Consider the following 230,686-nt stretch of genomic DNA (forward strand, 5'->3'; position numbering starts at 1 on the left):
TTCATACTCCCTTTTGGAAGCAGTACTCCTGTCTGTATGCTCTTCACTGTAGACCAGGGTGACAGGCCTTCGTATACGTGTATATTTTGCCCCTTTATCAGAATCGTTATGCTCTTTTACACGACGTTCAAGTTCTGTAGCAATACCGGTATAAAGGGTTCCATCAGCACATTTGAGTATATAGACGAAATACAACTGAACTCCTTTATATCAAGAACAAGCTAGTGCTCTTCTTCCAGACAGTATGGTTTAAAGTAAACACGTAAAGCATCATTGGAGATCATTATCCTCTCTGTGACTCTGTCTATCTTTGCAAGTCCTTTTCTTGCTGTCATCGTAGCAAAAGTATAGGTATAAAGCAATATCACAGTCTGCGAATAAGAGAGGTTCCTACAACTTTCTACTTCCAGATAATAGGCGTATTTGAAATCATGGATCCTGTAATATTTTTTATTCTGTATGGTATATATCTTCTTCTTTTCAAATCTTTTTTTCTGATTTTCAGCATTTTTCTGACGAAGAAGTCTTTTTTCATTGAGCTGATCCCAGATATTCTTTTTTTCAAGAGGTGTAAACAGATCAGTTGTCTTTCTACTCTTTTCTTCCCTACTTTCAGAAAAAAAATAAATATTTGATGTTGGTATCATAAGACCTCTTCTTCAGATATTTTGACTACTTTATATACACCTTTATATATACTTGATACTATTTAGAGAATTCTATTATAGCACACTTCATTCTGTATATTCCACCTTCCGAATATCATCATAAGTAAAAAACATTGGAAATAACCCTCCTGACAGTATCTTTTGGCTAAAATAATCTTTATAAATTTACTCTACAGTAAACCAAAAACTCATTTGTTTAAGGAACTACAAATATGTCATCTTGTCACAAAAAAGCCTATATCACAACCCCTATCTACTATGTGAACGACATCGCTCACATCGGTCATGCATATACAACCATCATTGCAGATACTGTTGCCCGTTACTCCCGTATGTGTGGGTTGGATACATTCTTTCTCACCGGAACCGACGAACACGGTCAGAAAATAGAAGAATCAGCAAAAGCCAGAGGAAAAAGCTCTCAGGAGTATGCAGATGAGATCTCCGCTACATTCAAAAATCTTTGGGATGACTTTGGCATCTCTTATGACAAATTCATAAGAACAACAGATGCAGACCATATGAAAGGGGTTCAAAAAGCCTTTTCCGTGATGCATAACAATGGGGATATCTATAAAGATGTCTATAAAGGGCACTACTGTATCTCATGTGAGACTTTTTTCCCTGCATCACAACTGGTAGATGATGAGTTTTGCCCGGAATGTGGTAAGAGTACCACTATTGTAGAAGAGGAGAGCTACTTCTTCAAGCTCTCAGCATACCAGGACAAACTTCTTGCATGGTATAACGAGAATCCGGACTGCATTTTACCAAAAAGTAAAAGAAATGAAGTAATCCGTTTTGTTGAAAGCGGACTTGATGATCTTTCCATCACCCGTACGAGTTTCGACTGGGGTGTCAAACTTCCGGAAGATCTCAATGACCCGAAACATGTAATGTATGTATGGCTTGATGCCCTTATGAACTATGTCACTGCACTTGGTTACGGTACAGATGAAGCCAATATGGACTTTTGGCCTGCACGTATACACCTCATAGGTAAAGATATCCTGCGTTTCCACGCTGTCTATTGGCCTGCATTCCTTATGAGCATTGGCTTACCGATGCCTAAACACATCGCAGCACACGGCTGGTGGACACGTGACGGCGAAAAGATGAGTAAATCCAAAGGGAATGTAGTCAACCCGAGAGAAGTAGCAGATGCCTATGGACTGGATAACTTCCGTTATTTCATGCTTAGAGAAGTACCATTCGGCGGTGACGGTGACTTTAGCCAAAAAGCACTCATTGACCGTATCAACTCAGATCTAGGGAATGACCTCGGAAACCTGCTTAACCGTCTCATAGGAATGAGCGGTAAGTACTTTGAAGGTAAAGTGGATTCTGCGAATGTAGCAAAATACTATCAGGCAGAACTAGATGAAGTACATGCTTCACTTGACAAGCTTGAACCTCTTCTTTTTGATATGCAGATACACAGATACCTCGAAGAACTTTGGAGACCGCTCTCTGTAGCCAACAGATCTATTGACAAGTATCAGCCCTGGACACTCATGAAAGAAAGTAAAGAGGAAGAAGCAATGGCACTTAACGGGCTTATTGCTGCGATACTTGGAAAAGTAGCAGTGATGCTCTACCCTGTCATGCCTGACATCTGTACAAAGATCTCAGATGCACTCAGCTTTACCATAGACAATACAAGCTGGAACAACATCATCAAAGAGAAAAATCTTCTTGAAACATTTACCATAGAGAAGATCCCTCCTCTCTTCCCTCGTGTAGAAGAACCTTTACTTGAACAAGCAGAGCCTGTTGATAAAAAAGAAGAACCAAAAAAGGCAGAGAAAAAGCAGGAAGCCAAAAAAGAAGCAGCTCATAAAGAAGAAGGCATAGCCCTCATCGGCATAGACCAATTCTTCCAAACTTCTCTTAAAGTAGGTACCGTAGTGAAAGCAGAAGAAGTACCTAAAAGTAAAAAACTTCTTTTACTGCAAGTGGATGTAGGTGAAGAGGTACCAAGACAAGTAGTTGCCGGTATCAAAGAGTGGTACAGTGCAGATGACATGCTTAACACCCAAGTATGTGTCGTAGCAAACCTCAAGCCTGCTAAACTCATGGGCTACAAAAGTGAAGGTATGTTACTTGCTGCAAAAGATGCTGACGGTCTTTGTATGATCCGTCCGGAAAAACCAAAAACAGCCGGAACACCGATAGGTTAAATATGAAAATAGAAGACATCCTGAACCTCACTGAGGGAACACTCACCAATACACCTAAAGTACAAGCCATCGAAGCAGCTACTGTCTATCCTTCAAAGGTGGATCACGGCGATCTTTTCTTCTCTTCAAACCAGGAAGAGATAGACAAAGCCATAGAAAACGGTGCGTATGCCATTGTATATGATGATGAAAGCATTGTCAGAAAAGATGATGAGATCGCATGGATCAAAGTCTCTGACATTCAACTCGCAGCCTTTAAACTCATACGTTATGTTATTATCAAAAAAGAGGCAAAATTCTTTTTGTTGTCCAATCATGAGATGACCTTTCTGAAAATGATACTTACGCATAAAAGCAACATCTCTTTCATTGCGGATGATTGGCGTAAAGCCTTTGAGCAGATACTCAATTCTGACGACTCACTCTTTGTCGGAGCAGACAAGGAACTGATGAGACTCATTAAACCCGATATCAAAAAACTTAGAACTGATGTAGATGGCTATCCGGTATCCGATACACTTTTCAAAACCACATTTAAAGTAGGCGGTTTTGTCTATCAGGAGAAAGAGCTGATCCCTTTTCACCTGGAATATCTTCTGCGTGTTATAGACTTCTGTGAAAATGAAGAACTGCCTTATTCTGTTGAACGGATCAAATATACAAAACATTTCATCCCTGTTTTTATTGATTGGCAGCTTAAGAGTACACATGCCGGCAAAAGTGACAAAGTTGCTATTTTTACGGACAATATCAGTGATATCGTCAAAGCAAGAGAATATATCAAACGCAGTAACACCTGGGTAAAAGGTATTGTTCTGACCCCGCCTAAAACAAAAGTACCTGGTATCGACCGTCCCCACTGGTTTGAGAGTGAAGAGGAGATACGTGAAATACTCAAGAATACCCTCTTTAACTATGCATTCATCTATAATGCAGATAAAAGTATCCTCAATACGATAAAAGAAGAGTATAGCCTCTTTAATTAAACCATTCTCCCAGGCTTTGTCCTGGAAAGAAACAGCATCTTATTCTTTATATTCAATACCTGTAATAAAAATTAAAGTATATCCCGTATCACCATTGCATAATGCAATACAAAAAGATTTAAAAAGAAGATCAGCATTGAAGAGGCACGGGATATAAGGTTCTGCATAGTTGTACGCTCTTTGTTATTTGTTTTAAGGGCTATAATGAAGTGGATCACTGTTACGATAAGAAGTACCAGTACGATCCACAGTTTTGTACGCAAGGCATCTATTACTTCTGAATGGTAATCTGTGAAAAGCAATTCTATTAATCCGTAATCTGTGATCATGTAGGAACCTGTAGCAAGCAGAAACATTAATGCCACAACTTCGAAGTAACCGAAAATAGGACCTATATGGGGATAAACCGCTTTTTGTGCCTTCTTGTCCCGCATACTTATACCAAGTGCGAACATAAAAATAGACCCGCCTATCCATGAGATAGCCGCAAGAAGATGCAGGTGTATTGCCCAGCCCATCTCCATTTAACTATCCAACTTCAGAACAGCCATAAATGCCTCTTGAGGTACTTCCACTTTACCGATGGACTTCATACGCTTTTTCCCTGCTTTTTGTTTCTCTAAAAGCTTTCTTTTACGTGTAATGTCACCACCGTAACATTTGGCAGTCACATTTTTTCCCATCGACTTCACGTTGGAACGTGCAATGACGTTATTTCCGATACTCGCCTGGATAGCCACTTCAAAAAGTTGTCTTGGAATAAGCTCTTTAAGCTGTGCAACAAAGGCAAGACCTCTTGTACGCGCCTTCTCTTCCGGAACGATGATAGAGAGTGAATCGACCACTTCTCCGGCAACACGGATGTCAAGTTTAACCAGTTTTCCAGGTCTGAAGCCTATGGGTTCATAATCAAAACTCGCATAGCCTTTGGTAATAGACTTCAACTTGTCGTAAAAATCCATTACGATCTCATTCATAGGAATATCATACTCCATGAGTACACGCGTTTCGTTCAAGTAATCCATCTTTATCTGGATACCACGACGGTCGTTAAGCAACTTAATGAGGTTACCTACAAACTCCTGTGGTGTCAGGATAGTCGCTTTTACATACGGCTCATAAATGGTGTCTATCTTCTGTGGTTCCGGGAGTTCACTTGGATTTTGTATCTCCAGCTCTTCACCGTTCGTCTGTTTGACTTTATAGACAACGGTAGGAGCAGTAGCGATGAGTTCCAAGTTGAACTCACGCTCCAAACGCTCCTTCACCACTTCCATGTGCAACATACCAAGGAAACCTGTTCTAAACCCGGAACCCAGTGCCATAGAACTCTCCGGCTCAAAACTCAAAGAGGAGTCATTGAGCTTGAGTTTGTTCAGTGCATCACGCAAGTCTTCAAACTTATCTGTCTCTATAGGGTAAATACCTGCAAATACGAACGGTTTGGCAGGTTCAAATCCGCCTATCATATTAGCTGTAGGATTTTTTGAATCTGTAATGGTATCCCCTACCTGAAGTGAGTCTACAGTCTTTAACCCCATCACTACGATGCCTATTTCCCCTGTTCTTATCTCTTCTGTCTTAATCGGAGCGATAGGATTCGGGTACATAAGGTTAAGGACTTGATGATCATCTTTCGTTCCCATTACTTTAAGCATCTGGCCCTTTTTTATGCTGCCGTCAAAGACACGTACCAGTGCAAGTGCCCCTAAGTAGTTGTCGAACCAACTGTCATAAATGAGTGCTTTGAGTGGTGCATCTGCATCTCCGGTCGGTGCTGGAATACGTTCAACTATAGTATCTATAAGTTCTTTCACACCTTCACCCGTTTTGGCAGAAACAAGGTTATGCTCTGTTGCATCGATACCGATAGCCTCTTCAAGTTCTGTCAGTACTCTGTCCGGATCAGCAGCAGGAAGGTCGATCTTGTTTACTACAGGGAGTAATTCCAAATCGTTTTCTATAGCAATGTATACGTTTGCGATCGTTTGAGCTTCAACCCCTTGCGCTGCATCTACGATAAGCAGTGCACCGTCCGAAGAAGCCAGAGAACGGCTCACTTCATACGAAAAGTCCACATGGCCCGGAGTGTCTATAAGGTTAAGGATGTAGTGTTCCCCGTCTTTGACATAATCCAAACGTACTGACTGTGCTTTAATGGTAATACCACGCTCCTTTTCAATATCCATTGTATCCATCACCTGTGCTGACATCTGTCTGTCCGTCACTGCCCCGCATTCCTGTATGATACGGTCTGCAAGGGTGGATTTTCCATGGTCGATATGTGCGATAATGGAAAAATTACGAATATTTTTTTGTGGTACTGCTTTAGCCAATGTTATTCCTTGTTCTGATATGGATATCTCTATCCAACATTAAAAAAATCATATCTTAAATAAAAAGAAATTTTTTGAAGATCTCTATTTTTTTATATTAGTTTGTCTCAAAAAGTGAGTTCACACTCTCATTGTTATGTACACGTCTAATGACTTCACCAAGCATAGAAGCGGTTGAAAGCATCTTTATCTTGCTGGACTGTTTGGTCATAGGGATCGTATTTGCCACAACAAGCTCATCAAGTTCACCCTCTTCGATGCGCTCATATGCCGGACCGGAGAGTACAGGGTGTGTACAGCATGCCATTACCGAGTTTGCCCCAAGCTTTTTAAGTGCTGCTGCACCTTTTACCATCGTACCTGCTGTATCTACCATATCATCAATGAGAATAATATCTTTCCCTGCTACATCACCGATAACATTCATCACTTCAGATTCATTTGCTCTTTCACGACGCTTGTCGACGATAACCATATCAAGACCCAATTTACTTGCAAAGTATCTAGCTCTTGCAACACCACCGATATCTGGAGAAGCGATCACTGGATTTTTGAAGTTTTTCGCTCTAATATAATCCATAAATAAGATAGCACCGTAAAGGTTATCTACAGGGATATCAAAGAAACCTTGTATCTGAGAAGCATGAAGGTCCACAGTTACCATACGTGTGATACCTGCTGTCTCCATAAGGTTTGCTACAAGTTTTGCTGTGATAGGCACTCTGGGAGCCGCTTTTCTGTCTTGTCTTGCATATCCGTAGTATGGCACTACTGCAGTAATAGAGTTTGCAGATGAACGTTTAAGTGCATCCGTCATGATGAGTAGTTCCATCAAGTTTGCATTGGCAGGCGCAGAGGTAGGCTGGATAATAAATACATCTTTACCACGTACGCTCTCAGCGATCTGCACAGAGATCTCACCATCTGAAAAACGATTTATATTGGCCTTTGAAAGTGGCATTTCGAGGTAAGTTGCTATCTCTTCAGCAAGTTCAGGGTTTGATGTTCCGGAAAAAATCATATATCCGCTCATGGGAGGTGTACCTTTCTATATTTTATTACGCGTATTTTACTCAAATATTGATTAAGGGGACCTCAAAGGGGATTTAAAGCTCATGGATACTACACTTATGCAATCAGAACCCTCTGAATACCCTTAGGTCTTTAAAGAGTTCTATAATTCTAAACGTACGGATTTAAATGATACGAAAAGTCTTCAAAAAAAAGCCATCGGGCAAAAGTAAAATAGATACTTTTTTAAAAAAATATAATTTGCCTAGAAGCTACTTATCAGTCAATAGACGCATGATATCAAGAGGTGTATGGATAGGGCTTTTTTGGGGCTTCATCCCCATGCCTATGCAAATGCTGGCTGTGATGGCAACAACCCCGTTTGTACGATTTAATGTCCCCGTTGCGATCTCTATGGTCTGGTTAAGCAATCCTTTTACCATGCCGCCTATGTACTATATGGAGTACCTTACAGGAAACTTCATCTTAGGTCGTGAAGGTATTGATAATATAGAACTGACCATTGAGTGGTTTACCCAGCATATGGAAGATATTTTTATTCCTCTTTATGTTGGAACAGCTTTCTACTCTATCGTAGTCTCAAGCATCATCTATTTTATAATCAATCGGCTATGGATCAACTCTGTGAAGAGGGAAAAACATCATCAGGAGAAAGAAAGACGGGAAAGAAAAGCGAAAAAAGAAGAGAAAGAAAATAAATAATCCCTCTCTACTTTGTTTTTTAGCAATTCTTTTTGTATTATTGCTCCATCATTTCATTCGCAGATATAATATCTATAAGAAAACCGCCTTTTTTAATATACCCAACGTTTTCCAATACGCTCTTTTTGTTCCTGACATCAATAAAAAATATCGCCGGTGTTACTTTCGCTTTAAATTCAGCAGGCAATTGTTTGTCATCTCTATCAAGCACAACTGTGATCATATCTGCCAGGTTTTCCTGTATATTTTTGTCTTTCAAGGTATCAAATACCATTTTTTCACACCACTCACATCCATCTTTTACCACTAACAGAAGTACCAGTTTTTTCTTCTTGGCCTTAGCTATTTCATACGCTTTATTCAAATCTGTCTGAGCATCAAGTACCCATGCTGCATCCTGAGCGGTTATTGCCATTAGATGACAAACCATCATTGCCAGTATGATCAATGTTTTCATAGTATTCCTTTCAAAGGGTTTTACCAGACTCCTCTTTTGGAAATTTTATAAGTATATTATATCATATTTTATTTTAGCAGATTATATAACTTTCTTTGTAGGATCTAATGAAAACAGTATTGAATAATCATAGGGAAGAACACAGCTTTTTTAGCCAAAAATATAGTAAGATATCAACCATAAAAATACTAAGGTGTTATATTTGAAATTGAACAATAAAGAATTTATTCTATTTGATCTTGACGGTACGCTCATCGACAGTGTACCTGATCTGACACATTCAGTTAACTATATGCTTCAACAATTGGATCGTACCACGTTCAGTGAAGATACGATCAGGTTTTGGGTAGGAAATGGTGCGCAGACACTAGTCAAACGAGCGTTGTCCGGGAAACGAGAGATCGATGAAGATCTTGATCCGGCTCTGTTTGAAAATGCACTTGCTATCTTCCTGGACTTCTATGCTCAAAATCTTTGCCGATCAACAGTACCCTATCCTCGTGTCCCGGAAACACTGCATACTTTAAAAGAGAGAGGATACGGTTTAGCGATCATCACTAACAAACCCTTTGATTTCGTTGAACCTATCTTAAAGGGTTTAAAACTTCATGGGCTCTTTGAACTCTGTTTAGGTGGTGATAGTCTGGAGAGGAAAAAACCTGATCCTCTACCACTGCTTCATGTATGTCAAACACTTAATGTAAGCGTGGATCAGTGTCTCATGGTAGGTGATTCCAAAAACGATATCTTAGCTGCCAATGCGGCAGCTATGCAAAGCATCGGTGTGACCTACGGCTATAACTATGGCGAGGATATCTGTCATTACGATCCTGATGTCGTGATCGATGATTTTGCCGATATTCTCACAACACTTGATATCAAAGTGCAATGATGGAACCCATGGTAACAGAGAAGCGTAATGAAGCATTGAAAAAAGCCAAAACAGCCAAAACAGCCGTTGTAGGCGGAGGTATCGCCGGTGCTTCGGCGGCACTCTATCTGGGTGAGGTCGGTCTGGATGTTACGTTGTTCGAAAAGGGAACGAGTCTGGTCAATGGGCCACCCATGTGCCATCTTCATGCAGGAGGTAATCTCTACCGTGAGATCTCCGATGAGCAGTGCATTACCCTGCTCAAACAATCTATCGATCTTTTACGTTTCTACCCTTTCGCAGTTGACTACAGACCAACAGTAATAGCTGTACCGACAGAGGACAGCGGAGAACCAAAAGATCTGTTGCCGCGTTTACGTACACTACAGTCTGAGTATGCCTCTTTGATAAAGTCCGATCCACACAATAAGGTACTGGGTGAGAGTAACGACTATTTCAAGCTGTACGACCGCAGGCAAGTAGAAGCACTGCAAAAACAGCCATACGTTGAGCGCCCTGCCCAGCTTGATGACTGGATGATCCCTGTGGTCAAACATATCGATCTGGATAAGGTCAAGTTTCCTCTTATTATGGTGCAAGAGTATGGTTTGAACATCTTTCGTATGGCTTCCGGTATTTCTCTTGCTTTGGAAAAAATTGCCAATTGCGAGGTATTACTTAACTGTACCGTTACAGATATCACTGCCAAAACAGATGAATCCGGCTGGGTCGTGACCTATCAGAAAAAAGCTCAAAAAGTGCAGCAGGCCGAGTTTGATTATCTGGTGAATGCTGCAGGATTTAGAAGCGGGATGTTAGATGATGCTCTAGGTTTTAAACAAGAGCGGATGGTGGAGTTCAAAGCTGCCTATGTGACAAAATGGGAGAAGTCTAATGCCATGTGGCCGGAAGTGATCTTCCACGGTGAACGAGGCACACCAAGAGGCATGGCACAGTTCACACCCTACCCTGGAGGTTATTTCCAACTTCACGGTATGACAAAGTCGATCACCCTTTTTGAAGAGGGTCTGTCCGCAAGCTCAAAACAGAGTGCACAACCACAACTGCCCAAAAAGTTTGTAGAGAAGCTGGAAAGATCATGGGATCCCTCCCTTATTAACCAACGTACCCTGTCTGCCATCGACCATGTCGCCCAGTTCGTCCCTGCTTTTAAAAACGCACAAGTCGCCTCAAAACCTCTCTACGGTGCCCAACAGATCCCTGGCATTGACCCTACTTTACGTGCAGCAGATGTCTCCTTTGTAGGTGATTACTATGCCAGATCTGAAGTGGTTAAAGCTTCTTCCGTTCTTGATGCTATTGATGAGATCGTCAAGAAGTTGACAGGGTTAGGTTATTTGGATCCATCAGTGCATGGGAAAAGAGTTTTTGAAGTACTGACAAATCTTAAAGAGAGTGAAATTCAGCAACTTGCAGAGACTTTATGTGAGGAGCGCGGGTATCCTGTATCAATGGCGAGTAGGATGATCGCTGCTCCGATACATCAATAAAATTTATTCTTGTATGTTGTATGGATATATCCATTCCCATACAAAGAGACTGTGAAAGAACTAGGTACCTCGGAAGTGGAGACTTCAGTCCCATCCAAATATTTGCATATTTTTAGGTTATTTTGACAGAAAAAGCAATATTTTCCATTAAATACAAACTTTTTTAGGCAAAAAAGCTTTTTGTGGGACTGAAGTCTCCACTTCTATGGGTTCTTTCACTGTCTCAAAGCATGGAAACAAGGTTGGTGATCTCTAGCAGATCACCCCGCCTCCAAGCAACCTGTCTCCATCATAAAACGCAGCGATCTGCCCATGAGCCAATCCGAAGACCGCTTCATCCAGGGTGACTTTGGCTCTGTCACTTTCTATGACAACGTGGCAAGGTACGGCATGGGTTCTGTAGCGTACTTTTACATTGCATCTGAAGTCACTTAAATCATCAAAGAGATTGATCTCTTTTACCTCAAATTCATTCTCTTCCAGTTTCTCCCGTGTCCCTACTACAATCTGGTTCTTCTCAGGTTTGATAGCAATAACAAAATGCGGATCATGAGCACCGTTGACAAAAAATCCTCTACGCTTACCGATAGTGTAGTGCATGTAGCCTTTATGTGTACCTACGACATTACCTTCCGTATCTACTGTTTCACCCGGTATATCTATGTTCATATGTTCGGCAAGTACTTCATCATACGTGTTTTCCACAAAGCAGATCTCAGAACTCTCTTTTTGTGTAGCAAAATCTTTGAGTACTTCTATGTTCGCGGCATAGGCTTTAACATCATCTTTTATCCATCCGCCCAACGGGAAAAGCAGTCTTGGTAAAACCTCTTTTCTTACTTCACAAAGAAAATAACTCTGATCTTTACTGGGGTCTTCAGCAGCATAGATATACTCACCGTCACAATTAAGATAATGTCCTGTAGCTACCTTTTCTATGCCTAAACTGTCAGCAAACTCTATCATCTTTCCAAACTTGATGGTACGGTTGCAGATCACACAGGGATTCGGTGTAAGTCCATCTTTATAACTCTGTACAAAGTAGCTATAGACTTCTTTGTCAAATTCTTTGCTCAAATCATGAAAATGGACTTTAATACCCAGGTACTCTCCCACTCTTTGAACTTTGGCAAAGTTCTCTTCATGATAGCCTTTTTTCTGATGCAGCTTCATATACACACCCTCGACCTCATAGCCCTCTTTTTGAAGCAAGATCGCTGTTACTGTGGAATCTACTCCGCCACTCATTCCTACCAATACTTTTTTCTTCATTTATATTACCTTGTCTATCTGTACAGCTATTTCATCATTTACATTGACCAAAGAGCCTTTTGCTATATTTTTTCCGTCTGTCTGTACCGAGATCCCATGCAGAGCCAACTGTGTTATTTCTATCTCTCGGCCTACTTCCAATTGTCTGGTCCGCAATCTTCCCAATGAAAATCCTACAGCTTGATATTTTTTACTCTTATATGATTCTTCCGTATATTTGCTGTAATTTATGATCTTCACCTTACACCGTTCACCGCTCTGTGTCAATACAACATTCGCAGCGATATTCTCCTCTGATAAAAGTATCATTTCCAAACGATGCAGTCCCAGAGGAAGCAGATCTCCCGGAACCAGTTTTTTCAATACATTTTTCTTTACTCTTACAGAGCAAAGTATTAATTCATACTCCGGATAGAGATGATGCTTCCGCATCATCTTTTCCAAGTGGATGGCTTGTGTTTCAGCCTTCATCCATATCTCCGATAAAACGTTCCAGAAGGTACTCTTTACTGGCGAGCAGCAGATCATCCGGTACCTCCTGCCCTACAGAGAAATAACTCATGGGAAGCTTGTAAAGCAGCATAAAGTTCAACAGTGTTCCCAGGTGCTTTGTCTCGTCAAATTTGCTTATGATCACAGAATCAAGATTTAAGAAAGAAAAATTCTTATAGATATCTTCCATATCTTCATACTTTACCGTTGCAGAGAGCACAAGATCAACCTCAAGACGTACCGGGGTATCAGAATTGACGAACTCTACTGTTTTAATGAACTTCTGAGTGTCATAAGGGGACATACCGGCAGTATCTACAAGTATCACATCATACTCTACCAACTCTAGCAGCTTTTCCTTGAACTCCTCTGCAGAGGAGACAGAGATATGCTCTATCTGCATGATATCGGCATAGTGTTCAAGCTGTTCAATGGCACCTACTTTGTAACTGTCCAGATTCAGCAGTGCCACTTTATAGGGTCTATTCAGCAAATACGCATAACGTGCGGCAAGTTTGGCGATCGTTGTTGTCTTTCCTACTCCTGTAGGTCCTACAAGCATCATTACTTTCGGCATAGAGAGGTCTTCTTCTTTCACTTGCAGTAATTCATCTATCTCTTCAAGCAGATAAGAGACCAGAAGTGATGCATCTTCCAGCACCGAAGAACCGATAAGTGTGGTGATCACTTCATCAAGCCAACGTTCTGCTATACCTTTTTTCATAAAAAGTGCTTTCACTTCTTCTATGGTACTGCTGAATTCACCCTGGGCAAGCAATCCGTCCTTCATCTGTGACAACTGCTCTTTAAGTTCACCTATCTCTTCCAGGAATATTTCTTCTTCACTGCTCTTATCTTCTTCGACAGATAAGATATCCCCAAATGATTTTTCCATAAAAAGTGCTTTGGGAACAGAGATCACTACTTCTGAGCGCAGTTTGCCATCATCATATTTCAGCTGTTTTGCAGAGACAAGCGTTACGTTGCCGCCATACTTCTCAACTGCCTGTTCATAAGCACTTTTAGGATCTGAAGCTACAAATGTTTCATTAATCATATATGACCTTTCATATGTGAAAGCGGGATAAGAACTGAACTCCGTTTCATCCATCCCGGATGAGGCAACGTAAGGTCTTTTGTTTCCATTTTCACATTTTCGTAAAATATTATATCTATATCCAATGTTCTCGGGCCATCTTTAAAAAGACGTTTACGCCCGAAAACCTTCTCTACATGCAACACATACCGCAACAGTTCCCGGGAGGTCAAATGTGTTTCTATCAACATTAGAGAATTATAGAAATCATTTTGTTCCATATATCCAAAAGGAGGATTTTTCAGTATGGGTGCTGTTTCTACGACATGTATAAACGGTAAACGTCTAAAATAGCGGAAAAGATGCTCAAAACGGCGGACTACATCACCGACATTTCCGCCTATGCCAAGGAGTGCTTTGCTACCGCCTTTGCTTTTGGTATTATAGGGAAAATGTAGCGTAGAAATCAATGTGTGGTTTTTGTTGAGTTGTTTTCTTTTTACCATCATTTTCCCTTTTAAACATTCATTGTCCGGATCAGGTGAACCTGACCTACTTAAGAAAAATTATAGCTTTTCGTCGAAAAGCTTACTATAATTCTTCACTCTTCCCTCTTCATTCTTCACTTGTTATGACATTGTCATAACACCATCGCTTTTCCATCTATCATGGCAACCATGTCTTCGATACGTATGCCAAACTCATCCGGTATGTAAATACCCGGCTCAATGGTGTACACCATCCCATCTTCGATGATCGTATCTGATCTGCTCGAAATGTATGGCATTTCATGGATATCCAGCCCTACACCGTGTCCTGTAGAGTGCACATAATACTCTCCAAACCCTGCTTTGGTAATGATATCACGTGTAAGTGCATCTATCTTTTTCGCTTTCATACCCGAACGGGCTTTGGCAATGGCATTGTCATGCGCTTTCAGTACGGTATCATAGGCTTTTTGTATCTTTTTACGTTTAAACGTCTGCTTGGTCGTAAATGTAAAATCTTTTCCGGCCTCTACCGTACGTGTACGGTCCGAACAGTAACGTTTGTATTTCAATCCTGCATCTACAAGTAAAAGATCACCCTTTTTCAGTTTCTTTTTCGTAGGCATAGCATGGGGTTTTGCTGCATTTGCATTCACCGCAACAATAGGGTCAAAACTAAGCTCATACTTTCCAAAACCGCCAAGAACAGATTTTGCAGTATATGTCAAGGTATACTCATTCTCTCCAAAACCGTTTTTGTTAAATTCTTTAGCCAATGCATTAAAAGCTTTTGCACCCAATTTAACTGCCTTGGCTAATATCTTCAACTCTTCATCACTTTTGATGATACGCTTTTTATGGGAAAAATCCAACTCCGGTTTAAAAGTCATTTTACATTGTGAAGTTATTTTCTCAAATCCTGCTACCGACCACTCTTTAGGATCAAAAACAACTTTTTTGACTTTGGCTTTTTTGAGCAACTTTACAGCACATCCGTAAAGGTCACCGTCTATCACTACCTTTGCACCTTTGACACTCTTCTGTGCCTCAATGGTATAACGGCTGTCAGTAATGAAAAAAGCTTCAGAGCCTAAAGAGAGATAAAGTGCATTATCACAACTATATCCACATTCATAATAGATAGCATTTTCATCTTTGAGCATGTAGTTCATAGATAACCTTTTTATAGTTTGATAAAAAATGGGTATATAGTCCTCCTCTCGGAGGAGAGAAGAAGTATAAAGTTATTTTTGTTTTGCTTGAGCTTGTTGTTGTGCCTGCTTCATCGCTGCAACTTCAGAAAGTATCTGTGTCATACCAACCATTGCCAAGTGGTAACCAAATGGTCCCATACCTACGATCTGTCCTGCACATACAGGTGCGGTAAGTGACTTATGTCTGAACTCTTCTCTTTGGTGAATGTTTGAAAGATGTACTTCAAGTGTTGGAAGTTGAACTGCAGCGATAGCATCACGGATCGCAATAGAAGTATGCGTATATGCTGCCGGGTTGATGATGATACCATCCGCATCACCGATACACTCCTGGATACGATCAACGATCTCACCCTCTAAGTTACTTTGAAAAAATTCGATCTCAAGTTTGTTTTTATCTGCAAATGCTTTCATTTGGGCATGGATATCCTCCAATTTCATTGGACCATAGACATTTTGTTCTCTGATTCCCAGCATATTTAGGTTTGGACCTTGAATAACTACTATTTTCATTTTCTACCTTGTTTATATTATTTTGAATATTATTCTATCGAAATAGGTTTAATATCGCCCTATAGATTATTAACCCAAATCAATTACATATCTAAAAAGGACTGACTATCCTGCCCTTATTCATCTCTGTCACCACATGAGTATAAACCATTGTCGTCTCTACACTTTATGTCTAAGCAATTCTTGAATGCTTCTCAGATCAATGTCCCTTTGTAAAAGGTATGTAGAGCATAAGAGTGCCTAAATATATGCGATTTCAGGTTTAGCCATTTCTACAAGATGTTTTTTGTTGTGGTAGAAAATATAGTGTTTGATCCAGTGGATATAGGTTCTCTCGGTTGATATGCTGCAGTGTTTAAAACGGATCTTTACCCCAAGGGCATTTCCTGCGGGCATCACGCACAATATCAAGTAGTTTCTTCTTGGGTTGCATCATTTACCTCCCAAAATTAAAAGGACAAAATGTCCGTTAATGCCCTATATATCCATTTAACAGACAAAATGTCCTGTTAATGAATTATTTCTGGCAAAAAGGACATAAGACCTTTTTATAATTGTAGAATATTTTTATGAAAATAGGCAAAAATATGTCATATTGCCATATTTTTAATTTTTAGCGGACATTTTTAATGTACTGTTAATATTGGGTTTTAAGGGCGATAGGCATATAATGTTCCTTGAATAAATAGTTGCCTCGGACGCTTCGCTTACCGAGGCAACGGGGGCGCGGGCTGAACACCCGCTGGTCGCCCGGCGCAAAGCGCCAGGCAACAAGCGGGAGGAGCAAACACCCCCTCCTGAAAGCAAGCTTTCTTCCGTGGGTGTTGCTCACCCGCGCCCCCGTTATGTGAAGGACGAACATGAAAAAAATAATTTTAGGACTCATACTAACACTTAATTTGCAAGCAAATTTTAAAGACGGTAATGATTTGGTAAAAAATAAAGCTGAATATGAAAAACCAGATAACGATAAAACGATAAACTGGTTTGGAGTAGCTTCTTATATGAGTTACATTTTTGGTGTTCATGACTCTCTTGAAGGTATTCTCATCTGTACTCCAAGTAAAGTCAATGGAAGACAAATTATAGCTATTGTCGGAAAATATATTGATAATCATCCTGAAAAATGGAATCAACCTGCAAGTTATTTAGTAGTTCCACCATTATTGAATGCATTTCCATGTAAAAAGAAGAAATAATGGCTAATTACACTATTGAACACAGAAAAGCATATGAAAAACCATATTTGAAAGTAAAGTTAAAAGATAATTCAAAGTTAGAAAAAGTTCAAATATTATTATCAAGTTTACAGTCTATTAGAAAAGTCAATATTACTAAAAACAAACGAACTGATATAACGATTTATCCTTCTGGATTTTATTCTCCACAAGAAGCAGAAGAAGAAATTAAAATTCAACTTGATAGTTTTTTTGAATCAAAGCAATTTGATCCACTTTTTGAAAAAGAAAAGTTTTCATCAATCAGTAATAAAGCTTATGAAGAAATAATTTATGAGATTGATGTGTTTGGTAGAAATTTAGAAAAATTTAAAAATCTTTATTCAAAATTTGATGAAGAGGGATTTAGAGATTTTTTCTTACCTCATTTAAATTCTATTTCAAAAAGTTATACAGCAACAGGTGAAACATTTAATAAAATCGGTAAAACTGATATATTGATACAAGATAATGAAGGTACAAATATTTTTATTGCAGAATGCAAAATTTGGCATGGCGAAAAAGAATTATTAAATGCAGTAAATCAACTTTTAGAAAGATATGTTACTTGGAGGGATGAAAGAACAGCATTAATAATCTTTAATAAGAACAATAAAGATTTCTCAAAATTGTTGATGATGGCTAAAAATACTATAAAAAAACATCCTAATTTTGACTCAGTTATTCAAGAAACCAAACAAACATCTTTTTCTTATATATTTAAACATACTGAAGATTTAGAAAAGAAAATTTATTTAGAATTGGTAATATTTAATTGTGTGTGATCACATAACAAACCAGAGAAGCTAATAAATTACCCTGCGGCTAATTTATAGCTTACTTCAGTCGTTGTCTCGGACGCTTCGCTTACCGAGACAACGGGGGCGCGGGCTGAACACCCGCTTGTTGCCCGGCGCAAAGCGCCAGGCAACAAGCGGGAGGAGCAAACACCCCCTCCTGAAAGCAAGCTTTCTTCCGTGGGTGTTGCTCACCCGCGCCCCCGTTATACAGTAGGAAAAAATGGAAAAAATTCATTCTTATATTGATGTATTTGAACGCATCATTAAAATATTAAAAGTTAAAATATCTGATAAATTAATTCTAGCAATTAAAAATAGGTACCAGGTGATAATGATAACCTATGGTTGTATTGTGTATCTATTCATGTTTGTATCTTGTTTATAGTTGTTATTTTCCAGACAAGTATTTTAACGATGAAGGGTAACCATAAAGGTTACCCCTACGGTTTGTACTGAAATTTTGTTTACATATGTAGGGGCAATCCTTTATGGTTGCCCATGAACGGGGGGATGTTTCCTCATCCCAAGCTCCAGCTTGAGGATGCATATGTGACTGATACATCCCAAAAAAAGCGATGATACCAATAGCACTACCCGCAGCTATAAGAGCAGAAATAGAAAAGTATATCGCTCATTTTAGACTTAAATTGGTCTATTTTTTAAATTTTAGAGAATCAACTTGGTTAAAGCCAAAAGGCTTGAAAATATTGGCTTGAGTGAGAAGTGTGAAAGAGAGGTTCTTTCACACTCTCCGGAGAGATGGAACGAGAAAAGTAAGTAGGTATCAAAACCCCCGTAAGGGGCCTTGAGCAATTAGGACATTATCTCTTCGATGGTGATATAGTCACCCACACGACCTGTCATTTGCTCTACATCAGTGTTTACAGGAAGTGTCTTTTTTCCTGGCCTCCAACCTGCAGGACATACTTCACCAGTCTCAGTTGCATGTTTCCATGCTTTTACCTGCCTGAGGAATTCATTAACATTTCTTCCTACCATTGGTGCCTGTACTTCTTGAGCCACACATACCCCTTCAGGGTTAATAAGGAATCTTCCTCTAAGTGCAAGCCCCTCTTCTTCGATCATAACACCAAATACACGTGTCACTATACCAGTTGAGTCAGCACCGATTGTCAATTTAAGGTCTTTCAAAAGTGGTTCTGTTTCTACGAATCTTTTGTGTGAGAATTTTGTATCGGTAGATACTGCCAAAATCTCAACACCAAGTTCCTGGAATTCATCATATTTTGCATTCATTGCTGCAATTTCTGTCGGGCATACGAATGTAAAGTCAGCAGGGTAGAAACATACCACGTACCATTTTCCTTTGTAATCCTCACTGCTTACAGTTGTGTAGTGACCTGTCTTAGCATCATATGCATCCATTTTAAATTCCGGTGCTTTTTGCAATACCATTGATGAACTCATTGTTGTATTTTCCTTTGTTTCAGTTATATTTGTATTTTCTATTTGTTCTGTTACCGTATTTTCCCGTGCAACTACTTTGTCTGAATCACATGCCATAATGGCTCCTTTATATTGTAATAAAATGTAAAACATTTGTTACAAGTAGCATTATAATCAATAAGAACTTATAATAAAATTAATTTGTTGATAAAAATTGTCTTCTTGTAAAAAATCTGTTCCTTTCTTTACTGCAACTTATAAACTTTTTTCTCATTTCCAGGCTCCAGTTTGAGTTATTAGGAAGAGGTAAAACCCAGATTATGCAATGGAATTGCTAAAGGTTCCGTAAATGCTTGTCTTTTAAGATAAAAGATAAAGAAGATAAAAAGATAACCCGAATTTAAATCAAAAAGTACAGCTTTTAAAAATGTCTTGCTTTTTGCGCTGTTTTTAAAAATTGCACTATGGATTTAAATTCGGGAAAAATAGGTACCAAAAAATAGGTACCAGGTGATAATGATAAGCTATGGTTGTATTGTGTATCTATTCATGTTTTGTGTCTTGTTTATAGTTGTTATTTTCCAGACAAGTGTTTTAACGATGAAGGGTAACCACAAGGGTTACCCCTACAGTTTGTGCTGAAATTTTATTTGCATCTGTAGGGGCAATCCTTTATATGGTTGCCCATGAACGGGGGGGGATGTTTCCTCGTTCCAAAGCTCCAGAGACTGTGAAAGAACCCATGGAAGTGGAGACTTCAGTCCCACCAAAAAGCTTTTTTTCCTAAAAAAATTTGTATTTAATGGAAAATATTGCTTTTTCTGTCAAAATAACCTAAAAACATGCATATATTTGGGTGAGGCTGAAGCCTTCACTTCCGAGGTACCTAGTTCTTTCACAGTCTCTCCAGCGTGGGGATGCTTATGTGACTGATACATCCCAAAAAAAGCGATCAACGCACCCGTAAGAGTCAGATGATACCAATAGCTACCCCTCCCTTACCTTATTCCACATCTTCTAATATAAAACACATATAAAAAATAACCTCCACTTAGATATAATACCGTTTATATGTTCCATATCAGAAAATACGGAACAAGTGAGATAATGAATACTCAAAAGGACAAACTCTATGAAAATACTCGTAGCCGACTACATCTACACTCCTAATGGCTTTGTAGAATACCAAGCTGTTGCATTTGATGAGCAGATCAAAGCAGTTGAGAGCCTGGAGAACCTGCTTCAAGCCTACCCTGAAGCCCAGATCATCAGGACAGAGCCCCATTCTGTCATCTACCCCGGATTCATTAATACCCATGTGCATTTGGAGTTCTCGGCAAACAAGACTTCACTGAAATACGGCTCATTCATGCCCTGGCTTGATTCAGTCATTGCAAACAGGGATGAACTGATGCAGGGATGCGACAACAAAATGATGATGCAGGAGTGTGATGCAATGTTACGCTCAGGAATTACCTCATTTGGAGCCATATCAAGTTTTGGTGCTGATCTTGAAGTATGTGAGCAGACACCTCAAAGAGTCATATTATTCAATGAACTCATAGGCTCCAACGCCCAATACGCCGATATGCTCTACGGAGATTTTCTGGAACGCCTTGAAGCATCAAAAAGCTGCCCGCCGCAAAGCAGGGTCACCCCGGCCATTGCCATACACTCACCCTACTCGGTACATCCCATTCTTGTACAAAAAGCTGTTGCTCTGGCAAAGAAGAACAACTTCCCGCTTTCAGCACATTTTTTGGAATCACAGGCAGAAAGAGAGTGGCTGGAGTCAGGTTCAGGAGAGTTAAAAACATTTTTTGAAAAATACTTTAACACTTCCACCCCTGTCACCAACATAGAAGAATTCATGGTTGCGTTCGATACCTACCCTACACATTTTGCCCATGCAGTACAGGCAACAGATAAAGAGTTGGAATATCTTGCTTCAAAAGGTCACTCCATTGCCCATTGTCCACGTTCCAACCGTTATCTGGGCTGCGGAAGATTGGCCATAGAAAAACTAATAGAACGGGAACTTCCATACAGTATCGCTACAGATGGACTCAGTTCAAATGATTCACTCAGTATCTTTGATGAGTTCAGAGCAGCACTCATGCTGCACCATCAGGCTCCCATACAGGAACTTGCCGATCAACTCATAAAAGCAGGCACACAGGATGCTGCCGATATATTAGGATTGAATTGTGGTAGAATTGAAGCCGGTAGACTGGCCGACCTTGTAGTGGTTACACTGCCTGATCTGCCACAGACAAAAGAAGAAATAAGCCTTTGGAGCATCATCCATACAAAAGAAGTCACCAAAGTATATATTGGAGGAAGCCAAGTCACACCTTCTTTCAGTGAAGAAAAAATATAGGAGAAAAGATGTTCAGCACTATAGGAAAAGTCATCAAATGGATAGGTCAGCATTTTCTGGGAATGCTCTTTTTACTCATCGCATTTGTAGTACTCATGCCAAAGTCACCCGCCCAGCTCAACCCTGCCAACCTGCAGGAGATAGAACTTACAGGTCCCATCATGAGTGCCGATGCAGTCATTAAAGAGATAGAAGAAGCACAAAAGAACCCTCGTATCAAAGGAGTACTGCTGAGTGTAAACTCTCCGGGCGGTGCCGTACCTCCTTCCATAGAGATAGCCTATTCCATTAAAGAACTTGGAAAACATAAACCCGTTATTGCCTATGCCAGCGGTATTATGGCAAGCGGAAGCTACTACAGTTCCATTTATGCCAAAAAGATCATTGCCAATCCCGGTTCCATTGTAGGGTCTATCGGAGTCATCATGGAAAGTGCCAATATCAAAGAACTGATGGACAAGATCGGTATTAAAACACAAATCGTCAAACAGGGTACATTCAAAGAAGCCGGTACACCGACCAGAGAGTGGACACCTCAGGAACGCGCAGAGCTTGAAAGACTTACCAAAGATACCTACGATCTTTTTATCCATGATGTAGCTGAGGCAAGAGGATTGGATGTAAATGATTCAAAGAACTATGCGGATGCACATATTTTCTCTTCAAAAAGAGCCAAAGAGGCAGGACTTATAGACGAAATAGGTGTCAAAAGCCAAGCCAAATCACAACTGGCTAAACTGGCAAAAGTCAAAAAACCGGTATGGAAAGAGAAAGACAAACTTGAAGCATTCATGGAGAGACTGGAAAATCAAAGCATTTTAAAACTCCAGAGTTACTTTTATGGATTGAAATCATCACTTTAAGATCTCATTTTCTCAGAAAAAGGATCTCTGAGGAGTTATTGTTTTATTCTCTATACAATAACTTCTCAGCTTTTCTTGTTGTGAACTTCCAGCTTTTCCTGATCTTCTTCCCATCTGCCACTGCTTCAAATTCAACCCGGTATGTCATTTCGTACGCTAATCTTTTCAACGGCATCAATGCGAACTGCAGTTTGGTAAAACGGTGGTTTATATCATTTTTGTATGTAAGTATCCTGGATTTTTTGATCTCTTTTCCTTCTGCATCAAAAAGACGGAACTTTTCAATCTTTACATGTTGATAAAAAGCAGGATTGAACTGTACCGATACAGGATAACCGCCTACTTTTGAACCGGGAAGAGGATGAGGATGTTCGGTATAGAATACAGGAAGTACATCTTTAGCATCTGCATAGGGAAAGCATACTATTTGACTGTTCTTTTCCCTGATCTCATTTTTCTTTTCCTGAAACACAGATTGGGGTACGATGCGGGTATGGTCTTTACAAAGATTTTCTATATAAAAAAAACCATTTTGCGGGAGAAAGTTCCTTCTGCATAATTTTGTTACAGATGTTGATCCCAGATCATAGACAAAAGAGGAGGAGATTTTTCGATTTTTTTTACCAAAAGCTCTCCCTATACCAATTTCATCTTTATCAAAATCCAGAAAAACAAAACGGTGATAAATCGCTGCAAAAAGTGCATCTATGGATTGATATGATGTTTTTGTATTTACAGAGATATTTTCCATCACTGCTTTGGAAGCATACCCTGCCCTCAGTACTCTGTCTGAAGGTGTCCTACCCGTATACCCTTTTCTTCCCTTCTTCTCATAATGTCCGTTTTTCTGCTGTCGCACAAGATAACCGGCATGGGATCTTGCCGCTTTATCCAGCTTTTTATTTGATTTTAGGCGGATGAGTCCGGCATTCTGCCGGATACTGTTCAGATACTTCAGCGCATTCTGTTCTTCAGTTGCACCGAGCACAGCAAAGGCGAGCAGAAGAACAACGATCGGTCGAAGCAATGGATCTTAACCTAAAGAAGCGCACTTGCCTGTAAAAAATCATCTGCAATAGTTTGCGGATCTTCCAGGCCTATAGAAACACGGATAAGTCCTTTATTCACACCCAGGAACTTACACGTTTCATCATCAAAATCACGGTAGATCGTACTGTCCATATGCAGAGCAAGCGTTCTGTTGTCACCGATATTGGCTGTTTGTGTGACCAGTTTAAGATTATTCAACAAAGTAAAAGCTCTCTCTTTGTCTCCGCAGTTCAAAGTCAGAAGCGGGCCGCACCCCTGATCAAAATCAAGTTGATATCTTGCATAGTCCTCACTTTTAGGCAAAGAAGGATGATTGACCTCCACTCCGTCGGGCAATTTTTCATCCAGAATTCGTGCGATTTCAGCTACAGATCTGTTCACACGTTCTACACGCAAAGCAAGTGTTTCCAGTCCCAAAAGTGTTAAAAATGAACCAAAAGCATTGGCTGTCATACCCATATCTCTGATAGCCCGTTTTTTACAGATAGGAACAAACGCTTTAGCTCCCATCTTTTTTACTATTTTATGTACATCTGCATATTTGGCATTAAGAAGTTTATCATTCTCCTCTTTCACTGATCTAAAGACAGCGATACCACCCAGTGCTGCAGAATTCCCACTTATATTCTTGGTTGATGAATATATGACAATATCGGCACCAAGCATTAATGGTTGTACAATAAGCGGTGTTGCAGTATTGTCTACCATCAACAGTGTTTCATAGCTATTACATAAATCGATTATTCTTTGCATATCAGGAAGTCTGAGACTCGGATTTCCCACACTCTCCATAATGACCATCTTAATACCACGCTTCAATGTTGACTCAATATGTGTGAAATCATCTACATCACAAAAAGTGTTCAGGACACCAAAACGTCTCATCGTTTCATTTACCAGTGTATAGGTACCGCCAAAGAATCCACCGATACAAAGTACTTCATCTCCTGCTTTTAGAAAGGCTGTCATCACCATCGATAAAGCACCCATCCCTGAAGATGTAGCGATAGCACCTGATCCTCCTTCCATTTTGGCAACGACTGATTCCAATTTGGCATTGGTAGGATTTCCCACTCTTGCATAAAGAGGACTGTTAACCTCACCAGCGAAAATACCCTCTGCCGTCTCCGCATCTTCATATCCGAAAGCAGCTGAGGGAACGATCGTTGGTGCAACAGGCCCCACCTTGGAACCTATATTTTGTACCAGCAGTGTATTGAAATAATTGAAATCTTTTATCATTCTTTATTTATGTCCTATATCGAATAATTCAATATCTGATCAGCTTTTTGCTGATAGTTCTTAAGTTCCGAAAGAGGGATATCAAAGACATTTGAAACCCCCTCTTTTATATCTTCCCAAAAAAGTTTGAGTGTAGGGTTGTTTGTTTTACATACATCGGAAAGGGCATCTGTTTCCAATATCATTACAATATCTTTCAGTGTGATATCTTTTAGCTTTTTAGCAAGCTTATACCCGCCACGGGCACCTTTCACACTGGTCAGGATACTCTGTTTTCTAAGTTCCAAAAGTATCTGTTCTAAAAAGTTTTGGGGAACAGAGGCACGTGCAGCGATCTCTTTGATCTTCAGTACTTCATCACCTTGGATGGAATCAAGTTCATGGAGTGCAGCAATAGCATAGATGGTTTTAGTAGAGATTCCTGTCATTTTTAAAGGCCTTAAGTAATTGAATAGCGTAGTATATCTTACATCCTATACAAAAATCAAATAATGCTTCAAGCAATGCACAGATAAGTAAGATAACCGCTATAAATGTAGCGATCTCAAAAGCTCCGCTAATATAGAATAGACTCAAAAAAAATGAAGTGATCAATCCAAAGAACAATGCAAAACGTTTAGGAGATTCATCAGACATTTTTGGTTCTGCACCCCATCCGTTCAACATCATTTTACCTACAGTATGAAAAGGACTCAGTCCCGGCATACGTAATGTACGTACAGAAAAATCAAATAGAAGTATCAAAGTAAAGAATTTCTCTTGTGTAAAAAGCAGTGCCAGTGTAAAAAGTACAACCTGGAAAGAGATGATCCTCATCATATTGGTGTCAACTCTTCTGGTAGAGATGGGGCATGATGGTGACATATTCTTTCCTTTATACAATGGTTTTATTAGCACCTCTAAATACCCTAGAGCCTCACTACATTCTTGTTTCCCCGGGTTTTTAACAAAATAAAGGGGGAGAGAACAATTTCCCCGGAAAACTAAAAATGCCCTTGTCCATTGTGTGTGTCTAGGGTTTTTAGAAGTGCCTTTTAATTATTATGAACGTAGTTTAACCAAAAATATTTTTAATGTCAAGTAAATCTATAGGTTTTATTGTATTTATTGAAAAATAGAATAAAATAAATAAATCTTATACACAATACGTGCACACTATCCCACTATACTTCACTTATACATTTTCCGGTGTACTATGGGTTTTATCTTTCTGCTATGCATAGTGCCTCAGCAGAGTCAAATGCTCTGTCTGTAATATAGAATTGCTGTAGATAATCTGTAACGATATCTCCTAAAACAGGGTCATCTTCCATCAGTAGTATTTTCATTTTTTCTTCCTTGCTTTTTTCTTCCTTGTTTGTATTTTACTATAATTCTAAGTTTCTTAGACGCAATGAGTTCGCTATGACAGAAACAGAAGAAAAGCTCATTGCTGCTGCTGCAATTACCGGGGATAGGAGTATGCCAAAAAATGGATACAAGACACCTGCTGCGACAGGTACTCCTATAGAGTTATAGATAAATGCAAAAAAGAGGTTTTGTCGTATGTTACTCATCGTACTTTTACTAAGTTTGATAGCTCTGACAATACCGGTAAGATCACCTTTGACCAGAGTGACTCCTGCACTCTCCATCGCTACATCCGTACCTGTACCCATAGCAATACCCACATGTGCTTTTGCAAGTGCCGGTGCATCATTGACACCGTCTCCTGCCATAGCTACTGTTTTTCCTTCTTCCTGAAGAGCCGTCACTATTTTAGACTTCTCTTCAGGAGAAACTTCTGCCTCTATCCTGTCAATATTGAGTTTACGGGCCACTGCTTCGGCTGTGGTTTTGTTGTCTCCTGTCAGCATCACTACTTTGATACCCTGTGCATGAAGCTGTTCTATGGCTTTGGGTGTCGTCTCTTTGATAGGGTCCATCACACCTACAACACCTGCTGCTTTTCCATCCAGTGCGATAAGCATGACTGTTTGACCCTCTTTACGGTATTGTTCGGACAAAGCTGCTAAATGATCTGCTTTTATTCCCAGGTTTTCCAATAATTTGATGTTTCCTATAGCCACTTTCACACCATCAACACTCCCTGTAACACCTTGGCCTGTAACAGAATGGAACTCTTCCGTTCTGCTTAATTTCAATCCTCTCTCTTTTGCCCCTTCAACAATAGCTTCAGCCAAAGGATGTTCACTGGACTGTTCAAGTGTTGCTACCACAGAAAGAAGAACATTTGCATCTACACCCTCCTCTACTTCCACCATTACCAACTTTGGACTTCCTTCAGTAAGTGTTCCTGTTTTATCTACCACTAAAGTATCTACTTTTTCCAGGATCTCCAGTGCTTCTGCATTTTTAATAAGTACTCCTGCTGAGGCTCCTTTACCCGTGCCTACCATAATGGAGACAGGTGTAGCGAGACCCAAAGCACAGGGACAGGCAATAATAAGCACTGCCACAGCACTTACTACAGCATACGCCAGACGGGGCTCTGGTCCCCACACATACCATCCTGTAAATGCCAATACGGAAACAAGTACCACAGCAGGCACGAAATAACCTGAAACCACATCTGCAAGTTTTTGTATAGGTGCACGTGAACGCTGGGCATGGGCTACCATTTCTACGATCTGTGAGAGTAAAGTATCTGCACCTACTTTTTCAGCTTTTATAAGCAGTGAACCTGTAGTATTCACTGTAGCTCCTATGACTTTATCCCCTCTCTTTTTAGGAACGGCAATAGATTCACCAGTGACCATGGATTCATCAATATTACTCTCACCCTCTGTCACTATACCGTCCACAGGGATCTTGTCTCCAGGGCGTATGCGCAGCACATCGCCTACCTGTACATGTTCCAAAGGAATATCCTCTTCCCTGCCGTCTTCTCTGACGATACGGGCTGTGTTCGGAGCAAGTCCCAAAAGTGTCTGTATGGCTGTATTGGTCTGTGATCTTGCCCGAAGTTCCAGTACCTGTCCTAAAAGTACCAGTGCAACAATGACTGCTGCCGCTTCAAAATAGACATGCACCAGACCACCGTCAAGCTGCATCTTTGGAGGGAAGATATGGGGGAATAGGAGTGCCACCATACTGTACAGCCATGCTGCACCGACTCCGAGAGAAATAAGTGTGAACATATTGAGATTCCAGGTACGTATAGAATTTATACCGCGTACAAAAAACGGCCAACCGCCCCAAAGTACGACCGGTGTAGCCAAAACAAATTCTATCCACTGCACTGCACGCATAGAGAGCCAGGAAGGAAGCCATTCGGGGGAAAGGTCTGCCACCATTGCCAAAATGAACACAGGCAGGGCAAGCAGTGTACTGACTTTAAAACGACGTGTCATATCATCCAACTCTTCAGTATCATCATTTCCGGCCTGTGCCACCATAGGCTCCAGCGCCATTCCACATATTGGACAGTTCCCCGGTCCTTTTTGCTGTATCTCAGGATGCATAGGACAAGTATATAAAGTCTCTGTATCTGTACTCTCTTTTTTACTTTCTTCATGTGTATGTACATGCTGTTGCGTTTCAAACAACGGTACACAAGTCGAACAATCTGCAGAGATATCATTATGACTGTATATGTACTTTTGGGGATCATCACTGAATTTATGCTGACACTCCTCAGAACAGAAATAATAGGTTTTTGCTGCATAGGTTACACGGTATTCTGAGTCTGTTGAAATATCCATACCGCAAACGATATCTTTTAGTGTAGTACTCATGATGACTCCTTTATACTTCAATATTAATATACAAGTGTGCATATAACGTGCAAATCATCTACACACTCCATGCACACTTTAGATGTAAACTATACAAAACATATAATAAAAGGATCTCAAATGAATTATTTTAATCACGGCTGGGGTATGGGATTTGGATGGTTGATACCACTCTTGATCATAGGTATTGTTCTTTACCTTCTCCAAGGGAGAAAGAAAGAAAGATCATCTGCACAGGATATTCTGGACAAACGGTATGCAAACGGCGGGATCGATAAAGAAGAATATGATGAGAAATCCAAACATCTCAAAGAACAGGCATAAAAGGAATTTACCATGCAAAGAAGAACATTTGTAAAAGGGATGGCGGCAGTTTCACTTATGAGTCTGACTGCTACCGATCTCTCAGCAAGATCTACACGAAAACACATCGATAACCGCAATACACTGAGCGGTACGGAATTTTTTCTTGATATCGACTATGCTCCCGTGAACATTACCGGTAAGCGTGCTGTTGCAACAACGATCAACGGGCAGATCCCGGGACCTACACTTGTATGGCAGGAGGGAGAGACCGTAACCATCCATGTTACCAACCATTTGAAAAAAAGTTCTTCAATCCACTGGCACGGGATCATCCTTCCCTATCAGATGGATGGCGTTCCGGATATCAGCTATGATGGTATTGCTCCGGGAGAGACGTTTACCTACCGGTTCAAAGTCAAACAGCATGGAACATTCTGGTACCACAGTCATTCAGGATATCAGGAACAGACAGGCATGTACGGTGCCATTGTCATCAAACCAAAAAGAAAAGAGCCTTTCCGTTACGACAGTGATTATGTTGTATCACTCTCAGACTGGAGTGATGAAAGACCGGCCACCATCTACAAAAAGCTCAAACAGATGAGTGACTACTATAACTTCTCCCAGAGAACCATAGGAGACTTCCTTGATGAAGTGAAGAACAAAGGTCTCTCCAAAGCATTCAGTGATAGAAGTATGTGGAACCGGATGCGTATGAGTGACAGAGACATTTCAGATATTACCGGATACACCTATACCTTCCTGATGAACGGACAGAACCCTGCAACACAGTTCAAAGCCCTGTTCAAGAAAGGCGAAAGAGTACGTCTTCGTTTCATCAATTCTGCAGCAATGACCTTTTTTGATGTACGCATACCGGGATTGAAGATGACTGTCGTAGCAGCAGACGGTAACCATATCGAACCTGTCAGCATAGATGAATTTCGCATCGGTGTGGCAGAGACTTATGATGTCATCGTACAACCTGGAAGCAACAAAGCTTATGCCATCTTTGCACAAAGCATCGACCGTTCAGGCTATGCACTGGGTTCACTGACACCAAAAGCATCACTGTTAGCCAAAGCACCACGTATGGACCCAGTACCTAAACTTACTATGGTGGACATGGGTATGGATATGAAGAAAATGGATCACAGCGGAGGGATGAAGTGCTCTTCAGGCATGAAAATGCCAAATAAAAAAGCAATGAAGAAATACAAGTTCACTGCCATGGAAGCACAAAAATACCCCATTACCAAACTGCCTATGGCACGCGGTGTTCAGACCACCATGATGGCAATGTCCCCCAAATACAGACTGGATGATCCCGGAGTAGGACTGCGTAAGAACGGCAGAAAAGTACTGACTTACGCAGACCTGAAGAACAGATACTCTACCAGGAGGCATAGAAAGCCAGACAGAGAGATCGTCCTGCACCTTACAGGTAATATGGAACGCTATATGTGGTCGATCAACGGTATCAAATATGCCGATGCGAAACCCTTACAGTTCCATTACGGGGAACGTCTGCGTATCACGTTCATTAATGACACGATGATGAACCACCCTATGCATCTGCACGGTATGTGGAGTGACCTGGAAACAGGCGATGACAACCATCTGGTACGCAAACATACCATCATCGTACAACCAGGTTCCAAAATAAGTTACAGAGTGACCGTAGATGCCAAAGGTGCATGGGCATACCACTGCCACCTGCTTTACCACATGGGTGGTATGTTCAGAAAAGTCGTAGTGACATAAAGGAGATTATGATGAGAAAGATATTATTAAGTTTGATCACAGTTATAGGGTTACATCAGGCAGCACAGGCAGGCGGGAGTGATGACCCGCTTCTTACAATGCTCATTATGGACAAGTTCGAAGTGTTGGACAACGATGAGAACACCAGAGCATGGGAAGGCAGTTTCCGGATAGGCTATGACATTAACAAACTCTATCTCTACAGTACGGGTGAAACAACTGCCGATGGCTTGGAAACAAGCCAGAACGAACTGGTCTACTCCAGAGCCATCGCACCCTTCTGGGATGCTCAGATCGGTCTGGCTTACGACAAAAATGACGATGCTTCCAGAACATGGGGTGAGGTCGCTATTTCCGGACTGGCTCCATACTACTTTGAAACAAGAGCTGCACTTCTTGTCAATGGTGAAGGCAATGTCGGTCTGCGTCTGGATGCTGAGTATGAAGCGCTGATCACCCAAAAGCTCATCCTCACCCCATCACTCGAAGCAGACTTCTACACCAAAGATGATCCAAAAATGGCTTTGGGATCAGGGCTCTCATCCATAGAAGCAGGCTTGCGTTTACGCTACGAGTTTGTACGTGAATTTGCTCCTTATGTCGGTGTAACATGGGAAAGAACATTCGGAAATACCCATGACTACAACCCGGTCAATGATACCAGTCTGGTCGTGGGTGTGAGGTTCTGGTTCTAAAGGTATTTAAACCATATCCCATTGACTGTAAAGGTTCCTGGGACCATCATTCAAGAAAGGATCACTGATGTTATATAGAAAAATATTTATTTTTTTGTTTTTGATTTTAAGCACGAACGTGGCAATGGCCGCCCACTCCGAACGCCATCAAACAGTTGACGGGATGAGTATTTATTTTGGAGCTCTACCTGCACAGATCATACAGGACCATGAAGATATGCATGGCGGAAATGACAACATTGGAAAGTATACATATCATATACTTATTGCAATTTTTGACAGTAAAACAGGAAAACGTATTTTATATGCCAAGGTTAAAGCAACGGCAATACCTTTAGGTATGAAAGGCGAGACCAAAAAACTTGAGCCTATGCATGCCAACCTGAAAAGTTACGGAAACTATTTTACATTGCATGATACAACCCCGTATACGATAAGAGTTGAAATACAACGCCCGGACAGTGGAAAAAAATCCATTGCCGAATTTACGTTTACGAGACCACGGGATTAAAGTACGTTCATTATCGTATTATCATAAATCCAAAACGGGAGGCCAACATGAACAGCGAAACAAAAAGTATGCATTCTGGTCTCCTCGTTCTTCTCGTTCTCACGTTGTATGTGGGAACGAGAAGAGAGACGTAACGAGAGAAGATCCTAACAATATTTAAGTATAATCCCATTATGCAAACCCTACCCATCACCCAAATCATCCCCGAAGTCAAAGAGAAACTGCAGAGCCATACCCGTCTCGTACTCCAGGCACCTCCGGGAGCAGGAAAAACCACGGCTTTACCTCTGGCACTCTTAGATGAGCCTTGGTTGGAGGGCAGGAAGATACTCATGCTTGAGCCCAGACGTTTGGCTGTGCGTGCTTCGGCTGCCCGGATGGCTGAGATGTTGGGCAAAAAAGATGGAAAAGATGAGAAAGTGGGAGAACACATAGGGTACCAGATAAAGATGGAATCTGTGCAGAGTAAGCAGACCCAGATACTCATCGTCACTGAGGGCATCTTGACGCGTAAGCTTCAGCATGATCCAAGCCTGGAAGATGTGGCTCTCATCATCTTCGATGAGTTTCATGAACGCTCTTTACATGCGGACTTGTCTTTAGCCTTGGCATTGGAGTCTCAGGCTGTATTGCGTGAGGATTTGAAGATACTCATCATGTCTGCTACGCTGAACACTTCTGCCATCTCTACGCTCTTAAATGATGCACCCGTCGTCCAAAGTGAGGGGCGTGCTTTTCCTGTGGAGCGTCACTACCTCCCTGCCCATACCCCGGCACCAAGCAAAAAAGAGTTACCCACTTTTGTGCATAGACTCCTGCACAAGCTTCTGGCAGAAGAAGAGGGAAACATACTTGTCTTTCTCTCAGGTATAAGAGAGATAAAGGCTGTGGAGAAGTTTTTGAACAGTAGCAAACCAAAAGACGTCTACATCTCTACCCTCTACGGAAACCTAAGCAAAGAAGCCCAGGACAGAGCCATCAAAGCACCGCCCGAAGGCTCGCGAAAAGTGGTACTGAGTACAAACATCGCACAAACCTCTCTCACCATAGAAGGCATTAAGATAGTCGTGGACTCCGGGCTTCAAAATGTCTCTGTCTTTAACCCCTTTTCAGGCATGAACAAGCTAGAAAACCAGTTCATCTCCCAAGACTCTGCCACACAAAGGGCAGGACGTGCAGGACGTTTGAGCGCAGGGAAAGCCTACCACCTCTGGCACAAAAGCAAGATACTTTTAACACACGATACCCCGGAGATCCTCCTGGCAGACCTTAGCCCTATGCTGCTGGACCTTGCCCTGTGGGGTAACGACGACATAGAGAGCCTCTCATGGATGGACACCCCACCCAGCTCTGCTGTCAAACATGCCAAAGAACTCCTGGCACAACTCGGAGCTGTAGATGAGAGGGGTATCATCACCGCACATGGCAAGCAGATGAGCCGTTTTGGTCTGCACCCCCGTTTGGCACATATGATGCTTAAAGCCAAAGCACTGGGGCTTAGCTACGAAGCTTCCCTGCTGGCGGTACTGCTCTCAGAAAAAGAGATCTACCGTAACGCTTTTGGTTATGCAGACCTGCGTGAACGCGTTATGATCTTGCATGATGTCGCACAAAATGTAAAGGTAGACAGCAGCCTCATAAACCTCAAACAGTGCCAGTACATCCTACGCCTTGCCAAGCGCATAGAACCTGTACAGAGTGCGGAGATAAACAGAGAAATGCTAGGCGTACTCCTGGCCTTTGCCTACCCTGACCGCATCGCCAGACAACGGGACGAAAAGGCAGGCTCCTACCTGCTCTCCAATGCCAAAGGTGCGGTACTCCACAGAGCAGATGAGCTTTTTCACTCACGCTTTTTGGTCATTGCTGACCTTGATGCACGAAGCAAAGAAGCCAGCATCTACAAAGCCATAGAACTCACCCAGGCACAGATAGAAGAGCACCTCCAAGAGAAGATAGCCGTGAAAGAGCAAGTCCTTTGGAACGACACACAGCAAAGGGTAGAAGTCAAAAAAGTACATAAGCTGGGTGCCATTCTTCTCAGAGAAACACAGATCACCAACACTGAAAACCCTGAAGTGTCAGAGGTGTTACTGGATGAGTTGGAAGCGTTGGATTTAGAGGCATTGGCATGGAATAAAGAGGCCAAACAGCTTAGAGACAGGGTAACTTTTCTGAACCATCACGGCATGGATCTCCCTGACTTTTCAGAGGAGTATTTGGAAGCAAATATGGACGAGTGGTTAGCCCCCTACCTTACCAATGTCACCTCACTCAAAGCCTGCCAAAACCTAAACTTCACGCACATTCTTTTGGGCTTGCTAAGCTTCGAGCAAACCCAAGTACTGGACACCCTGGCACCCACCAAGCTCAAAGTAGCCAGCGGTTCGCACATACCCATAGACTACGCCAACCCGGCGCAACCCGTCCTGGCGGTACGCCTGCAAGAGATGTTCGGTACCAGGAAGACACCCGCGGTACTGGGAGGAAAAGTAAAACTCATGATCCACCTACTCTCCCCGGCCTCACGTCCCATGCAAGTCACCCAAGACCTGGAGAGCTTTTGGGCGAACACTTATGATGAAGTGAAAAAAGAGTTACGAGGAAAGTACAAAAAGCATTATTGGCCGGATGATCCTTTGGAAGCACAGGCTACTTCCAGGACGAAGAAGTTTATGTAAAAATGTTTGATATACTCTTAATGCTGAAATATCATAATAGGAGGACACTTTGTTCCTCTAATAAATAGTTGCACGTTCCCGTGGAGCAGAAAGGTGCAACAGGCGCGCTGATCACTGAACGTGACCTTCTGCCATCTGCCGGTCTCCGCTACGACCAACAAATGATAGGATTTCCCTCGTCCCCAAGCTTGTATAGCCAAGAGACATCATTTACACATTATATGCACACTTCTTACACACAATTAAGATAGAATAAAAGTAATTTACATAGTTTAGGACAAAATATGCGTATCTTTCTCTCTATTTTATTTACATTGGGACTGCTTCAGGCACAGAGTATCGATCAGCTTGTCGGACAGTCACTTAAGAAACACCTTTCACTCAAAACCATACAACATCGGCTCTCTGCCATGGATGAGCGTATAGCAAAAAGTCAAAAGTGGGCAAACCCTGACCTTTCACTGACGATCAATGACATACAATTCCGTAAACCTTTTGACCGTTCTTTGGAACGGATGCAATATCATGCCATAAACTTCAAACAGAAGTTTCCCTGGTTTGGAAAACTTGCTGCAAGAAAAACCTATGCCCTGGAACAAAAACATGTTGTTCTGGATTCCTACCAGGCAGCAAGGGTACAGCTGGCTCTACAAATCAGAATTACAGCCTACACGATTAAAGAGCTTGAAGCCCGTATCACTATTTTACGTAAATATATACAACTGGCAAAACAGAACATCAAACTCTATACAGATACTATTTCCACGAACGGTATGAGCCATGCAGACAGTATTAGTGCAGAGCTTTCACTCTCTAAAATAGAGATACGTCAGGAGCATTACAGATCACTGCTTAGATCTCAAAAAGAAAAACTCTCTTATTTGGTACAACAAAGAGTTACAACCATCAAGGACAAACTGCGTATGCAAAAACCGGGTTCCCTCCAAAGATATCTTGCCAAACGCTCAAATAATCCTACCTATCGTATGAAACTTTCACAGAATAGAGCTGCAGGTGCAAACAAAACACTTGTTGATATGGAAATACACCCTGACCCTTATGTCAAAGTCGGATATTTCAATCGTCCTGATTTTCCTGACTATGCCTCTGTGACAGTAGGTCTCTCTCTGCCACTCTACGGTACGGAAAAACTCAACTCGGAAATAGCCAGAAAAGAAGCACTTTCAAGTATGAGTGATTCCCTGGATTACAAAGCATTTTTAGAGAGTGAAATACGTACGAACTATGCGAAACTGAAAGAGGCGTACCATATTTACAACATTATACAGAACAAAAGCCTTCCACAGTTGGGACATATGCTTGAACTAAGCTCTTCTGCCATTGAAGAGGGTGCAGATCTTTTTACCTATACCAACATACTTGAACAGAAACTGGCACTGGAAGAGGAGAGCATCGCTGTCAAAGCGGAGTTTTTACGTACAAAAGCCAAACTTAAAGCACTTACAGGAGAAATATAATGTACAGATACACCATCATTTTATTGTTCATCTTTATCACAACTGCCCAGGCAGAAATGAAATGTGAAGCAGGGAAATGCAGTACGGGGAAAGAGACAACTACAAAAGAGGTCGTAAAAAAAGAACCTGCCAAAAGTACTATCGAAAAACCCAAAAGAGAACATACACCCACCATAGAACAGCTTTTCAATGTCAGAACGGTAAAAGTAACCACTCAAAAGAGTGCACACAAGCAGACAAACTACGGATACATCGTAGCGGAGGACTCTCTTAAAACAGATGTAGTTGCATGGTATTCCGGATTTGTCGAAAGTCTCTATGCCGATACACTGTACAAAAAAGTCACGAAAGGGGAAATATTGGCAAAAGTCTACTCTCCTGAAGTCTATAAAGCAAAACAGGATTATTTGAATTCGATAAGATTTCATGCCAAACGTTCCTCTCCTGCTATGGTAAAAAGTGCAAGGATCAAACTTGAACTTCTTAATGTAAGTTCCCAGGAGATCGACCGTATCAACCGAACGCAAAAAGTTGAAAAATACACCACCATCATCTCCCCTGTCTCTGGCTGGATATTTGAAAAGAATATCAATCAGGGTTCCTCTTTCAGCAGTAAGAAAAAACTTTTCCAGATCGTTAGTTTGAAGAAAGTCTGGATGGAGGTAAAACTTTATCAAAATGAGTTGGAAAAACTAAACACTCTTAAGGATTTCACAGTAAAAGTAAAAGGTATAAACCACACATTTAAAGCCGCCAGATCTCTACTCTACCCTATGCTCGATCCAAAAGAGGCAACAGCTACATTACGTTTAGAGTTAGATAACCATGAAGGGCTCTTGAAACCGGGAATGTATGCAAAAGTATATGCTTCAGCCGGTACAGCTTCCCATCTTGTCATCCCTCGTACTGCTGCCATGCGTAAAAATGGTACCTGGTATGCCTTTCTTGCTACAGAGTTTAAAGGCGAGTATGAACCGATACAGATCGAAGTCAAACCACTTGACAATACCTATTTTGAACTCTTATCAGGTCTAAATGAAGGTGATACTATCGTAAATAATGCACTCTTCATGATGGACTCAGATGCCCAGATCAACAGTATATATTAGGAAATTGGTATGATTGAAAAATTAATATCCTTTAGTGTTAAGAACCGTTTTTTAGTCCTCATGGCTACCCTCTTCATCATTCTGGGATCTATCTGGTCTATGAGGAATACTCCTTTGGATGCCCTGCCTGACCTCTCACCTCCTCAGGTCATCGTACAGGTGACATGGAAGGGGCAAAGTCCGGAGATCATTGAAGATCAGGGGACTTATCCTCTGGTTTCACAATTTCTGGCTATCTCGAACATTGAGACTGTACGCGGTTTTTCTACCTATGAAAATGCTCTGATCTACATCATCTTTAAAGAAGATACTGATCTTTACTGGGCACGTTCCCGTGTACTTGAACAACTGGCATCTATTCAAAGTCAACTTCCTGATAACATGGAGGTTGCTCTTGGTCCGGATGCTTCCGGTGTAGGCTGGGCATTTGAATATGCATTGACATCCAAGACCAAAACACTGGATGAACTGCGTACTCTGCAGGACTACTACTACAAATATGCACTGATGGGTGTAGATGGAGTAAGTGAAGTGGCAAGCATTGGCGGGTTCGTACCTACATACCAGATCACTGTAAACAACGATGCACTGGTACAATACAACCTTTCTATCAAAGATATCTCTAAAACACTTAAGGACAATAACAATGACACAGGCGGTCGTATTGTTATTCAAAATGGGTACGAGTGGATGGTGCAGGCAAAAGGATACATCAAGGACCTGGATGAGATACGTGATCTTGTCATCACTACTAAAGACGGTGTACCTCTTACGCTTTCCCAAGTAGGCCGTGTAGAGATGGTACCCGCTGCAAGAAGAGGTATGGCAGACCTCAATGGTGAAGGAGAAGTCGTCGGTGGTATCGTCATGGTACGTTATGGTGAAGATGTCTATGGTGCACTTGAACGTATCAATGCAAAAATGAAAGAACTCAAAGTAGAAGGAGTGGATGTCATTACCACCTATGACCGTTCAAGCCTAATTGACAAAGCTATTGATACACTCAAGACCACATTGGTAGAAGAGAGTATCATCGTTGTCATCATCATCGGGCTTTTTTTACTCCACTTACGCTCTTCGCTCATTGTACTTATCGTTCTGCCTCTTACGATAGGTTTGACTTTTTTACTAATGAAACTCTTTGGTATAGGCTCCAACATTATGAGTCTGGGAGGGATAGCCATTGCCATAGGTGCCATGGTAGATGCCTCCATCGTCATGATAGAAAATGCACATAAAGCCATCCATAAACTGGAGCACAAACAGGGTAGAACGCTTACAAACCAGGAACGTATCGCCAGCATCGTCAAAGCTTCACAGGTAGTAGGCCGCCCTATCTTTTTTGCTCTGGCTTTGGTGGTTGTCTCTTTTCTACCTATCTTTGCACTTTCAGGACAGGAAGGGCTTCTCTTTACACCTCTGGCATTCACTAAAACCTTTGCGATGACAGCAGGGGCACTTCTGGCTGTGACACTTGTACCTGTATTGATGATCTATTTTGTAAAAGGAAAGATCATCCCCGAATCGAAAAATCCACTGAATCGTTTCTTTATCTGGCTCTATCACCCTATTTTGGTGTATGGATTAAAACTCAAATATCTGGTCATTGCACTTGCAATCGGCGTACTTGTTTTTATGGTACCGCTTTACCAAAAGCTCAACTGGGAATTCATGCCTATGCTCAATGAACAGAGTGTGATGTATATGCCTGTCACCCCGTATGGTATCTCTGTGGACCAAAGTAAAGCACTGACTCAGAAAACCGATAAGATCATTAAAAGTTTTCCCGAAGTAGCTACCGTCTTTGGTAAAGGAGGCCGTGCAAACACTGCGACTGACCCTGCTCCACTGGGGATGCTGGAGACCATCATCACTTTTAAGCCAAAAAGTGAGTGGAGAGAAGGTATGACGCATGAAAAACTTATGGCAGAGATGGAAAAAGCTTTGCAGGTACCGGGTCTTGTAAATTCATGGACCTACCCTATACGTGGGCGTATCGATATGTTGCTCTCCGGTATCCGTACCCCTATAGGGATCAAACTCTATGGAAAAGATGCTAAGGGTCTGCAGGAAGTAGCACAAAAGATAGAAAGCAGACTTCGTGACCTTAAAAGTACACAATCCGTCTTCTCAGATCAGGCAAGTGCAGGATTTTTCATAGATATAGATATTGACACCGAAGCCCTCAAACGTTACGGTATCAGCAAGAACCTCATACAGGAGTACACTTCTACTGCTATAGGTGGTAAGAAGATCACTACCATGTACAAAGGTTTGGAGCGCTACCCTATCGCCCTTCGTTTTGAAGAGGAGGAGCGGCGTAACCTTGATGATATCCGTAATATAAAGGTCAAGACCCCTCTTGGTTTTGTTCCCCTTTCTACTTTTGCAAAGGTGGAGTACCGTGAAAGTGCCTCTGTCATAAAGAGTGAAATGGCTACCCCGGTAACCTTTGTCTATATTACACCGCAACCAAGTATAAGTGCCACAAAATACAAGGAAGAAGCTATACAGGCACTTAAAGATATTCAGCTTCCTGCCGGATATTACATCGAGTGGGCAGGACAGACAGAATATTTGGAATCTGCCATGAAAAAGATAAAATGGATCATCCCGACTGTACTGTTGGTTATCTTGGTACTCATCTATTTTGCATTAGGAAAGATGATACCTACACTCATCGTTTTCTTTACGCTGCCGTTTGCCCTGTTGGGTGGACTTATCTACATAGATATACTGCAGTTCAACATGAGTATAGCAGTGATAGTGGGCTTTTTGGCCTTGCTGGGTGTTGCCGCAGAAACAGCCATAGTCATGATCGTATACTTGCAGGAGAGTGTAGAAGAGATGCGTGAGAAAATGGGAGAGAAGTTTGATAAAACAGATCTTTCTGATGCTATTTATGAAGGTGCTGTACAAAGAGTACGACCAAAACTCATGACAGTCTTTGCCATTTTGGCAGGGCTTCTTCCTATTATGTACACAACAGGTGTAGGATCTGAAGTCATGCAGCGTATTGCAGCACCAATGATAGGCGGTGTTGTGAGTTCTGCTGTACTGAGTCTTTTACTCATCCCGATCTTTTATGAGATCTATGAGAAAAAACAGTTGAAGAAAAAAAGATACAGCATATCTCATACATAAAAAAACTGTAGGTCGGGGTACCCTTACCCCGACAATGATATGCATATGATAAAATACAAACATAATATAGAAAAACATATTTACGTCGGGGTGAGACACCCCGACCTACGAAAGGAAAAAATATGACAAGAATTAAAATTCAGTGCAAGCGAGGCACTAAATGCTGAGTCGTAAAATAAAAACAAAACTTCTATCACTGTCTCTACTCACCATCACCCTTCTTCTAACCGGATGCAGCGACAAAGAGAAAACAAAATCCATCACAGAAAGCGGTATGAAATGTGGTCCAGGAAAATGTGGCGCAAGCATGGTAGATGGTTCTGCAGTACTGGTGAAAAAGAAAATGAATATTTTAAACCAGCTAAAGGAGGATGACAACAGACGGGACTGTGTACTTAAAGCAACAACAACAAAGGCTCTTTATAACTGTGTACGTGTAGAAAAAACAGGAAGGCTCAGTACAAAATGTTCAAGTGACAATACCAAGCAAGCACCTAAAAAAGAGGTATCAACTATGAAATGTGCTCCGGGTAAATGTGGAAACGGTATGTAAATTAATTTTGGGAAATAGAGAAAAAGAGGTTTTCAAAAGCCAAAAGGCTTTTGAAAAGAAGAATTACTTCATCGCAGCAATATGCTCTGCAACAGCTTTGATAGCAGCATCATCCATAGAAGCTACTTGACCTTTCATAAGTGCACCCATACCGTGTTGGTTAAGTGTACCTGCTTTATAACCGTGAAGTTGCTCAATTGTTTTTGCAGCATCCTGACCTTTGATAATAGCAGATTTACCAAGTGCAGCTTTTTCACCGTTTGTACCATGACAACCAGCACATTTAGCATATGCAGCAGCACCGTCAGCCATAAGTAGTGTAGATCCAGCAAACAACATTGCAATTGCGATTTTTTTCATTTTAATTCCTTTTAAATTAATTTTTAAAACTCGGAATTATAACATTCCGAGTTTAACTATATCTTAGAAGTACCGTACTTCTTAGCAAGAAGGAACATTCCCTGAATCAGATGCATATTCATATGCAAAATCATAAATATGTGGAACATATTTCTCTTTTAGTTTTACACCTGGACAGATCTTTGCAGCTTCTTCAGCAAATTTACCTGCACCTTTGATTTTTTCCCACTCATCCTGAGTATGTTTTGCGGCAAACTTAGCACCGGTAAAACCACATACCGCTTTCATCTTCTTCATATAAAGTTTTTGTCCTTTTTTTACATCTGCAGAAGCAGTAGTTGAAAGTACAGCCAGTCCAAGTAAAGCAGAAACTGCTATTTTAGTCATTTTAGTCATTTAACATCCTTTTGATTTTAAGATGAGAGATGATAACATGAAATTGTGAAAAGATTGTGAATAAAAAGAAAAAAGTAGAAGCAGAAAAGAAAAAACTGCTTCTATAGGTTACACTTACTAAAAATCTGAACTTATAATAAATATTATTTTACCTTAACATTTAGGTACAACTCCGTCACTTGCATACTTTACAGAAAACTCATATACATGTTCCCACCATGAAGGTTTGATCTTGTTCAATTTTAAACGAGGGCATATCTTTTTTGTTTCTGCCTGAAATTTTCCCTCATCATAGATCTCTTCCCACTCATCCTGTGTATGGTTTCTGGCAAAACGTACACCGGAAAATCCACATTTTTTACGAAATTTCTTTTTAAAAAGTTTTTGTCCTTTTGTTGCTCCCGCTGTTACTGTTGTCGGCATACTCACCGCTATGAAAAGTGCCAATGCCACTACCGTGATTATCTTCATCATCATTCAACCTTCCTAATTAGTATAATTTATTGTTATCCTATACTATTATATCTACTTCAACTTATCAAAAACCTTAAACTTTTCCCAATATATATTGATTGCTTCATCAAGTTCATCGTCACTCAACCTGCTCTTCTTTTTTATTCCGTAATTATCAATAAAAAGTTCCGACATTACCGAAATATTTTTAGAAGGATAGCGTAAATAATGTTTAAGGCCTGCTTTGACATTTTCTTCTCCGCTGTATAGCTGCAGGTATTTTTTGAACATCTGCTGCAAGGTGGTCGGTAATTCTTTATGACACTCTACACAATGGCGCTCATAAGCATCTTGAGAGAAGACTCCTGAAATCAGAATAATGAATAAAACTGCTTTTTTTACCATGTCAATATTACCTTTGTTCCTTCACCCATTTTTGACTCTACATCTATCTGAATATGATATTCATCAACAATTTTTTTAACGATACTCAAACCTACACCGAAACCTCCTTCACTTTTATTGAATCTCATATAACGGTCAAACATAAACGGTATCTTCTCTTCATCTATACCAATCCCTGTATCCCATATCATCAACATATTTTGACGCAGTTTTATACCTACTGTACCTCCACGTTTGTTATATTTGATCGCATTGGATATAAGATTGTCTATCACACGTGTGATTTTTTGTTTATCTGTTGTTATTGTTGCATGTTCCAGATCAAAATGATATATCAACTTCTTGGATTCAGCTAAAATAGAAAAATATTCTGCTCTGTTTTTCAATAGAGTTTGAAGTTCTATGCTTTCATCTTCATTCTCTTTCTCCTGCTCCAGGGTCAGATAGGTCAGATCCTTATAAAGTGTGGAAACTGTTTTGGCTGCAATATTGATACGTGTCAGTTTTTTCTTATTCTTCTCTACCATGACATCTGTATCCATCATCTCTATGTTGGCAAGTATTGCCGAAAGAGGCGTATTGAGTTCATGTGTCGTATCTTTGATGAACCTGTCAAGCAGCATGATAGAGTCACGCATAGGTTTCAGGAAGAGTTTTGCAAGGAAAAGACCGAATACCATAAAAAGAAAAAAGGAAATAAGACCATAACCTGCAATATGCTTCCATATCTCTTCACGCCATACTCCGTCATCTTCCACTTCTATAATGAGATATTTTGTACCCAGATAGTATGTATCCAATGTTTTTACAAAATGTATATATTTTTTACTTTTTGTAATATATATCTCTTCATTAAAATGTATATGTTCATCTTCTAATAAAGAAAAGATCTTCATGAACTCTATATCATAAATCGCGGATCTGAATCGCGGATCACGCGGATACGTATTTCTCTCAGGAAAAAAGTAATGCAGTACTTTAAGTCTTTTTGTCTGTATATACGCATATTTTGAAAGTGTAGCACGCTGTTCGGCCAACATAAGTTTCTCTTGACTCTGATAGTAAAAAGCAGAGAGCAGTGAGATCATAAGAATGACTATCGCTACATAAAGTGTTAAAAATCTAAGAAGGGATTTCTTTTCACTTTTCAGTAATGAATTTGTAGCCTTGCTTTTTGATACTAACAATTCTTTCCTTACCTATGATCTTACGAAGATTTTTGATATAGGTACGCAGTGCTGAGTCGCTAGGCTCCTCATCAAAATCCCATAAATGTTTATAAATACGTTCGTGTGCAATGACCTCTCCCTCTCTTTTCATGAAAAGATTCAAGAGTCTTGACTCTTTATTGCCTAATGGAACACTTTTCCCATCAATGATCAGTTCACTGTTTTTAATGTCATAAGCGATATTTTCAGAGATCTGTATCAACTCTTTATTTTCATGGAAAAAACCTCTTTTAAGCAGTGTCTCTACACGTATATGTAATTCTTTAAGTACGAAAGGTTTACGGATATAGTCATCACAACCGCTCTCGAACCCTTTTTCCAGGTCATCTACAGAATCCAGGGAAGTAATATAGATCGCAGGAGCAACAACCCCTTCCTCCCTGCTCTCTTTCAGCAGGTCAAAACCATTGATACCGGGTGTATTTACATCCAGAAGAAGCAGATCATATTTACTCTCATACAGTTTTTCCTGTGCTTCATATCCGTCATGCACACTGACTACATCATACCCCTTTTCTTCAAGAAACTCTGTTACTGTTTCATTCAGATTTGCATCATCTTCCAATAATAATATTTTACTCATCAACTCTCTTTACAGGTATTGTCTTACCCAGCTCTGTAAACGTCCTGCACTCAGGGCACCACTCAGTCTGTCAACCTCTTTACCGTTTTTAAAGATGATCAAAGCAGGAATACTCTGTATGCCATACTGTGCACCTAAAGCCTGCTGTTCTTCCGTATTTACTTTTAGGAATTGCGCCTGAAGAGGCATTGACAAAGCAGCTTCTTCAAATGCCGGTGCCATCTGCAGACAGGGACCACACCAAGGTGCCCAAAAGTCTACCACTACAGGAATATCACTGTTCACTAAAAAGGTACCAAGTTTTCCTGCATCTACAGAGACTGGTCTGCTATCAAGCAGTGACTGTTTACACGCACCGCAGTTTGCCTTGGCATAACTCGCTTTTTTAGGAATACGATTTACCTTGAGACAATGTGGACATACAACATTAACATTCATAAGAAAACCTCCAAAAATCATCATTATTTTTATTTTCTTAGGTATTATAGCAAATAAAGTAAATACAATATAGATAGGATAATAAATGGCAATAAAGGAACTCATAATAGGTGGTGGATGTTTCTGGTGTACGGAGGCGGTATTTGAACTGCTTAGGGGTGTTAGTGATGTAGAAAGCGGCTATGCAAACGGTCACACGCTCAACCCTACTTACAGAGATATCTGCACAGGAGAGACAGGACATGCCGAAGTGATCAAGATCACCTATGATGACTCAGTCATTACAGTAGACACACTTTTTGACATTTTCTTTGTGGTACACAATCCTACTACCCTTAACTACCAGGGAGCAGACAGAGGTACACAGTACCGTTCTACAATTCTGTATACGGATGAAGAGACAAAAGAGACTGCATTGGCAGCAAAAGAGAGAGCACAGGCAGACTATACTGACCCAATTGTTACAGTTATAGAACCACTGGATGTCTATTACCCTGCCGAAGTGTACCATCAGGACTATTACCGTCAGAATCAAATGCAAGGCTACTGCATGGCAGTCATACCGCCGAAGTTGGCAAAGTTGAAAGAGAAATTCGGGAAAGAGATGGCGTAGTTATACTAAACTTTTAAGTCACTGGTCTCATAAGCCGGAGTTTGGATTGCAATAAAGCCCTAAATACACAAAGGCTTTGTATCTATTTAGAAAATGCTACGGGTCTTTTATTGAAAAAATCAGAAAAAATCTTACGAGAGAAAACCTTATAATATTATATATTTTATAAGGTTTTTAAAATTTAAAATTCTATTTAGAGATTATTTCCATCACTGATCCTCGCAGAGACAACTGATAACAACAAACCTAATACACCCAAAATAAGTATAATACTGAGAAAAATATTTGGTTCAGGTAATCCTGACCACCAAATATAGTCCGCAAACGCCCCAATAGCGAATACCCTTATAAAATATGTTAGATTATGAGGTTTTAAAAAGTCACATGAAATAATCATTTTGGTTTAGGTACTCATCCCTCGTAATTTTATTTTTAAACAAGGTACATTTAGATATAAATATCCCAATAAAAGATACTATCTGGTAAAATTTAAGGTTTTACACATCCATAATAATTGGGGTAAAATTGAGAATATTAACTGTAGGTTTCAGCGATGAATACGCAAAGAGACTTTATAAAGAACTAAATGAATATTTTATTTGTATTGTAGATAATGCAATAGATATATATGATGCAACCAATTTTACAGACTTTAGGCACTATGAGCTTGTACTCATTGTGGATGAGGGGCTAAACCTTTCAATATCACGTTATGTAAATGAAGTTAAAAAGAAAAAAAGTGACACAAAAGTTATCATACTCTCTCTGTTTCTTAGATATTATCTACGCAACAATCTGTGATGAATATTTCCCCTTATGAGATTGTGCAATCACATTTTGTTTTATTTTTGTTGAAGAGGTCAGAGAGTTGTATCTGACTTGTATTATTTTTGCACCCTTTGCTTTGAGATATTTTTCAACGGCAATATTATGTGGTTTATCTCCCCAATCTTCTCCAATGACAAAGATATCCACATTTAAGTCTTTACAGTTACTTACGTATTCTAGTTTATTATAAGAAACAACATCATCTATGCATCCTAATGCTTTTAGCATTCTCATTCTTTGATCTAATGGGATAACAGGTACATTTCTTTTGTATGAACCTACGACTTCATCAGAAGCCACACCTACGACAAACTTATCACCCAAGGTCGCACAGTATTCTAATAAATCTAAATGACCAACATGTACCATATCAAAGGTACCAACAGTATATACAAGCATTTTAAAAATTCCTTTAGTAATAAATATATTAAGCGTATAATATCACTTTAATGCTAAAATACAGCCTTACTTAAAAAAAGTTTAATATTTATTTAAAGGATTTAATTTATGCCAAAAAAAATTACAAAGAGTGTAAAAAAGAAACAACCTACAATCCTCTCTTATGTTAAAGACCTTCCAAACCTTTTATCACTTTCTGGATTGGCATGTACTATCCTTGCCATCTATTTTTCTATTACCGGTCTTTATGCTGCGGCTATGATTGGTATGGTTTGGGCAGTTGCTTTTGACTGGGCTGATGGACTTGTCGCGAGAAAAATAAAGGGAAGAACTCCTACGGACGCAAAGTTTGGGGGACAACTTGATGTGGTAATAGACATAGTAAGTTATGGGGTGACTCCAGCAATTTTACTTTTATCTTATGGAAAATTTGAGCCAATATTTCTTCTTGGCGCCTTTATAATGATGGCAGCTGCAGCTATACGACTAAGTTATTTTAGTACTTATGGCTTAGCAGGAGGAACGAAATATACAGGTCTTGCTCTTGATAACAATAGCTTAATCTTGGTTTTTGTATTTTTATTAGAAAGCGTAGTAAGTCATGGAACTTTTGTAATCATATTATATCTTAGTGGCGTTGGACTTGCTATTTTAAATGTATCAGAGATCAAAACACCAAAACTCTCAGGAAATCCGAGAAATGTTTATCTGCTTGGGGCTTATACATTAGGCATAACAGTTATATATGGCTTGCAATTACTATAAAAAAGAATTAAATAACCCCGGGGACAGCATCAGTGGCATTAAATTAGACCAAAATACCTGATATAGTAAATTGCTTGATAAGGATTTGCAAACGGTTAGTAATAGTGCTTATAGTCAGGCAAGAGATAAATTAAATTATACTGCATTTGAAGAACTTGAAAATGATGCTAGTGATATATTTTATAAAAAATAATATTCTCTGGTATAAATCATCAATATTGTAGAAATCAAACCAGAACAAAGACTGTATACATTAAACTGCAACATAAGATAAAAGGCATAACTACATGAATAAAGATTTACAATCTATCCAGCCAGATAGACCAAATATTATCACTACAGAGATTGAAGCTATAAGCTTCTATCGTAAAATGGATACAAAGGCGACTGTTGTCGAAATGATTGCAGGAAAGTATGTTCTTGTTGAAGAATTTTATAGCAATGGTTTACAAGTTTTAACTGAACTAAAAAGAAACCTTTTACTTAAACATAAGGACAAAAGTTTTCAAGGACAACGTGATTTTCGTTCTGCATTTAGAGAAGCCTCACATAGATTATTACTGAAAGTAAAAGATAATAAACTTCTTGTTAAAAAATGTCCTGATATTGGTTGGTTAGAATTGTTATACCCAGATGTATCAGAATTTTATGTATCTTTTCCTGAAGTTCAAGGAATGAATAGCTCATGGCAGTGGTATAAAAAGGGAATTGAAATTAAAACTTTAAATTTAACGCTTCACCCCTTTTATGGAACATATTTCCCAACACGATTTGATCATTTAAAGTTATTTGATAAATGGTTAAAGAAATACGAAGGAGCAAAGAATAACGCAATAGAAATTGGAATAGGAAGTGGTGTTTTATCATTTCAATTAATCCAAAATGGTTTTAAAAACATCTTCGCAACTGACACAAATAAAAATGCAATTATCGGTGTTTCGCAGGAAAGTAAACGATTAGGATTTGAAGATAAGATAACACTAAATCATGGTGATTTATTTGAAAATTGTGATGTTAAAGCTGATTTAATTGTTTTTAATCCTCCTTGGTTACTTGCAAAACATACATTGGAAGAGGGAATTGATAAAGCCATGTATTATGAAGAGGAACTATTTCCAAGATTTTTTGAGCAAGCACAAAAGCACCTTTCTCCTGATGGAAAAATAGTTCTAATATTTTCAAATCTAGCTCAAGTAGTTGCTGAAGAAAGCACGCATCCAATCATAGAAGAACTGCAAAAGAATAAGCGTTTTAGAAAAGAATTGCACCTAAGAAGAGATGTAAGAGCTTCATCAAGAAGAACAAAACGTACAGATTCCAGAGATAATGAAAAAGTTGAATTATGGGTTTTAGCACATAAAGAAAAGAAATAATTCTATAAATACCTGGAATCATTGTACAAGTAAAAACGATTTGAACTTAAAAATATGTACCCTGACCAACGGGAGGAAATGCCCTTGGGGTGCATAACGTCATATTTTTATCTCTCCCCTAAAGGATTATCGCTCCGCTTCTTCACCTTTCTCTCCTGCTCTTCAGAAACATTGGGCTGCGAAAACTCTACTTTTCCGTAGATGATACACCCTCTGCACCCGGGATCACAGACATGGGAGAGTTTCATGCACCACTCTTTTATATCACCATTCTTACCTAAGTACTGACATCCCCAACCACTGGCCATAGTAATATACTCCTCTATTATTTATTGGTCGGCTATACCCCAAGGGCATTTCCTACAGGCAAGCCAACCCTACTTTAATATCTGATTTCAAAACCGTCTGTAGTAAATTCTGCATCATCTATGATCTCATATTTCACATCTTCCACAGAACTTAAAGGGGATCCCTCTTTAAGTATCTGTATGAATGTATCAAGATCATCATCAAAGACTTCTGCTACCACTTCAACCGTGCCATCAGATAAATTTTGGATGTATCCTTTAAACTGTTTCTTCATTAATGCCTGCGAAACAAACTTTCTATAGAAAACACCCTGCACTCTGCCAAAAATGACAAATCTGTACCACTCCATTCTTACACTTCTCCATACTCTTCTTTAAGATTTTGCAGGAACTCCAAAATACGTTTTTGAAAAAGTACTTCTTCTTCATTTTCATCATCCGCACACTCATGCAGCTGCATCAGCATACCCATATCTATTTTTTGGGCAAAACGTTTTACTTCTTTTGTTTCCCGCTCTACAAGCATGATAAGATGTTCAAAATCAAGTCCATTCTGGGTAATGATCTTATTGTGATATTCATTTACCGTATCTATAAGTAACTCTGCCCTGTCATGGTCATCACCATAAATAGTATGTGCTATCTCTTTGAGTTTCTGTTTTTCACATTCATCTATCTCTCCATTGGAAGAAACCATCAATGTCAGGATCTTTGCACGGTATTCCAGAGAGCTATGGTGATAGACTAGAAACTCTCTGAACATTTTCATTACATTGCGTTTAAATAATTTAAACATTCTCTTCCTTAAATACTCTATAATTAACACCATTTTAACAAAAAAATACTATAGTTTTACATCTTATTGAAAAACGTATTATAATACAAAGAGAGAAAATGAACAATATTGATCTAGCCATCATCCTCAGCACTGCTTTTTTAGGCAGTGTAGGACACTGCATTGGGATGTGTGGAGGCATTGTCGTGGCCTACAGCTCTACCAAAATAGACCAAACTTCCGCATGGACAAGACAGACCATTTCTCATCTTGCCTACAATTTCGGGCGGGTAACAACCTACACTATCCTGGGTGCCATGTTCGGCCTTCTGGGCAAAGCTATTGCTTTTACCCCTACAACAAAAGGTGTGCTTTTTGTACTTACAGGTATTTTAATGATACTGGCCGGATTATCGCTTGTGGGAAATATCAAGTTCTTAAGTTCCGCAGAACTATCTATCTCAAAAAATGGGTGGTATCAAAACAGTTTTAGAAAACTCATTAGCAGCAAATCATTGCAAAGCTTCTTTTTACTGGGTATGCTCAATGGAATCATACCTTGTGGATTAGTCTATTCATTTGCTATTTTTGCAGCAAGCACGGCAAGCCCTCTATGGGGTGCTATAGTTATGGCTACCTTTGGACTTGCCACCATCCCTGCACTCTTCTTCTTAGGTGTGGTCACAAAGTTTTTACAAAAAGGATCTCTAAGAGGCACCATGTTGAAACTTGCAGCTATGCTTGTTATCTTTTATGGACTTTATACACTCTATAAAGGATATAATTTCATAGCACACCCTAAAGAGACACAAGAGATGCTAGACAGCATGCAGTCAGGAAGTATCAAGAGTAAACTGGAAGGTAAATGCGGAGGCATGAAATGTGCTCCCGGAAAATGTGGTTAACACCCTATTTATCTTTTTATCTTACAATGAATATGTTTCTTATTCAAAAGGAGAGAACATGTCAAAAGTAGTAAAAGTAATCGAAGTTCTGGCTCAATCAGAAAAATCGTGGGAAGATGCAGCTGCAAGTGCAGTAAATGCAGCAAGTAAAAGTATTGATAATATCAAGTCTATCAATATTACGAATATGAGTGCAAAAGTAGATAATGGCAAGATCATTAAATACCGTATCAATGCAAAGATCTCTTTTGCAATTGGCAAAAAGAAATCATAAGCCCTTCCATTCGTAGGCAAGAATACGCCCTGAAAGAAGTGCTTTTAGGGTACGCACGCTACATTTTGGGTATAATTCACCCATGAATCACATTAAAATTTACGCTTATAACCATACCCCACTTCAGTTTGATTTTAAACAAACTATAGAACGTTTTTTTGTTGAAGAGATACCTCTTTACAGTTTTACAGGAAACGGAAATTATCTTATATTAAAAATTAAAAAAACCGACATGAGTACATGGAAGCTCATCACAGTACTGGCCAAAGCCACAGGATTACAAGAACGTGACATTGGATATGCAGGCTTAAAAGATAAAAATGCAACCACTATACAGTATATTTCTCTACCGAAAAAGTATGAAAAGGAACTCAACAAGAACCTCACCACAGAGAAGATAGAAATACTTGAACGTACCTATAACAAAGCTCCCATCAAAATAGGACATCTTAAAGGCAACAGATTTTCCATCATCCTGCACCATATCAACGAGAAAGACGCAAAGTTTTTTAATACCACCGCAAAAATGATGCAAAGTAAAGGCATACCCAACTACTACGGCTACCAACGCTTCGGGGAAGACAGCAAAAGTTACCTACAGGGTAAAGAGATAGCCCACTCTGGAAAAAAGCTCAAGGGAAGCAAAGAGAAACTGCTCGTATCTGCCTACCAAAGTCACCTCTTTAACAAATGGCTGGGACAAAGGGTCAAGCTCTCTACCATCATTGCAACCAACAAAGCAGACGTAGCAGCAAAAAAACTCAAGTACCCTCTTGAACTTGTCAAAATCCTGGCTAAACAGCCTCAGCTCTTTAAACTCTTTTTAGGGGATGTCATCATGCCTTACCCTTACGGAAAAACGAACTTTGTTAAAGATATGCATCAAAGTGCCCAAGCATTTGAACTCAAAAAGATAGCCCCGACAGGACTACTCTGCGGAGCCAATGCCCTACGAGCCAAAAGTGATGCCTATCACCTCGAAGAAGCGTATGATGATACCGAATTAAGTTCTTTGAAGGGAGATAGACGCTTTGCCTGGATATGGCCCAAGGAAGTAGAAACTACATATGATAAAGAAACAAAGAAGCTTACTGTAGATTTCTATCTGCCAAAAGGCTCATATGCTACAACCTTTTTAGAAGAAATAGGAAAGTTTTCTTTAAAGAAAGGGTGAATCAATCATTTTTATATTACTATTATAGTAATATAAATTTATACAGAAGGATGAAGAGATGTCAATGCCTTTTTTATTGCCTTTATCACTACTCTTTTCTTTGTTTCTTCTGTCAAGCTGTGCCACATACAAACCTTTAAAAAAAGATGAAATATCCAAAGAGATATCTTTCCAGCTTTCAACTGAAGTGATGCAGTGGTGGAAACACTTTCATGATCCTCACCTTAATCATGCTTTACAAACAGCTCTAGAAGATAATTTAGATCTGCTTACTGCCAAAAGTACTATTAAACAAGCCAAGTATGCCCTTATCAGTTCAAAGGCCTCCCTCTTTCCTAAAGCAGATCTCTCTTTAGGATCATCACATTCTATTGACCATACAGCTAAAGATGTTTTTTATAAAGATGAAAGCTCTTTTTCTCTACAGGCAAGTTATGAACTTGACCTCTGGGACCATATCCATACATTGAGTAATGCAACTCTCCATACCTATAGGGAAAAACAGTTTGATTATCAGACGATCTATATTACTCTAAGTTGTGACTTTGTGACTACCTGGTATACACTTGCTTACCTTGAAGAGAGTAAAACACTTTTAAGAGAGAGACTTAAACTTGCCAAGGATGAAATATCTTTACTTAAAAAACATTACCTTTTTCAAAAAGCAAAACAGGTAGATATACTCTCTCAACAAAGTGAGATAAAACAGATAGAATCTGAACTGATCACATTGGAATATCAAATACACAGTTATAAAAATGTCCTGAATCTTTTTATGGGTAAAAAGTATGAAACCTTTTTACTTAAACCAATTAAGAAGCTACCCAAAAAACTCCCTAAAACAGCTTTAAAAATCCCTGCAAGAGTACTCTTTAAAAGGCCTGATATTCGTGCAGCATATGAAGCACTTAAAACAGAGGATACCCTTAGTGCAGCAGCTGTATCTGCACAATACCCACATTTTTCTATCAATAGCTCTTTTAAAAATACAAAACTTAGTCAACTTTTTGAAGAGTGGTATCTTACCTTAAGCAGTTCTCTTCTTACTCCTATATTTGATGCTGGCAGATTGGAAAATGATGCCAACCTTGCCATAGAAAAACGCAAAGCTTCACTTTTACAGTTCAAAAAGCTTCTTCTTAAAGCTTCAATTGAGGTCAGTGATGCACTTAAAGCACTCCAGACACAGAAACAGCTTCATACGATTATTAAAAAACAACTTAAAATAGATCAGGAAAAAGAGTACGCCTATCATATGAGTTACTTACATGGTACAGAAGACTTTAAACGCTATCTTGATGCAAAATCAGCTTTAAGGGCTACAAAAGAGAGAGAGATTTCTACACGTCTAAAATTGATAGAGGCCTATATAACACTCACAAGAGTCACTGCATCAGGATGGTCAATAATTCAACAAGAGGGGAAAAAGTGAATCTTACAAAAAAGAAAAATATCCCAGGAATGCTGCTCTCTATACTGCTTACATTGCTTATTTTATCTATTGCTCTCTATTTCTCCTATCAGTGGCTGAATGACAGACCCAAAGCATATAAGCACAGAATGGCTGGAGAAATCAAAAATGAAACCACATTAGTAGAAGTTATTTATCTAAAGCCTGTAGATATATCTGCCCATATTAAAAGTTATGGAACCGTTATCCCCTACCGTTCACAGACACTTGCATCTCGCGTCTCATCACAGATCATTACACTTTCAAAAGATCTTATTCCTGGAAGCATCGTTAAAAAAGGTGAACTTCTTGTGACGCTTGATCCTACAGATTATGAACTTATCTTAAAGGAGAAGGAAGCAAGTGTTGCCAATGCTAAACTGACACTGCAAACAGAGCTTGAAAACCAAAAAAGTGCACAATATGACTTTTCCATTTTCAAACAAAATGTAACACCAGAACAAAAAGAGTATCTGTTACGTTACCCACATATAAAAGCTGCTAAAGCAAATCTAAAATCACAGGAAGCATCTTATGAAAAAGCAAAAAGTGACCTAAAAAGATGTAAAATCTATGCTCCGTTCGATGCTGTTGTACTAGATGTGGCAGTTGCTGCTGGCGATACGGTAAGCAGTTCAAAGACTTTGGCGACTTTGGCAAAGACTGAAGCATTCTGGATCAAAGTTGCTCTCTCTCCTGCAAAGCTAAAGGGGATCGATATACCAAACTACAATGCAAAAAACGGTTCAAATGCAACTATTCGTCATGATTTTTGGGATCAGAATACCCTCTCTTTGAACGGAAAGGTTCAAAGTATAGAAAAGGTGCTGGATGAAAAGAGTAAAATGGCATACCTGCTCATTCGTGTTAATGATCCTCTACTGCTTACAACCCATCAGAAACATCAAAAACCACTACTTTTAAATGGCTTTGTATCTATTGACATTGAAGGGAAAAGAATGTGTAATGTCTTAAGGATTCCGCTCAATGTCCTGCATCATAATGATACAGTCTGGATACTGCAGGAAAATCATACACTGCATATACAGAAAGTAACAAAAGTATGGCAGGATGAAAAATATGTTTATCTTCCTGCCAAGACACTTAAAGCCAATGAATCTCTTATTACTACATTCCTTGAGACACCTATAGAGGGAATGCCTTTACGTACACAGAGTAAAATAGACAGAAAACCATCTGCATCATTCAAAAAAAAGTGGCAAAAAAGAGATAAAAAATGAAACCAATGGAACGTTTTGAAGGTGGCCCTATTGCATGGATGGCTGCACATAAGGTCGCAGCAAACCTTCTCATGATTGTTGCACTTATCGGTGGACTTCTCATGATGAACCATCTCCGGCAAGAGGTCTACCCCGATTTTGAACACGATATCGTACGTGTAAGTGTTGCCTACCCCGGAGCCAGCCCAGAAGAGATTGAAAATGGGGTGATCAGGCCTGTAGAGGAGGCAACAAGAGGTATATCAGGGATAAAAAAGATCACATCTCAAGCAACAGAAGGCAGTGGAAGTGTGAATGTAGAAGCACGCAAAGGGTATGACCTTGAACTACTTCAGACCGATCTTCAAAATGCGATCAACCGTATCCGCACCTTTCCTTCAGATATAGAACGTCCGAAAGTGACCCTAAGGAACTATGAGAGACAGACCATGGCTCTGGTACTTTACGGGGATCTTGACAGAGTAGGCCTCTATGCACTTGCCAACAGATTCAAACATCGTTTACTCCAACATAAAGAGATCTCACAAGTCGATCTTTATGGTGTATCTACACTCCAATACAGTATTGAGATCGATCAAGCCATGCTTCAAAAACACCATCTCTCTCTTGAAGATGTTGCACAACGTATCAATACAGACTCTTTGGATCTCCCTGCCGGGAGCATCAAAACATCCAATCAGGAGATACTGGTAAAACTCAATCAAAGAAGAGAGTCTCTTGAATATTTTAAAAAAGTCCCTATTATTACAACCGCCACAGGAAGTATCATCAGGCTTGAAGATATTGCGAAGATACGTAAAAATTTTGAAGATGAAAACTATTTTGCTCTCTTTAACGGAAAACCCGCGCTACGCATTGCCATTCGTAATCCGCAGGAGACATCACCTATCGCCATCTCAAATATCGTTACGCAAGCCATAGAAGCATACAATCAGGAACTCCCTCCCTCTGTGCATTTACAGATCCTCACCAATCAGGCAGAAGTGTTTGAGGAAAGAGTAAAACTGCTTCTAAAAAACAGTGCCATAGGACTCTTGATCGTTCTTGTAGCACTCTCTCTTTTCTTGGAGATACGGCTTGCTTTTTGGATCATGATGGGTATACCTATCTCATTTATGGGAGCGTTCTTTCTTTTCCCTTTTATGGATGTCTCCATCAGTATGGTGTCACTCTTTGCCTTTATCATCGCTTTAGGTATTGTTGTAGATGATGCAATTGTCGTGGGAGAGAATATCTATCACTATAGAGAACGGGGGTACTCTCCCCTTTCTGCTGCAATCAAAGGGACAAAGGAGATGGCTGTTCCTGTTTCTTTTGCTATTTTGACCAATATAGTTGCTTTTATGCCTATCTACTTCATTCCTGGTACCACAGGCAAGATATTTCAAGTGATTCCTGTAGTCGTAATCACTATTTTTATTGTTTCATGGATAGAGTCTCTCTTTATTCTTCCCTCACATCTGGCAAATGTAAAAAAAAGGGTAAAAACCCCTCTTTTACATGGAATACACCAATACCAGCAAAAATTCAGTCGAAGCTTTAGGGCATGGGTACGTTTTAGTTTTGGTCCATTTTTAACCTTTTCACTTAAACATCGCTATGCACTTGTTTTGATATCTCTCTCCCTGTTGATCCTGACGATCAGTTATGCAATGAGTGGGAGAATGGGTATGCAGATCTTTCCACGTACCCCCTCTGACTATGCTCAGGCTATGATCAAGATGCCATTTGGTACACCGGCAGAGGTAACTAAAAGAATGGTTCAAAAAATCGTTGATGCTGCCTATAGTGTAGAAAAGGAAAAAAGGCTGGATACTTATGTTAAAGGCATCTATGCCCGTTTAGGTAGGGAAGGTACACATGAAGGGCTCATACGTATTTATCTTCCTCCTGCATCCATACGTGAAAGACTTCTCTCCAATGCGGATTTTGTAGAAGCATGGCGTAAGAAAACAGGAGAGATTCCCGGGGCAGAACTGTTACGCTTCTCTGCGTATGCAGCAGGGCCCGGTCATGGCTCGGCAATTTCACTTGAAATCAGTCATAATCGATTGGAAGTCCTCAAACAAGCCAGTGCGCTTATTGCCAAGGAGTTGCACAAATATCCAAGACTTTATGATATCACCGATGGATTTGAAGAGGGAAAATCACAAATAAATTTCAAACTCAAACCTACTGCCTATGCGCTTGGATTTGATGCAAAAAGTATTGCCAGAGAAGTAAGGGCAGCATTCTATGGATCAGAATCCCAGCGTATCTTGGTTGAGAATGATGAGATCAAAGTTATGGTCAAATTGCCAAAAGTTCAAAGAGAGTCACTTCAGACACTCTATGAGTTGCGTCTCTTCACCAAAGAGAATAAAGAGGTTTCTCTTCTAGACCTTGTAGAATTGAAATGGGGGCATGCCTATACGGAGATCACAAGAGTCAATAGCAGACGTGTTATACAGGTTGAAGCCAATATCCGACCAAGAAGTAAAGCCTTGGAGATCATGAACGATCTCCAATCCTCTTTTTTACCCAAACTGCAAAAACAGTTTCCTGGTCTTAGCTACAGTTTTGAAGGGGATCAGACAGAGATAAGAGATAGCTTCGGTACACTCAAAACCACCTTTATTATGGCGATATTTGCTATCTATGCACTACTTGCCATACCGTTTAGAAGCTATATGCAACCTCTTATTGTCATGGCCGGTATTCCTTTTGGGATCATTGGGGCACTTATTGGGCATCTCATTATGGGCTATAGTCTGAGTGTGGTCAGTATGTTCGGTATTGTTGCCCTTAGTGGAATTGTTGTCAATGATGCACTGATTCTTGTAGACTTTGCCAATCGATATAAGAGAAGAAAAGATACCCAAACCCTGAAAATTGTACGTGAAGCAGCAATACAGCGTTTTCGTCCTATTCTACTTACTACTATCACTACTTTTGGAGGATTGATCCCTATGATATTCGAGACATCCAAGCAAGCTGTATTTTTGATACCTATGGCGATCTCACTTGGATTTGGAGTACTTTTTGCAACATTTGTCACACTGCTGATTGTACCTGCGCTCTACATGATAGTAGAAGATATAAAAGGTCTTTACTCTTCCAACTCTTTGGAATCACTATAAAGATACCCCTCTTTTGCCAACATAGCTGCTCCAAGTGCAGTAGTGATCTGTGGATATTCAGGAATCGCCAATTCACATCCAAGTTCATCTTCAATGGCAGCGACCAATCCGGAATTGAGTGCAGGCCCTCCATCAAAATAGATCACTTCATTCAATCCTACCTTCTTGGCTAAACGAATAATACGTTTCGCAATAGAGAAATGGATACCTGCAACAATGTCCTCCTTACTATGCTCATTTCCCAACAGACCTATGATCTCCGATTCTGCAAATACTGCACAGGTACTATTGATAGAGAGTGGTGTGCCACTTGCATTAAAATGGCACTCACCAAGCTCCTCTACATCTATTTCCAGTTTTGCAGCAGCCACATCCAAAAACTTTCCTGTACCAGCAGCACAACGGTCATTCATCGCAAAATTCACGACATGTCCATGCTCATCCAACCCTATGGCCTTGGAGTCTTGACCTCCAATGTTAATGATCGTGCGAATGGTACCAAACGATTCACCCGCCTTGACTGCACCAAAGGCATTGGCAGTGATCTCACTGATAGTTTCATCTGCCTCTTTAAAAAGCTTACGCCCATATCCGGTCGAGACGATATAGACAATATCATTCAGGGTAATACCGACATCTTTTACCAGCTGTACAAGACTCTCTTTTGCATATTTGTAGAACATACTGCCACTTCCGGATACCTTTTGTCCAACAATATTGGCATCCTCATCTATAATCACTATTTTAATCGCTGTAGATCCAATATCAATTCCTGCGTAATATGGCATACTCTCTCCTATCCCTCTTTTTTTCTTCTCTGTTTGACTTTTAATGATTCCATAAATGCCTCTATCCGTGTAGAGAGCTGACCACCTTGTCCCGGACTGTAATCTGTCTCCACATAAAGCATAGGAATACCCAGTTCTTCCATCTGCTGCTGAATACTTCTTTGCTCCATCTCATAGACTTGACATCCTGCAAAAGACTGGTAAACAACTCCATCAACATCATATCTCTCTATAAGCTCTTTCAATCTTCTTTTTCTGTCATCATTCTTAGTGAAGATAGGACAAGTACACCCTTTTAAATATCTATCTGCAACAGCATCGACCATATCATACATAAACCACTCATCTACAGAAACCATATCATTAAAAAGCCTATTGGCAGAACAGCTTTCATCTGCTACGATCACACCATCGGCCTGTTCTATCATATACGGTAATTTTAAGTTTGGAAAAACTGGAGGTGAACCTGTATAAAGGATACGCGGTGAACGTTTTCCTGTTGCACTGATCCCCTTTTTTACTTTTGTTTCCGCTTCTCTACAGACTGCCAGTGTCATCTCTGTCCAGCGTTCTATCTCATCAAAAAAGAATGCATTGGTAATTAAAAAAATATCTTTACCCAAAATAGGAACAGACTTTAACTTACGCAGTTCATTGAGACGATGGTAGGCAACTTGTGCCTTTCCCACTTTTCCGATCGCAGATTTAAGTGATCTGCGATTGATCTTTCTTCCAAGGTCTTTGGAGAGGTCTTTTGTAAACTTGCGTACTGTACGTCTCCAATACTCTCTACTCTCCTCACTCTCTTTCACACGGGGGAACTCCATATGATAGACATCATATCCCATCTCTTCTACCATAGAGATCGATTTGGTTTTCTGGTCACACGTGGTGGGATGCACAAGATAATCCAGCTTATCGACTCCGGGTATCTCCTCCTGCCTGAGCATGCCAAGCGTTGCTTTAACAAGAGAACATGATTTTGCAGGCATAAACTCCCCTCCACTCTGTTCATTGGTATGAAAACCGTTACACAAACGTACAGGAACTGCATCCATCGCATAAATGATCTCATAAGGGATCTGTATACAGAGTGTACCTACCATCGGTTTTCCTGAATGTACGTTCTCTCTCTTACAGTAAACTTTTTCAAAAAGTTCATAAAAATAATCCATTGACTTGAGTGGGCTGGAAAAATCATGACGCAAAGCATCCAACATTTTTAAAGCCTCCATCGCCTCATGCCTCTGATGTCTTGCCTTTGGATCCTCTACCTTACGCACTCTTCTAACGGCTTTTTCCGGTTGTTCACTCTGTTTCATCTTCAAATCCCATTCGTTTTACAAATCCACCTTTTGTAGATTTAAAAATAGCCCACTTTACAATATCGACTTGCAAAGCATCCTCCTCGGGACAGGCCGCCACACACTTCAAACAGAAAATACAATCATCACGTAAGATATCCCTACTCTTAACATCATCTGCTATATCCCATATCTGCATATCACAAACCCTGTAACAGTCTCCGCATTTTGTACATTTATCACCATCTTTTTTAAGTTTCAACAGCGCGAACGGACTAAAAATATAGTGCATGGCACTCATAGGACAGAAAAAACAGAAAAAGCGTTTTTTAATAAATGATCCTACAAAGAAGAGTACGGTAAAAGCAATACCGAACGTTGTAAGAAAAATAGCTGTCTTGCTTGAAAAGTCAATACTCCATTGACTAAAATCCCCTACCATCATAGGTGTGATAAGCCTTCCCGGACACATTTTACAGAAACCACCACGCCACTCAGGATCAAGCAGTCCAGCCCCTATGAGCAGCGGAAAAATGATCACAATGACCAGAAAAATATATTTAATCTTTTTGAGGGATTTAAATGATCCTTCACTGTATGTACTGTAGGGGATCCTCAGCCTTTTACGTAGAGCTGTCATCCAGTCCTGCATAGTACCCAAAGGGCAGGCATAGCCACACCATGCTTTGTTAAAAACAATAAACCATAAGATAAAAACACCAAAGGCACTCAATACTCCTAAACTTGCACTGCTAAAAAGTCTATCCCAAGGGCGTGCCAATTGGTGTTGCAAGGACATAAAGTAACATACACCCCCTGCTTCTCGATCATATCCACATGAAAAAACAGGGATCTCCCGTCCAAAGTCAATAGCTATATAGCCCCCATAAACAAAAAGGATAAAGAAAAAAAGCTGTATCCAAAAACGAAACTTACGAATATCTGCCTTTTGTATTTTTTGAAAAACTCTATTCATCATCATTGATCACCACCTCTTTAAAGGGTTTATATACACGATAACGATAGAGGAAAACACCTCCTCCAAAAATGATCAGCAACAACAGTGTTACCAGCATACCGTAAGCATAAGACTGATACTCAGATCTGGAAGGTCTGAACTCATCTTGCATTGTCACAGTATAGACTTTTCCTCCAACCTCTTTATAGCGTACTGTAACCGTATATTTTTCCCGAAAGCGCTTATTATATTTATCCCAATCCGGATAATAATCTTTTATCAGTCTGAAGCTTACTAAGCCATTTTTATCTGTTTTAGCATGTTTTTGCCATCCAAACTGTGTATTTAAAATAACCTGTGCATCTTTAAGAGGTTTTTGATCCTTGAGCACTTTGAATTGAAGCTTTTCTCCTGTAGTTGGTCTTGAATAGAAGGTTTCATCTTTGCTACGTATTCTCAATATATCAAAAGGTACTTCTGCTATTGTTTTGGCACGCATCATCTCTTTGTCATATTTCTCATCACTGCTATGATCAAAGCGTTTAAACTCATATTTGGATACATTGACACTCTGTTCATCCTCCGCTATATAGTAGACCTTATAGTATCCGCTTTTGGGCATCTCAAAACTAACAGCACTGCAACCCCCTCTGCTCTTTACTTTAGGAACAGAAACTTCATTCGTTACATCGGTGAGATAGAATCTTCCTTGTGTATTCTCTACACATAATGGATGTGTTACACTACCGGTCACCAGCCACACTTTTCTACTTGGTACACGATTTGGGTCTCTTCTGTGCATCATCCCTCCCATACCGCTATGCCCCACATGTCCTTTTTTTACCGAAGGTTTTTTATTGGTAAAATAGATAGGTATGCCACCATGAACCGTCCTTGAAATTTTCATACCCATGAAATCTTTCATGGCTACATTGAGTGCTTCAGAAAAACCGACAACCTCTCCATGAAATACTTTTGCAAACGCTTGTGCATCTTTTTCTTGTGCAAAAGCATATTTACTCACTTTGCTCATGGTTGCATTTTTTGTACTGCCGACAACATAAAAGGCTTTTTTGGCATCAATAAATTCTAATGTGTTTGTATCAACCACCTGAATCTGTTTGAGTTTCATCTTCTTTATATTCTTCTCTTCTGCCAGACAGTGGATAGAACAGTATTGTCTCTCTCTCCCGTGAAACAGTGCTGCATGATTTGTCTTATAAAACATAGGGAGTTTCATACCGCAAACAACACAGGAAGAAGCATTTTTTCCTTTTTGCAACAAGATCGCTTTGTCTGGTTTGACACTTTGAAAAAGTGTGCCACTACGCATACTGTGTCCAGCATGGGAACGCTCTGCACGTCCATAGGTATCAAGTATATAACTTCTGTAGCTATTGACACCTATAAAAAAGAATATCAACAATCCTGCAAACGGATACGCAAACAACTTTCTTATTTTTGTAGCTTTGATATGTGCCATACGGCGATAGAGTATATAAAAAGCCCAAACCACAGCGACCCATCGGAAAATATGAAATACTTCCAACCACTTATCTCCACGTTTTGCCAAAGGATCCACATCAATATCCATACCGAACCCCCATGCAAATCCCTCTACGATACGTGCAGAATTTGAAGTAAAGAAGAACTCCCAGGCATGTGCCATGGATCCTAAAATAAACAGTGGAGCAAAAGCATACCCCAGTGTATAAAATACTGTACTGTAGTCCTTTTTTAAGATCTTTGATGCGATGAACATACCTATGGTCGCTGCCAATACACTAAATAAAACTGCATAGAGAAAAGCAAAAAGACCTACAGCATTCATAGAACCAAAATCAATAAAAGTCTGAAAAAATGCTGCTGTTTTTGTCCAGATCATCTCATCTGCAACCTTACTTCTTCCAAGTCCATGGCTAAATGCCATAGAGATAGGGATCGCTGCCAATATTAAAATATAGACCCACACCTCTGCTTTAACTGTTTTGAACTTTTGATAGATAGTATGTCCCGGCTTAACAAATTTGAAGTGTACTGCTTCACAGGAGTCTGTACACTCCATACAGAGCGTACAGTCATCCATTGAGTGCTTCTTTTCAAAATTAAATGGGCTTAGACCGTAAGGACAGCTTTTAGCACACTCAAAACTTTTACAGCTGCTACAGGCTGAACCGTATGTACCAAATGAAGTAAAAGAGAGTTTTCCAAAACCTCTTAATGCTGTACCTATTGGACAAATATATTTACAATAACTCATATCTTTATAGAGAAAATAGAGTATAAAAGCAAGCAGTGTCATAACAGTAAAGAGCATCGCCGTACCAAATGGTGTACGGTAGATTCCCGGGAACATATAATAGATACTCCACCAGCCAATGACAAGCAGCATTACCCCTATAAATCGATTCTGCATCCATTTTGGCATCTTCTTTTTCAATCCGATATTTGTAATATATCTACCTAAAAATCCATGAGGGCAGATACCGCAAAATATACGACCGAATGTCGGAAGTGTAGTAACAATAAAAAAGGGCCAAAAGAGCCCCCAAAACAGTGCCGTTGTAAAAATATTATCTTTAGAACTATCATAAAATCCCATAAAGACAGCATAGAAGAACAATACTGTAACCGCTATCCTAAGAAAAAAAATAAAACGCTTATTTTTAAAGATAAATCTAAAAAAACTATTTTTAAAAAGATCTCTGTCCTCTCTCTTTATAAAGTTAACCATATAACCATCCTTTATTTATAGTTTTAATCTACCTGATATCACCATGATCCCTGCGAATAACAATAAAAATGAAGCTATCAGTTCTATCCATCTTTTTTGACGATTGAATTGTATAAGAAGCCCTTTTGCAATAGTGGCAAAAATAAAGCCATATAATATTAAAGAAACCAAAACTGTCCCCAGTCCAAACATAAGGCCATACAGTGATGCCCTTAATATCGATGAACTTGCAGCACTTACTGCAACCAGTGAAAGTAAAGGTGCACAAAGACTTAAAGATAGCATTGCTCCCATAACAAAATAGCTGCTTGTACTCAACCTGTCTCTTCTTTTAGTATAATACTTTACTCCACACTTATGAACAGTTGCAGGGAAAAACTGTTGATAGATAAGATAGACTGCACTAAAAACCATTATTAAACCCATCAGAGGCTGTGTTATCTCAGGATTATTCAATACCTCTTTAACAGAAAAAGAAGCTACAGATGCCAAAATAGAAATCAATGTATAGGAGAATATTCTACCCATACTAAAAATACCCACTACACGCATTGATCTACTCAATGTAGAGGAGTTTCTGATCAGCAGAGGCATCAACATTGGTGCACATGAGAACATACATGCGGTCGACCCATATGCAATTCCCATGAGAAAAATACTTATATATGTCGCATTCTCCAACATTTAAAAAACTTAAAACTTATACTTAAGGCCCATATAGAATACTCTGCCAGGATCTACCGTGATACTTGCATCTTCTGCATCTAGTATATCATCATCATTTCTGTCACTGAAAAGGTAAACCGTTCTATAGTATTGTCTGTCCAATACATTATCTACTTGTGCAAACAACTCCAAATTTTTTGTAGGATTATAAGTAGCTTTAAAATTAACTTTCCCATATCCCGGCATCTCAACTAAATTAGTCTCATCTGCATAATAACTTGACTGTGCATAAAATTCAGTCATAAACTTCCATTGCTCCGTTGGTTTATAATTTACGATAAGATCTAATTTATTATGTGGTACCCTTGGAAGTTTATTATCTGTTATGTCATATGTTTCATCATGAGTATCCAAAACAACAATAAATGGATCATGCGATTTATAATATGCATCTAAATAAGTATAAGAGAGGTTAAATGAAAATTGTTTATTTGTATCACTTTTTAAAGTGAGTTCAAAACCTTGGTTTCTAGAATCTCCTACATTATCATAATATTCACTATCCCAATTATAAGTACCATCTGCTTTAGAAATAATATCTTTTGTATCTGTGATAAATGCACTTGCTTCATAAAAAATATTATTTGAAAATTTCCCTCTAAGACCAACTTCATAGTTAACAGAAGTTTGTATATCAAGATCCGGATTATCATCTAATTGGGATACACTCGGATTTCTAAATCCTGTTGAAATATTTGCAAAAAGTGTTTTATTTTCTGATAAAGTATACGTAGTACCTATTCTATAAGTAATATTTGTAAAACTTTCACTATCACTTGTTACTGTATCACTCCAATCTGTACCATTATAATCATGTTCATACTCTGTTACTTCATATTTATTATAATCATATCTAATATTAAATATAGCAGTCAATTTATCTGTTACTTCATATTTTCCCTCTGCATAGACAGCATATTTATCCTCAATTGACTCTTCTAAAGTATTTTCACCTACATATCTTATAACATAGGAATGGGTTCTCCAATCATAAGATGAATATTCTGTTGTTGTTTCATCATACTCAGAATAGTCTCTTTTCCCAATATCCATTCCTAACATATATGCCAATCTTCCCATACTCTTTCTGTACTCTGTTTTTATACCGTACTGCTCTATATCATCATCACTTGTTCTTGTATAAGCATCATCATCACCATCACCATCCGTATCTTGAGGAGAGGAGATATAGTTGTATAAATCCTTGTAATAGTAAGTATTTACTTTTAAGCTTCCTCCATTATCAAATTCTTTATTATATGTTATAAAATATTTATAAATTTCAGAATTATAATCTTTACTCCAAGCCCAATCACCATCATCAGCACCAGTCGGATTTGATTCTGCCTCAGTTACACCTGTTACACTGCCTCTTGTTGTCTCTTGATATTTTTCTGTCAAATCTGTACTAAAGGTTATATCGCTTGTATCATCTATATAATATGTAACTTTTCCACTTGCTGTTTTTGTATCATTTTCTGTCTGATCCCAATACCCATCTTCATATTGATAACCGGCAAACAGGTCATACGAATATTTATCCGTATTTTGGAAAAATTTTGCTTTATAATTTTGATAATCATAACTGCCACCTTCAACACTTATCTCACCACCATTTTTAAGTTTATTTTTTTTGGTTGTAATAACAATAGCCCCGGCAGTTGCATTACTACCATAAAGATAACTTGCACTTCCTTTAATTACTTTAATAGATGCTATTTCATTAATATTGATTCCCCTTACCTTTCCTCCTACTTGAAGTACGGGCACCCCATCAATGATAACTGCCACCCCTGTATCTTCTCCCATAAATTCTTGCTGATTAATTCCTCTTATATGTATCTCAACCACATCACTTCTTACATCAGCTGTAATACCTGGAACTGTCTGTAAAAGTTCATTAATATTTTTTGGGTTAATCTCTTCAATCATCTTTTCATCTATTACATTTACAGTAGAAGCTTCTGTTTTTGCATCTGCTGCAATTCCTTCAATCGTAGATGACTCTACAAGTATTGTTTCCAATTCTACTTCCTCTGCTATAGCAAGGGAGCAAAGAAGTACTGCACCCAATAAAATTTTATTTCCCATTTTCAGTCCTTGTTATTAATTTGGCATAAATTTTACTGGAGTAGTGTTAAATAACTGTTAAGATTAATTTATTATATAAATTCGTTTAGATTTACTGCTAACTTTCTGTGATGCATCAGATTAAAAATTTACACAAAATATGTTATCTCTAAAAATTAAAAAAAGTTTATGAAAGATTTAAAACTTGTGTTTCAATAAAGAAATCCCAAAAGGGGATGGAGAAGGAAGACTTGGTAAAGTGAAAAAAAGCGGGATATTATTATCAGAATACAGTCTTAGAGAAGTAAGTGGGGAAATCTCTCTATTTTTTTTCAAAAATCAAGAAGACATCATAAAAAAGATCTATATGAGCAATTACTATTGTCTGTACATTGCTAATACAGAAGCACCTTTTATGTTAGCAAATTATGGCTGACACAGAAGTTTAAACACTCTCTTAATTATTTTTCTTTTTTGGGAAGGAATTTACCACAGCCTTTATCTGGTGTTCCACCAAAACTTTTTACTTCTCTTGCCGTGCCGTTTTCATAGATCACTGTTCTTTGACAATTTGGTGCTTCTACACAACTTTCGTTACTACATCCTACATCTTCAGGTACTGCCATTTTATTTCCTTTTTATTATTTTAATTATTTTTTGATCTCAAAACTTTTTGTTTTAAAGAGATGAAATCTGGTTGCTGCTTCACTCTTTTCCAAGCCCAACCCTTTTAGCATTTTGGGATTGACCAGATAATATCCGATCGCCACTTCAACTTTATCACCTTTTTGTAACGTATGGTTGTAGCTTAGAACTCTTTTTTCATTGCCTTTTACTGATGTATCCTTTACTACCTCTTTTGCAAGCCAGGGAGGTGTCGGTTTGCCATTTGCACCAATGACTCTTGCAAAATTCCTATTTGGCAGTTCAATTGTTTTCCCCTCTCTTGTTATCCTGGTTCTTACCTGCATTACACGCATAGGATGCAAGGATAAAGCATGAGAACTTTTATTGTTAATGATCACATCAAATGTCTTGGCTTTCTCTTTGAGTTCAATATCCACATACTGACCAAGCATATCCTGATGAGAATGTGTCCCCGGGAATCCGTGGAATGTATGCTCTTTTGTCTCATGAAGTGTAGAGATACTTCCTTTTACCTTTGGCATATGGCAGCTTACACAGTTGGCTTTTTCCAGCTCATTGTTTATATTGGTCGAACAAACATTCATATCAAATTTGTTTTTCTTATGTGAATGACAACCTATACAGACATTACCATTGTTAAAATGGGCACTGTTTGTTTTGATCTTATGAAAAGGAGACTCGATATGCTCTTTTAATGAACCGAAATAAGATTTTTCCTCTTTCGAGATCACATTGATATTCATCATTCTGTCGTGTTTTATAGATTCTATCCTGTGACAATAAGCACAGGATACTCCCTCCCTCTGTGTACTGTTATCCGCATCAGGAACTACGCCATTGCCGGCCTGGACCAAGGCATCAATATTTGAAGCAGCCGGGGTATGGCACTTGGCACATGCATAAGACTCAAGTTTTGTATTTTTAGGATGTTTCTTCCAGACAGCAGCATGGATCTCATCATCAAAAATAGATGCTTTAGCATGTTGTGTTGACGTAAATTCTTTATAGATGGAAGGATGACATTCTTTACAGGTCTCACTGGGTTCGAATACAGGATTCGCATATACTGCATATGTCAATAAAAAAAGTGTAAGAACCTGTTTCATGATAGCTCCATAGATCATTATTTTAATAATCCTGAATTATACTGGTATAACTTAAATCTATTGTTAAATGAGTACTTTTACTGCTAACGTCTGCCTCTTCCCTTTTTATTTTTCTTCTCATCTTTCGGTTTTGCTGCATCAAATGCTTTAAAACCGTCACGCTTTGTAGTTTTACGTTTCTTTTTTGTAGGGGCACCGCTGCTCTTTTTCTTTTTGCCAAAAGCACCATGGGTCTTTTTTTTATGGTCCGTTGTTTTTCTCGCACCTCTTTGTTTGACTGTTACTTTGGGAGCATAACCTTCAAGTTCCTCCTGAGGAATAGCCTTGCCAAGCAGACGTTCCACATCCTTCAATGCTGCCGTTTCAGAAGGTGAGATAAGTGTGATAGCCAAACCTTTGGCTCCTGCCCGGCCGGTTCGGCCTATGCGATGGATATAATCTCCTGTCACATGAGGGATATCATAATTTATTACCACTTCCAATGCAGGTATATCCAAACCGCGTGCTGCAATGTCTGTAGCAACAAGTACACGTACTTTCCCTTCTCTAAAACCTTCCAGAGCACGACTGCGTTCACCGGAACTCCTGTCACCGTGTATCACAGAGGTTTTAAGTCCGGAGAGATTGAGTTCTTTGGCTACTTCATCGGCAAGTTCCTTTTTACGGATAAAAACAAGTACCTGTTTATAATTGCGTGAGCCTATAAGATAGGAAAGCAATTCACTTTTCTTCTCTTTTTCAACAGGATAGACAACCTGTTCTACGGAATGTGCAGAAGTTCCCATACTATCCACTTCTATGAGTTTCGGTCTATGAAGTATCTGTTCTGCCAATCGTTTTACAGAACCGGAAAGTGTTGCTGAAATAAATATATTTTGTCGTCTCTGTGGCAAATGCTGGAGTATTTTGCTTACTTCATGTACAAAACCCATATCCAAAATAGTATCGGCTTCATCCAGAACCAGGTAGTCTACACTTTCAAGGTTAACGTTCTTTTGTCCTATATGCTCCAAAAGCCGCCCACTGGTAGCTACGATGATATCTACACCTGCTTTGAGTCTGTTGGCCTGTGCTGTAAGATTCGAACCGCCATACAGTACCATACTTTTTAAAGGCAGATATTTGCCATATGTTTCAATGCTCTCATGTACCTGTTTCGCCAATTCACGCGTCGGTACCAAAATAACTGCTTTGGGATAATGTTGTCCATCTTTGAATCTTTTGGTTAATTCCTGAAGTATAGGTAAAGAGAATCCTGCTGTCTTCCCTGTACCCGTCTGTGCCCCTGCCATGATATCACGATGGGTGAACATCGCAGGGATAAGTACCTTTTGTATGGGTGTAGCACTTTCATACCCTTTCTCTTTAAGGGCCTTTAATATTTCCGGAGAAAGTCCTAATGTTTCTAATGACATCAATCTAGTGTAAACTCAGTATTTTCAAGTCTTCGCTTAAGACGCATCTTACGTTTTGCCACTTCACGCATATCTGCATCACTGTCACTCTCATCTACTATTTCAACCCCCAAAATGGTCTCTACACAATCTTCGAGAGTAACAATACCTTCAGTCTGGTCATAGGAGTCAAGTACCAGGAACATATGCTCTTTTTTCTTGATGAACAGATCGAGTGCCATGGAAACAGGGATATTCTCGTTGATCTTGAAAATATTTTTTTCTATACTTTTAAGCATGACACTGTCATCTTCAAGTGCTTGTTTAAATATCTTCTTCGTCATGACTATACCTGTAATATTTTCAAGATTCCCATCAAAGACAGGTACTCTTGAAAATTTGAAGATCGCCGGTTCATTCTCGACAATATCCTTAATGGTACGGTTACCGTCCAAAGCAAATACAACAGTCCGGGGAGTAAGGATCTCATGAATTTTTATCTTATCCAGGAGCAGGATATTTTCAATAACATCAGATTCCTGCTCATCAAGCACTCCCTCACCTTCACTCATAAGTGTACTCTCTATCAGTTCTTCTTTTGTAAGGCTCATCCCTTCATCATCTTTCTTGATACGGTTCGTCAAGAACAAGGTCATAAGTATTATGGGATAGGTGATCCATATAAAGAACTGTATGAAATACGCTGCAACAGGCGCCAGAGATTTCCAATAGACCGCCCCGATAGTCTTGGGAATGATCTCTGAAAGAAACAAAATAGCGAAAGTCAGAATAATAGAAACATAAAAAACAGCACCTGTACCATAAATACTTTCAGCCTGTGCTCCGACTGCAGCTGCACCAAGTGTATTTGCAATAGTATTTAAAATAAGTATTGAAGCAATAGATTTATGGATGTTGGTTTTATGTGCTTTAAGAAGTCTTCCTACATTTGGCCGGTCCTTTTCCAATACTGAAATATAAGGCATATTGACAGAAAGCAACACAGACTCCAATACAGAACAGATAAATGAGATTATCACTGCAGCTAAAAAATATAAAATTAACAAGTCCATTTAAATAAAAAAATCCTTATAATGAAATTTACAATAAAATAACGGTCGCCAGACCTAAAAAACTAAAGAAACCTACTACGTCTGTGATCGTTGTAAGTATCACTGTGCTTCCGATAGCCGGATCAATATCCAACTTTTTGAGCAGCAAAGGGATCATGGAACCAAAAAATCCTGCACTCAGCAGATTAATGATCATGGAAAGTGCTATCACCACACCCAACATCCCTTTATCAAACCACATAGAAGCTATAATGCCTATGATTATAGCAAAAATAAATCCATTTGCAAGAGAAAGGATCACCTCTTTTTTAATGGTCCTGAAGGCATCATGTTTTGCGATGTCACCCAGTGCAAGCTGACGTACAACGACCGTAAGACTCTGTGTCCCTGCATTTCCGCCCATTGATGCGACAATAGGCATCAATACCGCTAAAGCTACATAACTCTGCAGGGTACTTTCAAATATACCTATGACCAATGACGCAGCAATAGCCGTAATAAGGTTAATACCTAACCAAACTGCTCTTGACTTTCCCGCTTTTAGAAGATCATAATCTTCTTCAGCAGCATCATTTACCCCGGCCAGGTTATATATTTGGTCCGTTGCATGTTCATTCATAATATCATAAATATCATCTGAAGTGATACGACCGAGTAATACGCCGTCGTCATTGACAATAGGCATTGAACTTAAGTCATACTCCTGGAATTTTTGGACAACATCACGAATATCATCATGGTCATGTCCGACAACAGGTTTATATTTTTCAGGATTTTCTTCAATATTCTCCTGCAGTGTTTTATCAAAATCAAACACAAGAAGATTATCCAGACCTATACCGTAGCGTAAAATATTATTTTCATCTGTTACAAAAAGATAATTGACGTTCTCCAGTTCATCTTTTCTTCTGAGTTCTGCAAACTCTTTGATGACATCATGTACAGTATGATGCAGATTGGCAGTATAGACTTCAACCTGCATATATGCCCCGGCTTCGTCTTCATTATACTGTTTGAGCTGTATAATATCTGCCTGGTCATCTTTATGCAGCTGGTTAAATACCGCCTTTGCGATATTATGGTCAACTTCTTCAAGTTCCTGGATAAAGTCTGTCTGGTCATCAGATTCAAGTTCTGCAACAGATTCCGCAAGTTCCTGAGGCGTAAAGGATTCAACAACATCTTCAAAATATCTGTCCGGAAGCTCAAGTGCTACATCTGCAATAAGTTCTTTAGGAATAGACTGTACAGCTTCGTTAAAACTTTTCTCATCCAGATCTTTAAGAAGCTTGGCTATCTCGGAGGGATGCAGTTCATCATGTGGATGTGCATTTAAATATTCTGTAAGTTTGTCCATACTGTTCCCCCCTCTTATGATATTAATTGATTTATGGCATTATACTTGAATTTATTGAATAAAGGTATACGAAAAAAAGTTTAAGGAAAATCAAGGGGGGATACTCCCCGCTTAATGTAGATTATTTAACCGGCACATCACATTTTTTAGTGATAATGCAAAGCGGACAGAAATTTGAAAGTCCTGCAACAAGCGGGATAACACCTAAATAGAACCATGCATTACCTGAGTAGATACCATAACCGATAAGTGCTGAACCAAGAGCTATTCTAAAAGTACGACAAAATTTTCTTATTTTATTTATATCCATAATGTTTCCTTTGAAATATTTTTGACACTATACAATAGATAGCTTATAAAATAATTAAGGGTATCTCAAAATAGAAGATACTCATAAAGTCTCTTAGTGACAGTGCAGAAGATTTCCCTCAAAAGAGAGAAATAGAAGATTAAAGTTGAGGACCTGCTGATGCATAGTCGAATTCATCACCATTATCATCATAACGACGGAAATTTTCCTGGAACATTTTAGCCAATTTTGCAAGCATGGCATCATACTCTGCTTTGTCTTCCCATGTTTCTCTCGGATTAAGCACTTTATTGTCTTTAACACCATCCAGTGCTTTGGGTATTTTAAGATTGAAAGTATCAAGTGTATCAAACTTCGCATCATTGATGGAACCGTTCAAAATACCGTCAATACATGCTCTTGTGTCTTTAATACTCATTCTTTTACCGATACCGTAAGGACCGCCTGTCCAACCGGTATTTACAAGATAGACATTTACACCATGTTCATCTATCTTTTTACCAAGAAGTTTTGCATACACAGTAGGATGCAGTGGTAAGAATGCTTCACCGAAACATGCAGAGAACGTAGCAACCGGTTCAGTGATACCTCTCTCCGTTCCTGCCACTTTAGCTGTATACCCGCTAAGGAAATAGTACATTGCCTGTTCTTTGGTAAGTTTGCTTACCGGAGGAAGTACTCCAAATGCATCTGCCGTAAGGAAGATGATATTATTTGGATGTCCTGCCTGAAGATCCGGCTTATGATTTGCTATGTGTTCTATAGGATAAGATACTCGTGTATTTTCTGTTTTGGAACCATCCGTATAATCTACCTTGCCTGTTGCATCTGCAACAACATTTTCCAAAAGTGCATCTTTGATAATAGCACCATAGATCTCCGGTTCGGATTTAGCATCCAGGTTAATGACTTTTGCATAGCATCCGCCCTCAAAGTTAAATACACCATTATCATCCCAGCCATGTTCATCATCACCTATAAGTGCTCTCTTTGGATCTGTTGAAAGTGTGGTTTTACCTGTACCTGAAAGTCCGAAGAAAAGACATACATCATCATCTTTACCTACATTTGCAGAACAGTGCATAGGGAGTTTACCCTCAAGCGGCAACCAATAGTTCATCATAGAGAAGATACCTTTTTTCATCTCACCGCCATACCAGGTACCACCGATAATAGAAATATTGTCTTCTACATTGAATACCACATAAACATCAGAATTCATTCCGTGTTCTTTATACTTTTCATCTACTGTTTTACATGCATTGTAAACAGTGAAATCCGGTTCAAAATTCTCTAACTCTTCTTCTGTAGGACGAATGAACATATTTTTAACAAAATGCGCCTGCCATGCTACTTCAGAGATAAATCTTATCGATCTTCTACTTGCAGCACTTGCACCTGCAAAAACATCTGTTATATAGATATTTTTACCGGAAAGTTGCGTCAATGTAAGATCCAATAACTCTTCATAGATCTCTTTTTTCATTGGTTTGTTAACATCACCCCAAGCAATATATTGGTTTGAAGGCTCCTGATCTACAAAATATTTATCTTTTGGACTACGTCCTGTGAAGATACCTGTATCACACATTGCTGTGCCTGATGTGGAGATCTTACACTCTCCACTGTTTACTTCGTGCGCTTGCAACTCATCATAACTTAAATTGTAGTAGATATCACCGATATCTTTCAATCCCAGTTTATCAAGTCCGTTGGGCGTTCTGGTACTCATAGTATCCTCTTTTTATACTTTTATTAATTTTTATGCTAAAGCATAAATCAAAAAACACTGTTTTCTGATTTATAATTTAGATGAGAGAGTAAAACGAGTTCACTCTCTCCTACTAGATTATTTAAAGATGGAGAGCAACACACCTGCTGCTACAGCCGAACCGATAACACCGGCCACATTCGGACCCATTGCATGCATAAGCAGAATATTACCCGGTTTTTCTTCAGAACCTACTTTGGAGGCCACACGTGCTGCCATCGGTACCGCAGAAACCCCTGCTGCACCGATAAGTGGGTTAATAGGTTCTTTGGAAAACTTGTTCATAAGCTTTGCCATAAGCACACCTGCAGCAGTTCCTCCTGCAAAAGCAAGAAGACCGATCACCATGATCCCCAATGTTTCTGCTACAAGAAATTTGTCTGCCTGAAGTGTCATACCGACACCAAAACCAAGGAAAATAGTTACAATATTGATAAGAGAGTTTTGCATCTCATTAGACAATCTGTCAACCACACCGGATTCTTTGGCAAAGTTACCAAAAGCAAATGATCCCATAAGCGGTGCAGCGTCAGGCAAGATAAGTGCAATCATCATTACTACGACAAGAGGGAAGATCAATTTCTCCATTCTATGTACTTTTCTTGTTGTTTTCATGACAATCTGACGCTCTTCTTTGGTTGTAAGTGCTCTCATTATCGGCGGCTGTATTACCGGAACCAGTGCCATATAGGAATACGCCGCAACGGCGATAGCACCCAGCATTTCAGGTGCCAAAGCAGAAGCAATAAAGATGGAGGTCGGGCCATCAGCACCACCAATAATACTGATTGCAGCTGATTGCTTCAGTGTGAAGTCAACCATGCCTGTGTATTGGGAAAGTGCCGCTGCCCCTACCAGTGAACCGAAAATTCCAAACTGTGCTGCACCGCCAAGCAGTGCTGTTTTGGGGTTGGAGAGCAAAGGACCGAAGTCTGTCATAGCTCCAACACCCATAAAGATAAGCAGCGGGAAAAATTCATTCGCAATACCCATATTATAGATGATACCAAGCATTCCGTGAGGACCGGTCATATTTGCAATAGGAATATTGGCGAGCAATCCACCAAAAGCAATGGGAAGAAGGAGAAGTGGTTCAAAACCTTTTCCAATAGCTAAATAGAAGAGTACAAAAATAATCAAAAACATGATCACACGTCCCCAACTCTGTGCAAAGTGGGACATTTCCACACCTTGACCATTTTTCACACCGTCTTTAGGATTTACAATGGCATCCAAACCTGTCGTATGAAAGAATGAAATGATCAAGTCTGTCACACTTTTCGGCTGATAGGTCGCCTTTTCCTGTGCAATCAACTGCTCCTGAGTCTTAAACTCAGATGCTGATGCTTGTTCACTCGCTGTTGCTGCATTTGTAAAAAAGGCAAAGGCAAACAGTAACGAGAGTAAAAGATGTTTGAACTTCATACTTACTCCATTGTGGCCAAAAGTTGTGCGTCTGCTACTGCGTCATTGACATTGACATTGATTGAAACAATTTTGCCTGCTTTAGGCGCAGCAATATCGATCTCCATTTTCATTGCTTCAAGAATCATAATAATATCACCTTCTGCAACGGTATCACCCGGGTTTTTAAGGATCTTCCAAACATTGCCCGGTGTCTGGGAAAGGATCTCTTCACTGCCTGTTCCAGCTGCTGCCGGAGCTGCTGACGAAGCCGGAGCTGCTGCTGTTGCAGGAGAAATTTGGATATCACCTTCACCCTCTGCTACCTGTACGCTATATTGTTTACCATCTACTACTACTGTATAATTTCCTGCCATTTCTGCTTCTCCACTATTATTTTTACCTTTTCTTACCATGAGAGGGCCCTCACCCTTCAAGAACGCAATACCCTTTTGATCACATGCACCTGCAATGAAAATGTTTTCATCTGTTGTCTCAAGACCTTCATCTTCAAGTATTTTTTTCCAATGTGCGATAGATTTTGTCTCATCTCTATCTGCAATATCCAAAGGATTTTCAGTTGTCGGTTCCAAGTCAAGTTTTTCAGATGCCAATTTGATGATCTCATCATCTGCCTTGACCGGTGTTTTACCGAAGTAACCAAGTACCATACGTCCGTATCCCGGAGCGATCTGCTTCCATGGACCGAACATCACATTTGCATACGCCTGCTGCCAATAGAACTGACTTACCGGTGTTACAGAGGTGCCATACCCTCCGCGTTCGACCACTTCTTTCATAGCAGCGATCACTTCATCGAATTTTTCCAGATCACCACTGTCTCTCATCATCTGTGTATTGGCTGTTAACGCACCGCCTGGCATAGGTGAGAATGGGATAAGCGGTGATACCTGCGTTGCTTCAGGCGGGATCATATACTCTGCAAGACACTCTTTGAGTCTCTCCTCATATTTGAGGACCTTGTTAAGTTTCAAGTCACCAAGATTATAGTTCGTTCCTTTTGTTGCATGAAGCATCGTAAGGATATCCGGTTGGGATGTCCCGCCGCTTACAGGTGATGCTGCCATATCGATACCATTTGCTCCTGCTTCAAGTGCTGCAAGATAAGAAGCTACAGATACTCCTGCTGTTTCATGTGTATGAAGTCTAAGATGTACACTGTCCCCTAGAAGTTTTCTGGCCATAGCGATCGTTTCATAGACTTTATGCGGATTCGCCGTACCGGATGCATCTTTAAAACAGACGCTGTCAAAAGAGATACCGCTGTCCAAAATATTTCTCAGTGTTTTTTCATAAAAAGCCACATCATGTGCACCTTTACACCCTGGAGGCAGGTCCATCATTGTTACTACCACTTCATGGTTCAATCCATGTTTCTTGATCATTTCAGCAGAAAAAGCAAGATTGTTCACATCATTGAGTGCATCAAAGTTACGTACTGTCGTAGTACCGTGTTTTTTGAACATTTTGGCAAAGAGATCGATCATCTCACGGCTGCCGGTGTCAAGCATTACTGTATTAATACCGCGTGAAAGTACCTGCAGGTTTGCATCCGGGCCAACGATCTCCCTGAAATTATCCATCATTTCGAATGCATTTTCCTGAAGATAAAAGAAAAGAGACTGGAATCTTGCTCCGCCACCAAATTCAAAGTGTGTAATACCTGCTTGTTTCGCTGCTTCTACTGCAGGGAAAAAGTCATCCATAAGGACACGCCCGCCAAAGACAGATTGAAATCCGTCTCTAAAAGTCGTGTCCATTACATCAATATATTTTTTAGCCATTTATGATACCTTAGTTTACGATTTATTTTTACGAAATTCTGCAACAGCTGCAACAATTGCTGCCACATGATGTGCTTCTTCTGTAGCATGATTGGAAGAGGAAGGCACTTCTGGTGCTTTCTCGGGGAAGTATTTATTGATAATTTTAGCCTGAAGCTTCATTATCTGAACAAGTACAACAAGGAATACAAAGACGATCAACATCCCTAATACCATGAATTTTAGGCTCTCGCCTACTAAATTAATTTCCATACGGACACCTTCTTATTTAGTTTTCAAATTTTAAAACAGTTTTGCTTGCTGTTAGTTAAAAAAGAAGAATTATCTTCTCTTTTTTCTACGATTGTTATTTCGTGTAGCTTTTTGTCCACTCATATACCCCTGTAGCATCTCATCAACAGTATTCTGATCAAATCCTATCTGTGAACCTACATTATCTTGTTCTTTCTCTATAAAACAGGATATCAGCTTCTCCAAAAGCAACTCTTTATCCATATCTCCCATATATGAGATCAATGATCGGGCATCATTATGAACAGGCATAGCTCTAATTTGCTCAGCCAAATATTCAAGACCGGCTTCATCGATGCCTTCTCCTCCCTGCATGGTAGCCAGACGCATCTGGGCTCCTACCTCTTTTTGGATACGTTGCAACTCTCTGAATTCTTCAGTCGTTACAAGGGTGATCGCCTGGCCGCTTTTTCCTGCACGCCCTGTACGTCCAATACGGTGTACATAGCTTTGCGGATCGAATGGAATATGATAGTTGAAAACATGTGTGACATCTTTTACATCCAGTCCACGGGCAGCCACATCTGTAGCCACCATGATCTTTGTCTCCCCTCTCCTGTATCCCTTGATCACTGTTTCTCTGTCCATCTGTTCAAGATCGCCATGCAAGCCTGCTGCATTGAATCCTAAAGCACGTAAATGTTCGGTCAGTCTGTCTACCTCTCTTTTCATACGACAGAAGATAATACATTTATTCGTATCCTCTGTTTCAAGAAGTTTTACGATCGCTTCATCTCTCTGGTTCTCATTGATCACATAATAGCGTTGGTCAATGACATTATTGGTTGTCTCTTCATCTCCTACTACAGAGATGAATTCCGGTTGATACAGAATATGGTTTGCAAGCTCTTTAATAGGCTCCGGCATGGTTGCAGAAAAAAGCAGTGTCTGTCTGTTCTGAGGGATATACTCAAAGATCTCTTTGATCTCTTCCAAAAAACCCATATCAAGCATCTCATCTGCTTCATCAAGTACTACTATCTCAGGGTTAAAGACATCGATCTTACCTTTTTTGTAAAGGTCTTTCAGTCTTCCCGGTGTTGCTACAACGATCTGTACCCCTTTATGGATAAGTGCGATCTGACGGCCATAGCCTACACCACCGTAGACTGTAAGTGTTCTAATACCTGCAAAACGTCCAAGATGATAAAGTTCATCTGCAACCTGTGTCGCAAGCTCTCGTGTAGGCGTAATGACCAACGCTCTCTCAATCTCACCTTTGGCAAGTTTATCCATCATAGGAAGGCCGAATGCCGCTGTCTTTCCTGTTCCTGTATGAGCCTGTCCTACCAGATCACTACCATTTTTAATGATAGGTATCGCCATCTCCTGAATGGGACTCGGCTCTTTAAAACCTGCTATCTTCACCCCTTTAGCTATATCGCGGTGAAAATCAAATTCGTTAAATTTCATAATATATGACCTTCATAATAAATGTCCAAAAATATTTTTTTGAACTTAATGAAATTTCTCGTAAGAAATTTTATAAATTCAATACTTGTCGTAGAGGTTAAGCTCTGTCTGTCCCTACAAATCAGATCAGCATTAACAGAATGATCCCAAAAATAATCCTATAAATACCAAATGCAACAAATGTAAACCGTTGTATAAAGGCAAGGAAAAGTTTAATGGTAAGATATGCCACAACAAATGCTGTAATAAAACCTATCACAAACGCACCCCAATTTGCATCGGCAAACTCTTGATAGTGTTTAAGCAAGTCATAGCCACTGACTGCTGCCATAACTGGAATTGCAAGCAAAAAAGAAAATTCTGCAGAGGCTTTTCTGTCAAGCCCTGTCAAAAGCCCACCAATGATAGTCGCTCCTGCTCTGCTTGTCCCTGGTATGAGTGAAAATATTTGTGCGATACCTATCCATAGTGCTTGCATAGTACTTGTCTTTTCCACATCCTTCACATGTATCTCTTTCTCTTTATAAAAATACTCCACCACAAGAAACACGATACCACCTATAATAAACATCCATGCTACCGTTTGAACATTAAAAAGTGTTTTGATCTGATCTTTGAAAATAAAGCCGACTATGGCAAGAGGGAGGAAAGCAACAAACAGTTTTACCCAGAGATCTATCTTTTTAAATGTGATCTTCTCTTTATAAATGAGCATCACTGCCAAGATAGCAGCAAATTGGATAATCACTTCATAGGCTTTGGTCACGGCATCTTGAGAAACACCCAGAAATTCACTTGCAACGATCATATGGCCTGTTGAAGAGATGGGTAAAAACTCTGTAAACCCTTCGATAATACCAATGATTATCGCTTGAAAAATATCCACTAACTTTATCCTTAAGATGGGTACCCACAAGGGGTACCCCTACACTATATCATACTACTAAAGTAGCTCTCATCTTTAGTCAATAGTTCTTTTGGTATTCCACTATCAACTACATAACCATCTTCCAACACATAGATGAACTCAGCACTTTTAATCGTGCTGAGTCTATGTGCAATGGTGATGACTGTTTTATCTGCCAAAAAACTCTGAAGTGCTTCAAAGAGTTTAGCTTCTGTATGGACATCAAGTGCCGAGGTGGATTCATCGAAAATAACCACCTTCGGATCAGAGAGAACCATTCTTGCAATAGCTACTCTTTGCCTCTGTCCTCCACTCAGCTTGATACCGTCTTTCCCCACAAGAGTATCAAGCCCTAACTCTAAACGCTCTATGACATTATCAAGCTGTGCGATATGCAGTGCATTTTTTATCTGCACGTCACTGTAAGCTTTCCCAAGCGTTAGATTAAAACGCATTGTATCATTAAAGAGTTTAGGATGTTGTAAAATGAGATGAATATTTTCCCGGATCGTTGAAAGTTTCAATACTTTATTGGAAACATCTCCATAAAGTATCTCACCCTCGTCTAGTGGATAAAAGCCTACAAGTATGTTTGCCAAAGTAGTCTTTCCGCTCCCGCTGGCACCGACGATAGCTACTTTAGAAGCTTTAGGTATCTTTATATTAATATTTTCTAATATAGGTTTATTTTCCAGATATGAAAAAGAGAGATTCTTCACTTCTATTCCAATGGAACCCGGACTTTCAAAAGGATCAGTATCCTGCTCCACAAGAAGTTCCTGTTCCATCTCGTATATACTGTTGATACGTTTACAGGCAGCTTTGGCCGTGGCAAGGACATACTGAAAGTTGATAATATCCTGTGTAGGAGAGACCATTACCCATAGATAGGAAAAAATAGCAAGCATCAACCCGACACTCAGATCACTATATGCCACAGCCAGAATACTCACTGCTCTAAAAACTTCATATCCAGCCAGAAATACCAAATATGAGAACTTGATGGCAGCATCACTCTTATAACCATAGTTTACAGAGTGTTCTTTTAACTCTTTTGCTTTGGCTTCACTCTGTTTAAAGAAATACTCTTCTTTGTTGGCTGCACGTATTTGATGGAAAAGTTCAAGCGTCTCGGTCAGGGAAGACTGGAAAAGCTCTACGGCTTTGTTCTCCTCTTTTTTAAGCTTACCGATATTTCGGGACAACTTTACAGTAAAAAGTACTACAATCGGATTGGTGATCAGAATGAACAGTGCGAGTTGCCAATGTATCCAAAGCAATACCACAGCAGAGAATACCAGTATCAGTACAGCAACAATAAGTTTAGAGATAGTGGAACTGACAAAACCGTCTATCGTTTCTACATCTGTAACAAGTTTGGAAGTGACTGCCCCTACTCTTATCATCTCATACTCTTTGAGTGAAACTCTTTTAAGATGGCGGAGTAAAGATTCCCTCATTTTATAAGTAATATTTTTTGATATAGAAACAAAGATCTTAGTCTGAACTATCGACAGAAGCGTACTTAGTGCACGCAAGATCAAGATGAGAGCCAAAATACCGAGTACATACCCTTTGGTATCTGTCGTCCAGAAATGTTCAGAGATAAAAGAGATGAAATGGTCGTCTTTTCCTAAAAGAAGTTCATCCACCAGCAGAGGAATAAAAAGTGGTATGATCACCACAAGCAGTGTAGCAAGGATGGCGATTATATTACCAAAGATAAGTTCTTTTTTATGCTGTAGCAACTGCCCTACTATGCTTTTGATACTACAAAAGTGTGTAGGGTTTTTCTCTTTCATTAAAGCGTGTCTACGATGTCAAGTATTAGTGTCAAGTCTTTTTCCTCCACACAATGTGTTGCAGCCTCTTTGAGTACTGACTTTGCACAAAATGCCACTCTGGTATCTGCATGGGCAAACATACTAAGATCATTGGCTCCATCCCCCACTACAAGAGTATCTTCACGTGAGATGCCCAGTAATCTTTGCATACGGACTATCATATCTCCTTTGGCATCAGAGTACATCATCTCTCCACCTACTCTACCGGTGAGTATTCCATTCTCGTCATGTAAAAAGTTTGAAAAGTCTGCATCTAAGTCTAAGGCTTTTGCCGCCGGTGCTGTTGCATTTCTGAATCCGCCAGAGAAACAGACTACAGTATAGCCACGTTCTTTAAGCCCTGCCACTACTTCTGAGGCACCGGGCATCATAGGAAGATCCGCACAGATCGCATCTACTTTAGCTTTTTCCAAACCTTCCAAAAGCGCAACTCTGGCTACAAGTGATTTGAAAAAGTCCATCTCTCCCGCCATAGCACGTTCTGTAATAGATGCTACTTGTTCTTCCAGTCCCAGCGATGCTGCCAAAAAGTCGATGGTTTCACCATCCATCAGTGTTGAATCGAAGTCAAATACGGCTAGTTTTTTCATCATGTGTCCTATTGATATTTATAAATATATTATTGTTTTTTTGTCATTCTCGTGCTTGTACCTAAAGGTAGTCATTTCAATAACACGGGATCTGGAGTTTAGCAAACTGTGAATCTTAGATATCCTCTGTCGTTTAAATTCCAGATTCCCGGTCGTAGTCGGGAATGACAAGATGCATATTGTATTTTAGAAATGAATACTTATGCTTATTTTGGCTAAAATTATACCTAATAAACCAAAAATAAGAGTAAATTCATGTTTGAAAAATTTTGCGACATCCTTTGTAGTGATAAAAAGTTCATCACCGTTGAGATCAATCCGCCTCACGGGGCATCTATCGACGGTATTTTAGAAGATATCAGGAAACATAAACTCCATGAGAAAGTCACAGGTTTTTCATGTACTGACAATCCTCTTGCCAAACTCAAAATGTCAGGAGTTCTCTCTGCCATCAAAGTACAGCAGGCATTTAATAAACCTGTCATTGCCACAATGAGTATGAGAGACAAAAACAAACTCTCACTGCAGTCTACTCTGCTTGGAGCAAATGATTTTGACCTGCGTTGCATTTTGGCTCTTACGGGTGACCCTGCAAAGTTCTCAGATCAACCGGAGGTAAAAGGGGTACTGGAGCGTGACTCTACCCTGCTTCTAAGCATTATCTACCACCTTAACAACGGTGTGGACTACTCAAACAAAGCACTCAACCCTGCTCCTAAGCCCATCTACCCTTTTGCAGTAAGTAACGCATATGCGAAAGATATGAAAAATCTTCAAAAACGTATGGTTAAAAAGCTCAACTACGGTGCAAGAGCCATCATCACCCAACCGGTCTATGACCTGGAGAATGCCAAAGAGTTGCTTGCACTCTTTGAAGAGGCAAAAGAGATGAGCATAAGAGACACTGCCAAAGAAGCGCACCTCATACTGGGACAGTTCCCTATAGTAAGAGCCAGAACAGCCAATTTCATAGATGACAAGGTCCCTGGCATCTCTGTACCTAAAGATATTATAGATGAAATGAACCTTGCTGCTATGGATGGAGAAGAGAAACAACAGGAGGTAGGTTTTGCCCTTTCCAAGCGTATTTTTGATGACATCATGAAAGAACACGGAAAAGTACATTTAATGACACATAATCGCTTTGATCTGTGTTCGGAGCTGATAGGAGAAGGAGAATAGATCTCTATTTTGAGATTTTAGCTCGCTTCCCTAGCTTTTTCCAAATAATCCTGCTATAATTCCGAACTTTTCTGCAAGAGAGTATCAAACTCCTTATTTGGGATAAACACTATCTCCTCTATTTTCCGCGATTTAACCGTGTGACACAGTTTGGTATCAGCTGCATAAAACAGGGTTTATATCTCTTAATAAAAATATTTATCTTTCTCAACTTGATTAAGGATCTAATGGCTTTACTGCCTATAATAGTTGGATCTGGGTATCAGGCAAGAAGATGACGGATATAAAAGAATCAAACCCCACTATTTTACTATAAAGAAACAATATGAAATTTACTGACTTTAACCTCAAAGAAACAATACAAGCTGCCGTAACAGAAGCCGGATTCACAGAACCAAGCCCCGTACAGAAAGATGCTATACCTTTAGTTTTAGAAGGTCACGACATGATCGCTCAGGCACAGACAGGTACAGGTAAAACTGCTGCTTTTGGTCTGCCTATCATGAGTATGATGAAAGCCGATGGTTCTGTAGAAGGACTTGTTATCGTTCCTACACGTGAACTTGCAATGCAGGTAAGTGATGAGCTTTTCCGTTTTGGTAAACTCTCTGGACTTAAAACTGCTACAGTCTATGGTGGCACACCGTATGGAAAACAGATAGAGCGTATCAAACAGGCTTCTATCGTGGTAGCGACACCTGGTAGACTTCAAGATTTGCTTATGAGCGGAAAAATTAAAATCAATCCTCAATTCGTTGTACTTGATGAAGCGGATGAGATGCTTGATATGGGTTTCCTCGATGAGATCAAAAACATCTTTACCTTTCTTCCAAAAGAGCGTCAGACACTTATGTTCTCAGCGACTATGCCAAAAGGCATCAGAAAACTTGCAGAGCAGATCCTGAAAGATCCTAAGACTGTTTCTATCACAAAATCAGAGAGTACGAACTCTAAGATCACTCAACTTTACTACGTGGTACAGGAAAAAGAGAGAGATGATGCACTTGTAAGACTCATCGATTATAAGAACCCTACTAAGTGTATTATCTTCTGTCGTATGAAAAAAGAGGTGGATAGACTCGTAGCGCACATGACAGCACAAGGATTCAAAGTATCCGGTCTTCATGGTGACATGGAACAGAAGCAAAGAGAAGTAACCATCAGAGCATTTAAACAAGGCGGTATCGATATCTTCATCGCTACCGATGTTGCTGCCCGTGGACTTGACGTAAATGATGTAACACATGTATTTAACTACCACATTCCTTTTGACTCGGAGAGTTATGTTCACCGTATCGGTCGTACAGGACGTGGCGGCAAGTCTGGTGAAGCGATCACTTTGGTAAGTCCAAATGAGCTTAGAACGATTAAACGTATTGAAAAAGATGTAGGCGCAAAACTTATAACACAAGTGATCCCGACACGTATGGAAGTACAAAACAACCGTTCAGACGAGCTTATTGCTAAGATCGCTCAAACTCAGGTAACTGAAAAAGCGATAGAACTTGTTAAAACACTTCAGCATGATCTTGACATTGTAACAATCGCACATCTTTTAGCTTCTATGGTACAGAGTGAGATCTCAGTCAAAGGTAAAGACAACATCGGTCTTGGTCTTGAAGAGATCGAACTTCTCATTGAACGTGCAATGCAAAACAGAGGCGGTGGAGGCGGTGGTCGTAACCGTGGTCGCGGTGGTTTCCGTGGAAACAGCAGACGTAGAAGTGGCGGAGGCAGCGGTGACCGTAACAGACATGGACGTAACGGACGCAGCGGTGGTGGTCGTGACAGCCGTAATGGCGGTCAGGGTAGCAGAGGGTAAACCTACTCTCCTTACTCTGGGGGGGGGATATATATTTCCCCTTTACTCTTTTATTGCAAAACCACTTTTTAGTTTATTTCCCCAACCCAAACACATTTGAAAGCGTATTGATATAGTTGAAATATCCTGTGATAGCAACGGCTTCAAGGATCTGTGCTTCACTGTAACCTGCCTCTTTTACGGCATCAACATCCTCTTGCATCATCTTATAGCTGTCTTTCTGTGAAGCCCTGATACAAAATCTTAAAAGTGTCTTCTCACTTTCTTCACACTGTATGGCATCTACACCCTCAAGTACTTCTTGCACCTGTGCTTCACTCATACCAAGCATCTTTGCAATATTTTTATGGACATCTACACACATTTTACAGCCATTATCAATCGAGATAAGCAAAGCAATACGCTCTTTGGTACTATACGGTAAAAGCGTCTCTTTAAGCAAATAATCCTGCACCATGTTATCTGTAGCATTATAGATATCTTTATTGAGTGCGATAAGTTCGAAAATTTCCCCTAGTTTACCTGTCTTCTCTAAAATTTGTTTCGCTTTTTCCTGGATCGTTGGATCCATTTCTTCATAGCTGCACAATTTGATATATGCCATTGTTAATTCCTTTTTCAATAAATAATTATAGATAAATATTATAACTATCTAAACATTATATTTAAATTTTTTACCTAACTTTTGTTATGATGTAGTATCTAAAAGGGTATACATGGCTTATTATCTTCTACTGATACAACTTCTTTTTGCCTTACTTGCACTCTTTCTTTTTTGGCAAAGTGTAAAGTATTTTCATCGAATGTGGCGATATAAAAGACTTATCTCCACACCCTTTCCAAGATCGTATGAAACCATACTTCAAAACATACACCAATACAAAGTCCTATCACCCATATATAAAGAAAAAATCCATCTTTTGATCCTGCTCTTTATAGATCAAAAAGAGTTTATTGGGGCAAAAATGACCATCAACGATGAGATCAAAGTCATCATCGCATTTTATGCCTGCTTGATGAGGCTTGGATTTGAACCAGGTGAAAAAGACCATGTCAGTACGATCATTGTCTACCCGGAACACTTCATTGTGAACGAAACACACTCAAGTGGCGGTATTTACCATGATGAAACATCCGTGTTGGAAGGCCAATCCGCCAACGGCACGGTAGTGATCTCATGGCAGGATATAAAACATTATATAGCACAGCAGCAAAAAGAGAATGTCATCATCCATGAGTTTGCCCATGAATTGGATTTTGAAGATGGCTTTGCGGATGGTACACCTGTTTTGGAAGATTCGAACTATCACAGATGGTCTGAAGTCTTCTCTGAAACCTTTGATCTATTACGTAATCAGGCTCACAATGAGGAAAGTGCAGGAAAAATCACACTTTTAGGCACATATGCATTAACAAATGAAGCAGAGTTTTTTGCTGTATGCAGTGAACGTTTTTTTGAAGCACCCAACGAACTCAAAGCGTATTTTCCCGATATCTATCAAGAGCTCAAACTCTTTTACAGACTTGATTCACAACAGTTATTTAAAGATCTACAATAGACCTGATCTCATCTGCATAGATCATCTCTTTTTCTATCAATTCGTTTGAGAGAGCCACAATCTCTTTTTTATGCGCCTCAAGAAGTTCTCCAACCTCTTTCTCTTTCTCTGAGATTATCCTTCGTACTTCATCATCTATCAGTTTTGCTGTTGCTTCACTGAAATCTTTTGGCATTGCCATTTCACGCCCCAGGAAGACATGTTCTTCACCTTTTTGATAATAGACCGGTCCCAATTCTTTGCTCATACCCCACTGGCTGACCATATGTGTTGCCAGGTTGGTTGCGTCTTTAAGATCATTGGCAGCACCGGATGAGAGATCACCGAGCAGTGTGAGCTCAGCAACCCTTCCTCCAAGCATCACCCCTATCTTATCCAGCAGATAAGCCTGAGGGAAATTTTTGATATCTTTTAGCGGTAGTTGTTCTGTCATACCCAGTGCCTGTCCCCTGGGTATGATACTGACTTTCTCTATAGGGTCCGCATGTTCTAAAAGCAGTGCAGCTAAAACATGACCACTTTCATGGATAGCCACTCTTTTTTTATCTTTTTCATCCAAGACAAACTCCTGTTCAACTCCCATGACAATACGGTCACGTGCATAGAATAGATCTTCTTGTGAAACTTCTTCCTTGTTTTCTCTCGCAGCATGCATCGCTGCTTCGTTGACCAGGTTTGCCAGATCGGCACCACTGAAACCGATACACATCTTTGCTATCTTATTCAATTCTACCGAGCTGTCCATATGTACTTTTCGTGTATGAATATTCAGGATCATTTCCCGTGCTTGAATATCCGGCAGACTAAGTGTTATCTTTCGATCAAATCTTCCAGGTCTCAAAAGTGCAAAGTCCAAAACATCAGGTCGATTGGTGGCTGCAAGGACCACAACTTTTTCATCAGTCTCAAATCCATCCATTTCAGCCAGGATCTGATTGAGGGTTTGCTCTTTCTCATCATGACCGCCACCGATCCCAGCCCCTCTTGCCCGGCCTACAGAATCAAGCTCATCAATAAAAATAATAGAGGGGGCTTCCGTTTTGGCAGTTTTAAACAGATTACGTACCCTTGCGGCACCCACACCTACAAACATCTCTACAAATTCAGAACCGCTGATAGAAAAGAAAGGCACATCCGCTTCCCCCGCTACTGCCTTTGCCAATAAAGTCTTTCCTGTACCTGGTGCCCCCATCAGCAGTATTCCTCTGGGGATCTTGGCACCTATTTTTTCATATTTTTCAGGATTTTTTAAAAAATCAACCACTTCATAGAGCTCTATTTTTGCATTTTCAACACCGGCTACATCATTAAAGGTGATTTTGATCTTCTTTTTAACGTATTTTTTTGCAGTTGAACGCATAAAATCAAATGGGTTACCGCCCATACCGCCTAACTGCTCTTTGATACGACGTGAGCCATAGAGTATAAATCCCAAAAATAAAAATAACGGCAGTAACAAAATAAACATAACCCAAAAATTTGACTCTTTTTGAGACTTGACATGAATATCAACTTGGTTTTTTTCCAGTAACGCTAAAAATGTTTTATCCTCAAAAGGGGGGAGTGTTGTCTTTAAATATCTTGGTTTTTCATCTATGTGTACCTTCACAGATCCTACAACCTGGTCTTTATCGATCCAAATCTCTTTGATAATATTTTGTTCAACTCTGCTTTTGAAATGGTTATAAGAGAGTGTCTGAGTTTGACCTTGCGATGTAACATAATAATATACTTCAAACACAATCATTATTACAATAATAGCAAGCCATAGATTCACAAAGGGATTGAATTTTTTATTAGGAATCGGTTCTTTTTTCATTTGTACTCCCTTTAGGAATGCGTAGATAGTATTATTGTACCCAAAAATCAATATACATGTCATCATCCATTAAAATATAAAATTTTATTAGATATTTTTTATTATTAGATACTTTTTAAGTAATAATATTAATTATCTATTAAGAGGATTTGTCTTATAATTAGTCCACATAAAAAATATAAGAGGAGAAAATGATGAAAATCTTTAAATTCATAGGAATGTCACTCTTGGCATCTTCATTACTACTGGGAGCATCTGACATTGCAGATAAGGCTTCCAAGGCTGGACTAAAGGCTATTCCTACAGATAAAGCAGAGCTTATGAAGCTGATCGATCCGAACAAAACGATCACAGATGCAAGGGTTGAACTGGGGAAAAAACTTTACTTTGAACCTAGACTCTCAAAAAGCGGGATCATTTCCTGTAATACCTGTCATAATCTTGGGCTCGGCGGAGTTGACGGAGTACCTGCAGCCGTTGGACATCAGTGGAAAGCAAATCCACATCACCTAAATTCACCAACCGTGTATAATGCTGTATTCTTCAAGGCTCAGTTCTGGGACGGAAGAAGCCCTCATCTTGAAGACCAGGCACAGGGTCCTATGCAGGCAGCCCCGGAAATGGCAGCTCCAAAATCACTTGTTGAAGAGAGGATCAATTCTATTCCTGCGTATGTAGAAGCATTTCAAAAAGCTTACGGGAAAGAGGTAAAAGTAGATTTTGAAACGATCACATCCACTATCGGTATCTTTGAAAGAACACTGGTTACACCATCAAGATTCGATGACTTCCTTAATGGTAAGAAAGATGCACTGACAGATGCAGAAAAAGAGGGTCTCAATACCTTTATAGACAAAGGCTGTGCAAGCTGCCATACAGGTATCGCACTCGGTGGAACCATGCAGCCGTTTGAACTTGCTGCCAAATACAAATTTGGAAATGTAGGTGACTTTAAAGGTGATGCAAAAGGGATGGTAAAAACACCGACACTCAGAAACATCACAGAGACTGCTCCATATTTCCATAACGGTGCCATCTGGAATCTGGCAGATGCAGTCAAAGAGATGGGAAGTACACAACTCGGCATCAAGATCTCAGATGAAGAAGCAGCCAAGATCGTTACTTTCTTTGGTGCATTAGAGGGAAGAAAACCTGCCATTACATACCCGCAACTTCCAAAAAGTACAGCTAAAACACCTAAACCTGATTTTAAATAATCTGAAAACTCCTACTTTTGTAGGAGTACATATTTATAGTTTTCCTGAACAGGTCAGGCTTTTAAAGTTCTTCTTACTTCCCCTATAGTACTCCAAGCCCAGGAAAAGATCGTTCAGGAAACCTCTCTTTTAGTATCTTTTGCTATGATGCAATATTCTTAAGACAAGGCTTCATATGAAAGAACACTATTTTTTTTCTCAACCCCATCAACCCTTTTTTGTCCTGGCATTCGTGAATGCTATTGTTACTATGCTACTCTTTATGCTTAGCTATAAAGGTGTATTGACATTGACCATGATACCCTCATCTTTTCATGCCTATAGTCTTATATTTTTACTTTTTACTCCTGCTTTTCTGGCATTTATCTTTACCACATTCCCTCGTTTCTCAAGTACACCTGCCATTGAGAAGTCCCTCTATCTTAAAGTATTTGGACTTTTTGCTGTTGGGACTCTTTTATTTATTATAGGTGCACTGGTAAGCACCATCGTTTACAAGTTGGGAATGCTACTCCTTTTAGGAGCACATTTCTGGGCTATAAAGATCCTGTACAACATCTTCAACAACTCACAGATGGAAGACAAGCATGATATTTTCTGGATACTTTCAGCGATGCTCTTTGGTTTTATTTCTCATCTGCTTTTTATCGTGGGTGAGTCTTTTTGGAACCCTTTGCAAAGCTTTGCTATACAGGTAGGCATCTACCTCTACCTCTTTCTGGTTGCTTTTTCTGTAGCACAACGTATGGTGCCGTTCTTTTCTCACTGCATGGTAGATAAAAATATGCATCTTCTTAAAGTAGTCACTCTGCTTTTAGTTGCACATATCATCTTAGAAACCATACTCCCTCACCTCTCTTTCATTGCTGATTTTGCACTTACCTACATCATTGCCAAAGAACTTTTCAGATGGAATCTTCCTTTTCCAAATCCTAATCCCCTGCTTTGGATCCTCCATCTTGCGCTCTACTGGATACCCGTAGCCTTTCTCTTTGGAGGGATGAGCAACCTTACCTCTTTGATCAATGGTACATCCTTCCTCTTTTTAGATATCCATATCCTTATGCTTGGCTTTGTCTTTACCATACTCATAGGCTTTGGAACGCGTGTCACCATAGGTCACTCCGGAAATATAATGCAGGCAGATATGTGGGAGAAAGTACTTTTCAACTGGACACAGGTCGTGGTAGTGATGCGTCTGTTTACCTCTATGGCAGCCGCATGGGGGTGGAACTTTATGGTACTCTTTGATATTTCTGTAACAGTATGGCTCCTGATGTTCATTCTATGGGCCATACGTTTCTTTGCGGTTCTTATCAAAGGTAAAAAGTTAACGTAGAGTACGCTCTAAAATTTGCTATAATGCATTCATGAAAATATTACTAGTCATCACCTTACTGGTCCAACTCCTTTGCTCTGCAACCCCCGAACAGGTAGAACGTTACCTTAGCATTTCCAATGCTGAGGAAGAACTGATCGAGCTTGAGGCTCAGTTCTCCAGAATGCAGAACAATTTCCAATCATTAGATACCAATACTTCAGAAGAAAAAGAAACTTACGATATGCAGATGCTTTCTATCCGTTTTAGAGAGTACATTCAAAAAGCACTGAGTGAAGATGAGATGAAAGAGATTCTTCAGAACTACAGAAATGTCATACTTTTACAGTTTGTTTCAGCAAGCAGTGTCACAGAAACTGATCCCAAAGAAATAGAAGCATATATCAAAACACTTGAAGAGAGTGAATCCTCTTCAGGACGTATTGACCTTGTAGAAAAGATCAATAAAAAACTCAATAATAAAGAATCTATGGTACTTATGTTCGATGAGCTCATAAAACCTCTCATGCAGGCTGCTCCGGGCGGGCAAAATCTGGATGAAGCATATATGAAGAAGAGCAGAGAGAATTATCTGAAATCTATGGTAGAGAGTGCAAAAAAAGAAACGCTGTTCGCCACCAAAGAGTTTACGATGGAGGAGCTTGAAGCACTGCTTAAAATAGCACAAACCCCAGCCATAGACCACGAAATGAAAGCGCTCTATGGTGGTATGGCATATGCTCTTAAAGAATTTTTTCTCTCTCTGGCCAGCAGATACGACATCAGCAAACATCAAAGATAAATGAGTCCCATGAAGAAAAAAAAATACGGATCCAATTTTACATCTAAAGATTTTCTCCCCACTACCAGGGCTGAAATGGATGCACTGGGCTGGGATCAATGTGATGTCATCCTTGTCAGTGGTGATGCCTACATAGACTCTCCTTTTATCGGTGTTGCTATGGTAGGGCGTATGCTTGAGAGAATGGGCTATAGAGTCGGGATGATCGGGCAACCGGATATCAACTCAGATGTGGACATTAAACGCCTGGGAGAACCCCGCCTTTACTGGGGTGTGAGCGGTGGAAGTGTGGACTCTATGGTCTCCAACTATACTGCAACAAAAAAGTTCCGTAACTCTGATGATTACACACCGGGGGGAAAGAATGACAAACGACCCGACAGGGCCTTAAGTGTTTACTGCAATCTGATAAGAAGGTACTTTAAAAATACTGTGCCACTGGTCTTAGGCGGTATTGAAGCTTCTCTAAGAAGAGTAAGCCACTATGACTACTGGGCAAATAAACTCAAAAAACCTATACTCTTTGACTCTAAAGCAGACATACTCATTTACGGTATGGGTGAGATAGCCATAGAACAACTTACCAAAGCCCTGGAAGATGGTAGAGACTATAGAGACATCAGAGGTGTCTGTTACATTGCCAAAGAGCCGAATTATGAGTATATACAGCTCCCCTCACATGCCGAGTGTCTGGAGAACAAAGAAAAATACATAGACCTGTTTGATGACTTCTATGACAACAATGACCCTATCTCAGCCAATGGACTATGCCAGCCTGTCGATACACGTTTTCTGATCCAAAATCCTCCCTGCGATTACCTGAATGAAGATGAAATGGATGCAAATGCCAATCTTCCTTTTACCAGAGAACTGCACCCCTACTATGCAAAAGAGGGAAAAGTGAAATGTCTGGAGACCATCAAGTTCTCCATTATGACACATCATGGCTGTTGGGGTGAGTGTAACTTCTGTGCTATTGGTGTGCATCAGGGCAGAACCATACGAACACGTTCAGAAAAGAACATTCTTAAAGAGGCAAAAGAGTTTAACAGTTACAAAGACTACAAAGGGATCATCTCAGATGTAGGTGGTCCTACGGCAAATATGTACGGTTATGAGTGTAACAAAAAGCTCAAAAAAGGGACCTGTGATGACATCAGATGTGTAGATGCCGAAAGGCTCTGTAAAGTGATGCATGTGGATCACAGCAGAAATATCAATCTACTCAAAAAAGTGAGAGAAGTAGAAGGAGTAAGAAAAGCTTTTGTTGCCTCGGGTGTACGTTATGACCTCATTACCGCAGATAAAAGACACGGATACTCCTACCTCAAAGAGATGGTCAAACACCATATCTCAGGACAGATGAAAGTGGCTCCCGAACATACACAGCAGCATGTGCTTGAACTCATGGGGAAACCAGGCAAACAGACTCTGGTAGATTTTAAAAAACTCTACGATAAACTCAACCGTGACATGGGCAAAAAACAGTTTCTCACCTACTACCTCATAGCCGCCCACCCGGGATGTACTGAGAAAGACATGCATGAGCTGAAAGACTTTACGACCAATGAACTGAAGATGAACCCTGAACAGGCTCAAGTCTTTACCCCTACTCCGAGTACCTATTCGGCTGTGATGTACTATACGGAAATGGATCCTAAAACGCGTAAGAAGATATTTGTAGAAAAAGATACCAGACGCAAAGAGAAACAAAAAGCCATTGTACAAGAGAAAAATTGTTTTAAAAGCGGATTTGCAAGCTAATGAAAAAGATCTATATTACCGACCTTGACCATACTTTTCTGCGTACCGACCAGAGTGTCAGTGAGTTCAGTGCCAAAGTATGGAACGAAAAAGCTCAAAACTCCATTCTCTCTGTAGCCACTGCCCGCAGTTTCCAAAAATCACATGATTTTTTGGAAAAGCTGCATCTTGATGCCCCTATGATACTCCTTGACGGTACGATGATAGTCTCACCGCAGAAGAAGCTCATAGACATCAAACTTGTGAACAAAGCACTGGGTGATGCCATCATTGATGAGGGAGCCAAGTTTAACATCTACCCTTTTGTCATAGCCCTTAAAGACATGGAACTCAACGAAGCTTTTCTCTTCCCTACAACACTCAACACCTATCAACATGGTGTACTCGAAAACTACAGAAATGACCCACGTATGTTGGAGTGCAAGAAGATCAGAGCCATGGAGATGAACCTCAAACTCGTCTACTTTGGAGAGTACAAAACCCTCAAACCTCTTACCGACCACCTGGAAAAGACCTTCGGTAAAGAGCTGGAATACAAACTCTCCCCGGAAAAGTACTCCGACGGCTGGTTCCTCACCATCCTCCACCCCGAAGGTGACAAAGCCCACGCCCTGCAAAAAGTCGCAGACCATATAGGCAGGGACACTTCTGATATTACCGTATTTGGTGACAGTGTAAACGACATAGGTATGTTCAAACTTGCCGGGACTTCTGTGGCGGTTTCCAATGCTTTGGAAGAAGTAAAGGCTGTGGCGGATGTGGTGTTGCCTCACTCTAATGATGAGGATGGGGTAGCCAGATATTTAGAAAAAACCCTTTAGTCTCTCCATGGGAAAATCTGTTTTTTCATTATTAAATAATAGTTTCAATATTTATCTGACAGTGATATAAATTGAAAATCAAAATACTATAAATTCAGATCTCATTGGAATATGATATATTACATAACTATTTTTTTTTAAACTGTGCGAAAAGCGGGTTATGATCAGAAAGTCCATGATTTTGATATACTGAGAATTTGAGAAGATCTACACCCCGATAGAAGATAAAATCCAAATGGTTTCCCATAAAAGACTTCACTTTGTCTACCTGTTTAAACGGTACAGTGTTGAGAGCTAGTTTTTCTCTTATTTCATGAAGTTTTTGTATACGTTTTTTATTCCAACTGTTAAAATCACCCGCAACGATCATCGGTCCTTCATGATGCTTCATAAGTTCCAGAAATCGTTCAAGCTCTTTATGATAGCGTTGGTTTTCACGAAAGTTGATCGCATGGACATTGAGTATCAAAAGTTTGCTGCCATCTTCGAAAGGATACTCACTCTTAAGTAAACTCTTATGCGGACCTATCAAACTCTCCCTCCCCTCTGAAAGATATGCCTGTGCATTTTTTGCCTCTACTCTGCTTGCACTCAACACACCATAGAACTCTCCACGGAACTCCAAATTGGCTGCAGCATCAAAAGTGAAATTCGGGAGTGTAAAGTGTCTGTCATCTTTAAAGTTGGCTTCCTGAAAAAGTAAAAAATCAATCTCTTGTTCCTGGGTTAATTTTTGAAGAAAAGGTTGAAACCCAAGATGTATGGTATTTTTTTTATAAACATTCCAGCAAAGTATTCCAAAGGTATCGGGTACGAAGCTACGGCAGGTCAAACGGCATGAACGATGATGAAGAAGAGAAGGAACGAACATCAGAGCAGAGGGGTAAACACTTTCATCATATTTTCAACTGCTTCACGGAGTTTGGAGGGTTTTTCCATTCCTCTGGTTGAGTTGAGTATCAACTCTTTCATCCATGCTTCAGTACTCTCTATAAATTCTGGTGAGTAGACAAAAGTGACCACTTCATAGTTAAGGAAAAGACTGCGGTTGTCCAGGTTAACCGATCCTACCATTCCTCCAATATCATCAAAGAGTATCGCTTTGGCATGGAGCATCTCACCTTCATACAGGACCACATCAACACCTATTTCATCAAGTTCCCGCATATAAGGGCTTCTTCCCATATCTGCCAGCAGATGATCAGAGTTTTTAGGGGTGATCAACTTAATATCGACTCCTTTATGATGTGCGATCACTAATGCCTGTACAATATTTTCATCCGGTACAAAATAGGGAGTCACGATCCAGATACGCTCTTGAGAGTTATAGATGGCATTCAAAAGTGATTCATAAAGTGCATCGGTAGGGATATCAGGACCAGAGGGAACAACCTGGACAATATTCTCTCCATCATACGTATCTTCTATCTGTAGATCGACCTTCTCCTCTTCATTGGTAGCATAGACCCAGTCATTATGAAAAATATGATAAAAATAATGGACAGCGGGTCCTTTCAAATAATAGAGAAGATCTTCCCAACGCTTACTTCCATCTGCCTCTCCCATATATTCATTACTGAGGTTCATACCACCACTCAGCAGTGTCGTTTGATCAAAGAGATAGATCTTACGATGATTTCTGAGATTGATATAGTTTTGAAACGGTCTTTTCAGGATAGGAGTAAAAAATGCAATTTCCCCTCCTGCATCTTTTAATTCTTTAAAACCCTTTTGATTAAAATTTGCGCCCAATGAACCCACTAAGTCCATAAGCAGCCGTACCCTAACCCCCTCTTTCGCTTTTTTGGTCAAAGCATTTAAAATAACTTTAGTGGTTTGATCAAATTGAAAGATATAAGTACAGATATCGATACTGTACTTTGCATGATCGATCTCTTTAAGCATCCTGTTATAGGCTTCCGTATCATTTGTGATCAGTTCATAACTGTTTCCTTTTGTTGCAGGAGGAATACCGTTCTTCCTCAGGATGTTCTGAAGAGCATTATGGGGATTATCCAATATATAGGGAGCAGCATGTTCACTTACTTCATGAAATTTCACATACTCTTTTTTATGACTTGATTCACGTTTACGTATACCGATAAGAAAATAGAGGGGCACAACAATATAGGGTAAGAAGAAAATGGATATCATCCATGAGATCATACTGCTGGGAGATCGCTTCTGATAAAGGATGTGACTCACTGCAGAGAAAACAAGAATACCACCAAGTAATACCAGAAAATAGGTAAGTATTAGTTGCTGTAAAGGCATAACATCGATGGGGAACTCCTCTATTTGGTTTATGAATTGATTATAGCATAATGGGGTTCTTTAAAGAAATGTAATAATCCCAATCATCGCCGAACCTATGGGTGCGACTTAAATTTGACACAAACCCCTTAAACACAAGCATAGCAAAGATTGCAAGAATCCTATTTCGGGATTTGGGATAATGACTTACGCTATAATACTTTCATGATAAAAAACCTCAAAACAAATAATTTCACATTAGTCCTCTCCGGTGGTGGTGCTCTGGGTATTGCCCATTTGGGTGTCTTGGCAGATCTTGAGAAGCATAACATCTTACCCCAGGAGTTGGTCGGTACGAGTATGGGTGGTATTATTGGTGCGTGTATGGCTATTGGACTGAGAGAAAAAGAGATATATCAATATATTAAAGCATTTTCCTCTGTCTCAAAGTGGATAAAGTTTTCATTTTCGGGTAATGCTATTGTGGATAACAGCAAGATAGAGAATATGTTTGAAACTATCTTTGGAGACAAAAAAATGAAAGATACGGCTATCCCACTTAAACTCATAGCAACCAACCTAGTTAACGGACACAAAAGAGTTTTTACCTCAAAAGATGATCTCTATATAAAAGATGCCGTATTGGCTACGATGGCAATACCTGGGATATTTCAAGAGCATATCATAGAAGGGGAAACCTATGGCGATGGATTTTTATGCGAGAATTTAGGTATCAACGAAGCAAGTTTTGACACTATTCTGGCTATAGATGTTTTGGGTGAGAACTCTTTTGATAAAACAATGCCGGATAACTTTTTTAAAACTGCCAATGTCTTGGAAATGTTTGAAAAATCTATGCGACTACTCATCTATAACCAAACACAAACACACATTAAAAACAGTCATAAAAACATTATACTCCTGCAACCGGAGACCAAAGCGTACAAAACTTTTCACTTTCATAAAGTAAATGAGATCCGTACTTTAGGGCTTGGGCTGCTATGATGCATGATTATTATCCGAAGCTACTTATTATCTTACAATTTGGTCTTGCAGGGCTTATGTTTCTTTTTTCCCGTGGCTTTTTTACTTCTGCTTATGCCTTACCTCTATTCATCATGGGGTTGGGTTTTGGATTTTGGGCATTAAATCATAATAAATTAGGCAACTTTAACATCCAACCCAAACTCAAAGAGGGTTCAGAACTTGTTACTACCGGCATCTATAGATTTATACGGCATCCTATGTACACATCTGTTATCATTATGATGTTTGCCGTATTCGTCGGTACACCTACCCTTGCAGAAAGCTTACTGTTTTTAGCTCTTGTCGTTGTACTTGTACTTAAAGCCACAAGAGAAGAAAGCCTCTGGATGGCACATGATGATGCGTATGATGCATACAGAAAAAGAAGCAAATTATTTATACCATATATTTTATAATATAAGAGAGATAAGAAATGATTGAAAACGGATTTACTTACCTGGCATTGTTGATGATGATAGCAGCAGGCATCGTCTACATGGAAAAGAAGACACAAGCCAAATTCTTCGAATACCTCCCTGCCATCGTTATCATCTACTTTGTGGTGATGCTCTTTTCTACTTTTGGATTATGGCAGAAAAGTGAGAGTGTTACGGCTACCTACAAAGCAGTCAAATCCAACCTGCTCCCTGCGATGATCTTTCTCATGCTGCTCTCTGCCGATATACGTGAGATATTTAAACTAGGCAAGAAGATGTTGTTGACTTTTTTCCTGGCTTCTGTGAGCATTGCTTTGGGGTTTGTGGGTACTTTTACTCTCTTTCATAGCTATTTTGAGCCAGACGCATGGAGGGCTTTTGCTGCCTTAAGTGGTTCTTGGATGGGCGGTACAGGCAACATGGTTGCCATACAGGGTGCGTTAAATGTACCCGACTCCAAAATGGGCTATGCCCTACTCATCGACTCCATCGACTACGCTATCTGGGTGATGATACTCCTTGCTCTGGTTCCTATGGCAAGTAAGTTCAATGTTTGGAGCAAAGCAGATACAAGCATCATCGACGAAGTGGGGGCAAAGCTTGCAGGTAAAGAAGCCAAGAAGAAAGCTATGCGCTTTGAGTCTCTTTTCTTCCTGCTTGGTTCTGCTCTCTTCGTCTCAGCACTAAGCCAATGGATCGCAGGTTATCTGCCTACCACAGCATTTCTTAGCACTACAACATGGGTGGTCATCATCGCAACATTGGCAGGCATCGTGATGGCGATGAGCCCTCTTGCCAAAGTAGCAGGCTCCATGGAGCTAGGCAACATCATGCTCTATCTCATAGTCGCCCTCATTGCTTCGAGGGCAAACTTCGCCGAACTGACACAAGCCCCGCTCTACATCGTAGCCGGGTTTGTCATCATCATTGTTCATGTAGCATTTATGGTACTCTTCGCCAAACTTTTCAAGCTAGACCTTTTCTCTTTAGGTGTAGCCTCCCTAGCCAACATCGGCGGCGTAGCCTCCGCACCTATTTTAGCCTCTGCCTACTCAAAAGCCCTCATTCCCATCGGTGTACTTATGGCAATGTTGGGGTATATCATTGGGACGTTCGGGGGATTGATGGTTGGGAAGATACTTGAAATGATAGGCAGTTGAAGTTATTCTTCATTTCCCATTGAGAGAAATATATGAAAGTATTCACTTCAAGAACAGTAGTTTTTGCACAATCTTAGAGAACGAGTACAATTCCAGGGGGATAATTCACAATCATATTTTGATACAATAACACAATTAATACACTCATAGTTACAGAATTGCAATAGCCCAACATAAAGGACAGAGATGAGAACATTAACAGATGAACAAAAAGCAGATATAGAAAATAAAAACAAATACGAAGCATTAAAAGCCGAACTTCTTAAAGAGTACAAAAGTTATGCCCAAAATCTTGAGTATGCCGAGGATGAGTTTGAAGAGGACTTGATAAACCAAAAAAGAGAAAAACTTGCAGTACAGATCAAAGATTTGGGAGCTAAGCTGCGTGAGATAGAGTCTTTGGAGATGCAAGCGTAGTTTATGAAGATCATAAACATACGAACCGGCGCGCTTAAAGCACCCCTTAAAAACCCTTTCATTACCTCTTTGCGCCGTGTAGATGCACTTGAAGACCTCGTGGTCATCGTTGAGTGTGATGACGGTTCTGTAGGCTATGGTGAAGGTGCTCCTACCCCTGTTATTACGGGTGAGACGATGGGCTCTATGATCGCTGCCATCGAGTATATCAAGCCCCATATCGTAGGTTTGGAGATAGAAGACTTTGAAACTATTTTACATTTGGTACATACTTTAATTTTAAAAAACACTACAGCTAAATCTGCTTTGGAAATAGCCCTTTACGACCTGAAAGCCAAGTCAGTCCATCAACCTCTCTACAAGATGTTGGGTGGTACAAAAACAGCGTTTAAGACTGACATTACCATAAGCATGGGTAAGATAGATAAAATGATAGCCGACAGCCTTGATGCTGTCACTTTGGGCTATGATACCCTCAAGATCAAAATAGGTGACAACCTGCAAAAAGATATAGAACGCATCATTGCCATACATGATGCACTGAATGACAACATAACTCTAAGACTCGATGCCAACCAGGGCTGGACAGCCAAAGAGAGTGTAGAACTACTGCATGCTTTAGAGAACAGAAACATCATCGCTGAGTTCATCGAGCAACCGGTTGCTTCCGATGATATAGAGGGACTTAAATACATCAAAGAGAGAGTTCAAACTCCCCTGCTTGCAGATGAATCCATCTTCTCTGTGAAAGATGCAAGAAAACTTCTAGAGATGAAAGCCATAGATTATGTCAACATCAAACTAGCCAAAACAGCAGGTATCACCCAAGCACTCAAACTCGCTGACCTCTCAGCAGAGTTTGGTGTGAAGTGCATGATAGGCTGTATGCTGGAAGGTCCCATAAGTGTTGCTGCCGGGGTGCATGTAGCTTCGGCCAAGGCTGATGTTATCACCATGCTTGACCTGGATGCTGTAAGTCTTTTGGCTTCGCATCCTGTCGAAACGAGTATTCTGTTCAATGAGAGTAAGATCGTACTTTCCGATGCTATAGGATTGGGGGCTATATATAAAATGTCATCACTCTTTTCTTAGTAAATTTAAACCTTATGACCCGAATATATTATTTTTTTACTATATACTTAGAGAGACTGAATCTTCTCGATAATCAAGAGAAGAAGAAGTATCTTTGTCAAACTATTATGGTAGAATTCCAAATTATTTATAGATATGTAAGGAACTTACTTGTTTAACATTCAAAATTACTCAAAACAAAACATCAAAAATGACATCCTCTCCGGAGCATTGGTTGCTGTTGCCCTGGTACCTGAAGCGATAGCATTTTCATTTATCGCAGGGGTTTCTCCTGTAGTTGGGCTTTATGGAGCATTTATTATTGGGCTTATAACATCCATACTTGGTGGTAAACCCGGGATGATCTCTGGAGCTACAGGTTCAGTAGCTGTAGTATTTGTCTCTCTTGGGCTATCTGTAAAGAAAATGTATCCTGATTTAGATACAGAAGCACTCTCTATGATGGTTTTACATTACATCCTTTTAACGTCTATCATCGCCGGACTCATTCAGATAGCTATCGGAGCTATGAAGATGGGTAAATTTATCCGTCTTGTGCCACAACCTGCTCTTTTTGGGTTTGTAAATGGCCTTGCTATCGTTATTGCTTTGGCACAACTGCCTTTTCTTTCACCTGCAAATGTTGAACAGTATCACTCTTGGATAGAAATCCTCAAAGCAAGTTTTTCTGAAAACTACATTATGTACATTATCATTACTGTCACCATGGCAACGATGTATTTTTTACCGAAAGTAAGTAAGGCTGTACCTGCGGGACTTGTAGCTATAGTTATGGTAACTTTAGTTGTCTACTTTGGACATATAGATACCAAAACAGTAGGTGATTTAGCAGACCTTTCAAATGTTTCTATGCCTGGTTTTATACTACCTGATATATCACTTTTCTCATGGGAGTCTATGGCAATTATCTTGCCAACGGCACTTATTGTAGCTCTTGTAGGACTTATTGAGTCCCTGTTGACACTTTCTGTTCTGGATGAAATGGGAGGAAAACGTGGTTCAGGTAACAAAGAGTGTGTTGCTCTTGGTGTAGGAAATGCCACTTCCGGACTTTTTGGAGGTATGGCCGGATGTGCAATGATAGGACAATCTGTGATCAACTTTACTTCTGGTGGGCTTGGACGTCTTTCATCCTTTACCGCTGCTATCTTACTCATTACCTTAGTCGTAAGTTTTTCCGACGTAATTGCAGCTATCCCTGTAGCTGTACTTGTGGGTATCATGTTTATGGTGAGTATAGGGACATTTGAGTTCTCTTCACTGAAACGTATTAAGCATATGCCAAAAGCAGATGCTTTTGTTCTGGTGGTTGTGACGATTATCACAGTCTTTGAAGATTTGGCGGTGGCAGTTATCGCAGGTATTATCATTTCAGCACTTGTTTTTGCCTGGGAGCATGCTAAGATCTTTGCACATACATATATAGAAGATAATAAAAAGATCTATGAACTTGATGGCCCTCTTTTCTTCGGATCAGTAACATCATTTAATGAACAGTTTGATATTGAAAATGACCCGGATGAAGTCATTATCGACTTTAAAAAAGCAAGAGTAATGGACTCTTCAGGTGCTGAAGCTATAGATGCTCTTACTGAGAAATATAAAAGACTAGGTAAAAAGTTAACGCTTAGACACCTTTCGGCAGATTGTAAAAAAACACTTAAAACGGCTGGTCCTTTCTGTACATATGAGGAAGATGATCCGACTTACAAGGTTGCAACAAACGTTTAATTTCTACTGTGCGCTAAATACATTTAGCGCATAAAATCTTCAGTTTCTCTCTTTACACTTACAGTGCACAAAAACTATGATAATATAAAATAAAGTATTATAAGAAAAAAGGATATTAAATGTATAAAAAATATTTAACTTTATTATTGGTTACTTCTTTTTCTCTTGCTGAAAATGTAGGTTTTGAATACAGTGGTGTAAATCTGAAGACCATAACAGTCGATAAAAAAGAAAAATTTTTTATGGTAAAACGAAATATTCCGGAAGTATGCAAAAAGGTCCCCATCACTAATGAAATGCTTTGGACAGGAAACTTTGCACATGAAAAGGTACCTGATATATGCAAATCTACTTATGTACATACTAAAGGAAAACTCTTACCTATGCAGTTGGATGACGATCTTGATACCTATGGTGAGTTGGAAGTCTTGGCTTTTTTGAAGGAGATGCAGTATAAGGATCAAATGCTTCTTATTGACAGTCGTAAAGCATCATGGTTTGAGTATCGTACGATACCGGGAGCGATCAACATACCTTTTATCTACTTTAAATATAGAGATAATTATGAATTTCATTTTGAGTATGCCCTGAAACATTTGGGTGTTTTTCTCCAGGAAAATGGAGAGTATGATTTCAGTAAGGCAAAAATATTGGTTCTTTTTTGCAATGGTCCATGGTGTAGCCAATCTCCAAGCATGATATATGCTCTTTTAGAGATAGGGTACCCGGCTGAAAAATTGAAGTGGTACCGTGGCGGTATGCAAGACTGGCTTGGAGCAGGCATGACCTCGACTCGAAAATAGAGGTTGCCTCAAGAATCATTCATCAATAATTATTCTTGCATTTGTTTTTTGTATAGGTCTGTTATTTGCATGATGCATAATATGTTTAAACTGCTCAACCTGTTTTTTTGAAATGGTCACAGGTGTTTTTAATACAAACCAACGTACACCCTCAGTACATGGTGGTGTAGTAAGTGATCCGTTAAAACGATAATAGTGTTGATCTTTAGGTAAAAGTACAGAAGCAATATCTGAAAGTTTTAATTCGTTTTTATCACCTGCTTTTTGCGGCATTTGTGCCCAGACTTTTGCCAGTTCAGTATTCTCAGCACCCTCTTCAAACATCAGTGCAACAACGGCAATATTTCCATCTTTGTCCAAATGTACAAAATGTGCCTCAAGTGGGAAAGATTTACCCTCTATATGGTTTTCACTTGGTGTATGAAAGTGAAATTGCTTAAGTTCAAAAGTAATACCGTCAACAACAAGTGTATCTCCAGGTTCCATATTGACTTGAACAGTATGTCCGTTATTGACTATCTCTTTTGAACCATTTTTTGTATAGGTCAACTCCAATGGCTTGAATGATGTATCATGGATGGAACTTGTGACATTAATAGGTGATTGATTGAGCCCATCACTACATGTATGATATTTAGGTGAGAGTGAACCCCAGGTTTCCGGTGTATTATGTCCTGTATATCCCCAGTGTGAAGTCTTAGTTTCGTTTGCGATTGAAACACTACTGAATACAGTAAGTGCAACTGCGGTACTCAATAGTGTTAAGATAGATTTTTTCATTTAGATCCTTTAGTTTTTTTAATACTAAAGTATAAAATGATATATTTTAAATTAAAGAAAAAAGAGCATAAAAAAATGATAAAAATCACTTTTTTTGTTGATTGTCTATTTTTAATAATATTTATTGAATACTATAATCGGTTATTTAGATGAAAAACATCCCTGCCATAAGTAGAATAAATGGAAGTAATGCAAGAACATAGACAGTCTTTTTTGTTTTGACCGCTTTATAAATACCCCAAAAGAAAAGTCCAACAATAAGAATAAATGCACTTAAAGCAATATAGGGTGGAATGGAGAGTTTTTCACCTGCAAAAGCTAAAATGGAGGTCCATATCAGGAGAAAGAGGATCTTTATCATTTTTCCAAATCCTCTTTAGCCAGTTTCTCCACCATCTTAATACTGTCAAGTGCATTGGTCAGTATCTGTTTGCTGGAAGCAAGAGGTTTCATATGAAGGTTGGTCTGACCTTTGTCCAAACTTTCATCCATCAGTACAGACATCACCTCTTTTTCAAGTTCTTTGATAATTTCATTTATTTTGGATTCTATAAATTCTATATTCATATTATTCAGTATGTCCTAATTTCTTTATTTTACTTTTGGTCTAAAAATCTTAATAACTTCTTCATTAGCTTCCATATAATTACCGCCTATAAGATCTATACAGTACGGTACAGCAGGAAAAACAGCATCCAGACACTCACGGATCGATTTTGGTTTACCGGGAAGGTTGATGATGAGTGAACCGTTGCATATACCTGCTGTCTGGCGTGAGAGGATAGCCGTAGGTACATACTGCAGGCTCACTGCCCTCATCTGCTCTCCAAAACCGGGAAGAAGTTTCTGACATACGTTTTCTGTTGCTTCTGTTGTTACATCTCTCATTGCAGGGCCAGTACCGCCTGTAGTAACAATAAGATCACAATCTGCATCACGCGAAAGCTCTACAAGTGTAGTCTCTATCAGACTCTGCTCATCAGGTATACATCTATATTCATACTCACATTCATTAAGCAGGTACTCTTTCATCGTATCCATGATGGCAACACCGGAAATATCCTCATATATGCCTTGAGATGCTCTGTCACTTGTAGTCACTACACCAATTCTAATTTTATCCATCTATTCTGTTCCTCAAATAATATTTGAAGACACTATAGCTTAGAAGAGCTTATAATTATCCAAAAAATATTAATGAACGATCACCAAACGTCCGTCTTTAGGTTTAGGGCTGAGTTCTTTATGTGTTTCAATGAATTCAGCCATGATAGAATAAAATGTTGTAAATGTATTTTTCAGTTCAGTACCATACTTTTTAAACCAAAAATATCCATCTCCTTCATTATTGACGATAAACGAATTACTCAGAACAGTATATGTTTTTTCAGGATCCACATCAACCCATTTCCCCTCTTGAAGTATTTTGATGTTATCAACACGATGACCTGCTTTAACTACCTTACGGTCTTTTATCTGCTGTGCCTGTTCAGGCAGTGAGATACGGTATTTGAGTCCGGAAACCTGCATGAGTCCTCCCTCACCATAGCTGGCAGCACTTCTTTCCAATATCTCTTTGAGATACTTTCCTTTGAGCTTAAGCATATAGGCATAATTCCCGAATTCATCAATCTCTTTGAGCATCGTATCCGTAATATTTCCCTCATTGTAAATTTTACTGCCTCTGAATGCACCGGCATTATTCAGTACGATATCTACTTTGAATTTTTTTCTCATAAGATCATTGATCATATCTGCAACAGCAGATTCATTTTTTCGTATCTCATCAGAACTTAGATTCCAAGGTGTTTTTGTCTGACCCAAGACAATGGTATCCGGAAATCCTTTTTGATACTCAGCGATCTTTTTTGCGATCTTTTCATCGGATTCCAAAGTAGTGGTTACGGGTATTTTTGTCATAGTAACCTCTTTGTTTAAGACTTTAAGATCTTTATCCAAAGGAAGATCTATCTTGATGATCTGTGTTCCCTGCTGTCCTCCGTTGACGATAGCTGTTTTACGGATATGGCCTATTTCCTTCACATATTCATGCGAATGTCCACCAAAGATAAGGTCGATCCTCTTTACCTGTTTTGCCAGTGCAACATCCTGCTTATAGCCTATATGTGAGAGAGCGACAATAACATTCACCCCTTTTTCTTTAAGAAGTTTAACCATCTTTTCAGCTGTACTAATGTTATCTGTAATGATCCTGACATCTCTTTCACTGGTAACCAAAGGAAGATCTTCTGTCATAAGTGAAAAGAACCCTACTTTCACACTATCGATCTCTTTTATGAGATAAGGTTCACATTTTCCTTTAAGTGAAGAAGAGGAAACATCAAGATCGCTGCAAATAGAAGTAAAAGTCGTCTCCTTCAGTGCTTCAGCAAGGACCTTGCTGCCTTTGTCAAACTCATGATTCCCAAAGGCATACAGTTCTATCCCTGCATCGGAGAGAAGGGAAAAAATGGCTTTTCCTTTATACATATGAAAATATCTGTTCATCAGATCATCACCCGTAGAGACGATCACCGTATGCGGATTTTCCTCTTTCAACTTTTTATATACCGTGGAGATATATGCGATTCCACCCATTTTTACTTTCTCTTTTTTGCCGTCACCGTCAAGATCAAACTTCTGTACCGAAGGCCCCATCATTCCCTGAAGATCGGCAGTACCTGCAATACTGATAACCTTGGAAGCGGCCGGTATATGGGTAGAAAAAAAGAGAACAGAAAGAAAAAGTGTATTTTTTAATGATCTTGTAAACATAAAAACTCCTGTCAGGTATCATATTTTTTATTGTACACTATTTCTAACATATATTGGTTTGTATGCACTTTAACCTATTTTTATTAAGATTCTGTCCAAAACACCTGTACTCACGATCCTTTTAATATATCCCAAAAGATAAGTGGCTTTTGTAATGTAGTATCTTGGTCTCGGTCTGTCTGCCAGTATAATCCTGTGTACCACTCTTGCTACAGATTCAGCTTCTTCATTAAACGGTACTTTCCTTCCGGTTCCTTCTATGCTTTGATGGTATTTTTCTGTAAACACAGAGTGTTCTATATCTACATTCTCTTTTAGTTTTTTTACTGCTGTTTGGCGAAAATGGCTGGTGACAGGTCCTGTATTGAGCAGGACTGGATATATCTGTGTATCTTTAAGTTCCAGTCTCAGGGTATCCGTAAGTCCCTCTATTGCATATTTGCTGGCATTATACGCACCTCTTCCAAAAAGGGAAATGATCCCTAACACTGAACTGTGTTGAATGATCTTGCCATAACCCTGCTTCCGCATGACAGGAATGATCTGTCGGGTACATTCATGCAGCCCGAACACATTGGTTTCAAACTGTTTTCTAAGCATATCGGTAGTAATGTCTTCTATAGCACCCGGTTGTCCAAAACCGGCATTATTGAACCAAACATCTATTTTCCCATCGATTTCAAGGACTTTAGTGATAACAGCATTGATCTCTTCAGGCTTTCTTACATCAAGCTGCATAGCATGTTCAAATCCCAGTGATCTGAGCATCTCTACATCTTTTTTCTCTCTGGCTGTCGGATAGACTTTAACAAATTTGTCTTTAAGATAATTGGCTGTTTCCAACCCTATTCCTGTGCTGCATCCTGTGATGACAATATTGGTCATGATGTACCTTTTTTAGTATGTAATATTAGGGGTTTGATATCGACATTTTTACCACGTATATGCTCTTTGGAAAACTCTACGATCTTGCCATGAAAACGTGCATAAACGGTATGTAGTGTAACCGGGATGTCGTATAATCGGATTATTTTATCAAAGTTTGCTTCTATCCCTTCTTGCATCCACTCCTGTATCTGCATATAATTCTCAAACTGATACCCAAATGCCTGAAGCACTCTGTTTGTGTAGCTGTCTACTACAAATACCTCACGACCGCACCCGTAACAAAGTATGGAGTCTGCACTCTCCATGCCTATACCTTTTTGAGTAAGCAGCCACTCTCTGTCTACCTGCTTTTTAAATACTTCAAAGCTGCCAAATTCATTCAAAATATTGGTACAGAGTAATTTGAGTCTTTGTGCTTTTGTATTGTAGAAACCACTGGGTTTGATAAGGCGTGCTATCTCTTTCTCATCAGCATGACTCAAGCCTTCCAAAGAGAGGAGGCCAACATCATTTAAATGGGCCAGGGATTCCTCTACCTTTTCCCATTTGGTCTGCTGTGTCAGTAGTGCACCGACCAGCACTTCAAAAGTTCCACTGTGTGGCCACCAAAGTGGATCTCTGCTGCTCTTTAAATAGCCCATATTTTTGAGCCCACGTAGTAGATCATAACTGCTTTGCATGTGATACCTTTTAGAAATGCCCTTTATTTTTGTAAGTATATCAGATGTCTGTATATTTCTAAAAATATGCACCCCAAAGGCATTTCCTCTTTTTAGTCTGGGCACAAGAAAAGATAAAAAGTTGATTTATAAAGCAGTGCCTCTCAAGATATGCCCCACACCCTTCACAAAATAAGTCGTAGCCAGAGGAGCAAAAAAGTCAAAAGCCTTTTGTGTATCTATGATCTTGTCTTCACTGCCTAAAAAGACTTCTATCGTAGTACCTCTATCAAGTACTTCCTGTATTTTTTCAGTATCCCACCGGTAGATCAAAAGTGCTTCAAGTTCCCCATATGTCCCCACTTTCAGATAATCAGACAAATCCAGTTTGGAAGGAAAAGCAACATTGAGTAGAAATTGTTTGACATAGGCTTCCTGTCCTGCTTCAAAATAGCGTAACTGTGTACGTATGAAACTTGGTTTTTGTGCCTGAAAAAAAGCAGGAGAGAGTAAGATGAGTCTGTCTACACGTTCTTTAAAGTGGTAAACATATTCAAAAGCCTGCTGTGCACCATAGCTGAACCCTGCGACACAAAGATCACTCTCTACCAGGTATTCAGAAAAAAGTTCTTCTTCATTCTGAAGAGAAAAACCATTAAAATATTGCACGTATGATCTCTCTTGTCTCATCATGGCTAATATTTTCATACACCAGAAGATGGTTTGATATCTCTTTTTGTGCTTCATGAAGTTTCTCTAAAAGGGATTCAACTTCTGATTTAGCTTCCTGTAAGAGCATCTCTTCCTCTGTAGAATTGACTATGAAATGATCTCCCATTGCATAGTCATAGATCAGTTTTTGAGCAAGTTGTTTTGCCTGGCTAATATCAGAACTTGCATTGGTAAACTGTTCATTATAGACTTTCTGGGTAGCAATACTTCCTGCCAGATAGACTTTGATACGATTAAGTATCTGGTTTTTAGAAAGTATCTCATGATCCTGTTCCAACAGTCTTGTGGTGACGATACCGATCTTTTCAAACTCTATATCCAGCCATGTTGCGATGAGTGCTTTAGCTCCCTGATAAACTGACTGTATTTCTCTCTCTTTTTCTGTAAAGCTGAGTATTTTACGTTTACCCAGAAGGACTTTCTCTTTTACTGCTTCAAAATCACTGGTTTCAACAGTAGTTCGCCCTTCTCTCATGGCAAAGATAGCAGCTTCATTGGTAAGTGTATCGAGTGCTGCAGAGTTAAACCCTACTGTCATACGTGCTACCTGTTCAATGTCAACGTGATTCGGCTTATGTGCAAGATAGAGTTCCAAGGTCTTTGCTCTGTCTTCCAGATCAGGTAAAGAGATATGAATACGTCTGTCAAAACGCCCTGCTCTGAGTAGTGCTTCATCCAGTACATCTATTTTGTTGGTCGCACCGATGACAATGACACCTGAACTCTCCTCAAATCCATCCATTTCTGTAAGAAGCTGGTTGAGTGTGGCTTCTCTTTCATCATTTCTGAACTCTCCTCTGCTTTTGCCCACAGCATCGATCTCATCAATAAAAATAATACTCGGAGCCATCTGTTTGGCTTTTTTAAAGAGTTCACTCACCCTTTTTGCTCCCATACCTACATAAATATGTACAAAAGAAGCCCCGCTCTGGTAGAAGAAAGGTACTCCGGCTTCACCTGCTACAGCTTTAGAGATAAGTGTTTTTCCTACTCCCGGAGGTCCTACAAGCAGGACACCTTTAGGTAAACGTATATCCAGATCACGGTATTTTTTCGGCTCTCTGAGGAAATCAATGATCTCTTCGAGTTCCTCTTTGACATCTTTGATCCCTGCAACATCAGAGAAGGTCACACTGGAAGTAAGTGCCTGTACAGGTTCATACCCGGCCGTATCATCCGCCTTGTTTGCAGCCCGTATCTGTCTGAGCTGCTGCAGTCTGCTTTGTTTCATAAACCTGAATAAAAACCAAAAAGCGCCAATGAGGATAAGCAAAGATAAAATATCATACAAAGAAGCATTCTCTTCTTTTACTTCTACAGGATATTTGGTAAAAAAGGCTGTTTTATTGATAGCATCTTTATAGATCTTGTAACTTTTATCTGCTGTTTTAAGATAAATATATTCTCCGTCTACGATCACTTTTCTGATCTTATTCTCTGTAAAAAGTGTGTTTGCCTGCTTATGTGTAATAATCTTATCCGTATCACGTAATATTGCAAAAATAAGCAGTCCTGCAAGAACCGCCAACAATACTATAATGACCTTGATATTTTTACTGTAAAGTATTTTGGGCTTAAAGTTTATCTTTGTTTCCATTACTGAGAACCTCCAGGTTGTTAAGCAGGACCCAGTTGGAACTGAGGTCTTCTTCACTTTCTACTTCTACTTTGTTGAAATACTGATCAAAACCATGATAAACACCATTCTTACCGTTCTCAAGCAGCACTTCAAGATCTTTATTGTGCTCACGTCTAAAGGCAAAGTTTTTTGCCTTAATGAGTTCTGTAAGCTCTCGGTGACGCTCTTTGGCAATATTTCCTCTTACTTCGGGTTTCATTGTAGCCGAGACAGTGTTATCACGTTTGGAGTATGAAAATGCATGGACGTGTGTCAAAGGCAATTCTTTTACTCTATCTATCGCCTCTGCCCACTCTTTTTCATCTTCTCCAGGATGTCCTACGATGTAGTCTGTACCTAATGCATAGCCCTTGTCCGCTATCTTATGAAAAAGCTCCAGGTCTGTTTTATAACTGTTTCGTCTATTCATTAATTCCAGCATCTTGTCACTGGTATGCTGCAAGGCAATGTGCAGATGTTTTGCCATCCATGGCTCAGAAAGCAGTTCCATAAACTCATCATCTATTTGTATAGGTTCCAGGCTTCCTATGCGGATACGTCGTACACCGCGGATATAGCTCATCTTCTTCAACAGTTTTGCCATTGAAGTATTGTGATCCTGTCCGTAACTTCCCACATTGGTTCCAGTAAGGATGAATTCTCCGAAACCATTGGCCGCAAGTTTCCTGATCTGCTCCAGCACGGTCTCTTCTCTGTGTGACCTTGCATCTCCGCGTACTGCAGGGATGATACAGTAAGAACATCTAAAGTCACATCCTTCCTGTATCTTGATAAATGCCCTGCTCTTTCCTACGAATTCTTCTACAATGGTAGAATCAATATGTTTAAGATCACCTATTTCATAAAAGGGTTCTTCCATCTTCAGTATCTCGTTGATACTCTCTTTTTCAGAGTGTCCCATCACACCAAAGACCTTTTTATCTTCAAACAGGGCTTCTCCTTTGGAGTGTGAACCACAGCCCGCCAGAATGACCTTGGCATCCGGATTTTTACGTTTCATGGACGAGATGTAGTTACGAACAGAAGAATCTGCTCCGTTGGTGACCGTACATGAGTTCACAACAATGATATCACTGCTGCTCTCATCTTCGCTAAGCTCAAATTCACGCAATTTTGACATCATCACCTGAGTATCAAACTGATTGGTCCTGCATCCGAAGGTTTTAAAATAGACTTTCTTCACTTAGACTTCTTTACCAGAAACTGTTTCTTCTGTGATATCCGGAGGCGGCTTACGTACATCCTTATCAAGATAGACAGACTGTGTAGGAAATGCAAGGAAGATGTCATCTTCCTTCTGTATACGATCAATGATCTCAGTTGATATCGTACTTCTCAGTGTAAGAGTAGCATAGGCATTGGTATGATACCAGGCAGAGATCTTCATACCGTAAGGTTCTATAAAAGCATAGATACGCGGTTCAACATTGGTGTTTTTCATACTGTATTGGCTTCTAAGCTTATTGAGCTGTTTTCTGGTAATATCGGTGTATCCCTTAGAGTATTTCTTTGTGATCTCTTTGGCAATAGAAGTTGCCTTTTGGATATTGGAATCAAATGTCACCATAAAGTCTATACCGTCCCATACCGTTTTGAGCCCCGCATGACTGTAATTTGCCACCATATCGGTAAAAATGAAGTTGTTCGGTACAAAGATGATACGTCCTGCTCTTCGGTTATGCATGTAGGTAGTGAGTGTAATATCTTCCTGTATGGTCATACGAAGCAGTGATATATCAACGATATCTCCCACATACTCCACATTTCCCCGGACAAATTTCACACGATCCCCTACATGTACCGCACCACCGATGATGATCACGAACCAGCCAAGCAGAGACATGAACCAGTCTTTCATCGCAATAGCGATACCTGCAGAGGCAAACCCCAGGATAGTGACAAGATAACTGACATTTTCAATATAGGCGAACAGCAGCGTAAAGAGCAGCAGTGTAAAGAAAGTAATGTTCAGTGCTTTGTTAATGGTATAAAAACGTTCATTGTCTGACATATAGCGACGGACAAGATATTTCACCAATACGATAAAGATAATGAAAAAGAGGATGATCGCACCGATCATAATAGCTTTCTCTATTTCTCTTTTAATATCATTCTTAAGCTTAAGCTTGATCTCATCTATCTTTTTTGTATAGACATTCTGTGTGGTTTTAAAGATCTCGATCACCGGGGAGAATGTTTTGATCTGCTCCTGTGTATCCAACAGCTCCTCACTGTAGGCTGTATTGTTGGCATCACTAAGAAGCAGTTTTTTAAGTACAGACTCTTTTTCTTTGAGTTTTTCCATAATATGCTGTATCGATTGATATCTATCATCATATTCTTTCTGGTCCGAATTGAGTTTTTCCTGATAGGACAATGCTGAAATAACGGCAAAAGGGTTTCCGACAGAAGGTACTTCTTCTATAGCCGGAGGAGTAAGAAACTTTTTAAAAGGATTTTTCTCATACTCTTGAAGCAATTGGAGTTTTCCTGTAAGTATAGACTTTTTATTTTTTATTGTTTCAAGTATTTCATTCTCTTTTTTTGTACGTTTCTTTTTTTTACTTAAATTCTCAATTTCACTGTCCAGGACCTTTTCCTGTTTTTTGAGTTCTTTGTAGGTATGGTAATTACTGTAGATCTTTGACCAGATATTATTTTCAAGAAGTTCTTTATCTAAACTCTCCTTTTTAGCCATCAGCATCTGATGTTTCTTGCTGTTCTGCAGTACAGGAGTATGACTTACAACTGTATTTTCTTTTTTCAAACCGGGTGCAGTTGTACTGTTCTGTTCCATCTGCGGAGCTGCGTAGACCAGCGTTACAAAGAGAAGCGGGATGAACAGCAGAGCCTTTCTCATTCTTCTCCTCCAAATTGACGAAGTACTTTTTTAACAATGTTCTCATCTATATCTGAAACTACTTTGTAGTTCCCTATCCCATGGGGCAGGATGAACTTGATACTGTTGTTCGCACTTTTTTTATCGAGGAAAAAATGTTCATAAAAGTCATCCACATCATGAATGGCATATTCTGTCGGAAGTGATGATCTTTCCAAAAGTGTTTTAACGCTCAGGGCCTCTTCTTTACTCAACAGACCAAGTTCTACTGCCAGAGCATTCGCCATGACCATCCCTATAGCTACCGCTTCACCGTGAAGATAGGTCGTATAATCCGTTTCATTTTCGACCACATGTCCGAAGGTATGTCCGTAGTTCAGTACTGCACGGATACCTGCTTCTTTTTCATCCTGGTTGACCACCCAGGCTTTGAGTTCTACACTTTTGCGTATCGTTTCCTTTAGCACATCCTCATCACTGAAATCTGCAGTTTGGAGAAATTCAAAATACGCCTTATCAAACATCACTGCCATTTTCACTATCTCCGCGATACCGGCAGAAAATTCCCGTGGAGGCAGTGTTTTCAGAAACTCCGGATCAATATAAACTGCTTTGGGCTGATAAAATGCACCGATGAGATTTTTTCCGTATTTGTTATTTACACCTGTCTTCCCACCGACACTTGCATCAACCTGGCTCAACAAAGTGGTAGGGATCTGAATGAAGTCTATACCTCTTTGGTAAAGGCTTGCCGTAAATCCTGTCATATCACCTATTACCCCGCCTCCAAAAGCGATCAGAAGCGATTTCCTGTCAAGTTTATGCTCAAAAAGTTCGTTAAGTATATTTTCTATGGTTTCAAGATTTTTATACGCTTCCCCGTCAGGGATCATCACTACATCAACCTGAGGTGCTTTGATATGTGACAAAAGTGTATCAAGGTGAAATCCTGCTACGGTAGGATTGGTAATGATCGCTACTTTTGTATCAAAAGTAAGCTGCGGCAGTCTGTCAATGGTAATGTCATAAGTAATATTTTGAGTATGTGCTAATTCGATAGGAACAATCATCTGGGAAAAACCTTACACTGTTGTTATTTACTTTATTTTATCTTAAATGCCCTTAAAAACATCTCTGTTTTGCAGTGCAGCAGGGACACTCTCCAATTATGAAGAGAATCATCCTTCACTTAAAGCAAATGGAACAAGTAATTTCGGATGTCTCTTTGTGGTAAGAAGGAAATCCTGGACTTTTGTTGAAACAAGCTTTATAAAATTATCTGTGTTAAGCTCTTTTTCAAAAGGTGCGATCTGCAGTATATTTTTCATATTGGAGATCTCCCGAATGGGGTTTGCAACCTTTTGTTCGATATTGATATCCATATTGAATATATGTGTCAGGGTCTCATAATGTTCAATGATCATCTTTTTACTCTCAAAGTCCCCTTCAGGATCAAAATCTCCAAGGGTCAGTTTAAGGTCAAGTGATTCAGAAATATCAAATGCCGTAGAAGAGATAGACTCCATCTTCTCATTTTCATTCATAAGTATCACACATTCTTTGATATTATAAAGAAGATTGTCGCCAAAAAGATAGACCAGTTTTCTGAGATCATACAGTATCTCCTTCAGATCATCGGTTTCAAATGTCTCGATACTGTTGAGTACAAGGCCGATATCATGCTGATGGATATCATACTCTATAAGTGTTTTTATATCATCCTCCTCATAACAGATGGAGAGTGTTACATTTTCTGATTCCAGAGCTTTTATCTCATCTATAAGTCCAAAATTATTTGGATAAAGTATCCGAACATAAAGTGACTTCTCTTCAAGCTTTTCCAAAAGATAAATACTCTCTTTAAGATACAGTATTGCATTTTCCTGGTCATGCCTGAAATCCAATAGTAAATAGAGATCTTTACCAAATGGCTCAGGGAATAATCCCATTCTTTTGTTAATGGTCTTATACACACCATCAAGTACAATAGGTTTACCCAGAACAAGAAGCGTGTCATTGGGACGTATCATGGTTGCATTGGTGGGGATGATCTGTTTTTCATTGCGGTAAACCGCGGCTATCTTCCATTTACGCTGCAGAATGGAACCTACATGCCTATAGGCATAAGAGCTTCCAAAAGGTACATGGATCTCCATGATCTCTCCACGTCCCAGTCCTACATTTTGTGCGACAACAGGTACATTTGGGAGATGATCATACAAATGTGCTGCCAGTAGTTCATCGCTATGAAGAATAGTTATATTTTCCAGGTCACGCCCTATTTCTGCATTATCCCATTGATTTACAAGGATAACCCTGATCTTATCATCAATAAGGCGTATATTTTTGAGTGAATAGTCAGCATCTTCAATATTTTCCATAACAATAAAAATATTTGAGTATCTAACATCATCCATAATGTGTTTCAGTTTAGAAAAACTGGTAGGATCTGCATGGATCAAAGAGATATTTTTACCCATGTTTTCCGGCACTACACCTTCTTTATAAGATGTTACATAGTATTTGTTCTCAGCTACTCTTTTTCTGCTGACCCATTCTATGAAATGTTTAGCGATGCTGCCATCAGCGAGGATAAGTATATTTTTCATATAGTTCTTTGTTTTTTTATTTTTGAAAGTGGGACAAAAGTTTCCATTTTCAAGATGCAATTTTAAAATGTAGCAAAAAGTAGATACAATTGCACTATTATTTTGGGAGATATTATAACACAATGCAATTTCAGATAGATAAAATAGATGGTAAAGCAAGAGCTTGTACCATCAAAACAGCTCATTCTACCATACAAACTCCTGTTTTTATGCCGGTTGGTACAGTCGGTGCCGTTAAAGCCCTTGATGCTACAGACTTAGCTACTTTCATCAAACCGCAGATCATCCTGGGAAACACATACCACCTTTACATACGTCCGGGAGATGAAGTAATCAAAACTATGGGTAAACTACATGGTTTTACGAAGTATCCTAAGAGTTTTCTTACCGATAGCGGTGGATTTCAAGCTTTTTCTCTCTCTGACAATGTCAAGATAGATGAAGGCGGCATTACTTTCAGAAGTCACCTGGACGGGAGCAAGCATTACTTCACGCCTAAAAAAGTCATAGACATCCAAAACAACTTAGGTTCGGATATTATGATGATACTTGACGATCTTGTCGCCCTCCCTGCTACACAAGAGCGTATAAAAGCCAGCATCGAGCGTACTACCAGATGGGCGGAAGAGTCAATCGACTACCATAGGGCGAACCAGAAAAAAGGTATAGGTGTCGAACAAAATATCTTTGCCATTATCCAAGGGGGTACAGACAAAGCCTTCCGTGAAAAGTCAGCCAGAGAACTCTGTGCTTTAGACTATGACGGTTTTGCCATAGGTGGGCTCAGTGTTGGAGAAGCCAACCAGGATATGTACGATACGGTAGAGTGGACAACCCAGTTCATGCCTGAAGACAAACCCCGTTATCTTATGGGTGTAGGAACTCCTGAAGACCTGGTAGAGAATGTCTCACGTGGAGTAGATATGTTCGACTGTGTCATGCCTACCAGAAACGCAAGAAACGGTACACTCTTTACCAGCTTTGGAAAAGTAAACATCAAAAAAGCCTGCTACACCACTGATGAAGCACCCATAGACCCAGAGTGTAACTGTATGGTATGTCAAACCTATTCTCGTTCTTACCTAAGACACCTCTTCCGTGCAAGAGAGATCACATACTTTAGACTTGCCACCATCCATAATCTCTACTACTATCTTGATCTGATGAAACAGATGAGAGAGGCTATTCTCGAAGACCGGTTTGAAGCATTCAAGGCAGAATTCTACAGGAAAAGACAAGTAACACCATAGAGAGGCACCATTGAGGAATTCAAGGTATTCACTCTCTGAGCCAATGAAAAAGCCGGCTTTTTCTTAGTTCTATTTCGATATAATATTCCTTTATCAGAATATAGATGTTGCAATGCAGGGCATCCCTAATTAAGCTTTCAACAATCGATTGTACCTTGCTTCTATATCTCTTGTCGGAAACTTTTGAATAAAATACTGCTGTTGCCATACAGTTCTTGATTCAAATGATACAAAATGGATTAAATTTAGATAAATTATAAAAGGCTATACATGCTCACTGCCAAATCTTTGACACATCTCAAACAGCTTGAAGCAGAGTCGATCCATATCTTACGGGAAGTCGCTGCGGAGTTTACAAATCCGGTAATGATGTATTCTGTAGGGAAAGACTCTTCTGTCATGCTCCATCTTGCCATGAAAGCGTTTGCTCCAGGCAAACTTCCTTTCCCTCTTCTACATGTTGACACCCTATGGAAATTCAAAGAGATGATCGAGTTTCGGGACCAACGTGCAAAAGACCTGGGTTTCAACCTGATCGTCCATTCGAATCCTGAGGGGGTAGCCATGAATATCTCTCCTTTTGAACACGGCAGTAAAATACATACTGATATTATGAAAACCGAAGCACTGAAGCAGGCACTGAACAAAGGCGGCTATGATGCAGTAATAGGCGGTGCTCGTCGGGATGAAGAGAAGTCACGTGCTAAAGAACGTATCTTTTCTTTCCGTGACAAACATCACCGATGGGATCCTAAGAATCAGCGTCCGGAACTTTGGAATGTCTACAATACTGCTATTCAGAAAGGGGAAAGTGTCCGTGTCTTTCCTATTTCAAACTGGACCGAACTTGACATTTGGCAGTACATCTACCTGGAAGGTATTCCTATCCCTTCACTCTATTTCGCAAAAGAACGGCCAGTGGTCGAATACGAAGGAACAAAAGTAATGGTCGATGATGAACGTGTTCCGGAGGAGTTGCGCAAGAAAGCCAAAAATGAGATGGTACGTTTCAGAACATTAGGCTGCTATCCTCTTACCGGTGCAATAGAGTCACACGCATCCACCCTGCCGGAGATCATCAAAGAAATGCTGCTCTCTACCAGCAGTGAACGTGAAGGCCGTCTGATCGACAAGGATCAGGAAGGTGCCATGGAACTCAAAAAGATCGAAGGATATTTTTAATGGATATAATCAACTATCTTAAAGAACACGAGAACAAAGATATGCTCCGCTTTTTAACATGTGGAAGTGTAGATGACGGGAAAAGTACTCTGATCGGTCGTATGCTCTATGATTCAAAGATGATCTTTGATGATCAACTTTCTGCTGCAGAAAGTGAAAGTAAAAAGTACGGTACAACCGGTGAAAAGATCGATATGGCACTGCTAGTAGATGGTCTGCAGAGTGAACGTGAACAGGGCATTACTATTGATGTAGCATATCGTTTCTTTACAACCGAGAACCGTAAATTCATCATTGCAGATACTCCCGGCCATGAGCAATATACACGTAACATGGTTACCGGTGCATCAACAGCAGATGTAGCAATTATCCTTATTGATGCCCGTAAAGGTATCTTGACACAAACACGCCGTCACAGTTTCATTGTGAATCTGCTCGGTATTGAACATGTTATCGTAGCCATTAACAAAATGGATCTCGTTGACTTCAGTGAAGAGGTCTATAATAAAATATCACAGGACTACAGTGAGCTGGCTGATGAACTGGGTATCAAAAACACTTATTATATTCCTGTCAGTGCCCTTAACGGGGACAATGTTGTGGATAAGAGTGAGAATACACCTTGGTATAACGGACAAACTCTGCTTAACCTTCTGGACAGTATGGATATCAGTAAAGCAGTAAAAGCTGAGAATTTCAGATTTCCCGTACAGTATGTCAACCGTCCGAATCTTAACTTCAGAGGTTTTTGCGGAACAGTTGCAGCAGGCAGTGTAAGAGTCGGTGATGAGATCACTATACTTCCTTCAGGGAAAACGACCAGAATCAAAAGTATCATTAATGCCGGAGACATTACTGAAGCAGATCGTAATATCACAACACAAGAAGCCTATGCACCAATGGCGATCACGATCACAACAGAAGATGAAGTAGATATCAGCCGCGGTGATATGATCGTGCATACTGAAAATCTGCCACGGGTCTCAAACAGCCTTAAAGTAATGCTTGTCTGGATGGATGAGAAACCAATGGAACCGGGACGCAGTTATGATATCAAACGGGCAACCTCAGTAGTATCCGGCAGCTTTGAGCATATCAACTATAAAGTTGATGTCAATACGTATGAGAGAGCACAGGTTCATAAATTGGCTTTAAATGATATTGCTTCCTGTAAAATGCTACTGACAGGGCCTATTGCTGCAGATGCTTATGAAATGAACCGTCTGACAGGGAGTTTTATTGTTGTGGATCGTATCACGAACAATACGGTTGGTGCCGGTATGATCGTAGGTGTCAGCCGACGTGATGAAGATGCTGTAAAGTTGGCTGAAAAACAGTATACAGATGCAGAAAAAGCTCTAAACCAATACATCCGTGATAATTTTCCGGAATGGGAATGTAAAACAGTCTAATGTACAGAGAAACCAATACCCGTTCCATTGCCAAGGGCATCAGCTGGCGTGTAGTAGCAACATCAACGACCATTATTATTGTCTATATATTTTTTGGTCGTTTGGATCTTGCGATTGCTGCTGGACTTATAGAAACGGTTTTAAAAGTCGGACTTTACTGGGCACATGAACGTATATGGTTTAAAATACGTTGGGGAAAGAAAAAGATCGATCCATTCAATCTTTGGTTCACAGGGCTCCCTCTCAGCGGAAAAACAACGATCGCAGATAAGGTATATAGCGAATTGAAAATCCTTCAAATCCCGTTGGAACGGATTGATTCGAAAGATATACGGGACCTCATTCCTGACATTGGCTACAGCAGGAAAGACAGAAACCGTCATATGTACCGCATAGGGAATCTTATTAGAACTTTGCAAAACAATTCTATCTCTACTGTAGCATCATTTGTCTCTCCCTACAGAGAATCAAGAAAAGCGATCCGAAAGATGGTTAAAAACAATATTGTTGTCTATATTAAAGCTGATATTGAAACTTGTAAAAAACGTGACTATAAAGGTGCTTATGAAAAAGCACTTAAAGGGGAATATCAGAATTTTTCCGGTGTAAATGACGTGTATGAAGAACCTGAACATGCAGAAATAGTCATAGATACAGATCAGATAAGTGCTGATGAAGCTGCTGATATCATTATCAAATATGTAAAGAAGCATTATGTCAAATAAGAATATCGTATGGCATGACCATCATGTCAGCAAAAAAGAACGCTCTGATATCAAGCAGCAAAAACCATGTATAGTATGGTTTACCGGATTAAGTGGTTCCGGTAAATCCACCATTGCAAATGCCGTAGAAAATAAACTTAATATGCTGGGTAAGCATACCTATCTTCTTGATGGTGACAACATCCGCATGGGGCTGAACAAGGGTTTAGGCTTTTCTAATGAAGACCGCATTGAAAATATTCGCCGTATCGGTGAAGTATCCAAACTCTTTGTAGATGCAGGTACTATTGTACTGACAGCATTTATCTCACCTTTTCAAAAAGAAAGGGATATGGTACGTTCTCTTGTAAAAGAAGGTGAATTTATAGAAGTCTTTATAGATACACCATTGGAAGTCTGCGAAAGCAGGGATCCCAAAGGACTTTATGAAAAAGCACGCAAAGGAGAGATCACGAATTTTACAGGCATCAGTTCACCGTATGAAGCACCTGCAAGGCCGGAAATACATATTATGAATAATCAAATAAGTATTGAAAAAGTAACCGAACAGATCATAGATTATTTAAAGGAAAAAGGATATTTACATGCTTGAGAAAATAGATTTGGATAAGATCGTAATCATTGCCAAAGAGGCAGGCGATGCTATTATGGAAATCTATAATAAAGATTTTCAGATCGATTACAAGGATGATAAATCACCATTGACCGAAGCAGATACCAGATCAAATGAGATCATTTGCCAGGCACTTGAGAAAATATATCCTGATATCCCTCTTCTTTCTGAAGAAAATAAAACTGTAGACTACAGTATTCGCAGGCATTGGGAATATTTTTGGCTGATCGATCCTATCGACGGGACAAAAGAGTTCATTAAGAAAAATGGTGAATTTACAGTAAATATAGCGTTGATCCATAAAGACACACCTGTTCTGGGTGTGGTATATGCCCCTGCTCTGGGTGATATGTACAAAGCAAAAAAAGGGGAAGGTGCTTTTAAAAACCAACAAAGAATGCCATTGCAAATGAATAGATCTCCGAAAATATCTTTAAATGTAGTCTCTTCAAAATCCCATCTTTCAGAAGAGACACAAACCTTTATTGATGATCTTGCAAAAACAACCGAAAAGATCGAACAGGTCTCCAAAGGAAGCTCTTTAAAACTCTGTATGGTAGCAGAAGGTTCCGCAGACATATATCCCCGCTTGGCACCGACAATGGAATGGGATACAGGTGCGGCACATGCACTTGTTTTAGAAGCCGGAAAAGAAGTGATACAGTTTGAAACAGATGAAAAGCTTCTTTACAACAAAGAAAACCTTTTAAATCCATGGTTCATCGTCCGATAAAAGATATTCTGATTACAAGGCCTCCTAAAAAAACAGATACCCTATGATTCTTTATCAAAATCTTCAATACTGTTTTATAGGGAATATCCGGTCAGACCACAGGATTCATAACGGGTTTCCCTCTGAACCTTAAATAGTAACAGATACCTTTTTCTCTCTTTTCAGGAAAATATCCATCTATTTTTACATGACATAAAGACCCCCGGTAAGAATATCAAAAATATTTTTTTTCTATTTTATCTGCAGGAACCGGTTCACTATAGTAATACCCCTGTATGTTTTTACAACCGCAATCCAAAAGAAATTCTTTTTGAGCTTCTGTCTCAACACCTTCGGCAATAATATCAAGTTTGAAACTCTCTGCAAGTGCGATGACCGCTTTGACAATAGCTGCATCTTCCTCCTCATTTGGTATCCCCCTGATAAACAATCGATCGATCTTAAGCCTGTTGATCGGTAAACGTTTCAGAAAAGAAAGAGAGGAATATCCTGTTCCAAAATCATCAATCGATATCCCTATACCCAGGTCATTTATCTTGTTGAGTTTTTCAATAACCTCTTCAGCTTTTTTCATCATCTGTCTTTCACTGATCTCCAATTCCAGCCACTCTGCTTTGAAATCATAGGTTTTCATAGCCTCTTTGATCTTTTCCACAAAATCATTACCTTCTAAGTGTTTTATAGAAATATTCAAGGAAAGTACTCCTGGCATTACCCCCTCTTTGTACCATTGACTGATCTGTTTCATTGCCGTATGCATCATCCACTGGTCAATACTGACGATCATCCCTGTTTCATCAGCCAAAGGGATAAATTGATCAGGTGAAAGGAAGCCCATTGTCGGGTGCTGCCATCTTACCAAAGCCTCCAGTCCTACCAATCTCTCGGTTGAAGCATCTATTTGCGGCTGATAATGGATAACGAACTCCTTGTTATCAATAGCCTGCCGTAAACCGGTTTTCATGGCCATACGTTCCAAGGCGAATTCTGTCATCTCTGATGAATAGAACTGGAAAGTATTGCGTCCTTCTTTTTTTGCTTTATACATAGCTGTATCTGCATACTTAAGCAGTAACTGGGCATCTGTTGCGTCTTGCGGGTAGAGACTGATACCTATACTTCCGGAAACATAAAGCATATGGTCATCGATATACATAGGCTTTGCCAAAGTTTCAAGGATCTTCTCAGCCAGCAAGGAAGCATCTTCCGGCTGTATCAACTCTTTCATGATCACTGTAAATTCATCACCGCTTAAACGTGCCAATGTATCTTCACTTCGAAGAATACCCTTAAGACGTCTTGCTACTTCTTTTAAAACACTGTCTCCCACTCCATGCCCCAGGGAATCATTGATATGCTTAAATTTATCCAGATCGATAAACATAAGTGCAAACCCTTTTTCATAACGTTTTGCCTTTTCAATCTCCTGTTCCAGCCTGTCAGTGAACAATACACGATTAGGAAGACCTGTCAATGTATCATGATGTGCCTGATAACGTAAAATATTCTTTTGTTTTTTTAATTCATCTTCAGATCTTTTACGTTCGGTTATATCCTGGGAATAGCATACTATCCCTATGGGTTCTCCATTTTCATCTTTTAAAATAGAAAGTGACTGTTCTACCAGTATACTTTCCTTTGACTTCTTAACTAAACGTATCTCTGACTTGCATTCACCTCTTTGCATCAGCCTCTTAATACTGTTTTGGTAGGACTCAAAGTCTTCTTTTGAATAGAGTATCCTAATATGTTTTCCTATCATTTCATCAGCTGCATATCCAAGCAGTTGTTCAGATCCCCTGTTCCAACTGGTGATATATCCGTCAAGGTCAGTCGATATCACAGAATCATGGATCTGCTCGATAATTTGTGCCTGATGGGCATATTTCAGTTGCAATTCTTTCTCTTCGGTAATATCAGTATGGGTACCTATCATACGCACTGCTTTACCTTTTTCATCATACAGTATTTGTGCTCTGCCCAATATCCATATCCAATGCCCGTCTTTATGTCTGAGCCTATGATTGTTCTCAAAATATTTTATTTTCTTGCCCTGATACTTTTTAAGTAATGAAAGAACGATCTTTTTATCATCCCGATGTACCCGTGATCTCCAGGTTAAGGTACTGTTCGGCAGTTCATCATCAGAAAATCCAAGCATCTCTTTCCATCTGGGAGAAATATATAAACTGTTATCATTGAAATTCCAATCCAAAACTGTTGTTTTACTCCCAACCAGTGCTAATTCCATACGTTCTTTCAGTCGCTTATTCAACTGATTGCTTTTTTTAAGTGTTTCGGTTCTCTCTTTGACTTCTTTACTGGTAATTCTGATCAGATGTGTCAGTGCATCAATAGAAGCGTTATTGACATCGATCTGTTTTTCCTTTGTAACTTGCGTTATTCTGTTTATACTCTTGCTTTCACTTAATGAAACTAAAGTCATAGATTGATTCAACAGCTCTTTCTTACCTAATGTGAAGAACTCTCCATAAGTAAAAAAACCTGCTACAGGAGATATTTCCTGCAGGGGCAGGATCTCAGATTCGATCTCACCTTTCATTAAATATTTTCGTGCTGTAGACGAATAAATGAAAATTCCTTCAGAAGGTTTAGCTGAAACCCTGTTGACAATATTTTGTGATGCATAAATAATATCTTTAGTATCAGCAAAACCGATCCTGACTTTCTCCCCTGTATATAGATTCCCTGCTACGATCAAAGAACCATCGTCCTCCTTTGACATTATTGCCCGTGCAATATCCAAACCGTTACGATTGGCAATAAGAGGGAATTCAATTCCGATCCGTGGTAGACCTTTGGCAATCTCTTCTCCCAGATAGTAGGCATACGTATCTACTGCACTCTTTCCATCGATCGTATACACACGGTTTCCCTCCGCTTTAGTCACTGTAAGTTCGTTTCCAATAGGATGCCAATTGAAGCTGTAATCAGTATGGACTTGTAATCTGGTACTGTTCAGAGTAACAGCTACAGCACCCTCTTCAAGAATATATTCTTTTGTAAAAACAAATGTTTTTGTAAAGGCAAAGTCATCTCCCGCATGGCCCCCTGCAACAATAACTTCATCATTTACAGATACAATACCATTCAGGAACTCTTCCCCGTTTGTATGCAGGCCGTCTGCAAAGGCGATCATCAATCTGGTATTTTCACCGATCAATTCTTTTGCAAGATATTGACCGCTGTAATACCCATTTGTTCTATGCTGGACTGCAGCTGACTTCAGAGTGGTATGTTCAAACTGTGTAAAGTTCAAAACAACTTTTTCAGATGAAACTTTTCCATTCAGGATTTCACCATCAGTGCTGCTCCCGATGATTACAGCATCGGGTAACAGCAGCGTTAACTCCGCTAACAGAGTCTTTATAAACATTTTATCGATCAAACCGGAAAAAATCTGTATTAACAGGGAAGAAGAATTTTGGATATTCTTCTCTTCTATAAATAACTCCAATGATTCTTGGTCAGTATAGTATGTATTGAAACTTTTCATGGTTCTATCCACTCCTTACTTTCCAAACCTGCTATGAGAGAAAAACACTGCTTATATTATTTTATTATAGTACACTATATAGCAAAAAACAAGCCGTATCTACAGTTTCACTCTCATACCTGTTTTTTCTGCAACTTTAATCATTTATCCATATATTCTTTAGCTGTTTTGATCTGTCCGACAGATTGCCTATATTTCAATTCTGTCAAAGATCAGGGGATAAAGCAAACCATAGAGTGTAATGAACATTAAAGGTACGGCCCAAATAAGTCCAATACCGAATGTCAATATACCCAGAGCAAAAATAAGACTCAAAAACAGCATTAACCCAAAGATCTTAAACCAGTTCTTCGTAACTGCTTTTCTTGAAAGCTCCATTGCCTCCCATACTTCCAAACCTTTGTCTGTAATAAGAGGAAGAACGAATACATAAGCAATACTGAGGTAAATACCAGGCAAAATAAAAAAGATAAAACCTACTACCGTTAAAATATAAATAAGAATGGAAGCCAATGCCAATTTACCCATGAGATGGTAATACTTGAAAATGGATCCAAGCTCAATACTTTTTCCACGGGAATCATTGATAGCAAGCATTATGATACCGGCCATAAGCGGCATAAGTACAGGATAGCTTAAGATCGTAACGATCTGTTGGTTCAGCAGATCAGGTTCGGCAGGTACAGGCGGGGAAGGAAAGAAAAATCCCAATATCATTTGCATAATGATCGCAACAGTAATATATATGGCAAATGCAGCAAGGAATATTCCTTTTACTCCTTCAATACGACGAAATCCCTCTTTGACCATCTCGATAATATTGAAATCATATTCTGTTATATTTTCAATAGACATTTTATTGTTTTTCATACACTCCCCCTTTTAATATAGAACAATTATAACCTAAAAAATAAATATTTACAGCTTCATTAAACATCTTTTGCTATACTCCCAAAAAAAAATAGGAGAAAATATGTCTGAATTAAAAAAATTTCGTCTTATCAATAAAATAGAAGGATATTCCTTTATTATCTTACTCTTTGTTGCTATGCCACTCAAATATGCATTTGGTTACCCAATGGCCACGAAAATAGCAGGAATGTTACATGGATTTCTGTTTTTAGTATTTATCTATCAACTTTTAGAAGCTACTCGTGACGTACCCTTTAGTAAAAAAGAAGCAATGCTCTACTTTGTTTTATCACTTGTACCGTTTGGCAGTTTCTATACAGATAAACTCTGCAGAAGAAAACCGATCATTGCGTAACGTGTCGCTTTGGCTACAAAGACAATAAGTACAAACCACTTAAAGTTGTAGCGTAGTACCCCCGCAACAAAGGTCAACGGGTCCCCAATGATGGGTGCCCAGGACAAAAGTAGCGTCATCCCTCCAAACTTATCGAAAAAACCTTTTGCTTTATCCATCTTCTGTGTAGATAAATGCCCTTTTCTTTCAAGATAGGCTTCCCCTTTTAATCCTAGCCAGTAGTTAACCATAGAACCCAACGTATTACCTACAGACGCAAAGAGCCACAGTAAAAAAAAGCTGTAGCCCTGTTCAATATCGTAAAGGAAAAGTGCTTCACTGCCCAGTGGCAAAAGTGTGGCAGCTCCAAAAGCAACAGCAAAGAGTGAAAGATAGACCATTACAGTGTTATAAAGAGCATTTCAGCCTCTTTTATCACTCCTACTTGCCCTTGACATGCCAAGGAGGGTAAAGAGACATATTTGCCTAGCACTTTCGACTGGTGAAAATGTCCTTCTATCACAAGATCAGCCTCTTTATAGTACTCCAGTATATTCTCTACCTTTTTATCAAAATCTTCAAAAGTATGGCAGATCTTTTTTTGAGAGAGTTTTTGCATATTGTAGTCGATAATAGCTTTTTGGAAAGGTTTGAGTAGTGTCAGTATGGTTTTGTTTCGCAAGACTTTACAGTAGAGATTATAGCCAAAACCTGTAACATATTTATCACCATGAGAGATGGCTACTTTTTTCTCTTCAAGTTTAAACATGACAGGCTGTTGTTCTCTGCTATAGACTTGGATATCCGGAAAAACCTCTTTGAGACAAAAATCATGGTTGCCTTCAAAATAATGTACCTCCAGCTTTGTAGAAAGTTTACGCAGTAATGCTATTGCTTCGGAAGAAAAAGTTTGGATGAAGTCATTGTATCCAAAGAGCAGATCAAAATTATCACCCATCAAAAAGAGCTGAGAAGTCTTGATCTCACCATTTTCCAACTTTTTAAGAAGCTCTAAAAAAGCATCTCCATGATGCGGATAATGAGAATCAGCGATGAAGATCGCCCCTTCTTTTATCTCTTCACTCTTCACGCTTCACTCTTCACTTCATCGATTACGGAACGTAAGAGATGACTGGTATTCCCATACCTTCATCATATCCGCACATAAGGTTTGCAGCAGCGAGAGCCTGTGAACTGGCACCTCTTAAAAGATTGTCTATGGCTGAACTCACAAAAAGAGCATTACCGTTCTTCGCTGCAAAAATATCACAAAAATGTGTTCCGGCTGTACTTTTGATATCTACAGGTGTTTCACGTATACGGATGAACGGATCATTTTCATAATGTTCTTTAAGCACTTCCAGAGGGTCTATATCTTCTTTCAGCGTTGCATATACACTCACCAGCTCCCCTCTTGTCGCAGGAATGAGATGCGGTACAAAGTTGACATTCATCTTGGCTCCATGTATCTTCTCTATCTTCTCTGCTATCTCCGGTGCATGACGATGCTTAAGTGGATTATAGGCAAAGATATTTTCATTCATATTTACAAAACTTGTCATTTCTGAAAGCTTCTTTCCTGCACCGCTCAGGCCTGACTTTGCATCCACAAAAAGAGGTGCAGAGGTATCAATGTAAGGGATAAAAGGCAATATACCAAGCAGTGTTGCTGTCGGGTAACAGCCTGGTCCTGCAGCCAATTTCGCTTTCTTTAGGTCTTCTCTGTAATACTCAATAAGGGCATAGACAGAGTCATCCAAACGTGTTTTATCTTCATGTTCACAATAATGTTCTTCGTAGGTATCAAGCTCTAAACGATAATCTGCAGAGAGATCCACTACTTTTACACCTTTATCCAAAAGTCCTTTCGCAAAACCCATTGAGGTTTTATGAGGAAGAGCAAGAAAGACAAGTTCGCAACATTCAGCAACTGATGCAACATCCGCTTTTTCTACAGGAAAGCTAATAACATCTTCCAAAGAAGGATGTAGTGTTTCTATAGTTGTATCACCATGCGTGGTTGCAAGATATGTAAGTTGAAACCCTGGATGCGTTACCAACATTTTTACCAGTTCAAGTCCGGTATATCCACTAGCCCCTACTACACCTACATTTACCATATCTTCCTCTTTACTTTATAATTATCTCTTCATAGAACACTTCTTCAATGTCATATGTTCTTTTACCACTTGGTAGTGTCACCTCTACTTCATCACCCTCTTCTTTACCTATCAATGCTCTAGCCATTGGAGACTGAATAGAGATAAGACCATTTGCAGGATTTGACTCTTGTCCCCCTACAATAGTATATTTTATCTCTTCATTTGTATTTTGGTCAGTAAGCAGTACCGTAGAGCCAAAAGAGATACGTTCATGTGCTAAAGTAGAAGGGTCAACAATCTGTGCACGCCCTACCACATCAGTAAGCTCTGCAATTCGCGCTTCCATAAGCCCCTGCTTATCTTTGGCTGCATGATACTCTGCATTTTCCTTAAGATCACCCAATTCTCTTGCTTCATCGATCACCTTGGCAATGACACCTCTCTCAAAAGATTTTAACTGTTCAAGTTCTTCTGAAAGCTTCACATATGTTGATCTTAACATCGGCTCTTTTTGCACGATATATCCTTTAAAATAATTGATTTATATATATTGCGTGTATTATACCAAAAAGGTTATAATAGCGCTAAAATAATCCAAAAAGTAAACAAATGAAGCAAATAAAGCAAATTTTAATTACAAATGATGATGGTTTTGAATCTCAGGGACTTCAATCTTTAGTCGAAGCACTTGAACCTCTGGGACACGTTACAGTAGTAGCTCCGACAACAGAAAAATCAGCCTGCGGGCACTCACTGACACTTACCAAACCATTACATTTCGTACATCTCAGAGAAAATTTCTATAAACTGGATGACGGTACCCCTTCAGACTGTATCTTTCTTTCACTTACCAAACTTTTCACTAAAGAAAATAAACCTGATATTGTTATTTCAGGTATCAATATCGGCTCAAATATGGGAGAGGACATTACCTATTCAGGTACTGCTTCTGCCGCTATGGAAGCCGTACTTCAGGGGATCCCTGCTATTGCCATTTCCCAAGTATACAAAAATAGTGGGGAAAGCATTGAAACACTGGGATATGACTTGGCTAAAAAGAGCATAGCTGCCCTCGTACAAAAGATCTTTGATGGTGAGTTCCCTCTTCCTCCACGTAAATTTTTAAATATCAACATTCCACCTATTCCCTCTTCAGAATGTAAAGGGTTCAAAGTCACACGTGCCGGAAATCGTCTCTATGCACATGATGCGGAAGTGCACTACAATCCACGAGGAAAAGAGTACTACTGGATAGGCTTACCTGCACTGGGATGGATGGAAACCAAAGGACATGTTACAGACTTTGAAGCCATCAATGATGGTTATATATCCATTACACCTATACATCTCGATATGACCAGTTATGATGATATTTCATCTTTGGAGTCGTGGCTGTGAGTTACCATTTAATAGAACGCTTTTTGAGCAAAGCCTATCTTTGTCTTTTGCAAAGAACTTGCCATCTAGGCAAATTCTTTACGAAAAGATTGCTGATGCTATACCCTCTTCAGCAGAGTGCTCACACGACCAGTTGTTTAAACAGATATGATAAGGTTTAACAATGAGGTTTGAAAGATGCCGCATGCTCTTCGGAGAGGAAGACTTTGATAGATTACAAAAAGCTAAGATACTCATCTTAGGTGTGGGTGGGGTAGGCTCTTATGCTCTTGACTGCCTGTACCGTTCCGGGGTGAGTGACATTACCATATTGGACTACGATCGTTACGATGAAACAAACCAGAACAGGCAAATAGGTTCAGAAGCTGTAGGAGAAAGTAAAATAGAAACCTTGGCCAGACTCTACCCCGGTATACAGACCATACATCAGAAAATGGATATGGTCTGGGTAGAAGGCTTCGACTTTGAACCTTATGACATCGTTATTGATGCGGCAGATACTACAAAAGTAAAAATAGAAGTTGCCAAAAAATGTTACAAAAAACTCATTATGTCCGTAGGCTCCGCCAAACGTTTTGAGACCAACCAAATAGAAGTAGCTTCCATCTGGAAAACCCATGGAGATGCACTCGCAAGAAAAATACGAAACGAACTTAAAAAAGCAAAATTTGACAGGAATTTTACTGTAGTCTTCTCTCCTGAAGAAGATAAGTGCAAAGAGAAAGGGTCATGTGTAGCCGTAACCGGTGCTTTTGGGTTAACGATCTGTTCTGAGGCAATAAAGAGGATTCTTAAGTAGCGTGGGCTCCCAAAAGGCATCTCTTCCGGGATGCCTTTCCCCCACACTACAGCAGAAAACTATTTTAGCTTTCTATTTCTTGCTGCTAAAACTGTTAAAACAAATAATCCTGCTATAGCATAATAGATCCATACAGGAATAGGTACCGGGTCACCTGCTGCGTAGGAATGAAGTCCTGAGAGGTAATAGTTCACCCCAAAATATGTCATGAGTACCGTGGAGTATGCCCAGGTAGCCGCTACATTATAAATAAATGTAGATTTGAGTGCCGGTATAAATCTAAGGTGCAATACTGTGGCATAGATAAGAATGGTTACTGCTGCCCAAGTCTCTTTTGAGTCCCAGCCCCAGTAGCGTCCCCAACTCTCATTTGCCCATACCCCGCCAAGGAAGTTACCGATAGTAAGCAGCATAAGCCCTATGATCAGTGCCATCTCTGAAAGGTTCGTCAACTCTTTAATGGAACGGTCTATGTTTTCATTACCATTTTTACCTCTCATAATAAAGAGTATAAGCACTAATAGTGATAAAATAGATCCTAATCCAAAGAAACCATCACCAGAGATGATCGTTGCCACATGTATCATAAGCCAGTACGATTTAAGGACCGGTACAAGGTTTGTGATCTCCGGATTGATAAAGTTCATATGTGCCACACCCATCGTAATACCTGCCAAAATAGCAGTACCGGCCAATGCAAATGGTGATTTTCTTGCCAGGACGATCCCGGCAAAGACCGTAGCGGCTGCAATAAATACGATGGATTCATAGGCATTGGACCATGGTGCATGCCCTGCGATATACCAGCGTATACCCAACCCTATGATATGTAAAGTAAACCCTACAATAAGAATGGTCCATGCTCCTCGCATGATCCATTTCATAGAGAAAGCCGGTTTGATCACATTGATGAAAGCAAACACAAGAAGAAGTCCCATAAGTAGATAGAGTGGTACCAGCTTACCAAAGAGTCCCAGCTTGTTATACCAGATCTCCATCTCTATATGTTTCGGGCTTGGAAGTACCGCTGCACCATAAGTTTGTTGATATTTTTGTATACCTCTTAAAGCCAGATCGGCATTCTCCCATTTTCCTGTTTCCAGTGCCTGACCCACCATCATGAAATAGGCAGAGATACTCATTTTTACTTTTTGTATATCTTCCGGAGCAAAGGCTTTTAACGCATCCATAGGTGCGAACCATTTATTGTTTTCATCGTTTGGTTTTGGATAGATACGCATCAAAGTACCCTGGTATGCCATATAGGAGACATTAACACGTTCATCTATTTTAATTAGCTCTTTATCGTATTGTGTCTTTTCCAACGGTTTTTTTCTGCTTGCATCAGTAACTGCTTTAAAAATTTTATAACTATTGTCTTTTTTACTGAAAAAGTCTGTAAATTTTGCGAATTTTGCATCTTCAGGCAAGCCCAGATCAAGGGCTATCTTTTTATGTCCTATCTTAATCATAGGTATATTTTGGTAAAGCTCCGGTTGCAAGACCATACCTATGAACATCTGCGTAGGCTCTAAGCCAAAAAGTGAGGATTTTCCTGTAATTTTGGCAATGACTTCATGCGCCACAGTATCCATCGGTTTCATACGTCCCTGATGATCCTGTACAGCAAGCATCCCAAACTTTTTTGCATGGGCAGGATCATACGCTTGCATCTCTTTTTGTTGTTGAAGATCAAGCTGTGGCGAGGCAGCATTCACATCTTGCGGAACAAAAGCCAACAGCATAAAAAGTACCGCTACTGCTGCACCTTCCTGCAGTTTTCTTGCTCCTTTCAGAAGTTTCTGGAACCTTCCGTTCGGAATGAACAGACTCCAGAGCATCCCCAGTGTCATTAAAATATACCCTATGTATGTCGGGAGTGTTCCCGGGTCATGGTTGACAGAAAGTACTGTTCCCTTCTCATCAGGATCATAAGAGGATTGGAAGAAACGATAATTTCTATGGTCTAAGATATGGTTCATATAAATTTTATACGGCATGTTGATATTTTGCTCTTTATCTATGAGCACGACATCACTTGCATACGATGCAGGTGTCATAGAACCGGGGTATCGTTCCAACTTGAACTTCTCCAGCTTAATGGAAAATGGCAACTCTATGATCTTTGCACCGATACGCAAACTTATATCCACACCATCCAGTGTAAGTTTTTTCAACTCACCTGTCTGCCCTTTTCTTGGTTTACAGGTCACAACTTGACTTTTATCACCTACACTTACTTTAAGTTGAATGAATTCTGCTTGGCCGGACTGTGTTTTAATATCATGTGAAACAGTTTTCAAGCTGGCCTTTTCATGTATGGACTTTAAGACTATCGCATTACTTCCAAAACGATATAACATTCTTCGTGTAAGATTGTTGTCACCGGCCGTAAGCTCAGCCGACTCTTTCGTTTCCATATTGAGTGTTTTTAAGATAAACGGGAAATGTACTTTCAAAGAACCTGCTTCACCGCTTATCATGAATGTCGGTTTATCTGTTCTTGTATTTGCCGTATTATACGCCACATAGAAACCACCAAAATCCTTGATACTTCCTTTTTCAAAATAGTGTATCTTTCCTTGACCACCTGCCGAGACTTTCAACTCCAAGAGTGTTTTACCATGAGGATCCGATACAAGCTCTTGAGTCGCTGTAGGTAGATACTTAACCAACTCAATATCTACTTTTTTATCACCTAGTTTCAAGCTTTCGGATAAACTGTTTTTAGTCATTGTCGAGAAATACAACTCTTTTTCCAAAGAAGCATTTTTATCAGCACTTTTAGCATAAAATTGCAGTATTTTTACATCGGAAACCATTAAATTTGTTGACTTCCCTTCTCTGATGTGCATAATACCTTCATAACCCACATAACGTGTAATAAGTGCACCTATAGCGATGATGAGAAATGACATATGGAAAAGGAATACCGGAAATTTTGTCTTATAGCTTTTATACTTTATTATCTGATATACCAGTATAGTTATAAAATAGGCTAAAAAGAGTTCAAACCATTTGGCTTTATAGATGAGTGCCTGTGCTGTTTGTGTACCGTAATCATTTTCTATAAATGTTGCAGCACCTGCCAATACTCCAAAAAGAAACAGCATCAAGACTGCCATTTTCATGGATAAAATATGTTTTAACATGGTTTAAAATCCTTCTATACGCATAAATTTCAAATTAATAAGAAGCGATTATAGCTCATGTATGCTAACGGAATGTTAATTAGGAAGATATCTTACTTAAGTTCACCCCAACTATCTCCAACACTCACAGAACACTCCAAAGGTACATCAAGCTCTAATACATTTTCCATTGTATGTACAAAACGTTTAGATATCTCCTCTACGCTTTCCTCTTTGATCTCAAAGATAAGTTCATCATGTATTTGAAGCAGCATAAAGGCATTTAGTTTTTCATCTTGTATCATCGCATCTATCTGATTCATAGAGAGTTTTATCAGATCAGCAGCACTCCCTTGGAAAACTGTATTGACTGACTCACGCATAAACGCTGCTTTTTGCATACCGTTGGCACTCTCATAGTCAAAGAGTCGTCTTCTACCTAGTATGGTCTCTACGTAACCATCTATCTTTACTCTCTCCTGGATACCCTCTAAGAAGTTTTTTACAGTAGGGAATGATGCAAAGTAATTGATGATAATCTCTTTAGCCTCACTAGAACTAATACCTAACTCATCAGAGAGTTTTTTAGGCCCCATCCCGTAAAGTAGTCCAAAGTTAACTGATTTGGCAAAATTTCGTTTCTCTTTAGCTTCATCTTCACCAAAAAGTTTTACTGCTGTAGCCATGTGGATATCAATATTATTATTGAAAGCCTCCATTAAAGCAGCATCTTTTGAAAAGTGTGCAAGCAGGCGAAGCTCGATTTGCGAGTAGTCTATACTGACTAATTTGTATCCCTCTCTGGCTACGAATGCCTCTCTCACAGAACGTCCAAGTGCAGAGCGTACAGGGATGTTTTGCAGGTTAGGGTCACGTGAGCTTAAACGACCGGTTGCTGTACCCGTTTGTACAAAAGAGGTATAGATACGACTCTCTTCATCCTTCTTGGCAAGTTTAAGTAATGGATCTACATAGGTAGAGAGTATTTTCTGGTACTCCCGATACTCAAGTATCTTTTCTATAACAGGATGCTCTCCCTTAAGGGACTGAAGTACAGCTTCATTGGTGCTGTACCCTGTTTTTGTTTTCTTGCCACCTTTGAGTCCTATCTGTTGGAACAGTACCACACCGAGTTGCTGAGTAGATTTGATATTGAACTCAGACCCGCTCAGTGCATAGATCTCTTGCGTTAAAGTTGCAAGGTCCCCACTTAATGTTTTTTGCAAACTATGTAGTTTTGACTGGTCTACTCTTATCCCTAAGCGTTCCATACGGATAAGTACATTGATAAAAGGATACTCCACATTTTTTGCTTCTGTTAAAAGAGGTGTCAGAGAACTAAGCTCCATCTTCTTTTTGATGGCACCATAGAGCAGATAGGTCATCCAGGCATCTTCAGCTGCATAAAAAGTCGCGTCATCTATGGAAACAGCGGAAAAATCTTCCCCTTTTTTCACCATCTCTTTAAACGGTTTCATATCATACTTAAAGAACTTCTTTGCCAAAGTATCAAGTCCTACTTTGCTTCCGGGATCTGAAAGCCATGCCATGATCATCGTATCTGCATAAGGGGTGACCTCATCAAGACCGTACTGGTTGTAGAGCAAAGAGAGATCAAACTTTAGATTTTGCCCTACGACTTTATGTTTCAGTAGTTTTTTGAGTGATACGATCGCATCATCTATGTGTACCTGTTCTCCTACACCAAGATAACTATGTCCTACAGGTACATAATATGCCTTATCTGTTGCCGTACAAAAACTAAATCCGACCATCTTTGCTACTTTGGTATCCAAGCCTGTAGTTTCTGTATCAAAAGCTAAGATTGTGTCATTTTCAATATTTTCTATGACGCTGTCCAACTTCTCTTTGCTGTCTAAAGTGACTGCTTCAAAACTGAGTATCGGCTCTTTTGGCTTGGGCTTGACCACATCACTGCAACCTGCTTCATTCTGCCCTACTTGTGCCTTTTTGATCGCCTGTTTCATCTCATACTGTTCGAATTCATCTAGCAGACAGCTCAAATAATTTCTGTCTTCAAAGACAAAACTCTCAAGATCAAGATCTTTAAATACATCTGTTCTCATAGTTACCAGTTCACGTGACAAAAAGGCTTTCTCTTTACTCTCCAGTAAGAGCTTTTGTATACGAGGGGTTCCACATTTTTCAATATTGGCATAAATATTCTCAAGAGTATGAAATTCATTGATCAGTTTTGCCGCTCCTTTGACTCCTATTCCTTTAACTCCAGGAACATTATCCGAGCTGTCTCCTACTATTGCCTGAAAGTCAACAAAATCTTTAGGATTTACCCCGAATTTTTCTATACATGCCTGCTCATCTACCTCTTTTTTCTTTACAGAATCATACATTACGACCATACCGTCATCAATAAGCTGATAAAGATCTTTATCATGCGAAACAATACGTACTTTCATTCCCTGTTCTTTGGCGAACTTTGTCACTGTAGTGATCACATCATCTGCTTCATATCCTTCACGGGAAAGGTTTGCAAACCCCATCTGTTCTATCCATTCTATGGCAATAGGAAGTTGCTTTGTCAAGTCTTCAGGAGGTGCTTCACGATTTGCTTTATATTCCGGATAAAGTTCATTTCGAAATGTTTTCCCTTTACTGTCAAGTGCAAATACCAAATAATCTGTACTGTGATCACGATGGAGTGAATCGACAAGATTTATAAATCCTGTCAGCAACCCTGTAGGAAAGCCTTCCGAATTACGTAAAGGAGGAAGTGCAAAATAAGAGCGAAAGAAAAAGCCGAATGTATCTATAATAGTGATTGTTTTCAAAAGAAAGCCTATTTTTTTATGTATTTTAACCTATTAACTGTTATTTCTATCTTGATTTAATTTAATATTAATATATTAATTGTTACTATCTATATATATGTAAATAAAGCCAAACTATTTGTGAAAATAGGACGGAAAACCACGGGTCTTCTTAAGGCAGCCGGGTTGTTCAGATCAGCACTTGAATAAATATTGCAATAGCAAAAAGGAGTGGCCCTATGAGCTCATCAACTCATATAATGCATGCAACCGTAACGCATCCCCCATTAAAAAAAACTATCAGATCATCTACAAAGTTCTCACAAAAAGAAGTTCATTTTTCAGACACACCTCTTTTTTTCCCCCAAGGTCTTGAAAAACCGTTTTTAGCCATCTATTTTATTTCACTGCCTTATTTGGCCGGTCTTCTTTTTCTTCTCTTTTATATTGCCGGAGGAGAACCTAAACTCTTTTTTTCTCTCTTTGAACACTCCTCTTTTATCTTGACCTGGGCCATAGGATATGAAGTAATAGCATGTTTTATTATGCTTTATATTGTTAAACTGGGTCTGAATTTTGCTTATGAAAGTCAAAAAAAGGGGAAAAAACAGTTTCGTCGTCCGTGATGGCTGTCTAAACTAAAATGGCAAAGAGTGATGCTATAGCAACTCTTTGGCCAGATACTCACCGGTATAACTTCCCGTCTGTTCATACTCCTCAGCCAACTTCTCCGGAGAACCCGTCGCAATAATAAGTCCCCCCTTGTTTCCACCTTCCGGTCCCATATCTATGATGTAATCTGCATTTTTAACCATATCCAGATTATGTTCGATCACCACTACCGAATTACCCAATTCAACAAGATGATGCAGTACACCGGTCAGTCTGTCTACATCTGCGAAATGAAGTCCGGTAGTAGGTTCATCCAAAATATACAGGGTTTTCCCTGTATCTTTACGGCTTAACTCTTTGCTGAGCTTGATACGCTGTGCCTCACCACCTGAAAGTGTAGTTGCATTTTGCCCAAGTGTAATGTAGTCCAAACCTACATCTGTCAGTGTCTTGAGCTTAACAGCTATAGCAGGAATGGCTTTGAAGAACTCTAATGCCTCCCCTACACTCATAGCCAATACATCAGCAATAGACTTCCCTTTATACAACACTTCTCTTGTCTGTGCATTATAACGCGTACCATCACAGGCGTCACAGCTTACAAGCACATCCGGCAAAAAGTGCATCTCTATCTTGATCTGTCCGTCACCCTGACACTTCTCACATCGTCCGCCTTTGACATTAAAAGAGAAACGTCCTATTTTGTAGCCTCTCAATTCTGCTTCTTTCGTTTGTGCAAAAAGTTTACGTATCTCATCCATGATACCTGTATAGGTTGCAGGGTTTGAGCGCGGAGTTCGTCCTATAGGGCTTTGATCAAGATAGATGACTTTATCAAGTTTCTCAAGTCCTGTGATCTCTACACCATCTACTTTATTGACCTTTCTTGCATGGTTAAGCAGCTCTCTTGCTACAGGAAGTAAAGTTTGAAGTATCAGTGAACTTTTACCGCTTCCGCTTACACCCGTGATGCACACAAGGTTCCTGAGCGGTATCTTTGCATCAAGTTTTTCAATGTTATTCAGGGTTACATTTTTTATCTCTATCCACTCTTTTTGCGGGTTGTCATGGCTATAAGCTATCTCTTTTTTACCATAAAGATAGTCAGCCGTAAGTGTTTTGGCACGTGAAAGTTTCTTTGCATCCCCTGCAAAGACTATCTCTCCACCAAACTCTCCTGCACCGGGACCTATATCTATGATAAAATCCGCTGCAAGAATCGTCTCTTTATCATGCTCTACTACGATAACAGAGTTTCCCTTATCCCGCAGAGAGTTCAATGTACGAATCAGTTTCATGGTATCGCGTTCATGCAATCCGATACTGGGCTCATCCAGTACATACATCACACCTGTAAGTCCCGAACCTATTTGTGAAGCAATACGGATACGCTGTGCCTCACCTCCGGAAATGGTTCTTGCATCACGATTTAACGAAATATATCCCAATCCAACATCATACAAAAAGAAGAGTCTCTCCTGAAGTTCTTTAAGTATAGACTCTGCTATCATCTTTTGCTGTTCACTCAAATGAGAAAAACTCTTCTCGTCGGCAAAATAAGCATAAGATTTTTCAATAGGCATATCAATAATATCAGCAATATTCTTGCCCTCTATCTTCACAGCCAAAGAGCGTGGTCTAAGTCTGTGTCCGTTACATTTGTCACATACTTTTTCGGTCATATATTCAGAGAGGTCTTTCTCATCTTTGAACATATCATGTGCAAACTTCACAACCCCCGGCCATTCACGTTTGAGTTTATGACGCTTCCATGTAAAATCAACCGTACCGCCGATACCATAAAGTATAGCTTTTTGTTGATATTCAGGAAGTTCACCGTAAGGTATTTTAATGTCAATATCATTTTGTTCACAAAAAGCATTGAGAAATTTAGTATAGTAACTCTTATTAAAACCGTACATGATTTTGACTGCACCCTTCTCAATAGAGAGTTCTTGGTCTATGACCTTTTTGAGGTCTATGGCATAACGGATCCCCAACCCATCACAGGCAGGACAAGCACCTTTTGGTGAATTAAATGAAAAGCTTACGGGCTCCAAAGGTTCAAAACTCAACTTGCAATCAAAACATGCCAAGTGCTCAGAGTAGTGAATATGCTGTCTGTCCAAGTCCAACTCTTCAAAGTTTAGTACTTCGATCTCCATCTCTCCGTAACTCTCTTTTAGTGCTTTCTCTACATCTTGCCCTATACGGTCACGACTCTCTTCTTTAACCACTACTCTATCGACTACCACTTTAATGGTATGCTTCTTCGTTTTAGAGAGTTCTATCTCATCATCAAGGCGCACCATTACACCATCTATCATAGCACGTACATAGCCCTTGTGTCGCAGTGACTCCAGCATATCTGAAAAAGTACCCTTTTTCTCTTTGACAAGTGGTGCCATAATGACAAGTTTTGCGCCGTCAGGCAGCTTCAGTACCTCTTCGATAATATCACTTGCGGACATCGATGAGATAGGCTTTCCACACTCATGGCAATGCTGTTCTCCCACACGTGCAAAAAGCAGTCTAAGATAATCATAGATCTCTGTGATCGTCCCTACCGTAGAACGAGGGTTTTTAGAGGTTGTCTTCTGGTCGATGGCAATAGCCGGTGTAAGCCCTTCTATCTTATCGACATCAGGCTTCCCTACCCGTCCTAAAAACTGTCTGGCATAGCTTGAGAGTGACTCTATGTAACGTCTTTGCCCCTCAGCATAAAGTGTGGAAAAAGCTAATGTAGATTTACCGCTTCCTGAAATACCTGTAATGACTACAAGCTTGTTTTTAGGGATACTGATGTTTATATTTTTTAAGTTGTTTTCTCTTGCACCATAAACATGTATCATATCTTTTTTAACACTTGCCATTTACTGCCTTTTATTTATTCATTTTTATTTTTGGAGGCAATGTTTTAGCTTTCCATGAACACTGCCGCAACTCAAATATCGGTTCCGATATTTTTTAAAACCACATCTTTTTTATTAACATTGCCAATGCAAATACATAAAGAAACAGCAGTGCTATCTTATGATTTTTTGAAGTTACATGATCTTTTAGCCATATCCCCAATGCCACCCCTGCAAGTGAAGCTGCTGCTACGACCAATCCGTTATGGAAATCTATCATTCCTGTATTCAAACGGCTTATCATTCCTGCTATAGAAGAAAACACTACAAAAAAGAGCCCTGCACTTACTGCTTTTTTAATAGGATAATGCAATAAGCCTACCAAAAGAGGAGTAAGTATAATAGACCCTCCAATACCCAGAGTAATGGAAAAGATACCTATTCCCAATCCTATACCAAAGAGTAAGCCTTTATTCAATGACTTGGTTTGGCTGTCATCTTCATGATGTTTGGAAAAGAAAAGTCTGAAAAGTGCAAAGAGCAACAATGCGAAAAAAAGTCCCTGTAAAACAGCATCCGATATATACTGGGTAACATATCCGCCGATATAACCACCTGCAAATCCGCCCAAACCGACAAATATACCCTCACCGATGATAAGCGAACCTTTTTTATGATTGAGGTAAGAACCAAAGATAGAAGAGAATACCATTTGGACGATAGAGATGCCAATAGCGTCTTTGATCTCAAAGCCGAGTGCCAGGAGTATAGGTACAAGGATCATCCCCCCGCCTATACCAAAAAATCCTGACATTGTACCGATAAAGATACCGACTAAAATAAGTTCTATGATCATAAATTTATACTCCAAAAATTAACCTGGAATTATAACATTTTTTTAAAAGCTTTTGGAAGATAATGGAATAAAGTTTTCTTGTATATTTTGTGAAATATATGTATACACTGGAAGAGAGAAGTTTTTTTTGCTATCATAACTCTATGATTTTCAATAACTTAAACTTTTTAGAGAACCTCCCCTTGGAAATGTATCCGGATCACTTTGGTACAGTCAAAAAGCAAAAATACACATTGAAACACTATCGTTCAAATATGATGCTGAACCCCCTTAACCTTAAACACCTCAACCGTATGGATGAGAGCGATGCAGATATGATCACACTTAATCTTGAAGATGCCATCGCACCAAGCCGTAAAAAAGAAGCGCTTTATAACATCGCTCTTTTTCTTTCACACATGGAACACTCCAAAAGTTTCATCATTGTGCGAACCAACCCCTTAAAGGAGGGTGGTGCTGAAGAGATAGCTTTTCTTAATGATTTTAGTTTCGATGCTGTACGTGTGGCAAAAATAAAAGATCAGACGGAGATAGCACAGGCACTTTCCCTGCTCTCAAAAGATAAAGAACTGCATATCTCTCTTGAGACGAAAGAAGCTTTTAAAAATCTAAGTAAACTTCGCATAGATGAACGTCTTACAACGGCAAATCTAGGCATTTTAGACCTACTTACATCCCTTGGGTTGCCACAGTCTATAGTCACACTGGAGAACCCCTCCATAGACTACATTCTCTCCAAGTTTTTAGTTGATGCAAAAACAGCAGGTATTCACCCTGTCTCTTTTATGTTCCAGGAATATAATGACACTGAGACTTTCAGAAGATGGTGCGAGCATGAGAGAATGATGGGCTTTGAGAGTAAGGCATGTATGGGACCCAAACAAGTTCAAATAGCCAACAAAATATTTGGGATCACTAAAAATGAATTAGAAAGGGCCAGGCATATTAAAAAAGTTTTCGAAGCCAATGCCACCAAAGGACTCAATGGTTTCATGGATGAGGAATATGGCTTTATTGATGAGCCTGTCTATCGGGACAGCCTGTTAATACTGAAACAATATATGAAGGAAATATCTTGAAAATGCCTAAACTACTCTTCCTTATCATCTTTATACCTTTCCTACTTGCTGCAAATGATGACCGGCCTCCAGTTTCCTATAATTTTTTAGCCAAAAAAGAGGTACAGAACTTTGTTGATATGATGGTAAAAAAATACCATTTTAAACGTTCATATATGACTTTAATATTGAAAAATGCAAAACTGGACAGAGATACGTTGGCAAGATATACAGGACGCTATAAAGTCGGTTCGACCAATGGTCCGTGGGAACGATATAAAGCACATGTTCTGGATCCTGTTACATTGGAAAAAGCCAAAGCATTCAAAAAGAACTACAAGAAAACACTGCAACGTGCGGGAAAAATATATCATGTCGATATAGACTACATTGTCGGGTTTATCGGAGTAGAGAGTAAATATGGGGAATATACCGGTGATTATAATGTATTGGATGCCCTGGCTACACTTGCCTTTCATCCGAACCGTATGAAGAAGTTCTTCAAGAATGAACTGAAACATCTCTTTTTAATGGGACGTGAATACGGCTATGATATCACCAAACTAGAAGGCTCTTTTGCCGGAGCAATGGGATGTGTCCAGCAGGTACCTTCCGTCTTTAGAAGATACGGTATGGACTTCAACCATGACGGGAAAAAGGATCCATGGGATCTGGAAGACTGTATCGGTATCATCGCACGCTTTATGCATAACAATGGTTGGAAGAATGACAGACCAGCTGCCGTTTCCACCAACTTCAAAGGTAAAAAAGGAAAACGTTTTAAGGCACTCCGATGCACACATAAGAAGAAATGCTCCCTCAGCACCATAAAAAAATCCGGTATATACCCTACCCAAAGATTCACAGAATCTACTGCCTATCTCCTTAAAACACGTAACGCTACGCATGACAACATCTATTTAGGCACCAGCAATTTCCGCATACTTACACTTTACAATAATGCTACTACCTATGGTATGGCGATACACCTGATCGCACAGTCCCTGAAGTAGCTTTATTCTCTCAAAAAAGATCAGTGTATCAGCGGTACGAATACAAACCCGGGAAACTCTTCTGTTTTCAGATCTGTTTCTGATCTCTTTTCAAATCTAAAGATCGAATCTTGTACAGGTATCACCAGTACACCACCTATCTTAAGCTGATCAAATAGTGCCTCCGGTATCTCTTCAGCACTTGCTGAAACCAGTATCTTATCAAATACTTTACCCGGTACACCCAGACTCTCCCCCGCTTTTTCTATACGGCACTGTTTGCCAAAAGAAAACTTTGAGAGATTCTTGCGGCCTATTTCTACCAATGTATTAACTCTCTCCAATCCAAGAAGAGATCCTTCTTCACCGACAATACTGCAAAGAAGTGCCGATGTCCATCCTGACCCTGAACCGATATCCAGGATATGATCTCCTTTTTCCGGTTGTAAAAGTTCAAGCATGAATGCTACTGTAGACGGCTGGGATATCGTCTGATCTTTTCCTATAGGAAGCGGTCCATCGATATAAGTATACTCTGAAAATGTTTCAGGAACAAAATATTTTCTATCTACTGTTTGAAATGCATCAATGATCTCCGGAGTCCGCAATGTTCCGGAAACGATCATAGTATTAATAAGTTCTTGCATATTTTTCATCACATTATCCTACAAAAGCTGCACTCATATACCCTACGACCTGGGATTCATCACCACTCGCATCTGCACTGGTACGATAATCAAGCAAAATAGGTTTGAAACCCTCTGTTTTTGCTGCTATCAATATAGCCTCTACACCTATCTTGCCACACGCTTCACACCCTTCATGTAATTCGGAAGGATCAAGATTTCGTATGGCATCCATACAAATACTGTCAAGATCTTTTGCCTTGCGTATATCATAATAGTGACTGAGGTCTGTACTTATAACAATTACCGTATCAGGATCATCCAAGAGATATGTAATCACTTTTGACAATCTGTTTGGGTCTTCATCACCGTAAACCAATTCAACAACAGAGGCTTCTTTTTCATAAGTTTTTACAAAAGGCATTTGTACTTCCGTACTGTGTTCCCGATGCGCTTCTGGTATAAAAAGCAATCCGAATTTTTCTTTCAGTTCATTTACCAGCTTTTTATCGATCGGTAATGTCCCGAACGGTGTTTCATACTGATCAAAGTCAGAGATACTGGTACCTTTCAGATATACTCTGTGACTCGGACCTATGACCACTACACGTTTGGCATGACTGTTTTGTAGTAATCTAAAGGCAAAATTTGCTGTAAATGCCGAATAAACATACCCTGCATGCGGAACAATGATAGCTCTTGGCTTGTGCTGAAGCAATTTGCCATCTTCCAGATGTTCATCAAGTATCTTGTTATAGTGATCAAACATCGATTCTATCTCTTGTGCATTTGCCGGATAAAATTCTCCGGCTACTGTTGTCTCTCTTGTACTCATTTCCATACTCCTTCTATTTCTCTATTACATTTTGAACAATGTCCATCTAGAAGATTATTGATCGTAACTGAATACCCTGTACGGTCAATGAGCAGTTCTCCACACTCCGGACAATAGGTATCTCCATGTACCGGTACATTACCCATATACACATAGTACAATCCCGCTTTTTTCCCTATCTCACTGGCTCTTTTAAGGGTTTCGATCCCTGTATATTCATGCTCTTTCATCTTGTAGTCAGGATGAAAAGCACTCAAATGCCACGGAACATGTTTCCCCAGATCATTGGCGATGAAAGCTGCCATCTCTTCAAGGTCTTTATCACTGTCATTTTCACCTACGATGAGCAGAGTCGTCACCTCTACCCATATCCCCTCAGCTACCATCATTCGAAGTGTATCTTTTACAGCTTCGAGTCCTCCTTTGAGTACCTTCTTATAGTAAGCATCATCCCAACTCTTCAGATCGATATTGGCAGCATCCAGCCAGCTTGGCATATCTTTGATGATCTCAGGTGATTCAAAACCGTTACTGACAAAAATATTTTTCAGTCCTTTTTCTCTTGCTATTACACCGATATCTTTGGCATAAGGATAGAAGATCGTCGGTTCATTATAAGTATAGGCAATGGACTGGCAACCATGCTCCAATGCCAGGTCAACCATCCTTTTCGGACTGACTTCTATCTCTTCATTTACTTTGGTCTCCTGGGAGATATCCCAATTCTGACAAAAGGGACATTTAAAATTGCATCCTACCGTTCCAAAGGAAAGAGCTTTGCTGCCCGGAAGTAAATGGTACAGAGGCTTTTTCTCTACAGGATCGACATTCAGGGCAATAGGATGACCGTACACTAAAGTCTTCAGCTCTCCGTTCACATTTTTATTTACACCGCATATCCCTGTCTGTCCCTCCTTCATCTGACAGTAATGTCGACATAGAAGACAGGTGATCTTATCTTTCCCTTCCGTTTTTTTATAATATTTCATACGTTCATGGTAGGTCATTTTCATTCCTTTTGCTCTTTATCTTTATACTAAATGACTCAACTTTATTTCATAATATCACATAAGGATAGAAAAGTCAAGATTCAGGAATGATATCAGCAGCCGTATCAGCGGAATAAAAGATTCAAATATATTTTATGTAAGGGAAAGCTCTATAGACATATTTTCAGCCATTTTTATTTCAGCAATCTCTTTATTGAGCGGCGTTGAAAGATAATATCCCTGAAAGATATCACATCCGTTTTCCAACAGGAAGTTAAATTGTTCTGCTGTTTCAACACCTTCTGCTACTGTTTTCAGATCAAATATCTTTGCCATGGTAAGAATTGTAGTGATCATGAGTTCATCAGACTCATATTCTCCCAAATGACTCACAAAAGAGCGATCGATTTTAAGCTCATCTATAGGCATTTCCCGTAGAGAACTCAGAGAGGAATATCCTGTTCCAAAATCATCCATTGAAATAGAAATACCTAAACGCTTAAGTTTATTCATGATCAAAATGATCTTTTGCATATCTTCGACAAGAATTGTCTCTGTCACTTCAAAAATGATTTTCTTACATATATTTTCACTGAGATACATTTCACATAATCGCTCAACTTCATCTAAAAAAGAGCTGTCAAAAAATTGTCTTACACTGATATTGATAGAAAACTGTTCCAGGATCAAACCTTTTTTGTTCCAGGAACGAAGTGTTTTAAAGGCTTCTTCTATAATATAATTTCCCAATTCAATGATCAACCCTGTTTTTTCCGCAATTGAAATAAATTCAACAGGTGATACCAATCCGAACTTAGAGCTGTTCCACCGAACCAATACTTCACAGCCTATGATCCTCTTTTCTCTGTCAAACTGCGGCTGATAGCGCAATTCAATTTCATTGTGCTCCAAAGCAAAATAGAGTCTACGTTCTATTTCAAGATGATATTCAACCCGTTTTGCCAATGCATCATTGAAGAGTATAATCCCGTCACGGCCCTGTGATTTGGCTTCATACATAGCAATATCTGCTTCTTTAATGAAATGTTTGGCTTCGGTAGATGTAGTACCTATACAATTCACTCCGATACTTGCACTGATATATAGATGGTGCCGATCAATCACATAAGGTTCCTTCATGATCTGTAACAATTTTTCAGAAAAAGCATATGCGATCTCCTGACAATTTTCATTCTCATCAAACTCATCACTTACTATTGTAAATTCATCCCCTCCGAGACGGGCGATCATATGTGTATCTTCACAATATGCTTTAATACGTTCTGCAACTTCTTTAAGTACCTGGTCTCCTATATCATGACCCAGTGTATCATTGATCGTTTTGAAGTGGTCAAGATCAATCAGCAGAATATAGGCAAACTTTTTAGAGAATTGTACTCTGTTAATCACCTGATCCATATAGTCTACAAAATAACGACGGTTATACAAGCCTGTTAGGGCATCATGTTGTGCCTGATAATAGTTTTTCTGTATCAGTTTATAACTGTTATCCGAAGAGTAAAGCAATACGCCTAAAAAAATGATCGAGAAGAGAGAAAGCACATAGCCATACCATTCTCCTATTAAGAAAAAGTATCCTATCAAAGGCAGCATCAGAATCAGCAGAACCGGGAAAAAAAGTTTTTTATCTGAAACCAGCAGTGTCGAAGCAACAACAGATGCACCTATCTGGGTAAAGATCGCAATATAATGGAGTTTACTCTCTACTTCTCCTGAATATAAAAGAAAAATAACTGTCCATAATCCAAAAATAAGATAGAAAAAAAGTACAAGTTGTTTATACCACTTATTCAGTGCTTCTGTACTGATCTTTTCCAGTTGGAAACGCTTATAAAGTTTCCATCCCCACAAAGAGACCAGTATGATCAAAGCATACCAGATCAATGCCGGCAGGACTATACCGTTCATCCACCCCAATAAAATATATGCCAAACCGGGTATTAATGTCAGCAACATCATCAGTATGATCTGTTTTTGCAGGAAAAGATAAAGTTTTTGATTATTCATAGTGAATATTCTATAATTATTTTTTACAACATAAGATTAAAATATAGTAAAAGATATATATAAATATAAATCTTCTATAAATAAGTTCTATATCTATTCAGCGGACAGGACATACTCATTGTTTTTCCATGTCTTCCCGAAGTTTTTTCAGATTTTCCTGATATTTTTCTCCATTGCCATAAGATAAAAACAGGTCATAATACTCATGATCATAAGCGATCTTCTTTGCATGTTTGATAGGACAGAAATAAAGTTCAGTTCTACTTATAATTGCTGAAGCATAATGCATTAATCCGTTAAAGTAGGAACAATATAAACAATTGAACTTTTCTATTGCATTCAGATATCCAAGATATTGACGGTCAAATACAATATATTCACTTCGTTTAATAGACTCGAATTTATATATCCTGTACACCACTTTTTGATAGATAAAAAGTGTTATATCCAAAAATACCGCCGGAATAATCATACCATAAATGATCGGTGCAGTGAGGAGGTGCAAAAGAGGTATTTCGCCAAACCAGAGTAAAAGATTTTTCATGTTCTCTTTTTGCTTTTCAAGAACCTCTTTTTCAAATGTGATATAACCGTTTTTTATTTCATAGTTTATATGCTTCTCATGTTCTACCAACTCTTCTCTCAGTTTTTCTTTCATGGATTCTATCTCTTCCATCATTTCTCTGATCTTATCACTCATATCCACTCCTTTTTCATTTAAAAGTCAGTACTTTATTATACATATTTATTTTAACAGTAATACCATCATAATTTATTATCCTGGAATCCCTTTAAAAATATACCAAAAAACAAAATAATGGATACTCCTCCAGCACTTTTTATCTAATTAATACCGTACTTCATCTATTTTTTATTGAATAATATCATCTTAAAAGTGTTAAAAGTATATGATATAGGAAGAAAACACTATTAAAATGGATCATAATTGGTAATTCTTGGTATAGGTAACATATTGCAAAAAGATGATGGTTTGGGGGTATATGCTGCTTCTTATCTGAAGGGGAACTATACTTTTTCTGAAGAGGTATCCATTATTAACGGTGGTGTAGAGGGGATCAATCTTTTGAATGTTTTTATGTACAATGACAAGATATTGATCTTAGACAGCATTGAGATTGATGATACTCCTGCAAGTATTTATGCCATCCCCTCCACTGAACTTGCAGGACATGGGCTTAACAGCGGAGGGGCACATGAGATCGGTGTATTACAGTGTATGAATATGTTGGAACTTCAAGGTAAGGAAGTGCCTGAAGCAACTATCTTGGGCATCATTCCTTCGGAAATAACATTTGACATTGCTTTAAGCAACACACTTATAGATGCATTTGATGGTTATATCAAAGTGGTATTGAAGCATTTGAAAAAACATGGGATAACAAGTAAAGAGAAAGAGTCTATCATTAGTTTAGATGAAATTATTCAGAAGACAAAAAACCCTTCCCTTTCTCATTTGGTTTTTTAGGTTTGACCTTCACAAAAGCTGTCTGTGGATAGATATACTTTGTTGCATTGATATCCATAGAGATACCTGCATTAAACAAGATCAATGCCGGTTTTTCCATCCAAATTTTTCATATACAGTTCCCAATACTCTTGCATTAACTCTCCTTCTATTCCATAGATAAATAGCAGAAAGTTTAAACCCTCCCCACCTCTTTTAAGTGCAATACTAAACTGATGTGGAGATACTCTACAGATATACCAAGTAAGTCAAATTTTACTAGAGTTTTTACAAATCCATATTATACTAAATCTATAAATTTACTTGACATTAATTAAAATTTTTGTTAATGTTCCATAAAGCATATGAATGAATATTCATTTATATAATATATGAGGATTTAATATGGCAACTATATCAACTAAAGGTATATATGGATTAACAGCTATTATTATTCTTTCAAAAGAAAATAGTAGGCAATTATTGCAAGTTAAAGATATTGCTGCAAAGGGCGATATACCACAAAACTATATATCATATTTAGGAGGTGATGATGTTTAATATTGAAAATTATGAAATATTTGAAATTGTTAATATTGTAGCACTGCTAATGGGAGTAATTTTTGGTGCAGTTGCACAAAAGACCCAATTTTGTTTTAGTGGATCAATAAAAGATTATATATTGATATCATCTACCAAAAGAGGTGCATCTGTAGTCATGGCTATGATCACTGCTATTTTAGCAACATATATATTGACTTTGTTTTACGATATAGATTTGACTGAAACTGTATGGCTTAGGGATAATATAAATTATTTTACAATTATTCTGGGCGGTTGTCTGTTTGGCAGCGGGATGATGATAGCAGATGGGTGTAGCAGTAGACATCTAGTAAAATTTGCACAAGGAGATAATAAATCCTTAGTGACACTCATTTTTATTGCTATATTTGCATATGCCAGTACAAAAGGTATATTAAACAGTGTTATTTATGAGTTGACTTCGAATCAAATATTAATGAACTTATCAGCATATATTAAAAATATACAATTAAATATATATTTCATATTATCTATTCTTTTTATAATATTATTTTCTTTAACCAAGAGTTTTAAAAGAATGCTTTCATTAAAAGACGGATTATTGGTTGGATTATTGGTAGCTTTCGGGTGGTACCTCACGGGAGTATTTGGTGCTGAAAGCTTAGAATTGGATACAAGATATGTCAATTTTACAAGTATTACTTTTGTCGGTCCTTCTGCAAGAACATTGGAACTCTTTACTCACTATAAAACAAACCATTTGGATTTTGGTATCAGCCTTATTATAGGGGTACTTATTGGTGCATTTATTATGTCTAAATTTAATACAAAATATAGTTTTGGATGTACTTCAAATATTAAAACAAATACATTAAAAAACAGTATGCTCGGTGGTGCGCTTATGGGTATTGGAGGGGTAATGGCAATAGGTTGTACTGTGGGACAAGGATTAACAGGATTTTCTACATTGGCTTTTGCATCACTGCTTGCAATACTCTCAATATTTGTGTCAGGATATATAATGGCCATATATCTTAACAGAAAGAAACAATTACCCATGTGTTTTATATTTGAATGGGAAGATGAGAAAAATACGAAGAAATAAAATGATTTTTGCAAAAGATGTAACAAAACACGTAGCATCAAGAAACAAAATAAAGGAAAAATTACAGTTACAATTTTATGAAATACAAGTGAGCGATATTTAAGCTCAAATATTTACAAATAAAATTTTAAGGAGTATATTTCATGACAAGAAAAATAATATCTATGATGATCATATCAACATTTTCATTTGCTGGTTTTGATGGTGGAAGCATCGATAAAGGGTTGGTTTATTACAAATATTTGTTTAAAAACGAGTTAGGCTACACAGGTAAAGTTTTTACAAAAAAACATACTGTAAAAGAGTGGGAAAATCTATTTGAAAACAATGCTGCTGGATTTAAAAAAAAGTTTTTAACAACTCCAAAGCTTGAAGAGTTGCAAAAAAGTAAAAAGCTTGAACAGATTGTACCGCATATAAAAGCATTTGCAATGAATTATGCAAAAGATAGTGACAACAGTCCAAAATGTGACGAGTAAGGAAAAAGATGAATAGAAGAGATTTATTAAAAGGTATAGGAATTACAGCGGGAGCAATTGCAACCAATGCTATATTGCCATCAAATTTAAACGCCAGCCAAACAGAAGCAGGCACTGCTAAAAATATATTAAAAAAAACAGATAAAACCAGAGTTATAGTTTGCGGTGGAGGCTTTGGCGGATTAACAACAGCTAAATACTTAAAGCAGTTTAATCCAGAATTGGAAGTGATACTAATAGAAAAAAATACTCACTTTATCTCTTGCCCATATAGTAATGTTTGGTTAGGAGAGGTTAATAATGTAACATTGAGTGATCTAAGTTTTGATTATTTAAGCGCTTCTGTTAAGTATGGATATGAGTTTGTAAATGAGATGATAGTAGCTATTGATAAAAAAGAACAAACAGTCACAACAAACAATACAGTATATCAATACGACTATCTAGTGCTATCTCCAGGTATAAATTATGATTATTCAACATTATTTCCTGATGCTGTTAAAGCAAAAAAAGTATATGTACTCTATCCTCCTGCTATGAAACCGGGAAGTGAGCATTTAAGACTAAAGAAAGAGATAGAAAACTTTAAAGGTGGGAATTTTATTATCACTGTTCCATCTGGAACCTATAGATGTCCACCTGCACCTTATGAGAGAGCTTGTATGGTGGCTTATTATTTCAAGAAAAACCGTATAAAAGCCAAGGTTGTATTGTTAGATCCAAGAGAAAAACCAGCAGCAAAAGCAGAAGGTTTTTTATCTACTTTTAAAGAAGTTTATAAAGATTATATAGAGTATATCCCTATGGCAGAGATTCAAGATATTGACTTAGATAAAAAAATATTAAAAGTTGATATATTTGATAAAACAAAATTAGGTTACATACAGACAGATATCACCTTTGAATACGCAAATATAATTCCCAATATGAAACCTGCAAAACTTATTGATATTGCAGATCTTGAACTTACAAAAAAAGGATGGGTAAAATTAAAAGCTCCCGGTTTTGAAACCATAACCGATGATAAGGTTTATGTGGTAGGAGATGCTGGTGGTCATCCATATCCAAAAAGTGGGCATATGGCTAACTCTTGTGCAGCAATTTTAGCCAAATCGCTAGCACTTAGAACTAAAAATAAGAAATTTGACACAGCTTCACAAATGCCTTCAAATATCTGTTATTCTATGGTAAATGGTGATCCTAAAGAGGGACTTTATGTATCTCATACCGTTTCATATGATAATAAAAATGGATTAAAAGTAAAAGGACACTCTACAAAGCAAAGAGATAAGGCAACTGGTGAAGTGATACAAGGGTGGTATGAAGGTATCACTTCTGATATATTTTGATACTCGAAAGCATTTAAAATTCCGTGTCAGCCACAATTAGTAACATAAGTTACACCTCTAAGTACTTGTCTAGCCTCCCTTCGAAAAAGATTGCCAGTTGGGAAAGTATCAAAGACCAATTCCTTACTGGCATGGTCCATGCTGAACCTCAGTTTGCTGTCAACCGCGGAGTTAACTTAGGCAATAGTACTACAGTTTTATCTACTCCATCTCTACACTCATAAGGTACATATCCTCACCGTCAATGACTTTCACATCCAAACTCTCACACTCTATACACTTATAACACATCTCATCTATCTCAAACTCAGCTTCACAGGCATTACAATGGAGTTTTATTTTTTGATAGTTAATGATAAACTCTGCCCCATCGCACATCGTACCCTCCTTGAATGTATCAAATGCAGTTTGCAATAAATGTGTTTCTACTCCACTCATTGCACCTATTTTACTTACAACTTTTATTACTTTTTTAGCTTTATTCTCTTTAGCGATATTTTCACATTGATCAAGCAATGCTTGAACTATACTATACTCATGCATATTTTATCCTCAATTTTTAAATTTTAATCGTTCAGGTGTCTCTCTGGGACATACTTTATAGACAAATTCTTGTCTAAGCCTATGGAAGCTGCTATCAGTCTCCCAAAACTCCGGGTGCATTATCTCCAACTCTTTTTCCTTTAGAGCCTCTATCTGCTCTCTATGCTCTTCAAGATACTCCTGCTTTTCCCAGATAAAGTCATCATCATAAGCATTTTTGGCAAAGCTGTGTAACGCTTCATAATAATGCTCATGCGCATAGACTTCATCTATCATTCCCAAGGCTTTTGCCTTCTCTACAGATAACGGCAAACACTCATTCAGTAAGCTCTCGGCCATCTCTTCCCCTACACGTTTAGGCAGCGTGTAGGTATGGTATTCACTGCCGCTTAACCCCAGTGTTTTATAGTGAGGGTTCAGTACCACTCCCTCTTTGCCTACCACATAGTCACAGGCAAGTCCCATGAAAACCCCACCTGCGCCTGCATTTCTCGCAAAAGAAGCGACAGTCACAACTTCATCTGCATAAAGTATGGAGCGTACCAGGTCATTCATCGCATTGATATTTGCCCAACCATCTTCACCCTGCTTTGCACTGTCTTCAAGAATGTTCAGGTGGATACCGTTAGAGAAGAAATCCATTCCTCCAACCAGTACCAACACATCACACTCATTTTTCAGATAATCCACTGCATATTTGAGCCTGATGCACTGAGCTGCACTCATGGCTCCATTATGAAAATTAAAACAGAGGTACGCTACATTGTCCCGTTTCTCTACACTGACTTCATAAAAGGTATCATAACTCTTATCAAATATCAGAGGTAAACGCTCCTCTTTGATGCCTTGCAGTTTCTCTTTGAGCACATAAGTTGCGGGGAGTTTAAACTTCCCTACCTCTTTGAGATGGGTTATCCATACTGCACCATCTATGGTTCCCAGACAGATAGCCCCATCTCGTTTGGCAAGTATCTCTTTGGGCAACCCTCTGAATTTATCTTCTTTATGCACCCCAAAAAGATAACAAGGCACACCCAATATCTCATCAAGTACTCCAGGGAAACTATCTGAGAGATATATCTTGTTCATCACCGTCTCAGTGTCATCTTTTGACCAGTCAATCGCTCTCCTGGCTTGTGTAAATTGCTCGTGGACAGGATTTAAAAGTTGTGGTGTTACCTCATGCTTTCTTAGATTGACAAAAAACTGCTCCAAGGCTTGCAATGAAGCTCGTACTATCTCTTGACGATAAAGTGATGCCTTGTAGGTATCTCGTACTTTAAACTTCTGCTCAGCATAGATATCCCCACCATCATAAAGTTCATTCGCTTTAAGGATAACCACACCCCACTCTTTAGTATGGCTTTGAAGGGCATACTCCAAAGCGTTGGGTCCTCTGTCACCTATGGGTCCAGGATGGAAAATGTAGGTAGGATAATTTTCGTAGATACTTTCAGGCAAATACCGCTTCAAAAACGGACATAAGATAAGCTTGGGTTCAAAAGCTTCTATCTCATGAAGCATTTGCTCTTCACTTATGGCAAACGCTACTGCTACTTCATCACCTCTGTCTTCCAGGGCAGTGTAGACTGCTTGGGTCTGAGAGTTGAATGCGGTGCAAAGCAGAAGAATTTTCATCTAAGCCTCTTAACAGATACGAGGCAACAATTCACCCGTAGGCAAGTCTAAAAATCGTTTCGTTCCCCAGGAAGAGTTGAGTATCACTTTGCTTTTATGTTGTTCGGTTACTGTTCCAATGAGTGCCGAACTTACATGTTTTTGCTGCAACACTTCCAAAGCCTTAGATTCATCCTCTTTGGCTACAGCCAAAACAAATGTACCCTCGTTGGCAAGATCAACTGCTTCAAAACCAAGCATCTCACAGATGCCTTTGACCTCTTCCTGTACAGGTACTTTCTCCTCTTCCACTTCGATGCAGACATCAGAGCTTTTCGCCCATTCATTCAGCACAGCAGCCACACCACCACGTGTTGCATCACGCAGGGCAATGATATTGATATCTGCATCCATCAATGCTTTGACTTGAGGGTAAAGAGAAGCACAGTCTGTCTGAAGTGAACTCTCTAACGAGATACCCTCTCTGGCAGCAAAGATCGTCGCTCCATGTGCTCCAACATCACGGCTTACCAAGATACTCATCCCCTCTTCTAGGCTACTAGCCGAGATGCCTTGGTATTCTATCTCACCGATACCCGTGGTATTAATGAAAAGTTTATCTACACTTCCTTTGGGAACGACCTTGGTGTCACCACTCACGACAATAGCACCGTTTATCTCAAGCTCTTTTTTCATACTTCGTACTATCTTCTCAAGTTCTCGTGTAGAGAAACCCTCTTCGATGATGACAGAACAGGTCATATACTTAGGTTTTGCACCCATCATGGCCAGGTCGTTACAGGTACCGCATACTGCCAATTTTCCTATGTCACCACCTGGGAAAAAAAGAGGACTTACCGTAAAACTGTCTGTCGTAAAAGCAAGCTTCCCATCTTCTATGACAGCAGCATCTTCACTCTTAGCCAAGATCTCATTTTCAAAGTGTTTGTAGAAGATATTTTTGATTAATTCATTATTCTCTTCTCCACCGTTTCCGTGGGCTATCGTTATATTTTTTGTCATTCACTTCCTTTTAATATATCATTCAGTGTATTATCTAAAGAAGGAGAACCTCTCTTCAAAAAATCTTTATCTATACTTACATGGCATGCTATGCATTTCTGAAGAACTTTATGTTCAGCAATATTGATTAAACTTACTTTTTTAATATCATGGCATTTCCAACAGTCATCTCCGCATTCAGTATGACTTGTACTTGCTGTTACATTGCCTTCAATTTTAACTATTCTAATATTAGAAGCATTGATCTCTGATACATTCTTATCAATGATTTCCATTTTAGTACCATCTATATGACACTTTTTACAACGATCCAATATTTCATGATCTTTATCCATCTTACCATTTTTTTTGATAAGTCTAGGATGACAGGCAACACATTCTCCACTACATGCAGTTACATTTTCCAATAATAAAAAACAAAATAAACCAGCAAAAATAAAAAGTCTCATTATTACTCCTTATTAATATTATTTTATTAAATTTCCATATTTATAATACGCTGCACAAGCACCCTCAGAACTCACCATACAAGACCCGATAGGCGTCGTAGGCTTACAAGCCGTACCAAAGATAGTACACTCAGGCGGTTTTGCCATGCCTCTAAGAATGTCCCCACAAATACAGAGTTTATGATCTTCAATCTCGGCAATAGGCAGGACATCTTCAAAGACTACTTCTGCATCATACTGTGCAAACTCATCTTTAAGCTTGAGTCCGCTGTCCGGTACATTACCAAGCCCTCTCCATCTAAAGAGACTCACTTTATCAAAATAGGTCTCCATCAATCTTTGAGAATTGAGGTTACCCTCATAGGTCACGACACGCTTATACTGTATCTCCAGTTCACAGCGGTTTTCTACAAACTGTTTAACGATCATGCTAATGCCCTGCATCACATCCACAGGCTCAAACCCGGAGACAACCACAGGACGGTTATAGTCACGAGAAAACTCTTCATAGATTTTCGAGCCGCTTATGACACTTACATGGCTTGGCCCAAGAAAAGCGTCTATCTTATTGTTATAACTGTCTACATGTATATCACGACTATCAATGAGTTCTTTCATGACTTCGGGTACAGTCACATGGTTAATGTGAAAGAGGATATTTGGTATCTCTTTTTTGATGACTTGATCAAGCAGTACGGCTGTCATAGGTGTCGTTGTCTCAAAACCTATGGCAAAGAAGATGACCTTTCTGTCAGGGTTCTCCTCGGCAATCTTGATACACTCCATAGGAGAGTAGACAAAACGAACATCTGCACCCTTGCTTCTGGCATCCTGTAAGCTTCCATTGCTTCCCGGTACCTTTATCATATCACCCAAAGTCACCAATATCACATCCGGTTGCATAGCCAACACATACGCATGGTCTATACGCTCTTTAGGCATGATACATACAGGACAGCCTGGACCGTGAATGAAGTTGATATTTTCAGGCATTAGTTGAGGCAGACCAAACTTCATGATGGTATGGGTATGCCCGCCGCATACCTCCATGATGTTTATAGGTTTCTCTAACTTTGCAGCATCCTCAGCGATGATCTTAGCATAGGCTTTGATGGTCTCTCCGTCTCTAAAGTCATCGTAAAGATTTTTTAATTCAAGTTCCGCCATTTCACTGCTCACTGCTACTTGCTATCTGCTCACTGCTCCCTCGATTTGGGCATTCATCATCTTCTAAGATAGCCCTTTTTCGTTCCTCTTCATCCATCAGTTCAAGTATCTCTTTATAGGTATCTATGGAAGCCAGGGCCTCCTCTTCATCTATCTTATTCATTACAAAACCGATGTGAAGGAGTACATAGTCACCTATTTTTACATCTTCATCATGCATCATCATAAGGTTGGCATCACGCTGCACACCCATGGTATCAACGGTACACATGGTTTTATCATCAGAAATTTTTACTACTTTACTTGGAATCGATAGACACATATTAACCTCTCATTTTACGTTTAAACTCTATCCAGTCAGCTACTGCTTTGACTGAATCTATATCGTTGATATTTACTTCCAGTATGTCCACATTCGGTTTGATACGTCTTGCTTCTGCTTTCTCTGCTTCAATATCATACTTGAAATGTGGAAGCAGATCAGTTTTAGTAATGAGTATGAGGTCAGCCTGACGGAACATCACAGGATACTTCGCTATCTTGTCTTCTCCCTCCGGGATGGAAACCAATACAATGTTCAAATGTGTCCCCACATCATAAGAAGCAGGACATACAAGATTACCTACATTTTCCACAAAACAGACATCTAACTCATCCAATGGCATATCGTGTAAGCCCTTATGTACCATAAAGGCATCAAGATGACACGCTGAACCTGTCTGTATCTGCATCGCAGGGATACCTTTGGCTTTAAGTCTGTCTGCATCTCTGTTGGTTTCAAGGTCACCTTCCACTACACCAAACTTAAACTCTGCAACATCAGCCAGATACTCCAAAAGTGTTGTCTTCCCACTACCGGGAGAACTCATCAGGTTAATCCCTAAGATCCCTTTGCTATCAAAATGCTTTCGGTTATGTTCGGCCTCATGATCATTTTTATCTAAGATCTTCTGAATAACTGAAATCGTTTTTGCATCATTGAGCTGCGGGTTATGCTGCAGGTGTTCATGTGCTTTTTGATGTTCATAAGAGTGATCTTGGTCATGGGAATAACTGTGCCCCTCGTGACTATGCTCGTGTTCTGTTCCTCTAATGCTGCATCCGCAATCTGTACACATAATAATTCTCCTTTAGTATTAGTTTAAAAATGTCCATGATAGTGAGAATGGACAAAATGTTTGTGTTTATGCTTGTGTTTATGGATCAGGTTCGCTTTTTGCAAAAGTTCCAGATCTCCATAAAGAGCCTCTATCACTCCGTCATAGAACTTTTGATGTGTTTGCCCAAGCACCACAGCTCTGTCACTAACTTCATAGGCAAGAGCAAGGTCATGCGTTGCCAACAGCACAGTCTTGTCAAGATCTATCATCAGGTCAATAAACCAGCCACTGGTCTTAGGATCCATCGCGGCAGTCGGTTCATCTAGCAGCAGTATCTCCGGCTCATATGCTACAATGGCGGCCAGCATCACTTTTTGCTTCTCTCCTCCACTGAGGTGGAGCGGATTTTTACCAAGCAGGTGCGCGATACCGAAAGTCTCGGCAACCTGTACAACACGTGCTTCAACCTCATCAAATCCGAACTCCTTTAAAGAAAAAGCAATCTCATCCTTTACGGTCGGATTGAAGATCATACTCTCCGGGTTCTGAAAGACAATCCCTACTTTTTGTCTGAACTCCCTGCCGACATTTTTTTTGCTTACTGGCATATCCTCAAACAGATAGCTTCCCTCACTAGCGAAGTAAAGCCCTGCAATGATCCTCAGCAACGTGGATTTCCCACTTCCGTTGCAGCCCAGCAGGGTGACTTTCTCGCCTTTTTTGATATCCAGGTCGATCCGATCAAGCACACATCTCTCCTCATACTTATAAGAGACCCCTTCCAACCTAATCAAAAGCACCCCTCGCTTTCATGGCAAGGGTGCGTTCACCTGCATCATGGAGCGCTTTTTCAAAAAAGAACCCAAATACCATGACAATAAACTTCTTCTGCATATTACGCAACTTCCTGATCACCCGCGCACGAAAGGCAAATTTGAAATCCTCATAGCTCTTTTTGTAGGAGATAATCTGCGAGAGGGAAATGCTCAGCAAATAGCTTAGCTCTTTGGAAAAGGCAAAGAAGCGTATCATATCGACTTTCGAAAAGAACCACATCACAAAGAAGGTCAGAGCATAGACCTTTAGGTTGATGTAGAGCAAAAACGGCAGTACATCCATCTCTCTAAAGAGCCCCTCAATCAGATATCCGATACTGATACCGGCATTAAAAAGAAAGATAGACTTGAGCACACTGTTGTTCAATTGCCGCCAATTGCGATAGGCTGCTGCCCACAGAAATACAATCCCCACACAAAGCTGCGGAGTCTGCTTCAGCAGGAGCAGTCCAAAGAGCACGATCACAAACAGAACTCTAACCAGATGTGCTTTCATTGTTTTTTTGCCCTGGCAATAAGATAGAAGATCCCAAAAATCAACGCTGCACCTATAAGTGCGGAAAGATAATACCCGATCACACTGTTCATACCTGAGACGGCATAGTCCGGCATAGGTGCTTCGAGCCCTTTTGCCTCCGCTATCCCTTTGGGGATGTAGCCCAGTACCTTTTCATAGTAGGCATTGCTCCACTCTCCCCATGCAGGCAATTGGGTAAGCAGACCAAGCGGTACCAGCAGTACAAAAAAGAATAAAAGCGAAAATATTTTTCTGCGTATTGTCATTTCAACTCTCCATACAGGCTATCTTGCCCCCCTTCAGCACTCCTGCGCGCCATATAGTTATAGACCAGCAGAGTAAAGACTCCCTCGACCACACCGAAAAAGAGCATATGCGCACCAACCAATGCCGTAAAGGTCGTTTGCAGATCAAACGGGAAATAAAGCGGTTTTCCTACTTCAGTCCAAAAGAGCGGCTGTATGCCCAATATGAACGACAAAAGCACCGACGAAGAGACAATTCCTGCCCAGCCTGCAAGAAAAGAAGCAAACTTGTACCGTTTCAGCAGTATAAAGAGATAGTATCCTACAAACGAACCCACAAATGCCATGGAGAGTGCATTTGCAGCAAAACTCGTAATACCACCGTCACCAAAGACAAGTGCCTGTATCAGAAGTACAATGGAAACAGAGATGAACCCCACCCATGGTCCAAACAGCAAAGAAATAAGCACCGCACCTACAGCATGTCCGCTTGTTCCTCCGGGAATAGGGATATTAAACATCATCACAATAAAACTCAATGCACTCAGTACCCCAATCAGTGGCAGTGTCTCTTCATTGAGCCGCTCTTTGAGCTTCTTAAAGCCATATACCCACAAAGGCAAAGCTGCAAGATAAGTGACAACAACGGTCTGCGGTGAGAGATACCCATCAGGAATATGCACGCCTGCTCCTTTTATATAATAGTGAATACTTGTTCAGCATATTAGCTATTTAATATTAATATATAATTAATTTTATCATTTCTACTCTACTTTAGGAACTAAATGTTATAATTTTATATGAAATGTATCTATTGTGACCATCTGTACACTTACCTTCTAAAAGACACACAACGCAAATGCAGTAAATGTAAGCGTAAGTTTAGCCCTAAAAAAGTAGCCAGAGAAAAAAAACTTCTTGACCTTTTCATAATAGGGCGGAATGCAAGAGAAGCCTCCAACGAGACGGGTATGCACTTTGCAACTACACAAAGACACTATGAGAACTTCAGAAGAACTATCGCATTACATGCTGATGAACAGTACCAAATGCACAATGGGAAGGTAACGGAGTATGACGAATACCTCTATCTTCCCAAGAGCCTAAAAGCCGAGGAGCACATCCATAAACTCCAACACTTCCTTACCCTCTCTTATAAAAACAAAGTCTACAACCTCATGATGCCCGCCATCCAACAATACAACTACAATCCAGACGACGTACAGGAGAAAAAACTCCTCTTAAAATACCTACGCTTCGACAAAGTTGCAAAGCTTAAGAAAGTTGAAAATACCATCACGAAGTTTTGGGCGTTTTTTGAGGCATTTATTTTGCAATACAAAGGCGTGAGTGATGAACAGTTTGTGTTTTATTTAAAAGAAGCGGAGTGGCGGTTTAATTATACTTTTGAAGAACAAAGAGAGATTTTAAAAAATAGAATCCTCTGAATATATATCTGATGTTACGCATTAAAAGATAATCTATTATAAAATCACACGGAGTGTGCATTGTCGTTGTGAACGACCTTGTAAGCGAAGCGATTCGAGAATAACGACGCTTTTTTTGCTTCGTTTTTTTAAAAAAATGAAGAGAGAAACAACGCCTCGGTTCAAATGGAAAGGGAAATTTTAAAAAATGGAAAAAATGCGTACTATCAGTAAATATATTTAGACATTAACCTCTGATTCAAAAACTTAAAGAACAAAAGAGTTTAACCAGAATTACAGGTAATAGATTAATGATACACATCACTATGATTTCCGATATAATGATATGAGATGAAAAAATTTATGACTTTTTTGAGTTAAAAGGAAGAAAGGGAATAAAGAGATGAGCAACTATATATTGAATGAAAATTTCATGATTTTTCACATATTCCAATGTAAGATACTATGATGAGAATTGTAATTATTGGTGGTGGTATTGCATCTGCATACTTAGCAAACAGTATAAAAAAACTTTCATCAGATAATGAAGTTCTTATAGTCAGTGATGAGAAATACCTTCCATATAACAGGATACACCTTTGTTCTCTTATCGATAAATCCCAAACATTAAAAAATATAAGCTTAACTCTTAATCCTACCATCAAAGTAGAGTTGGAACAAAAAATTATCAAAATTGATAAAAAAAATAAAAAAATTTTCTCTATAAACAGTATGTTTTCATACGATACACTTATCATAGCTACCGGTTCCCTTGCAAAAGTACCATTTGAGATTCAAAATATAAATAATGTATCCGTTTTCAGAAGTGCTGATGAAGCATTTAAAATAGCAAAAAACAGTATAGACAAAGAGGTGGTTATTGTAGGTGCAGGTCCTATTTCTTTAGAACTGTTAGAGACCTTGAATCATATAGAAAGTATACATAGCATTACCCTTTTGGTAAGACATAAATACCTCTATGATAAAACACTCTCTGCACAATCATTAAAGATCATAGAAGAGTCATACCTCAAAAGCGGCAAAATAAAAATATCTTATGAAGATGAAATCGTTGAAACAAAAATAGAAAATAATAAGATCATTGAATTACGTAGTAAAAAGCTTACCTTTAAAAACCCTTTTATAATATTTGGCATAGGTATCTTACCAAATATAGAGTTTGCAAAAGATAGCCTTGAGTATGATAAAGGGATACTTACAGACACCTTTATGCAAACCTCAGATAAACATATATATGCAGTTGGAGAGTGTGCCCAGATAAAAGAGACGAATTTTATCGCTGGACATGTAAAAGAGTGTACACTTCAAGCAAACAGTGCCATATCCAAAATTTTAAATTTAGAAGAAAAAGAGTTTGAACAAGAGGTCTCTATTGATATGTTGAAGGTTGACTGCTTTGACTTGATAGATGTAAGATCACCAACCTTTGCTTGCGATTTCGAAAAGATAATCATTAGCTCAGATAGAGAGAAAAGAGTAGATGAATACTACATAAAAGATAATAAACTCATAAGATCTATTGGCATCAACTCCAATATTGATGTAGGGTATATTCAAAATATGATAGAGCAGAATGAAGATGTAGATGTAAACAGTCTCTATGAAAACAGACTCCTTAGTGAAAAAGGTAGGCTGATATGCGGCTGTGAGCATCTTTATCACAAAGATCTGGTTGAAATTATCACGCAAAATGATATACGAGATTTTTTTGAACTGAAAGATTTTAGTAATGCCGGCAGAGTGTGCGGTAGATGTAAACAAATGGTTGAGAAGATTATAGAGGAATCCAAAAGTTTAATATCCCCCAATATACCTAGAAAAACTTCTGAAGAGATACAAATAGAAAAAGAGCTAAAAAAAATAGAAAAAAGAATAGATAAATTTAACAAGTTACATCCATATAATCAACTCACAAAAGACAACTTTGACAATGCACTGAAGTCTATGGATATAGCAACAAAAGAATTGAATAGCTGGATATCTATGATCACGGCATCTATGCAACTTCATCCGAGTTTTGAGGATAGTGTCGGTACTGCTCTTATGTCATTAAACAGGATCCCTATCCTTTGGCTGGAACTGAGTGACTGTTCGGGCAACAGTGAAGCCTTCATAAAATCTACAAACCCATCTATAGAAGATTTGATATTTGATTATATCTCACTGGATTATCATGAGCTTTTAATGAGTGCGAGCTCCAATGAGAGTGAGACTATTTTAGAAAATATCATCAACAATCAAAAAGACAAATACATACTCATAGTTGAGGGAGCTGTTCCTCTTGGCTTGGATGGTAAATTTTTACGTATAGGTACACATGGTGAAACAGGTGTTGAACTACTAAAAAGATGTGCAAAAGATGCAGCATTAATTATGGGAGTTGGGAGTTGTGCATGTAATGGTGGTGTAGTAGCTGCTGCACCAAATCCTACCGGGGCAGTAGGCGTAAGTGAAGCACTGGAAAGAGATGATGTCATAAACATTCCAGGATGTCCGACAAATCCTCTAAACATAGTAGGAACACTTCTTTATTACCTTATGTTTGAAGAACTTCCGGCACTGGACAAACATAATAGACCACTTTGGGCCTATGAGGGGCGCATCCACGATAACTGTGAAAGACGGGGTCATTATGAACTTGGAGAGTTTGTTCAAGAGTGGGGAGATGAGGGAGCTAAAAAAGGATACTGCCTTTTTGAGGTGGGATGTAAAGGACCCTATGCCTTTGCAAACTGCCCTACTATGAAGTTTAATGACTCAACAAGTTGGCCGGTACAAGCAGGCCATGGCTGTATGGCATGTACTGAGAAAAACTTTTTTGACAAGTATGCAAATGAAAGAAAAGTAGAAAATGAAAAGGCAGAAAATGAAAAAAGTTGTCATTGATCCCGTTACCCGAATAGAGGGTCATTTAAGAGTGGAAGTAGAGGTAGATAATGAAAATATCATACAAGAGGCTTATGTAAGCGGACAACTTTTTCGCGGAATAGAGATCATCCTTAAAGACCGAGACCCTAGAGATGCAGGGCTTCTTGCCGGTAGGATCTGCGGTGTATGTACAAACTCTCACTTTCGTGCAGCTGTGAGTTGTGTTGAGGATGCGTATCATTTACAAATCCCTAAAAATGCTCAGATCATAAGAGACTTAATGACTATGGCTCTGTTTATTCAAGACCATGTAGTACACTTTTATCATCTTCATTCTTTGGACTTTGTAGATGTTACAAAAGCCCTACAGGCAGATACAGCACTTACAAGTAAAACTGCATATACATACTCAGACAATCCATTCAGAAACTCCAAATCACATTATGAAAATGTAAAACAGAAACTAAAAACTTTTGTAGACTCGGGTAAACTGGGACCTTTTGCAAATGGATACTGGGGGCATAAAGAGTATAAACTCACTCCGGAACAAAACCTTATTATATTTTCACACTACCTGGATGCTCTAAAGTTTCAAACCAACATAAGTAAAGCCATAGCTATCTTTGGTGGAAAGACTCCACACCCACAAAGCATAGTAGTAGGTGGAATATCAAGCGTAGCAGATATGCTGAACCCGGCTAGATTGAATGAGTATATTTTTATCATCAAAGAGTCCAAGGAGTTTATAGACAGGGCTTACATACCGGATATGAAGCTTTTGGCTACTGCTTATCGTCATGAGATAAAAGCAGGATCAGGACGGGCAAATGGCAACTTTATAAGTGTAGGCGGATATGAGTTTGATGATAGTAAACTTTTTGAAAGTGGCGTGATCTACAATCATGATTTTACAAATATAGATGCATTTCATCATGATAAAATCAGTGAAAAAGTTGACAGGGCCTGGTACCGTGATGACAATCAAGAGGAACCTTTTTATACTGACCTCAATAAGGATGCTACACTAAAAACTGAAAAAAATTCTGACAAATACAGCTGGATAAAAGCTCCCAGATACGATGATAAGCCTATGGAGTGTGGTCCTCTTGCACGTGTATTGGTAAGCTACTCAAAACAGAACAGAACTTTAAAGCCTTTTGTTGATACGTTTTTAAAAGAGGTGGATCTAGAACTTATTGATCTGTCTACTACCGTTGGCAGAAATGCGGCCAGAGCCATAGAAACTCAGTATATTGCAGAGTTTATTTTTAAACTAACCAGTAATCTACTTCAAAATATCAAATACTATGACACCCGAACCTGGACAAAATATGACTTTGACACGTTGGAAAAAGAGTCTAAAGGAAGATCATTTTTTGAAGTACCAAGAGGGATTTTGACTCATTTTATAAATATAAAAGACAAAAAAATAGTCAACTACTCTGTTATCGCTCCCACAACGTGGAATGCAACACCAAAAAATTCAGATAATCAAAAAGGTGCTTATGAAGAAGCATTGGTCGGTATCAAAATAGAAAATACTAAAAAACCTCTGGAGGTTTTAAAAGTGATCCACTCTTTTGATCCCTGTTTGGCTTGTGCAGTTCACATCATAGATACGAAAGGAAAAGAGTTAAGTAGCTATAAAATCAAATGATTTTTCCCGCTGCAACCTGCCCCAAAGCGATCCCTCCATCATTAGGTGGAATGGCATTAGAGATGATAGCATCCGGTATCTTCTCTAGCACCAAGCCCAAAAGCACCCTGTTTTGAAATACCCCGCCACTTAGAACCAATGGCAGATCATACTGCTTATGTACAGTTTCTATCATCTCCACCAAAGTATGAAAGAACTTTGATACGGCTACAGCAGTGTCAGCTTCCAAGAGCATCTTTTTTACTATAGGAAGTACGTCTATCTTCCCCTCTTCATAGCCAAAAGTGTAATACCCTTTTACACTGGCATCATACAGTTCTTCAAGCATCATCCCACTCTCACCTTCAAAACTCATCACTTGACATACTCCCGTGAGGGAAGCCACAGCATCAAAAAGTCTACCCACCGAAGAGCTTAGTGGTGCATTCAAGCCTTTTTGCCATGCGATAAAGTATGTCTTTAGCTCTGAGGGAGAAAAGGCTTTTATGGTAGGATTTTGTAACGTGAGAGCCTCTTCACCATAGAGGTCAAAGAGCAGACTCAGTGCTACCCTTTTAGGCTCTTTGATGGCTTTTGCCCCTCCAAGGAGTTTGAAGTAATTTAAGTGTGCTACTCTCTCATACCCCTCATAATCACATACCAGGAACTCACCACCCCAAAGGTTACCGTCATCCCCATACCCTGTACCATCAAAAGCCACACCTAACACTTTACCTGTCAGCTGCTTTTCTGCCATTACTCCTAAGATGTGTGCGTAGTGATGCTGAACATCTTTAATGATGAATTTTGAATTTTGAATTTTGAATTGTTGTGCGACTTTCGTTGACTCATAGTTTGGATGACTGTCGTGCACTATGACTTGTGGTTTAAAATCGTATATGCGTTCTAATGTTGCTATGTTCTTTTTATAGTACTCTACAGAACCGATACTATCAAGATCACCAATATGAGGAGAGAGTATTACCTGATCTTCAAACCCTATAGCAATGGTGCTTTTTTGGTTTGCACCAAGAGCCAGAACATTCTTTTCTAACTTAAATGGCAGTTTGATACTCGCAGGAGCATACCCTCTGGACCGTCTGAGAATGACCTGCTGATCTTTTACTACCATCACTACAGAATCATCACAGCCATTGACTATCTCTCTGTTATGATCTAAAACATAATCATACACACCTTGCAGTTTCTCCAATGACTCTCTGCTGATACAGATAGGCTCATCCGTGACATTGGCAGAAGTAGCAACCAACGGACGGTTTAACTTATTCAGGAATAACAAATGCAATGGAGTATAAGGTAAAAACAACCCTATTCTACTCATGTTAGGTGCTACAAATTTACTGTAGGGATAACCCTCGTGGTTACCCTTGGAATCTAACAGAACTATAGGTCTCTCTTTAGAAGTGAGTAGTTCCTCTTCTTGTTCGCTCATCACAGCCAACTCTCTTGCCAACTCTATATTAGCCACCATCACCGCATACGGTTTACTAGGTCGCTTCTTGCGTTCCCTCATCTTCTGTACCGCTTCATCGTTGGTCGCATCACACACTAAATGATAACCACCCACCCCTTTTACAGCCAGGATCTTTCCATCCAATAATAGTTGCACAGCAACATCAATTATTGTCGGGGTGGGGACACCCCGACCTACATTGTCTAAAAGCTCCAACTGTGGACCGCAATCGTGGCAGCCTATGGGTTGTGCATGATAACGTCTGTCTAGAGGATTTGTATATTCCTCTTCACAGGCTTTACACATCTGAAAAAACTTCATAGAAGTATTTTTACGGTCATAAGGCAGATCATAAATAATAGAGTAACGCACCCCACAATGGGTACAGGTGATAAAAGGGTAACCATAACGACGATTGCCTGGGTCGAAAAGTTCAGCTTCACACGCTTTGCAGATGCTTACATCTGGAGGAATGCGCACGGTTCTTTTACCCTCTTCCTCTGTAGAGACAATACTGAAACCTGAAAACACTCTAGGGGCTATTTTTTCAGTTTCTATACTGTCAATGGAAGCTAAAGGTGGCAGTTCAGAATGTATGTCATCAAGAAAAGTTTGCAATTGGGAAGATGTAGCATTAAGCAATATCTCTACACCTTGAGTAGCATTGAGAATCCTGCCCTGTAAATTATACTTAGTGGCAAGTTGGTAGATGAAAGGGCGGAAACCTACCCCTTGAACTGTACCTGTGATAAAGATCCTATATATAGTCATTGTATCAGTTTTACTTTTTTAATAAGTATATCAATTTGAGGCTTTGATATTAACAATGAATAGATATTCATTATTTTAAGAAAATTTTATTTGAATAGGGATGAATAAGTATTCATTTTATAAAAAGCGCTAAATCATGAGCCAAAATTTATTTCCTGTATAAGAGTTACTTTCTCCTGTAACCTTTAGCTCTAACAATGATATCTGCAAGGTATTCAATAATCGATAAAGAAAACAGATTTATTTACTACACAACCAGAGATTAGAAAAGGAAATGCAATAGAAGGAGGCTGCATAAATTTTTGTTTTGGATAAAAACCTTTTCTTCATTTCTGGCTGTGTACTAAATAATCTCCCAAAAAAAGAGAGATTATAATGATACTATTGGTCTAATGAAACGCCACCATAAAACATATTCCTGCCATCAACAGGAAGTTCATTATTGAAATAGATATTATGGTTGATAGATATCTCCCTGCTCATTTTGGAAAAGAGATGTTTATTTGCCAAGAGAGAACCTGTTGCTGTAACAGCCGTTATATCCATACTGGGCTTTAATTCATCCAGTTCATTGGCAAGGAATTCAAGGAAACTCTCTATCACCCCATAACTCAACATAAGCTGATCAACCCCGGCAAGACGAAAACTCATTGCTGTCCTGATAGTCATTAAAGGGTCCAAATATACTTTTCCATCTATATTAAGTAACTTATAGTCAATTCTAGGACCTTTTTCTCCTAAAAATGACATGGCACTCTCTTCTAAGATTTCAGCGGCTTCAAACGGGTCTTCTGTTTGAGCAAAATCAAGTACAATGGCTACTATACCCCAGAGTTTAAAGATATTAAACGCTTTATCTTCAAACACAATTTTAGATACTTTATCAAAATGATCCGGAAATTTATTTTTATAGTTTTCAACTATTTTTATTCCTGTTTCATCTGTGGCTATAATTTGATCAAATATCTCTTTCATAGAGAAAAAATTAAAATTCAATGAGAGATATTCAACAACCCCATATTTATTGCCGTGCACCAATATATTATTTTTATACTCTTTACTCAGATTAAGACCCGCAATATTTTCATCTTTTAATTGATGCTCTTTTATAACAGAGAAGAAAGAACCTATTGCAGGATTAACTTTAGATGAATTCATTGGAAAGAGAGGTAAACCTTTTTCCCCAGAAACAATTGCAACATCCTTTTGGGAAGCTACAACTTCAATGGGTTCTAGCTCCTCTTTAAAATCAACCAATAACAGTTTCTCTTGGGTAGGAATCTCTTCTTTTGTGATAAAAATCGCATCGATACCAACTTGATGCAACTCTTGCATAAGAAGATGCAGAATAAAGTCATCCGGAAGTTTAAAACGGATCAGATCTGCTTCAACCTCTTCATGATCCATAGTGAATTTGATCTTCTTTTTCAGTTTAAGCAGTGGCTTCTCAAACGCTCCCAAAGTTGTGACCTCATAGGTTTCTACATTGGCATATTTCTCAATAGTTGCAAGATCGTATACTACAACGTCAAAGTTTATTTTGTTACAAACCTTACTTGGTATACCTGCATAATACTTTCCATAAAATGTATTCAACTCTATCATTTTACCTTGACTGATAGAGAGTGCTGCTTGTTCAAACTCACTCTTGTAGTTTTTTCTCTCTCCTGCTAGACTATATCCACAGGCATCACACTCTGTAAATATATTGTAATAGTCCTCATTTTCTTCATCCATCACTTTTTTTAAGCATTTTGGACAAAAAGGAAGAGGCAGTTTTTCTTTTTTAGGTACTTCATAGTCATTATCAGGCATTTCATCAACTATTTGAGCATCACTATGATATAAAAATATAGAATGAGGTAAGGATGAAGAAAAGTTGCTTACAAACTCCTCCAATGCTTCTGCAGTATCTGCTTCAACATAAAATTTAAGCATAAAATGATCTTTAACTATTTTTCCAACTAAATTATGTTCTTTTAAAGTTTGCAAAAACAACTTCTCATATACTAGAGAAAAGGAACGATAATCAAGGCTAAACTCCAATATCATATTGTATTCCTTTCACATAAGTGTTAGATGTAACATCGGTAATTTTTAAATTGTTCTTAACCTTCACATCAATATCCAATGATTTTAAATAATCAATAATGACTTTTTCCATTGTTATACTTGCTTTTACAACTTCATCTGTCATTGAAAAAGTACTATCTTCTCCAATTACATAGGGAATAACCCCTACAATTTTTACAGGGGGAAGATCACCCATCATCTCAATCATCTGTAAAGTTTGTAACATCTCTACCTCATGAGCACTTCCATCCCATGTGATATACTCAGGCATATCACTAAATTCAAAAGAATATACATCACCTATCTCACCTTCATCAACCTTGACACAATCAATGATCACAACTCTGTCATACTCTGTGATTATAGGAATAAGTCTTTGTGCCAGTGTACCACCATCAATAATATCAATAATATGTTTATCGGAAGAAAAATCATACTTTTCTTCTATAAGGTTTGCTAGATGAGGGCCTACTCCCTCATCTCCAAATATAATATTACCAATACCTAATATCAAAATTTTCAAATTATCTTCCTTCTATAAATTTACTTTACTTCTATTTTAAATATCACTCAAGAGGGAAAAAAAGGAAGTTTTAACGGAAGCTTTGGATAAAAACTATTAAAAATTTCTTTTCCCTCATGACTAATATCACTAAAGAGACAAGATAACTCTAAAATACTGTGCAGGTTGAAGTAAAAAACAGTATTAAAAAGTATATTGCCTCATAACTAATATTAGTATTAATGGCCAGCCTAAGCTGACCATTATATTAATGTTTTTTGTGCCATTTCATACCTGAAAAAATAGCATCCATTGATCCATTCTTACCAAATATAGCATTAAAGGATGCCATATAAATATGTATAGTTACAATAATGATCACTACCCACATTGCAATATGGTGGATCTCCCTTACCATTGCCAATCCTCCCATCATCTCTTCAAGCACTCTCATTGGTGCATAGATCAAGCCACCAAACCCTTCATGATACACATTTGCATGAAGGATAAGTCCTGTAAGAATCAATACAAAAAAGACAATATACAATCCAATATACGCCATTGACTGTAGTGGATTATAAACACCTTTTAAATGAGGGTGTTTTGTTATAAACAGATAATATCCAATCTGTTTTACCCATACCATTGGACTGAACATATCTTGTACAGAATGTCTTTCATGCTTATATGCTTTTGCAAAAAATGTCAAATACAATTTCCAAACAACCACAGCAGTCATCACAAAACCAAAAACAATATGAGCAAATCTAAAATAAGCCTGCATAAAGTTTGTTGGTTGCCCATTGGAGATAGGTGCCACAAAAGGTTCAGCGATATAAAATCCGGTAACAATCAGTATTAAAATCGAGAGTGCTCTAATCCAGTGCTGCCATCTATATGCCGGAGTAAACTCCATCTCCTCTTCAATCACCATATGGTGATTATGGGTCTCATTTTGAACTTTTTCCATTTTTAGCTCCTTTTATACACTGCAACTATCGTAAGTAGGATCAACCTTGTATTCAGCTAATTTATTGCCTTTTGTATCCATAACATGTACGGCACATGCAATACATGGATCATAAGAGTGAATAACTCTAATGATTTCTAATGGTTGTTTAATATCTTTGATTCTGAGTCCCACCAAATCCGCCTCATACGGTCCTTTTATCCCATTAGCATCTACTGGTCCGGCATTCCATGTAGATGGAACCGTAGCCTGATAGTTTTCACACACGCCATTTTTAATTCTGATCCAGTGAATCAACATTCCTCTTGGAACATCACCGATCCCTCTTCCTTTATACTCTTTATCTTTATCAATCACATAAGGAGTACAAGTTTCCTGATCTCCACTTTTGATATTTTCAATTAGATTATTGAAAGCGACCAAAGCATTATCTGCAACAATTCCTGCTTGCAGTGCACGAGCTGCTGTTCTTCCCAACGTCGTAAAGAGTGCTGATACCGGAAGTCCTGTCTCTTTTAGGAAACCATTCACTGAATCTTGAACTATCTTATTGCCTTTTGCATAGTTGACCAGTAAACATGCCAATGGACCAACTTCCATAGGCATTCCATCATATCTCGGAGATTTAATCCACGTATATTTTCCTTCCGGATTGATAAGCTTAGAATGGATCATCTCTCCATCTGGCCCCACACTCTCCCCATCTACATACCCTGTATGTTTAGGAATAGTAGTACCATCATATGGATGCTGCGGTTCATCATCAGCATACCAAGAGTGTGTTGCCTCTTCAGTAATTAAACTCTCATCTATATCAAAAACTTTAGCGATATCCCCATTAAGGATATACCCACTGTCAAAGAGATACTGATCACGTCCGATCATGAAATCTTTATATGCCATGAAATTTTTAACTCCCATCGGCTTTGTTACTGAAGGTTCATCTTTATACATTTCTGCAGCCATTTTAATGTCTGCAAGATATGCATTTTTAATAAAATTTTGTATGGTTTTAAACTGTACCATATACTCACCCATTCTGGCAGGGTCTAAAATATCCATAACACAGGTAACTCCACCCACTACCAATGATTGAGGATGTGGGTTTTTCCCTCCAAAAATTGCCATTATTTTTGCAGCTAATCTTTGTATCTCCAGTGCTTTTAAATAGTGAGCTAGGGCAATAAGGTTTTGCTCTGGTGTAAACTTATAGGTACCATGCCCCCAATATGCATTAGCAAACGGCCCGAGTCCTTGAGGATTTTTAGCAAATTTTGCTACAGTCTCTTGTACTTTTTTAAGATCATTTTCACCTGTAGAAATAGGACTGTCTGTATATTTGAAAGCCAATTCACTTGCTTTTTTTGGATCCGCATCCAATGCTGAAACGATATCTACCCAATCTACACCATGCAGATGATAGAAGTGAACCACATGGTCGTGCATAAAAAGTGCTGCATTCATAAGCGTTCTTACAAGTTCTGCATTCAATGGAATTTTAATGCCCAATGCATCTTCAACTGCCATTGTACTTTTTAAGTAGTGTGAGTAGGTACATACACCACAAATTCTCTGCATAACCAAAGGTACATTTCTAGGATCTCTATCTTTTACAATTACCTCTAAACCTCTCCACAGCGTAGAAGATACAAATGCATCTTCTACAACACCATCATCACCAACTATCACCTCTGCTCTTAAGTGTCCCTCGATTCTTGTAATCGGATCTACTACTACTCTTTTACTCATTATTCTTCTCCTTACTAGTCATCTGATTTTGGTGGTTTAACCGCTGAAATCGCTGCATGTGCTGCAACACCTACACCTGTAGCAACGAGTAACCCGATGCCGATTCTGTCTGCTGTCGCATCTGCACCAAGCCCACCGAATGTTGTATTATACAATCTGTCTTTAAGCGGTTCATTTACCGTACCCATAGTATCCCAGAAATCCGGTTCACTACAACCCATACATCCAAAACCAACTTGTACCGGCCAAGATGTACCTTGGTTAAACTTGTTTTTAGAACAGTTATTAAATGTATAAGGTCCTTTACAGCCTACTTTATAGAGACAATAGCCATCTTTTGCACCTTGGTCACCAAACTGCTCTACAAATTCACCTGCATCAAAGCGTCCTCTTCTTTCACAAAGATCGTGAATTCTAAGTCTGTATGCCCATTTTGGTCTATTGTATGCATCAAGAGCAGGTAATGTCCCATAAAGCAAATAGTGAAGCAATGTTCCTACAATATTCTTTTCACTTGGAGGACACCCTGGTACATTAATTACCGTTTTATGTGTTACTTCACTAAGGGCTACTGCACCTGTTGGGTTTGGAACAGCTGCCTGAACACCACCAAATGCAGAACAGGTACCAATTGCAAAAATAGCTGCGGCTTTTTCAGAAGCCTCAATAGCAATATCCTTTCCTTTTTTGCCGTGTCCGCCAATCGTTAAATACGACCCCTCATTTCCCATAGGAATACCACCCTCTACCATCAAAATATATCTACCCTTATATTTCTCCATGGCACCCTCAAGGTTCTCCTCTGCCTGCCAGCCGGCAGCTGCCATAAGTGTCTCTTGATACTCTAAAGAGATATAATCAAAAATAAGGCTATCTATAGTTGGGTTGGCGGAACGAAGCAGTGCTTCTGTGCATCCTGTACACTCTGCCATGTGCAACCAGATAATAGGCAATCTATCAGCTACCTTAACTGCTTCAGCCATCAATGGTGTAAATGTTGAAGGCAATGAAAGCAAGGCCGTCATCATTCCCGCCCACTTCATAAAATCCCTTCTTGCAAAACCATTTTCTTCTATTACCTGTTCAATAGAACTGTCTTCTCTCATCTTTGGCAGCTTTTTTAACTGCTCTATTCTATCTTCAAATGCCGCATAAAGCGTATCATAGGATGTGTCTTTTTTACCCATACTCATTTGTTTCTCCTTTTGTAAAATGAATAGCTGTTCAGTATTCTAAACAAAATAAACTTAATTTAAAATGAATATTCATTCAATTGATAATTAAATTAATTTATATTTTAAACTTAAAACCATTCGGAGTTTATTTTTTATCAAAAATGAGAGATATAATCAGCAAAAAGAAACTTATTGTTTTTTAAAAATTTAACAAATGATATTTTTATAATTGATAAATAAAAAAGAACCTTAAAAAAACATATTTATTGCTACAGACAATATTGATTTAAATAAGACCATACAGTTCAATTGACTATCAAAACACCAGGCTATATACTCAAGTAGACGAAATAGAGCTTAATGTACAATCAAAGACTACTTTTGGTTTTGGTCTATATATTGAGGATGGTACAAAAAAAGTACCCGGATATATTGCAAAAAAAACAAATACCCAGAACTGAAAACTTTGACATGGATATAGAAGTTCTGATCTATGTAAAGTCATTTAAGCATTTTTTTACAAAAACTTATCTTATAATGTGGAGGATCGGGCACGTTATGATAACAGCCAAGACCATACGGTTACACTATGAAAAACCGTATGCTAAAAATATATTTGATAAAAAACCTTGTAAGGCGGTTAATGAAAAAAAAGATATTAATTGTAGAAGATGATATTGATCTAAACCAAACTATTGTTAAATACCTTAATATAAAAAATATTGAAACAAAAAGTATTTTTGACGGAGAGGAAGCAATTAATATTGTTTATGAAGAGCATTTTGAATTAATTCTTTTAGATATTAAACTTCCCTCTTGCAATGGGTTTGAAGTAGCACAAAGAGTACGGGAATTCAGTGATATACCTATTATATTCCTCACCTCACTGGATAGCCAGAAAGACATAGAAAAAGGCTTCTTGAGTGGTGGTGATGACTATATTATAAAACCTTTTTCTCTTAATGAACTCTGCTTACGAATAGATGCTGTTTACAGAAGACTCTATAAGAATCAAACTCTCATTCATATAGATGAGTCACTGGTGTTTAATATAAAAAATCTTACACTTTATAAAAACAACAAAGAGATACACTTAAAAAACAAGGAAGCAAAACTTTTAGCTTTATTTTTACAAAGAAGCAATGAAACTTTAACAAAGAATGAAATCTTTGAATATCTCTATGGGTATAATGAGATAGCAAATGAAACTTCACTCAGAACATTCATCTGCCGACTGAGGACTATTTTACCAAAAGGAAAAATAGAGACACTCAAAGAGATAGGATACCGATATGTTGGCTGAAAAAAAATCCCTTCGAAGATTTTTGATTGTTTATATCTTTTCTACACTTTTTCTATCTGCTATAGGGGGATATTTTTACTATCGGCTAACCTACAATACTATTATTGAGAATAATATACTGAAAATCAGAAACAATATTCATCTTTTTATAGAGAGAAATCATGAAAAACACTTTCTTAAAACAGGGGCTATCCCGCAATATAACGGCACACCTATTGCTGTATATGTTAATCAGGTATATGCAGTAGGTGATTTCAAACCTGATCATGTAGATTTTACGAAAGAATATTGGCTAGAACAAGAGCATTTATACTACCTTCACCGTACACATAAAAAATGGGGCAACATGGATTTTGTTTCCTATAAAGACATATCTTCTGAAATCAAAAACCTAAAGAAAAAACTCTTTTTTTTCTTTGTTTTCACACTTCTTTTTATTGTCTTGGTTTCTATTGTATTAGGTCATATTTTTTTAAATCCCATGAAGAAAAGTATTCTGCTTTTGGAAGACTTTATTACAGATGCAACACATGAAATAAATACACCGATCAGTAATGTCATTATCAATATTGAGATGCTGTTAACATTACATCCTGAACTTAAACACAATGAAGAGTTAAAAAAAATCATAACTTCCTCATTCAGGATTTCAAAGATTTTCAAGGATTTAAGTTTTGTCAAACTTAACCATGTCCCCAAAAGAGAAATTAGAGAAATATACATAGATGAAATATTAAAAGAGAGAATAGCATTTTTTCAAACAAATATGAACAATAAAAATCTGCAAATACATACTGAACTCTCTTCCAAAAAAGTTTTTATGGACATGGAAGATCTTATCAGGTTAATAGACAACCTGCTTTCGAATGCGATCAAATATACACCACCGAGAGGACTGATTGAGATAAATCTTTCTTATTGTTTGGAAATCATCAATGACGGAGTCATTAAAAAGCCTGAGAAGATGATACATAAATTTTTAAGAGAACGTAAAGATGACGGTGGATTTGGTTTAGGATTATATATCGTTAAAAAAATAACTGACTTTTACGGCTTTAAATTTTCACTTCACTCCTCTCAACAAAAAGTTTTTGCAAAAATCTGCTTTTAGTTTATATAAAGTTTATATTGAAACCTTACACTACTAATAAACATTCAATTATAAAGAATGCAATAAAAAAACAAAGGATCAAAGATGAAAAGAATGATGATTTCAACACTCCTTACAACAGTAGCTGCACTCTCAATGGATTTCAGTCAAATGAGTACACAAGAGTTAATAAACATGAGAGGAACACTCTCTGCCGCTGAAAGACCGGCATTTAGGGCCGAAATGCAAAAAAGAATGCCAACAATGTCTCCGGAAGAACGACAACTGTTTATGCAAAGGCGCAACCAAAGTATGGGGAAAGGCATGATGGGACAAAGAGGCGGTATGGGAAGAGGTCAAAAAGGTATGCAGAACAGACCTACTTTTACAAGTTATGATCTCAACCATGACGGCAAGGTGACAAACAAAGAGTTCTATGATGCACAGGCTTCCCGCATGTCACAAAAAGCGGCAGAAGGAAGAATGATGAAAAATGCCGGTAAAGCTCCTACATTTGAAAGTATTGATACAAACAAAGACGGAGTAATCACACAAGATGAATTTACCAAGCACCAAATAAACCGTATGAATCAGAACAGACGTGGAAACGGAATGGGACAGGGGAAAGGTTTTAAAAGAAATCAATTAAATTAGTACTTAAAAGGTGTGCGATATATATATCGTACCCTTCTTTTATAGACTAAAAACATTATAATAAATATGGAGTTTTTATGAAAAAAATTACATCACTGACTTTGGCATTTTCATTTCTTATCATGACCTATACAGGTATCATGCTTTTTATATGCCCGCACGGAAGAGTCGCTTACTGGTCTGACTGGCATTTTTTGGGATTGACAAAAAACCAATATGGGGATCTCCATACTACTTCTATGCTTGTCTTTATATTTTTCGGCATACTGCATATTTATTATAATTGGAAACCTATTCTCAGTTACCTGAAAAACCAACAAAGAAAAATCTCTTTTAGAAAAAGAGAATTTCTTGTCGCTTTAAGTATCAATCTCATATTCATAGTAGGAACTATCACAATGATTCAACCTTTCAAAGCTTTTTTGACTTTTGAAGAGAATCTTAAAGAGAGCTGGACAAAAACATACGGGGAACCTCCTTATGGCCATGCTGAAGAGACAAAGTTCAAGGTATTTTGTCAAAAAATGGGTATCAATATCACCAAAGCAAAAGAAATTTTACAAAAAAAACATATTATTTTTAAAGAAACTGAAACACTGAAAACAATTGCTCAAAATAACCATATCACTCCAAATAAGATCTATGAGTACATTAAAACAGAAGAAAAATCTAATACCTATACTATCCCTTCAAGACTTGGAAGAAGAACTCTCCAGGAATTAAGTAACATGCATAAAATAGATATTCAGAAAGCGATACAACTATTAAAAACAAGAGGTATTCAGGACATTACTCCCCAAAATAAAATAAAAAATATTGCTGATGAATTAGATGTGACCCCTCTTGAGCTTTATCAGTTTTTAAGAGAAGATAAGTAAAATGATATCCTTAAAATCAGTATAGATCTAAGAATGTATTATAAAAAAGAAGGCTATTTGATAATGAAACATCTACTTTATGCTGTAATAGCATCATTGCAAATTGCGACCTATAGCATAGCAGACAACTCTTTCCTCCTTCTGGAATACCAGAACTTTCACTTTAATAATTCACTGCAAAAAGATAAAGGGCAAAGATACGTTACCCATTTAGGATATAAAAACACCAATAACTTTTATGAAGCTGTATACTCCAAAACCCACACACAAACCTTTCAACCACCGATGAAAGATGATCTAGATGTAGATAAATATTATTTCAAGTACACGCGAACACTAGATGAACAACAGTCATTGAGTATCAGTTATGCTACCATCTCGGACAATCTAACAAGAGAGACCGATGGTGGACATATTTATGGTTTCTTTTATCGTTACCATACGATAAAGTTTAACCAGTATATCAGTGACTACAAGCACTTCAATGTTTATCAAACTGATATGGCATATACATTTAAACAACAGTTTAACAATATAAAATTTTCATCTACCTTGATGGGAAAATATATCCATTTACAAAACAGAAAAAGCAATCAATATACCACAAAGGCAAAAGCAGATTATTTAACACCTGCAATTATTTTAAAAGCTGGCTATGGTAGTTATCATACCGGTGCAGGAGCATATTTTGGAAAACGTATTTTTGCAGTTATGAACAATGGATTCAGCGTACAAAATCGTGCAATGGAATTTGACAGGACATATATGATTACCGCCGGAAAGCATCTAGGAAAGTTCAATGTAACACTAAAATACCTCTATATGCGTGCTACAGAAATACCAATAGAAAATAAAAATGTCACTGTAAATAATTTGATACTGGGAATAGAGTATCATTTCTAAAATATAATATTAAATAAAATCATATTTCTTAAAGGAGTTTAGTTACTATGGATAAAATACACTTGATATTGAGGGGGATGCTAACTATTGCTATAAGCAGTCATATACTTTATGCAAAGGATTCTTCTCTAACAAAAGCTGAACAGTTGGTAGCAAGTAAAAAAAAGTCCAACATGACTTACAAACAGATGATGCAACGGATGGGAGAAGCCTATAAAATGATACAAACAGGGGTCATCAACCAAAATAAGGAACTTGTTTATTTAGGTGCGTCATTGATAGAAAACCACCCTGCTCCAAAAGAAAAACCTTGGAGTATTGTAAAACAAAAAGATACAACTGCGTTTAAACAAACCCTTCTTGCTTATGACAAGTTGCTTCATCAAAGTGCAGAAGATATAGAAAATGATTTAAAGAGTGAAAAAAGTGATTGGACTTCTATCAATAAAAAGGTTTTTGAATTGTCAAATCATTGTATCAGTTGTCATGCAGTTTGGAAAAATAATTTAAAGTAAAAATTTGAGTTAATGGAAAATTTGGGTTGCTATTTCATGCCATTTTTTAGATAATCAATGATCAATTTTTTCTTCATGTTAATACCAATACCTCAATGAACTTTCATCAACATTTTCATCGGACTAAAGAATTCACCATCTAAATGATTTGTGATATTTGGAATGTTCAATTCAGGGTAGTTTTTGTAAGTAAATAGATAAGGTAAATTTGTCTTTAGAATTCTATATGCAGAACGTAATCTTCTATGCTTGTAATGCCATTTGAATGTTTCAATATTGTATGTTTTCTCTTTGAAAAATTCCTCATGCCTCTTATGCCAATACACAAGGAGTAATTCAAATTGTTTTTGCTTTACCTTTCCTAGATAAGAGCTTACTCTCTTTAGGGCCATAGAGGCGTTAAGTTTGGGTTTTTTTGTTAAGTATCTAGTGATAATAGCCTATTGGTGGAAATGGGCACATCTGCACTGGAATCCCATTCAATATCCCAAACAGCCCTCGTTTACTGCTGCTTTTATAGTGAATCCTTCCTCTCATCAGTCTTTGGTATTCAAGAAGAGATTCTGTTGTAATAAAGTGTATGCAATAGGAATAGTTTTATGAACATCTTTAGTAATGATCAGACCAAAGTTATCAACCCTTTTCTCAAAAAAAGTTGCATCTAATGCCACAACTACTTTTCGTAGGTCCTTAGTTTTTATTGTAGGTGCATAGTGATGTATTTGTTCTCTGATCCGATGTTCACTTAGGTTGTTTTTTCTCGCTAATGCTTCTGCTATCTGACGATGATAAAAATAGTGTTTAAAGATGATCTGTTAAATATCTTTAGGATAGCATTTGGATGAAAAATTTTGTTTACAATCAAGGCAAATATATCTCTGTATACCTTGTCATTTGCCATTCTTTTTGGTCTGCTTTGAATGGCGATTTGGGCACTTTTTTACAGCTTATTGTAAAGAAACCCTTTTTAAATACGATAGTATCGTAGGTCTCTTAGGTTTTTAGCAATCCGAATTTTCCATTAACTCAAAAATTTTTATACTTAGTCCCCTCCTCTTCTTAAAAAACGAAGAGGAAGGAGAGTTTATATTAATGTGTATCTGAAACCTCAGATACACCAAACAACATATCTAGAATTTTATATGCAGCTAAAACTACACCCAAGGAACCTACAACTACAAGTATTTCTGAGAAATGAGGATTGAAGAAAATAAACTCTTTTACCACTTCATATTCTCCATATTTTTCAAAACCTGTACCAAATCTATTACTCATAGGGTACGCATTACCACCATAGACAAAAACATATCTACCCAAATATGTCCCTATCACTACCGATATGGCTCCAAGTGTAACCCATAATAAATTTGAATGTTTTTTGAAGTTGAGAAGGAAAGGTAACCCCACCGCCAAAAACAGATATAAATAGAAGTAGAATTTAAATTCCCCAAAAAGAATGATCGCTCCCCAGTCTTTATCGATAAAAAGATATGCGATTGCTTCGTAGATAGCCAAAACTGCCATCGCATACAAAATGCTGACCCGTAAAAAATGAATTAAATGACTAAAATCCTCTTTTAATTTATCTTTATATACAAAAGTGGAAAATAGGATCATGATTGCAATCGCTGCTACAAATGCTGAAACAATAAAATAAAGTGTCAACATAGGATACGTTGTCCACAAGTGTCTAGCCGTATTCATATCAAATAATTTTGCCTGAATATAATATTCAATAAGATCAATAACGATACTTAATAATAAAATTACAAAAGCTATCTTTTTTGTCCATGTCTGATTTTTTGAGATCAATAGATAAATTTCAAATATTACAAAAGGAATATATACTGCATACAGTGGCAGCATTAACCACATACCTGCACCTAAATTCGGTGTTAAGAACATCCATTGCATATGCAATACATTCAGATCTACTGCTATAGTAAAGAGCCCACCAAAAACCATTGCCAAGCCAAATGTCATAAAACCAGCTGCTGTTTTTTTAATAATATCAATATTAAAAAGCTCAGCCAAAGCAACAAAAAAGATAATGGCACTTCCGCTATAGATCATATACATATAATTTACAATATAAAGTGTCCAGGGTTGTTCCCTCTTTACCTCTCCACCTGCACCGAATATTGCTTCTTTCATCGCTTCAGCTATTTCTTTACTTCCGGGATTAAGCCCGGCATCATGTGCATCTGCGGCAAGTAAAAAATATCTTTCATTAAAAACTTCATAGATACCAAAAAAACCTAACGCTAAAAAAACACAAGCAATAAGCATTGTTTTATTAAAAAGTAACTCTTTAATTGAAACCTTATTGATTTCAAGACCTGCAACTAGATATTTTTCCATTGTGAACTCCTTTTTGCTTTTGCATTTTCAATAAGCGGTTTAAATGTTTCCCAAGTATATAATGTTGTATCATGGGCTATTGAATTTTCTGCAAAGTGCTCATCATTCTCAGGGAATAGATAAAGTAACTTTGGAACCGTGCCTTCTGTTTCCTTAAGCACAAAAAATTTACGGCTTTTTAACACCTGTACCAACTCTCCCTTTTCATCATCCAGATCACCGAACAGACGAACTTTTGTTGGACATGTAGCTTGGCATGCCGTAGTAGTTTTCCCTTGTGATATACGTGTGTCATAACAGAAAGTACACTTATCTACTGCAACATGTTTATCATCTACAAATCTTGCATCATACGGACAAGCCTCCATACATCCTTTACATAAAATACATTTATCCTTGTCTGCCATAACTAAACCACCTTCTGCGAAATAACTCGCCCCGGTAGGACAGACATCGACACAAGGTGCATCTTGACAGTGATTACACTGAGAAGGATAAAAATTGGAAAAAGGTTTTCCAAAAATACTTTTTTCTGTCATTCCTACCCAAATTCTTTGTTTATCTGCCCCTAGTTGAACACCATTCTCTTCTTTACATGCAACTTCACATGCCTTACAATTTATACAGTTTTGATAATCTAATGCCATTGCGAAATTCATCTTATGCTCTCCTTACATCTACGATTGTTTCATGCATTGCTGCACTACCAAAGACCGGCTCAATGATATCTTCTATAATTGCATTATCGCTTGCACCATTACGATAGCCAAATGTCAATCCAGTACTTTCAGATCCGAATCCATGTACATAAAATACGACCCCCGGAATAATTTTATTAGTTGGATATGCTTTAATTTTAATTTTGCCAACTTTACTTTCCACTTCAACTATATCCCCATGGAAAATACCTTTCTTCTTCGCCTCTTCTTTATTTATCCAAAGATGGTTTTCTCGTACAAGATCTAGCAACATTACATTGTTTTGTGTTGCATTTTGCGTAAATTGAGCATGCCGCCCAGTAATAAATTTAAATTTACCTTCAGGAGTTGTAACCAGATAATCATCTCTCCAAGTCGGCATAATATCAACACCTTTTTTCTTCATGAATGGTAATGTACATTCTACTTTACCTGAAGCTGTCTTGAACTCTTTTTTCAAAGCAGCTATCTCTTTTTCATTTACACAAGTATCATGATATACATCTTCTGCTTCTTTGCCTTTATTCACACTATAATATCTCTTATCTTCAGGGTAGTATTCATATTCATTTTCAGATATCTTTTTGAAATATTTATCCATATTTGGATAATAGACCCCCTTCTCTTTTAAGCTTTCATAGGCCGCTTTGCCATGTTCACTAACGATTAAATGTTCATTGATCTCTTCTTGTGATTTAGTAAAAGCATCTGTTAAGTCAAACCCATCTTCATGATAAACTTCTTTTTCACTTCTATCTTTGATTTCACTTTGTACATCTTCATCATATTTTTTAGTAATTTCAAAGAGAGGTTTAGAAAGTTTTTCTGTCAACCCTTTCATTATCTCGATCACTGGTTTAGACTCATAGAGTGGATCTATCACTTTATTTCTTAAAACAATAGAAGGCTGAGGACCTCCAAAAGATTTTACAGGGTCCTCTCTTTCCAAATAAGTACATTCAGGCAGGATTACATCGGACATCATAACCGTATCACTTGGCATAGTGTCTATAGTAACAACCAAATCCATTTTTTCAAACATTTTTTTGGTTTTTGCACTATTTGGTACACTTAGCATAGGATTTTGTTTATAGATGAACATTCCTCTGATTGGATAAGGTGTCCTATCTTCAACAATCATATTTCTAAATCCGATCCAGGTACCACTTGCCCCAACTATAGCTGCTTCTTTTTTATCTATTCTTGATCCGGCATTAGCATACATTGGAGCATTTACTTCATGTTTTTCCAAAGGTACTTTTGTACCAAAGACAATACCTCCCTTAATATCGACTCCACCACCTAATGCACTAAAAATAGCCTGTGCCCGTCTAAGTTGAAAATCATGTTTGCTCCAAGCTGTTCTTCTTCCTTGATAATAGATAGCTCTAGGAGCTGCTGCCATAAAATCTCTGGCAATTTTATAAATGGTATTGGCTTTTATACCGGTGATTTTTTCAGCCCATTCAGGTGTGTAATTATTTTTTAGAATATGTTCTCTATATTCCAAGAAACCATTCATATTTTCTTTTACAAACTGTTTGTTATAAAGCACTTCATCAAGTACAACATAAGTAAGTGCCAACACAAATGCCAGATCTGTTCCTACTTCTATTGAAAGCCATTCATCAGCTTGTGCCGCAGTACTGGTATATCTTGGGTCAACCACAATAAGTGTTGCCCCCCGTCCTCTGGTTCTTTTGAAAATATCCATAGTATCCGGTGTAACAATTGCTTCTGCTCTATTTGCCCCAGCCATTATGACATACTTGGCATTTTCCAAATCTGCCTGTCCATAGCCACCAATAGTCAAAGCATATCCTGAAACAACGGTTTGAAGACATATAGAAGCATGGTTTACAAAGTTTGCTGAACCAAATTTATCTGACATAAAAGCCTTATAGGTATGTTCTGCCATACCTTCACCGGCACAATATGCTATTGTTGAACGATTGTCTTCCTCTTCTTCTAAAATTTTAGCCAATCCTTTAAACTGCTCTGTACCATTTAAAATAGCTTCATAGGCTTCATCCCAAGTTACCCTCTTGAATTTTCCTTCTCCTTTTTTTCCTATTCTAACAAGAGGGTACTTCAGTCTATCCGGGTCATAAAGAGCATGAACTCCAGCTACCCCTCTTGGGCAAAGCATATTTTTAGATTTAGGAAAATAGGGATTAGGATCCAATTTTTTCACAATACCATCTTCTACTTTTGCTATAGCCGCACACTTATTTACACACATTTCACAAAGTGTGGGAGTTTCATAGCCTTTCTTTTTATTCTTATCTTTTTCATCATCAGACAATAACGCTGTTGGCATTACAGTGGAGCCACCTAAAATACTTAATGCAACGCTACTTTGGAGAAACCTTCGTCTTGATACTTCTAGATTCATAACCATTCCTTATTAAATTAATAAAATACCATTATGTATGATAGAGCAACCAACATTATATATTCCTGAATGAATAATCATTCAGGAATATATAATATATCTTTTTTTATATAATTATCTATATTAAAGTAAAAATAGAGGGGCATATATTTATTGTAAGACTTGATTATTACAAGTTTTACAACTTGTAATAATACTCTGTTTTTATTAATTAGTATATTTTTCATAAAGAAAATTTGCCAATCCAAATATTTCTTCATCACTCATAGTGCTTTTTAACGATGGCATCAATCCAAACTTTTTAATCGCTTTTTTTCCATAAAGTGTTTTACGTTTATCAGGATTTTGTATATACTCTTTGATAAATGCTGCAAACTTCTCTTTTGAACCGGTTTTCTCTTTTAGTTTACTTACAAGATCAGCCACATATGGTGCTGGTGTAAGATACCTGTTTTCATATCCTCCATCATTTGTAACTCCAAGTACAGTAGCATGGCATTCAGAGCAGTACTTATTAAACAACTCCTCCTCATGACTTATCTTTTTCAGCACTTTTTTATATTCTTCTTTTTTAATCATTTTATTTTCACTATAACCATAAAGATAGCTTGTTAATTCTGCCATCTCTTCATCACTCATAGTGCCTTTTAGCAATGGCATCAATCCAAACTTTTTAATCGCTTTTTTCCCATAAAGTGTTTTTCGTTTATCAGGATTTTGTATATACTCTTTGATAAATGCTGCAAACTTCTCTTTTGAACCGGTTTTCTCTTTTAGTTTACTTACAAGATCAGCCACATATGGTGCTGGTGTAAGATAACTGTTTTCATATCCTCCATCATTCACAACTCCGAGTACATTAGCATGACACACTGAGCAGTTTTTGTTAAATAACTCTTCCCCTGTTTGGGCGAACAGTGTTGATATTGCCAATGCTGTAAAAAATACAATATTTTTTATTTTCATGATACTTCTCCTTTTTGTATCTAATATTTTAATTGTAGCAGAAAACAACTGAATATTCATTCAAATAATAATTATTATTATTTTATATGGATCGTAGTTTATTGTTTCAATATAATCAAGAGAATACTTTTTTATTTTGCAGTACAAACAGAACAAACATCAAAAGTTTTAAAAACAAACCCTGCTATATTAATATCATCAAGACCTATCATCGCTTTTTGTGCAACCCCTAAAGACTCTTTTGTACCATTACTTAAATTCCATTGAGTAGGTGTAATGATTTCATATGATTTTATCCTCCCCTCTTCTATTTCTGTTCTATGTATCAATGATCCGCGGGCTGCTTCTACTACACCTGCTCCCTCAAAACTTAATTCCTTTATATGGGCATTAATTGTGCAGGAAGGTTCATCTAAAGTAAGATTTTGTAAAAGTTTTTTACTATAGTTTAAAAGAAGTGCTACTTCATGCACACGGGCGAACAGCCGTGTCAGCATAGAATCTTTATAGCGTTTATGCAAACTTTTCACAATAGGTTCTTTAGCTACCATTGCACGAGCCAAAGGTCCAACTTCATAAAGTTTTTGCTTGTAACTTACAGCTTTAGCCTTCGTATCTTCCTGTAATGCTTCCTCCACATAAGATACATCTACATTGTTAAATACTGTTGTTACCATAGATTTACCGGGCTGAGATAAAATACCGTCCCCAAATACAATGAACCGATCATGGCTGTGTCCGATATTTGCCATTTCATTCATTCCCATTAGTTGGAGAACTCTACCAAAATCTCCTCCAATTTCATTCAATGAAGAGACTGAAGTGATACTTAAATACTTCTCTATGGGTATCTGTATGACCATCTGTTCAAAAAATCGAATAAATTCATCTACCAGGCTTTCAACCTGCATCACATCAACATATGTAGGATCGCAGGTTACACCGCCTGGAACCGCATATGAAGAGTGTGGCCATTGTCCACCAAAAACAGCTAAAGCTTTTGTAATCGTAGAAGAAAGATATGAAGCCTTAAGTCCATAATTCTCACCACTCTTTTCATTTAATAATTTTTCCAATTCTGGCAATATACTCAAATAAAACCATTTTATATGATTTTGTATCAGTTCACAAGCAAGGGTAAATTCTCTTATATCTTTCGCTTTGTTGCTTAATTCCACTTTAATCCCTGCATTCTCATATCCATTTTCTAAAGCTCTTACAGCGGCTATAAGATGTGCATGGTTACAAATACCACATACCCTAGGGGTAATAACCAAAGCATCACGTGCATCTTTACCAATAAGAATATTTTCTATTCCTCTATAAAATCCAAATTTTATTTTTACATCTTCAATTTTATTTTTATATAATGAAAAGTCCAGCTCAGCTTCACCTTCTATCTTCTCGATCAGTTGCTTAATTATCATCTTTGATAATCCTCTCTTCAAGTCTTTTTATTTTAAAACTTTTTGCAATTCCTGTTACTGTTAAATAGGCTCGCTTAGGTACGCCTAAAGGCATCATTGCAGGAATTCCCATATTGGTCTTGGTGGAAAAAAGTGCTGTTTTTGGGAAAGTTGGCTCTGTACAACCAAAACAGGGAGTACCTACAATAGTTTTAGAGCTGGTATCGTTCCAAAGTATCTTATTACAGCTTCCTCTGGTGTAAGGACCTTGACACCCCTGTTCATAAAACAAACACCCCTCTTTGAGCCCAAAACCTTTAGGATTGATCTTCCACTCAAAATACTCATTACGTACACACCCTGTATGCACTGTAATATTATAAAGCTCCTGGGGACGGTGCAACTCATCTATAGGAATAGTTTTACCTTTTGCCAGCATCAGAAGTACATAGGAGAGCCATTTAGGATGAATGGGACATCCTGGAAGAGAAATGAGCTTGGAAGCATAGGTTTTATAACGTTCTGTCTGCTTCTCTTCATCAAAACAAAATCCTGAAATATTCTCCGGATCATGTTGTTTGAAAATACCACCAAAAGTTGCACAGGTTCCGGCCGAAATGATATGCTTTGCCCTATTCGCATAAATTTCTATCAGATGTGAAACTTCTATCCCTTTTTTTAAAACTCCTTTTTCTTTAAAAGAACCCTCTAAAATAAGAATATCACATTTCAACTTACCAGAAATAAGATCCTCTATTTCATACTTAGTTTCAAGTAATGGATGATGTAGCAAATCAAAATGAGAGAGTATAGGAAAAAGCTCCGGATGATTTAAAAAAGAGTGGGCATTTCCATTACAGGTAATAGACTGTAGCCAAAGGAGTTTAGGTTTCATTATTCCTCTCTCCTTTTTACCAAAGCAAAGCTTCGGTAAAAATTCCTCTCACTGAAGCTTCCCTGGCGGCAAGAAAATAGCTTGGCATAGATCAAGCCCTTAAAGCATAGTAAATATTACGAGAGATATCATCTATATAGTCATCAAGCTCTTTAGGAAGTATCTTTTCCCCCTGAATAAAAACCATTCCCCCCAGGTAACCCATAAAAAGTCCAAAAGCAGAAAAGAAGTCCTGGTTACGCAACTCCCCTTTGCTGACACCATCATCAAAGAATATCATGATCTCAGTAATAAAACCGGAGACACAGGTCATTCCTTCACAGCCATCACTGAATACTTCTCTATGAGAAAGATAGACACGAAGGAAATACTCTATCATCTCCGGCTTCTCTTTTGCCATACCAAAATAGATCTCTACGATCTTCTTAATCTTCTCTTCAGAAGAGATATCCAGCATATTTACTGTACGTATCTCGTCTCCCAAAAATTCTGAAGTATACTTAATGATCTCTTTTGCCAATATATCCTTAGATGAAAAATAATTATATAGATTCCCTACACTCATATGGAGTTTCGCAGCAATATCAGGAATCGTTGTCTTGTGAAAGCCGTGTGTAGAAAAAAGTTGTAAAGCTGCCTGAATGATAGATTCACGTTTTAAGGCTTTTTTATCTGCTATTCTCAAAGATATCCTTTTAGTTTATTCTTTGTATTTTATCATAATTCTTTTATATGTTTATAACAGTTCCACAAAATAAACTTTTTCCTAAATACTAGGTAATTTTTTCTCATACTTTTACTCACCCCCCATTCAAAAAATAAATGCTATTTTTGTAGGTCTTGGAGCGCTAAGTAGTATAGGTGCCAGGATGAAAAATGAAAATGCACACGGTATGAATCATGTTATGGATATTTTAAAACATGCACAAAAAAGAGTATTTGAAGATTTCTACGAGACCATTTTAGAAGATAAGCATGTTGTAGTCATTGGAGGTTGGAATTCTGCTATGGATGCGGTCAGAACTTTCGTAAGAATGAAAGCAAAATCGGTTCGATGTGCTTACAGAAGAGACGAAGCAAATATGCCTGCTTCTGCTAAAGAAGTTGTCAACGCTAAAGAAGAAGGAGTTATTTTTGAATTTTATACCGCTCCTAAAGAGGTTGTGATTGATAAAGGCAGACATGTAAAAGGATTGATCTGTCAAAGAACACAAGTAGGTGAACCTGATGAGAGTGGGAGAAGAAAACTTGAAATCATAGAAGATAGTGATTTTACCTTAGAGTGTGATGTAATTATATTGGCACTTGTTTTTGATAACGTTGAATTTCCATGGACAAATTAATACAGGGAAAGGGGAAGATATAATTGTAGGTGAAGAAAAAAGGACTTCAAATGCAAGAATTTATGCAGGTGGAGCTGCTGTTACAGAAGCGATCTTGCGATAACAGCAGCGGCAGATGATAGAAGAGCCGCACTTACTATATGAGAGAGTTTAATAGCAATATATAGTTTACTGAATGACCATTCACTAAACTTAAGAGGAATATATTTTATATTGATATACAATGCAATAATTGCTTTTAATGTTTCATAAAATATAAAGGGGGGGGGTAGTTAATGGATATAGAGGAGTAACAATGGGGAAAGAATATAAAAAAACTGAATTTGAATTTCCAATTGTTATAGTCATTATTGGTATGGTTATAGGACTTTTATTGGCTTTTATAAGTTCTGTGTCAGCACATAGACAAAATACTATAACAGAGGTTGCTCCAAAAAATTTTAAAAGTCTGGGCAAAGTATTACAAAAAAAAATTATAAATAGGCTCATTAAAAAAAAGCTTGCCAGTGATTATGCTTTGTCAACACCAATAAGTGAATCTGAAGAATTTAAAAAAACCTTAAAACATGTACTGCAAATGAATAGTGATCTAAAAGATAAAAAAGAGGAAGAAAAATTTCTGGAAAATATATTAAAAAAAGATACTAAAATAAAAGGATATACAGAAGAACAACTCTATAGTAAAAAAGGTTTATTGGCATTTTATTTTCTTGTAAATGAACAAGCGGATAAAATTAAAGCTGCTTTAACACAGAAAGAGTTCAAAGAGTATTATGAATTGAATAAATATGATACACTTGCTATGAAAGAACTTTTGACAATAGTTGTTGAAGATCAAAACAAAGCAAATACTATTATTGATGAGTTGGCTAAATCAAAGAATAAACTAGAGACTTTTATAGCATTGGCCCAAAAATATTCATTAGCACTTTCCGCATCTAAAAATGGATATTTTGGCAAGATTCCTACAGAACAATTAAATGATCAATTAAAACCTCTCTTAAAAGATCTAAGAAAATCGGAATATTCACTAGAGCCTATAAAAACAGAGTTTGGTTATCAAATTTTTTATATTTTAAATGATATACCAAAATTTAATAGTAGGTTTGAATTAGTTAAATCAAAAGTAGAAAATGAGTTTATGCAGCAAAAAGTTAAACAAGAGGCAAATATATCAATTAAATATCTATGATCTTTGATAAAAGAGTGTAAATATTTTAAAAATTTATTAGGAAAAAAATTTAAATATATGAGAAAAAAATTTAAAAAAAAGAATACGATAATACTATCTGCATTGAAACTTTTTTCAAAAAAAGGTTTTTATAATACTACTATATCTGAAATTTCAAACAATATGGGTATCAGTGTTGGAAATATTTACAACTATTTCCCTTCAAAAAAAAGTTTAGCAAAAGCATCAATAAAATTTGTTACGGGAAAATTAGCTGCTGAATTAAGATATATTAATAATGGAGATATTTCTCAAAAAGAAAAAATCCGTCAATTTGTTAGTGTTTACTTTGTTTTTATTCAAAAAAATCCAGAAATGATCGAATACTTCTTTAGAGTTTATTTATCTAATAGAGAACTTTTTTGTGATGAAGAAGATTGTGGTTTTTCTCTTGCAAAAGAATTTATTGATGAAATTGAAAGGCTTATAACTACAGGGGTAGAGTATGGTGAGTTTAAAGAGAGAGATTTTTATGTAGCATTTTCTTTAATAAGTGGTATTTTGGGTGCTATGACTTTTTTAAGTGGTGAAAATGTTTTAGAAGAAAATTTAAATATTTATACTGATGAAGTGGCTAATACAATTTATAAGGCACTTTCTTGTTAATTTTATATTTTCTTACGAATGTAAATTATAAGTAATGGAGTAAAATCGGTAGAGATCTTTTGTTGAATCCTTTGAGTATTTTGAAAAAAATATTCAAAGGATTCAAATAGATGACACAATTTTATTTTAACTATTTGATTGATAAATTTATTATAAAAACCATCCTATAAAGAATAGCTTAAACCAATAGCTGTTTTTTATAGACAGAGGTATCCTGTTGGATTATTTGAGTATTTGAAAAGAATATTCAAATGATCAAATAGATACTAAAACAATATTTGGTCAATGTTCATTAAAAACTCATTGTTTTCACAAGTGCTAAAACTAACGGGAATATTTACCTGTTGGGGATAAATACTCTATGGGCTTGATAAGGTTCATTGTGTTTGACTATGGAATACATGATCGCTGCTATTTTCTTGGAGATAATGATTAAAGCTTCTTTCTTGGATTTACCCGAAGAGACTTTGTCTCGAAAGATCTTGTTTAGCTGAGGATTGTGCAATACAGATCCTACTGCAGCCATATAAAGTGCATGTTTGGCAATAGGTATGCCTCTTTTTGCAAGCCTGCCTATAGAATTGGAGTTGCCAGATTGATACTGTGTAGGATAAAGACCAAGATAGCCAATAAAAGCTTTGGCTGAATCAAATCGCCTGAGATCTCCACATTCTCCTAATATGGCAGAAATGGTTTTATCTGAGATACCGGGTATACTTTGGAGATTTTCAATAGAATTGTCAATTGTATTTATTTCTTCGGTAATAAGTTGTTTGATTTGTTCTTCAATATGCTTCTTTTCTTGACATAAAAGCTCTAATATCCTAATATTAGTAGTGATCATTAGAGATCTGGCTTCATAGGCACGACCAGCATATACTGAAGTATTGGCAAGATCGATCAGGAACTTGGCTTTATCTTCAGAGAAGTTGTTACCTTTGATATGACGGAATAGACGAGTCAGCTTCTTTGGCGTAGCTTTTTGCATATCTATTGCAGTAGGGTAGACTTTGATGATCGCAAGTGCTGTCTTGGTAAAGATATTTGGAAATACTCTGCCAATCTCAGGATTGACAGTCGCCATTACAGTAGAGATTTCCCTCTTGATGGTTTTTATCTTCTTCTCCAGTGAACGTTTGGTTCTGCCTAATACCTTGACTGAATGATAGGCATCATTGGAGATATGACTCTCTTTGTATTTACCGGTAGATAAAAGTTCCGCAATGACATAGGCATCAATCGCATCATTCTTTACTTTTCGTATGGTACGGAAATCACGAAACTTGGCAGTCTGATAAGCGTTTAGCAAAACGGCTTGGTAGTCATTGTCTGTAATATATTCATACAAATTCTCAGAAAAAGCTCCTGTTGATTCTATACCAATAATAAAATCATCATTGTCTAATGACAGGTTGGCAAACTGTTCAATCAGCCTTCTTAACCCAAGAATATCCGTATAGATCCAAAATGGTTTTACAGCAAATTCACCAGCATCATCCAGGATGCACACATAATGTTTTTTTTCAGCAACATCAATTCCAACATAATACATTTTAAACCCCTTGAGTGTTAGTTTTAAAGTTCTCATAGCTTCGTGTTATACAAGGTAGAAGTTCTTACACTCCTCCTTAGCATCCTATAGATGATTTTATAAAGCTAACACAAGACGTTTTATGTGCTGGTACCAAAGTCCAAAAAGGAAAAAAACTTGTTTACTGTTAGCTTTTGTGAAAACTATGAGTCTTTATTGAACTCAACCTTATTTTATCGATTTGGTTGATAAATAGATTATACGAAGGATTTTAATGAAAAAGATATTGACAGTTCTGGTACTCTCATCTTTTATAATGGTAACTTTGCCTACAGCAGCACCTGCAAGTGCAAAGAAAGGTCAAAAACTTTTTAAAAAGAAGTTTCGTAAGAAGTGTGGTTTTTCAGGTGTGCGTTTTGCCAGAAATCATACGCAGGAAGAATGGGAAGAAATATACGAAAATGGTCAATTCCCTCAAGAAACAAAAAAGATTTGTCCAAGATTGAAACTTGAAAAAATCAAACCTTCATGGTGGAAACATGTGAATGATTTTGCTGTAAAATATGCGAAAGATGGTATTGTTCCCAAATGTTAATGATTGTAAATAAACTGAGAATATTAAGAACAACCCCTATATAAAAAGTATTTTTAATTATTCTCTCCAAACAATTTTCAACTCAGTAGAAAGAAGCGATCTGACAAAAGGGTTCGTTTCCTCTTTTACTCTTCCGATTGTATTATCGGTAAAGACAAACGGCTGTAAATAGTAAGTACCCTTATACCCTCTTTTTATCAGGTCTTTAACGATCCTGTTAATTTCTTCCACTCTTAACAGATCACTATGAACCGTTGTTCTTACCTCAAAGGGAAACTGTGTTTTGATTAAAAAATTCAGTGTCTTTGAAAAACGGTCGAAATGTTTATCTTTTGTTATAGAAAGAAACTTCTCTTTGGGTGCTTTATAGTCAAGTGCAATATAATCAACCAGACTCTTTTCTACCAACATTTGAATCATATTTGGGTTCAATCCATTGGTATCCAGTTTTATTTTAAATTTTTTCTGCTTGATCTTTCGACATAACTCTGGCAGGCCATCATAAAGTGTAGCTTCTCCTCCGGACAAAACCACCGCTTCAAGGAGCCCTGTTCTACTATCTAAAAAGTCCAATGCCTCCTCTTGGCTTATCTTTCCCTCTCCAAATACAATATCCTTATTATAACAATACACACAGCGCATATTACACTTGGCAAACCAAAAAATAGTCGCCAGGTGATCAGGGTAATCCAAGGCGGTAAAGGGAGTAATGTCATATATAGGTTTAAGCGGCATTGGTTCGTGATGCTTTTTCAAGAAAAAACTTTCTCTCTTGATGCTCGCCTTTTTTACCGATATTAAAACTTTCAACCGGTCTATGGTATCCCATCACCCTTGTGTAGACAATACACTTTGTTCTTTTCTCTTTTAACTTTTCCAGTATTTCATTTTGATTCATTTTATCTCCTTTTTTTGAGTTAATATTATAAGTTTCTTAAACTAAATTTTATTACTTTGCCAATCATCTCCCTCCTTCCAGTATAATTGTACCTCGATCTTTGCATATTCTACCCTTTAACATGCTTCTCTTAAAATCTCTTCATCACATTTGGGGCAATACTCATATTCCCCGGAAAGATAGCCATGTTTTTCACAAATGGAAAAGGTGGGTGTCACCGTAATATAGGGTAGTCTAAAATTACTAATGACATTTCTCACCAATTTTCTGGCTGCTTCTGCAGAACTGATCTTCTCTCTCATATACAGGTGCAATACCGTTCCGCCTGTATATTTACACTGCAGATCATCTTGCAGAGTTAACGCTTCAAAAGGGTCATCCGTATAGAATACAGGGATCTGGGAAGAGTTGGTATAGTAGTTGTTCTCTTCGGTCCCAGCCTGTATGATATCCGGATATCTTTTGATATCTTCTCTTGCAAATCGGTAGGTTGTACCCTCTGCCGGTGTTGCTTCAAGGTTATAAAGGTTCCCTGATCGTTCCTGGAAATCTTTGAGCTGATCTCTCATAAAGTCCAGGATCCTCATAGCCATCTCTTTTCCAAATGTATCGGCTATCGTATGCTTATCATGAGAAAAATTTCGTATCATCTCATTCATCCCGTTGACACCGATAGTTGAGAAGTGATTGTTAAACCCGGGAAGATACCTTGCCGTATAGGGGAAAAGTCCTCTATCATACATCTCCTGGATAAAAATTCTTTTTTTCTCAAGTGTTGAGTAGGCATACTCCATGAGTTTGGCAAGCCTTGCAAAAAGCTTCTCTTCATCTCCTGCATAGAGATATCCCAATCTTGCCATATTGATCGTCACAACACCGATACTTCCTGTCATTTCAGCACTTCCAAACAGCCCTCCACCTCTTTTAAGAAGTTCACGAAGGTCCAACTGCAGCCTACAGCACATACTTCGCACATGCCCAGGTTTATATGCCTCTTCATTGGGTATCAGTTCACCCTTTTCATTTCTCACATACTGACTGCCTATAAAGTTTTGAAAATAGGAAGATCCTATTTTTGCCGTATTTTCAAAAAGAATATCCGTATTTTCTCCATACCAGTCAAAATCTTCGGTGATATTTACCGTAGGAATAGGAAAAGTAAATGGCTGCCCACTCTTGTCACCTTCCGTCATTACTTCATAGTAAGCTTTGTTGATAAGATTCATTTCAGGCTGAAAATAGTGATAGGTCATACTCTCCAGAGAGTGAATATCTTCATCTCTCTCTTTGGCACGCTTCAATAGATCTTCATCATCCAATCCATGAAAAAGATGTTGCTGATTTCGTGTCGGTATCTGATCTTTCAGATCAGCAGGAACCGTCCAATCGATGGTAATATTGGTAAAAGGACTTTGTCCCCATCGTGCCGGGACATTGAGATTGTACACAAAGCTTCTTATTGCTTTTTTAATCTCATCAAACGAAAGTCTGTCTTTAAACACATAAGGTGCCAAATACGTATCAAAGGAAGAAAATGCCTGTGCTCCTGCCCATTCACTCTGCAAAATACCCAGAAAATTTGCCATCTGTCCCAGTGCTTCCCTGAAATGATTAGGTGCTCTACTCTCTACTCTTCCTCGCACACCGTTAAACCCTTCATCCAAAAGCACTCGCAGGCTCCATCCTGCACAATATCCGGTCAAACAATCCAGGTCATGGATGTGATAATCCCCATCCCTGTGTGCATAACCCTCTTCTTTGGAGTAGATCGTATCCAGCCAGAAGTTGGCGATCACTTTGCCTGCTGTATTATTGACAAGTCCGGCATTGGAATAGCCTGTATTGGAATTGGCCTTGATCCTCCAGTCAGCTTTATCGATATACTCTTTGATGGTTTGTGTCGAATTGATATAGGTTGTATCTTCATCCAGTCCCAGGATATGTTCTCTTTGGATCTTGTGCATATGACGGTAGAGCATAAATGACTTCATCACTTCAAAATGCTGATGTTCATACAAAACTTTTTCTATGATATCCTGAATCTCTTCGACACTGATCTCATCTTTGTTTTTGATAGTATCCATTAGCTCTGAAAAGACACTCTTATCATAGGCTTTCGCTTCACTTTTAAATGCTTTTTTAATCGCATCTTCTATTTTGAAAGGTACAAATTTCTGAGAACTTCCATCTCTTTTTATAATCGTTTTTACCATATATATTACTCCAATAATTTTATTTAATTGTTATCAAAAAATGAAAAATTATTTTCTCAATTTTTTTATTTTAACGATTACTTGATTAAAATCAAGTAATTTTTCTTAATTTCATGTTATGACTTTTATTACTTCAACCAATCTTTTAACATACCCGTATTCATTATCCTGCCAGGCTGAGACTCTGAGCAAATCACCTGCTATCTCAGTAAAAGGGAGGTTGATCACAGCACTATAGGGGTTCAATATATAATCGTTAGATTCATTTGGAGTCTCTGTAGTATCAAGTATGTTTTTATATGAGGATTTCACCTCTACCTCAAATCTGGCATTCACTTCCTCTTTTGTATACCTTCCTTTCAGCCTGATACTTAAATTATATAATGTCGTACTTGGAATCGGTACCCTGATACTTTTAGCATAAAGCTTCTCTTTGAGGTGAGGGAAAAAATAACCAGTTGCCTCAGCTGCACTGCTCATAAGCGGAATAGTATTCTGTGTAGCAGAACGTGTTCTGCGTATATCTTTGGAGTAGTGTTTACTGTCAAGCAGATTTTGATATACTGTATAACTATGGTACATACTCATCATTGCACTATCAATCCCGAAATACTTATCAATGATCTTAAACAGTGGAACAATAGCATTGGCAGAGCAACTCGAGTTTGAAATGATAGACTCATTGGCATACTGTTTATGATTTACTCCATAGATATAGGTTGGCATCCCATCTGACGGAGGAGCAGATACAATCACTTTTTTTGCTCCGTTTTCGATCAAAGGTCTATTGGATTCAACGGTTAAAAACATTCCGCTGCACTGCAAAACAACATCAATACCAAGTGAAGTCAGATCTATATTTTCAGGACTAGGTTCAGAAAAAAGTTTTACTCTTTGCTGATCAATACAAAGTGTATGGTTTTCTGCTTTTATCTCATATGGTATAGTTCCGTAAATAGAATCATACTTCAAAAGATATGCCATCTGTTCATAGCTGTAAAGATCATTGATCCCCACCAGCTCCAGACTGCTATCTTCCAAAATGATTCGTGCTGCACATCTGCCGATACGCCCAAATCCATTGATAAAAATTCGTATTTTTTTAAAATCCATATAATATTCTAATAATATAAAGAAACATATTTAGATCAAGAACCCTATTCTTTTCCCATATCTTTTATTATCCTTATCCAAAGTCATTGCAATAGCAATAATCCCGATAAGAAACACAATGATGATACCCATATAGACATATGCCATGTTAACCCCTTTGGTAATGTTTTACTTTTTCTTTGGCCAAAGTGGCAAATCTGTTTTTTTCTTCTAAATCTTTAAATGCGTACACAGGGAAGAACACAAATGTATCACCATGATAGAGAAGATATCCCTCTTCCAGCGAGACCACTTCCAAAATATTCTTCCATGGTGTCATATGCCCGTCTATGATCAGCCCCTCTTCCGAAGCAGTGATGTGAAAGGTATGGTCTGCATCTGGAATAGCATCAAAACTTTTACTTAACATTGCTTTCCGCATCGGCCATCTTAGAAAATACCAATAGACGGTTAAGAAGGTAGAGATAAGAAGAAACCCTACAGCCTCTTTTTTCATAGCGGCAACCACAGAGAACTGTGTCATTACAATAAAGATCCATCCCAGGAAACGTTTAGGTGAATGTTTCATCTCATACTTATATGCCGCATGGCTCGCTTTTAAAAAAGTCTCTTTATCCCAAGTATAATGAATCGTTACCGTGTCAAACATGTTCTTCACACTCAGCAATGATCAGATCAGACTTTTTGATACAGCCATCCTCTTCAAGCTTTTCGATCAACCCTAAAGTCTCTTCATACTGTTCTTCAAACAGTTTACTATTTATATCATACTTTTTTCGCTCTTTTCTCGCATACCACCATGCAACCACAATAGAGAGCGCAAAAACACCATAGATCCACCACTGCCACTCTTTAAGATCAAGAAGGACAATGAAATACTGTACAGAAAACAGCACAAAGAACTCTATAGAAAATATGATCACCAAGGTAGAACTCTGTTCAAAATCAAGAGTATATTTCTCTATCTCTCTCAGATTTTTTAAATTTTCATTGATCTTCTGTGCTCTTGCCTGACAAGATTCTTCCAGATTTTCTATATCTATATCTTTTATATGGATATTACTGATATTATATTCTACATTCGTCTGCTTGTAATCCTCCAGTATTTGAGGATATTTTTCCATGACCTCCAGGATATCATCTTCACTGACTCTCTTTTTACCGGTAATGTTATGTATATCCTGCAAAATAAGATCATATAAACCAACTGTTTTGATTTCAAGTGCAACACGTTTGAGATGAATCAATATCTATCCTTTAATTATTACTGTTCTATATAGACTTAACACTGTTAAACAAATTAAATATTTATGGCATAGCACATAAAATTATTATAATGGAGGATTTAATTTGTTTGACAGGGGTAAATCAACATGATTATTCCCATTCTCCATAACATGGATACAGACAGCAGAGGGGACTCCCCCCCTGTACTTTATGATGCAAACTCAGGATCCTTTGCAGGTTCCAATTCTTCATCCAATCCATAAGAAGCTGTTTGATCTTTTGCAGGCAGGAAAATACCGATCAATCCTTTAAGCCCTACTGACATAATAATGTTAAAGAGGAAGATTAGCCATGCCACTAAAATCATTGCCCCACAAGCGGCTGCCAGCAACATAAGAGTATTAAACTCACCATTAATATAGAGGTGTCTTCTAAGCATACCGTCAAGCCCGGCCATACCAGCAAATGCACCCATACCGATACCACCGATAAGGAAAAGCCAGAAGTGTGCATTTGAAAGTTTACCGGAATACATTTTCGTATTGTTCGTAACCAATGGCCAGAGCACATACAATGCACTGTAAAGTGTCATGTAAAGACCAACGATCAATGCAATATGCACGTGTGCCATAATGATCCACTGTGTATTATGAAGTATTCTGTTCATACCCATATCTGCCTGAATGATCGCAGCAGGAATTGCCAGACCAAATCCAACCAGACCACCAAGAAGATACTTGAGCTCCATCGTCATTTTAAGCGGTCTTGCTTTCCATAGTGTTACAAGTGTAATAAAGAGTGCGAGTCCTTGAGTAAGAAGCTCAAATGCTGTTACCATCTCACCGGAGATCAATTTCATCATTTCGGGTTGTCCCTGATCAGCTAGCAGGTGGTGGGACCATACCATCCAGGAAACAAGAAGCTCTAACATAAGCGCTGCTCTAGCCACATTCTCCATAAAGAGCTTTTGACCTGTGATCAACGTTGCCAAAAGATACCAGGAACCGGCTACATAAATAAGTACCAAACCATCTGCAACAAGGTCAAGTCCCCACCAGAAGAAATTTTTATAGAGCAGGGAATCAATGGTCGCAACATTAAGGGGTGCCCCGCTTGCATCAAAGATCAAATAGACAAGTACCAGAAGACCTGCGCCCAAAATTACCACTGCATCCAGGAATGTATCGACCGTACCACGGAAGATCGCAACAACAGGAAGCGCAAGAGCAGGCTCTTTACTGTATGGCTGTTTTCCTCTGAGTTTATTCCACAGGTTCAACATTCCGTCAATACCAAAACCAGAGATCAAAAGCTCTTTGGTTGTTTTGTCTTTATGTACACCGACTCTGGCAAAGATCGTGGCATAGATATTATAGATAAATCCGAATGTACCGATCATGATCAAAGCAACTCCCAGAATAAATACTATTCCGCCAATAAGCTGAAACTGTTCAGTATCTGCAGGTAGAGGCCAGTAGAGTGTATAAAGCGGTGCATACTGCCATACAAATGCAGCTATCCATGCTAATGCGGAACCGATAGTAATCATTAGCCAAACAAAGTTAGCCAATTTTACACTATATAAAGGTTTTTTAGTCAAAAAAGGCACCAGGAACATAAATGCAGCAAAGACCAGCTGGTAGGTTGAACCAAAAATACCTATAATTGGGTGTACGGTCATAATCGAAAAATAATGTTCTGGTTGAGAGAACATTTCAGGTAGTGGGTTAACCGGTCCTGTGGAGACCATACGCATGATCATACCTTCAACTGATGCCAACCCAAAGAAGAGAAAAGACATCACAACCGCTCTAAGCGTCACTTTCTGTAGTGCATTTAAGCTTGTATGGTTAAAATTTGTCCCATTAATTAAATTATCTGTAAAACTCATTTTTTACCTCCCCCTTTTTTACATCCGATAACTTCAACAAAGTTATGTACTTTCATCAGATCTGTTTTTCCATCTTCACTATATTGACCCGGTCCTGAATACTCCGTTGATGTCAGATCGAACACACCATTATGGTTGAATGTCCATAAAAGGTCATTGCTACTGCCTGGGTTGACCTGCATCTGCATCACTAAAGTACCATCCTGTCTAAAAAGACCAAATCCGTACACCAAATCTTTACTCACCACATCAAAAAGGATCTTCTGTTCACATTGAACTGTGATCTTTTTTTGTGGAAGTGTCCACTTATGTTTTTCTATTGTAAACTTATAGGTTGCATCAGGGGTTATTTCATGCCGTGTAATATCCTCTGATACCCAGGGAATGGTATTGTAGGTAAAAATATGGTGCCCCACCCCTCCTGCAACCAAAAATGCGATATAAGCATAAAACGGTATCCGCACAACTGATTTTGCTTCTTTTTTTGTAAGATTATAACCAAACCATGCAATGACTGAAATAATCAGTAGAGCATAAATAGTATAAGCTACATTATGAAACGCCAACAACTCTATTGAGTTTGAAAATGTCATTTTCCTCTCCTTTAACTTTAAAATGAATTATTTTAATATAATCCATGCAAAACTATAACATAATATAAACTAAAGTATATTGATTTGAATCAATTATTTAATTTTATCAGTAATAATTATTTTAATATTGAATAAAACATAGAAAGTATAGAAGAAAACATTATTTTTTATTGGTAACCTATTAAGAAAGGAGGATACATTAATGTTTCTCTTAATAGGCTACCTACAAACTTACTTGTTATTTATTAAACAATGAAACAACATTTGAAGTTTATCTTATAGAAAATAAAAATCTTGTTAATATTTATGAATAGGTATTCATTTTTATAGTACTTTCGCCCTATAGAAGAGCGATTTAAGCATGTTGATCCAAAAAAGTAAGTACTGATTCAGTTATTTTATTTCAGATTTTCTTCAGTTTATTCATAGATATCATTCATATTATTTTATATTTAACCACCCTTCTACTAATGTTTATTTTGTAAAAAAGAAAGTTAAGTACCCACAGCAGATTCTTTAATCAATTAATACTCCTAAACTCTCTCTTTTTAGTGGGAATCAAGTTGTCTTGATCTACAGAGTTATAAGTTCTACTATTGACAAGTGTGTTAATATAAGATAAAATAATACTAGTTTTATGCATATGAATAAAATTAATGTCGAGATCAAATCATCATTATTATTATAAAATAAACAATAAAAATATCTAGAAATATTTAACCTCTATGGTACAAAATATTAAACTATACTATGAAAAGGAGAAAGAAATGAAATTGGTATTTCCAACCGATGAAGATATGGGGTATTTAAGTAAAAGAGGTGCTCACTTTGGCAAAGCGAAATATTATACCATCATTACACTAAAGGGTACTAAAATATCAGATGTTGAATGTGTAGAAAATCAAGGGCATAAGAGTGGGGCTTGTGGTAATGCGGTATCTAATATTATGAACTTAAATCCTGACGCATTGATTGTTTCAGGCATTGGCAACTCACCTGCACAAGGTTTTGCTCAAGCAGGACTTGATCTTTATTTTGATCAGAGTTCACCAACAGTAAAAGCAAGTGTTGAAATGTTTGTAGCAGGTAAGTTAGAAAAAAGCAGAGGAAATGGTACCTGTTCAACACATTGACTTTATAGATATCTATTCTAAAATCATATGCAATTTCTAACTAACTGTTGATAGAGAAAGGTTGATCAGAAATCAATTATATTTTATTAGATCAAATATAAATAATTATTCACTAGACAACCAGAAATCAAGACCAGAATTATACATAATCAATATTATGCAACATGTTTTGGACAAATTAATTTTTCCTAATTCTGGTTGTATACTAAATAATAATTAAATCTTTATAGAAGACCTATAGATATAATCTTATATTATAAATAATATATTTAATTGTTATATTAGCCAAAGTGTTTTAAATGGTGCATTAAATATAATGAATAGTCATTCATAAAAAATAAACTAATTTAAAACTTTAAATTTGGAATTTATTAGAAGATAGTTACCCTTTAATATACTGTTAAATCACAGATTGGAAGAGAGCATTTAAAATTCCGTGTCAGCCATATTTGGTAACATAAACGCTGCACCTCTATATATTTATCTTGGCCAGCAGGACAGCAGTTCAAAACTGGCATAGTCCATTTTTTTGATGCATTCTGTATCCTAAAGTAAAATAGCATCGGCCACTGTATCATTATTGAGATAATCATACCACTGTGAAACAGGAAGCTGAGAAGTGATGATGGTTGAATTTATCTCTGTTCTATCTTCAATGATTTCAAAGAGATTGATAGCATCATCTGCACTCATTTGTATGATACCAAAGTCATCCAGCACAAGCAGTTGAAACCTTGAGTATTTTCTATCTAAAAGAGGCTGAATTCAGATTTAACTATACACCCAAAGAGAAAAAAGAGATATTTTAGTCCCTGAAATAGAGCAGAAGTTATTTTTTTTATATCTTTATAATTTTTCTTTCTCTATGATATGCCTAATTTTTACCTTAGGAGTATATTTATGAGATTTTTACTACTACTACTTTTCCCTCTGTCTCTATGGACACATGATATCTGGATTGAGAAGCAAAGTGACAGTTTTGTACTGCAATATGGTCATCTACACCTTACACAAGAGCATCAAGGACGCAAAGTCATCCCCTATGATCCCAACAATATTCAAGAGATCATCTGCAAAAATGGCAGCAATATAGATGCCCTAAAGAGAGAAAAACGCTATCCTCTGACTATATATAAAAAGTGTGACTCTTTATATATAAGACTAGATAATGGATACTTTACAAAAACCCCTTATGGCATCAAAAATCTTCCAAAAAATAGTGTCAAGATGCCATTAAAAAGCTGGAGAAGTTACGAAAGTGTAAAACGAATTGAAAAGGGAGAGGATAAAGTACTCTCTAACTCCTTGGAGATTCTCCTTCTCAATAGTCCTAAAGAGATTGGAGATAAGGCTCATTTACAACTCTTCTATCAACAAAAACCTATAGAGGGCATTGCTGTTGCCTATGATGGTAAAGTACGAGGCGTAAGTGACAAAAATGGAAAAATCAATATACGCATCAAGCATAGCGGTATTCAGAATATACAAGCGACACGTAAAGAGCCATCTGCTCATAGTGAACTCTATGATGAGACCATATTTACAACTACACTCAATTTTGAGGTTAAAGAATGAGAAAATTTATTATTGTAACTCTTTTAAGCTGTTTCTCTTTTGCACATGATTTACATCATAAAGTTGAACAGAATCAAGCTACAGTAGTAACATTTTCCTTCGGAGGAGGTGCTGATTTTTCTTATCAACAGTATGAAGTCTATGCCCCCAATGCGAAGCTCCCTTTTGCTGTGGGGAGAACCGATAGCAATTCACGGGTTATCTTTATTCCAAATCAAAGCGGTGTATGGCACGTAAAAGCGGTGAGTGAAGATGGTCATGGGGCTTCGATAGACATAGAAGTAGATGAGCACATGCAGCTGCAAGGGTATTCACAAAGTTTTTATGAAAGATTTCAAAAGATATTTGTGGGAGTGGCTCTTATTTTTGCCCTATTTGCCCTATTACATTTTATTAACAGGAGAAAAAAATGAAAAAAAGTTTAGTTATAACACTATTTGCGACAAGTTGTCTTTTTGCACACCATGGGGTTGCTTCATTGGGGGTTGCAGGATTGGAGGGGCCAGGAGCTCCTATTGAAACCACCAGCTCGGCTACACTGCCTGAGGGAAAGTTTTTAAGCTATTTAAAGGTTGACAGTGCCTCTTATACAACGTATTCCTCCCCTATAGACGATGAGGGGTCTTCCAGTAGCTATTTCATGTATGGCTTGGGATATGGATTCACTTCATATCTTAGTGCTTATATATTTATGCCTTACTATACCAAAACGCTAGAAAACAGTGAGTCTACCAGTGGTTTTCACGATATCAATCTCATGGGTGTTTTGGGATTCAAGTATGATAACGGATGGATGCTTACCCCGTCAAATGAGTCTCTAGATGACCTTGAGGATTGGCACTTTACCACCTTTATGAATCTTTCACTGCCTACAGGAGATACCAACATAAAAAGAAGCGATGGTACCCTTTATGATGCAGGAATGCAACTTGGATTTGGCAAGCCTTCCTTTATGATAGGGCTTAGTGCTACCAAATGGTTTGATGAAGATTGGACCTTTTTAGCCGATAGCTCTTATAATACTTTTTTAGAATATCAATATAGTGATGGTACTAAAGTTAAATTTGCTGATGAGATACGAGCCAATACCGCTCTTACCTACAAGCTCTATACCAACCGTAAACAAAAATTACGAATTGATGCAAATATCGAAGCTAATTATCTCTATCTTGGAAGAGATGAGGAAAATGGTATTAAGCAAGAGGCAACAGGTGGTCAAATCCTCTATAACACCACTGGCTTTAGACTCTATTATAAAACAATTAGTGTTGGTTTGGGCATCAAAACCCCCATCTATACCCACCTCAATGAAGAGAATCTTCAGCAAGGCAGCGAGGGTAAAGAGGACTATCGGATACTTTTTAGCTTTTCAAGTCTATTTTAGGAGTCTTCGTGCATATACCTGATGGATTTGTCTCGCCCACAACCTATATCCCCCTTTGGGGGCTAACCGCTGTACTATGGTACCAAGCCTTTAAAAAAGTATCGATAGAGAGTGAACAGATCTCTTTTCTTTCAGCACTCTCAGCACTTAGTTTTGTATTGATGATGATAGCCATACCTCTTCCAGCAGGAACCTCTGCCCATCTTAGCGGAGTAGCACTTATCAGTATTCTTTTTTCTCCCTATTTGGCCTTTAGTGCACTCTCTATGGTAATAGTTGTAGAGGCACTGTTTTTTGGAGAAGGGGGAATAACCACATTGGGGATTAATGTAGCTGCCATTGCATTTCTAGGCAGTTTTAGTGCCTATTATAGCTATAAACTTTTTAAAAAAATCAATGAAACATTGGCTCTTTTTATAGCTGGTTGGATAGGAATGAATATTCCTGCTCTCTTTGTCGCTTTAATATTAGGTCTTCAGCCACTTATTGCCTCTGCCTCAGGAGAGCCTCTCTTTTTTCCATTCGATATAAAAACCACTACTATTGCACTCATACTTCCTCATGCACTATTAGGAATTGTTGAGGGGGTGATTACCGTAACACTCTATCGCTTTTTAAAGAGAAATTTTAAAACGGTATTTACAGATGAATAGAGACCAATACCTCTTTACTATCTATCTATTTCTATTAGTACTCTTTACCTCTATTCATAATATTTGGTATTTACTTGTGGCAATGGTCAGTATTTTTATGCTCTCTTATAAGAATTTAAAATACCTTTTTATACGTGTCAGTAAAACCGTATGGCTCTCTTTGTTGGTAATATCTCTCTCTTATCTTTTTATGGGACTCTTCAAGGAGATAAAGCTCTCTTTTATTGTGCTTTTAAATATTCGTGTTTTTCTTTTAACCTTTATGACTTTTGCCATGCTGGAGAGGATCAATATCTTTAATCTTCTTGCTTTTTCAAAAAGACTCACCTCATTAGTGACCCTCTCTTTTTCACAAATCTATATTTTTCAGCGCACCTTTGCGGAGTTTCAGATGGGCTACACTTCCCGAACCCTAAAACCTACATTGGCAACTTGGTTGAAGTCACTCAATGCTACACTCTTTTACTTTGTAAATAAAACACTTCATACATCAAAAGATATCTCACTGGGTATGAAGAGTAGAGGATTTTTTAATGATTGAACTCAAAAACATCTCCTTTGATCATATCGATTTCAAAGGTGAACGAAAAGAGCTTTTAAGAGATATCTCTTTTAAAGTAAATGAAGGTGAACGAATCGTTTTATTGGGTATCAACGGAAGTGGCAAATCAACGCTTTTAAAGATCATGGATGCCCTTATCTTTCCTAAATCTGGTCAACTTCTCTATCAAGAAGAGATAGTAGATAAAAAGAGTATAAAGAGAATCTCTAAAAAGTTTAGAAAAGAGGTTGTCTTTTTAATGCAAGACCCCAATATGCTTCTTTTTAATGCTACAGTAAAAGAAGAGATAGCCTTTGGGCTTAGAGAGTTTGGATTTGATAATATCGACGATAGAGTTATAGAGATAGCCAAAAAGTTTTCCTTAACCAAATATCTCAACACTCCACCGTTTTTTCTAAGCGGAGGAGAGAAGCAGCGTGTTGCCCTGGCATCACTTTTGGTGATTGAACCCAAACTTCTTTTGATGGATGAACCCTCTGCCAACCTTGATCCTACCACAACAGCGTGGTTAGTAGAGCTATTGGATGAGTTGGAAATTACCACCATAACATCAACACATAATCTCTCTTTGGCTCATGAGTTGGGCAACAGAGCATTAGTATTAAATCATAAACATCGACTTATCTTCAATGGTGATTTAGATCATTTTTTACAAGATAAAGAGCTTCTTATTAAAGCTAAGCTCTTACATAGACACACACATTACCATCATGGTATGAAACATAGCCACTACCATCTTCATGATTGGTAGTTCACCACAACCTGTTCCAAAGTGTCAAACGAAGAGTCATATTAGGCAGTTGTCTTTGGTGAAAGCCTCTATTTTATAGACTGGTTTTGAAATATTGTGCAGAATTAAGCACTGCGTCTGACATTTTATCTCCAAGGTCACTAAACAGGGTAATGATCTCAAAGTGAACTTTTCAGATCCGCAGATGCAGAAGATTAAGACAGAATTTCAAATAAAAACACAAACAAATACAAAATCCAAGAAAGGAATGAGTAGATAAATAGTTGTCATTTTGACAAATAAAAAAAAATTGGTTAAAATAACAATAACTTAGTAAGGAGAGCCAATGAAAACAAAACATGATCTATTTGAAAAAATGTTAGATACCAAAGGTATTAGTAAAAAAGCTTTCTCAAACTATGCTCAAATCCCCTATTTTACAGTTGCAGGGTGGAAAAAGTCTGGCAAAGTACCTTCCTATGCAATGCTACTACTCAAAAATATGCCATCTCCTAAAACTGTCACAGCCAAACAACTTATAGATGCAGGGATGCCAAGAGCTATCTTTTGGAATAATGATCTCTCTAAAACAGTTCCAAGGGACATCTTCATTGTCTCTACGCTCAAAAGAGCCTACAATGATTTTGTCATTGAGAAATTTATAGCATTTTTCGGTGTAGATGTGGTATTGGCAGCTCTCATGAAGCACAGAGATAGACTTTCAGATAAACTCATTCATAGTGTTATGTCACATGTTGACACTGCCTTAACTTCTGCATGATCAATCAGCAAACTCAAGCACTTCTTGATAAATTCAAAAAAAATACCACTTTTCTCTGAACATAAAGCCATACTCATAGGTGGCACTGCTTTAGCTTATCACATTACTCATCGTGAGAGTTTTGACCTTGATATCTGTTTTCCTTTTTCAGACAAACTGCCAGATCTTGATTTTCTTGAAGATTTTGACGAGGTGATCCCTTTAGAGTTTGAACAAGGTATTATAGATACAGCCATTAATGAAGGTGGAGATATTAATGAAGTCATGAAGCGTTATATTATCAATGGTGTAAAAGTTGATTTTGTTATCAACCCTTCAAGCAATATCTATGAGAGTGAGATTCTCAAAGATGACACCAAGCATACTCTGGAACATTTGCGTATCGCATCTGTTGAAAGCATCTTCAAGCTCAAATCTCTGCTACTCCTTGACAGAAACAAGATTAGAGATCTTTATGATATGGTTTATCTTATGAAAAAGTGCGGATTTACTGGTAAAGATTTTATTGATACCATTATGCATTATCGCATCACCTATCTGCCAAAAAACATTGTGCAGCTTATTGAGGCAAAAGAAGAGGATCCTTTTGATATTGAAGGGATTGAGAAGCCTACGATGGATATCGTAAAATATCAAGATTTAAAACTTTATTTACTTGATAAAATTAGAATGAGCTAAACTTCAATCTCTCTCCAAATATTTCAGCAGTTATAGTAGTTTATAATTTACTTGTCAAACTACTGGCTTAGAAGTCTCACACACAAACTCCCAATACCTATTGCCATTAAACTCAAACTCTTGTATGACCCCTAGTTCTAGTTTACGTTTATGTGCTTGATAGGAGCGTGGATTTATCTGGTTTACGAAGGTTACGAGTATAGGGTAGCGTTTTGCCATGTGAGCTAATGAGAAGTTAAATATATCTTTGAGTACAGCCGTACCTCTATATTGCTTGTCTATACAGATGGGACCATACTGATAAGAGTTCTCTACACTCAGTTGTTGTCCCTTATATTCCAAGTTTGGCAAATCTTTTATCATATGCTGAAACATAGACCACTTAGACCAAAACTCCCATGATGCAGCCATCACATAGGCAATAACCTCTTCACCCTCTTTGGCTATAAAGAGTCCCTGCTCTTGCTCTATGAGTTGGGTAAGTTCTTCTTTGGTAAAGGCAGTGGTAACAAAACCATCTTTTTTATCCTCTTCGTTAATAGTATCTATTTGATACTTAGCATGAAGTCTAAGTGTGGCTTCTATATCGGATAATTCAGCTATTTTTAGTTGCATACTCTGATCCTTTGTGCTTTCATCATCTCTATCGTCTCTTTGTCAAGTATATTACCACGCACTTCTAAATGCTTTAGTATCATAGTAAAACGCTCTTCATTAAGGTGCTGACCAAACTTGAATTTACAAGAGACTGTCGAGGGTATTATCTTTAACACCGCTGTAGCTTTGAGTGATTTATCATAGGTTTCATCACTAAAGAGTTTGTATCCACCTTCTGGTTGTAACTTAGACATAAGGGCTTCAAACATTTTAGCTTTTTCTTCTCTACTCTCTACTACCTCTAGCACCCCATCAATACTCACAGATTTAAAAAACTGTGTAGCAGGACATGCCAAGCCCTCTGTACTACACATAAACGACGCAATGAGCGAATAGCTCTGCACGACAGAGAATGACACACTAGGATTAGATGCAAGCATCTTCATCTTTTTATTACTCAATGCTCCATGAAAGTAGATAGCTTCTTCCAGTCGTACAAAGTTAATGGGTACTGCGTAGGGTTTATCTTCTACACTCAAGGCTAATGTACCGTACTCAGTGCTGTCTAGTACGGTATTTATCATATTTTCATCTGTAATTTCAAATACTTTGTTCATACATATTCCTACAATTTTTATGCTATTATACGTCTAATCTAACCTTGTGTAAAGATACAAAATATTTAATTTTTATAAGGACAGTTTGTGTATACACTTCATCTAAACAGTACAACACCTCTACATCTACAACTCTATTTAGAAATAAAAAATGACATTCAAAACAACTATACTATAGGAGACAAACTCCCTTCCATACGTAAAGTAGCCTCACTCTATAATCTCAGTAAAACAACTGTAGAGAGTGCCTATGCACAACTCTATGCTGAGGGATATATAGAGAGCAGACCAAAATCTGGATATTATGTCAGTGAAGTCTATTTTGACACCTTTAAATCAAACGATTCTTCTTCTGTACCTTATGCACATACTTACCCTACTTACAAGTTTGACTTTTTTCCTGCACAGCTTTGTTCAAGTGATTTTCCACTCAAGACTTGGAAACGTATTGCTACGAAAGTATTAGATGACTCAGTAGATTTCGGTGCCTACCCTGAGGGGAAGGGAGAACTAGTCCTTAGAGAACAGATAGCCAAATACCTTAGAGATTCACGTGCTGTAGTTTGTGATGTCTCACAGATAGTCATTACTTCAGGATTTATAGAAAGTATGAGACTTATAGCCAAATTACTTAAAGACAAATACAAATATTTTGGTATAGAACATCCAGGCTATCACATCGCAAGGAAAGTCTTTGCTGAGTATGGTTACAACATGGAGTATATCAAAGTAGACAGCAAAGGGGTTAGTATGGAAACTCTTAGCAACAGTAAAGCCCAGATACTCTACATTACCCCTTCTCATCAATACCCCACAGGTGTAAGCATCCCTATAGCTAACAGGCACAAACTCCTAGATCTCATGCAAGAAAGAGATGGTATCATCATAGAAGATGACTACGACAGTGAACTCACCTATAGCAACCGACCTATTCCTTCCTTACAAGGCTTAGATAAGCATGAAAGTGTCATCTATCTAGGTACATTTGCCAAGTCACTCTCCCCTGCTTTACGTGTGGGGTATATGGTCTTGCCTCATTGGTTGGTATCAATCTATTCTAAGAGTTATGATGCACACTTTGCCAAAGTTGCACTCACTACACAGCTCACACTAGCACAATTTATGGCAGAGGGTCACTACGACAGACATATACGTAAAATGCGTACAATCAATAAGAAAAAACACAATCTTATGAGAGACACACTTAAAGAAAAACTAGGCAATTCCATGCACATCGTCTCAGAAGGAGGAGGACTAGCCATACTCATACATCCCTCTGTGCCTTTTGACTGGGAAAAATTCAAAATATTAGCAGAAGAAGCAAGAATAAAAATTTACTTAGCTAAAGAGCGTTGTGGTGGAGAGTTCGAGGCTGTACGTATGGGATTTGGAGGGTTGAGTGAAAAGGAAATTATAGAGGCAATAGAGATTTTTAGTGAGGTTTGGGAAAAGGCGATAATTTAAAGCATATGCTTCAGCATGTAGATACCAAAAGCGGTAATGCACCAATGAGACTACCGTAAATAAATGAAGGAATTTTTTCTATTTTCTATAGAACAATTCCTGTTTTAGTATTTATTTTAAATAATAATTTAAATCCGTAATGTATAAAGCTATGAACTTGTTTTATAGAATTTATGCTCTTTATCTAAAAAGACTACATAAAAAGTATTCTTATCAAATCTAAAAGAACTATTCTCTTGTATCGCATCATGATAACTATCAGGTACAACAAATCCTATCAATCTAGGTTTGTTTTCTAAATGAATTCTACACCATTCCACTTCTATAGGAATATGTTGAGGCTCATTAAAATCTGTACTAGTTGGAAAAGCCGATCCATAATTTGCAAAAACTGGATATTTACCAACATATTGAGTTTTCCAATGATTCAAGGGAAACTTAGAATACTCTTTAAGTTTATCTAAAAGTTTTACTAATTCCTCTTGATTCCAGTCTTTAAAATCCTGTCCTGCATCATCACTATTCACAAAATAAGAAAAATTAAACTTGCAACGTTGTGCCAAATTATTGTCTGTAGCATTTAATGAAATTTGTGGAATAGATGCTAAAAAAGAATCTTTCTTAGTATTACCTTTTTTAGCCATGTGCCATAACCTTTGGACGACCACCAATTTTATGAGAATTGTAGGCAGGCATGATAGACCTATCAGGTCTTAAAATATCTCCAGGTATTTCATCTAGCCTATAAAGATAACTCTCATTATCTTCTTTGTTTACAAAGACTAAACGATACTTTCCAAGCTTATCTATTACTTCAGAATGATGACTGGTAAAGATGAGTTGAGCACCATTTCTATTTTCTTCTTTATCTTCAAATAAATCAATAAGCATCAATGATAAATCAGGGTGTAGCCCTATATCAAACTCATCATATGCGATAACAGAACCAAAAGAAAGAGCTGTTAAATAAGCACCAAGTTGTCTATATAATAACCGTGTACCATTTGATTCATCATTGTATTGCAATTTATAAATTTTACTATCTACTACATGATGAAATAATGGTTCATATGTTAATTCTTTAGTAATTTTATCTTCAATCTCTACAATTTCTATTCGTGTGATACCTGTATCTGCTTTATTTAAAAGCTTACCTACGAGATTCAACAGTTCTTTATTTTTAAAATAAACTTTAGATATATCTTTATATCCCATAAAATGCTCATTATTAGTCATTTTTCCTAAAATATTTACATTTGTAGCTATATTTTCTGCAAAACTGTAAAAAGTTTTTAATTCTTTTAGTCCATGTTGGTGGGCAATACTAATGATAGATGCATTGTTTCTATTTATATTAATAGCTTTAAGTTCATCTAATTCTTTAATACACTCTGTAATATTTTGTTCTTCTCTAATAAGTATCGTCGTCCAACGAGACTCTTTGCGAGAAAGTGACTCTTTTATCAATGATTCTTGTGTAAATTCAATCTCATATTTATATTCAATATCATCTGTTTTAAAGTGAATATAAAGTTCTGTTGATTCACTACAATCAAAAAAAGGTTTATATAGCATTCCGTCTTCAGGTTTAATCTGTGAAAAAGAATCATACATAAACATTCTTATGTATGATAAAGCTCTAACTACATTTGTCTTACCCGAAGCATTAGCACCCTTTATACCAAGAACTGATAATACTTCATCTTTATGCTCCAAAGTAACATCAAAATCTTCTTTAAAAGAGTAGAAATTTCTTCCACCAAAACCTAATAACATAATAATTCCTTTTTGATTTCTAAATGATTATAGCATATTTTACCGCTCTTATATCATATTTTTGTCAATTTTGTCAATTTATTTAATTTGACACAAAGATTGTAACATCTCTCAGAGAGAAAAACTAAGAGTGGTCATAGAGACAGCATGTGGACACTAATAGATCTAAGCAAATAATAAAATTACCTTTTTAAACAATATTCATCTGAGCTATTTCTAAACCACCTTTTTCGTTACCGCTATTTCTAAACATATAATACATCGCTGCTTTAGGATCAGGATAAACAGGATCTGGGGTAATGAAGAGTGTTCTGAAGCCATGGTCATTAATGTATTTTTTGAGATTCTCTTGGTTTTGATGTTTGAGTCTTGATATCTCATCTACAATCAAAAAGAATGGTGTGTCTTTGTCTGCCTTATTGGCAAACAAGGCTAAAATAGAGATAGTAATTGCTACTTTTAATAAAATATTCCCACCAGAGGAACTATCATTTTTTAAGTGGCTTAATCCCTTTTTCTTTACACCATTTTCTATATAAGAGATAGTAAGATCGATGGTATCAAAGATATGTATTGCCCCACCCTCACTCTGCTTTTTGATCTTACCTAGTGTTTCAATAATAGCATCTATATTTTCAATTGATTTAGGCTTGTCAAAAAAGAGCGATTCTTTGTCTTCAAACATCGTTCTGGCACTTACTACTTTACTGTTTAGTGATTGCATCAAAGAAGCGATAGAGTTATTATTACCTTTGGATTTATCCATCTCTAAAGAGATCTGCCTGATCGCACCAAAATCCACCTTATTTAAATTTCTGTTGATTCTATTTTTTTGTTGTTCAAACCGATCTTCAAGATCATTAAAAGTACCCAATTTTTGAGGGATAATGTTATTTAGGTAGTTGGTAAAATCTGCATGTCTTGATCTCTTTTGATTATCATAAGAGATCATACTAAATTTATGTAACTCTTCAAGTGAATCTTTAATGTGCTCAAGTGAAGCAATAGATGCCACTTCATCAAACTTCTCAATACTTAGATTGATATCGATAATTGCATTGTATTCCAAACTAGATAATCTACTGAGTAAAGACTTAAAATCAATTCTGAGATTTTGATATCCTCTATTTTGTAATTCATATGCATTTACAAGTTCATCAAGCTCTCCTGGCTCTTCAATCTTTTCAATAGTCGATAAATCAATCTCAAGTGCATCCGCTTTTGCAATACCCTCTTTTAATTTTTTGAGCCTCTCACTGCTTTTCTGATGTTCTGCCTCTAAACTTTGAGATTGTTTTTTTGATATTTCTATTTTACTGCTTATCTTTCCCTTGATGTTACTTAAAAAAGTCTCTGCTTTTTTATGCTCTTTTCTTATATTTGGTAATGTACTAATCTCTTCTTGTTTTTTCTCATATTCATCTAAAAATGTTTCAGCACGGTAACACACTTTAAGCTCATCTTCCTTTGCAGTTCTTTGATTCCTATATTCACTGAGTAGTTCATCTTCTGTTTTCGTTTTCTTTTCAGACTCTAACTTTTGTATCTCTTTTCTAACTTCATCTCTTTCACTATTTATCCAAGATTGGATGTTCTTTGTTGAAGCTTTAAGATTAAAATCCAATTTTTCTTTACGCTTCCCTATCTGACGTTTTTTATGATTGTTTTGGATCTTCTCTTCATCTTTTTGCGTTTTTATCTCTTGCTTAATACGATGAATTTCCTCAACATGCTTCTTTTTTTGTAGTTCAAACTGCTCTTTGAGCTTTTCTTTGTTGTCCTGATAGCGTTCTTTACGCTGTAGTTGCTCTTGCTTCAATTCAGATAGTTTTACTTGTAATACGCCTAAATTATCTTGCTCTAGTTTTATTTCACTCTTGATGTTATCTATTTTTAACGTTGCTACATTTAGAAAATAATCATACTCAGCCTTCAGAACCCTATCTTCTTCTCTGGCTTTTACAAGAGAGATCTTTCTGTCTTCTTTATGTTGCACAATCTTTTCATGCAACTCTTCTGCTGTAGGGTAAGCATCTAAAGAAGTAAGATCCATAGTCACACCAAAAAGTGTAGAGGTAGATTTAAAATCTGCGACTGGTTTTAACACTTCACACGATTTTGAAAGTAGCTCTTTATCTATTACAGGATAAATATTCTCTTCCCAGCCATCCACCTCTTCAGCCAAAAATGCTTTGAGCGTATGAGGTTCATGACTCAAAAGTGTTTGATACTCTTTTATTTTCGTATTGTTATACAGGCGTACACTGTTAAGTTTTTCAGCTCTTTCAAATCGTGCTTGATGATAATCATTTTTATATCCCTCAACCTTTCTCTCCTCTTGCACAATTTGGCGAGACAATCTATCTATCTCTGATTCTTTATTGGTGAGTTGATTTACTATTTTTTCCTGTTCTATACTGTTTTTTTCTTGCCCTGCTTCATACTCCTGAGACAAGTTATCACTCTGTGATTCATAGCTATTTTTGAGTGTCTCAACATTTTCTTCTTCCAAAGATAGAGCATTTTGTAACGCCTCTATCTTTTTTTCTATCTCTGCAAATATTTCTACAAATTCAGCTTCTATACTTGCAATATCATTATCACATTGATTCTCTTCAGACTCTTTAAGGGCACGAAGCCTTTTCTTTCCTTCTTCTAAAATATCAACTTCAATTTTTCGTGTTAACTGTTCTATTCTATTTTCAATCTCTTTAACAATACTGCTTTGCTCTTCTTCAAGCTTTCGTATGGAGATAGTAAGATTATCACGATCTTTTTCAAGCCCACTCTTCTTTGCTGCTATAGTTACTGCCTCTTCATAATGGATGGGTGAGTATTTCTCTTCTAATACCTCTAACTCTTTAATCCTTATAATAAAATCAGTAATTTGATCCCTTACCCTATTCTCCAAGACTTCTAATCTTTTTTCCCAATGTTTCACTCTGCGTCTTGAAGCCTTTAATGCCTCCTCTTCTGCCTCATAGGCAACTTTGAGTTGAGGCAGTTTCTCTTTATCCATTTCCTGGTTAAACTTTATCTTTCCAAGTAACATTTGTATAGTCTCTTCCAGGGATACAAGCTCTTCCATCACTCCTACAGCTTTTTTTATGTTGTCTCTTTGCTTGTCAAACTTTTTGAAAAAGTTATAGTCACGCGTAAAAGCTGTCATATCTGTAATGTATGTATCAAAATCCAGAGAGAGAATCTCATCATCCTTTTGCAAAGATTTTTGTATCGCTTTTTTGATACTCTTCATATCTACAATGGCTTTATCCACATTAAAGACCATATTGTACACTTCCAAAAATGCATCATAATTCTTTATTGAGGCTATAGAGAAGTCCAAATAGCGTCTCTCCTGTCCATAAATGATCTTTCTATACTCAGCATTGGTTTGTGGACGGTATGAGCTTACATTTTTAAGATAAGCCCTAATATGGTCATGTTCTACAAGTGTACCGTTAGCAATAACCCTCTCCAAATCAAAAGGCTGCTTACTAAACCATTTTTGTACCTTCCCACTTCGTTTAAATGCCATAATAAAAAAGTCATCAAACACATAAATAATATAAGAGTTGTCATAAGGAAAATAGTATTTTTCAAAAGAGTCTTTATCGCTAGGGATCCCCAGTTGTCTACCCTCTGCATTGTAGAGATAATGAATTGCACGGGTTGTTGTTGTCTTACCTGAAGCATTATCACCAAGGAAAAACACATCTTTAGAGAGATCAATATCTACAAGGTCAAAATTGGCTGAGTTAATCAGTATCATTCGTCTAATCATTTGCTCTCCTTGGTGTTAGGCTCAGAAAGCTCTATAATCTTGATATAGTAATCAATAGCATCAAGAACTTTATACTTATCTTGATCATGATCTCCTACTCTTTCTATGAGGTCAAACTTTCTTAGACGATCAAACAGTGCATCAAAAGCACTTTTAAGATCTACATGACCTTTACCTGACACAAGCATATTAAGCCTATTAGAGATTGAACTGTCTTCTTTCTCCTGCATTTTGTATTCATGTATCAAATCTGTATAGACAATAAAGCTTCCTCTATCTATCTGTGGACGCAACTGTCTAAGTATGGAGATAGCCAAGATTGCATCCTTGTGTTTGATGATATACGCTTCCATCTCATCTTTATTCATCTGTCCTTTTTTTGAGAGGTAAAAATACCCTCCTTCACCATGCAAGATATAGCCCAAGGTAGATGCTGCTGTATAGAATTCATCAAAGATCTCTTCATCCATAAGATGTCGAGTATATTCGCTATATTTTTTTGAATTAGATGAAATGATCTTCCCCTGAGACAAAATTTCAAAAACACTTGCTATATCCATGCCACTCTCCTTATATGATGCGATCCAAATCCATCATCTATTTTCGTATGTTCTCTATGTTCAGACACGGTCATCAAAAATGCTTTAAAGGCTTCAGAACGCTTTGTCTGCACTGCATCAAATTTTTCAATCTCCTCATGCTTTAAAATAAATGCAAAGAGATCTTTAGGCATATGTTTTTGAATATCCTCAAGTAACAGCTGATAATTCAACACTACTTTATCTTCTACTTCCTGTTTTTTATAGATTGTTTGAGGTGCCTTAATTGCTTTATGAGGTTCAAAAGTAAATACTTGACGCAAAATAACAGCAAAACGATCTTGTTCTATATCCTGCTCAGATGGCACTGTTTTTATTTTATGCTTTTTAGTATTTCCAAAGGTATGATGCAGGCTCTCATGGTCACTTCTTAAAAGTGCTTCAAGTTCAGTGGCATCATCTGCCATGATCTTTTGTGCCAATGCAGCTATTTTATTGTTCTGCTCTTTTCGCTGTTTCGTTCGGAGTATAAATCCATTGAGTCTATGAATGTACTTATGTAGATTATCTGAATACCGCTGTATATCGATCTTCACATCAATAATCAGATCATCAATCTCTTTACTCAGTCCAACGATCTCTTTGGAGAAAATATCATATGTCTGGGTACTGGCATTTGAGAGCTCTTGCATTTGTAAGAGAATATGCTCTGCATCATCCAAAATTACTTCCAAACTTAGAGCATTTTCATGGACGATTCTACTTATGAGTACAGAAATATCCGAATCTCTTCGTTTAAATTTTAGGAAAACATCTTCTATCCCCTTACGGATACGATTGAGATACGTTTTATCTGAGGTTTCTAAAAATCTTTTTTTATACGTTACAAGCTGCTGTAACTCTTCAGCATATTTTCCAAATATCACACCATACTCTACCCTCTTGAGCATGGTATTGATAAATTGAATATAGGCTTCATTGAGGACAACTCGATCCCCTATTTTATTAAAGATCTCTGCTTCAAATAGTGCCGTATCGATATGTGAAGGTATCTCTCCCTTATATGCTTGATCAATCACTTTTTTGTGTCTGTTCATCAAAGAGATAAGTTCAATATGTGTCATACTAAAGTACCTCCTGTTCTATCACTGCACTGTATTGATTGATCAAGTCAATCAGCCATTGCAACTCATCATGTTTTGTAGGCAAAGCAGAGAGCTGTTTACGATAAAGCTCTTCATTTTGGTACTTGGTGTTTGCAAAATAGTTCTCAAGTTCAGGATGCCTGAAAAAGCGTTTACTCCTACACTTAAAACTATCATAAATACGTATTGCTTCGATGTCATAATCTAAGAAAAAAGTTACATTTTTATCTTTGAGAAACGCTCTTGTAGCACTGTTACTCATACCACCTAGGTAAATAAACTGTCCATAACCAAATTTAGATGCAATGTCATAGATATTTAAAAAAGTCTCTCCATTTTCCACTGCTAAAATAGGAGTGTCATCTACTCTAATCTCATCAGGGCTTTTATAGAGTTTTGGTTCTTCATTGGTATGTTGAAAAATCACCACACCATCAAATACTGCAATGTAACGGCTCTTGCTGTCACCTGTGTTTTCTATGTTCTCTTGCCTTGTAGTTGTGGGAGCTAAAAGACACTCTATATCTTCAAAAGAGGAGATTATTTTACCATCATTACCTACTTCAGAGAGAAATAAAAAGAACTTCTCCCAATCTAGTACTTTACTCTTTTGTCTTAATTTCAACTCTATAAAATAGAGATCATTTTCTTTTTGATACTCTTTAGCTAGTTCATTGAAGTATGTTGTTTGGGAGTATGTAGGGGTATTGTTTTTGAATTTTAGTGCTTGTTTTAGTAGTGTTTTATCCATTTATCTCCTCCTCCCATTTTCATCTTAATAAATTCTATCTAATCTTTCCAACAAAGAATCCAAAACATCATCTACCAAACTAATCTCTAGCCTAGAGGCTATCATAGTCTGTAGTGCTATGACTTGCTTGATATACTCTTTTTGCTCATCTAGGGTGAAGCGTTGCCAGTTCTTTTTGTTTTTCTTTCCGTTGTGGGCTTTTATGAGTAGTTGTAGGTTGTCTGGATGGTGTTTTCCTGCTTCTGTAGGGCTGAGTAAGGCAAAGGCATGATCTACCTCAAAATCGAGGCTGAAAAACTTGTTTAACTGTTTGGATATGGTTTCAAACTCTTCTATACGGTAGCGTTCTATCTCTGTGAGGGCTTGTGTATCTTGGCGTATGCGTTCTGCACGGGTAAGTGGCTCTATATCTGCCTCTAATTCCTCTTCTATACGCTCTTCTTTTTGAGCTTCGGAGATATAGCGTACTTTACGAGGTCTTTCACTGTCATCTATCTCTACTTCAGGAAATCCACCTGTAGAGAGTCTGGAGCTGATACGAGCTGCAAGCTCTCTTAGCCCTGTAGTATCATTGGCTTGATTTGCTGCTTGTTCATTGGCTGCTTCTAATATATCTGGATATAGTTCCCCTACTCTCACAGCCCATTCTGAGACGATGACCCAATCATCAAAGGTTTTGAGTGCTTCTAGGTATTTTTGTGTTTTTGTCATAAATAAGTTTCTTCTTCCTTTTTTTCATCTAAAAATTCACATTCATACCAAGATAAGAAAAGCTTTAACTCTTTATGTTTTTCATTATCTGTTTGTATAGCAGATAGAAACATCCATATCAGTGGTATCAATATTAATGATATAGCAAAAACGCCTATCAAAATAGACTTTGTTCCGTCAGTAGCAAGTGTTTTCACTACTCCACCCCATGAAATCATTAAAAAAGTTATAAATGTGACAATAAATTTATGATCCCAAAGTGTTTCTCTAGGAAAATCTTTTTCTTCTTTTATATATACATAAATTTTATCTAAACTTTCTATATTTAACTTTTCCAATAATTCTTTAAATAATTGATATCTTGCTGCTTGCCAGCCTTTTCGATGTGTATCAAGTTTATTATATTTATCACTAGAATAATGTTTTTTTAATACTTGTGCTAATTTATACATCACAATATATATCATTAAAGTTAAAGTAATTAACACCAAAATTATAGGTTTAAAGATTAAAAGAAATGAATCATCAGCAGGATTATCCCATGTTATTGAAGCAAAAGACAAAACTGCTGTTAAGAACAAAACAATATACCAAATTAAAAACTTTTTAAAATCTGGAATCTTTTTTATTAACTGATTAAGCGTAGCATTATCGTAACTATCTTTTATTTTTGTATATAAACATCTATCACTCATGGAATTCCTTATTATAAATCTAGAGTTGCCCCATGATGAGCCAACCACTCTTTATGCTTCATATAGTCAGGCATTAACCGTTTTACTTCTTTCCAAAAACGCTCATTATGCGTATGCTCCTTAAGGTGTGCCAGTTCATGAGCAATAATATAATCAATAACTCCCACTGGAGCCATAGCGATTTTCCAGTTGAAATTGAGATTGCCTTCTTTGCTGCATGACCCCCAGCGATACCCCAGTTCCATTACTCGAAAATCTGGAGCTTTTATAGCCAATCGCTGTTCAAAAAGTTTCAATCTGGAATGAATCTTATTTTTCAAATGATCACTATACCAATTTTTAAAACACTCTTTGGCTTTTTTTTGATGTTTGCTACCTAGCTGGAACCATCCATTTTTCAATTTTAAAGTAGTATCTCCTTCTATAATCTCAAGCCTGTAATGAGCACCCAAATAGTAAAAGCTTTCACCTGAGATAAACTTCTTTGTTATCTGACTCTCTTGATGTATCTTTTTAATTGCAAGTTTTTCCCATATCCATAAACGTTTTTTCCAAACCTGCTTTTCTATGTCAAGGTCATCTAACTCCAGAGGAGCGTTCACCACAATATTACCATCTCTTTCAATGGTAATACCAAGGGATGTACGGTTAGAACGGATAACATCATAATCAATTAGCAAGTTCCAACTCCTCCAGAGTCTTAGAATTTTCCTTAGTGATACTCATAAATTGCTCTTTGATACTTGATATATTTTTAATAAGTTGTTTTTGTTTTGTATTGGCAATAAGTCCAACTAAATAGTTTTCTAAACTGTTTCTAGAACTTTCTCCTGTAGCTCCCCAAAAGTCAACCCTCTGAATTTCACGTGAAGCCTGTTCCACACTATTGATAACAAGGTCAATAATCATATCACATACTTCATCAGTACACTCTTCTTCTCTATAAAAACTTTTAAAAAAATCATAATAAGGCATACACACTTCACACCCTATCTGTTCAAATACTTCCAGTAGTTCTCTGCCGCTTTGAACCTCTTCTTTGAACTTGGATAGTTTCTTAACCAGCTTATCCCACTCTCCTTTATGCTCGGCGATGATCTTCTCTAATTTTTCAGCAAGTGATTTGTAGTGTATAGGGTCTTTGTTTAGATTGATGCGAATCGTATAGCGTAATGCATGTTCCATCTCTGAAGCAACAGCTTTATTGGATCTACCCTCTAAAGCCTGTTCAAACTCATCATCAAAAATAGAAATGGGTCTTACTTTAGTTTCAATACCTTCACTCACTAGGTGTTCATTGATCAAAGCCTTTACCTTTGCTCCTATCCCCTCAATATCCAGTTCTACATCTCTGTAGCGTCGTCCAGCTTCATTTTTTATGAGTCCTAGAACCTTGACATCATCAAGGTAAAACTTCTTAATAGGATCTGGCAAAATAAAATCTATGAGTTTGGTAAATTCTCTAAACAGAACTTTGAACTCCTGTCTTAACTTTTCATCTGCCAAAAGAATGACAGCATCTTCCAGTGTGGTATCATCTATCTCTTCAATACCTTTTTCACTAAAGAACTGCATCACTTTTCTGTGTGACAATTCAAGCTGCGAAAGTTCTTCAGATTTATCAGTCATAATATCTTGAACATCTTCAGATTCATAATTGTTCAAAGCCTCTTTCAGGTGTGCTCCTACACCATAATAGTCAACTATCAATCCACAGGTTTTACCTTCATAAGTACGATTAACCCTGGCAATGGCTTGCAATAGATTGTGTGCTGTCAATTTTTTATCCAGATACATTACTTGCTCTATGGGAGCATCAAAGCCAGTGAGTAGCATATCACTCACCACAAGAAAAGCCAGTTGTGACGTTTTCTCTGGATTAAATGCCTCTTCACCTTCTTTAGCTTCAGTAGGGTTTATCGTAAAAAGAGGTTTTTTAAAACTTGCAACACTTTGTTTTTTGTGTGTTTTTGTTGTTAATGCCTTAGGAAATTCATCAGGGTTGTCATTGTGTTGATGGGAGATCACTACGGCACTGCTCAATTTACCTACAAGTGTTTTATAGGGATTGGTATCAGACATCTTTTCATGATACTCTTCTAATGCATTTTTGATTGCCTCATTGTATCTTAGGGCTGCTCTACGTGATGAACTTACTACTTGTGCCTTATATCCATTAGGAAGGATGTTCTCCACATAATGACGTACCATATCTTTAGCTATTAGTGCTATACGCTTAGGAGCTTCAAGGATATCGCCCTTGGTTCCATAACGCTTTTTGATCTCCTCTTGCTGTTCTTTAGTGAGATCTGCAAAAAGATCTTCAAACTTGCCATCAAACTCACCCTTATTCTCTATAGCATCTTTAGAGGTCATTCCTTCATAAATAATAGGTACCGTTGCTCCGTCAGCAACAGCTTGTTGGATCTTATACGTATCAATGTATGATCCAAAAGAGTTCAATGTTTTATCTACAGGTGTACCCGTAAATGCAAGTCTGACTGCATTGGGCAATGCTGTACGGAGTGCTGCTCCCAGCTTGGAGTACTGTGTTCTGTGTGCTTCATCGATGAGTACGAGGATCTCTTCTTTGTCACTCAGCATGGCATCATCACTAAATTTCTGCATCATTGTCATGGTGATATCACTTACATCATTGGAAAGTTTTTTTCTCAGATCATTGGCACTTGTGGCAACACCGATCTTTTCACCTGTAAGTGCTGCTGTCTCTTCAAGCTGCTCTTCAAGATCACTTCTGTCTACAATAAAAAGTATTTTATAGCTTTGCATCTCTTTGATCTGACGAGAGTGTTTAACAAGGAACACCATCGTAAGTGATTTACCACTTCCCTGAGTATGCCAAATAACGCCATTACGCTCCTGAATAGACTTAGCCTCCAAGATGCGTTTAATCGTCTTTTTTACTGCCCTGTACTGCTGATAACGGCAGACTATCTTCACTCTCTTCCTACCACTCCCCATGACCACGGTGAAGTCACGCATGATTTCAAGTAAATTTTGTTTGGTAAGCATACCTGCGGTTAGCATATCCTGCTCATCAGAGCCATACTGTTGCAGACTTTTTGGGTAAGGATCTTTCCAGCTTAAAAAGTGTTCCAACTTTGAACTGATTGTTCCTGCTTTTGCCTGTGTTCGGGATGTTGCTACTACAAAGGCATTGGTATTAAAAAGTTTTGAAGCTCCCTCGCTCTGCTGGGTCCCTCTGGTATTCATATATCTTTTGAGTTGCTTAACTGCTTCATGTATGGGGTCGGTAATATCTGGAGCTTTGCACTCAATGACAACCAAAGGAATCCCATTGACAAACAGTGTAATATCGGGGATGATAGTCTCCGCCCCATCCACCATAAACTGAGATACTGCATAAAAATCATTATTATCAACATTTTCAAAATCTATATATTTAACCGTAGGTGACTTTGTACCCGTTTCATGGTTCAGATCTACAGAAGTATTTTCTATAAGCAATTGTGTAGTAGAGAGATTGTTTTCAAAAAGAGAAGTTTCGTTGATATTGGAGAGTGTAGAGATCACCTCTTTAACCTGTTCGTCTTTCAGCCATGAGCCGTTTATCCGCCTAATAGCAGAAGTGAGTCTGTCCGTGAGTAGCACTTCTTTAAAACTTGTTCGCCCCAAAAGTGCTTTGTCTGTTCTGTATTTGTTGTCACTGTCATTAATGACATGGATATCCCACTCAAGTGCACTAAGCTCTTCTAGGAACTTCTCTTCAACATATTTTGCTTCTCTGATCCAGTTACTCATCTTTGACCTTTTTACCCATATCTCTACAATATAGGTAATTTTTTAATTTTTTTACCCATATAATGATCATATAGGTCATTTTTACCTCTTTTTACTCCACTGCACCATTTTGAAGCAGCCCAAAAAGTTTTTTATTGACAAAGTAGACTTCACGCCCTACCTTGATGCTTTCGAGTATGCCAAGCTTTTCTATGGCACGCAAATGCGTAGTCGCTGTTTTTCGTGTAATCCCAAGTTCTTCAACGAGGAAGTTTATTTTGGTGTAGGGATGTTTAAAGAGAAGCTCCAGCAGATCTTTGCTATAGATTTTCGGTATCTCTTCTCGCAATAGTTTCTTGTACTCTTGCATCAAGCGTGTAATTCCCTCAATGATCTTAACACTTTGCATAGATGTTTTTTCTACACCATCAAGCATATACATGATCCACTCTTCCCATGCATTGTCAGTACGCACTTCATTGAGTAGCCGATAGTAATCTGCCTTGTTTTTAATGATGTAGGAACTCAAATACAATACAGGCAGATCAAGTAGCCCCTGTAGCATCAGGTAAAGAATATTAATAATCCTGCCTGTTCTACCGTTTCCATCATAAAATGGGTGGATAGATTCAAACTGATAATGTATGACAGCCATCTTTACCAGAGGGTCATACTCATCCATTTCTGGATCATTGATATACTTTTCCAGATTGTCCATGAGTCTTTGGATATCTTCATGGTTTTGAGGAGGCATATAGACAACCTCTCCTGTTTTGTCATTTTTCAACATCGTACCACTTTGTGTTCTTATGCCTGCATTGTTATCTTCTAGTACCTGCTGTATCTCTACGATATCTCTTTTAAGCAGGAGCTTATGCTTTGTAACTAGATCAAATCCCTGATAGAGTGCTTCTCGGTAACGCTGTACTTCTTTAGCTGCCTGAGAAACATTGGCAGCATGAATACTCGCACGGTAGAGTTCATCATGTGTGGTCACGATATTTTCTATCTCTGAGCTGTCTTTTGCTTCCTGTAAGGTAAGCGCATTGATAAGGATGGTTTGGTTAGGTATGGAGCGTGCTGCACCTTTGAGTTCTGCCAGTGCTCGGTTGGCAGAGACTATTTTTTTAAGTACCTTTTTTGTTTCAAGGTCTTGGTCTACGGGTAGCGGTGTAGGAATGTACTCTTGGGTCATATTCATAAATCAACCTCTGTTAATATAGGTAACTTTTAAAATATTTTACCCAAATAATCACAATATGGGTAATTTTTTTGGTTTTTTACCACTAAATCAAATTATTACTTCAACAATTATTTCTTCACAATACATTTAAAATCAGGTTCTTGTAGTGTTTTGATTGACATATTTGCAAAAAAATGATAAAATAAGACATTAAATCATAAAGGAAACCATATGTTAGTTGATTTCAGGGTAAAAAACTTTCGTTCTATCAAAGAAGAACAGATTTTGAGCATGGTAGCTTCTTCACAAAAAGAGTTTAATGATACGCATACTTTTTCCCCAACATCTTCAAAAAACTTATCTTTGGTAAAAACAGCAGCTATCTATGGAGCAAATGCTGCTGGAAAATCAAATATACTAAAAGCACTTGATGCAATGCAAGATATTGTATTGGAGAGTGCTTCAAAGTATCAAAGAGGAGATAAAATTCCTGTAAAACCATTTTTATTTGATAAAGAGGTTAATGAACCTACAGAATTTGAGATAAATTTCATTTATGACGATATTAGATATCAATACGGATTTGCAACTACAAACATAAGAATTACAGAAGAATGGCTTATTGCATATCCTAAAACAAGACCTCAAAACTGGTTCGCAAGAGCATATGATGAAGAAGCACAAGAGTATAAATGGCAATTTGGAGATAAGTTAGCTGGACAAAAACAGGTATGGAAAGAATCAACAAGAAGTAATGCATTATTCCTTTCTACTGCGGTGAGTTTAAACAGTGAGCAACTAAAACCTGTATTTGATTGGTTTGCAGATAAACTTAAAATCACCGGTGTTTCTGGCTGGAATCCATTGTTTACTATGAGAATGTGTGCAGACGATAATTATAAAAAAGAAGTTTTAAAATTTCTGAAAACAGCAGATATGGATATCGAAGATATTGAAGTAGAAAAAGAAGACTTTGATCCATCTAAGCTTCCAGAAGATATGCCAGCAGAGATTAGAGATGATATTATTAAGGAGATGAAGGGAAAAGAAGTTATAAAAGAGGCTAAGTTTTACCATTTAGATAATTATGGAAAAAAGGTGGCTCTTGATTTTGATGATGAATCTGATGGAACTAGAAAGCTTTTTTCTTTTATAGGTCCATGGATTGACTCATTGGAAAATAGCAATGTGCTTCTTATCGATGAACTTCATGATAATTTTCATCCATTAATGGTGAAGTTTTTGATTGAAATGTTTCATAATAAAGATATGAATAAATCTAATGCACAGTTGATTTTTACTACCCATGAAACATCTATATTAAATCAAGAGACTTTTAGACGAGATCAGATTTGGTTTTGTGAAAAACAAAATAGAGCTACAACTTTGTATCCGCTAACTGACTTTAGCCCCAGGAAAGGGGTTGAAGACCTTGAAAAGGGATACTTATCTGGAAGATATGGTGCGTTGCCATTTTTTCAAGATATAAGTATGGCAATGGGGAAGTAACTCATGGGTACAGATGATCTTTTTTCTAAGCGTAAAGCTACAAAACTAAAACAGCTTCAAAGAGCCAAAGAGAGTAGAGAACCTTATGATAAAGTGCTTATTGTCTCAGAGGGAGAAAAAACGGAACCTCATTATTTAATAGCATTAAGAGATCATTTAAAGCTATCTCAAACAAATATCAAGATAGATCCAAACAGTGACTCAAGCCCTACAAGCGTAGTAAAATATGCAAAAGAATTGATAAAAGAAAGTATCAAAGATCCGTACGATCATGTATTTTGTGTGATAGACAGGGATCGACATGCTGATTTTGATACAGCAATATCACAAATAGACGGATACAGAAACAAAGATACTAAACTCCATGCAATTGTGTCAAATCCATGTTTTGAGTACTGGATACTTTTACATTTCAACTATACAACAAAACTTTTCGGCACAAGCGGAGATAGTCCATGTATGGATTTGATCAAAAATGATTTAAAAGTATTCATTGAAGATTATGAAAAAGGAGATAAAGCCATAATGCTGCCCATTATAAAGTCTGGGCTTGAAATGGCTGTAGCAAATGCAAAAAGGGCAAATGAAACTGCTAAAAGAAATGGTACTGACAATCCTACAACACAGATGGAGAAGTTAGCTGAGTACCTCAAAAGTTTAAATACCAAGAAATGATTTCTTAATCCTTAGACTTTAACCCTAACCTTTCCACTAAGCAGATCATCCATCAACCCTTTTTTCAACTCTTTGAGTTTAGCAAGATTTTTTTCTTCTGTTTCTATTTTTTTGCCTTGAGCTATCAGAATATTGGCTATTTTTTGTTGTTCTTCTAATGGTGCTAATAAAAACTTTAAATTATCTACAAGTTGTTTACTTAAATTTGGTTGCCCTGAACCCTGTGCTTGAAAAAGAAGTTTAGGCATATGGAAATTTATACTATATAGAATATAGTACATATCTTCTTTCATTAATGGAACAGCCAAAACTGCTTGATTTGAAGTTGCATCAATATCTAGAATGGCTACTTGTCCAGCTGTAGCACCATACATAGCTATAAGTATTGTATTATTCTTTATTAACTTTGCACTTGAATTAATAAGACCTTCATTTGTAATAGACTCTTCTGTTTTGTTTATTCTGGTTTGATTAACTTCTCCAGATTTAACCCAAGGAATATCTCCACCATAATATGATTCTTCATCACGATTAGGAGTTCCACCAGCAAAAGTTCTACTAATATTCCCTAAACAACTCACCTCCCACCCCTCAGGAATCAACCCAAGTTCACTCTCTTTATACTTATGTGTTTGGGGGCTACGGATCTTTCCGTTTTGGTCGATGCCGTTGGTAAGCAGGTCGTGCATCAAACCTTTTTTGATATTTCTCTCTTTTGCTATGAGCTTTTGTGTGGCTTCGATGGCTTGATCGAGGGTGGATAGGATTTTGGCGATTTTTTGCTGTTCTTTAGTATCAATAGGATATTTAATTTTTATAACATCAAAATCATTTTTACCTACAGCCAAAAATGTACTTCCTTGTGACAATCTATCTAGTTGCCTTTTTTCTTTAAATAAAACATAGAAGCCATAAGAAGGATCGATTTTATTAACTGTTAATGATGCTAATCCTCTACCTATGCAATATTCTTTATCTGCAATATTCATATCTCCAACTGGAGCACGAACACTTATCAGGATGTCGCCTTGCTTAGATACTTTTTTTGGCTCAGTAACCCAATAACATTCTCTAGGATTTTTTTCACCAAAATCAGCATTACCTTGAAGAAAAGCCATTCCTTCTTGATTCTCATTCACATATGCAGAATCTGGTGATTGCCCCATATTTACTTTAGCTAATTCTGAAAAGTTCTTAACTTCCCACCCCTCAGGCACATTCATCACTTCACTCATTGATACCCAAGCTCCGTCAAAAAGCCTTTGATGGCTTTGGTCGCTTCATCTCGCTCTTTCTCTATCTCGCTGAGACTTACATGGTATTTATTCCAAAGTTTCTCTATGTCTGCGATGATGGCTTGTTTCTTTTCACCAAGATAACGCTCACCAAAGTTAAGGGCATCGCTTTT

General features: G+C 38.1%; 216 protein-coding genes, 1 pseudogene and 1 riboswitch (2 of these 218 cut by a window edge). Of the genes and pseudogenes, 85 read left to right on the plus strand and 132 right to left on the minus strand.

What is annotated here, in order from left to right; all coding sequences use genetic code 11:
- Positions 1-195: the 5' portion of a GIY-YIG nuclease family protein gene (locus ACZ48W_RS00810; protein WP_464828872.1), read on the minus strand. 51 nt of this gene lie to the left of the window's left edge; the window shows 195 of its 246 coding nt (coding positions 1-195); the start codon lies at positions 193-195; its stop codon lies off the left edge, out of view.
- Positions 196-221: 26 nt separating this feature from the next.
- Entirely contained in the window at positions 222-647 is a 426-nt protein-coding gene (locus ACZ48W_RS00815; RefSeq protein WP_464828873.1) for a hypothetical protein, read from the minus strand.
- Positions 648-880: 233 nt separating this feature from the next.
- On the opposite strand from ACZ48W_RS00815, the gene metG reads away from it, so the two are divergent.
- Together metG and ACZ48W_RS00825 are read left to right on the plus strand one after the other, a co-directional pair.
- Positions 881-2,848: a methionine--tRNA ligase gene (gene metG, locus ACZ48W_RS00820; protein ID WP_464828874.1), complete on the plus strand. Its 1,968-nt coding sequence runs from the start codon at positions 881-883 to the stop codon at positions 2,846-2,848.
- Positions 2,849-2,850: 2 nt separating this feature from the next.
- Complete coding sequence (locus ACZ48W_RS00825) at positions 2,851-3,834, plus strand: hypothetical protein (protein ID WP_464828875.1); 984 nt, start codon at positions 2,851-2,853, stop codon at positions 3,832-3,834.
- 71 nt (positions 3,835-3,905) lie between these two features.
- Here the strand turns inward: ACZ48W_RS00825 and ACZ48W_RS00830 are convergent, their stop codons facing one another.
- From ACZ48W_RS00830 to ACZ48W_RS00840, 3 genes are all read right to left on the minus strand, one after another.
- Positions 3,906-4,352 carry a hypothetical protein gene (locus tag ACZ48W_RS00830; RefSeq protein WP_464828876.1) on the minus strand — a complete coding sequence of 149 codons (447 nt, stop codon included), beginning with the start codon at positions 4,350-4,352 and terminating at the stop codon, positions 3,906-3,908.
- A 6-nt stretch (positions 4,353-4,358) separates the two neighbouring features.
- Entirely contained in the window at positions 4,359-6,170 is a 1,812-nt protein-coding gene (gene lepA, locus ACZ48W_RS00835; RefSeq protein WP_464828877.1) for a translation elongation factor 4, read from the minus strand.
- A gap of 97 nt (positions 6,171-6,267) precedes the next feature.
- The gene (locus ACZ48W_RS00840; protein WP_464828878.1) at positions 6,268-7,203 is read right to left on the minus strand and encodes a ribose-phosphate pyrophosphokinase; all 936 of its coding nucleotides are present in this window, start codon (positions 7,201-7,203) and stop codon (positions 6,268-6,270) included.
- Positions 7,204-7,370: 167 nt separating this feature from the next.
- On the opposite strand from ACZ48W_RS00840, the gene ACZ48W_RS00845 reads away from it, so the two are divergent.
- Positions 7,371-7,904, plus strand: a complete 534-nt coding sequence (locus tag ACZ48W_RS00845; RefSeq protein ID WP_464828879.1) for a DUF2062 domain-containing protein — start codon at positions 7,371-7,373, stop codon at positions 7,902-7,904.
- Positions 7,905-7,941: 37 nt separating this feature from the next.
- Here the strand turns inward: ACZ48W_RS00845 and ACZ48W_RS00850 are convergent, their stop codons facing one another.
- A complete protein-coding gene (locus ACZ48W_RS00850) occupies positions 7,942-8,361 on the minus strand; it encodes a thioredoxin fold domain-containing protein (RefSeq protein ID WP_464828880.1) in 420 nt (139 codons plus the stop codon).
- Between the two features lie 202 nt (positions 8,362-8,563).
- Here ACZ48W_RS00850 and ACZ48W_RS00855 point away from each other — a divergent pair, with 202 nt between their 5' ends.
- Together ACZ48W_RS00855 and ACZ48W_RS00860 are read left to right on the plus strand one after the other, a co-directional pair.
- Positions 8,564-9,253 (plus strand): phosphoglycolate phosphatase, encoded by a 690-nt coding sequence (locus ACZ48W_RS00855; RefSeq protein ID WP_464828881.1) that lies wholly within the window; start codon positions 8,564-8,566, stop codon positions 9,251-9,253.
- On the plus strand, positions 9,250-10,743 hold the full coding sequence (locus tag ACZ48W_RS00860) for an FAD-dependent oxidoreductase (protein ID WP_464828882.1): 1,494 nt from the start codon (positions 9,250-9,252) through the stop codon (positions 10,741-10,743). The genes ACZ48W_RS00855 and ACZ48W_RS00860 overlap by 4 nt, the downstream gene beginning before the upstream one ends.
- Before the next feature lie 252 nt (positions 10,744-10,995).
- Here the strand turns inward: ACZ48W_RS00860 and mnmA are convergent, their stop codons facing one another.
- The 7 genes from mnmA to ACZ48W_RS00895 all read right to left on the minus strand — a co-directional run bounded on the left by mnmA (position 10,996) and on the right by ACZ48W_RS00895 (position 16,154).
- Positions 10,996-12,015 carry a tRNA 2-thiouridine(34) synthase MnmA gene (mnmA, locus tag ACZ48W_RS00865; protein ID WP_464828883.1) on the minus strand — a complete coding sequence of 340 codons (1,020 nt, stop codon included), beginning with the start codon at positions 12,013-12,015 and terminating at the stop codon, positions 10,996-10,998.
- Positions 12,016-12,486 (minus strand): FliM/FliN family flagellar motor switch protein, encoded by a 471-nt coding sequence (locus ACZ48W_RS00870; RefSeq protein WP_464828884.1) that lies wholly within the window; start codon positions 12,484-12,486, stop codon positions 12,016-12,018.
- On the minus strand, positions 12,476-13,564 hold the full coding sequence (locus tag ACZ48W_RS00875) for a flagellar biosynthesis protein FlhF (RefSeq protein ID WP_464828885.1): 1,089 nt from the start codon (positions 13,562-13,564) through the stop codon (positions 12,476-12,478). Before ACZ48W_RS00875 ends, ACZ48W_RS00870 begins: the two co-directional genes overlap by 11 nt.
- Positions 13,561-14,049, minus strand: a complete 489-nt coding sequence (folK, locus tag ACZ48W_RS00880; RefSeq protein WP_464828886.1) for a 2-amino-4-hydroxy-6-hydroxymethyldihydropteridine diphosphokinase — start codon at positions 14,047-14,049, stop codon at positions 13,561-13,563. The genes ACZ48W_RS00875 and folK overlap by 4 nt, the downstream gene beginning before the upstream one ends.
- 134 nt (positions 14,050-14,183) lie before the next feature.
- Positions 14,184-15,203: a M24 family metallopeptidase gene (locus tag ACZ48W_RS00885; RefSeq protein WP_464828887.1), complete on the minus strand. Its 1,020-nt coding sequence runs from the start codon at positions 15,201-15,203 to the stop codon at positions 14,184-14,186.
- A 72-nt stretch (positions 15,204-15,275) separates the two neighbouring features.
- Positions 15,276-15,758 (minus strand): type II 3-dehydroquinate dehydratase, encoded by a 483-nt coding sequence (gene aroQ, locus ACZ48W_RS00890; RefSeq protein WP_464828888.1) that lies wholly within the window; start codon positions 15,756-15,758, stop codon positions 15,276-15,278.
- Positions 15,759-15,998: 240 nt separating this feature from the next.
- Positions 15,999-16,154 (minus strand): phage integrase N-terminal SAM-like domain-containing protein, encoded by a 156-nt coding sequence (locus ACZ48W_RS00895; RefSeq protein ID WP_464828889.1) that lies wholly within the window; start codon positions 16,152-16,154, stop codon positions 15,999-16,001.
- 464 nt (positions 16,155-16,618) lie between these two features.
- Here ACZ48W_RS00895 and ACZ48W_RS00900 point away from each other — a divergent pair, with 464 nt between their 5' ends.
- Positions 16,619-16,957 (plus strand): Rap1a/Tai family immunity protein, encoded by a 339-nt coding sequence (locus ACZ48W_RS00900; protein ID WP_464828890.1) that lies wholly within the window; start codon positions 16,619-16,621, stop codon positions 16,955-16,957.
- Positions 16,957-17,760 carry a hypothetical protein gene (locus ACZ48W_RS00905; RefSeq protein WP_464828891.1) on the plus strand — a complete coding sequence of 268 codons (804 nt, stop codon included), beginning with the start codon at positions 16,957-16,959 and terminating at the stop codon, positions 17,758-17,760. Before ACZ48W_RS00900 ends, ACZ48W_RS00905 begins: the two co-directional genes overlap by 1 nt.
- A gap of 828 nt (positions 17,761-18,588) precedes the next feature.
- Here the strand turns inward: ACZ48W_RS00905 and ACZ48W_RS00910 are convergent.
- Positions 18,589-19,299 (minus strand): peroxiredoxin, encoded by a 711-nt coding sequence (locus ACZ48W_RS00910; protein WP_464828892.1) that lies wholly within the window; start codon positions 19,297-19,299, stop codon positions 18,589-18,591.
- Positions 19,300-20,314: 1,015 nt separating this feature from the next.
- Here ACZ48W_RS00910 and mqnF point away from each other — a divergent pair.
- Entirely contained in the window at positions 20,315-21,562 is a 1,248-nt protein-coding gene (gene mqnF / locus ACZ48W_RS00915) for an aminofutalosine deaminase family hydrolase (protein ID WP_464828893.1), read from the plus strand.
- A gap of 8 nt (positions 21,563-21,570) precedes the next feature.
- Positions 21,571-22,425: a signal peptide peptidase SppA gene (sppA, locus tag ACZ48W_RS00920; protein WP_464828894.1), complete on the plus strand. Its 855-nt coding sequence runs from the start codon at positions 21,571-21,573 to the stop codon at positions 22,423-22,425.
- A 43-nt stretch (positions 22,426-22,468) separates the two neighbouring features.
- Here the strand turns inward: sppA and ACZ48W_RS00925 are convergent, their stop codons facing one another.
- From ACZ48W_RS00925 to ACZ48W_RS00950, 6 genes are all read right to left on the minus strand, one after another.
- Positions 22,469-23,452, minus strand: a complete 984-nt coding sequence (locus ACZ48W_RS00925) for a CAP domain-containing protein (protein ID WP_464828895.1) — start codon at positions 23,450-23,452, stop codon at positions 22,469-22,471.
- 11 nt (positions 23,453-23,463) lie between these two features.
- Entirely contained in the window at positions 23,464-24,717 is a 1,254-nt protein-coding gene (locus ACZ48W_RS00930) for a trans-sulfuration enzyme family protein (protein WP_464828896.1), read from the minus strand.
- 14 nt (positions 24,718-24,731) lie between these two features.
- Entirely contained in the window at positions 24,732-25,145 is a 414-nt protein-coding gene (locus tag ACZ48W_RS00935) for an RrF2 family transcriptional regulator (RefSeq protein WP_464828897.1), read from the minus strand.
- On the minus strand, positions 25,126-25,581 hold the full coding sequence (locus ACZ48W_RS00940) for a DUF4395 domain-containing protein (protein WP_464828898.1): 456 nt from the start codon (positions 25,579-25,581) through the stop codon (positions 25,126-25,128). The genes ACZ48W_RS00935 and ACZ48W_RS00940 overlap by 20 nt, the downstream gene beginning before the upstream one ends.
- Positions 25,582-25,919: 338 nt before the next feature.
- Positions 25,920-26,045 carry a hypothetical protein gene (locus ACZ48W_RS00945; RefSeq protein WP_464828899.1) on the minus strand — a complete coding sequence of 42 codons (126 nt, stop codon included), beginning with the start codon at positions 26,043-26,045 and terminating at the stop codon, positions 25,920-25,922.
- A gap of 39 nt (positions 26,046-26,084) precedes the next feature.
- Positions 26,085-28,454 carry a heavy metal translocating P-type ATPase gene (locus ACZ48W_RS00950; RefSeq protein ID WP_464828900.1) on the minus strand — a complete coding sequence of 790 codons (2,370 nt, stop codon included), beginning with the start codon at positions 28,452-28,454 and terminating at the stop codon, positions 26,085-26,087.
- A 120-nt stretch (positions 28,455-28,574) separates the two neighbouring features.
- Between ACZ48W_RS00950 and ACZ48W_RS00955 the strand changes: the two genes are divergently transcribed.
- The 9 genes from ACZ48W_RS00955 to ACZ48W_RS00995 all read left to right on the plus strand — a co-directional run bounded on the left by ACZ48W_RS00955 (position 28,575) and on the right by ACZ48W_RS00995 (position 40,695).
- Complete coding sequence (locus tag ACZ48W_RS00955; RefSeq protein WP_464828902.1) at positions 28,575-28,778, plus strand: SHOCT domain-containing protein; 204 nt, start codon at positions 28,575-28,577, stop codon at positions 28,776-28,778.
- A gap of 12 nt (positions 28,779-28,790) precedes the next feature.
- Positions 28,791-30,524: a copper resistance system multicopper oxidase gene (locus tag ACZ48W_RS00960; RefSeq protein WP_464828904.1), complete on the plus strand. Its 1,734-nt coding sequence runs from the start codon at positions 28,791-28,793 to the stop codon at positions 30,522-30,524.
- An 11-nt stretch (positions 30,525-30,535) separates the two neighbouring features.
- Positions 30,536-31,219, plus strand: coding sequence for a copper resistance protein B (locus ACZ48W_RS00965; RefSeq protein WP_464828906.1), 684 nt, complete (start codon positions 30,536-30,538; stop codon positions 31,217-31,219).
- 67 nt (positions 31,220-31,286) lie between these two features.
- Positions 31,287-31,730 carry a hypothetical protein gene (locus ACZ48W_RS00970; RefSeq protein WP_464828908.1) on the plus strand — a complete coding sequence of 148 codons (444 nt, stop codon included), beginning with the start codon at positions 31,287-31,289 and terminating at the stop codon, positions 31,728-31,730.
- 173 nt (positions 31,731-31,903) lie between these two features.
- Entirely contained in the window at positions 31,904-34,411 is a 2,508-nt protein-coding gene (gene hrpB, locus ACZ48W_RS00975) for an ATP-dependent helicase HrpB (protein ID WP_464828910.1), read from the plus strand.
- Between the two features lie 284 nt (positions 34,412-34,695).
- A complete protein-coding gene (locus ACZ48W_RS00980; protein WP_464828912.1) occupies positions 34,696-35,889 on the plus strand; it encodes a TolC family protein in 1,194 nt (397 codons plus the stop codon).
- Entirely contained in the window at positions 35,889-36,998 is a 1,110-nt protein-coding gene (locus tag ACZ48W_RS00985) for an efflux RND transporter periplasmic adaptor subunit (protein ID WP_464828914.1), read from the plus strand. Before ACZ48W_RS00980 ends, ACZ48W_RS00985 begins: the two co-directional genes overlap by 1 nt.
- Positions 36,999-37,007: 9 nt before the next feature.
- A complete protein-coding gene (locus ACZ48W_RS00990) occupies positions 37,008-40,142 on the plus strand; it encodes an efflux RND transporter permease subunit (protein ID WP_464828916.1) in 3,135 nt (1,044 codons plus the stop codon).
- 160 nt (positions 40,143-40,302) lie between these two features.
- Positions 40,303-40,695: a hypothetical protein gene (locus ACZ48W_RS00995; RefSeq protein WP_464828918.1), complete on the plus strand. Its 393-nt coding sequence runs from the start codon at positions 40,303-40,305 to the stop codon at positions 40,693-40,695.
- 63 nt (positions 40,696-40,758) lie between these two features.
- On the opposite strand, the gene ACZ48W_RS01000 is transcribed toward ACZ48W_RS00995, so the two are convergent.
- From ACZ48W_RS01000 to trxC, 7 genes are all read right to left on the minus strand, one after another.
- Positions 40,759-41,055, minus strand: coding sequence for a c-type cytochrome (locus ACZ48W_RS01000; RefSeq protein WP_464828920.1), 297 nt, complete (start codon positions 41,053-41,055; stop codon positions 40,759-40,761).
- 81 nt (positions 41,056-41,136) lie between these two features.
- Positions 41,137-41,451 carry a cytochrome C gene (locus ACZ48W_RS01005; protein WP_464828922.1) on the minus strand — a complete coding sequence of 105 codons (315 nt, stop codon included), beginning with the start codon at positions 41,449-41,451 and terminating at the stop codon, positions 41,137-41,139.
- A gap of 153 nt (positions 41,452-41,604) precedes the next feature.
- On the minus strand, positions 41,605-41,928 hold the full coding sequence (locus tag ACZ48W_RS01010) for a hypothetical protein (RefSeq protein ID WP_464828924.1): 324 nt from the start codon (positions 41,926-41,928) through the stop codon (positions 41,605-41,607).
- A 48-nt stretch (positions 41,929-41,976) separates the two neighbouring features.
- Positions 41,977-42,309, minus strand: a complete 333-nt coding sequence (locus ACZ48W_RS01015; RefSeq protein WP_464828926.1) for a hypothetical protein — start codon at positions 42,307-42,309, stop codon at positions 41,977-41,979.
- Positions 42,303-43,496, minus strand: a complete 1,194-nt coding sequence (locus ACZ48W_RS01020) for a sensor histidine kinase (RefSeq protein ID WP_464828928.1) — start codon at positions 43,494-43,496, stop codon at positions 42,303-42,305. The genes ACZ48W_RS01015 and ACZ48W_RS01020 overlap by 7 nt, the downstream gene beginning before the upstream one ends.
- Complete coding sequence (locus ACZ48W_RS01025) at positions 43,450-44,121, minus strand: response regulator transcription factor (RefSeq protein WP_464828930.1); 672 nt, start codon at positions 44,119-44,121, stop codon at positions 43,450-43,452. The genes ACZ48W_RS01020 and ACZ48W_RS01025 overlap by 47 nt, the downstream gene beginning before the upstream one ends.
- A gap of 9 nt (positions 44,122-44,130) precedes the next feature.
- Positions 44,131-44,559, minus strand: coding sequence for a thioredoxin TrxC (gene trxC / locus ACZ48W_RS01030; RefSeq protein WP_464828933.1), 429 nt, complete (start codon positions 44,557-44,559; stop codon positions 44,131-44,133).
- Between the two features lie 85 nt (positions 44,560-44,644).
- Here trxC and msrA point away from each other — a divergent pair, with 85 nt between their 5' ends.
- Complete coding sequence (msrA, locus tag ACZ48W_RS01035) at positions 44,645-45,172, plus strand: peptide-methionine (S)-S-oxide reductase MsrA (RefSeq protein ID WP_464828935.1); 528 nt, start codon at positions 44,645-44,647, stop codon at positions 45,170-45,172.
- 525 nt (positions 45,173-45,697) lie between these two features.
- On the plus strand, positions 45,698-45,973 hold the full coding sequence (locus tag ACZ48W_RS01040; protein WP_464828937.1) for a hypothetical protein: 276 nt from the start codon (positions 45,698-45,700) through the stop codon (positions 45,971-45,973).
- Here the strand turns inward: ACZ48W_RS01040 and ACZ48W_RS01045 are convergent.
- A complete protein-coding gene (locus ACZ48W_RS01045) occupies positions 45,956-46,399 on the minus strand; it encodes an FAD synthase family protein (RefSeq protein WP_464828939.1) in 444 nt (147 codons plus the stop codon). The two genes, ACZ48W_RS01040 and ACZ48W_RS01045, sit on opposite strands and share 18 nt — an antisense overlap.
- A gap of 108 nt (positions 46,400-46,507) precedes the next feature.
- Here ACZ48W_RS01045 and ACZ48W_RS01050 point away from each other — a divergent pair, with 108 nt between their 5' ends.
- Positions 46,508-47,164, plus strand: a complete 657-nt coding sequence (locus ACZ48W_RS01050) for a CDP-alcohol phosphatidyltransferase family protein (protein ID WP_464828941.1) — start codon at positions 46,508-46,510, stop codon at positions 47,162-47,164.
- A 287-nt stretch (positions 47,165-47,451) separates the two neighbouring features.
- A complete protein-coding gene (locus tag ACZ48W_RS01055) occupies positions 47,452-48,537 on the plus strand; it encodes a methyltransferase (RefSeq protein ID WP_464828943.1) in 1,086 nt (361 codons plus the stop codon).
- 107 nt (positions 48,538-48,644) lie between these two features.
- On the opposite strand, the gene ACZ48W_RS01060 is transcribed toward ACZ48W_RS01055, so the two are convergent.
- From ACZ48W_RS01060 to ACZ48W_RS01070, 3 genes are all read right to left on the minus strand, one after another.
- Entirely contained in the window at positions 48,645-48,845 is a 201-nt protein-coding gene (locus ACZ48W_RS01060; protein WP_464828945.1) for a hypothetical protein, read from the minus strand.
- A 74-nt stretch (positions 48,846-48,919) separates the two neighbouring features.
- Complete coding sequence (locus ACZ48W_RS01065) at positions 48,920-49,195, minus strand: acylphosphatase (protein ID WP_464828947.1); 276 nt, start codon at positions 49,193-49,195, stop codon at positions 48,920-48,922.
- Between the two features lie 2 nt (positions 49,196-49,197).
- On the minus strand, positions 49,198-49,641 hold the full coding sequence (locus ACZ48W_RS01070; RefSeq protein WP_464828948.1) for a hypothetical protein: 444 nt from the start codon (positions 49,639-49,641) through the stop codon (positions 49,198-49,200).
- Between the two features lie 98 nt (positions 49,642-49,739).
- Between ACZ48W_RS01070 and ACZ48W_RS01075 the strand changes: the two genes are divergently transcribed.
- The 6 genes from ACZ48W_RS01075 (at position 49,740) to ACZ48W_RS01100 (ending at position 57,783) form a co-directional block, all read left to right on the plus strand.
- Positions 49,740-50,525: a sulfite exporter TauE/SafE family protein gene (locus tag ACZ48W_RS01075; RefSeq protein WP_464828950.1), complete on the plus strand. Its 786-nt coding sequence runs from the start codon at positions 49,740-49,742 to the stop codon at positions 50,523-50,525.
- 58 nt (positions 50,526-50,583) lie between these two features.
- On the plus strand, positions 50,584-50,799 hold the full coding sequence (locus tag ACZ48W_RS01080; RefSeq protein ID WP_464828952.1) for a dodecin family protein: 216 nt from the start codon (positions 50,584-50,586) through the stop codon (positions 50,797-50,799).
- An 82-nt stretch (positions 50,800-50,881) separates the two neighbouring features.
- The gene (gene truD / locus ACZ48W_RS01085; protein ID WP_464828954.1) at positions 50,882-51,973 is read left to right on the plus strand and encodes a tRNA pseudouridine(13) synthase TruD; all 1,092 of its coding nucleotides are present in this window, start codon (positions 50,882-50,884) and stop codon (positions 51,971-51,973) included.
- A gap of 58 nt (positions 51,974-52,031) precedes the next feature.
- Complete coding sequence (locus ACZ48W_RS01090; RefSeq protein WP_464828956.1) at positions 52,032-53,405, plus strand: TolC family protein; 1,374 nt, start codon at positions 52,032-52,034, stop codon at positions 53,403-53,405.
- Positions 53,402-54,664 carry an efflux RND transporter periplasmic adaptor subunit gene (locus tag ACZ48W_RS01095; protein WP_464828958.1) on the plus strand — a complete coding sequence of 421 codons (1,263 nt, stop codon included), beginning with the start codon at positions 53,402-53,404 and terminating at the stop codon, positions 54,662-54,664. Before ACZ48W_RS01090 ends, ACZ48W_RS01095 begins: the two co-directional genes overlap by 4 nt.
- Positions 54,661-57,783: an efflux RND transporter permease subunit gene (locus ACZ48W_RS01100; protein WP_464828961.1), complete on the plus strand. Its 3,123-nt coding sequence runs from the start codon at positions 54,661-54,663 to the stop codon at positions 57,781-57,783. Before ACZ48W_RS01095 ends, ACZ48W_RS01100 begins: the two co-directional genes overlap by 4 nt.
- On the opposite strand, the gene ACZ48W_RS01105 is transcribed toward ACZ48W_RS01100, so the two are convergent.
- The 20 genes from ACZ48W_RS01105 to serB all read right to left on the minus strand — a co-directional run bounded on the left by ACZ48W_RS01105 (position 57,753) and on the right by serB (position 82,276).
- Complete coding sequence (locus ACZ48W_RS01105; RefSeq protein ID WP_464828963.1) at positions 57,753-58,571, minus strand: acyl-CoA dehydratase activase; 819 nt, start codon at positions 58,569-58,571, stop codon at positions 57,753-57,755. The two genes, ACZ48W_RS01100 and ACZ48W_RS01105, sit on opposite strands and share 31 nt — an antisense overlap.
- 8 nt (positions 58,572-58,579) lie before the next feature.
- Positions 58,580-59,893: a double-cubane-cluster-containing anaerobic reductase gene (locus ACZ48W_RS01110; RefSeq protein WP_464828965.1), complete on the minus strand. Its 1,314-nt coding sequence runs from the start codon at positions 59,891-59,893 to the stop codon at positions 58,580-58,582.
- Positions 59,880-60,857, minus strand: coding sequence for a 4Fe-4S binding protein (locus ACZ48W_RS01115; protein WP_464828967.1), 978 nt, complete (start codon positions 60,855-60,857; stop codon positions 59,880-59,882). Before ACZ48W_RS01115 ends, ACZ48W_RS01110 begins: the two co-directional genes overlap by 14 nt.
- Positions 60,844-63,567: a nitrous oxide reductase accessory protein NosL gene (locus tag ACZ48W_RS01120; protein WP_464828969.1), complete on the minus strand. Its 2,724-nt coding sequence runs from the start codon at positions 63,565-63,567 to the stop codon at positions 60,844-60,846. The genes ACZ48W_RS01115 and ACZ48W_RS01120 overlap by 14 nt, the downstream gene beginning before the upstream one ends.
- A 15-nt stretch (positions 63,568-63,582) precedes the next feature.
- Complete coding sequence (locus tag ACZ48W_RS01125; RefSeq protein WP_464828971.1) at positions 63,583-64,251, minus strand: urease accessory protein UreH domain-containing protein; 669 nt, start codon at positions 64,249-64,251, stop codon at positions 63,583-63,585.
- Between the two features lie 9 nt (positions 64,252-64,260).
- Positions 64,261-66,384, minus strand: a complete 2,124-nt coding sequence (locus tag ACZ48W_RS01130; RefSeq protein ID WP_464828973.1) for a TonB-dependent receptor — start codon at positions 66,382-66,384, stop codon at positions 64,261-64,263.
- Positions 66,385-66,824: 440 nt separating this feature from the next.
- A complete protein-coding gene (locus tag ACZ48W_RS01135; protein WP_464828975.1) occupies positions 66,825-66,989 on the minus strand; it encodes a hypothetical protein in 165 nt (54 codons plus the stop codon).
- Between the two features lie 24 nt (positions 66,990-67,013).
- Complete coding sequence (locus tag ACZ48W_RS01140; protein WP_464828977.1) at positions 67,014-68,117, minus strand: multiheme c-type cytochrome; 1,104 nt, start codon at positions 68,115-68,117, stop codon at positions 67,014-67,016.
- A gap of 83 nt (positions 68,118-68,200) precedes the next feature.
- Positions 68,201-69,532 carry a DEAD/DEAH box helicase gene (locus ACZ48W_RS01145; protein WP_464828980.1) on the minus strand — a complete coding sequence of 444 codons (1,332 nt, stop codon included), beginning with the start codon at positions 69,530-69,532 and terminating at the stop codon, positions 68,201-68,203.
- The gene (locus ACZ48W_RS01150; protein WP_464828982.1) at positions 69,532-70,584 is read right to left on the minus strand and encodes a CNNM domain-containing protein; all 1,053 of its coding nucleotides are present in this window, start codon (positions 70,582-70,584) and stop codon (positions 69,532-69,534) included. Before ACZ48W_RS01150 ends, ACZ48W_RS01145 begins: the two co-directional genes overlap by 1 nt.
- Positions 70,585-70,612: 28 nt before the next feature.
- Entirely contained in the window at positions 70,613-71,941 is a 1,329-nt protein-coding gene (gene mgtE, locus ACZ48W_RS01155) for a magnesium transporter (RefSeq protein WP_464828984.1), read from the minus strand.
- 121 nt (positions 71,942-72,062) lie between these two features.
- A complete protein-coding gene (locus ACZ48W_RS01160) occupies positions 72,063-72,251 on the minus strand; it encodes a YgaP family membrane protein (protein ID WP_464828986.1) in 189 nt (62 codons plus the stop codon).
- A 139-nt stretch (positions 72,252-72,390) separates the two neighbouring features.
- Complete coding sequence (gene pckA / locus ACZ48W_RS01165; protein WP_464828988.1) at positions 72,391-73,983, minus strand: phosphoenolpyruvate carboxykinase (ATP); 1,593 nt, start codon at positions 73,981-73,983, stop codon at positions 72,391-72,393.
- A gap of 117 nt (positions 73,984-74,100) precedes the next feature.
- Entirely contained in the window at positions 74,101-75,447 is a 1,347-nt protein-coding gene (locus ACZ48W_RS01170) for a sodium ion-translocating decarboxylase subunit beta (protein ID WP_464828990.1), read from the minus strand.
- Positions 75,448-75,449: 2 nt separating this feature from the next.
- The gene (locus tag ACZ48W_RS01175) at positions 75,450-77,231 is read right to left on the minus strand and encodes a biotin/lipoyl-containing protein (RefSeq protein WP_464828992.1); all 1,782 of its coding nucleotides are present in this window, start codon (positions 77,229-77,231) and stop codon (positions 75,450-75,452) included.
- 15 nt (positions 77,232-77,246) lie between these two features.
- Positions 77,247-77,483 (minus strand): OadG family transporter subunit, encoded by a 237-nt coding sequence (locus ACZ48W_RS01180; protein ID WP_464828994.1) that lies wholly within the window; start codon positions 77,481-77,483, stop codon positions 77,247-77,249.
- 69 nt (positions 77,484-77,552) lie between these two features.
- Positions 77,553-78,935 carry a DEAD/DEAH box helicase gene (locus ACZ48W_RS01185; RefSeq protein ID WP_464828997.1) on the minus strand — a complete coding sequence of 461 codons (1,383 nt, stop codon included), beginning with the start codon at positions 78,933-78,935 and terminating at the stop codon, positions 77,553-77,555.
- 121 nt (positions 78,936-79,056) lie between these two features.
- Positions 79,057-79,821, minus strand: a complete 765-nt coding sequence (locus ACZ48W_RS01190; protein ID WP_464828999.1) for an undecaprenyl-diphosphate phosphatase — start codon at positions 79,819-79,821, stop codon at positions 79,057-79,059.
- A 44-nt stretch (positions 79,822-79,865) separates the two neighbouring features.
- Complete coding sequence (locus ACZ48W_RS01195; protein ID WP_464829000.1) at positions 79,866-81,644, minus strand: ABC transporter ATP-binding protein; 1,779 nt, start codon at positions 81,642-81,644, stop codon at positions 79,866-79,868.
- Positions 81,644-82,276, minus strand: coding sequence for a phosphoserine phosphatase SerB (gene serB, locus ACZ48W_RS01200; protein WP_464829002.1), 633 nt, complete (start codon positions 82,274-82,276; stop codon positions 81,644-81,646). The genes ACZ48W_RS01195 and serB overlap by 1 nt, the downstream gene beginning before the upstream one ends.
- Before the next feature lie 255 nt (positions 82,277-82,531).
- Between serB and ACZ48W_RS01205 the strand changes: the two genes are divergently transcribed.
- Both ACZ48W_RS01205 and ACZ48W_RS01210 read left to right on the plus strand, forming a co-directional pair.
- Positions 82,532-83,458, plus strand: coding sequence for a methylenetetrahydrofolate reductase (locus ACZ48W_RS01205; protein WP_464829004.1), 927 nt, complete (start codon positions 82,532-82,534; stop codon positions 83,456-83,458).
- Between the two features lie 325 nt (positions 83,459-83,783).
- Positions 83,784-85,280, plus strand: coding sequence for a DEAD/DEAH box helicase (locus ACZ48W_RS01210; RefSeq protein ID WP_464829006.1), 1,497 nt, complete (start codon positions 83,784-83,786; stop codon positions 85,278-85,280).
- A 73-nt stretch (positions 85,281-85,353) separates the two neighbouring features.
- On the opposite strand, the gene ACZ48W_RS01215 is transcribed toward ACZ48W_RS01210, so the two are convergent.
- Positions 85,354-85,884, minus strand: a complete 531-nt coding sequence (locus ACZ48W_RS01215; RefSeq protein WP_464829008.1) for a carboxymuconolactone decarboxylase family protein — start codon at positions 85,882-85,884, stop codon at positions 85,354-85,356.
- 112 nt (positions 85,885-85,996) lie between these two features.
- On the opposite strand from ACZ48W_RS01215, the gene ACZ48W_RS01220 reads away from it, so the two are divergent.
- Entirely contained in the window at positions 85,997-86,839 is an 843-nt protein-coding gene (locus ACZ48W_RS01220; RefSeq protein ID WP_464829010.1) for a M90 family metallopeptidase, read from the plus strand.
- On the opposite strand, the gene ftsH is transcribed toward ACZ48W_RS01220, so the two are convergent.
- Positions 86,823-88,658 (minus strand): ATP-dependent zinc metalloprotease FtsH, encoded by a 1,836-nt coding sequence (ftsH, locus tag ACZ48W_RS01225; RefSeq protein ID WP_464829012.1) that lies wholly within the window; start codon positions 88,656-88,658, stop codon positions 86,823-86,825. The two genes, ACZ48W_RS01220 and ftsH, sit on opposite strands and share 17 nt — an antisense overlap.
- A 194-nt stretch (positions 88,659-88,852) precedes the next feature.
- Here ftsH and ACZ48W_RS01230 point away from each other — a divergent pair, with 194 nt between their 5' ends.
- From ACZ48W_RS01230 to ACZ48W_RS01250, 5 genes are all read left to right on the plus strand, one after another.
- Positions 88,853-89,875 carry a cytochrome-c peroxidase gene (locus ACZ48W_RS01230; RefSeq protein WP_464829014.1) on the plus strand — a complete coding sequence of 341 codons (1,023 nt, stop codon included), beginning with the start codon at positions 88,853-88,855 and terminating at the stop codon, positions 89,873-89,875.
- Positions 89,876-90,050: 175 nt separating this feature from the next.
- The gene (locus tag ACZ48W_RS01235; RefSeq protein WP_464829017.1) at positions 90,051-91,214 is read left to right on the plus strand and encodes an NnrS family protein; all 1,164 of its coding nucleotides are present in this window, start codon (positions 90,051-90,053) and stop codon (positions 91,212-91,214) included.
- Positions 91,215-91,245: 31 nt separating this feature from the next.
- Positions 91,246-91,995, plus strand: a complete 750-nt coding sequence (locus ACZ48W_RS01240; RefSeq protein WP_464829019.1) for a hypothetical protein — start codon at positions 91,246-91,248, stop codon at positions 91,993-91,995.
- A 9-nt stretch (positions 91,996-92,004) separates the two neighbouring features.
- Positions 92,005-93,759 carry a YgiQ family radical SAM protein gene (locus ACZ48W_RS01245; RefSeq protein ID WP_464829021.1) on the plus strand — a complete coding sequence of 585 codons (1,755 nt, stop codon included), beginning with the start codon at positions 92,005-92,007 and terminating at the stop codon, positions 93,757-93,759.
- Positions 93,759-94,580: an HAD family hydrolase gene (locus tag ACZ48W_RS01250; RefSeq protein WP_464829023.1), complete on the plus strand. Its 822-nt coding sequence runs from the start codon at positions 93,759-93,761 to the stop codon at positions 94,578-94,580. Before ACZ48W_RS01245 ends, ACZ48W_RS01250 begins: the two co-directional genes overlap by 1 nt.
- Positions 94,581-94,707: 127 nt before the next feature.
- Here the strand turns inward: ACZ48W_RS01250 and ACZ48W_RS01255 are convergent, their stop codons facing one another.
- Together ACZ48W_RS01255 and ACZ48W_RS01260 are read right to left on the minus strand one after the other, a co-directional pair.
- Positions 94,708-95,451, minus strand: coding sequence for an endonuclease/exonuclease/phosphatase family protein (locus tag ACZ48W_RS01255; protein WP_464829026.1), 744 nt, complete (start codon positions 95,449-95,451; stop codon positions 94,708-94,710).
- Complete coding sequence (locus tag ACZ48W_RS01260) at positions 95,451-96,854, minus strand: phospholipase D-like domain-containing protein (RefSeq protein ID WP_464829028.1); 1,404 nt, start codon at positions 96,852-96,854, stop codon at positions 95,451-95,453. The genes ACZ48W_RS01255 and ACZ48W_RS01260 overlap by 1 nt, the downstream gene beginning before the upstream one ends.
- 204 nt (positions 96,855-97,058) lie before the next feature.
- On the opposite strand from ACZ48W_RS01260, the gene ACZ48W_RS01265 reads away from it, so the two are divergent.
- The 7 genes from ACZ48W_RS01265 to ACZ48W_RS01295 all read left to right on the plus strand — a co-directional run bounded on the left by ACZ48W_RS01265 (position 97,059) and on the right by ACZ48W_RS01295 (position 103,499).
- Positions 97,059-97,838 carry a patatin-like phospholipase family protein gene (locus ACZ48W_RS01265; protein WP_464829030.1) on the plus strand — a complete coding sequence of 260 codons (780 nt, stop codon included), beginning with the start codon at positions 97,059-97,061 and terminating at the stop codon, positions 97,836-97,838.
- The gene (locus ACZ48W_RS01270) at positions 97,835-98,275 is read left to right on the plus strand and encodes a methyltransferase family protein (protein WP_464829033.1); all 441 of its coding nucleotides are present in this window, start codon (positions 97,835-97,837) and stop codon (positions 98,273-98,275) included. The genes ACZ48W_RS01265 and ACZ48W_RS01270 overlap by 4 nt, the downstream gene beginning before the upstream one ends.
- 17 nt (positions 98,276-98,292) lie before the next feature.
- On the plus strand, positions 98,293-99,456 hold the full coding sequence (locus tag ACZ48W_RS01275) for a DUF819 family protein (protein ID WP_464829035.1): 1,164 nt from the start codon (positions 98,293-98,295) through the stop codon (positions 99,454-99,456).
- 186 nt (positions 99,457-99,642) lie between these two features.
- Positions 99,643-99,873 carry a hypothetical protein gene (locus tag ACZ48W_RS01280; protein ID WP_464829038.1) on the plus strand — a complete coding sequence of 77 codons (231 nt, stop codon included), beginning with the start codon at positions 99,643-99,645 and terminating at the stop codon, positions 99,871-99,873.
- Positions 99,874-99,876: 3 nt separating this feature from the next.
- Positions 99,877-100,965 (plus strand): dipeptide epimerase, encoded by a 1,089-nt coding sequence (locus ACZ48W_RS01285; RefSeq protein WP_464829042.1) that lies wholly within the window; start codon positions 99,877-99,879, stop codon positions 100,963-100,965.
- 150 nt (positions 100,966-101,115) lie between these two features.
- Positions 101,116-102,696, plus strand: a complete 1,581-nt coding sequence (locus ACZ48W_RS01290; protein WP_464829044.1) for a SulP family inorganic anion transporter — start codon at positions 101,116-101,118, stop codon at positions 102,694-102,696.
- A gap of 119 nt (positions 102,697-102,815) precedes the next feature.
- Positions 102,816-103,499 carry a rhodanese-like domain-containing protein gene (locus ACZ48W_RS01295; RefSeq protein ID WP_464829046.1) on the plus strand — a complete coding sequence of 228 codons (684 nt, stop codon included), beginning with the start codon at positions 102,816-102,818 and terminating at the stop codon, positions 103,497-103,499.
- 15 nt (positions 103,500-103,514) lie between these two features.
- Here the strand turns inward: ACZ48W_RS01295 and ACZ48W_RS01300 are convergent, their stop codons facing one another.
- From ACZ48W_RS01300 to ACZ48W_RS01360, 13 genes are all read right to left on the minus strand, one after another.
- Positions 103,515-104,279 carry a carbonic anhydrase gene (locus tag ACZ48W_RS01300; protein ID WP_464829049.1) on the minus strand — a complete coding sequence of 255 codons (765 nt, stop codon included), beginning with the start codon at positions 104,277-104,279 and terminating at the stop codon, positions 103,515-103,517.
- 145 nt (positions 104,280-104,424) lie between these two features.
- On the minus strand, positions 104,425-104,640 hold the full coding sequence (locus tag ACZ48W_RS01305; protein ID WP_464829052.1) for a hypothetical protein: 216 nt from the start codon (positions 104,638-104,640) through the stop codon (positions 104,425-104,427).
- On the minus strand, positions 104,637-104,846 hold the full coding sequence (locus ACZ48W_RS01310; RefSeq protein ID WP_464829054.1) for a hypothetical protein: 210 nt from the start codon (positions 104,844-104,846) through the stop codon (positions 104,637-104,639). Before ACZ48W_RS01310 ends, ACZ48W_RS01305 begins: the two co-directional genes overlap by 4 nt.
- Before the next feature lie 24 nt (positions 104,847-104,870).
- Positions 104,871-105,404, minus strand: a complete 534-nt coding sequence (gene mog, locus ACZ48W_RS01315) for a molybdopterin adenylyltransferase (RefSeq protein WP_464829056.1) — start codon at positions 105,402-105,404, stop codon at positions 104,871-104,873.
- A gap of 69 nt (positions 105,405-105,473) precedes the next feature.
- Positions 105,474-107,054: a bifunctional metallophosphatase/5'-nucleotidase gene (locus ACZ48W_RS01320; protein ID WP_464829058.1), complete on the minus strand. Its 1,581-nt coding sequence runs from the start codon at positions 107,052-107,054 to the stop codon at positions 105,474-105,476.
- A 69-nt stretch (positions 107,055-107,123) separates the two neighbouring features.
- Complete coding sequence (locus ACZ48W_RS01325) at positions 107,124-107,939, minus strand: SDR family NAD(P)-dependent oxidoreductase (protein WP_464829061.1); 816 nt, start codon at positions 107,937-107,939, stop codon at positions 107,124-107,126.
- Positions 107,936-108,622 (minus strand): 3-methyladenine DNA glycosylase, encoded by a 687-nt coding sequence (locus ACZ48W_RS01330; RefSeq protein ID WP_464829064.1) that lies wholly within the window; start codon positions 108,620-108,622, stop codon positions 107,936-107,938. Before ACZ48W_RS01330 ends, ACZ48W_RS01325 begins: the two co-directional genes overlap by 4 nt.
- Positions 108,623-108,748: 126 nt before the next feature.
- On the minus strand, positions 108,749-109,270 hold the full coding sequence (gene bioV / locus ACZ48W_RS01335) for a pimelyl-ACP methyl ester esterase BioV (protein ID WP_464829067.1): 522 nt from the start codon (positions 109,268-109,270) through the stop codon (positions 108,749-108,751).
- Positions 109,257-110,930 carry an AAA family ATPase gene (locus ACZ48W_RS01340; protein WP_464829069.1) on the minus strand — a complete coding sequence of 558 codons (1,674 nt, stop codon included), beginning with the start codon at positions 110,928-110,930 and terminating at the stop codon, positions 109,257-109,259. The genes bioV and ACZ48W_RS01340 overlap by 14 nt, the downstream gene beginning before the upstream one ends.
- On the minus strand, positions 110,908-112,155 hold the full coding sequence (mtaB, locus tag ACZ48W_RS01345; protein WP_464829072.1) for a tRNA (N(6)-L-threonylcarbamoyladenosine(37)-C(2))-methylthiotransferase MtaB: 1,248 nt from the start codon (positions 112,153-112,155) through the stop codon (positions 110,908-110,910). Before mtaB ends, ACZ48W_RS01340 begins: the two co-directional genes overlap by 23 nt.
- Positions 112,156-113,832 (minus strand): mechanosensitive ion channel domain-containing protein, encoded by a 1,677-nt coding sequence (locus ACZ48W_RS01350; protein ID WP_464829075.1) that lies wholly within the window; start codon positions 113,830-113,832, stop codon positions 112,156-112,158.
- Positions 113,829-114,881 (minus strand): 3-dehydroquinate synthase, encoded by a 1,053-nt coding sequence (aroB, locus tag ACZ48W_RS01355; RefSeq protein ID WP_464829077.1) that lies wholly within the window; start codon positions 114,879-114,881, stop codon positions 113,829-113,831. Before aroB ends, ACZ48W_RS01350 begins: the two co-directional genes overlap by 4 nt.
- Before the next feature lie 108 nt (positions 114,882-114,989).
- Positions 114,990-116,420 (minus strand): COG3400 family protein, encoded by a 1,431-nt coding sequence (locus tag ACZ48W_RS01360; RefSeq protein WP_464829079.1) that lies wholly within the window; start codon positions 116,418-116,420, stop codon positions 114,990-114,992.
- 122 nt (positions 116,421-116,542) lie between these two features.
- Between ACZ48W_RS01360 and tgt the strand changes: the two genes are divergently transcribed.
- From tgt to cysQ, 6 genes are all read left to right on the plus strand, one after another.
- The gene (gene tgt, locus ACZ48W_RS01365) at positions 116,543-117,670 is read left to right on the plus strand and encodes a tRNA guanosine(34) transglycosylase Tgt (protein WP_464829081.1); all 1,128 of its coding nucleotides are present in this window, start codon (positions 116,543-116,545) and stop codon (positions 117,668-117,670) included.
- A 270-nt stretch (positions 117,671-117,940) separates the two neighbouring features.
- Positions 117,941-118,852: a sulfate adenylyltransferase subunit CysD gene (gene cysD / locus ACZ48W_RS01370; RefSeq protein WP_464829084.1), complete on the plus strand. Its 912-nt coding sequence runs from the start codon at positions 117,941-117,943 to the stop codon at positions 118,850-118,852.
- On the plus strand, positions 118,852-120,264 hold the full coding sequence (gene cysN, locus ACZ48W_RS01375; RefSeq protein WP_464829087.1) for a sulfate adenylyltransferase subunit CysN: 1,413 nt from the start codon (positions 118,852-118,854) through the stop codon (positions 120,262-120,264). Before cysD ends, cysN begins: the two co-directional genes overlap by 1 nt.
- Entirely contained in the window at positions 120,264-120,989 is a 726-nt protein-coding gene (cysC, locus tag ACZ48W_RS01380) for an adenylyl-sulfate kinase (RefSeq protein ID WP_464829090.1), read from the plus strand. The genes cysN and cysC (ACZ48W_RS01380) overlap by 1 nt, the downstream gene beginning before the upstream one ends.
- A complete protein-coding gene (gene cysC, locus ACZ48W_RS01385) occupies positions 120,979-121,581 on the plus strand; it encodes an adenylyl-sulfate kinase (protein ID WP_464829092.1) in 603 nt (200 codons plus the stop codon). The genes cysC (ACZ48W_RS01380) and cysC (ACZ48W_RS01385) overlap by 11 nt, the downstream gene beginning before the upstream one ends.
- Entirely contained in the window at positions 121,574-122,335 is a 762-nt protein-coding gene (gene cysQ, locus ACZ48W_RS01390; RefSeq protein ID WP_464829094.1) for a 3'(2'),5'-bisphosphate nucleotidase CysQ, read from the plus strand. The genes cysC (ACZ48W_RS01385) and cysQ overlap by 8 nt, the downstream gene beginning before the upstream one ends.
- A 214-nt stretch (positions 122,336-122,549) precedes the next feature.
- Here cysQ and ACZ48W_RS01395 read toward each other — a convergent pair whose 3' ends face one another.
- Entirely contained in the window at positions 122,550-125,852 is a 3,303-nt protein-coding gene (locus ACZ48W_RS01395) for an EAL domain-containing protein (protein WP_464829096.1), read from the minus strand.
- A gap of 189 nt (positions 125,853-126,041) precedes the next feature.
- Positions 126,042-126,722 carry a hypothetical protein gene (locus tag ACZ48W_RS01400; protein ID WP_464829098.1) on the minus strand — a complete coding sequence of 227 codons (681 nt, stop codon included), beginning with the start codon at positions 126,720-126,722 and terminating at the stop codon, positions 126,042-126,044.
- Between the two features lie 103 nt (positions 126,723-126,825).
- Between ACZ48W_RS01400 and ACZ48W_RS01405 the strand changes: the two genes are divergently transcribed.
- Positions 126,826-127,119: a DUF3817 domain-containing protein gene (locus ACZ48W_RS01405; RefSeq protein WP_464829101.1), complete on the plus strand. Its 294-nt coding sequence runs from the start codon at positions 126,826-126,828 to the stop codon at positions 127,117-127,119.
- Here the strand turns inward: ACZ48W_RS01405 and ACZ48W_RS01410 are convergent.
- From ACZ48W_RS01410 to greA, 4 genes are read right to left on the minus strand one after another with little or no spacing between them, the layout of a single operon-like run.
- A complete protein-coding gene (locus tag ACZ48W_RS01410; RefSeq protein WP_464829103.1) occupies positions 127,077-127,499 on the minus strand; it encodes a YqaA family protein in 423 nt (140 codons plus the stop codon). The genes ACZ48W_RS01405 and ACZ48W_RS01410 overlap by 43 nt on opposite strands.
- Positions 127,499-128,188 (minus strand): metallophosphoesterase, encoded by a 690-nt coding sequence (locus ACZ48W_RS01415; protein WP_464829105.1) that lies wholly within the window; start codon positions 128,186-128,188, stop codon positions 127,499-127,501. Before ACZ48W_RS01415 ends, ACZ48W_RS01410 begins: the two co-directional genes overlap by 1 nt.
- Before the next feature lie 22 nt (positions 128,189-128,210).
- Entirely contained in the window at positions 128,211-129,218 is a 1,008-nt protein-coding gene (gene argC / locus ACZ48W_RS01420; protein WP_464829107.1) for an N-acetyl-gamma-glutamyl-phosphate reductase, read from the minus strand.
- A 10-nt stretch (positions 129,219-129,228) separates the two neighbouring features.
- The gene (greA, locus tag ACZ48W_RS01425; RefSeq protein WP_464829109.1) at positions 129,229-129,717 is read right to left on the minus strand and encodes a transcription elongation factor GreA; all 489 of its coding nucleotides are present in this window, start codon (positions 129,715-129,717) and stop codon (positions 129,229-129,231) included.
- 92 nt (positions 129,718-129,809) lie between these two features.
- On the opposite strand from greA, the gene surE reads away from it, so the two are divergent.
- Together surE and ACZ48W_RS01435 are read left to right on the plus strand one after the other, a co-directional pair.
- Positions 129,810-130,598, plus strand: a complete 789-nt coding sequence (surE, locus tag ACZ48W_RS01430) for a 5'/3'-nucleotidase SurE (RefSeq protein WP_464829111.1) — start codon at positions 129,810-129,812, stop codon at positions 130,596-130,598.
- A 163-nt stretch (positions 130,599-130,761) separates the two neighbouring features.
- Entirely contained in the window at positions 130,762-131,397 is a 636-nt protein-coding gene (locus tag ACZ48W_RS01435; protein WP_464829115.1) for a tRNA threonylcarbamoyladenosine dehydratase, read from the plus strand.
- Positions 131,398-131,456: 59 nt separating this feature from the next.
- On the opposite strand, the gene ACZ48W_RS01440 is transcribed toward ACZ48W_RS01435, so the two are convergent.
- Positions 131,457-134,549 (minus strand): cytochrome c biogenesis protein, encoded by a 3,093-nt coding sequence (locus ACZ48W_RS01440; protein ID WP_464829117.1) that lies wholly within the window; start codon positions 134,547-134,549, stop codon positions 131,457-131,459.
- A gap of 92 nt (positions 134,550-134,641) precedes the next feature.
- Positions 134,642-137,338 (minus strand): DNA polymerase I, encoded by a 2,697-nt coding sequence (gene polA, locus ACZ48W_RS01445; RefSeq protein WP_464829119.1) that lies wholly within the window; start codon positions 137,336-137,338, stop codon positions 134,642-134,644.
- Between the two features lie 98 nt (positions 137,339-137,436).
- Positions 137,437-137,511: riboswitch (cyclic di-GMP riboswitch) on the plus strand.
- Positions 137,512-137,556: 45 nt separating this feature from the next.
- On the opposite strand from polA, the gene ACZ48W_RS01450 reads away from it, so the two are divergent.
- Positions 137,557-137,943, plus strand: coding sequence for a hypothetical protein (locus tag ACZ48W_RS01450; protein WP_464829121.1), 387 nt, complete (start codon positions 137,557-137,559; stop codon positions 137,941-137,943).
- A 33-nt stretch (positions 137,944-137,976) separates the two neighbouring features.
- Here ACZ48W_RS01450 and uvrA read toward each other — a convergent pair whose 3' ends face one another.
- Positions 137,977-140,802 carry an excinuclease ABC subunit UvrA gene (uvrA, locus tag ACZ48W_RS01455; RefSeq protein ID WP_464829123.1) on the minus strand — a complete coding sequence of 942 codons (2,826 nt, stop codon included), beginning with the start codon at positions 140,800-140,802 and terminating at the stop codon, positions 137,977-137,979.
- Between the two features lie 94 nt (positions 140,803-140,896).
- Complete coding sequence (locus ACZ48W_RS01460) at positions 140,897-141,652, minus strand: sulfite exporter TauE/SafE family protein (protein WP_464829125.1); 756 nt, start codon at positions 141,650-141,652, stop codon at positions 140,897-140,899.
- Positions 141,653-141,780: 128 nt separating this feature from the next.
- On the opposite strand from ACZ48W_RS01460, the gene ACZ48W_RS01465 reads away from it, so the two are divergent.
- Together ACZ48W_RS01465 and ACZ48W_RS01470 are read left to right on the plus strand one after the other, a co-directional pair.
- On the plus strand, positions 141,781-142,716 hold the full coding sequence (locus ACZ48W_RS01465; RefSeq protein ID WP_464829127.1) for an HpcH/HpaI aldolase/citrate lyase family protein: 936 nt from the start codon (positions 141,781-141,783) through the stop codon (positions 142,714-142,716).
- Between the two features lie 2 nt (positions 142,717-142,718).
- Positions 142,719-143,708, plus strand: coding sequence for a lytic murein transglycosylase (locus ACZ48W_RS01470; protein ID WP_464830450.1), 990 nt, complete (start codon positions 142,719-142,721; stop codon positions 143,706-143,708).
- A gap of 20 nt (positions 143,709-143,728) precedes the next feature.
- Here the strand turns inward: ACZ48W_RS01470 and ACZ48W_RS01475 are convergent, their stop codons facing one another.
- The 5 genes from ACZ48W_RS01475 to ACZ48W_RS01495 all read right to left on the minus strand — a co-directional run bounded on the left by ACZ48W_RS01475 (position 143,729) and on the right by ACZ48W_RS01495 (position 148,865).
- A complete protein-coding gene (locus tag ACZ48W_RS01475) occupies positions 143,729-144,343 on the minus strand; it encodes a protein-L-isoaspartate O-methyltransferase family protein (protein ID WP_464829129.1) in 615 nt (204 codons plus the stop codon).
- A gap of 4 nt (positions 144,344-144,347) precedes the next feature.
- Positions 144,348-145,148, minus strand: coding sequence for an AmmeMemoRadiSam system protein B (gene amrB / locus ACZ48W_RS01480; RefSeq protein ID WP_464829131.1), 801 nt, complete (start codon positions 145,146-145,148; stop codon positions 144,348-144,350).
- Positions 145,145-146,155 (minus strand): AmmeMemoRadiSam system radical SAM enzyme, encoded by a 1,011-nt coding sequence (gene amrS / locus ACZ48W_RS01485; RefSeq protein ID WP_464829133.1) that lies wholly within the window; start codon positions 146,153-146,155, stop codon positions 145,145-145,147. Before amrS ends, amrB begins: the two co-directional genes overlap by 4 nt.
- Positions 146,156-146,290: 135 nt before the next feature.
- Positions 146,291-148,165, minus strand: coding sequence for a putative bifunctional diguanylate cyclase/phosphodiesterase (locus ACZ48W_RS01490; protein WP_464829135.1), 1,875 nt, complete (start codon positions 148,163-148,165; stop codon positions 146,291-146,293).
- A 115-nt stretch (positions 148,166-148,280) separates the two neighbouring features.
- The gene (locus ACZ48W_RS01495; RefSeq protein ID WP_464829138.1) at positions 148,281-148,865 is read right to left on the minus strand and encodes a hypothetical protein; all 585 of its coding nucleotides are present in this window, start codon (positions 148,863-148,865) and stop codon (positions 148,281-148,283) included.
- A gap of 246 nt (positions 148,866-149,111) precedes the next feature.
- Here ACZ48W_RS01495 and ACZ48W_RS01500 point away from each other — a divergent pair, with 246 nt between their 5' ends.
- From ACZ48W_RS01500 to ACZ48W_RS01520, 5 genes are all read left to right on the plus strand, one after another.
- Positions 149,112-149,651, plus strand: coding sequence for a HyaD/HybD family hydrogenase maturation endopeptidase (locus tag ACZ48W_RS01500; protein ID WP_464829140.1), 540 nt, complete (start codon positions 149,112-149,114; stop codon positions 149,649-149,651).
- 384 nt (positions 149,652-150,035) lie between these two features.
- Positions 150,036-150,191, plus strand: a complete 156-nt coding sequence (locus tag ACZ48W_RS01505) for a hypothetical protein (protein ID WP_464829142.1) — start codon at positions 150,036-150,038, stop codon at positions 150,189-150,191.
- Entirely contained in the window at positions 150,184-151,278 is a 1,095-nt protein-coding gene (locus tag ACZ48W_RS01510; protein WP_464829144.1) for a YeeE/YedE family protein, read from the plus strand. Before ACZ48W_RS01505 ends, ACZ48W_RS01510 begins: the two co-directional genes overlap by 8 nt.
- A gap of 143 nt (positions 151,279-151,421) precedes the next feature.
- Positions 151,422-151,757 (plus strand): hypothetical protein, encoded by a 336-nt coding sequence (locus tag ACZ48W_RS01515; protein WP_464829146.1) that lies wholly within the window; start codon positions 151,422-151,424, stop codon positions 151,755-151,757.
- Positions 151,758-151,765: 8 nt separating this feature from the next.
- Positions 151,766-153,106, plus strand: coding sequence for an FAD-dependent oxidoreductase (locus ACZ48W_RS01520; RefSeq protein ID WP_464829148.1), 1,341 nt, complete (start codon positions 151,766-151,768; stop codon positions 153,104-153,106).
- Between the two features lie 201 nt (positions 153,107-153,307).
- Here ACZ48W_RS01520 and hypA read toward each other — a convergent pair whose 3' ends face one another.
- The 11 genes from hypA to cbiM are packed head-to-tail and all read right to left on the minus strand — an operon-like array spanning position 153,308 to position 161,286.
- Positions 153,308-153,649 carry a hydrogenase maturation nickel metallochaperone HypA gene (hypA, locus tag ACZ48W_RS01525; protein WP_464829150.1) on the minus strand — a complete coding sequence of 114 codons (342 nt, stop codon included), beginning with the start codon at positions 153,647-153,649 and terminating at the stop codon, positions 153,308-153,310.
- A 9-nt stretch (positions 153,650-153,658) separates the two neighbouring features.
- On the minus strand, positions 153,659-155,287 hold the full coding sequence (locus ACZ48W_RS01530; RefSeq protein WP_464829152.1) for a hydrogenase maturation protein: 1,629 nt from the start codon (positions 155,285-155,287) through the stop codon (positions 153,659-153,661).
- Between the two features lie 9 nt (positions 155,288-155,296).
- Positions 155,297-156,289, minus strand: coding sequence for a hydrogenase expression/formation protein HypE (gene hypE / locus ACZ48W_RS01535; protein ID WP_464829154.1), 993 nt, complete (start codon positions 156,287-156,289; stop codon positions 155,297-155,299).
- Positions 156,286-156,738: a hypothetical protein gene (locus tag ACZ48W_RS01540; protein WP_464829156.1), complete on the minus strand. Its 453-nt coding sequence runs from the start codon at positions 156,736-156,738 to the stop codon at positions 156,286-156,288. Before ACZ48W_RS01540 ends, hypE begins: the two co-directional genes overlap by 4 nt.
- 18 nt (positions 156,739-156,756) lie before the next feature.
- The gene (hypD, locus tag ACZ48W_RS01545; RefSeq protein WP_464830451.1) at positions 156,757-157,905 is read right to left on the minus strand and encodes a hydrogenase formation protein HypD; all 1,149 of its coding nucleotides are present in this window, start codon (positions 157,903-157,905) and stop codon (positions 156,757-156,759) included.
- 1 nt (position 157,906) lies between these two features.
- Positions 157,907-158,227: a HypC/HybG/HupF family hydrogenase formation chaperone gene (locus ACZ48W_RS01550; RefSeq protein WP_464829158.1), complete on the minus strand. Its 321-nt coding sequence runs from the start codon at positions 158,225-158,227 to the stop codon at positions 157,907-157,909.
- A 1-nt stretch (position 158,228) separates the two neighbouring features.
- Positions 158,229-159,023 (minus strand): hydrogenase nickel incorporation protein HypB, encoded by a 795-nt coding sequence (hypB, locus tag ACZ48W_RS01555; protein WP_464829161.1) that lies wholly within the window; start codon positions 159,021-159,023, stop codon positions 158,229-158,231.
- 23 nt (positions 159,024-159,046) lie between these two features.
- Positions 159,047-159,805 carry an energy-coupling factor ABC transporter ATP-binding protein gene (locus ACZ48W_RS01560; RefSeq protein ID WP_464829163.1) on the minus strand — a complete coding sequence of 253 codons (759 nt, stop codon included), beginning with the start codon at positions 159,803-159,805 and terminating at the stop codon, positions 159,047-159,049.
- Positions 159,792-160,337 carry a hypothetical protein gene (locus ACZ48W_RS01565; RefSeq protein WP_464829165.1) on the minus strand — a complete coding sequence of 182 codons (546 nt, stop codon included), beginning with the start codon at positions 160,335-160,337 and terminating at the stop codon, positions 159,792-159,794. Before ACZ48W_RS01565 ends, ACZ48W_RS01560 begins: the two co-directional genes overlap by 14 nt.
- Positions 160,334-160,624 (minus strand): PDGLE domain-containing protein, encoded by a 291-nt coding sequence (locus ACZ48W_RS01570; RefSeq protein ID WP_464829167.1) that lies wholly within the window; start codon positions 160,622-160,624, stop codon positions 160,334-160,336. Before ACZ48W_RS01570 ends, ACZ48W_RS01565 begins: the two co-directional genes overlap by 4 nt.
- On the minus strand, positions 160,621-161,286 hold the full coding sequence (gene cbiM, locus ACZ48W_RS01575; RefSeq protein ID WP_464829169.1) for a cobalt transporter CbiM: 666 nt from the start codon (positions 161,284-161,286) through the stop codon (positions 160,621-160,623). The genes ACZ48W_RS01570 and cbiM overlap by 4 nt, the downstream gene beginning before the upstream one ends.
- A gap of 117 nt (positions 161,287-161,403) precedes the next feature.
- Between cbiM and ACZ48W_RS01580 the strand changes: the two genes are divergently transcribed.
- The 3 genes from ACZ48W_RS01580 (at position 161,404) to ACZ48W_RS01590 (ending at position 166,576) form a co-directional block, all read left to right on the plus strand.
- Positions 161,404-162,051, plus strand: coding sequence for a transposase (locus ACZ48W_RS01580; RefSeq protein ID WP_464829171.1), 648 nt, complete (start codon positions 161,404-161,406; stop codon positions 162,049-162,051).
- A gap of 444 nt (positions 162,052-162,495) precedes the next feature.
- The gene (locus ACZ48W_RS01585; protein ID WP_464829173.1) at positions 162,496-164,937 is read left to right on the plus strand and encodes a hydrogenase small subunit; all 2,442 of its coding nucleotides are present in this window, start codon (positions 162,496-162,498) and stop codon (positions 164,935-164,937) included.
- A complete protein-coding gene (locus ACZ48W_RS01590) occupies positions 164,918-166,576 on the plus strand; it encodes a nickel-dependent hydrogenase large subunit (protein ID WP_464829175.1) in 1,659 nt (552 codons plus the stop codon). The genes ACZ48W_RS01585 and ACZ48W_RS01590 overlap by 20 nt, the downstream gene beginning before the upstream one ends.
- Here ACZ48W_RS01590 and hypF read toward each other — a convergent pair.
- From hypF to ACZ48W_RS01620, 6 genes are all read right to left on the minus strand, one after another.
- Positions 166,569-168,800 (minus strand): carbamoyltransferase HypF, encoded by a 2,232-nt coding sequence (gene hypF / locus ACZ48W_RS01595; RefSeq protein WP_464829177.1) that lies wholly within the window; start codon positions 168,798-168,800, stop codon positions 166,569-166,571. The genes ACZ48W_RS01590 and hypF overlap by 8 nt on opposite strands.
- A 381-nt stretch (positions 168,801-169,181) precedes the next feature.
- Positions 169,182-170,852 carry a hydrogenase gene (locus ACZ48W_RS01600; RefSeq protein WP_464829179.1) on the minus strand — a complete coding sequence of 557 codons (1,671 nt, stop codon included), beginning with the start codon at positions 170,850-170,852 and terminating at the stop codon, positions 169,182-169,184.
- Positions 170,836-171,396, minus strand: coding sequence for a HyaD/HybD family hydrogenase maturation endopeptidase (locus tag ACZ48W_RS01605; protein ID WP_464829180.1), 561 nt, complete (start codon positions 171,394-171,396; stop codon positions 170,836-170,838). Before ACZ48W_RS01605 ends, ACZ48W_RS01600 begins: the two co-directional genes overlap by 17 nt.
- Before the next feature lie 247 nt (positions 171,397-171,643).
- Positions 171,644-172,345 carry a Ni/Fe-hydrogenase, b-type cytochrome subunit gene (cybH, locus tag ACZ48W_RS01610; RefSeq protein WP_464827583.1) on the minus strand — a complete coding sequence of 234 codons (702 nt, stop codon included), beginning with the start codon at positions 172,343-172,345 and terminating at the stop codon, positions 171,644-171,646.
- A gap of 12 nt (positions 172,346-172,357) precedes the next feature.
- Positions 172,358-174,094: a nickel-dependent hydrogenase large subunit gene (locus tag ACZ48W_RS01615; protein WP_464827582.1), complete on the minus strand. Its 1,737-nt coding sequence runs from the start codon at positions 174,092-174,094 to the stop codon at positions 172,358-172,360.
- A 14-nt stretch (positions 174,095-174,108) separates the two neighbouring features.
- Positions 174,109-175,281 carry a hydrogenase small subunit gene (locus ACZ48W_RS01620; protein ID WP_464830452.1) on the minus strand — a complete coding sequence of 391 codons (1,173 nt, stop codon included), beginning with the start codon at positions 175,279-175,281 and terminating at the stop codon, positions 174,109-174,111.
- 631 nt (positions 175,282-175,912) lie between these two features.
- On the opposite strand from ACZ48W_RS01620, the gene ACZ48W_RS01625 reads away from it, so the two are divergent.
- The 6 genes from ACZ48W_RS01625 to ACZ48W_RS01650 all read left to right on the plus strand — a co-directional run bounded on the left by ACZ48W_RS01625 (position 175,913) and on the right by ACZ48W_RS01650 (position 180,612).
- Positions 175,913-176,572 (plus strand): response regulator transcription factor, encoded by a 660-nt coding sequence (locus ACZ48W_RS01625; RefSeq protein ID WP_464829182.1) that lies wholly within the window; start codon positions 175,913-175,915, stop codon positions 176,570-176,572.
- Entirely contained in the window at positions 176,562-177,683 is a 1,122-nt protein-coding gene (locus ACZ48W_RS01630; protein ID WP_464829184.1) for a sensor histidine kinase, read from the plus strand. The genes ACZ48W_RS01625 and ACZ48W_RS01630 overlap by 11 nt, the downstream gene beginning before the upstream one ends.
- Before the next feature lie 84 nt (positions 177,684-177,767).
- Entirely contained in the window at positions 177,768-178,316 is a 549-nt protein-coding gene (locus ACZ48W_RS01635; RefSeq protein WP_464829186.1) for a DUF1104 domain-containing protein, read from the plus strand.
- A 77-nt stretch (positions 178,317-178,393) separates the two neighbouring features.
- On the plus strand, positions 178,394-179,194 hold the full coding sequence (locus ACZ48W_RS01640; protein WP_464829188.1) for a DUF4405 domain-containing protein: 801 nt from the start codon (positions 178,394-178,396) through the stop codon (positions 179,192-179,194).
- Positions 179,195-179,257: 63 nt separating this feature from the next.
- Entirely contained in the window at positions 179,258-180,097 is an 840-nt protein-coding gene (locus ACZ48W_RS01645) for a hypothetical protein (protein WP_464829191.1), read from the plus strand.
- Positions 180,098-180,144: 47 nt separating this feature from the next.
- Positions 180,145-180,612, plus strand: a complete 468-nt coding sequence (locus ACZ48W_RS01650; protein ID WP_464829193.1) for a hypothetical protein — start codon at positions 180,145-180,147, stop codon at positions 180,610-180,612.
- Positions 180,613-181,701: 1,089 nt separating this feature from the next.
- Here ACZ48W_RS01650 and nrfD read toward each other — a convergent pair.
- From nrfD to ACZ48W_RS01685, 7 genes are all read right to left on the minus strand, one after another.
- The gene (gene nrfD, locus ACZ48W_RS01655) at positions 181,702-182,973 is read right to left on the minus strand and encodes an NrfD/PsrC family molybdoenzyme membrane anchor subunit (RefSeq protein ID WP_464829197.1); all 1,272 of its coding nucleotides are present in this window, start codon (positions 182,971-182,973) and stop codon (positions 181,702-181,704) included.
- Positions 182,958-183,632 (minus strand): 4Fe-4S dicluster domain-containing protein, encoded by a 675-nt coding sequence (locus ACZ48W_RS01660; RefSeq protein ID WP_464829201.1) that lies wholly within the window; start codon positions 183,630-183,632, stop codon positions 182,958-182,960. Before ACZ48W_RS01660 ends, nrfD begins: the two co-directional genes overlap by 16 nt.
- A gap of 1 nt (position 183,633) precedes the next feature.
- The gene (locus tag ACZ48W_RS01665) at positions 183,634-186,066 is read right to left on the minus strand and encodes a molybdopterin-containing oxidoreductase family protein (protein WP_464829205.1); all 2,433 of its coding nucleotides are present in this window, start codon (positions 186,064-186,066) and stop codon (positions 183,634-183,636) included.
- A 207-nt stretch (positions 186,067-186,273) separates the two neighbouring features.
- Positions 186,274-187,032, minus strand: a complete 759-nt coding sequence (locus tag ACZ48W_RS01670) for a c-type cytochrome (protein WP_464829209.1) — start codon at positions 187,030-187,032, stop codon at positions 186,274-186,276.
- Between the two features lie 131 nt (positions 187,033-187,163).
- Positions 187,164-188,459, minus strand: a complete 1,296-nt coding sequence (locus tag ACZ48W_RS01675; RefSeq protein WP_464829211.1) for a nickel-dependent hydrogenase large subunit — start codon at positions 188,457-188,459, stop codon at positions 187,164-187,166.
- Positions 188,449-189,333 (minus strand): NADH-quinone oxidoreductase subunit B family protein, encoded by an 885-nt coding sequence (locus ACZ48W_RS01680; protein WP_464829214.1) that lies wholly within the window; start codon positions 189,331-189,333, stop codon positions 188,449-188,451. Before ACZ48W_RS01680 ends, ACZ48W_RS01675 begins: the two co-directional genes overlap by 11 nt.
- Positions 189,334-189,424: 91 nt before the next feature.
- Positions 189,425-190,018, minus strand: a complete 594-nt coding sequence (locus tag ACZ48W_RS01685; RefSeq protein ID WP_464829217.1) for a TetR/AcrR family transcriptional regulator — start codon at positions 190,016-190,018, stop codon at positions 189,425-189,427.
- 184 nt (positions 190,019-190,202) lie between these two features.
- Here ACZ48W_RS01685 and ACZ48W_RS01690 point away from each other — a divergent pair, with 184 nt between their 5' ends.
- The 3 genes from ACZ48W_RS01690 (at position 190,203) to ACZ48W_RS01700 (ending at position 192,513) form a co-directional block, all read left to right on the plus strand.
- Positions 190,203-190,676 (plus strand): hypothetical protein, encoded by a 474-nt coding sequence (locus ACZ48W_RS01690; RefSeq protein WP_464829219.1) that lies wholly within the window; start codon positions 190,203-190,205, stop codon positions 190,674-190,676.
- Positions 190,677-190,971: 295 nt separating this feature from the next.
- Positions 190,972-191,868, plus strand: coding sequence for a peptidylprolyl isomerase (locus tag ACZ48W_RS01695; RefSeq protein ID WP_464829221.1), 897 nt, complete (start codon positions 190,972-190,974; stop codon positions 191,866-191,868).
- Between the two features lie 57 nt (positions 191,869-191,925).
- Complete coding sequence (locus ACZ48W_RS01700; RefSeq protein WP_464829223.1) at positions 191,926-192,513, plus strand: TetR/AcrR family transcriptional regulator; 588 nt, start codon at positions 191,926-191,928, stop codon at positions 192,511-192,513.
- A gap of 337 nt (positions 192,514-192,850) precedes the next feature.
- On the opposite strand, the gene ACZ48W_RS01705 is transcribed toward ACZ48W_RS01700, so the two are convergent.
- The gene (locus ACZ48W_RS01705) at positions 192,851-194,101 is read right to left on the minus strand and encodes an IS110 family RNA-guided transposase (RefSeq protein ID WP_464827685.1); all 1,251 of its coding nucleotides are present in this window, start codon (positions 194,099-194,101) and stop codon (positions 192,851-192,853) included.
- Positions 194,102-194,318: 217 nt separating this feature from the next.
- Between ACZ48W_RS01705 and ACZ48W_RS01710 the strand changes: the two genes are divergently transcribed.
- Positions 194,319-194,639, plus strand: coding sequence for a hypothetical protein (locus ACZ48W_RS01710; RefSeq protein WP_464829225.1), 321 nt, complete (start codon positions 194,319-194,321; stop codon positions 194,637-194,639).
- A gap of 57 nt (positions 194,640-194,696) precedes the next feature.
- Here ACZ48W_RS01710 and ACZ48W_RS01715 read toward each other — a convergent pair whose 3' ends face one another.
- From ACZ48W_RS01715 to ACZ48W_RS01750, 8 genes are all read right to left on the minus strand, one after another.
- Entirely contained in the window at positions 194,697-195,395 is a 699-nt protein-coding gene (locus ACZ48W_RS01715) for an anaerobic ribonucleoside-triphosphate reductase activating protein (protein ID WP_464829227.1), read from the minus strand.
- Entirely contained in the window at positions 195,364-195,537 is a 174-nt protein-coding gene (nrdD, locus tag ACZ48W_RS01720) for an anaerobic ribonucleoside-triphosphate reductase (protein ID WP_464827892.1), read from the minus strand. The genes ACZ48W_RS01715 and nrdD overlap by 32 nt, the downstream gene beginning before the upstream one ends.
- Before the next feature lie 116 nt (positions 195,538-195,653).
- On the minus strand, positions 195,654-197,750 hold the full coding sequence (locus ACZ48W_RS01725) for a ribonucleoside triphosphate reductase (RefSeq protein ID WP_464827889.1): 2,097 nt from the start codon (positions 197,748-197,750) through the stop codon (positions 195,654-195,656).
- Between the two features lie 111 nt (positions 197,751-197,861).
- Positions 197,862-198,863, minus strand: a complete 1,002-nt coding sequence (locus ACZ48W_RS01730; RefSeq protein ID WP_464829229.1) for a type I glyceraldehyde-3-phosphate dehydrogenase — start codon at positions 198,861-198,863, stop codon at positions 197,862-197,864.
- Positions 198,864-199,011: 148 nt separating this feature from the next.
- On the minus strand, positions 199,012-199,512 hold the full coding sequence (locus ACZ48W_RS01735) for a hypothetical protein (RefSeq protein WP_464827907.1): 501 nt from the start codon (positions 199,510-199,512) through the stop codon (positions 199,012-199,014).
- Entirely contained in the window at positions 199,505-200,110 is a 606-nt protein-coding gene (locus ACZ48W_RS01740) for a hypothetical protein (protein WP_464827905.1), read from the minus strand. The genes ACZ48W_RS01735 and ACZ48W_RS01740 overlap by 8 nt, the downstream gene beginning before the upstream one ends.
- Positions 200,111-200,298: 188 nt before the next feature.
- Entirely contained in the window at positions 200,299-201,981 is a 1,683-nt protein-coding gene (locus tag ACZ48W_RS01745; RefSeq protein ID WP_464827904.1) for a cbb3-type cytochrome c oxidase subunit I, read from the minus strand.
- Complete coding sequence (locus tag ACZ48W_RS01750) at positions 201,978-202,574, minus strand: cupredoxin domain-containing protein (protein ID WP_464827903.1); 597 nt, start codon at positions 202,572-202,574, stop codon at positions 201,978-201,980. The genes ACZ48W_RS01745 and ACZ48W_RS01750 overlap by 4 nt, the downstream gene beginning before the upstream one ends.
- A 767-nt stretch (positions 202,575-203,341) precedes the next feature.
- Here ACZ48W_RS01750 and ACZ48W_RS01755 point away from each other — a divergent pair.
- Entirely contained in the window at positions 203,342-203,707 is a 366-nt protein-coding gene (locus tag ACZ48W_RS01755; protein WP_464829231.1) for a NifB/NifX family molybdenum-iron cluster-binding protein, read from the plus strand.
- Positions 203,708-204,253: 546 nt separating this feature from the next.
- Here the strand turns inward: ACZ48W_RS01755 and ACZ48W_RS01760 are convergent.
- Complete coding sequence (locus ACZ48W_RS01760; RefSeq protein WP_464830454.1) at positions 204,254-204,472, minus strand: ATP-binding protein; 219 nt, start codon at positions 204,470-204,472, stop codon at positions 204,254-204,256.
- A 135-nt stretch (positions 204,473-204,607) separates the two neighbouring features.
- Between ACZ48W_RS01760 and ACZ48W_RS01765 the strand changes: the two genes are divergently transcribed.
- The 8 genes from ACZ48W_RS01765 to ACZ48W_RS01800 all read left to right on the plus strand — a co-directional run bounded on the left by ACZ48W_RS01765 (position 204,608) and on the right by ACZ48W_RS01800 (position 210,070).
- Positions 204,608-205,282: a DUF4198 domain-containing protein gene (locus ACZ48W_RS01765; RefSeq protein WP_464829233.1), complete on the plus strand. Its 675-nt coding sequence runs from the start codon at positions 204,608-204,610 to the stop codon at positions 205,280-205,282.
- A complete protein-coding gene (locus ACZ48W_RS01770; RefSeq protein WP_464829235.1) occupies positions 205,279-205,695 on the plus strand; it encodes a hypothetical protein in 417 nt (138 codons plus the stop codon). Before ACZ48W_RS01765 ends, ACZ48W_RS01770 begins: the two co-directional genes overlap by 4 nt.
- Positions 205,692-206,666: a transporter family protein gene (locus ACZ48W_RS01775; protein WP_464829237.1), complete on the plus strand. Its 975-nt coding sequence runs from the start codon at positions 205,692-205,694 to the stop codon at positions 206,664-206,666. Before ACZ48W_RS01770 ends, ACZ48W_RS01775 begins: the two co-directional genes overlap by 4 nt.
- An 8-nt stretch (positions 206,667-206,674) precedes the next feature.
- Positions 206,675-207,319: an energy-coupling factor ABC transporter permease gene (locus tag ACZ48W_RS01780; RefSeq protein WP_464829239.1), complete on the plus strand. Its 645-nt coding sequence runs from the start codon at positions 206,675-206,677 to the stop codon at positions 207,317-207,319.
- On the plus strand, positions 207,312-207,860 hold the full coding sequence (locus ACZ48W_RS01785) for a hypothetical protein (RefSeq protein WP_464829241.1): 549 nt from the start codon (positions 207,312-207,314) through the stop codon (positions 207,858-207,860). Before ACZ48W_RS01780 ends, ACZ48W_RS01785 begins: the two co-directional genes overlap by 8 nt.
- Complete coding sequence (locus ACZ48W_RS01790) at positions 207,853-208,632, plus strand: energy-coupling factor ABC transporter ATP-binding protein (RefSeq protein WP_464829243.1); 780 nt, start codon at positions 207,853-207,855, stop codon at positions 208,630-208,632. Before ACZ48W_RS01785 ends, ACZ48W_RS01790 begins: the two co-directional genes overlap by 8 nt.
- Before the next feature lie 325 nt (positions 208,633-208,957).
- Positions 208,958-209,392: a hypothetical protein gene (locus ACZ48W_RS01795; RefSeq protein WP_464829245.1), complete on the plus strand. Its 435-nt coding sequence runs from the start codon at positions 208,958-208,960 to the stop codon at positions 209,390-209,392.
- A 24-nt stretch (positions 209,393-209,416) separates the two neighbouring features.
- On the plus strand, positions 209,417-210,070 hold the full coding sequence (locus ACZ48W_RS01800; RefSeq protein WP_464829247.1) for a nucleotidyl transferase AbiEii/AbiGii toxin family protein: 654 nt from the start codon (positions 209,417-209,419) through the stop codon (positions 210,068-210,070).
- A gap of 54 nt (positions 210,071-210,124) precedes the next feature.
- Here the strand turns inward: ACZ48W_RS01800 and ACZ48W_RS01805 are convergent, their stop codons facing one another.
- Both ACZ48W_RS01805 and ACZ48W_RS01810 read right to left on the minus strand, forming a co-directional pair.
- The gene (locus ACZ48W_RS01805) at positions 210,125-210,685 is read right to left on the minus strand and encodes a GNAT family acetyltransferase (protein ID WP_464829249.1); all 561 of its coding nucleotides are present in this window, start codon (positions 210,683-210,685) and stop codon (positions 210,125-210,127) included.
- Positions 210,676-211,284: a pyridoxamine 5'-phosphate oxidase family protein gene (locus tag ACZ48W_RS01810; RefSeq protein WP_464829251.1), complete on the minus strand. Its 609-nt coding sequence runs from the start codon at positions 211,282-211,284 to the stop codon at positions 210,676-210,678. The genes ACZ48W_RS01805 and ACZ48W_RS01810 overlap by 10 nt, the downstream gene beginning before the upstream one ends.
- 87 nt (positions 211,285-211,371) lie before the next feature.
- On the opposite strand from ACZ48W_RS01810, the gene pdxR reads away from it, so the two are divergent.
- Positions 211,372-212,748, plus strand: coding sequence for a MocR-like pyridoxine biosynthesis transcription factor PdxR (gene pdxR, locus ACZ48W_RS01815; protein ID WP_464829254.1), 1,377 nt, complete (start codon positions 211,372-211,374; stop codon positions 212,746-212,748).
- A gap of 149 nt (positions 212,749-212,897) precedes the next feature.
- On the opposite strand, the gene ACZ48W_RS01820 is transcribed toward pdxR, so the two are convergent.
- The 11 genes from ACZ48W_RS01820 to ACZ48W_RS01870 all read right to left on the minus strand — a co-directional run bounded on the left by ACZ48W_RS01820 (position 212,898) and on the right by ACZ48W_RS01870 (position 227,106).
- On the minus strand, positions 212,898-213,392 hold the full coding sequence (locus tag ACZ48W_RS01820; RefSeq protein ID WP_464829257.1) for a hypothetical protein: 495 nt from the start codon (positions 213,390-213,392) through the stop codon (positions 212,898-212,900).
- Positions 213,385-214,524, minus strand: coding sequence for an AAA family ATPase (locus tag ACZ48W_RS01825; protein WP_464829260.1), 1,140 nt, complete (start codon positions 214,522-214,524; stop codon positions 213,385-213,387). Before ACZ48W_RS01825 ends, ACZ48W_RS01820 begins: the two co-directional genes overlap by 8 nt.
- 190 nt (positions 214,525-214,714) lie before the next feature.
- Complete coding sequence (locus tag ACZ48W_RS01830; protein WP_464829262.1) at positions 214,715-218,308, minus strand: ATP-binding protein; 3,594 nt, start codon at positions 218,306-218,308, stop codon at positions 214,715-214,717.
- A complete protein-coding gene (locus ACZ48W_RS01835) occupies positions 218,305-218,868 on the minus strand; it encodes a condensin complex protein MksE (RefSeq protein WP_464829265.1) in 564 nt (187 codons plus the stop codon). The genes ACZ48W_RS01830 and ACZ48W_RS01835 overlap by 4 nt, the downstream gene beginning before the upstream one ends.
- Complete coding sequence (locus ACZ48W_RS01840; protein ID WP_464829268.1) at positions 218,859-219,971, minus strand: hypothetical protein; 1,113 nt, start codon at positions 219,969-219,971, stop codon at positions 218,859-218,861. Before ACZ48W_RS01840 ends, ACZ48W_RS01835 begins: the two co-directional genes overlap by 10 nt.
- 1 nt (position 219,972) lies before the next feature.
- Positions 219,973-220,743: a hypothetical protein gene (locus ACZ48W_RS01845; RefSeq protein ID WP_464829272.1), complete on the minus strand. Its 771-nt coding sequence runs from the start codon at positions 220,741-220,743 to the stop codon at positions 219,973-219,975.
- A gap of 24 nt (positions 220,744-220,767) precedes the next feature.
- Positions 220,768-221,454 carry an HNH endonuclease gene (locus ACZ48W_RS01850; RefSeq protein WP_464829275.1) on the minus strand — a complete coding sequence of 229 codons (687 nt, stop codon included), beginning with the start codon at positions 221,452-221,454 and terminating at the stop codon, positions 220,768-220,770.
- The gene (locus ACZ48W_RS01855) at positions 221,451-222,149 is read right to left on the minus strand and encodes a hypothetical protein (protein WP_464829277.1); all 699 of its coding nucleotides are present in this window, start codon (positions 222,147-222,149) and stop codon (positions 221,451-221,453) included. The genes ACZ48W_RS01850 and ACZ48W_RS01855 overlap by 4 nt, the downstream gene beginning before the upstream one ends.
- Before the next feature lie 11 nt (positions 222,150-222,160).
- A complete protein-coding gene (locus ACZ48W_RS01860; protein WP_464829279.1) occupies positions 222,161-222,829 on the minus strand; it encodes a M48 family metallopeptidase in 669 nt (222 codons plus the stop codon).
- Positions 222,819-225,932 (minus strand): type I restriction endonuclease subunit R, encoded by a 3,114-nt coding sequence (locus ACZ48W_RS01865; RefSeq protein ID WP_464829282.1) that lies wholly within the window; start codon positions 225,930-225,932, stop codon positions 222,819-222,821. Before ACZ48W_RS01865 ends, ACZ48W_RS01860 begins: the two co-directional genes overlap by 11 nt.
- A gap of 91 nt (positions 225,933-226,023) precedes the next feature.
- Entirely contained in the window at positions 226,024-227,106 is a 1,083-nt protein-coding gene (locus tag ACZ48W_RS01870; protein ID WP_464830456.1) for a Fic family protein, read from the minus strand.
- A gap of 219 nt (positions 227,107-227,325) precedes the next feature.
- Here ACZ48W_RS01870 and ACZ48W_RS01875 point away from each other — a divergent pair, with 219 nt between their 5' ends.
- Together ACZ48W_RS01875 and ACZ48W_RS01880 are read left to right on the plus strand one after the other, a co-directional pair.
- Positions 227,326-228,603, plus strand: a complete 1,278-nt coding sequence (locus tag ACZ48W_RS01875) for an AAA family ATPase (protein WP_464829284.1) — start codon at positions 227,326-227,328, stop codon at positions 228,601-228,603.
- A gap of 3 nt (positions 228,604-228,606) precedes the next feature.
- The gene (locus ACZ48W_RS01880) at positions 228,607-229,278 is read left to right on the plus strand and encodes an RloB family protein (protein ID WP_464829286.1); all 672 of its coding nucleotides are present in this window, start codon (positions 228,607-228,609) and stop codon (positions 229,276-229,278) included.
- An 11-nt stretch (positions 229,279-229,289) separates the two neighbouring features.
- Here ACZ48W_RS01880 and ACZ48W_RS01885 read toward each other — a convergent pair whose 3' ends face one another.
- Complete coding sequence (locus tag ACZ48W_RS01885) at positions 229,290-230,513, minus strand: restriction endonuclease subunit S (RefSeq protein ID WP_464829288.1); 1,224 nt, start codon at positions 230,511-230,513, stop codon at positions 229,290-229,292.
- A pseudogene (locus ACZ48W_RS01890) lies at positions 230,510-230,686 on the minus strand (type I restriction-modification system subunit M); it runs 2,046 nt beyond the window's last position. Before ACZ48W_RS01890 ends, ACZ48W_RS01885 begins: the two are co-directional and overlap by 4 nt.

It is taken from the genome of Sulfurovum aggregans (genome assembly GCF_055385215.1).

What these genes read in the sequence shown, in the direction of transcription:
- ACZ48W_RS01075 (WP_464828950.1), top strand. Translation starts at nt 49,740, where the DNA reads ATGAACAATATTGATCTAGCCATCATCCTCAGCACTGCTTTTTTAGGC.
- ACZ48W_RS00815 (WP_464828873.1), bottom strand. Translation starts at nt 647, where the DNA reads ATGATACCAACATCAAATATTTATTTTTTTTCTGAAAGTAGGGAAGAA.
- ACZ48W_RS01700 (WP_464829223.1), top strand. Translation starts at nt 191,926, where the DNA reads ATGAGAAAAAAATTTAAAAAAAAGAATACGATAATACTATCTGCATTG.
- ACZ48W_RS01640 (WP_464829188.1), top strand. Translation starts at nt 178,394, where the DNA reads ATGAAAAAAATTACATCACTGACTTTGGCATTTTCATTTCTTATCATG.
- msrA (WP_464828935.1), top strand. Translation starts at nt 44,645, where the DNA reads ATGGCAATAAAGGAACTCATAATAGGTGGTGGATGTTTCTGGTGTACG.
- ACZ48W_RS01205 (WP_464829004.1), top strand. Translation starts at nt 82,532, where the DNA reads ATGTTTGAAAAATTTTGCGACATCCTTTGTAGTGATAAAAAGTTCATC.
- ACZ48W_RS01845 (WP_464829272.1), bottom strand. Translation starts at nt 220,743, where the DNA reads ATGGATAAAACACTACTAAAACAAGCACTAAAATTCAAAAACAATACC.
- cysC (WP_464829092.1), top strand. Translation starts at nt 120,979, where the DNA reads ATGTCAAATAAGAATATCGTATGGCATGACCATCATGTCAGCAAAAAA.
- ACZ48W_RS01550 (WP_464829158.1), bottom strand. Translation starts at nt 158,227, where the DNA reads ATGTGTCTATCGATTCCAAGTAAAGTAGTAAAAATTTCTGATGATAAA.
- ACZ48W_RS01340 (WP_464829069.1), bottom strand. Translation starts at nt 110,930, where the DNA reads ATGGAAACAAAGATAAACTTTAAGCCCAAAATACTTTACAGTAAAAAT.
- ACZ48W_RS00950 (WP_464828900.1), bottom strand. Translation starts at nt 28,454, where the DNA reads ATGAGTACTACACTAAAAGATATCGTTTGCGGTATGGATATTTCAACA.
- tgt (WP_464829081.1), top strand. Translation starts at nt 116,543, where the DNA reads ATGCAATTTCAGATAGATAAAATAGATGGTAAAGCAAGAGCTTGTACC.
- ACZ48W_RS01260 (WP_464829028.1), bottom strand. Translation starts at nt 96,854, where the DNA reads ATGCCTTTACAGCAACTAATACTTACCTATTTTCTGGTATTACTTGGT.
- ACZ48W_RS01000 (WP_464828920.1), bottom strand. Translation starts at nt 41,055, where the DNA reads ATGAAAAAAATCGCAATTGCAATGTTGTTTGCTGGATCTACACTACTT.
- cysN (WP_464829087.1), top strand. Translation starts at nt 118,852, where the DNA reads ATGGATATAATCAACTATCTTAAAGAACACGAGAACAAAGATATGCTC.
- ACZ48W_RS01210 (WP_464829006.1), top strand. Translation starts at nt 83,784, where the DNA reads ATGAAATTTACTGACTTTAACCTCAAAGAAACAATACAAGCTGCCGTA.
- ACZ48W_RS00930 (WP_464828896.1), bottom strand. Translation starts at nt 24,717, where the DNA reads ATGATAAAAGATTTCAATTATTTCAATACACTGCTGGTACAAAATATA.
- ACZ48W_RS01325 (WP_464829061.1), bottom strand. Translation starts at nt 107,939, where the DNA reads ATGACCAATATTGTCATCACAGGATGCAGCACAGGAATAGGGTTGGAA.
- ACZ48W_RS01135 (WP_464828975.1), bottom strand. Translation starts at nt 66,989, where the DNA reads ATGGCAGTACCTGAAGATGTAGGATGTAGTAACGAAAGTTGTGTAGAA.
- nrdD (WP_464827892.1), bottom strand. Translation starts at nt 195,537, where the DNA reads ATGAATCAAAATGAAATACTGGAAAAGTTAAAAGAGAAAAGAACAAAG.
- hypB (WP_464829161.1), bottom strand. Translation starts at nt 159,023, where the DNA reads ATGTGTACAGATTGCGGATGCAGCATTAGAGGAACAGAACACGAGCAT.
- ACZ48W_RS00970 (WP_464828908.1), top strand. Translation starts at nt 31,287, where the DNA reads ATGTTATATAGAAAAATATTTATTTTTTTGTTTTTGATTTTAAGCACG.
- ACZ48W_RS01090 (WP_464828956.1), top strand. Translation starts at nt 52,032, where the DNA reads ATGTCAATGCCTTTTTTATTGCCTTTATCACTACTCTTTTCTTTGTTT.
- ACZ48W_RS01710 (WP_464829225.1), top strand. Translation starts at nt 194,319, where the DNA reads ATGAAAAAGATATTGACAGTTCTGGTACTCTCATCTTTTATAATGGTA.
- ACZ48W_RS01570 (WP_464829167.1), bottom strand. Translation starts at nt 160,624, where the DNA reads ATGACAATACGCAGAAAAATATTTTCGCTTTTATTCTTTTTTGTACTG.
- ACZ48W_RS01245 (WP_464829021.1), top strand. Translation starts at nt 92,005, where the DNA reads ATGAAGAAAAAAAAATACGGATCCAATTTTACATCTAAAGATTTTCTC.
- ACZ48W_RS01235 (WP_464829017.1), top strand. Translation starts at nt 90,051, where the DNA reads ATGAAAGAACACTATTTTTTTTCTCAACCCCATCAACCCTTTTTTGTC.
- amrS (WP_464829133.1), bottom strand. Translation starts at nt 146,155, where the DNA reads ATGACCTACCATGAACGTATGAAATATTATAAAAAAACGGAAGGGAAA.
- ACZ48W_RS01280 (WP_464829038.1), top strand. Translation starts at nt 99,643, where the DNA reads ATGAGAACATTAACAGATGAACAAAAAGCAGATATAGAAAATAAAAAC.
- ACZ48W_RS00895 (WP_464828889.1), bottom strand. Translation starts at nt 16,154, where the DNA reads ATGCCCGCAGGAAATGCCCTTGGGGTAAAGATCCGTTTTAAACACTGC.
- truD (WP_464828954.1), top strand. Translation starts at nt 50,882, where the DNA reads ATGAATCACATTAAAATTTACGCTTATAACCATACCCCACTTCAGTTT.
- ACZ48W_RS01755 (WP_464829231.1), top strand. Translation starts at nt 203,342, where the DNA reads ATGAAATTGGTATTTCCAACCGATGAAGATATGGGGTATTTAAGTAAA.
- aroB (WP_464829077.1), bottom strand. Translation starts at nt 114,881, where the DNA reads ATGATTGTTCCTATCGAATTAGCACATACTCAAAATATTACTTATGAC.
- ACZ48W_RS00860 (WP_464828882.1), top strand. Translation starts at nt 9,250, where the DNA reads ATGATGGAACCCATGGTAACAGAGAAGCGTAATGAAGCATTGAAAAAA.
- ACZ48W_RS01870 (WP_464830456.1), bottom strand. Translation starts at nt 227,106, where the DNA reads ATGACCCAAGAGTACATTCCTACACCGCTACCCGTAGACCAAGACCTT.
- ACZ48W_RS01330 (WP_464829064.1), bottom strand. Translation starts at nt 108,622, where the DNA reads ATGCAAAGCAGTTATGATCTACTACGTGGGCTCAAAAATATGGGCTAT.
- ACZ48W_RS01600 (WP_464829179.1), bottom strand. Translation starts at nt 170,852, where the DNA reads ATGATATTGGAGTTTAGCCTTGATTATCGTTCCTTTTCTCTAGTATAT.
- mog (WP_464829056.1), bottom strand. Translation starts at nt 105,404, where the DNA reads ATGGATAAAATTAGAATTGGTGTAGTGACTACAAGTGACAGAGCATCT.
- ACZ48W_RS01025 (WP_464828930.1), bottom strand. Translation starts at nt 44,121, where the DNA reads ATGAGTAAAATATTATTATTGGAAGATGATGCAAATCTGAATGAAACA.
- ACZ48W_RS00885 (WP_464828887.1), bottom strand. Translation starts at nt 15,203, where the DNA reads ATGAACTACATGCTCAAAGATGAAAATGCTATCTATTATGAATGTGGA.
- surE (WP_464829111.1), top strand. Translation starts at nt 129,810, where the DNA reads ATGAAGCAAATAAAGCAAATTTTAATTACAAATGATGATGGTTTTGAA.
- aroQ (WP_464828888.1), bottom strand. Translation starts at nt 15,758, where the DNA reads ATGAAAATAGTAGTTATTCAAGGTCCAAACCTAAATATGCTGGGAATC.
- ACZ48W_RS01825 (WP_464829260.1), bottom strand. Translation starts at nt 214,524, where the DNA reads ATGTTATTAGGTTTTGGTGGAAGAAATTTCTACTCTTTTAAAGAAGAT.
- ACZ48W_RS01465 (WP_464829127.1), top strand. Translation starts at nt 141,781, where the DNA reads ATGATTTTCAATAACTTAAACTTTTTAGAGAACCTCCCCTTGGAAATG.
- ACZ48W_RS01660 (WP_464829201.1), bottom strand. Translation starts at nt 183,632, where the DNA reads ATGAATTTCGCAATGGCATTAGATTATCAAAACTGTATAAATTGTAAG.
- ACZ48W_RS00965 (WP_464828906.1), top strand. Translation starts at nt 30,536, where the DNA reads ATGAGAAAGATATTATTAAGTTTGATCACAGTTATAGGGTTACATCAG.
- ACZ48W_RS01240 (WP_464829019.1), top strand. Translation starts at nt 91,246, where the DNA reads ATGAAAATATTACTAGTCATCACCTTACTGGTCCAACTCCTTTGCTCT.
- ACZ48W_RS01125 (WP_464828971.1), bottom strand. Translation starts at nt 64,251, where the DNA reads ATGTTGGAGAATGCGACATATATAAGTATTTTTCTCATGGGAATTGCA.
- ACZ48W_RS01690 (WP_464829219.1), top strand. Translation starts at nt 190,203, where the DNA reads ATGAAAAATGAAAATGCACACGGTATGAATCATGTTATGGATATTTTA.
- ACZ48W_RS01140 (WP_464828977.1), bottom strand. Translation starts at nt 68,117, where the DNA reads ATGAAACAGGTTCTTACACTTTTTTTATTGACATATGCAGTATATGCG.
- ACZ48W_RS01820 (WP_464829257.1), bottom strand. Translation starts at nt 213,392, where the DNA reads ATGGCTAAAAAAGGTAATACTAAGAAAGATTCTTTTTTAGCATCTATT.
- ACZ48W_RS00905 (WP_464828891.1), top strand. Translation starts at nt 16,957, where the DNA reads ATGGCTAATTACACTATTGAACACAGAAAAGCATATGAAAAACCATAT.
- ACZ48W_RS00940 (WP_464828898.1), bottom strand. Translation starts at nt 25,581, where the DNA reads ATGTCACCATCATGCCCCATCTCTACCAGAAGAGTTGACACCAATATG.
- ACZ48W_RS01015 (WP_464828926.1), bottom strand. Translation starts at nt 42,309, where the DNA reads ATGGTAAAAAAAGCAGTTTTATTCATTATTCTGATTTCAGGAGTCTTC.
- ACZ48W_RS01695 (WP_464829221.1), top strand. Translation starts at nt 190,972, where the DNA reads ATGGGGAAAGAATATAAAAAAACTGAATTTGAATTTCCAATTGTTATA.
- uvrA (WP_464829123.1), bottom strand. Translation starts at nt 140,802, where the DNA reads ATGGCAAGTGTTAAAAAAGATATGATACATGTTTATGGTGCAAGAGAA.
- ACZ48W_RS01490 (WP_464829135.1), bottom strand. Translation starts at nt 148,165, where the DNA reads ATGAATAATCAAAAACTTTATCTTTTCCTGCAAAAACAGATCATACTG.
- ACZ48W_RS01045 (WP_464828939.1), bottom strand. Translation starts at nt 46,399, where the DNA reads ATGCTTGTATATACTGTTGGTACCTTTGATATGGTACATGTTGGTCAT.
- ACZ48W_RS01410 (WP_464829103.1), bottom strand. Translation starts at nt 127,499, where the DNA reads ATGGTCTATCTTTCACTCTTTGCTGTTGCTTTTGGAGCTGCCACACTT.
- ACZ48W_RS01275 (WP_464829035.1), top strand. Translation starts at nt 98,293, where the DNA reads ATGATTGAAAACGGATTTACTTACCTGGCATTGTTGATGATGATAGCA.
- ACZ48W_RS01835 (WP_464829265.1), bottom strand. Translation starts at nt 218,868, where the DNA reads ATGGATATAGCAAGTGTTTTTGAAATTTTGTCTCAGGGGAAGATCATT.
- ACZ48W_RS00830 (WP_464828876.1), bottom strand. Translation starts at nt 4,352, where the DNA reads ATGGGCTGGGCAATACACCTGCATCTTCTTGCGGCTATCTCATGGATA.
- hypF (WP_464829177.1), bottom strand. Translation starts at nt 168,800, where the DNA reads ATGACTATATATAGGATCTTTATCACAGGTACAGTTCAAGGGGTAGGT.
- ACZ48W_RS01270 (WP_464829033.1), top strand. Translation starts at nt 97,835, where the DNA reads ATGATGCATGATTATTATCCGAAGCTACTTATTATCTTACAATTTGGT.
- serB (WP_464829002.1), bottom strand. Translation starts at nt 82,276, where the DNA reads ATGAAAAAACTAGCCGTATTTGACTTCGATTCAACACTGATGGATGGT.
- ACZ48W_RS01310 (WP_464829054.1), bottom strand. Translation starts at nt 104,846, where the DNA reads ATGAATATAGAATTTATAGAATCCAAAATAAATGAAATTATCAAAGAA.
- ACZ48W_RS01130 (WP_464828973.1), bottom strand. Translation starts at nt 66,384, where the DNA reads ATGGGAAATAAAATTTTATTGGGTGCAGTACTTCTTTGCTCCCTTGCT.
- ACZ48W_RS01520 (WP_464829148.1), top strand. Translation starts at nt 151,766, where the DNA reads ATGAATAGAAGAGATTTATTAAAAGGTATAGGAATTACAGCGGGAGCA.
- ACZ48W_RS01440 (WP_464829117.1), bottom strand. Translation starts at nt 134,549, where the DNA reads ATGTTAAAACATATTTTATCCATGAAAATGGCAGTCTTGATGCTGTTT.
- ACZ48W_RS01005 (WP_464828922.1), bottom strand. Translation starts at nt 41,451, where the DNA reads ATGACTAAAATGACTAAAATAGCAGTTTCTGCTTTACTTGGACTGGCT.
- ACZ48W_RS01255 (WP_464829026.1), bottom strand. Translation starts at nt 95,451, where the DNA reads ATGTTCGTTCCTTCTCTTCTTCATCATCGTTCATGCCGTTTGACCTGC.
- ACZ48W_RS01745 (WP_464827904.1), bottom strand. Translation starts at nt 201,981, where the DNA reads ATGAGTTTTACAGATAATTTAATTAATGGGACAAATTTTAACCATACA.
- hypE (WP_464829154.1), bottom strand. Translation starts at nt 156,289, where the DNA reads ATGACAAAAAATATAACGATAGCCCACGGAAACGGTGGAGAAGAGAAT.
- cysQ (WP_464829094.1), top strand. Translation starts at nt 121,574, where the DNA reads ATGCTTGAGAAAATAGATTTGGATAAGATCGTAATCATTGCCAAAGAG.
- ACZ48W_RS00960 (WP_464828904.1), top strand. Translation starts at nt 28,791, where the DNA reads ATGCAAAGAAGAACATTTGTAAAAGGGATGGCGGCAGTTTCACTTATG.
- hrpB (WP_464828910.1), top strand. Translation starts at nt 31,904, where the DNA reads ATGCAAACCCTACCCATCACCCAAATCATCCCCGAAGTCAAAGAGAAA.
- ACZ48W_RS01110 (WP_464828965.1), bottom strand. Translation starts at nt 59,893, where the DNA reads ATGAAACAGAGTGAACAACCGGAAAAAGCCGTTAGAAGAGTGCGTAAG.
- ACZ48W_RS00845 (WP_464828879.1), top strand. Translation starts at nt 7,371, where the DNA reads ATGATACGAAAAGTCTTCAAAAAAAAGCCATCGGGCAAAAGTAAAATA.
- ACZ48W_RS01350 (WP_464829075.1), bottom strand. Translation starts at nt 113,832, where the DNA reads ATGAGAAAGGCTCTGCTGTTCATCCCGCTTCTCTTTGTAACGCTGGTC.
- nrfD (WP_464829197.1), bottom strand. Translation starts at nt 182,973, where the DNA reads ATGGAAAAATATCTAGTTGCAGGTCTTGAAATCAATAAGGTTTCAATT.
- ACZ48W_RS01495 (WP_464829138.1), bottom strand. Translation starts at nt 148,865, where the DNA reads ATGAGTGATAAGATCAGAGAAATGATGGAAGAGATAGAATCCATGAAA.
- ACZ48W_RS01830 (WP_464829262.1), bottom strand. Translation starts at nt 218,308, where the DNA reads ATGATTAGACGAATGATACTGATTAACTCAGCCAATTTTGACCTTGTA.
- trxC (WP_464828933.1), bottom strand. Translation starts at nt 44,559, where the DNA reads ATGAATGTTAATGTTGTATGTCCACATTGTCTCAAGGTAAATCGTATT.
- ACZ48W_RS01670 (WP_464829209.1), bottom strand. Translation starts at nt 187,032, where the DNA reads ATGAAAATAAAAAATATTGTATTTTTTACAGCATTGGCAATATCAACA.
- folK (WP_464828886.1), bottom strand. Translation starts at nt 14,049, where the DNA reads ATGGTAAAAAGAAAACAACTCAACAAAAACCACACATTGATTTCTACG.
- ACZ48W_RS01400 (WP_464829098.1), bottom strand. Translation starts at nt 126,722, where the DNA reads ATGAAAAACAATAAAATGTCTATTGAAAATATAACAGAATATGATTTC.
- metG (WP_464828874.1), top strand. Translation starts at nt 881, where the DNA reads ATGTCATCTTGTCACAAAAAAGCCTATATCACAACCCCTATCTACTAT.
- ACZ48W_RS00870 (WP_464828884.1), bottom strand. Translation starts at nt 12,486, where the DNA reads ATGAAGGCTGAAACACAAGCCATCCACTTGGAAAAGATGATGCGGAAG.
- hypD (WP_464830451.1), bottom strand. Translation starts at nt 157,905, where the DNA reads ATGGCGGAACTTGAATTAAAAAATCTTTACGATGACTTTAGAGACGGA.
- ACZ48W_RS01735 (WP_464827907.1), bottom strand. Translation starts at nt 199,512, where the DNA reads ATGTTTGACACGGTAACGATTCATTATACTTGGGATAAAGAGACTTTT.
- ACZ48W_RS01765 (WP_464829233.1), top strand. Translation starts at nt 204,608, where the DNA reads ATGAGATTTTTACTACTACTACTTTTCCCTCTGTCTCTATGGACACAT.
- ACZ48W_RS01770 (WP_464829235.1), top strand. Translation starts at nt 205,279, where the DNA reads ATGAGAAAATTTATTATTGTAACTCTTTTAAGCTGTTTCTCTTTTGCA.
- ACZ48W_RS00990 (WP_464828916.1), top strand. Translation starts at nt 37,008, where the DNA reads ATGATTGAAAAATTAATATCCTTTAGTGTTAAGAACCGTTTTTTAGTC.
- ACZ48W_RS01220 (WP_464829010.1), top strand. Translation starts at nt 85,997, where the DNA reads ATGGCTTATTATCTTCTACTGATACAACTTCTTTTTGCCTTACTTGCA.
- ACZ48W_RS01675 (WP_464829211.1), bottom strand. Translation starts at nt 188,459, where the DNA reads ATGATAATTAAGCAACTGATCGAGAAGATAGAAGGTGAAGCTGAGCTG.
- ACZ48W_RS01620 (WP_464830452.1), bottom strand. Translation starts at nt 175,281, where the DNA reads ATGGGTAAAAAAGACACATCCTATGATACGCTTTATGCGGCATTTGAA.
- ACZ48W_RS01665 (WP_464829205.1), bottom strand. Translation starts at nt 186,066, where the DNA reads ATGAATCTAGAAGTATCAAGACGAAGGTTTCTCCAAAGTAGCGTTGCA.
- ACZ48W_RS00910 (WP_464828892.1), bottom strand. Translation starts at nt 19,299, where the DNA reads ATGGCATGTGATTCAGACAAAGTAGTTGCACGGGAAAATACGGTAACA.
- ACZ48W_RS01305 (WP_464829052.1), bottom strand. Translation starts at nt 104,640, where the DNA reads ATGATAAAGATCCTCTTTCTCCTGATATGGACCTCCATTTTAGCTTTT.
- ACZ48W_RS01405 (WP_464829101.1), top strand. Translation starts at nt 126,826, where the DNA reads ATGTCTGAATTAAAAAAATTTCGTCTTATCAATAAAATAGAAGGATAT.
- ACZ48W_RS01360 (WP_464829079.1), bottom strand. Translation starts at nt 116,420, where the DNA reads ATGAAAAATATACTTATCCTCGCTGATGGCAGCATCGCTAAACATTTC.
- cybH (WP_464827583.1), bottom strand. Translation starts at nt 172,345, where the DNA reads ATGGAAAAAGTTCAAAATGAGACCCATAATCACCATATGGTGATTGAA.
- ACZ48W_RS01160 (WP_464828986.1), bottom strand. Translation starts at nt 72,251, where the DNA reads ATGGATATAAATAAAATAAGAAAATTTTGTCGTACTTTTAGAATAGCT.
- mgtE (WP_464828984.1), bottom strand. Translation starts at nt 71,941, where the DNA reads ATGGACAAACTTACAGAATATTTAAATGCACATCCACATGATGAACTG.
- ACZ48W_RS01435 (WP_464829115.1), top strand. Translation starts at nt 130,762, where the DNA reads ATGAGGTTTGAAAGATGCCGCATGCTCTTCGGAGAGGAAGACTTTGAT.
- ACZ48W_RS00850 (WP_464828880.1), bottom strand. Translation starts at nt 8,361, where the DNA reads ATGAAAACATTGATCATACTGGCAATGATGGTTTGTCATCTAATGGCA.
- ACZ48W_RS01680 (WP_464829214.1), bottom strand. Translation starts at nt 189,333, where the DNA reads ATGAAACCTAAACTCCTTTGGCTACAGTCTATTACCTGTAATGGAAAT.
- ACZ48W_RS01510 (WP_464829144.1), top strand. Translation starts at nt 150,184, where the DNA reads ATGTTTAATATTGAAAATTATGAAATATTTGAAATTGTTAATATTGTA.
- ACZ48W_RS01265 (WP_464829030.1), top strand. Translation starts at nt 97,059, where the DNA reads ATGATAAAAAACCTCAAAACAAATAATTTCACATTAGTCCTCTCCGGT.
- ACZ48W_RS01150 (WP_464828982.1), bottom strand. Translation starts at nt 70,584, where the DNA reads ATGGACTTGTTAATTTTATATTTTTTAGCTGCAGTGATAATCTCATTT.
- ACZ48W_RS00840 (WP_464828878.1), bottom strand. Translation starts at nt 7,203, where the DNA reads ATGAGCGGATATATGATTTTTTCCGGAACATCAAACCCTGAACTTGCT.
- ACZ48W_RS01850 (WP_464829275.1), bottom strand. Translation starts at nt 221,454, where the DNA reads ATGACAAAAACACAAAAATACCTAGAAGCACTCAAAACCTTTGATGAT.
- ACZ48W_RS01475 (WP_464829129.1), bottom strand. Translation starts at nt 144,343, where the DNA reads ATGAAAAATATGCAAGAACTTATTAATACTATGATCGTTTCCGGAACA.
- ACZ48W_RS01320 (WP_464829058.1), bottom strand. Translation starts at nt 107,054, where the DNA reads ATGTTTACAAGATCATTAAAAAATACACTTTTTCTTTCTGTTCTCTTT.
- ACZ48W_RS01590 (WP_464829175.1), top strand. Translation starts at nt 164,918, where the DNA reads ATGAAAAAAGTTGTCATTGATCCCGTTACCCGAATAGAGGGTCATTTA.
- ACZ48W_RS01625 (WP_464829182.1), top strand. Translation starts at nt 175,913, where the DNA reads ATGAAAAAAAAGATATTAATTGTAGAAGATGATATTGATCTAAACCAA.
- mqnF (WP_464828893.1), top strand. Translation starts at nt 20,315, where the DNA reads ATGAAAATACTCGTAGCCGACTACATCTACACTCCTAATGGCTTTGTA.
- ACZ48W_RS01565 (WP_464829165.1), bottom strand. Translation starts at nt 160,337, where the DNA reads ATGAAAGCACATCTGGTTAGAGTTCTGTTTGTGATCGTGCTCTTTGGA.
- ACZ48W_RS01515 (WP_464829146.1), top strand. Translation starts at nt 151,422, where the DNA reads ATGACAAGAAAAATAATATCTATGATGATCATATCAACATTTTCATTT.
- ACZ48W_RS01795 (WP_464829245.1), top strand. Translation starts at nt 208,958, where the DNA reads ATGAAAACAAAACATGATCTATTTGAAAAAATGTTAGATACCAAAGGT.
- cysD (WP_464829084.1), top strand. Translation starts at nt 117,941, where the DNA reads ATGCTCACTGCCAAATCTTTGACACATCTCAAACAGCTTGAAGCAGAG.
- ACZ48W_RS00825 (WP_464828875.1), top strand. Translation starts at nt 2,851, where the DNA reads ATGAAAATAGAAGACATCCTGAACCTCACTGAGGGAACACTCACCAAT.
- ftsH (WP_464829012.1), bottom strand. Translation starts at nt 88,658, where the DNA reads ATGAAAAAAGAACCGATTCCTAATAAAAAATTCAATCCCTTTGTGAAT.
- ACZ48W_RS01180 (WP_464828994.1), bottom strand. Translation starts at nt 77,483, where the DNA reads ATGGAAATTAATTTAGTAGGCGAGAGCCTAAAATTCATGGTATTAGGG.
- ACZ48W_RS01585 (WP_464829173.1), top strand. Translation starts at nt 162,496, where the DNA reads ATGATGAGAATTGTAATTATTGGTGGTGGTATTGCATCTGCATACTTA.
- mnmA (WP_464828883.1), bottom strand. Translation starts at nt 12,015, where the DNA reads ATGAAGAAAAAAGTATTGGTAGGAATGAGTGGCGGAGTAGATTCCACA.
- ACZ48W_RS01055 (WP_464828943.1), top strand. Translation starts at nt 47,452, where the DNA reads ATGAATAAAGATTTACAATCTATCCAGCCAGATAGACCAAATATTATC.
- ACZ48W_RS01065 (WP_464828947.1), bottom strand. Translation starts at nt 49,195, where the DNA reads ATGGAGTGGTACAGATTTGTCATTTTTGGCAGAGTGCAGGGTGTTTTC.
- ACZ48W_RS01505 (WP_464829142.1), top strand. Translation starts at nt 150,036, where the DNA reads ATGGCAACTATATCAACTAAAGGTATATATGGATTAACAGCTATTATT.
- ACZ48W_RS01010 (WP_464828924.1), bottom strand. Translation starts at nt 41,928, where the DNA reads ATGATGATGAAGATAATCACGGTAGTGGCATTGGCACTTTTCATAGCG.
- ACZ48W_RS01450 (WP_464829121.1), top strand. Translation starts at nt 137,557, where the DNA reads ATGAGCTCATCAACTCATATAATGCATGCAACCGTAACGCATCCCCCA.
- ACZ48W_RS01100 (WP_464828961.1), top strand. Translation starts at nt 54,661, where the DNA reads ATGAAACCAATGGAACGTTTTGAAGGTGGCCCTATTGCATGGATGGCT.
- ACZ48W_RS01810 (WP_464829251.1), bottom strand. Translation starts at nt 211,284, where the DNA reads ATGAACAAAGTATTTGAAATTACAGATGAAAATATGATAAATACCGTA.
- ACZ48W_RS01730 (WP_464829229.1), bottom strand. Translation starts at nt 198,863, where the DNA reads ATGGATTTTAAAAAAATACGAATTTTTATCAATGGATTTGGGCGTATC.
- ACZ48W_RS01175 (WP_464828992.1), bottom strand. Translation starts at nt 77,231, where the DNA reads ATGGCTAAAAAATATATTGATGTAATGGACACGACTTTTAGAGACGGA.
- ACZ48W_RS01635 (WP_464829186.1), top strand. Translation starts at nt 177,768, where the DNA reads ATGAAAAGAATGATGATTTCAACACTCCTTACAACAGTAGCTGCACTC.
- amrB (WP_464829131.1), bottom strand. Translation starts at nt 145,148, where the DNA reads ATGAGTACAAGAGAGACAACAGTAGCCGGAGAATTTTATCCGGCAAAT.
- ACZ48W_RS01885 (WP_464829288.1), bottom strand. Translation starts at nt 230,513, where the DNA reads ATGAGTGAAGTGATGAATGTGCCTGAGGGGTGGGAAGTTAAGAACTTT.
- ACZ48W_RS01395 (WP_464829096.1), bottom strand. Translation starts at nt 125,852, where the DNA reads ATGAAAAGTTTCAATACATACTATACTGACCAAGAATCATTGGAGTTA.
- ACZ48W_RS00945 (WP_464828899.1), bottom strand. Translation starts at nt 26,045, where the DNA reads ATGAAAATACTACTGATGGAAGATGACCCTGTTTTAGGAGATATCGTT.
- ACZ48W_RS01865 (WP_464829282.1), bottom strand. Translation starts at nt 225,932, where the DNA reads ATGAGTAACTGGATCAGAGAAGCAAAATATGTTGAAGAGAAGTTCCTA.
- ACZ48W_RS00995 (WP_464828918.1), top strand. Translation starts at nt 40,303, where the DNA reads ATGCTGAGTCGTAAAATAAAAACAAAACTTCTATCACTGTCTCTACTC.
- ACZ48W_RS01470 (WP_464830450.1), top strand. Translation starts at nt 142,719, where the DNA reads ATGCCTAAACTACTCTTCCTTATCATCTTTATACCTTTCCTACTTGCT.
- ACZ48W_RS00875 (WP_464828885.1), bottom strand. Translation starts at nt 13,564, where the DNA reads ATGATTAATGAAACATTTGTAGCTTCAGATCCTAAAAGTGCTTATGAA.
- ACZ48W_RS01215 (WP_464829008.1), bottom strand. Translation starts at nt 85,884, where the DNA reads ATGGCATATATCAAATTGTGCAGCTATGAAGAAATGGATCCAACGATC.
- ACZ48W_RS00985 (WP_464828914.1), top strand. Translation starts at nt 35,889, where the DNA reads ATGTACAGATACACCATCATTTTATTGTTCATCTTTATCACAACTGCC.
- ACZ48W_RS01230 (WP_464829014.1), top strand. Translation starts at nt 88,853, where the DNA reads ATGAAAATCTTTAAATTCATAGGAATGTCACTCTTGGCATCTTCATTA.
- hypA (WP_464829150.1), bottom strand. Translation starts at nt 153,649, where the DNA reads ATGCATGAGTATAGTATAGTTCAAGCATTGCTTGATCAATGTGAAAAT.
- ACZ48W_RS01580 (WP_464829171.1), top strand. Translation starts at nt 161,404, where the DNA reads ATGAAATGTATCTATTGTGACCATCTGTACACTTACCTTCTAAAAGAC.
- ACZ48W_RS01295 (WP_464829046.1), top strand. Translation starts at nt 102,816, where the DNA reads ATGTATAAAAAATATTTAACTTTATTATTGGTTACTTCTTTTTCTCTT.
- ACZ48W_RS01880 (WP_464829286.1), top strand. Translation starts at nt 228,607, where the DNA reads ATGGGTACAGATGATCTTTTTTCTAAGCGTAAAGCTACAAAACTAAAA.
- ACZ48W_RS01705 (WP_464827685.1), bottom strand. Translation starts at nt 194,101, where the DNA reads ATGAGAACTTTAAAACTAACACTCAAGGGGTTTAAAATGTATTATGTT.
- ACZ48W_RS01070 (WP_464828948.1), bottom strand. Translation starts at nt 49,641, where the DNA reads ATGTTTAAATTATTTAAACGCAATGTAATGAAAATGTTCAGAGAGTTT.
- ACZ48W_RS01790 (WP_464829243.1), top strand. Translation starts at nt 207,853, where the DNA reads ATGATTGAACTCAAAAACATCTCCTTTGATCATATCGATTTCAAAGGT.
- ACZ48W_RS01875 (WP_464829284.1), top strand. Translation starts at nt 227,326, where the DNA reads ATGTTAGTTGATTTCAGGGTAAAAAACTTTCGTTCTATCAAAGAAGAA.
- ACZ48W_RS01650 (WP_464829193.1), top strand. Translation starts at nt 180,145, where the DNA reads ATGGATAAAATACACTTGATATTGAGGGGGATGCTAACTATTGCTATA.
- sppA (WP_464828894.1), top strand. Translation starts at nt 21,571, where the DNA reads ATGTTCAGCACTATAGGAAAAGTCATCAAATGGATAGGTCAGCATTTT.
- ACZ48W_RS00900 (WP_464828890.1), top strand. Translation starts at nt 16,619, where the DNA reads ATGAAAAAAATAATTTTAGGACTCATACTAACACTTAATTTGCAAGCA.
- ACZ48W_RS01115 (WP_464828967.1), bottom strand. Translation starts at nt 60,857, where the DNA reads ATGATGATGAATAGAGTTTTTCAAAAAATACAAAAGGCAGATATTCGT.
- ACZ48W_RS01195 (WP_464829000.1), bottom strand. Translation starts at nt 81,644, where the DNA reads ATGAAAGAGAAAAACCCTACACACTTTTGTAGTATCAAAAGCATAGTA.
- ACZ48W_RS01785 (WP_464829241.1), top strand. Translation starts at nt 207,312, where the DNA reads ATGAATAGAGACCAATACCTCTTTACTATCTATCTATTTCTATTAGTA.
- ACZ48W_RS01050 (WP_464828941.1), top strand. Translation starts at nt 46,508, where the DNA reads ATGCCAAAAAAAATTACAAAGAGTGTAAAAAAGAAACAACCTACAATC.
- ACZ48W_RS00935 (WP_464828897.1), bottom strand. Translation starts at nt 25,145, where the DNA reads ATGACAGGAATCTCTACTAAAACCATCTATGCTATTGCTGCACTCCAT.
- ACZ48W_RS01250 (WP_464829023.1), top strand. Translation starts at nt 93,759, where the DNA reads ATGAAAAAGATCTATATTACCGACCTTGACCATACTTTTCTGCGTACC.
- ACZ48W_RS01145 (WP_464828980.1), bottom strand. Translation starts at nt 69,532, where the DNA reads ATGTCATTAGAAACATTAGGACTTTCTCCGGAAATATTAAAGGCCCTT.
- ACZ48W_RS01540 (WP_464829156.1), bottom strand. Translation starts at nt 156,738, where the DNA reads ATGAGACTTTTTATTTTTGCTGGTTTATTTTGTTTTTTATTATTGGAA.
- ACZ48W_RS00955 (WP_464828902.1), top strand. Translation starts at nt 28,575, where the DNA reads ATGAATTATTTTAATCACGGCTGGGGTATGGGATTTGGATGGTTGATA.
- ACZ48W_RS01285 (WP_464829042.1), top strand. Translation starts at nt 99,877, where the DNA reads ATGAAGATCATAAACATACGAACCGGCGCGCTTAAAGCACCCCTTAAA.
- ACZ48W_RS01630 (WP_464829184.1), top strand. Translation starts at nt 176,562, where the DNA reads ATGTTGGCTGAAAAAAAATCCCTTCGAAGATTTTTGATTGTTTATATC.
- ACZ48W_RS01840 (WP_464829268.1), bottom strand. Translation starts at nt 219,971, where the DNA reads ATGACACATATTGAACTTATCTCTTTGATGAACAGACACAAAAAAGTG.
- ACZ48W_RS01855 (WP_464829277.1), bottom strand. Translation starts at nt 222,149, where the DNA reads ATGAGTGATAGATGTTTATATACAAAAATAAAAGATAGTTACGATAAT.
- ACZ48W_RS01170 (WP_464828990.1), bottom strand. Translation starts at nt 75,447, where the DNA reads ATGAAGTTCAAACATCTTTTACTCTCGTTACTGTTTGCCTTTGCCTTT.
- ACZ48W_RS01615 (WP_464827582.1), bottom strand. Translation starts at nt 174,094, where the DNA reads ATGAGTAAAAGAGTAGTAGTAGATCCGATTACAAGAATCGAGGGACAC.
- ACZ48W_RS01725 (WP_464827889.1), bottom strand. Translation starts at nt 197,750, where the DNA reads ATGGTAAAAACGATTATAAAAAGAGATGGAAGTTCTCAGAAATTTGTA.
- pckA (WP_464828988.1), bottom strand. Translation starts at nt 73,983, where the DNA reads ATGAGTACCAGAACGCCCAACGGACTTGATAAACTGGGATTGAAAGAT.
- cysC (WP_464829090.1), top strand. Translation starts at nt 120,264, where the DNA reads ATGTACAGAGAAACCAATACCCGTTCCATTGCCAAGGGCATCAGCTGG.
- ACZ48W_RS01060 (WP_464828945.1), bottom strand. Translation starts at nt 48,845, where the DNA reads ATGGCCAGTGGTTGGGGATGTCAGTACTTAGGTAAGAATGGTGATATA.
- ACZ48W_RS00980 (WP_464828912.1), top strand. Translation starts at nt 34,696, where the DNA reads ATGCGTATCTTTCTCTCTATTTTATTTACATTGGGACTGCTTCAGGCA.
- ACZ48W_RS01080 (WP_464828952.1), top strand. Translation starts at nt 50,584, where the DNA reads ATGTCAAAAGTAGTAAAAGTAATCGAAGTTCTGGCTCAATCAGAAAAA.
- ACZ48W_RS01300 (WP_464829049.1), bottom strand. Translation starts at nt 104,279, where the DNA reads ATGAAAAAATCTATCTTAACACTATTGAGTACCGCAGTTGCACTTACT.
- ACZ48W_RS01805 (WP_464829249.1), bottom strand. Translation starts at nt 210,685, where the DNA reads ATGCAACTAAAAATAGCTGAATTATCCGATATAGAAGCCACACTTAGA.
- ACZ48W_RS01105 (WP_464828963.1), bottom strand. Translation starts at nt 58,571, where the DNA reads ATGCCATATTACGCAGGAATTGATATTGGATCTACAGCGATTAAAATA.
- ACZ48W_RS01750 (WP_464827903.1), bottom strand. Translation starts at nt 202,574, where the DNA reads ATGACATTTTCAAACTCAATAGAGTTGTTGGCGTTTCATAATGTAGCT.
- ACZ48W_RS01185 (WP_464828997.1), bottom strand. Translation starts at nt 78,935, where the DNA reads ATGAAATTTAACGAATTTGATTTTCACCGCGATATAGCTAAAGGGGTG.
- ACZ48W_RS01530 (WP_464829152.1), bottom strand. Translation starts at nt 155,287, where the DNA reads ATGAAAATTCTTCTGCTTTGCACCGCATTCAACTCTCAGACCCAAGCA.
- ACZ48W_RS01645 (WP_464829191.1), top strand. Translation starts at nt 179,258, where the DNA reads ATGAAACATCTACTTTATGCTGTAATAGCATCATTGCAAATTGCGACC.
- ACZ48W_RS01120 (WP_464828969.1), bottom strand. Translation starts at nt 63,567, where the DNA reads ATGGTTAACTTTATAAAGAGAGAGGACAGAGATCTTTTTAAAAATAGT.
- ACZ48W_RS01775 (WP_464829237.1), top strand. Translation starts at nt 205,692, where the DNA reads ATGAAAAAAAGTTTAGTTATAACACTATTTGCGACAAGTTGTCTTTTT.
- argC (WP_464829107.1), bottom strand. Translation starts at nt 129,218, where the DNA reads ATGGTAAATGTAGGTGTAGTAGGGGCTAGTGGATATACCGGACTTGAA.